Genomic DNA, 230,686 nt, shown 5'->3' on the forward strand with positions numbered 1-230,686 from the left:
ATGTCCATTTCTGCCACAAATTTTATCTTAAATTTATCTCCTAATCCATCAAAAGCTGTTATAGGTATGAACACTAACCTCGATCTATTATTTTCAAATACCAGCACTACAGAAAGAGGGTATAACTTAACTTTAGAAGCTACTCTTCCTGACGGTATATCCTTCATTGACAGCTCTATTACTCCTACTTCTATCATCAATAACCCGACAGGAACTATTACACTTCAATGGATAAATATTAAAGATTTAGCTCCTAATGAAATAAACTATAAAATTGTGCTTATATTAAAAGCAGATGAAAATTTTAGAGAAACAGGATTACCTGTACCTTTTGATGTGCCATTAACAAGTATCGATATACATGCAACAATTGATACCCTTCCTAGAGGAAATGATGATTCTGGGAACGAAAAAATTATAAAAACTGCATCAGAAAATTTTATTCCCCTTAGATATGACTTATTAAAATCTGCTCCAAGTAAAATGCCAAAAGGTGCTGGCCTTGTTTCTCCTTCCAAATATCCTAGATGGCCTTACCAATATAAACTAACTATTATGAACAACAGTAGAACTCCATCCAGCGTAACTTTATTAGATCACCTTCCCAATGGAGTTCGCTATCTAGGTAACCTAAATGTCACAGGTCCCGATGCACCTGTTTTATCTAATCCAACAATTATTGTTCCTACTGGTCCTGAAAGTCAAGATTTTGTTACATTAGATTGGGGAAGTATCGAATTATCTGCTAATTCTGTAAATACTATCTCCTTTAACGCTGCTATTTGGGATAATTATACAGTAAATGGTATTGAAAATAGTGGTTCAAAAATTCCTCATAGGACACCACTTGAAAACATTGCTACGCTAGATGGATTATCTGGACCAATCCAATCGATTGTTAAAACAAATGCAATGGATGCTACAATTAATAAATCTATTGATAGAAATATTACAGATGTAGGAGAAATAAATACTTATACTTTAACATATCGTATAAATCAATATGATAATATTTCATCATTTGTAATCACAGATACTATTGGTAATGGGCAAAGCTATAATCATGGCTCAGCATCTATCATACCTGATTCTATAACTGTTCATCCAAATGGTACAACAACACTCACTTGGAACTTAGGACTTTTGATTACTGAAACAACTGGAAATATTACTTTTACAACAACAGTGAATACTAATTATTCCACAGGAAATCCAGTAGCTAGTGGCGACACTTTATTTAATAATACTAATATCACTGGGATTAATCAAACCACCTCAACAGCTGCTCCAGATTATTCTAGTGCTAATACATCAATCAAAAAACCTCATATAAAAAAAGAAATATTAAATTATTACTATAAAGATGGAACCATAAAAGCCTTTGATGTAGCAGCTCCTTTAGATCAAGTTGAATTTAGAATCACCTACAGTTCTAATAACATAAAAGCATCTCAACTAAATATCGAAATTGACGAATATGCACCTCTAAACATGGGCCCATTAACTGCTAGTTTACCCATTATCTATAATAGTACATTCCCAGGACCTTTTTCACCCTTTACTGTAAGCCCTAATGGTCTAAGATGGAAGCTAGGAACAACACCTGGTAATAATACATGGACAGCTACCTTTAAAGTCCCTGTAAAAGATATTGAATTTGTAGGTGCAAAAAATAATTTAGCTAAACTAGCTGGAGAAAATACTCCTGGTTTTGCCTATAGCAATCGAGATCAAATTAAAGTAAACTTTGGAAAACCTAATATTAAATTTAAAAAGGAAGTAACAGGACCCAATGTAAATGCAATAAAAGCAGGTGAAACATATACATATACTATTACTATTTCAAATCCTCAAAATTCAGAAGGAACAGTAGTAGATGCCTTTGAAATGGATCTAACAGATATCATTCCAGATGACTTGACCTTTAATGGAATTTTTAATGTGATAGGTACAGCTTCCTATACTACACCTATATTTTCAGGTCAAAATGTATCTATGACAATCAAGAAGCTTGCACCTGACGAAAACCTTACTTTTAATTTTGAAGTAACTGTAGACAGTACTATCGCCAGTGGTAAAATACTTAAAAATCAAGCAATACTACAAAGGCCTTATTCACAGCCAGATCGATCTTATCAATACACCGGTTCACCATTTAAATCTTCAACCACTTTAAAAACAGAAGGTATTCAACTTAATAAATTAATTACTCCTATGTTTGCCAAAATAGGCGATAAGGTCACATACATCGTTCAAGCAACAGTCCCATTAGGAACAACAGCTTATGATATAGAGCTAATAGATGAATTTCAAGCTTCTACGCAGTCTTTCATACTAGGTAGTGCCAAAATCAATAATTCTTCTGTTATTCCTAGTGTTTCTTCAGGAGTTGTAGCTTTTCCTAAAATCAATTTTATTGATGCTACGACTAAAGAAGTTCTTATTACCTATTCCTTCGATGTAAGAATTATAAATGGCACACATATATCACCATTTATTGAAGAACAAATCAATAAAGCCACTATTCAATGGAATTTCAAAGAAGGAGAGCCTGCTGTTCCTGTTAGTATCTCTGAACCTTTACAGGTAAGAACACCAAATTTGCGAGGCATAAAGCAGCAACGTAATGTTACTAAAAATACGCACTTTAAAACACATAGATTAGATTATGAGGTAGGAGATGTTATTGAATATCTCATTTCTATAACAAATGATGGAGCTGAAAAAGCCTTTGATGCTGTCATTATAGATCACTTAGAGCCTTTTCTGTCCTTTAAAGCTGGTTCAATTATAACTACAAAAGGTTCAGCTTCTGAAGCAGGAGGAACAATCACATGGAATATTCCTGTTCTTGAAATAGATGAAACTGCAACGCTTATCTTTTCAGTAGATACACTGTCAGGAGTTGCAGCAGGTAAAACTATACTTGATAATGCAACTTATACATATAATACAAACAACAATAGCTTTGGTATTGAATTTGGTCCAGATAAAACTAACACAGTTCACTTAATATCTCCTTTTGTATCCATACTCAAAACATCTTCTATATCCGAAGGTGAAATCGGTGATGACATCACATATAGCATTAAACTTACCGTTCCTAATGGAACAATTGCATATACACCCAAGATACAAGATATGCTACCATTATCTCAAGATTATATCGGACCTGCATCAAGACAAGAACTCCCTAACCCACCAACAACTATAACGCCTATTTCTTTAAATCCTATTACTTTTGATAGTCCTACAATCGATGCTTCCTCGGGTGAAAAAGTAGTTATATATAAATTTATAGCAAGAATTGTTGATTCTACACACAATCAGCCATTTACAGAAATACAAACAAATTATTCACAAATACAATGGGCAATTCGTCCTGAAGGACCTTTATCTAGAATAAAAAAATCTAGTATAAATATTACAGCTAAAACACCAAATATAACTGTTATAAAAGAACAAAAAAAAGCTTCAGATACAAATTATACTACCAATCATCTTTCTGCACTGCCAAATGAGGAAATACATTATCGTCTCACAATAAACTCAAATGGTGCTACAACCGCTTATAAAGTAAAAGTGGTAGATGTGTTAAATGAATTTTTTGAGTATGATCGAACAATTTTAGGTCCTTCTCCAATAATAACCGGAAATACTATAGAATGGAATATCGGAAATATTGATACAAAAGATACTTTTATTATCGAATTTGCAGTAAAAATAAAACCTGGTATAGGTGCAGGAGCACAAATTCCTAATCAGGTAAAAGTATTTTATGATTCAAATACAATAAATGCTATCACTTATCATGCTAGCTCCAATAAAGTATTAATCGATATTCCACCTTTACAGTTTGAAAAATCTGCTGATAAATCTATTGCAGCTCTTGGAGATGAAATCACTTATACCCTAAAAGTTATTATTCCAGATGGTGTAAATGCTTACAATGTTGTCATAAAGGATACCATTCCATTTTGTCAAGAGTATAAACCTTCAAGCTGGTCACCTGGAACCCCTATTGTATCTCCATCATTAAAAGAAATTGTATTTAATGAATCTACTTCTCCTTTAATAGGTACGAAAGAATATACTTTTAAGACAATCGTCAAATGCGATAGAGTAGAAATTCAAACAAATCATTCACAAATATCTTGGAACATTTTACCTTCAGGACCTCAAGCTCCGCCAATTTCTAGCTTTGTAGATGTTACTGTGAAAAATCCCAATATCCAAGTAACAAAAGAACAAAGTATACATGCGACAGGTCCTTTTACAAAAGACTTGATAAAAGGTATAAAAGCGAATGATACAATATATTATAAAATAACCTTAGAAAATATAGGTCAAACCCCTGCTTATAATATTATTACTACAGATTTGCTCGATAATAATTTAATTTACATGGGGCCTGTAGGAAACTATCTTGGTACAATTACACCTGATCCTCCAACAGGAAATCCCAATGGTACAATTATGTGGACACTACCCGTATTAGAAGCAGGTTCTTCTACATCATTTATCTTTCAAGTAAATATTGTATCAGGATTTATAACAGGTTCTAATGTAATAAATCAAGCTTCGACAAAGTACGATACATCCATTGATCACCCTGTTACTATAGGTCCTATTTTGTCTAATCAAGTAGGCTTTGAATTTATATCCCCAACTATTTCCAAAACCGTAAAAGATGATATCAAATTCTTAGGAGATATAATAACCTACACAATAGAAATAAATATTCCAGATGGAGGTATCGCCCATGATGCTCAAGTAAAGGACCTCTTACCACTTGATCAAAGCTATGTAGCTGATAGCTTAAGAAAAAACGGATCAAAAATAATCCCTTATTCTACTTCTCCACTTATATTTGAAGCAGCTAAAGATCTAACAGGCACAATCATTTATACTTTTGAAGCCCAAATTGATTCTATGTCATCAACACCTCAAGATAAACAAACAAACGAAGCTATTTTAACTTGGAGAACTAAACCATCTTCTCCTCTAAGTACTATTGCTGATACCACAAATGTATATGTAACAAACAGTGATATTTCAATATCTAAAGCACAGAGGAACTTCACAGCTGATAATTCCAGCCCTTTTACTACAAATCCTATACAAGTTTCTGTTGGAGATGTTATACACTATCAGTTTACAGTAGAAAACCTTAATCCTAATTATCCAATTTATAATGTTAAAATAAAAGATCCTTTAAATAGTTTATTAAAATATTTACAGCCTATTGAACCTTTTCCTCCTGGTATAATAATTCATACAGGAGAACCTCAAGGAGGAGAAGTTACTTGGAACATTGAACACATTCCACCATTTGGAAAATACAGAGCAATTATCGCATTAGAAATATTACCCGGTGCAGGAGCACAAAGCACTATTTTGAATACTTCATCTGCAACATTTTCAGCAGTTCAAGAGCCTCCTGTTCTCATATATGGTCCAAAGGTTTCAAATACACTAAGTGCACAACTACCATCTTTACAAATAGAAAAAAATGTTTCAAAAACTACAGTAGAAATTGGAGAAATCATTAAGTATACACTATCCTTAACTGTACCATATGGCACTATTGCCTATAATGTTATTGTACAGGATCTGTTGCCCCCACAACAAATATATATTGGTGAAGCTACTAAAAATGGTTCTCCAGTATTTCCTACTATCGATGGACAAAAAATTACCTTTGCTCAAGAAGCCTTAATAGATGCATCATCTAATATAAAAAATATCATCTATACCTTCAAAGCACGAGTTATAAAAGGAAATACCTCATTTCCATATACAGAAACACAAATAAATCATGTTACAACAAATTGGCATATTGATCCAAATGGCACTCCCGCATTACCCGTTACTAATTCAAAAGCTATAGTTGTAAACAATCCATTTTTCTTTATTGGAAAAGAGCAAAGAAATGTTACAAAAAAAACAGCATTTGATACAAATGAATTAGCTGTTGAAGTAGGAGATATACTGGAATTTAAGCTAGTAGCACATAACTTTGGGAAAGCTTCAGCTTATAACGTTATAATAACAGATATATTATCTTCTTTTGATCAATATATAGAAGTAGTATCTATTTCATCTGGAAAAGTTGATTTTGATAGTTCTAGCAATACTATTATTTGGACCATAGATATTTTACCACCTCAAAGTGTTGAATTTTTCATATTCAAAATTAAAATATTAGGAGGCGTATCTGCTGGTGGATCAGATACAAATATAGCCACTGCTTTTTATGATACCAATAAAGCTACACCTATTACTGTTGGTCCTTTTGAAAGTAATAAAGTCATTCATAGATATCCTAACATATTGATTACAAAAACTGCTGATTCAAAAAACGTTATTATTGGGGATATCATTACTTATACAGTCCGTTTTACATTACCAAATGGTACAATTGCACTTAATGGGCAATTTACAGATACTCTACCAATAGGTCAAGTATATTATGATTATGCTACTTTGAACGGCAAGCCCATTGAGCCTGTAGAAGTCAATGGACAATTTATTGCTTTTCCTATTATTCCTTACTCTTATGCAAAAGAAAAAGATCTAACCTTTACTTATCAATTTTTAGCTAAAGTTATCTCTGTAGATGTAAATCCTATTACACTCATAGAAACACAAACAAATGAAGCTGTAGGAAAATGGTTTTTAAACCCATCTACATCTGCACAACCTGTTAATGCTTTAAAAAATATTTATGCTACAAATAGCAAAATTGAAATAAAAAAACTTCAAAGGAATGTTTCAAAATGTGGTCATTTTACAACAGAACCCATTCCAGGTAATAAGAAAAACATCATTGAGTATAGTATTACTATTGATAATACTAGCCCTAACACAGTATATAATATAATCACCGAAGATAACTTATCTCCTCAGTTGCAATTTATATCGCCTATTTCTGTCCCAATAGGAACACTTACTCACTCTAATGGAACAATCACATGGTCTATTCCTTCATTGACTGCAAATAATTCAGTAACAGCTATATTTTCTGTTAAAATTATAGCTACAAAAACACCTATTATCAACTATGCAACAAGCAGTTTTCACATTACACCAACAGACCCTAATATATTTTTCAGCAATCCTTCAAATATTACAGTCATACGAACAGATAATTGTACTGCTGTTTTTACAATTGGACTAAATATAAAAATTTCTACACAAAAAAACGTAGATCTACTTATTCCTACTCATGGATATTGCAAGCTCTTAGAAGATCAGCATAAACATCATAACAATAAATAATTTTAATATTCCCCCTTTTGATCTTATTCATATATGATCAAAAGGGGGAAACTATTAAATCAACAACACAAATAAAAACATATTCCATAATAGTGATTTAGTTACAATAATTCCTACTTTTTAACTTTTATTTTTAAAATTTCCTCATTTTTATACAAGCTTTTTTCAATGCTCTCTACTTTATCCATATTGGTAATCACAATAGGTGTTATAGTGTCTTTTCCCGATTTTTCTATATAATCTAAATCTACTTCAATAATAGCTGTTCCTTTTTTTACGTCTGTTCCAACTTCTACAAGTCTTGTAAACCCTTTTCCTTTTAAATTTACTGTATCTATCCCAATATGCACTAATATTTCCAATCCTTCTTTTGTAGTTATTCCAAAAGCATGATTTGTAGCAAATATTTGGGTAATCTTTCCATCACAAGGAGCAACTGCAATATTACTACTTGGCCTTATCGCTATACCATCTCCAAGCATCTTACTTGAAAAAACAGGATCACTTACTTCTTCTATATCTACTATTTTTCCTTGGAAAGGAGCTTGCAGTATAATTTCCTTATTTTTACTAAAAAAACTTAACATTTTTCATCCTCCTACAAATATTCTTCTTTTAATTTTTCTAAATCTAATTTTGATGCAGCTTCCTTATCTACAACAAAAACTACATCAGGATGTAATTGTAAAACAGATGCAGGGAGTTCAGGAGTTATTTTCCTATAAATAGCTCCATAAATTGCCTCTGCTTTTTCTTTACCACTTGCTAAAAGCATAATCTTTTTAGCATGCATAATAGTTTTTATTCCCATACTTATAGCTTTTGTCGGTACATCCTTTATAGAATCAAAAAACCTTGAATTATCCTGTATAGTCTGTTCATCTAATTTAACCATATGAGTAAGGGCTTCAAATTTTATATCTGGTTCATTAAATCCTATATGTCCATTTCTTCCTATCCCTAAAACTTGTAAATCTATACCTCCACAGCTTCTGATCTTTCTTTCATATGCTAAAGATTCTTTATTAATATCTTTAGCCATACCGTTTGGTATATTTACTTTTTTCATATCAATATTTACATATCTGAAAAAATTTTCATACATATAATAATAATAGCTTTTATCGTTTTTTTTACTTAGACCGCAATATTCATCTAAATTAAAAGTAGTTACTTCTTCAAAGTCAATATGACCATCTTCATATGTTTTTATAAGCTGCTTATACATTCCTAAAGGCGTAGAACCAGTAGCAAATCCTAAAACGCTATTAGGCTTTAAAATCATTTGGCTAGCTACAATATTGGCAGCTTTTTTACTCATCTGATCATAATCATCAACACAAATAATCCTCATTGGTATTCACCTCATATACAATATTTCCATCAATTATAGTACTAATCACATTCATACTCTCATCAAAAATAACCAAATCTGCAATTTTCCCTTTTTGAATACTTCCTAATTGATCATCTACTCCTATAGCTCTTGCTGGATTTAAACTTGCCATATTTATAATTTCATTGATTTTATAATCAGTATAATCCCTAATATTCCTTACAGCTTCATTTAACTTAAGTATACTTCCTGCTAATGTTCCATCCTCAAGCTTTGCAGATTCTTTATCTACAATTACCTTTTTTCCTCCCAATTCATATTCTCCACAGGGCATACATCCTGCTCGCATAGAATCTGTAATTAAAATAACTAATTCTTTTTTATTTATACTGATAAATGCCTGAAAAAAACCTTTATGCACATGAATCTTATCTGCGATGAGTTCACAGAATATATCTCTTGAAAATACCGCTCCCATAACCCCTGGGTTTCTGTGATGAAGCCCTGTCATAGCATTAAAGGTATGTGTTACATAATCAACTCCATCATCAATAGCTTTTAGTGCTTGTTCAAAAGTAGCACCTGTATGTCCTATAGCAAGCTTTATATTTTTATGCCTTTGCATACTTTCTATAAATATGCTATTTTCATCTTCTTCTGGTGCAAAAGTGATGATTTTTAATATGTCTAAATAAGGTTCCACCATCTTATATTCAGGTTTTATAATATATTTTTCATTTTGAGCCCCTCTATATTTTTTACTTATAAAAGGTCCTTCTAGGTGTGCACCCAAAATTTTTGCACCATCTAATTTTTTATGCATACATTCTCTAATATTTTCTAATGCTATTTTTATATCTTCTTTAGACATAGTCATTGTTGTAGGCAAAAAAGATGTTACACCTGTTTTTGCTATAGATTTCGAAATAGACTTTATTGCTTCAAATGTAGCATCCATGGTATCAAAACCTGCCGATCCATGTATATGCAAATCTATCAATCCAGGAGATACAAAATTGCCTTTTGCATCTATAACTTTTTTTACACCACTTAATTGTCTAAACTCATCTTTTTTTACTATATCTATTATTTTATGGTTATATAAAAGCACATAATTATTTAAAATACTATCTTCTAAGATAATTTTACCATTAATAATAGCTTTCACAAAATCCTCTCCTTACATTTTACCTATGAAGTTAAATATATTCATAAACTTTACAAATATATTTAATTCATAAATCAGGTAGAATGAAAAAGCTGTTATAACAGCTTCTTCATTCTAGTAGATAATATTTCTACCTTTGTTCCTACAATCACCTGTACATTTTTATCATTTATTTTTAATACACCCGATGCACCTAGATTTTTTAATTGTTTTTCATCAATAATTCCTGCATCCTTTAAAGTAAGCCTCAATCTTGTAATGCAAGAATCTAATTCTACAATATTTTCTTTTCCTCCTAAAGCTACTAGATATTCCTTAGCCAATCCATCTAAATCATCTGTCTTAGTAAGATCTGCTGAATTTTCCTCTATATCTTCTCTTCCTGGCGTTTTTATATCAAATTTTTTAATTGCAAATACAAATATAATATAATATGCAACAAAAAATACTAATCCTATAGGTATTAATAACCAGCCTTTAGTTGCTAAATTCATATTTATTCCAAAATCCAAAGCCCCTGCTGAAAATCCAAAACCATGATGAATTCCTAGCACATTTGTCACTGCTAGTGAAACCCCTGTTAGTATAGCATGGATTACATATAATCCTGGTGCTAAAAACATAAACATGAATTCAATTGGTTCTGTTATTCCTGTTAAGAATGCTGTAAAAGCTACAGATAACAAAGCCCCTCCTACTGCCTTTTTATTTTCTTTTTTTGCTGTAGTATACATAGCAAGTGCTGCTGCTGGAAGACCAAACATCATTACAGGGAAAAATCCAGTCATGAATATTCCAGCACTTGGATCTCCTGCAAAAAATCTTCCTAAGTCTCCTGTAGCTCCATTATACTCACCAAATACGAACCAAACAATACTATTTAATATGTGATGTAGTCCTGTTGGGATTAATAATCTATTTATTGTACCAAATACAAAATATCCGGGAGCACCTGCTCCTATAATCCAATTCGCTACAGCATCAATTACTCCTTGAACATATGGCCATACAAATCCATATGCCACACCGATAAGAATAGATGCAAAAGAAGTTATGATTGGAACAAATCTTTTTCCACCAAAGAATCCTAAAAAGTCTGGAAGCTTAATGTCATGATACTTATTATAAAGATTTCCTGCTACAAGCCCTGCAATCATTCCTGCTAAAACACCCATTTTTTTTACTTCTATAGCTTCATTAAAGGTTGGTGCAACTGCTGTTGCTGTAAAATAACCTATAGCACCCGCAAGACCTGCTGCACCATTATTATCTTTTGCAATGCCTATAGCTACACCAATAGCAAATAATATTGGAAGATTACCAAACACAGCATCTCCTGCTGCTGTAATAAAAGGAATGTCTAATAAAACCCCAAATCTTAAAAGCAAGGCTACTACTGGCATTACTGCAATAGGTAGCATTAAAGATTTACCTAGCTTCTGAAATTTTCCAAACGTATTACTCATAATAATTCCTCCCTTTTTAATAAGTTAATTTATTAAAAAAGGCATAAACCATTAGACAGAAAACTCTTTCCGTCTAGTAGGTTTACGCCTGATTTAACAGTAACGTTCCTGATTTCTCATTTAGTTTTTAATCTTTGTATATGAATTGCCATATACCCTAGCTCCTGTTCTGGAACCTCTACCTCATACTCTTGTTCAATTTTAACTTTTATCTTCTTGATAATTTCATAAGACTCTTTAAACTTTTCCTTTATATTCTCTAAAAGAGGATTTTCTATATATATATTATTTTTTATTCTATTTAATGCCCCTTGTAAATGATTGATTAACCTTTTGTAATCATAATCTGTTTTGCATATTTTTATATCTAAATCTTTTTCTATAATTTCAATGATTTCATATAATAATCTAGTATTTTTTATAGTTTCTTTCACATGCGTATTTTTCCTAGCTGAATGAAGATGTGTAGCTATAAATCCTATTTCACCATATCCTAAATCCACATCTAATGCTTCTTTAATCATCTTGATTCCTTCAGATGCAATATCAAATTCATCTGGATATAGTAGTTTAATTTCATCAATAAATGGATTTGTTATTTCAAGTCCTGTTCGAACCCGTTCAATTGCAAAACCAATATGATCCGTAAGGAGAATATGAATATGCTTATTTAACTCACCTAACTTATTTTCTGCTTTCTCTATAATCGCCTCACTTATTTCTATAATCTTAGGATCTATTTGTTTCACAAGACTAAAGTACTTATTTTTCATCTTTTCATTATAACCTACAAAGGATTTTTGTATCTTCTCCCTCGGAATATATACCTTTTTGTTTTCCTTTTTTCCAAAGCCTATACCCGTACCTATTAATATAGTATCTTCTTTGTTTTGAAAATCATAAGCTAAAACAATATTATTATTTAAAATCTTTAATATCCTAAAATTATATTTGCTCAATATAATCCCTCCTGTACGAGCTTTAAAACAAAAAGGCACAAACCTATATACAAACACATTTCTACTTGCATTTGTACATAGGTTCATGCCTGCATTACAGTAACACACCTAATTGATCATTTAATTGTTATATAAATAATAACACAAGAAGAAAACGTTTGTCAATATATAAATAAATATGCTTTACCTAAAATAAAGCTTCCTCTATTCATATATAATTATATTTTACCAATATTATTTCACTATAATTTAAATTTTTTTCTAAATTTAAATTCACATTAAAGCTTACTATTGAATATGATAGCATTATCATAAATTATATATAAATTCATCTATAGATAAATATCATCAACATAAAAAAAGAACCTTCATTGTTTGAACGAAGTGAGTTTTGAAGAGGTGATTCTATGAGATATTATAAAATTAAGAATTTAGTCTTTGAAGGAGGAGGTATATTAGGAATCGCCTATTTGGGCGTATTAGACTTTTTATATCATAAAAACATACTGCAAAATATAAGAAGAGTAGCAGGAACATCAGCAGGAGCTATAATTGCATGTATCACAAGTTTTGCTTTACCTTTTAATGAAACAAAAGAAATAATTGATACATTAGATTATAGTAAAATCCCTCAAAAAAATGACCATCCAGCTTTAAAAGAAATCCCTATTCCCTTTAGAAAAAATTTCGAAGAAATATTTGAAAATATTGATTGTCTCTATAGATTAGTAAATGATTACGGCTGGTATTCTAGTGAATATTTTTATGAATGGATTAAAAAACAAATAGCCTCTCAATTCGATGCATCTAAAAAACTGCCCCCCTATACCTTTGAAGATTTTAAAAACACCTCTACGCATAAAGATCAAAAACCTTTTTTAGATTTATATATTATTGGTACAGATATATCTACTAAAAGTTCAAAGCTATTTTCATATGAAACAACTCCTCATATGGAGGTAGCACAAGCTGTAAGAATTTCTATGTCTATCCCTCTCTTTTTCGAATCAGTAAAAGTAAATCCAAAAACACAAACCAAAAAATCAATGCCCCATATATATTCAGATGGTGGCATTATGAGAAATTATCCTATAAAAATATTTGATTCTAGTTATTTTAAAGATAGAATCGTCAACGGTATAAATATTCAGACTTTAGGAGTAAGATTTAAAAACGCTACAAAATATAATAAAATAAATAACTTCATAGAATATATAGAAAATCTATTGATATCTTTCATAAGCATTCAGCAGGATATATATAATCATAGCCCTGAAGATCAAATAAGATCTATTCAAATAGATACAAAAGATATATCCTTTATAGACTTTAATATACATCAAAATGATGAAAAATATAGATTTTTATATCAAGAAGGGTATAAAGCAGCTAAAAACTATTTTCAAAAAAAAGCATTCTTTCCTAGAGGCTATTTATAACTTCTATATAAAAGATCACCCATTTATACAGGTGATCTTTTATCATAATAAATATTTTCTAATCTTCACCAAATATTCCTATCGTTTGGAAGAAATGGATAAACCTATTTGTATTCCATTTGAGAGATGTCTGTACATATCCTAAAGCATCTGCATTATACCTACCAGCAACTCTCTGTTCTGCATATAATTCATAAGTACCATCTCTCTGAAAGTCAATAGGATATAACCCTCCTAATGGATTTACCCATCCCTTAATAGGCTCTTTCAAATTGCCATATTTATCATATATCTCTGATAAATATGCTTCCCCCTTGTATTGAATATCTAATATATACTTTTTATTAGTATTTTTGCTAAGCACCTCTACCTTATAATCATCTTTATAATTTACATCATATATATATTCTGCATTAAATTTTTCAGAATCAAAAATCATTTTAGGCTTATTGTTTAGAAATGAATATATATAATAAAAAGCATATCCTCCACTGCCTCCAGAATTTATACTAATTAAAATATCATCAATCTTATCCCCTGAAAAATCACCTAAAAAGAGCGTGGGATTGTAGCCTGCATTTTCTTTAAGATCAATAATAGTTTCATCTTTAGTTTTTCCATCAATAATTTTTAGTTTTATATTATCCCTAAATGGGCTTTCTATCCCATAAGGTTTATTTCCTACTAAATAAACATAATCAAGTATACCATCTCCATTTACATCTCCCTGCTTAAAATCTAATGTATAGCTACGATTATTGTTAACTTTCCTTTGTCTTTGAAAATACATTGGATAATAATACATATTATATCTCCTTTCAATTCTTTCAGTTATTGATATAATATGCACATTTTACAAATATGGTCCTTACTATTTATTCTTTATTTTTTTACAATACTAAGAATTTCTTCATCTACGTCATTATATTTACTTGTAAAATAATCTACTATTTTTTGCTGTAATACTTCTTTATCGATTGATACTTCATCTTTTTCATTTATGTAAGTAATAAGCAACTGTTTTTCATCTTCTGTTAGCTTATTTTTTATATCTTCTGATAAATCATCAAAATAATCATACAACTCTTTCTTTTCTTCCTCAATCACCATAGTAGACGCTAGTATATCTCCTAGTCTAGCATCATCACCTCTAAAAAAGATCATCAATATTCCTACTAAATAATTATCTACAAATATTCTGAATAAATTTCTAATCAAGGAATGTTTTATATCCATCGGCTGACCATTTTTTCTGATGGTTCTTAATCCCAATGCCTTCTTTCCTAATGTCCTTCCATTCATCACCATCTCTGAAATGATAAAATATCCATAATTAACACATACAATAATCAATAATACGATTGCTAAGAAATAGGAATTTTTTCCTTCAAAATATTCAATAGGATCGTTCATTCCAGCTAAAGCTAAAATAAATATTAAATATACAACCCCTTGAATCAAATAATCTATAAATGCTGCAACAACACGACTTCCTACACCTGCCAATCTAAACTTTACTTCTATATTTTCTGGTGTTGTGATTGAAACAAATTGCATAACATTTCCTCCTTTTTCCTTTCATTAAAATTTGTTACAATAACATTGAGGTGATTATATTGAAAGAAAACATTTTTATTAAAAGAAACAAAATATATTGGAACGAACTTGAGGAACACATCCATTTATTTAGCAAAAATAGTATCTCAAGAATATCTTCAGAAAAAATAGAACGCTTTTTATATCTTTTTAGGTCTGCTAGTCACCATCTAGCTTATGCAAGAACTCATTATCCAAAATCAAAGCTTGAAAAATATCTTAACACTTTAGTTGGCAATGCTCATCACCATCTATATACCGTTAAAAAAAATCCGTGGTATGACTTCAAAAATTATATACTGCGAGATTTTCCAAATGCATTAAGAAAGCATCAGCTTTTTATATTATCAAGCTTTTTAGTTTTCTTATTTGGTGCAATCATTAGCTTTATCATGGTAATTTATGATAGCACAAACAGCTTATATTTTTTGCCTAAAAACATTATAGATACTATTGATTATAGCTTTAAAAATAGGCAATGGGATTATCCTCTTATGTCTAGTATCATTATGATAAACAATATTACTGTTAGCCTAAAAGCTTTTGTTTATGGTTTATTTTTAGGAATTGGTACTATTTACATTTTATTTATCAATGGATGCATCTTAGGGTCTTTAACAGGCCTTGTATACTTAAATGGTGATTTATTAAAATATACATCGCTCATTCTTCCTCACGGAATCATTGAATTAACAGCTATTTTTATTGCTGGTGGAGCTGGTTTGTTACTAGGTAAAGGATTGCTAATCCCTGGTAAATATAAGCGCTTGGATTATTTAATAAAAAGTGGCAAAGAAGGAGTTCGATTATTATTAGGCTGCATAATATTTTTAATTATTGCTGCAATAATCGAAGGCTTCTTTACACCACTTGATATCTCACCGGTGATCAAACTAGGCTTTGCAGGATTTACTCTTTTAGGACTTATACTGTATATGGTATTTTTAAAATCATCTAAATAGCTTCTCTATTTTTTATTCTCATATATTCGTTTACAGCTTTATAGATGATATCTTCTTTATCACACTCAATACAGATAACCCCTTTTCTGCTTAATGCTTTGATTATTTTCTTTCTTTCATTCTTCATTTTATATCCGATGCCTTTTAAAAAGGCATCTTTTTGATTATTTACCTCAATGTTTATAGCTTCGTCTAGCTTTTCATCCTTTACTAAAAACATTAACACTTGATGTTTTTTAGTAATATATTCTAGTCCTTTTTCTATATAATATACTTCCTGCAATGTATCCATATCAGTAAAGATACAAATTAAACTTCTTCTTTTTTCTTTACTACTCAAATAAAATAATACTTCATCATAGTTAGATGTAAGCCTCGTTCCCTCCACATGGTAAAGTGCTTCTAATATATTATTCCTATGATAATCCCCCTTAGACGGCTTTATAAATGTATCAACCTTCGTATTAAATATCATAAGTCCAGATTGATCTTTATTATAACAAACCACATCTGATAAAAATACTGCTGCATTAATCGCCAAATCCAACTTACTATATTCTTTAATTCGATAACTCATAGTTCTACCTGTATCTAACAATATATATATATGTTTATTATTTTCAGGCTCATACTGATTGACCATAAGCTTATTTTCTCTTGCTGTTTTAATCCAATTGATCTTTCTGATATCATCGCCTCTTACATATTCTCTTAAACTTTCGAATTCTCTACCGTCAGACTTTCTTTTAATAATCTTTTCTCCATTATTTATAAAATAATCTTTCCTCATCATCATATGATACTTCTTTAAATTTTTAAGACTAGGATATACTTTATATTCTTTGCTATTTTTTATAAGCAAATCCTTCTTAACTAGTCCTAACCTTCCTAATCGTCTAATATATATTTCTTCAAATAAAAATGCTCCTCTTTTATTTGGGATTACCTTAAAGGTAAAAACCTCACTTAAATGAGGATTGATCCTTCCCTCTATAGAATCATTTTTACAGGTAAAAGCATTTGGAAATTCATGTAGTACTTCTATAGTTGCTGGTAATTTACTTTTATTGTATATCCGAATCATAATAATTTCTTCCTCGAATAAAGATAGCTTATCTTCTCCAATTCTTTCTACCTCAAAAGCATTTTTTGTAGGTGTGATAAAATAATCCACAATAGTAAAAATAAGTAATACTGTATTATATATAATAAAGCTTTCAAAATATATACCAAAAGGTACACTTATACATATGAGAACTACTCCAACAAGCACCAATAGAATAAATTTTTTTGTAATACTCACTTCTTCACCGCCCTTAACGGGGAACCTTCACATCAGATAAAATTTGATTTATTACATCATCTGTTTTAATACCTTCAACATAGGCTTCCGGTTTTAAAATGATGCGATGTCTTAATACTGGATAAGCAACCCTTTTGATATCCTCGGGAATAACAAAATCTCTTTCCATCAATACAGCATTCGCTTTCGATGCTTTAAGTAGTGCAATCGCTCCTCTAGGACTACTGCCTATTTCTACAAAAGATAGTTCCCTTGTTTTATAAATGATTTGTATAATATACTCCATCAATGAATCTTCAATGGTAATATTTTCCACTTCCCTCTGACACCTTAATAAATCCTCTTGATTTCCAATCTCTTTTATAGCTATGTTTTCAAGGGTTTTATCAAATCCTTTATTATGTCTTTTGAGTATTTCTATTTCCCCTTGTATAGAAGGATAATCTATATAAATTTTCATGAAAAATCTATCTAATAAAGCTTCTGGTAATGGATAAGTTCCTTCATATTCTACTGGGTTTTGTGTAGCAAAAACCATAAATGGCTCCTTTAATTTATATTCCACACCATCAATAGTTACCTTTCCTTCTTCCATAGTCTCTAATAATCCTGCTTGAGTCTTTGGCGGTGTTCGATTTATTTCATCTCCTAATAATAGATTTGTAAATATAGGACCTTTAATAAATTCAAATTCTCTTTCCTTTGTATTATATATTCTAGCTCCTGTAATATCTGACGGCATAAGATCCGGTGTAAACTGTACTCTATTAAAATCTATTCCTATTGTCTTTGCCAATGATTTAATTAATAATGTTTTTCCAAGTCCTGGTACTCCCTCTAACAATACATGTCCCTTTGTTAATAGAGCTATGAGAATCAAATCTATAACTTCCTCCTGTTCAACAATTACCTTACTTAGTTCTTTTTTGATAGCTCTAACGAATTCCTTTGTTTTAATCTCTTCCAACCCTCTTCTCTCCTTTTTACTAACATTTGTATCAATTCATCCATATCCTTGATAATACTCATATAATCTTTTGGATTTTTTATTTCACTTTGGCTATTAAACACCCTCAAAGCTTTTTCTTTATGTGGAATACAATACTTTCCCCATAAATCTATTACTTCCTCTTTTTTTACTTTTCTTTTAAATGTCTTATTCAATTCACTTTTAAGCTCAGTAGAAAATGTATCATATATCGTATCAATACATTGACCTTTTTCATAAAGATTAGCAGCAGCATATAGATATTCATTTTCATCTCTTTCAATTTCATCAACAATTCTTTTAGCTTTTCCAAATCGCTTTCCTAAATAAACAATACACCCTACTATCACTAAAATTAACTGAAATAGTATAATTTTTGCATAAAAAGGAAGATTTCGATATAAAGAAGGCGTTTGCCCTTTTATAAACCGATAATATTCATTAAAATATATATTACCCTTAAAAGCTTCTATAGCTTTTAATATAAAATAAGCCCCTCCTTTATCCTTTATTATAGTTTCATTAGTAATTAGTTGAATATCTCCAATAACCAATTTCCCTTTTCCTAGAGCATATACATATGCTTTTTCCTTATATTGTTCTAAAGGATTAGAATATTTATATTCCTTATACCGATCTGTTAAATATATTAGTTTCCCACCTTCTTTAATAAAATCCTCAGCATCTTCTAGTTTAAAAGATATACGCTGCTTGTTTTCCGTAATAATATATATATCATCAGCATTACCTACTAAAAAATAAGAAGCATCAATAGCTACAGGATAACCTAATGCTTTTAATGTATCATAATAAATAGATACTCCTTCTTTTGAAGTATTTAAAGGCAAAGACTCATTGCTTTTATTAACCTTACCTATACTTTGATCAATAACATGAAAACGATTTATCACGTAAATACTAATGATTAATAAAGCTACAATTCCTATTATTTTACGCTTTTTCATGATAATTTTTAACCTCCATAAAAAGGTTATTTATTTGCTCTTTATACATAGTAAATCGTTCTGAATCTATCTTTTTATTTCCATACCAAATATATTGAAAATAATCTCCTATACTTTTAAAAAGATTTACACCACTAAAGCCTTTACCTCTTAGCACCTTTATCATTTCATCATTAGTTTTTGAATCATCTAAAAAGCACAAGGATTTTTCATTCATCATCACAAGGATACCAATAAAATAAAGTCTAATAGCATCTTTATAATTTTCTTGTTCTTCACATTTAATAGCTTTTTTGTATAAGCTATCATAGGTTGTTTCTTCATCTATCGTTTCCCCATAAATAACCTTCTTTTTTATATCTGTATACTTATTTTGTTTAATCAAATAAAAAATCAATACTACTATTAGTAAAATCACAATAATAATAAAAGCATTTTGCGTTGTATCTGTACAAATAGATTTATGCGTATTCTCTTTTGTAAATACCTTATCTAAAAGATTTAATAATTTTTCAAAAAATTCTTTAAGAATATTTTGTTTTTCCTTTAAATGCATGTATTTTGCACTATCTATAATTTTATTGACTGCTTTATCAAATGTTTCCCTTGGCAAGCTCACTTTTTTGCTCCTTTATTCCTTACTTAAATTAATAGGTTCCATGTTTACTGTAGCGTTTTGTTGACTAAGTTTATCAAGCATATTATATATTTTAAAGCCTTCTTTTTTATATTTCATGTTCACATAGTAAAGAGTCCACATAATTGGTGCAACAGGTGTTAAGAATATACCTAATATAAAATTCACAATAGGACGTGCTATTGCTCCATATACTATAAGCTGTGATACCAATGAAGCTCCTCCATCAATTTTCCCTAATAAGAAATATACTAATGTACAAATAGCTGTTATACCTGAATAAATAGCTACTTTAATTCCCCATTCAAACATCAAAATGCTCATTACACGAAAAGCATTCTTTAAGACTTCCCCTTTTGCAAATTGTATACTCTTTTTAATAGATTCAAAACCCTTTCCTTTATCAAATATAACAATGTGCAGCGAATAAAACAAATAACTTCCAATAATAACTCCAATAAAAGAATACAGAAGTATATTCATCATAATACCAAAAAAGGTTAGTGATTGTAATTTATTAGCAAAGACCGTAATACTAGTAGTCGTAACGCCCATTATTGCCATAATAACCACAATAGGCAATATACAAACAGCCAATGCAGTAGTAACTCTAATAGATGGTACAAAGCTTGAAAATGCCTTCCCTAGTGCATCAGAAGCACCTACATTTTCACCATTTACATATCCATAGGCTATATGAAAAGCCCCTGCTTTACTCATACATATAAATGTAACAATTCCTATAAACATAACTGTAAAAAAGCAAATAAACCCAAAAGTCCCTCCCAAATCAAAAAATGATAACATAGGAATTAATATTAATGCTCCTACAAATACAAGAATTGCTACTATAATACCAAATAATATTTGATATCCTATAAAGCTTTTTAACTTCTTTCTATACACCTCCATAGATAAATCTAATACCCTTGCATCTGTTATTTTTTCATTAAACCATTCTTTCATAATCTCCCTCCTCATCTGTCCATATAATTTTAACATATTTTGTATGTTTTAGTAATATCAATTATAATTTACTACCTTTTTCATTATTTATTCTTATTACAAATATGAATCCAATCAGATAAACAACTAATCAATTCTATCATAATCTTTCTCGCATTTGATTCAAATACACCTACTTGCCCATAGGCTTCTCCTCCATCCTTTCCCACTAAATCTGATACACCTCGAAGTATAAGCAGTTTACTTTTATTTCTTTTAGCCACCCAAGCAATCGCTCCTGATTCCCAATCCCCTACAACTACACCAAATTTTTTATATAAGTCTTCCACTTCATTTGGTTGAATATCTCTATCTGCAGTAGCTATTGACATCTTTTTCACTTTTTGTGGATACTCACCCTTAAGCCAAGATAAATCTATATCTGTACTAAAATGAGCAATAGCCTCAAAAGAATCATCCATTCCTTCAATAATATGCTCAATATTTCCATATAATCCATTTATTTTAAATTCTATACAAAAAAATAATTCCCTTCATTTATAAAAATAGTATTTTTTTATATCCTATAGTGAATAATATAATTAATGTTATCTATAATATAATTTTACATATCATATTTAAGGAGGATTTTTATGCTTACAAAAAGAGCAAAAGAAATTATAAACTCTAAAGATCATCTTGAAGTACTCTACAAAGGAAACTCCGTTTGGCTTGAAAATATAAATACAAATACACAAATGAGTACCGTAAGAGTTCTTGAAAATAACGAAATTATTACAATACCTGTTTCAGAATTAAGAGAAACAGGAAGAGAGCTAAAATAAACAAAAGCCACTATTATTAAATAGTGACTTTTAAAATAATATTATTTAGTTATCAGCTTAAGTTCAACTGGAATAAAGCTTTCTACTGCTTCTCCTTTAATAACTTTTACAGCATTTTCAACACCTAAAGAACCAATTAATTTTGGCTGTTGTGCTACAGTTGCAGCCATTTCTCCATTCTTTACTGATTTTACTGCATCATCTGTTGCATCAAAGCCAACTACTAAAATATCTCTTCCAGAAGCTTTAATAGCTTCATAAGCACCTAAAGCCATTTCATCGTTGTGTGCAAATACTGCATTAATTTCCGGTTGAGCTTGTAATATATTCTCCATAACAGATAACCCTTGTGTACGGTCAAAGTTTGCAGTTTGTTTTGCTACTACTTCAATATCAGATGCTTTAATCGCATCATTAAATCCTTGACCACGATCTCTAGCAGCAGAAGTTCCTGCAATACCTTCTAATTCAACAACCTTTCCTTTATTTTCTAGCTTTTCAACAATAAAATCTCCAGCCATTTTTCCACCAGCAATATTATCTGAAGCTATATGAGTTACTACTTCACCCTTATTAGCTCCTCTATCTAAAGTAATTACTGGAATACCTGCTTTGTTTGCAACTTTTACTGCATTGCCTACTGCATCTGAATCTGTAGGATTTATTAAGATCACTGATACCCCTTGAGTAACTAAATCTTCTACGTTTGAAAGTTCTTTGTTTGGATCGTTTTGTGAATCTAAAACAACTAATTCATATCCTAAATCTTTAGCTTTCTCTTCTGCACCTTCCTTTAAGCTAACAAAGAACGGATTGTTTAGTGTAGAAATTACTAAACCGATTTTGTTAGATGCTTCTTTCTCCTGCTTCCCGCATCCTGCAAAAACACCCATAGCCACTAGCACAACCAACATTAAAGCAACTAATTTTTTCACAATAATTCCTCCTTTAAATTATATTATTTATTTTTTTTGCGGTCTAATAAAACCGCAATTAATATAACAAAACCTTTCACTAACAATTGATAATATGAAGAAACATCCATTAAGTTAAGAGCATTATTTAAAATACCAATGATTAATGCACCTACGATAGTACCTAAAATACTACCGTCACCTCCAGCCAAGCTTGTTCCTCCTAAAACTACTGCTGCAATTGCATCTAGTTCATATCCTGTACCAGCTTGTGGTTGTGCAGAAGATAATCTAGCTGTGATAATCATACCAGCTAAAGCTGCTAAAGCCCCACTAATCCCATATACATAAAGCTTAATTCTATCAATATTTATTCCAGATAGCTTTGTTGCTTCTTCATTTCCCCCTAAGGCATAAACATATCTTCCTAAAGGTGTATGCTTTAGGACATAATAACCTACTGCAAAAACAATAATCATAATATATATAGGAATAGGAATTCCTAAGAAATCACCAGAACCCATTTCTGAAAACAAATCTGCTATTGGTGAATCTCCTGTACTTATTGGCTTTCCATCTGTGTATACTAAAGTATAACCACGTACTAAAGTCATCATAGCTAAAGTTGCGATAAATGGCTGAATCTTTCCCTTGCTGATCACTAGACCATTCAATATACCAATAATAGCTCCAATGGCTATTCCTATCAAAATTGCTATAAAAACATTCATTCCACTAGATATTAATGTAGCCACAACAGCACCTGTAATTGCCAATATCGATCCTACAGAAAGATCAATACCACCTGTTAATATAACAAAAGTCATACCTGCTGCAATAATCGAATTAATTGAAGTTTGTCTAAGCACATTTAATATATTTGATATACGCATAAATCTAGGATTGATTATAGAAATAATCAGAGAAAATAGAATAAGTCCTATAACAGATTTATATTTTATCAAAAGTTCTTTTTTACTTTCTTTCATGCTACTTATCCTCCTTTATCCCTATTGCAAAGCGCATAATATCTTCTTGAGTTGCATTGTTTGCTTGAATTTCACCTGTAATTTCACCTTCATGCATCACCAAAATTCTATCAGACATTCCCAATATCTCTGGTATTTCAGATGAAATCATTATAATGCTCATTCCATCTTTTTTATAAGCATTTATCAAATCATATATTTCCTTTTTTGCACCCACATCTACGCCTCTTGTAGGTTCATCCAAAATCAAAACCTTCGGTAAAGTCATTAAGCTTTTTGCAATAGATACCTTTTGTTGATTCCCTCCACTTAAATTTTTCACTAGCTGATTCATACTAGGAGTTTTAATTGACATAGAATCGATATATTGCTGTGATATTGTTTTCTCCTTATTTTCATTAATTTTACCTAAAAAGCCTGTTAAATTTTTCAATGCTGAAATATGCATATTTTCCTTTACACTCAACCCTAAAATAAGACCATTTCCTTTTCTATCCTCTGATACATAAGAAATACCTTTTTCTATTGCATCCTTTGGATGCTTAATTGTAACAGGTTTTCCTTCAATATAGATTTCTCCTTTATCAATAGGCAAATATCCATAAATACTTTGTGCAAGCTCTGTGCGTCCTGCACCCATTAATCCTGAAATCCCTAGTATTTCTCCTTTTCTTAGAAAAAAACTTACATTTTTTAAATATTTATTTTTTAAATTTTTTACCTCTAAAATAATTTCTCCTATATTACTTTCTACTTTTGGAAATTGTTCTGTCAGCTTTCTTCCCACCATTAATTCAATCATTTCATCTTCATGAATGTTGTCAATAGATCTTTCGGCTATAAACATTCCATCTCTTAAAATAGTAATATCATCACAAATCTCAAATATTTCCTTTAATCTGTGAGAAATATAAACAATACTCTTTCCTTCATCTCTAAGCTCTCTTATTACTTTAAATAAGCTTATAGTTTCCTTATCTGTTAAAGCATCCGTAGGTTCATCCATAACTATTACCTGTGCATTTAAAGATAATGCCTTTGCTATTTCTACCATTTGCTGCTTTCCAACAGATAACTCTCCAACTAATGTTTTTGGATCCTCCTCTACACCTAATTTATCTAAAAGCTTTTTAGATTCATCATAAAGCTTCTTCCAGTTAATTTTTCCAAACCTATTTCTTGGCTCTCTTCCAAGAAATATATTTTCTCCAATCGTTAATTGATTGACTAAATTCAATTCCTGATGTATGATAGCTATGCCTTTTTCCTGAGATTCTTTTGGTTCCTTAAAGTCTACCTTTTCCCCTTTATAATACATTTCTCCTGAAGTTTTTTCATATACACCTGTCATAATCTTCATCAAGGTTGACTTTCCTGCACCATTTTCTCCTAAAAGGGCCATCACCTTCCCTTTATATATCTTAAAATCTACTCCTTTTAATGCTTTAACACCAGGGAATTCCTTAGTGATACGCTTCATTTCTAAAACTACATGACTCATTTAATACACCTCCTAAAAAACCACCCCTGATTTTAAGATTATATTTGTATATGGTGTACATTCTCCTGTTCGAATAACTGCCTTCGTTTCATTTATTGCTTTTTTGAATTCTTCATGAGAAATTTTTACTATTTTTACTTTATTCTTCTGTTCTTTTTCCAATTCTTTTAACCTTAAAATGATTTTTTCATACATTTCCTTGCTGTAAATTTCAATTTCCTTAGCTAAAATAACTTCTTCTACCATCTGCTCGCTAAGTACTGTATCAAGAACTGTAAGAAAATCCGGTACCCCTAATGTTACTGCTAAATCTATTCTTTTTACAGTATCTGGTATTGGTAGTCCACAATCACCTATTGTAATACCATCTGTATGTCCTAATTTTGCAATTGTATGTGATATCTCATTATGAATTAATTTACCTTTCTTCATGAATACTTCCTCCTATTTTACTTGAAATATTTCTCTACCTTCTCCAATGTCGGTAGTGAACTTTGAGCTCCTTTTTCCATTACAGTCAATGCCCCTACCTTCATAGCAAAAATAATAGCTTCATCTATTGTCCTTCCTTCATCAAGAGCTACAGCTAAAGCTCCATTCACACTATCTCCTGCTGCTGTTGTATCGACAGCTTTTACCTTATATCCTTTAAAATACTTATGATCTTTTTCATTCATATATAAAGCACCTTTGTCTCCTAATGTAACTACCAATTCCTTTACCCCTTGTTGTATCATGACTTTTCCAGCTCTTAAAAGATCTTCTTCACTCTTAATTTCAACTCCACTTAAAAGCTCAAGTTCACTTTCATTTGGCGTTAATAAATCTACATACTCTATGATTTCTTTTGATAATTTTTGAGCTGGTGCTGGATTTAAAATCGTATATTTCTCAAATTTTTTTGCTTTTTTAAGAGCATATTCAACTACTTCTAGCGGTGTTTCAAGCTGTGCAACCAATATATTAGCAGTTTTTATTAACGCTTTAGCTTCATCTATATCCTTTTTACTCAAATCAAAATTAGCTCCCGGTATAACTACAATTGAATTATCTCCATCCTCATTGACCATAATCATTGCAACACCTGTTGGGCTTTTAGAAATCATTATATACTCTGTATTAATATCATCCTTATTTAATGTATCTTTTAAAATTTTTCCAAATTCATCTTCTCCTACTCTTCCAATCATAGCAACTTTACCATTAAGCTTCCCCATTGCAGCAGCCTGATTAGCTCCTTTTCCTCCAGGAATTTTATCTAACCCATTACCTAATGTAGTCTCTCCCACCTTTGGTGTCTTTTTAACCTGTGTAACCAAGTCCATATTTAAACTTCCAACTACTACAATCATACTGTTACCTCCTCTTGTCAAACGTTTTCCTAGACAGGTAAAAAAATTTAAAATTTTTTACCTATTATGTTGATTGTCTAATTACTAATTCCGTATTTAATCTGATCAATGTATTTTCTACTTTTTCATTTTCTAATATTTCCACTAAAAGCTTTACAGCCTCATATCCCATTTCATAATTAGGTTGACGAATAGTTGTTAAAGCAGGGTCAGTTAGTTTCGCCATATAAATATCATCATAGCCTAAAACCGCCACATCCTGTGGAATTCGCATACCTGCTTCCTTTAAAGACTTCATTGCACTAAGAGCAATAATATCATTAGCACAAAATATCGCGTCAAATAAAATCTTATTGCGGATTAATATTCCAATAGCTTTGTTACCCCATTCTTCCTTATATTCTCCTTCAAGTACAAGTTCCTTATCAAACAGCAAATTATTTTCCTCTAAAGCCTTTTTATAACCTTCTAAACGATCTAAAGATGTTTTAGTAGAAAAAGGACCTGAAATAAATGCTATTTTTTTGTATCCAGATTTTATTAAATACTTTACTCCTTCACAGGCTCCATTAAAATTATCAACTAAAACCTTTCCCTTAATATTTGGAATATCAACGTCTCTATCAATCAAAACCATAGGTTTTTTAATTTGGCTTAGATGATTAAAGCCTTCATTATTGTTAGCAGACTGAGTAAATATGATCCCATCTACCATTTTTTCTACTAACATATTTATATACTTTTCTTCTTTTTCAATTTTGTCATCTGTATTACAAAAAAATATATTATATCCACAGGCACTTGCACAATCCTCTGCTCCTCTAACTAATTCAGGAAAAAATGGATTTGTAATGTCAGGAATAACTAAACCGATAGTTTTTGTCTGCTTAGTAACTAAACTTCTTGCAATCGTATTAGGTATATAATTTTTTTCCTTTATAATTGCTAATACCTTTTGCCTGGTCTTTTCACTTATGTTATCATCTTTTTTATTTAAAATTTTTGAAACAGTTGCTATAGATACCCCTGCCTCATTTGCTATATCCTTAATCGTAATTTTCATAGACACTCCTTATTTATTGTAAATTATAAAACACTTAGTTAAACGTTTTAGTAAAACGTTTAACTAAAGTCTATCATATATTATATTTTTTTACAAGAACCTTTTATCAGTTTATTAGATATTATTCCAATAATAAAGTAATATCTCCTTATTTATTATGCTATAATAATTATGTGTATTGCTTTTCTTATATTTATATATAGGTAAACAACATCAACATAAAAAAAAGAAATATATAAAGATAAGTGAATGACTTCGATAACTTTTGTAAAAAAACTTACTGAAATTTCATAAAAAATACGTTAAGAACCTTCATTGTTTGAACGAAGTGAGTTTTGAAGGTTTAGTATTTTTTCATGAAATGAAGTTTAGTTTTTTCAAAAGTTATCTGGAATGAACTATCTTTTATATTTCGTTTTGAAGTTATTTATCTATATTAGCTTTTAAAATTTTTACTTGTAATTTTTGAAAAATTCACTTTTTTAGAGGAGGGGTATTATGAGCAAAACAGTAAATATTGATTGGAACAATCTAGGATTTAGCTACATTAAAACAGATTTACGCTATATTTCTAGATGGAAAGATGGGCAATGGGATGAAGGAAAGCTAGTTGAAGATAATAAGCTTTCTATTAGTGAAGCTTCTACAGCTCTACATTATGGACAACAATGCTTTGAAGGGTTAAAGGCATATCGTACTAAAAACGGAAAAATTCAGCTTTTTAGACCTGATCAAAATGCAAAACGTCTGAACAATAGCTGTAAACGTATTTTGATGCCTGAAATACCAGAAGAAAAATTTATAGATGCTTGTATTCAAGTTGTCAAAGCAAATGAACATTATGTCCCCCCATATGGAACTGGTGCAACCCTTTATCTTAGACCATTTGTTATTGGGGTAGGAGACAATATCGGCGTAAAACCAGCTCCTGAATACATATTCTGCATATTTTGTGTTCCTGTAGGTCCTTACTTTAAAGGAGGAATGGCTCCTGTAAACTTTACTGTTTCAGAATATGACAGAGCAGCACCATTTGGTACAGGAGCAGCAAAAGTTGGAGGAAACTATGCAGGAAGCCTTTATCCTCATGAGTTGGCTGTAAAAAGAGGTTTTGCTGATTGTATTTATCTTGATCCAATGACTCATACAAAAATAGAAGAAGTAGGAGCAGCTAATTTCTTTGGTATTACGAAGGATAATAAATTTGTAACACCAAAATCACCATCCATTCTTCCTAGTATTACAAAATACTCACTACTGCATGTTGCAAAAGAATACTTAAACATGGAAGTAGAAGAAAGAGACGTTTATATCGATAAATTAGACGAATTTAAGGAAGCAGGTGCATGCGGAACTGCAGCAGTTATTACACCTATTGGAGGTATAGAATATAAAGGAAAGCTTCATGTATTCCACAGTGAAACAGAAGTAGGTTCTATTACTAAAAAACTTTATGATACGCTTTATGGCATTCAATTTGGAGATATAAAAGCTCCTGAAGGATGGATCGTAGAAGTTAAATAAAAATAAAGCTTGCCAAAAATTTTGGCAAGCTTTATTTTTATTTAGCTTTCTCCAAATCTATTTTCTATTAATTCCGTTAATGCATGTATTGCTTGTTCTTCATCTTCTCCATTAACAATTATAGTAATTTCACTATCTTTTGCAATTCCTAAACTCATAATTCCCATAATAGACTTGGCATTTACTTTTCTACCATTAAGCTCTATCTCTATATCTGATTTAAAAGCATTTGCTGTTTTAACAAACATACTAGCAGGTCTAGCATGCATACCACTTTCATTTTTAATAACAACTTTTTTTTCCATAATTTCCTCCTTAAGAATTAATTATTATTTATTGGTTTTTTTAAGAATCCAAGCATCAATGCTGTTATCAAAGCTCCTATTAGAATCGCTGCTATATATAAGCCTGGATTTCCTTTGACGATTGGAATAACAAAAGCTCCACCATGCGGTGCTGGAAGTCCTATATTAAATATCATAGAAAGGGCACCTGCCACTGATGATCCTACAATAATAGATGGAATTACTCTACCTGGATCTGCTGCTGCAAAAGGAATAGCTCCCTCAGTAATAAATGATGCTCCCATAATATAACAAGTCTTTCCTGCTTCTCTTTCACCCTTTGTAAATTTATTTCTAAATAATGTTGTTGCAATAGCTATTCCAAGTGGTGGCACCATTCCACCTGCCATAACTGCGGCATGAGGTGCAAAATTTCCAGCATCAATCATTGCTATACCAAAAGTAAACGCAGCCTTATTAATAGGTCCACCCATATCTACAGCCATCATACCACCTAATATTAATCCTAATAATACTTTATTAGCTGTTCCCATACCATTTAACCAGTTTTGCAACCCTAAATTCAAGCCTTTAACAGGATTTACAACAACGAGTAACATAATAGCTCCTGTAATAAATATTCCAAATAAAGGATATAATAATACCGGCTTAATTCCTTCTAATGACTCTGGCAACTTAGTAAACGCTTTCTTTAAAAATAAAACAATATATCCGCCTAAGAAGCCCGCAATTAGTCCTCCTAAAAATCCTGCTCCATTATTTGCTGCAATGAGTCCTCCTACCATAGCTGGTGCAAAGCCTGGTCTATCTGCTATACTCATACCAATAAATCCTGCAAGAATAGGTACCATTAAGAAAAATGCACTTCCTTTACCTATATCCATTAATAGCTTTGCAAAGGGATGAAAAGATGGATCATTTGGATCAAATGCTTTTATTCCGAAAAAGAAAGATATAGCAATTAATATTCCTCCACCTACTACAAATGGAAGCATATTTGAAACCCCATTCATCAAATGTTTATAAAAACCACGTCTTTCCTTTTTGTCAAGGGTATCAGATGCTATATTTCCCTTATGATGATAAATCATTGCATCTCCATTTAGTCCTTTCATAATAAGTTCTTCAGCATTTTTGATTCCTTGTGCTACTGGAACTTGAATAACTTTTTTTCCTTCAAATCTTGCCATGTCTACTTGTTTATCTGCAGCAACAATAATAGCTGTAGCTTTTTTTATCTCTTCATCGGTTAATCTATTTTTAACTCCTGTAGCACCATTTGTTTCTACTTTTATTTCTACACCCATTTTTTGTGCTTTATTTTTTAGAGCATCTGCAGCCATATAAGTATGTGCAATCCCTGTTGGACAAGCTGTTACTGCTAAAATTAATCCTTTAGTATCATTTGTTTTCTTATTTTGATCTTCGGTTTTTAATTTTTCTTGGGTCTCTATCATATTTAACAATTCTTCTTCACTCTTTACATTCATAATTTTTTCTCTAAAATCTTCGTTCATAAGCATTACAGATAACCTAGATAATGTTTCTAAATGCTCAGCATTTGCATTCTCACTACCAGCAATCATGAAAAAAATATGCACTGGCTTTCCATCTAATGAATCATACTCTATACCCTTTTTAGAATATCCAAAAGCTAAAGCTGGAATCTTCACTGCGCTAGTCTTTGCATGAGGAATAGCAATCCCATCACCTACACCTGTTGAAGCATCCTCTTCCCTTTTTAAAATTGCTTTTTTAAATGCTTCTTTATCATTTAATCTTCCTGCTCTATCTAGCTTATTTACTAATTCATCGATTACTTCTTGTTTTGTCGTAGCCTTTAAATTAAGAATAATTGTATCTTTCTTTAAAATATCTGTTATTCTCATGTTTGTCCTCCTTTATTTAAATTTTATTTATTTTTACTTGATCTAGTAATTTTTCAACATCCTCTCTTTTACATAGATCAAGTGAAAAAGCTGTAGCACTGCCGGAAGCTATTCCCATTTTAAAAGCTTTCTCTATATCTAAGTTCTGTGAATAACTAGCAATAAATCCTGCAATCAAGGAGTCTCCTGCACCCACAGAATTTTTTACAACTCCCTTTGGTACAGACCCATGATATACACCGCTTTTACATACAAGCAAAGCTCCCTCTCCTGCCATTGAAATGATTACATTTTGCGCACCCATCTCTCTAAGCTTTTTTGCATATAAAATAATTTCTTCTTGTGTATTCATTTCAACGCCAAATATTTCTCCTAGCTCCTCTTTATTTGGTTTTATTAAAAAGGGATTATATTTTAAAGTAACTATCAACGATTCTCCTGTTGTATCTACAACTACTTTTACATCATTGTTGATACATTTTTCTTGAAGCTTTGAATAAATATCTCTTGATAAGCTTTTTTGAACATTTCCTGCAAGTACAAGATAATCCTTGCTTGTTAATTTACTTATCTTTTCAAATAATACATTGATATTTTCTTCTGTAATATCAGGCCCAGCTCCATTTATTTCAGTTTCTTCGTCTGCTTTAAGCTTTATATTTATTCTTGTATCTCCTTTTACAGTTATAAAATCCGTTTCAATCCCTTCAGCTTCTAAATATTTTTTTATATACTCCCCTGTAAACCCTCCTATAAAGCCAAGTGCTTTACTTTTTATGCCCATATTTTTCAAAACCCTTGACACATTAATCCCTTTTCCACCAGGATATTTATAATCTGCATTTACTCTATTTACTGTTCCTAATCGAAAATCTTCAACTTTTACTACATAATCTATTGATGGATTTAATGTTACTGTATATATCATTATTCTGTCACAACCTTTATTCTAGTCTTGTTCCTATATTTATCATAATCTTCAACCTCACAGTTTGTAATAATGACTGCTTTTTTTAGGTCCGCAACCTTTACAAAAGCTACTTCTCCAAACTTGCTTTCATCTGCTAGCACAAAAGCTTCTCTAGAAAGGTTTATCGCTGTATCCTTAAGAATCGCCTCTTCAGAATCTGGAGTAGTAAATCCATAGTCTAGATGTATGCCATTCATTCCCATAAAGCATTTATCAAATCTAAACTTTTCGATATTTTTCAACGCATCTGTCCCTATAACAGCCTTTGTTCGTGATTTTACTTTCCCACCAACGATATAGGCATTGATATCCTTTTCCACTAACATATCAATATGCTTTAATCCATTTGTAACCACAATAATATCTTTTTTATTTAAAAACTGAATCATTTTAAATGTTGTAGTTCCAGCATCTAAATACACACAATCCCCATCTTCTATTAAAGATGCCGCATATCTAGCAATCATTGTTTTTTCTTGAACGTATTGATCTTGCTTCTCACCATAGCTAGGTTCATTAAATCTCCCTTTTAGTAAAGTAGCTCCTCCATGTACTCTCTTTAATGCATTTACACTTTCTAAAAAAGTAAGATCTCGTCTTATAGTAGATTCTGATGTACTTGTAGCTTCTACAAGCTCATTAATTCTCACTGATCCTTTTTGTTTTAAAATTTCTAATATAATTTCATGTCTTCTTTCTGTCAGCAAGCTTATCACCTCTTAACCCCTTCATATGCTCATTATAAATCAAAGCCGATCAAAAATCAATCATTTTCTTTCAAAATATTTCACGAATACACTTTATTCAATCACAATCATTCAAATACAATCACACAATATAATTTTCATAACAAAAAATACCGTCTATCACACGCGCTTTTATCATGACCAACAAACATAAAAGTATTATACAAATTATTCCTTTTTTCATTAAATCCCTCAATCCTTTCATAATAGCTTTATCTGTATATAAAATTATTATGTGTATATATAATAATTTTTAATATATTTATACATACAGGATTTACAAGATTTTTTGAAAAATAAAAAATCAGTCCAAAATTGTAATCTGGACTGATTTTTATTTTTCTATTTGTCTAGTATATTTTTATTTGTAGACTTTATTACTATTTCTCCATCCTCTAAGTCTATTTTTATATTAGCATTTTCTTTAATTTCTCCTAAAAGATATTTTTCAGCAATTTCATCTTCTATATATTTTTGTATAGTTCTTCTTAACGGTCTTGCTCCATACTTTTTGTCATATCCCTTTTCTAAAATGAAATCTTTTACTTCATCAGAAATTTTTATGCTAATATTTTTTTCTTTTGCTTCTTCCATTACCTCTTGAAGCATTAATTCTATAATCTTTCTTAGTTCATCCTTTGATAAATGCGTAAATATAATTGTTTCATCTACTCTATTTAAAAATTCTGGTCTGAATATTTCCTTTAAAGCATCCTTTACTCGAGTTTCTAAAGCACTATACTCACTTTTTGCAAAACCAATATTATTTGATTTAAAATTTGTACCTGCATTAGAGGTCATCACAATAACTGTATTTTCAAAAAATACTGTTCTTCCCTGACTATCTGTCAATCTTCCATCTTCAAGAATTTGCAAAAGCATATTAAATACATCTGCATGAGCCTTTTCTATTTCATCTAAAAGAATCACTGAATATGGCTTTCTTCTTACCTTCTCAGTAAGTTGACCTCCCTGATCATAGCCCACATATCCAGGAGGGGCTCCAATTAATTTAGAAACCGTATGTTTTTCCATATATTCAGACATATCAATACGAATCATTGCTTCTTCACTTCCAAAAAGCTCAAAGGCAAGTGTCTTTACAAGCTCTGTTTTTCCTACCCCAGTAGGTCCTACAAAAATAAATGAAGCAGGCTTTTTCTTTTTTCTGAATCCTGAACGATTACGGCGTATCGCTTTGGCTAAGCTAGATACAGCTTCATGCTGGCCTATAACTCTTCTATGCAATCTATCTTCTAGGTTTAATAGCTTCTTTGCTTCTTCTTCTGTAATCCTTTGTACTGGAATTTTTGTCCAAGCTTCAATAACAGAAGCAATATCTTCTATAGTAATTTCTGACTGACAACGCTCTTTTATTTTATTAATTTTCTCTTCTACTTTAAACTCTTCCATCTTACATTTAGCTGCTTTTTCAAAATCATTATTTACAGCTGCTTTCTCTTTTTCTTCTTTTATTTTATGAAGTTCTTCTTTTAAAGATTCTATTTCTATAAGTCCTTGATTATTTAGATTTGCACGTGAACCAGCTTCATCAATTACATCTATAGCTTTATCTGGCAGAAAACGGTCTGTAATATACTTTTCTGACAAATTTACAGCAGCTTCAATTGCTTCTTTTGATATTTTTATTTTGTGATAATCTTCATAATATTCTTTTATTCCTTCTAGTATTTCTATAGTCTCATCAATTGTCGGCTCTTCTACTAAAATAGGCTGAAATCTTCTTTCAAGAGCTGCATCCTTTTCTATATGCTTTCGATATTCTTCAAGAGTTGTTGCACCAATCACCTGTATATCTCCTCGTGCAAGAGCTGGTTTTAGAATGTTTGCTGCATTCATAACACCACCATGCACCTCTCCTGCACCCATAATATTATGAACTTCATCAATGACTAAAATGACATTTCCACATTCTGTTGCTTCTTTTATGATAGATTTCATTCGTCCTTCAAACTGTCCCCTAAATTGTGTTCCTGCCACAACAGCTGTTAAATCTAAAAGATATACTTCATGTTTGAATAATTTTGCTGGAACTTGTCTATTGACAATTCTAACTGCTAACCCCTCTGCAATAGCAGTTTTTCCAACTCCTGGCTCTCCAATTAGTATCGGATTGTTTTTTGTTCTTCTATTTAATATTTGTACTACACGATCGATCTCTCTATTTCTCCCGATAATCTTATCTACTTCATTGTTCTTAGCCTTTTCTGTTAGATTTATTCCATATTTCTCTAAGAATTTCTTCTTTTTTCTTGATTTTTTATTTTTCCCATCATTCTTTATATCTTCCTTAACACGAGCAGAAGGTACTTCCTTTTCAACTTCATCTTCTTCATTGTCAACTTCCTTCATGAATGGAAATGCACCTTCTGTAAGGTTTGCAAAGAAATTATCATCCTCTAAGCCTTCCATATCCATATCTTGAAACATATCTTTCATTTGTTCAGCTAAATTTTCAATATCTTCTTGGCTCATTCCAGCTTGCTGCATCAATTGATCTACAACAGGAATTCCCATTTTTTTTGCACATTCTATACATAAACCTTTTATTTCATTTTTGCCATTTTCAATTTGTGATGTAAATACAATAGCTATATTTTTCTTGCATATAGAACACATCTTCATATATATCATCTCCATATTTATGTTGTAAAAGTCAAAGTTCTATCAGCCATTACATGATAAAATGGCTATAATTACAGTATACCACATTCACTAAAAATTAAAAATGAGTCTAGAGAATACTTCTCTAAACTCATGAAAATTCCTTTCATATAAAGCTTAAGCCTTTGGAAGATTAATTCCATAGAATATTTCTGTCATTTCTCTATCTAATTTCTTAATAATCTCTTCTTTTTCTTCTATACTTAAATCTTCTTCATTTTTTTCAAACAAATAATTATCCAACTTAAAATCCTTTAACTTCATCTTTGTATGAAATATATTTGATTGATAAATATTCATATCAATTAAACTGTATCTTTTTATAGTTTCTTCAGCAATAAAATCTTGTATAGAATTGATATCATGATCTATAAAATGCTTTTTACCATCTATATCTCTTGTAAAGCCTCTCACTCTATAGTCTATGGTAATAATATCCGAATCAAAGCTGTCTATTAAATAATTCAAAGCCTTCAGCGGAGAAATTTGACCACATGTAGCAACATCAATATCTACCCTAAAGGTACTAATATCATTTTGCGGATGACTTTCAGGATAAGTATGCACAGTTACATGACTTTTGTCTAAATGTCCAACAATATTTTCACGAATAGGTGTTATGATTCCCCTATTACAAGATGGATCTAACACATATAGAGGAACTTCTTCTTCTGAAATCAATAATGTTACACTTGCTCCTTGAGGATCATAGTCTTGTTTTGCAACATTTAATACACTTGCTCCTATAATTTCTGTAACATCCGTCAATATTTTTGTTAATCTTTCAGAATTATACTGTTCATCAATATATTCAATATATCTTTTTTGATCTTCTTCTGTTTTTGTATAACAAATATCATAAATATTAAAGCTTAGTGATTTCGTTAGATTATTAAAGCCATATAATTTTATCTTGTTTGTAATATTTTTTGCCAATATTATTCCTCATTTCTATTTAAATTCTAAGAAAAATTATATCTTGTATCACTGTAATGTCAATACAAAACCGCAAAAAACATCATAATTTTTATACTCTATAAATTAATGCATCATATACTATAATACCCTAAAAGCAAATACTTTTTCAATAGATAAAAAATATTTATTTATGTTAATTTTTAACACACCTTTTCTCTGTATATTTTTCTAGATCAGTTTACAAGTTTGACTAAGCAAAATTCTTCAAGGATTTAAGTGTCTGATTTTGTTATTTATATTCAATTAATTTATGATTTCTTGTAAAATGGTATGCTTTTTATTCTTTTGAAATTATTTCATAGTAACTTAACAATCTATCTGCAACTTTCATAAACATATAGTTTTGAGAAAGGTAACATCTTAAAAAAGTAGCTAATTCAGGATCATTTTTATTAATTTTAACTTCGTTTAATAAATTATAGGTTCGAGAACAGGCATCAATAAATCTATCATTAATCCATTTACAATCAAAGTGCTTTTCATTATAACATAACAATTTACTATGCAACTTATTTTTTTCTGAGTAAAGTCTTTCTAGTAGATATACACTATCAATATAATCTTTATCAAAATCTAAAATTTCTTTGATTTCTTCATAATATAAACTAGTGTATAATAAATGGTATGTGCATAAAAGATTAAATCCTGCATTTCTAGATTTTTTTGCCTTTATCAAACTTCCTTTCATGCTATACTTGAATGAATTAAACATTAGAGAGTCTTCTGGCTTAATTTTAAATTTAATAATTTGTGTTTCTTTTTTTTGCAGTTCCGTATATAATTTTTTATTGTAATCAATAATTTTTTGTATATCTATACGATTATTTTCTTTATCTTCTAATATTATTTTTGATAATTCATTCTTAATAAATTTATAATCTAACATATCAGAGCCATATCTACTATTTATTACCATTACATCTTCAAATGATTGTTTATTACATTCTCTAGAATGTTTTTCCATAAAGTTATACTCTGGTAATGAGTCTATACTATTACTAATAGTATACTCTAGAGCAAATATGTCGAAAAAATTATTTTTTGTCAAGTTATTTAGTTCTATATTAATAATTTCTTTTTTTACATTATATAGTTTACTTCTTAATACATCATAATTTTTTTTAGCTATAGTATATAATACATCAGGTGTAACAACTCCTTTTTTTAGTTTGTCATAATTCAAAGCATAATTTGACAATTCATTAATTGCATCATAATTGCTTATAACAAGATAATTATTGCCTTTTTTAAATTCTAAGTCTGCCCTTTCTAATTTATCTTCTATTAAATCAAAGACATATTTAATTTCAGGATATTTATCTTTAACACAAATAGCTTTTTGATAATTTTTTTTTGCTAAATCCTCATATTCTTTTGTATATTCCAACGAATAAAACGATTGTAATTGTCTATCTTGATTTACATTGAAATTATTTTTAAACAAAGAAGCTTTCTTTACAAAATTAGTTGAAATTTCATCTTTTGTAACAATTTGGTTACTATTGCCATTAAATACTTTAGTACCAATTAAACAATATATAATAACACCCATCAATAAAAGAATAATTATTATACAAATATTTTTTTTCATAATGAACACCCCCTAAAGTCTCTTAATATATTCGACACTGTGGGATGAAATCCATTTTTATATTCAAAATATTTAGTAAAATCAACGCTTACAAATTATAAAATTTGCTAAATTAACCAAAAACGTTATATAGCAAATCCAGTAGATATCAATAAGATATTTTCTACTGGATTTTTAAATTTGATATTTGGGTGTTTTCTATTTTTATTCAAGAAAATTCTTTTTTTATAAACCTACTACTAGTTACATTAAAATCTATTTATCCCATCCTTAGTAACAATTCCCTTGATTAAAGTTTTCGCTTCAATCTTCTCTTTGACTATTGTATAAGCATCTAAAATCATATCTGTAGCTATTTTTTGTTTTTCTACACTATTTGCATGAATAGTAGCTACTTTTTCTCCTTTTTTTACAAAATCTCCAATTTTTTTGTGAAGAACAATTCCTACAGATAAATCTATTTCACTTTCCTTTGTTTCACGACCTGCACCAAGCACTAAAGCTGCTCTTCCTATATCATCAGCCTTTATTCCTTTTACATAGCCTTCTTCATTAGCTAGTACAGGCTCTACAATACTTGCAGTAGGAAATAATGATGGGTTCTCAACAAACTCTTCATTTCCCCCTTGTGCTTTCACAAGCTCTTTAAGCTTATTTATACCTTTTCCTGATGCAATAATCTCTTCAAGTACCCTTCTTGCCTCTTCAACAGTATTGGCTTTTTCTCCTAAAACAAGCATGTGTGCTCCTAAAGTTAAACACAATTCTGTAAGGTCTTTAGGTCCTTTCCCTTTCAAAGTATCAATAGCCTCTTTCACTTCTAGTGCATTTCCAACAGCAAACCCTAAAGGCTGATCCATATCTGTTATTACTGCAATTGTATTTCTACCAATATGTGTTCCTATATCGACCATTTCTTTGGCTAAAGCAAAAGCATCATCTTCGTTCTTCATAAAAGCACCGCTACCTGTCTTTACATCAAGAACAATAGCATCTGCTCCTGATGCTATCTTTTTACTCATAATACTGCTTGCAATTAAAGACATATTGTCTACTGTTGCAGTTACATCTCTAAGAGCATATAGCTTTTTATCTGCTGGTGCTAAATTAGCAGTTTGTCCACCTATAGCAATTTTCTTTTCGTTTACATTTTGTATAAACCTTTCAACAGACATATCTACCGAAAAGCCTTCAAATGACTCTAATTTATCAATAGTTCCTCCAGTATGTCCAAGCCCTCTACCTGACATTTTTGCAACAGGTGCTCCAGCTGCCGCTACAATAGGACCTAATATCAATGTAGTCGTATCCCCTACACCACCTGTACTATGCTTATCAACCTTTACTCCTTCGATAGCTGATAAATCGATTATCTCTCCACTATCTACCATTGCCTTTGTCAAATCAGCCGTTTCTCGTTTATTCATCTTTTGAAAATAAATAGCCATCATTAATGCTGAAACCTGATAATCAGGAATCTCTCCTTTTGTATATTCTTGTATAAAATAATTGATTTCTTCTGTTGTCAACTCTTCTCCATTTCTTTTTTTCATAATCAAATCATACATTCTCATTATAATCACCTCATATTTTGCAAATGTTTTCCTTATCCTTAAATGCTAGATATTAATATCCAGCATTTTCATCTTTCTTTCCTTCAACAATAGCAATAGAAGCACTAGCTCCTATACGATTAGCTCCTGCCTTTATTACTGCATCTGCATCTTCTCTTGTTCTTACACCCCCAGAAGCTTTAACACCTAAATCAGGCCCTACTGTTTTTCTCATCAATGCTATATCTTCTACTGTCGCTCCACCTGTTGAAAAACCTGTTGAAGTTTTTACAAAATCAGCTCCAGCTTCCTTTGAAATTTCGCATGCCTTTATTTTTTCTTCATTATTTAAAAGACAAGTTTCTATAATAACCTTCACAAAAGCTTTCCCTTTTGCTGCATTTACCACTGCCTCTATATCTTCTTTTACTACATCATATTTTTGGTTCTTTAATGCACCAATATTAATAACCATATCTACCTCTTGTGCACCATTTTCAATTGCTTGTTTTGTTTCAAATGCTTTTACTTCTTTAGTTGTAGCCCCTAGTGGAAAACCTACAACAACACATGTTTTTACATTTGTCCCTTCTAACTCTTTTCTTACTAATGAAGTATAGTATGCATTTACACATACTGAAGCAAATCCATATTTTCTTGCTTCAGCACAAACTTTTTTTATTTGTTCTTCTGTAGCTTGTGGCTTTAATAGCGTGTGATCAATATATTCTTGTATTTTCATTTGTATCCTCTCCTTTTATTTTATTATTTAAATTTTTATACCTTTTTATTAAAAACATGTGATCGGTTACATATCTTTGTAACTCAAGATGTGAATGATATCATTCACATCTATTTTTTTCAACATATTTTTCTGAACCTTTTAATACAATCTCTGGCAAAAGAATCACTCTTCTGATCTCTTTCTTTTTTTTATCATTTAGACTATCTATAAGCATTTTCATTCCTGTTCTTCCTAGTTCTAAAGTTGGACCATTAATAAAACTAATATTCATCCCTATAATGTTCAATACTTCCAATTTATCAAATCCTATAATTGCTATATCCTTTGGAACATTAATTTTATTTTCATAAAGTGCTTTTATACATCCTAAAATCATCATATTGCTGCTTACAAAAATAGCAGTAGGTGGATCTTTCATTTTTAATATTTCATTTGTTATATTATAAGCATTTTCATATTTATATTCTCCATAAAAAATATATCTTTCCTCTAAAGGAATATTATACATAGATAATGCTTTTTTATATCCAATAAATCTTTCTTTTGCAGGTCTTGATTTCATATGCCCATTAATTATAGCAATTTTTTTATGTCCAGCTTTAATTAGTGCCTCTGTTCCATCATAAGCACCCTTTATATGGTCAATAAAAACTCCACTAAAGCTTGTATATTTTACATGTCCGTCTATTAAAATAATAGGTATTCCAAAATTTTCTAGAGTTTTTAAATATTCACTATTTAATTCATCTTCAGTAAAAGTAGGTGTAATTATAATTCCTTGAATTCTCTGCTCTTTTAAAAGTTCAAGAGCTTTTAATTCCTTTTCTACATTATCATCTGTATTAAATAAAATAATATTTAAATTATATTCATCTGCTACTTCACTGATTCCCTTTATCACTTCTCCAAAGAACGGGTCATTGATCTCAGGAACGATTACCCCTATGGTGTTAGTTTTTTTTGTAGATAAGCTTCTTGCAATAGCACTAGGCGTATAATTTAATTCCTTTATTGCTTTTAAAACCTTCTGTCTCGTTTCGTACTTTACATAACCTGAATCATTTAAAACTCTTGATACAGTTGCACGAGATACTCCTGCTTCCTTAGCAATATCATTAATTGTAACAGGCATTTTGTTCCTCCGTATTCTATGCAACACCATAAAATATGTTACCGATTTCATATTCATTATAAATTAAATTTCAATAAATTTCAATCGAAAATATCTATAGCTGTATTTTATAACATTTTGCTGTAACACTTTTTTTTATGTATTCATAATATGTACTAGTCAAAGCTAGCATAAAACCAAAAAGGAGGTAAACAAATAAATGAGTGATTTATACAAACTTGGACAATCCAAACAAGGTAATCTAGAAAACGTTGGTGAAGAAATTAGATTAGACATAAACTTAGATGTAGACCCCTTTTTAAATACTGGATCTATTACAGGAACAATTACTGATCCTGATGGCAATCCCGTTTCAGGAGTTTTAGTTAAAATTTTAGATAACAACAACAACCCACTATATCATACCCTAACAGATGATACAGGCTTTTACAATATATCTGATATCGTTCCTGCATCTGAGCTTAGATTTAGCATGATTAAAACTGGTTATCTTCTTAATGATACAACCTCTTTTTCAATAGTTGCTGGCCAAACAATAACTATAAACGCTACAATACACCCTGATCCAAATGCAGAATTATCTACTATTACAGCTCATATATATGATGAGTTAGGAAATCCATTAGAAGGTGTAACCGCTTCTATATCAAAAATTGTTGCTGGTGAAGAAATACCATATGCTGTAACTACTACTAATGAATATGGTCAATGTGCTTTTACTAAGGTAGAACTAGGAAGTTATATTGGAAGAGCAACAAAGCAAGGATACCATCCTACTATGATTGAAATTCAAGTAACTCAACCTGGCTCAATAATAAATCTTACTGGAACTATGGAAATATCTCCTACTACCTCTCAAGGAACTATCAACGGTGTCATTAAAGATGATGATGGCAATCCTGTAATAGGTGCAGTAGTTATATTATATGAAGTTACTGGTGATCCTGAAAATCCAACATTAACTCCAATAAGGTATACAAGAACAATATCTGGTGGAGCATACCTATTTGGAGATGTTCCGCAAGGTAAATATATTGTAAAAGCAAATAAAGAACAATAAGGTGAGGTGATATTATGGCTGAAAATAAAGATCTTTATAAATTAGGGCAATCTCAAACTGGTTCTATAGTAGATTTAGGTCAAGAAATTCGTATAGACTTAGAACTTGAAGATAATATTTTTAGTGATTCTGGTACCGTCTTTGGTAAAGCTTTAGATGTCAATGGAGATGGAATACCAAATGTCACTATAAAAATAACAGATACAGATTTTAATCCAAAATACCATACGATTACTGATGATTCTGGACAATATACTATAGCTGAAGTAGCAGCAAACAATCAATATCTAATATTTGCATCTAAAGATCATTATGATTTAAAACAAGGCACTCCATTTACAATGCAAGCATCTCAACAAATAGAAAGAGACTTTGTGCTGACTGTTGACCCAGGTTCAACAAATAGTCTAGTCGCTGGTGAAGTATTAAATATGAGTGGAGAACCACTTGAAGGAGCTACTGTAAGGTTATATGATAATAATGAATCTAATCCAACATTAATAAAAACAACCCATACAAATCAATATGGTCAATATGCCTTCTTTGATGTTGCACAAGGAATGTATCAAGTTACTAGTTCATTATTAGGCTATACAAACACTAGCACATCATTTATTATAGATGGTCCAAGTCAAGTTAGAAATATAATCCTAAATATGCCTGTAGATCCTGTAGGAAGAAAGGGAACTATCAATGGTATTATAAAGAATAAAAATGGTCTACCAATTGCAAATGCTTATGTAATCCTATTTGAAGTGATTACAGATGAAGAAGGAAAAGAAACATTAAATCCAATCAGAACTACTTGGACAAATTCACAAGGTCTATATCTATTTGAGCAAATACCTGAAGGGAATTATAAAATTAAAGCAAACAAAACAGAACAATAACAAACTGTTTATAAATGGGTATATAAAAAATTATATACCCATTCCCTATAAAATATATGTGAGGTTATTTGTATGGATCAATATATATTAGGTCAATCAAAAATTGGTGGTATTACAGACGAACATCCTGAAGTAGTACTCAATCTAAACCTAAAAAAAAATGCTTACTATGATAACGCACTTATATATGGAAATATCTTAACTTTCAATGAATGCCCCATAGAAGGTGCACTAATAAGTTTCTTTGATGAAAATGATGAAAAAATAGGCTCCGTATATAGTTCTAAAGAAGGTTTTTATGCTTACTTTGAAGTAAAATTGAATACAAAAGTGAAAATCATTACAGAAAAATCAGGCTATAAAACTAAAATAAGTGATTTCATAGAAATATGTTCAAGAATGATAAACTTTAACATCTATTTAAAAAAATCACCTATGTCTAAATATGCCTTCATTTCAGGTCACTTAGTAGATAATAACAACAACCCTTTAAAAGATATTACTGTATATCTTTTAAAGAATACCTGCAACAATGAAAAAAAAGTATACAAGGCTACTACTACAAATATTTATGGGCAATTTGTTTTTTCAGATATACCAAAAAATATATATGAAATATTTATAAACAATCCAAACTTTGAAATCCATAATGAATTCATTGAAATTAAACAGACAGATAAAATTTTCGATATCAACATAAAGCTTAATAAAAAAGATATAAAAACTAAAATAACAGGTCAGATTAAAAATGATAATGATATTCCAATCCCAAATGCTTTAGTAATATTATATAAAGTTGATAATGACAATAAATTCATTCCTATTGCACATACTATATGTGATGAAGAAGGAATATACTGCTTTACAAACATTCCTTTTGACAATTATATAGTAAAAGCCAAGCTATAATTTTCATTTTAAAATACGGGTGTATTGCATAAAAAAACAAAATTACTTATTATATTGAATAATTAGCGTTTAGATCTAAATAAACGAAGAAAAAGTAAACACATTTTTGATAATGCTTATTCATTTCTTTTTTTTTATAATATCTATTTTGATATAATAACATAGATAAACAACTTCAAGGGAGGATTTCATTTGGAAGGTTTGAGAAAAAAACTAAAGCAAATAGATAAAAAAGGCTATAAAGCCTATAAAGAGATTCAAGGTAAATATAAAGGAAATGATTTTCTTCTTCATATTGATCATGTCCAAGCAGACCCTTTTGCCAGTCCATCTCGTATAAGAGTTGAATTTTCAAAGGATATAGTAAAATTTGAAGAAGAACTTTATAAAACAAAATATAGAAAAATTGCCTTTGAAGATTTTTTTGCTAGAGAAGTAGCCAAAAGAATTCAAGCTTATAGTACAAATAAAAGTGGTTCTGGAAAGAGTGGATTGATCCTCATAGATGCACCAGGTCAAGAAATTCTAAAAAGAACTGCTGTAAAAGTAGATCATCAAAAAGTAGAATTTCGTTTGTCCGTTGGTCTTCCAGCAAGGGGTAGAACTATTTTGGGAAATCAAGCTATAAAGCTTCTTTGTGATGATATTCCTAGTTTAATTAAAAAAGCTGTTTTTGAATACGATAAAGAACAACTAATTAAACACCTATTACTAACAGATAAACAACAAGCTATTAGAGAATTTTTATATAAAAACAAATATATTTGCTTTATAGCAAATGGTTCTATTTTACCAAGAAAAAGTGGGATAAGCAACAAACCACTTAATCATGATAGAGTTATTCCTTTTGTATCTCCAGCGTCTTTAGAAATTGAAATTCCAATTCCTCACAGTAAACCAATAAAGGGCATGGCAATTCCAGAAGGAATAACCCTTATTGTGGGAGGAGGTTATCATGGAAAAAGTACTCTATTAAAAGCAATTGAGCGAGGAATTTATAATCATATACTCGGTGATGGAAGAGAATATGTAATAACTAATTATACTGCCTTTAAGATAAGAGCAGAAGATGGAAGAAGTATTGAAAAGGTAAATATATCTCCTTTTATAAATAATCTTCCATTAAATAAAGATACTACAAGATTTTCTACAGAAAATGCTAGTGGAAGCACCTCTCAAGCCGCTAATATTATCGAAGCTTTAGAAATAGGCAGTAAAGTTTTACTCATTGATGAAGATACTAGTGCTACAAATTTTATGATTCGTGATGGTCGTATGCAAGAATTAGTCGGAAAAGAGAAAGAACCCATCACCCCTTTTATTGATAAAGCAAGACAGTTATATAAAGATCACAATGTTTCTACTATCTTAGTAATTGGTGGTTCTGGAGATTATTTTGATATTGCAGATTACATAATTATGATGAATGAGTATCTTCCTATCGATGTAACAGAAAAAGGAAAAGACATTTCCAAGAGGTTTAAAAATATAAGGAAAACAGAAGGTGGAAATATATTTGGAAAACTTACCCACCGCATCATTCAAAAGCAAAGCTTTAATGCTTATAAAGGAAAAAAAGAAAAAGTGGATGCAAAAGGACTTCATACAATTATCTACGGAACAAATCATATTGATCTGTCATTTGTAGAACAATTAGTAGACCCTAGTCAGACACGTGCTATTGCCCTTATGATAAAATATTTGTCAAAAAAATTACAAAATCATGCAGTCCCCCTTTCAATTCTTATTGAAAGCTTATATGAAGAAATAGAAAAAAATGGACTAGAAATAATTTCTCCATATATTGGAAAGCATCCTGGTAACTTAGCACTCCCTCGAAAATTTGAATTATCTGCAGCAATCAATCGCCTGCGTACCCTTAAGGTAAAGTAAAAATAAACTTAGCATTTTTTATTGTCTAATATTAAAGCAATGCTATATATAAAGGATGAATCAAAGTGATAAATTTTAAAAAGCTTTTTTACTATTTAATTGGCAGCGTCTATATTCCTGAAGAACTATTTAACAGCAATGAAAAAATACTGCTACATATATCAGATACCCCATCAAACTTTTTTTCTGTATTAAATTATTTACTATCAAAATTAAAGCCTACATATATTGTTCATACGGGAGATTTAGTTGATAATATAAAGCTTGAAATATACCCTTATCGATTAGACGATTATATAAAAAAAGTAAATCGTATTATTGAAATTCTAGAAAATTCTTCTGCTAAAAATATCTACTTAGCCCTAGGCAATCATGATAACAAAAAAGTTGTTAATAATATAACAAAAAGAAGTCATATTATAGAAAAAAGTGGTATAATTAATATTGAAGATATAGAAATAAAAATTAGTCATTTTCCTAATGAAATAAAAAATTCTACAACACAATATAACTTATTTGGACATGATCTTACTATAAACAGTAAAATTGAAGATGAAAAAATATATCTTAATGGAATTTTAAGCATAAATATTATTCTACTAGAAAGTAAAAAACTATTTACTTTACCCTATCCTTATGGCACAGATGACAGTAGATTGGGCAGGTTTAGAATCGGATTTTAAGGGGGGATGCTATGTTTTCTATTGTAAGAAGTGGTCCAAAAATTTTCATTTTAGAAAGCAGCTGTATTCATGAAGCAATCGAATATTTTAAAAATCATTTTAACGCTTTTCAATGTAATATAGATACAGCCTTTGAAAAATCTAATGAAGATAATATTGTTATACTATTAACAGATAAAATGAAAGAAACCATTTATCTAACAGATATAAAAGATATCTTAGTAGTAAAATGTGAAATTGAAGTCGTTCTAAGTCATATTCTAAATAATAAAAAATATAATTTGATATCCTGCTTGAGAATTGCCCCAAGAATCATTATGATGAGATACTTTGGAGATATAGAAAAGGTAATAAACGAATTAAAAAAAGATTATAATGCTCAAATAGGAACTTTTGATGAAATACTAGAGAAAAATAACAAAGGTACAGTTATTGCCTTCACAAAAAATTCTCTAAACACTCCAATAAGTCTTTCATCTATATATGAAAATTCTTTATTTATTCATAAAAATTATTCTACTCTAATAAAAGATTTAAACATTCATGATTTAAAATATTTGAATATTGGATTAGATAACAAAGATTGGTATGAGCTGCATATTAAAATATATGATAGCTACGGAGAATATGCCCTTCACTATAAAAGACTTATTCATATAATGGAAAGCTTAGAGCTTGGTTTGATCCTCGGAGAATCCTGGGGAACAGATGCAGCTACCATATTTTATTCTGTTGGCGTTTATAGAATCAGATTTTTTACATTCTATGATCCTCAATACATAAAAAAAATACTTTTAGGCTTAGAATATCTAGAAGATGATACAAGAATTGTTGATTTAGATCTTTATCATAAAAGAAGAAAAATTCATTGGAGCGATTTGAAAAATCGAGAAAAAAAAGATAAAATATCTTTAAGCAAACTATATAGAAATCATATAATTTCAAAGCTAGAAAAGAATTCATTAGAAGAATTATTTGCATTGGAAAAAAAGATTTTAACTACAAGATACTAAAGCCATTCCTCTTAAGAGGAATGGCTTTAGCTTTTAAGCTTGTTCTACATAATAATTATAAACTTCTTGAAAGGAAAAGCCTAAAAGCTCCCCAAGATTTATAAACCTTGCAAATAAACGCACATAAATCGATAAAGACAACACATAATCATCTTGCAATATAGCATGTTTTAAATCTTTTATATCATCAAAAATATATGAAAAAAGCTTTATAATGCTATTCTCCTTTTCTATTGAATTGATTGCTTCACCATTTATAACATTGAAATGATGTACATTTCCAATAGAAAGTAAAAATTTTAAAGCATCTATATATCTAATCATTAGCTTTTCCTTTGGAATATTTTCTTTTACTTTAAAATATTTATAGCATTTTGTAAGATTGGCAATCTCACCAGTTTTAACTTGAAGAGCTAAAAATCGCAAATCAAAAACATTCTCTTTTCCAAGTGTATCCTCTTTTATATCTGTAAACTGTTTAATATTATTTTCAATAATCTCTTGTACTTTAAAAAGCTGATTTAAATCCATAAATAACTCTCCTTTTTACTGCATTATACGTTGGTATTAGTACTAGGTACTATATAATAGCAACTTCTATAATATTATCTCATTTATTGCTCTTTGTAAAGTATATTTTATAAATTAGAACACAAGTTCCAATAAGTATGCTATAATATATCAGAACATACGTTTTTATTACTTTAAAAAGGATGGTTTCATTATATGACTGGTAAAACACACATGCTATTTGGTTCTGTAGCTAGTTTATATTTACTTCCAAAATTAGGCTATGAACCAACAATCGCTACAACTACAGCAGCTTTAATAGGTTCTTTGATTCCTGATATGGATCATCCAAAAGCAAAAATTAATCAAAAAATTCTGCCTATGAAGAATAGAGCTGGAAAAGTATTATTTTACTGTGGCATTGGAGGTTTTTTACTTTATCAATATGGCCTTGATAATCGTTTAACTTTTGCCTTAGCGATATTATTAATTATGATTGGCTTATCTCAGCATAGAAGCTTTACCCACAGTATTTTAGGAATAGGTGCAATTTCTTCTATTGCTTTTTTTGTTCTGAAAAACACCCTTCCACTATCAATGATTTTATCTTTTACAATTGGTCTTATCTCCCATCTAGTAGGAGACTTTATGACAATCGCAGGCATTGAGCTTTTTTATCCTTTCAGTAATAAAAAATATCGATTTATATTAACTATTTCTTCTAGCAATATGGCAGAACCATTTATTTGCATTTTCTTGATCTATTTAATCGTAAACTTTTATATGCAAAATAACTTTTCTATTAATTTTATACATAATATGTTTAACTACATCTATTAAAAAACCACTTTTCGAAAAAGAAAAGTGGTCTTTCATCATTTATTCCTTTATTCCATTTAGTACTCCATTCAATACTACCCCTACTATTGCTGCAAGACTTAAACCTGATATTTTAACAGATTCTGTTATAGGTATTGCAATAGCTATACCTGTATAGCTTTCAATATAAGGAGCACCTAGTCCTAATATTAAAATAACAGCCATAACAATAATATTTTTAATATCAAATGCTACCTTCTCATTTTTGATTGTTTTTATACCAATTAATGCAATCATACTAAAAAGCATCAAGCTAATTCCACCCATTACCGGTACTGGAATAGTTCTTAAAAAACCACCTATTTTAGCAACAAATCCTAATATTACTGCAAATACAGCTGCAAGTCTTAATATAGAAGGATCATAATTTTTTGTAATTGCAAGAACACCTGTATTCTCCCCATAAGTAGTATTTGCTGGCCCTCCTATAAACCCTGCAAATAATGTTGCAAGTCCATCTCCTAAAAGAGTGCGATTCAAACCTGGATCTTCAATAAAATTCTGCCCTACTACTTGACCATTAGTCGTAATATCACCTATATGCTCCATAAAAACTGCAAGAACTACTGGTGCAATAATGGCAATAGCCCCTGCTTCAAATTTAGGAAATGTAAAATTTGGCATTGCTAGAATAGGTATTTCTTTTACCTCACTCACATCAACAATTCCTATTTTCATAGAAACTAAATATCCTACTATTACACCTATCAAAATAGCTAATTGCTTCGAAAATCCCTTTCCTTTTAATGTAATCATCAATGCTACAAAAAGAGTAGTTGCTGCAACAACAAAATTGTTTTTTGCCATATTATAAGCTACAGGTACAAGATTTAAACCAATTACTATAATCATTGGCCCTACTACTTGAGCTGGTAAAAATCTTTTTATTTTATCAACACCTATTTTTTTTATGATAAAAGACATCATTACATATAGTAATCCTGCTATAATAATTCCACCTTGTACATAGGTCAGGTCCCCATGATACATTTCTTTAACAGTCAAAATAACAGGTATGAATGCAAATGATGATCCTAAAAATACAGGAACTTTTCCTTTTGTTACTAGATGGAATAACAATGTTCCCACTCCTGCTGCTACTAATGCTACCGATGTGTCAAGTCCTGTTAATATAGGAACTAACACCGTTGCTCCAAACATAGCAACTAAATGTTGAAGTGCTAATATTACTTTTTTTACTGATGCTAGTCCTACTGTAGCCTTTCCTTCCTTCACATTAGATTTCGTTATTATATTTTCTGACATAAAAAAAACCTCCTTTTGATTTTTTAAGGAGAAAGTATCACATTTCTCCCTTCTCAGCCTCTCTGGACCGAATTAAAAGGCAACATTTTTTAATTACATATAAAAAACTTCTTGCCTACTGGCAAGAAGCTCTACTCATATACAAAAATACATAAGTATTTTCTATATCTATCTTGCCAGCCTCTCTGGACTGAATTAAAGATCCCTTTTAAATTCTACGTAATTATAGCATCTTTTCTTGCTTTATGCAATATAAATTTTTAAAACATCTATACATTTTATGAACACAAAACAACACTATTGTTTTTTTCATTAACAACCTATTACTCATATGATATAATTATGAGTAGTTATGTCTAATTTTTTATACTTTTTTCTTTTTGTATTTTAGGAGGGGTTTACTTTGTCAGAAAATAATAAACAAAAAACTCGAAGTTCGAATAAGAAAAAAAAGAAAAAGATCAGTATTATAAGAGTACTAATTCTAATAATTTTATTGGGGATCTTTATTGTAGGTGGTGCATTAGCTGGATGGGTTTTTGCAATAATAAAATCAGCTGAACCTATTGACGCTAGCCAAATTTATACACTTCTTGATGAAAACTCCTTTATTTATGATGATCAAGGAAATCTCATCGAAAAGGTTGAGGGCGATGGTTTAAGAACAATTGTAAAATATGATAAAATTCCAAAAAATCTCAAAGATGCTTTTATTGCAATTGAAGACCAAGATTTTTTTAATCATACAGGTATTAATCCAAAAAGAATTATAAAAGCACTATGGGAAGATATTAAAGCAGGTGCTCCTGTACAAGGAGCCAGTACCATTACCCAACAGTTAGTAAAAAATCTTTATTTATCAAATGAAAAAAGTATAGAAAGAAAAATTAAGGAAGCATATTATGCTTTTCAACTTGAACAACAATTAACAAAAGAACAAATTCTGGAAGCTTATTTGAATACTGTATATTTAGGCAGTGGTGCAAAGGGTGTCCAAGCAGCAGCACATACTTATTTCAATAAGGATATAAGTGAATTAGATTTAGCGGAATGTGCATTATTAGCTGGAATAACAAAAAATCCTTCTAAATATTCGCCTCTTAAAACACTTAGAAAAGAAGATTTTGATCCTAATAGACATCATATGCTAGATGATAGTGATGAAATTTACACAATTATTTATGATGAAAGATACAAGCCTCGACAGCAATTAGTTTTAAAAATCATGAAAAATGAAAATATGATCACAGAAGAAGAATATCAATCAGCCATAAATGAAGACTTGAGTACTCATTTAAAACCTAAAAGAAACCAAACTTCCGGCATTTCATCATTTTTCACAGATAAAGTAAAAAATGATGTAATAAAAGCCCTTGTAAAGCAATTAGGTAAAACTGAGGAAGAAGCAAAAAATATGCTTTATCATCAAGGACTTCGAATTTACAGCACCATGGATTTAAGAATCCAAAAGATTTTGGAAAAAGAATACGAAGATAATAAAAATTTTCCTGGACTTGTAGCAAGAAAAGACTATCATGGAAATATATTATCAAAAAACAAAAAAGTTCTACTCTATAAATATAATAATATTATTAACAATCAAGGACAACTAATTATTCCAAAAGAAGACTATAAGTATGACCAAGAAGGAAATCTCATACTTTTTAAAGGAAGACGTTTAAATTTTACATCTTTGTATGAAAATGGGAAAATAATTGGTGTTCGAATTTCTGTAAAAGATGCTTATAAATTAAACGCAGCAAAAGAAATTTTGATGCTCAAGGGTGGAAATGTAAAAATTCCAAGTGAATATAAAACATATGATCAATATAAAAATGTTATTGTAAGCCGTGAATTTATCACTTCAAATCCAGAGTTTTTCACTAAAGATAAAAATGGTAACCTATTAATTAATAAAGATCACTACTATATTAGTGATAAAGGGGTTGTACAACCTCAATCAGCTATGGTTATAATGGATCCTTATTCAGGAGAAATTAAAGCTCTTGTAGGTGGTAGAGAAGTTCATGGTAGAAAATTATACAACAGAGCTACTCAGCCAAGACAGCCTGGTTCTTCTATAAAGCCTTTATCTATTTATACACCTGCTATTGACAATGGTTGGACAGCAGCTACTGTTGTAGATGATATCCCTCATTATGATAGTCATGGTCGTATGTGGCCTAAAAACTGGTATAGAGGCTTTAAAGGATTATCTACCCTACGTCAAGGGGTTGAGTGGTCCATGAACGTTTTAGCTGTAAAAATTGGTGAACAAATTGGTGTGCAAACTTCTATAGATTACCTTAAAAAATTTGGTATAACCAGTATAGTGGAAAAGGGTAGAAGCAATGACCTTAACTTATCTGCTGTAGCCTTAGGTGGAATGACAAAGGGAATCAGTCCATTAGAAATGACTGCAGCTTATGCAGCTTTAGCCAATGAAGGCATCTATATTCAACCAAAATCATTTACAAAGGTTACAGACCGTGAAGGCAATGTAATCTTAGAAAATGAAAGCTATAAAAATTTTGTTGCAAGTCCTGAAGCAGCATTTATTGTAACAGATATGATGAGAACTACTGTAACAAATGGAACTGCAACAAGAGCTAGATTAAACAATAAAAATATCCAAGTAGCTGGAAAAACAGGTACAACTTCTGACAGCTATGATGCTTGGTTTGTTGGTTATACACCATACTATGTAGGTGCTGTATGGATGGGCAATGACCTTCACATAGAGCTAGATAAAAAAGCTACAAGAGGAAAGCTTTATCTTTGGAAAAAGGTCATGGATCAAGTCCATGAAGGTCTTCCTGCTAAAAGCTTTAAAAAACCTAAAAATGTTATTTCTGTGGCAGTAGATACAAAATCTGGAAAACTTCCTACAGATCTTAGCAGACTCGATCCTAGGGGTACAGTTAGAAATGAATACTTTATTAAAGGTACAGAGCCAAAAGAATATGATGATGTACATGTTCTATTAGAAATAGATACAAGCACCAATAAACTAGCTACTCCTTATTGTCCTCCATCATTAGTTGAAAAACGAGTATTTGTGAAAAGAAAAATCCCATATGATCCTGCAAAGAATAATGGGATAGTACCAAATGATTATAAATATGAAGCACCAATTGAATATTGTCCTAACCACAATGAATTTACTAATCCACCACCAATAGAATTCATACCTTCTCCACTACAACCAGAAGATAATGCAAATGAAAATAATGATAATATCATTATTGACAGTCAAAACTAAAATAAGGCTCACAAGAGCCTTATTTTTACTTTGGAGTTGTATCTTTAGGTGGTGCTGAGTCTATATCCTTTGTTTTTAAGAAATCAGGCCTATATCTAATTTCAGGAATAGGCTTTCTAAAAAGTACTGTAGCTAATCCCTTTTTATTAAATGGAATCAGAGGCCATAAATAGCTCACTCCTCCAAAGGATTTTGTACGAATCAAAACAATTAGTAAACATACACCTGCACCAAAAAATCCTATGCTTTTAAAAAGTCCAGTACATATTAATAAAATTAATCGAAAGATTCTGATTGCCATAGAAAATTCAATGCTAGGAGTTGCAAACATACCCATACTTGCAATAGCCATATATAGTACAGTTTCTGGAATAAACCATCCTACCTTTACTGCAAATTCACTTAATATCAATCCCCCTATAATTCCTAAAGATGTTGTCAATGCATTTGGTGTATGTATAGATGCAATTCTTAAAATGTCTATTCCTATTTCTAAAGCAAGAAATTGTATAAATAAAGGAATTTTCCCAGTTTCCTTAGGTCCTATAAATTTTAACCATTCTGGAAGGATTCCTTTATTATACACCAACATTAACCATAATGGAGGTAAAATCAAAGAAAGAAACATCCCGAAGAGTCTAACCCACCTCATATAAGTTCCTACTGCGGGATTTTGATAATAATCCTCTGCATGTTGAGTAAAATGAAATATAGTTACAGGAAGAATCATTACACTAGGTGTTGTATCTACCATAATAATAATATGTCCCTCAAACAAATGAGCTGCAGCAACATCTGCTCTTTCTGTATATCTTGCTTGAGGAAGAGGGTTCCAATTTCTTCCTAATATAAATTCTTCCAAACTCTTCTCTGCCATCTCCAATGCGTCTGTATCAATTTGATCTAGCTTTTCCTTTATATCCTCTACAAGCTTTGGATTAGCTATATCTTCTATATATCCTACTACAACATCTGTTTGGGATCTCCTTCCAATTTTGCTCATTTCAAATCTTAACTTTGGATCTCTTACTCTCCTTCTGATTAACGCTGTATTAAATACTATGGTTTCTGTTAAACCATCTCTTGATCCTCTTGTAACCCTTTCTAAATCTGGCTCTTCTGGTCCCCTTGCAGGATATGTCCTAACATCTAATATAATCGCTTCTTCTTCTCCATCAATTAAAATTGTTAAAGCACCTGATAATATCATAAACTTAATCTGATCTATATCCTTACTTGCTTCTACTTCTAAATAAGGAATTTTTTCCCTCATTAATTTTTCAACAATATATCTCCGAAAGTCCTTTGGTTCCAAATTTTGAAGAATTTTCATTATATAAAGCATAATATCATCTTTTGCAAAGCCATCAATAAATAATAATGAAGCTTTTTTATTAGCAATAATAATTTCCCTATTAACAACATCAAAGCTTTTAGATATGCCTAATGCTTCATCAAGAATTTTTAGATTTTCCTCTAGCTTCTTTTTTAACTCCATTGAAGTAACCACTCCTAATTAATATTTCTTCCATTGCTTTTGTAACAATAGGAGCACCAATTTCACAATCATCCTTACCTTCCATTTTTCCTATATCTCCAATGCCGATCACTAATGGGACTTTACACTTATTGATAATGTCTACAGTATCTCCATAAAGAATTTTCCCTTTTTGGGGTAATCCTTCCTTATCTACAGAACCTTTAACAATTTTTCCATCACAAGAAATTGAAAAATCTACTTTGACGCCTTCTACTCCTGGTGTATTTGAAGCAACAGCAACAACTCCTAATATTTCAACATCAGGATGATTAGCGATTTCATATAGTGCACATTCTCCTTCTGCTGTATTAGGACTTCCTTTATCGTCAAGCATCACTACAACCGGGTCATGTTTTGCTGTTTTTATTAATTCTACTATTTCTCTGCCACTCATAGGTGTAGGATTGCCTCCAGAGCGTGATATACATCTTCCTCCTATATTTCTCACAGCTCTTTGAACAGCCCTTTGCGCAACAGTATCACCATCTGTTACTAAAATTACTTTTCTCTTCATATTTCTGATCCTCACTTTTCACTTCTTTGATTTTGGATTAAAAATTAATGCCATTAAATAGCCAAATACTACTGCTGCTGCAATACCTCCTGCACCTGCTTCAACACCTCCTGTAAATGCTCCTAACACACCACTATCCTTTGCAGCTTTCATAGCTCCCTTTGCTAAGCTATATCCAAATCCTAATATAGGTACAGTAGCTCCAGCTCCACCAAATTTTACAATAGGCTCATATATCCCAATAGCTGTCAAAATCACTCCAGATGTAACAAATAGTACCAGTACATGTGCTGGAGTAAGCTTTGTTCCATCCATTAAGAGCTGTCCAATGACACATATGATGCCACCAACAATAAACGCGCGAAAATAATCCATATTCATCACCCTTCTAACTTATTTACAATGGTTACAGCATGGGCAATTCCTGGTATGGTTTGTCCCTGTTGACTACTTGTAGTAGATAATAGTGCCCCTGTTGAAATAAGCAATACTCTATTAAGTTTATTTTTCATCATTTCTTTATATATATACCCACAAAATACAGAAGCTGAGCATCCACACCCACTTCCTCCTGCATGCGTATCCTGAACCTTATTATCAAAAATAAGTAATCCACAATCATTATAAACTTTTATTATATTGTATCCTTTATCTAATACCATTTCTTCAGTGATTTCTTTTCCAACTACACCGAGATCTCCTGTTACAATTAAATCATAACTATCAGGAGCAAATCCTGTATCCTTAAAATGATTGATTATCGTATCTACTGCTGCTGGAGCCATAGCAGCACCCATATTATTTGCATCCTTTATACCTAAATCAATCACTTTTCCAGTTGTTACATGAGTAATTTTAGGGCCTCTTCCATTTGTTCCTAACACAGCAGCACCTGAACCAGTTACTGTCCATTGTGCAGTAGGTGGTCTTTGATTTCCATGCTCTAAAGGAAATCTATACTGCCTTTCAGCTGAACTAAAATGACTTGAAGTAACAGCAACAACATAATCTGCATATCCCCCATCTAAAACCATTGCACCTAGACTTAACGATTCTGCCATAGTAGAACAGGCTCCATATAATCCAAAAAAGGGAATTCCTAAATCCCTTGCAGCAAATGAAGTAGACATCAATTGATTTAATAAATCTCCAGAAAACATATAGTCCATATCTGTAATATTTTTATCTGCTTTATGTATAGCTATTTTTACAGATTCTCTTAGCATCTTGCTCTCAGCTAACTCCCAACTATTTTCTCCATACAAATCATCTGATAAAACCGTATCAAAATAATCTCTTAAAGGACCTTCTCCTTCCTTTGGTCCTACTGTTGTTCCTGTTGCAATAATTACTGGAGGTTTTTGAAACTTTACTGTTTGTTTTCCTATTTTCTTGATAGCCACCTCATCAGCCTCCTTATTTGCTAAGAAAAAAATATATTAATCCAACAATTACAGAAGATGTAAATCCATAAACCAAAACAGGACCTGCTAAAATAAACATCTTTGCTCCTACTCCAAATATATATCCTTCTCTTTTAAATTCCATTGCTGGAGATACAATAGAATTTGCAAAACCAGTAATAGGAATAATCGACCCTCCCCCTGCCCTTTTTCCTAATTTGTCATAAACACCTAATCCCGTTAAAAATGCACCAATAAAAATTAAAATAATTGCAGTAGCTGTTGATACATCATCTTTTTGAAGCCCCATAGCCTTCAAGGTATTTGAAATAAATTGACCTATAGTACAAATAGCCCCTCCTACAAAAAATGCCCATATTGCATTTTTAAAAAAATTAGGCTTAGGACTCTTCTCTTTTACATATTGATTATATTGATACTGCTTATTCAAACTTGCACTCTTTATATTTTTCATAAAGCTTATTTCCTTTCTAATTTTTTATTTGATCTAAAGTTGATTTTATTTTTTTATTAAAAATATTTTCATTTGCTGCTATATTTTCAAATTCTTGCCTTCTTTCCTTTTCTTCTATCTGCTTTAATAGTATAAAATTATTTTCAAAACCTCTATGATGTTTTTTTTTCATTTTTTTCATCCTTCCTATTGGTTTAATAAAATCCAATAAATAAGAGCTCCAATTACTTTCCCTCCTGCTAAAGCTATAAATATATATTTTATATAATCATAAAGCATAAACCTACTTACAATAACAGGAATTACATTAGTTACTTCTGTTAAAGCAGAAGCCAATAGCCCTACAAAGGTGCCCATTAAAAAACCTACTATACATACCATTATTTTTCCTAAATGAATATGTATACCTAAAAAATTTGATAATGATATAGTAGTGACCGTTACAGCAATCGCCATTTCATAAACTTTAATATAGTTTTCTGTATCTGTAAGCTGAGCAAGTCTTGGTACAATATCTAATATAGTTAAAAATGCAATTAGTGCAGTTCCTACAATTACACCTTCAGAAAATCCTACAAATACAGCTAAAAATTTAAGGAGCAAAATCCTTCACCAACCTATTTTTTTTCTTCTGTGTTTTTCTGATTTTTCAAAATATATCCATCTATATTTTTCCTATAAGACGCCATTTCAACCTCCATAGGACTTGGTTCATTGCGAAAGCGTTTTGGCAGAATATGATTAAAAAATACTGCCATACCAAAACCAATACCTAAAGAATATGGGATTTGTAAGATTAACGGTCTCTTTTCATCTATTCCCGTAATCATTTTATAAACTTCCCTATGAGCCTCTCTCATATTTACATCTGCATGAAAATTCATAAGCGCTAAACCAGATCCTACAAAAAGAACTATACATACGATGCAAAGCTTAAATATCAACCAGGCTTTACTTTCATTTTTGTGGCTACTTGCAATTTTTACTAAAATCTCAGCTTCTCCTATAGGAAATATTTTTACATCTGGATATTTTTTTGAGATAATTTCCATAATCGTTAAGATAGAAACAACAATATGTTCCTGAGCATTTTTAGGAACTTCTAAAATTTCTAAGTCTAATAATTCCTCTTTTATATGATTTTCCGCTAATATAATGACTAAATTTTTTATAAACACTTTATTCCCGGGCATTACCTCATACCCATCCTTTAATTGAATATATATATCTTTTTTAAACATTTCTTCACACCTTTGAATTTTCATTTAATAAATTCTCAAAAACTAATTTTGCTTTTTTATATTGATTAGTTTTTGGTTTATTTATAAATAAAAAAAATGAAGTAATAGTAATGAGTAAAAGAAACATTGTCAAAAGAAAATATTTTCTTTTATTGATCATCATAAAATCACCTCTTCAAATTCTTTACTTTTATTATTCTCAATTCATAGAACTAAAATTCTTTAAATTTCAATTCACTATTTTTACAAAACAAAAAGACATGTATTTTACCATGTCTTCTCTAATAGTTCCTTCATATGACTTAAAACCTTTTTTTCTATTCGTGATACCTGTACTTGTGAAATTCCTAGCATTTGTGCAATTTCTGTCTGGGTTTTATCTTTAAAATATCTTAAAACAATAATTTTTCTTTCCCGTGGCTTTAATTTAGAAAGAATTTCTATTAATGCAATCCGATCTAGCACTTCACCTTCATTTTCAGTTTGTGTTTCACTTATTTTATCAATCAAATGAACTGGTGCACCATCATCTTGATGAATTACATCATACAAATAATCTGGTTGAATATTTGAATCTAAAGCCATAACAATTTCTTCTTTTGATATATCTAACACCTCAGATATTTCCTGTAATGTTGGTTCTCTTCCATGTTTTTTAAACAATAATTCCTTCGTACTTTTTACTTTTGCAGCTGTTTGCTTCAATGAACGGCTTACCTTAATCATCCCGTCATCTCTTAAGAATCTTTTTATTTCTCCAATAATCATTGGTACTGCATAAGTTGAAAATCTTACATCATAATGAAAATCAAATTTTTCTATCGCTTTTACAAGTCCTATACAACCTAGCTGATATAAATCTTCTTTTTCATATCCTCTGTTCATAAACCTTTTCAAAACACTTCTTACAAGACCTAAATTATGGCTTACCAATGTATTTTTCGCATCTTGATCCCCCGTCTGTGCCTTTTTTATCAATTCAATAGTTTCTTCATGACTCAATATTTTATTTTGCTCCTCGGATAATGCACTCATTCCCATATTATCTACCCCTTAGTCATCAACGCTTCCGAATTTTTTTAGCATTCTAATCTTTGTTCCAACATCTTTTTTTGTTTCTATTTCTACAGTATCCATAAAAGTCTCCATCACCGTAAAACCCATTCCTGATCTTTCTAATTCTGGCTTTGAAGTATATAATGGTTGTCTAGCCATTTCTACATCTTCAATACCTTTTCCTTTATCCTCTATAATGATTTCTATTTCATTATCAGAAATACTGCATTCGACTATAACAGTACCCTCTTTTCCTTCATATCCATGTATAATAGCATTAGTTACTGCTTCAGATACAGCAGTTTTTACATCAGCTAATTCTTCAATAGTAGGGTCTAGCTGTGAAGCAAAGGAAGCTACTACAACCCTAGCAAAGGCTTCATTTTGTGACTTACTCATGAATTCTAGTTTCATATGATTTTTCCCTGTCAATTCCCTCACCCCTTTATAATTTTTCTATTGCCTCTTTTTTATTATCAAACCTCTTGATTATATTAAATAATCCAGACATTTTAAATATCCGTTCTACTCTATTGTTCATATTAATTACCCCAGCTTGTCCACCTAATTTTTGAACTTTCTTGTACCTTCCTATTACTACCCCAATTCCTGAACTATCCATAAAATGCATACCTTCTAAATCAAAAATAATATTCTTAACATTATTATTATCAATTTCTTTATCAACCTCTGCTCTAATTTCTTCAGCTGTATGATGATCTAATTCTCCGTCCAATTTAACAATTAAATGATTGTGAATTGTTTCAAAATGAATACGCAATATAATCCCTCCCTTTCTTCTTTAAATATTCTTGAAGCCTTTTCTTTTTCCTTTGATGAAAATTGACTAGTTTTGTAATATATAAATTTTTCAATAAAAAAGTGACGATAATCTTTACCATCGCCACTTAAATCACTCATTATTCTTCTACAGATACCTCTATTACTTCCATGCTCTCTACAGCTTCTTTTACTAACTTTTTTACATCTAGCTTACTTTCTGATTGTAAAATTTTATCTAATCTAGGCTTTGTAACAGGTCTTTTAGGTAAAAATACTGTACAGCAATCTTCATGAGGCAATATAGATGTTTCATAGGTATCTATTTTTTTTGCAATATCCATAATATCAACTTTGTCTAAAGCTATTAGCGGTCGAAATACAGGCATTTCTACTGCATGATCAGTAACTGTAAGACCTTGAATCGTTTGACTTGCTACTTGCCCAATGCTTTCTCCTGTAACCAAAGCATGACACCCTTCCATTTTTGCAATTCTTTCTGCAATCTTCATCATAAATCTTCTTGATAAAATAGTCATTTCATCTTCAGGACATTTTTCATTGATCTCTTTTTGTATAGGTAATAAATTTACACAGTGAAGACGTATATTACCACAATATTTCACAAGAATCCTTGCTAGATCGATCACCTTTTCTTTTGCTCTTTCACTTGTAAATGGATAGCTATGATAATGAACAGCTTCTATATTCATTCCCCTTTTAGCCATCATCCAAGCTGCTACTGGACTATCAATTCCTCCAGACAATAGTACCATAGCTGTTCCATTTGTTCCTAAAGGAAGTCCACCATATCCTGATATTTTTTTAGAATATACATATGCTTGTTCCCTTATATCTACATATAAAATCATATCTGGATTATGTACATCTACTTTTATATCTTGTGTATGAGTTAAGACATATCCTCCAACCATTCTTGATATTTCTGGAGACTTCATTGGAAAGCTTTTGTCTCCTCTTCTTGCCTCAACCTTAAAAGTTTTTATGCCAGCTTCTTTTATTCTCTCATGCATATGCTTTAATGCAACCTCATAAATTGTTTCCATATCCTTTTGCATCTCATATGCAGGACTCACAGATACAATACCAAATACTTTTATAACCCTTTCAATAACTTCCTCTTCATCATATCCATCCATATCAACATATACAAGTCCTCCTGCTTGCCATATATGCAGCTCGCCTAAATCACTCAAATTAGACGCAATATGATTTGTCAATTTTTTTATAAAATAGGATTTATTCAATCCCTTTAAAGAAATTTCACCATATCTTACAATTAATACTCTTTTCATTTGATCACCTCTTCATAATCTTTCTTATATCTTTTACATGTTTTTTTATTTTGTCTACTGCATAGTCAATTTCTTCTTTAGTGTTATGATAAGAAAAGCTAAAACGAATAGCTCCTTCTATTTCATCTTCCTTAAGTCCCATTGCTTTTAGCACATGACTCTTTGAACTTTTCTTTGATGAACAAGCTGAGCCAGTTGATACATAAATACCATCTTGCTCAAGACTATGAAGCAATACTTCTCCTTTTATACCTAGAAAACTGATATTTACAATATGAGGTGCACTCCCATTTTTTTCATAGCCGTTAATTTTAATATCTTTTATTTCATTTTTTATATGCTCTATAAAAGTATTTTTTAACATCCACATCTTCGAAATATTGCTATCTATATTTTCATATAAACCTCTAGCAGCTTCACCTAAACCAAATATTCCTGGAATATTTTCAGTCCCAGATCTCATACCTGTTTCTTGATTTCCTCCATAAAGAATAGGGGATACTCTTAAATTCTTTCTAATAAATAAAGCTCCAATTCCTTTTGGTCCGTGAATTTTATGTCCACTAATAGACAAGAGATCTGCACCTAATTTTTTAGGTGTAAATTTAATTTTACCAAAAGATTGAATCGCATCTACATGGAATATTGGTTTATTACTAGCGTTTTTAATGATTTTCCCTATTTCTTCTATAGGCTGGACTGTTCCCACTTCATTATTTACATGCATAATACTTATCAAAATGGTATCATCTGATAAATTCCTTTTAAGCTGCTCTAAATTAATTTTTCCAAAACCATCTACATCTAAATAAATGACTTCATATCCATTTGTCTCTAAATTCTTATATACATTTAAAACTGAAGGGTGTTCAATTTTCGTTGTAATAATTTTTTTTCCTTTTCTATTTTTAGATGCTACAACCCCCATTATAGCTGTATTATTTGACTCTGTACCTCCTGAAGTAAAAATTATTTCTTGCTCACTTGCTCCTAATGCTTTTGCTAACTGTTTTCGAGCCGATTTCATTAATCGCTCTACTTCAACCCCCTTGCGATGAAGTGATGATGGATTTCCATAATAATCTATAAGCCCTTTTAGCATCATATCCACAACTTCTTTATTCGGTTTTGTAGTAGCACTATTATCTAAATAAACTTCCATTTCCAACATCTCCATTATCATAAATTGTTTATATCTTTCCATATTTTATATGAAACTACTGTCTTTGTAAAGCGCTTTGCTACAAACTTATTATTGCCTCCTTTAATAAAAAATGATACATTATACAGTATTTTAAAAGGATGTTCTAAAACGTTATTTTTTACAAAAAAAATTTTTACAAAAAAAATGTCAAAAAGCTTGTCAATTTTGTCGGTTTTTGTTATAATTTGTTTAGTGGTTATCCCCCTGATAACCTCGATAATATAATCTCTATTCCCAATACCCCTTTTGAACGTAAACCAACAAAAGAACCAGTCCATATGGACTGGTTCTTTTGTTTTTTTGTATCAAATAGTTTGTTTTTTTATATTTATCTGTTAACATATTTATTAGGATCATATATCAATTCTTTATTCATAAGGAGGAAGCGTTCATGAAAAATCCAAATAAGGTAGCAGTTGTATTTACCGGTGGAACTATTTCAATGAAAATAGACCCTAGAATATCTGCTGCTATCCCTGCTCTATCTAGTGAAGAAATTATGTCTATGGTAACAAATATTGATAAATACGCTGATATTGAAATTGTGAATTTCGATAGGATCCCAGGTCCTCATATGACTCCTAAAAAAATGATGAAGCTATCAAAGCTTGTAAAAAAACTAATATTAAGAGAAGATATTACTGGTGTTGTTGTAACTCATGGAACAGATTCCCTTGAAGAAACTGCTTATTTACTAGATCTTACTATTAACAGTACAAAACCTATTATTATAGTTGGTGCAATGAGAAATAGTTCTGAACTTGGTTATGATGGTTCAAGCAATCTTTCTGCTGCCATATGTACTGCTATATCTGAGCAAGCAAAAAATAAAGGTGTTTTAATAGTAATGAATAATGAACTAAACGCTGCTAGTGAAGTCACAAAAACACACACATTGTCCTTAGATACTTTCAAATCTATGGAATTTGGTCCTTTAGGAATTGTTGATAATGATGAAGTAATATTTTATAGAGATATTACAAAGCATGCTCATATAGAAACAGCAACTATTGAAACAAACGTAGATCTAATCAAAACTGCTGTAGGTATGGATGCTAGATTAATTAAATATTGTGTAGATTCAGGTGCTAAAGGTATCATCATTGAAGCAATGGGAAGAGGTAATGTGCCTCCTGCAATGGTTGAAGGTATTCAATATGCAATTGATCATAACGTAATAATAGTTATGGTATCTAGATGTCCTATGGGAAGAGTACTCGACACCTATGGCTATGAAGGCGCAGGAAGACACTTAAGAAATCTTGGTGTTATTTTAGGAGGAAACCTCCCTGGACAAAAAGCTAGAATCAAACTTATGCTAGCTTTAAGTATCACAAAAGAAAGAAAAATTATTAAAGAAATATTTGAAAAAGATTTTTATAGATAAAGAATCAGGATTTTTATATCCTGGTTCTTATACTAATACCTCCATAATTACATATTCAGAATTCTTATTTAAATCAATAAAAGATTTTCCTATCTTTATTAAAGGCCTTGTAGGCATTTGTTTATTAATCAACACAATTTCACCAATATCTCCTGTATTTAATTTTACAATATTTCCAACATAAAAGTTTGAAATATTCCAAAGAAATTGATTTGCAATATACGGATCTAACGCACCAAATCTATCTTGTGCAATGAGTTCAGCAACCTTAAAAGGAGATTCTTTAGATTTATATACTCTCTCTGATGTCATCGCATCAAATATATCTGCAATAGCAATAATTCGTGCAAATTCATGAATACGTTCTCCCTTAAGTCCTAAAGGATATCCTCTACCATCTATTCTTTCATGATGCTGAAGCACAGCACAACATATATCGAATTTAATTTCATCTTGTCTTTGAAGCATTTCATAACCTAATGTTGCATGTCCTTTCATAATTTTACACTCATTCCTAGACAATCTTCCCGGTTTATTTAAAATTTCTTTAGGAATTTTTGATTTTCCTATATCATGCAACATTCCTGCTACACCTAATTCATTTAACTCATTCTCAGTATAATTCATCCATTTTCCAATCATTACAGATAAAATACATACATTTATAGAATGCTTATAGGTATAGTCATCTACAATCTCAAGTCTTCTTAAACGTGACAATACATTATTATCTATCATCACTTCTTGTATTAAATGAGAAACTGATTCTTGTATAATTTCAGATTCAATCTTTTTTCCAAGGCTTACTTCTTCATAAACTCTTTTAAAAGATGCTAAACTTTTTTGATATTGTTCATTTAATCTTTTATCTATTTTATTATTTAAATTATATTCTAATACTTCTTCTTTTACTGCATCTTGTTCCATAACATAAACATATATAATATTCATATTCTGTATGCGCTTAATATGTTCATCTGTTATTCTTGTTCCTTGAGTTAAAAACACCAAATCATATTTTCCTATAATATCTTGAGCCAAAACCATTCCTTCTTTTAAATCTTTTGTACTTATTAATTTCATCCTATATCCCCTCTTTCAGGATAAATAGCCTTTTCCTTGATGTTATATATTTCTACATATTTCTCTATATTCCTCCAATATCTATCATTTTTTGATTAGTATCTTATAATTTTGTGGCCGCATTTTGAACAATAATTTTCTTCATCGTCTATAGCTTCACCACAAAATCTACAATACGCTAATCCTTTGATCCTATAAATACGTGCCTTCATCCTATTTTTCTGTGCTTCCATTCTTTGAATTTCTCTACATTTTCCTTTAATCTGCCCTACAGGCATACTACTATCATTGCTAAGAAAATATTTATATACTAATTCTCCAATATATAATTTTGCTTCTTCTATCTCATCTTCAATATTTTTTAGATCAAGCTTTAATTCAGTTATTTCAATAATTTCATCTGTTTTCTGTGATATTTTCTTAGTACCTGATGATACCTTATCCGCTAATTTATCTAAAAAATCCACTATTAACACTCCCCTTCTAATATCAATATATTCTATATTTTGATATTAGATATATATATAGGGATCCAACTCAAGAAATTAAAAAAGAGTTAAAAATATAATTCATCAAACAGTAGCTAGATGTTCAGAAGATGAATTATTTAATGATTTTTCATCAGTTTACCAAAAACTCAATTCTCTTAAAAACAAAATGAAGTCTATTGTATATGCAAAAAGCTTTTATAAATAATTAAACTTTGAAGTTGGATCCCTATAGATAAACAACATCAACATAAAAAAAGAAATATATAAAGATAAGTGAATGACTTTGATAACTTTTGTAAAAAAACTTACTGAAATTTCATAAAAAATACGTTAAGAACCTTCATTGTTTGAACGAAGTGAGTTTTGAAGGTTTAGTATTTTTTCATGAAATGAAGTTTTGTTTTTTCAAAAGTTATCTGGAATGAACTATCTTTTATATTTCATTTTAAAGTTGGATCCCTATATATATACTATAAATGTTCATTAATCCTTTTAAGTATGATATATTATAATATATTAGTAAAAAATAGGAGTTGATATTTTGGAAATCATACAATATAATCTTGAAGAAACATTACATATGCCAAAAAATTTTTTAGATCTATATGGTGATGCAAATTTTGCTATATTCGATATTGAGACGACAGGTCTAAACCCTCGTTTTCATAAAGTCATTCTTATAGGGCTTTTATACATAGAAAATGGTAAAATTTCTATAAAACAATTTTTCTGCAACAATAAAAAAGAAGAAAAGGAACTATTATCTGCCTTTAAAGAAGAAATTCAAGAATTTGATATTTTAATAAATTATAATGGAAACACATTTGATATCCCTTTTTTAAATAAAAGATTTTTAGCCAATGAAATTGATTATTCTATTAAAACCTACCAAAGTATTGATCTTCTCAAACTAATTAGAAGGGTTCAAAAAAAACTTAATCTTAATAATTGTAAGCTAAAATCTGTAGAAGCGTATTTAGGTATTCATAGAAATGATAAAATTTCAGGTAAAGAAAGTGTTACCCTTTATAATCAATATGAAAAAGAAAAAAACAAACAAATAAAAGATATTATTCTGCTTCACAATTATGACGATCTATATTATTTTAGTAAAGCTTTTATGATATTAGATAAGATTCATATTGAACAAATTCTCCAAGCCTTTCCTCAAATTTTTCATATTTATAAAAAAAATACATGCTATATTTCAAAGCAATATATTAAAGACAATTCTTTTCATTTAGAAGGAGTCTATAAAAATAATCATATAAATAACTATATCGCTTATGAAAATGGTTTTTGTTTTGAATATGTAAAAAATACAAATACTTTCAAAATCAAAATTCCATTATATAAAGGTCGTCTTTCTTCTGGTGATAAATGCTTATATATTGATCTGTGTGATTTTTCATTTCCTTGTAGAAAAAATCAATCAAATGATTTCATTCCTGAAAATATTATTCTATTCAAACAGAACAATCATATAAAGCCTTTAGATATTCACTTATTTATATCAAAGCTTATACCATATATTTTTAATCAAATGCAATAAAAAACAAGCTCAAATGAGCTTGTTTTTTATTGGTGCCCAGAGGCGGAATCGAACCTCCGACACGGGGATTTTCAGTCCCCTGCTCTACCGACTGAGCTATCTGGGCAAATATTCATCTATATATTATATATGGTGGGCCTTCAGGGATTCGAACCCCGGACCTGCCGGTTATGAGCCGGACGCTCTAACCAACTGAGCTAAAGGCCCCTATAAAAAAAAATGGTGGGCTTGGGAGGACTCGAACCTCCGACCTCACGCTTATCAGGCGTGCGCTCTAACCACCTGAGCTACAAGCCCCAATCAATGGTCGAGGTGGCAGGATTTGAACCCGCGGCCCTCTGGTCCCAAACCAGATGCGCTACCAAACTGCGCTACACCTCGATTTTTTTTATGATTGGCAGGGGCAGAAGGACTTGAACCCTCGGCACGTGGTTTTGGAGACCACTGCTCTACCAACTGAGCTATACCCCTAAAATGGTGGGCCTTCAGGGACTCGAACCCCGGACCTGCCGGTTATGAGCCGGACGCTCTAACCAACTGAGCTAAAGGCCCTCATTTGGCGGAGAAGGCGGGATTCGAACCCGCGCACCGATTACTCGGCCTAACGGTTTAGCAAACCGTCCTCTTCAGCCTACTTGAGTACTTCTCCAAATCTGGCGGAGGGGGTGGGATTCGAACCCACGGCCCCTTTCGGAGTCACTGGTTTTCAAGACCAGCTCCTTAAACCACTCGGACACCCCTCCATATTTGGTGACCCATCCGCGGCTCGAACGCGGGACACCTTGATTAAAAGTCAAGTGCTCTACCGACTGAGCTAATGGGTCTTATGGCTGGGGTAGCAGGACTCGAACCTACGAATGCCAGAGTCAAAGTCTGGTGCCTTACCGACTTGGCGATACCCCATTATTTTATGGCGGGTCCACAGGGACTCGAACCCCGGACACACGGCTTAGAAGGCCGTTGCTCTATCCAGCTGAGCTATGAACCCTTATTGGAGCGGATGATGGGAATCGAACCCACGCTACCAGCTTGGAAGGCTGGAGTTCTACCATTGAACTACATCCGCATATCTTGGAGCGGAAGACGGGATTCGAACCCGCGACCCTCGCCTTGGCAAGGCGATGCTCTACCACTGAGCCACTTCCGCAATTAATTGGTGGAGGAGAGTGGATTCGAACCACTGAAAGCTTAGCTAACGGATTTACAGTCCGCCCCCTTTGGCCACTCGGGAACTCCTCCTAATTCTTTGGAGCTGGCGAAGGGAATCGAACCCCCAACCTGCTGATTACAAGTCAGCTGCTCTACCGTTGAGCCACACCAGCACATTTATTGGCGACCCGGAAGGGGCTCGAACCCTCGACCTCCAGCGTGACAGGCTGGCATTCTAACCAACTGAACTACCGGGCCATAATCAAATTTTAATGGTGGGCGCAATAGGGATCGAACCTATGACCCCCTGCTTGTAAGGCAGGTGCTCTCCCAGCTGAGCTATGCGCCCAAAATGGTGACCCATCCGGGAATCGAACCCGGGTTACCGCCGTGAAAGGGCGGTGTCTTGACCGCTTGACCAATGGGCCTTAATGGTTGCGGAGGCAGGATTTGAACCTACGACCTTCGGGTTATGAGCCCGACGAGCTGCCAGCTGCTCCACTCCGCGATATTTTGGTGCCGGGGACCGGAATCGAACCGGTACGGTCTGTAAGGACCGCAGGATTTTAAGTCCTGTGCGTCTGCCAGTTCCGCCACCCCGGCATTCTTTGGCTCCAAGGGTGGGACTCGAACCCACAACCTATCGGTTAACAGCCGAGTGCTCCACCATTGAGCTACCTTGGAACACAAACCAGCGGCGACCTACTCTCCCAAGGCGTCTCCGCCTAAGTACCATCAGCGCTGAAGGGCTTAACTTCTGTGTTCGGTATGGGAACAGGTGTGACCCCTTCGCTATTGCCACTGGATTTTTTTGAGGACAAGATATATTTTATCTCGTTTTTCGCAGTTTGTCAACACTTTTTTAAAGAATTTGCATTTTTTCAGTCCTACACAAATCCTTATACATACTAATGTTGAGTTAAGACAAAATTTATTTTACCACCTTGCTAGAATTTTGTCAACTGCTTTTTTATACCCTCAAAACTAAACAATGCATATTTTGGTCAAGCCCTCGACCTATTAGTATCGGTCAGCTAAAGACATTACTGCCCTTACACCTCCAACCTATCAACCAGATCGTCTTTCTGGGGTCTTACTGGATTAACTCCATGGGAAATCTTATCTTAAGGGGGGCTTCGCGCTTAGATGCCTTCAGCGCTTATCCCTTCCGTACATAGCTACTCAGCTGTGCCACTGGCGTGACAACTGATGCACCAGAGGTACGTCCATCCCGGTCCTCTCGTACTAAGGACAGCTCCTCTCAAATTTCCTACGCCCACAGCGGATAGGGACCGAACTGTCTCACGACGTTCTGAACCCAGCTCGCGTGCCTCTTTAATGGGCGAACAGCCCAACCCTTGGGACCTACTTCAGCCCCAGGATGAGACGAGCCGACATCGAGGTGCCAAACCTCCCCGTCGATGTGGACTCTTGGGGGAGATAAGCCTGTTATCCCCGGGGTAGCTTTTATCCGTTGAGCGATGGCCCTTCCACTCGGAACCACCGGATCACTAAGCCCGACTTTCGTCCTTGCTCGACCTGTGTGTCTCGCAATCAAGCTCCCTTCTGCCTTTGCACTCTTCGCGCGATTTCCGACCGCGCTGAGGGAACCTTTGGGCGCCTCCGTTACTCTTTAGGAGGCGACCGCCCCAGTCAAACTGCCCACCTGACAGTGTCCCAAAGCTGGATTCACAGCTTATGGTTAGAACTTCAGTATTACAAGAGTGGTATCCCAACGTCGACTCCACACACACTGGCGTGCATGCTTCTCAGTCTCCCACCTATCCTGTACATGTAATACCAAAATCCAGTGTCAGGCTACAGTAAAGCTCCACGGGGTCTTTCCGTCCTGCTGCGGGTAACCGGCATCTTCACCGGTACTACAATTTCACCGAGTCTATTGTTGAGACAGTGCCCAAATCGTTACGCCTTTCGTGCGGGTCGGAACTTACCCGACAAGGAATTTCGCTACCTTAGGACCGTTATAGTTACGGCCGCCGTTTACTGGGGCTTAAGTTCTGTGCTTCACTTTCGTTAACACTTCCCCTTAACCTTCCAGCACCGGGCAGGCGTCAGCCCCTATACATCGTCTTTCGACTTAGCAGAGACCTGTGTTTTTGCTAAACAGTCGCTTGGGCCTATTCTCTGCGGCCACCTCGGGCTTGCACCCTAACGTGGCACCCCTTCTCCCGAAGTTACGGGGTCATTTTGCCGAGTTCCTTAACAATAGTTCTCTCGCTCGCCTTAGGATTCTCTCCTCACCTACCTGTGTCGGTTTGCGGTACGGGCACCTACAATCTCGCTAGAGGCTTTTCTTGACAGTGTGGAATCAGTAAGTTCGCTACTTGTTTTTCGCTCCCCATCACGTCTCAGAATTATCGAAACGGATTTGCCTATCTCGACTTCCTAAACGCTTGGACGCACACAACCAACGGTGCGCTTAACCTATCCTCCTGTGTCACCCCATTGCTCAAACGATTTTCGGTGGTACAGGAATTTCAACCTGTTGTCCATCGCCTACGACTTTCGTCCTCGGCTTAGGTCCCGACTAACCCTGAGTGGACGAACCTTCCTCAGGAAACCTTAGGTTTTCGGCGGGCAGGATTCTCACCTGCCTCTCGCTACTCATGCCAACATTCTCTCTTGTATACAGTCCACTGCTCCTTACGGTACAGCTTCAACCCGTATACAATGCTCCCCTACCCATCCCAAAGGGATGCCGTAGCTTCGGTGACAGGTTTGAGCCCCGGTAATTTTCGGCGCAGGATCACTCGACTAGTGAGCTATTACGCACTCTTTGAATGAATGGCTGCTTCTAAGCCAACATCCTAGTTGTCTATGCAATCCCACATCCTTTTCCACTTAACCTGTACTTAGGGACCTTAGCTGACGGTCTGGGCTGTTTCCCTCTCGACTATGAATCTTATCACACATAGTCTGACTCCTAAAATTATGATTACGGCATTCGGAGTTTGATAGTCTTCGGTAACCGGTGAGGGCCCCTAGGACATTCAGTGCTCTACCTCCGTATCACAACTTTTAAGGCTAGCCCTAAAGCTATTTCGGGGAGAACCAGCTATCTCCGAGTTCGATTGGAATTTCTCCGCTATCCACAAGTCATCCCAGCCTTTTTCAACAGACATGGGTTCGGTCCTCCACGAAATTTTACTTCCGCTTCAACCTGCTCATGGATAGGTCACCCGGTTTCGGGTCTACGGCATACAACTAAAATCGCCCTATTCAGACTCGCTTTCGCTGCGGCTCCGTAGCATAACTACTTAACCTTGCTGCATACCGTAACTCGTTGGCCCGTTCTACAAAAAGTACGCGGTCGTTCATAAAAAGAACTTCCACTGCTTGTAAACATAGGGTTTCAGGTTCTATTTCACTCCCCTCCCGGGGTTCTTTTCACCTTTCCCTCACGGTACTATGCGCTATCGGTCACCAGGTAGTATTTAGCCTTGGGGGGTGGTCCCCCCTGCTTCCCACAAGGTTTCACGTGTCTCGTGGTACTCTGGAGTATACTCAAGCTAGACTAAGTTTCGCCTACAGGACTATTACCTTCTACGGTGAGCCTTTCCAGACTTCTTCAACTACTTATTCTTCGCTCTTATGAGTATATCCGCAACCCCTAAAGAAAATTCTTTAGGTTTGGGCTAGTCCCCTTTCGCTCGCCGCTACTTAGGGAATCGAGTTTTCTTTCTCTTCCTCAGGGTACTTAGATGTTTCAGTTCCCCTGGTATGCCTACCATTACCTATGGATTCAGTAATAGTTACTTAAGTATTACCTTAAGTAGGTTTCCCCATTCGGAAATCCCCGGATCAACGCTTGCTTGCAGCTACCCGAGGCTTATCGCAGCTTACCACGTCCTTCATCGGCTCCTGGTGCCAAGGCATCCGCCCTATGCTCTTTATAGCTTGACCAGTAAAAATTGTATTTTATATGCATTGTTCAGTTTTCAAAGTACATGTGGTGGAGACGAGGGGGATCGAACCCCTGACCCCCTGCGTGCAAGGCAGGTGCTCTCCCAGCTGAGCTACGTCCCCATAATTAACTTTTGAAGGTTTGATCCTTCAAAACTATACAGTGTAAGTTAAGCCTTTCTCCTTAGAAAGGAGGTGATCCAGCCGCACCTTCCGATACGGCTACCTTGTTACGACTTCACCCCAGTTATTGATTTCACCTTCGGCAGCTTCCTCCATAAGGTTAGATAGCTGACTTCGGGTGCCCCCAACTCCCGTGGTGTGACGGGCGGTGTGTACAAGACCCGGGAACGCATTCACCGCGGCATTCTGATCCACGATTACTAGCAACTCCAGCTTCATGTGGGCGAGTTGCAGCCCACAATCCGAACTGAGACTGGCTTTTAGGATTTGCTCCAGATTACTCCTTCGCTTCCCGTTGTACCAGCCATTGTAGCACGTGTGTAGCCCAGAACATAAGGGGCATGATGATTTGACGTCATCCCCACCTTCCTCCGAGTTATCCCCGGCAGTCTCTCTAGAGTGCCCATCCGAAATGCTGGCAACTAAAGACAAGGGTTGCGCTCGTTGCGGGACTTAACCCAACATCTCACGACACGAGCTGACGACAACCATGCACCACCTGTCTCTCTGTCCCCGAAGGGATTTCACCGATTAAGGTTAATGCAGAGGATGTCAAGTCCTGGTAAGGTTCTTCGCGTTGCTTCGAATTAAACCACATGCTCCGCTGCTTGTGCGGGTCCCCGTCAATTCCTTTGAGTTTCAGTCTTGCGACCGTACTCCCCAGGCGGAGTGCTTAATGCGTTAGCTGCGGCACCGAAGGGATGAACCTCCGACACCTAGCACTCATCGTTTACGGCGTGGACTACCAGGGTATCTAATCCTGTTCGCTCCCCACGCTTTCGTGCCTCAGCGTCAGTTACAGTCCAGAGAGTCGCCTTCGCCACTGGTGTTCCTCCTAATATCTACGCATTTCACCGCTACACTAGGAATTCCACTCTCCTCTCCTGCACTCAAGCCAATAAGTTTCCAAGGCTTACTACGGTTGAGCCGTAGCCTTTCACCCCAGACTTTATCGGCCGCCTACGCACCCTTTACGCCCAGTGATTCCGGATAACGCTCGCCCCCTACGTATTACCGCGGCTGCTGGCACGTAGTTAGCCGGGGCTTCCTCCTAAGGTACCGTCAGTTTTCTTCCCTTAGGACAGAGTTTTACGACCCGAAGGCCTTCATCACTCACGCGGCGTTGCTGCATCAGGCTTTCGCCCATTGTGCAATATTCCCCACTGCTGCCTCCCGTAGGAGTCTGGACCGTGTCTCAGTTCCAGTGTGGCCGATCACCCTCTCAGGTCGGCTACTGATCGTTGCCTTGGTGAGCCGTTACCTCACCAACTAGCTAATCAGACGCGGGCCCATCCTATACCGCTAAAGCTTTGACTCATGTACCATGCGGTACTAGAGCTTTATCAGGTATTAATCCCGGTTTCCCGAGGCTATCCCTGTGTATAGGGCAGGTTGCCCACGCGTTACTCACCCGTCCGCCGCTTTCCACTAATCAAATCTCCCGAAGGATCATCGACAGCTTCTCGCTCGACTTGCATGTGTTAGGCACGCCGCCAGCGTTCATCCTGAGCCAGGATCAAACTCTCAAATAAAAGAATTCGAATTGAACGTTTCTCGTTTATAACGAGTATCTGGCTTAATTTCTTACACTATATAGTTTTCAAAGATCAAATTTTTACTCAATCGCCGTTTAGCGACTTAATCAGTTTAACATTTTTGCTCCGGTTTGTCAAGAACTTTTTCACCATCATTTGCATCCCTCATTTAATTTTTTCTTTTTAAGGGTTGCACCTTGCGGCGACATGTTATATATTAGCATATAATTTTTGTATTGTCAACAATATTTTTCATTTTTTATGAAAATAACAAGCAATAAACATATTATTTTTATAACTTTTTATATACTTTAGGGAAACTACCTCAAAATTTTAAACACTAGTGAAATATTACTTCATTATTATCTATTCATTTATTCTACCATCATTATAATGCTTTCTACATAATGGTACATACAATTCATTTCCACCTATCTGTATTTGTTCTCCATCTTTTATAATTTTTCCATTTATAACTCTTGCATTGGTTGTAGCTTTTCTTCCACACCAACATATAGTCTTTATTTCCTCAATTTTATCAGCATATACTAATAACCAATAAGATCCTTCAAATAGTTCATTCCTAAAATCATTTTTAAGTCCATAACATAAAACCGGTACATTACAACTATCAACAATTTCAACAAGTTCTTCTATATGATGCTTTTTCAAAAATTGACATTCATCGATAATTACACAATCTATCTTTTGTTTACTATTCTCTTGTAAAAATATACTCAATACATTTGTTTCATCATCAATAATAATCGCTTCTTTTTCCAAACCTACTCTTGATATAATCTTGCCTATACCATATCTATCATCTAATGCTGAAGTTAATACTAAAGCTCTCTTCCCTCTTTCTTCATAATTGTATGCAACCTTAATAACTTCAATAGATTTTCCTGCATTCATTGTACTGTATCTATAATAAAGCTGTGCCACATATCATCCCTCCTATAATTTTTTTAATATAATCCAATATCTCATCATTTGCACTATTTATATATTGGATATTTCCTCAAAATTTCCTTTAAACAATTTTTTGTAAATCTAAACTACAACCAATACAAGCAACAGCAGTTTTCGTACATTTTCTAAAAATCTTTCCTACAAAAATCATATATATAGGGAGCCAACTCAAGAAATTAAAAAAGAGTTAAAAATATAATTCATCAAACAGTAGCTAGATGTTCAGAAGATGAATTATTTAATGATTTTTCATCAGTTTACCAAAAACTCAATTCTCTTAAAGACAAAATGAAGTCTATTGTATATGCAAAAAGCTTTTATAAATAATTAAACTTTGAAATTGGATCCCTATAAATAAACAATATCAACATTAAAAAATATATGAATATAAGTGAATGACTTTGATAACTTTTGTAAAAAAACTTACTGAAATTTCATAAAAAATACGTTAAGAACCTTCATTATTTGAACGAAGTGAGTTTTGGAGGTTTAGTATTTTTCATGGAATAAAGTTTTGTTTTTTCAAAAGTTATCTGGAATGAACTGTTCTTTATATTTCGTTTTGAAGTTGTTTACCTATATATCTATAATCAAAAATATTTTGGATATACTATAAATAATATTTATTCTATCTTGTTTACAGTTAGTCTCATATTTCAATCTGAAATTTTTTAACTTAGGAGTTGATTTTATGTCCAAAAACAGGCTAGTTGTTCCTCAAGCTAGAAAAGCTTTAGACCAATTCAAACTAGAAATGGCAAAAGAATTAGGCATATCCCTCCTTAATATTACAGATAATAAATATTTAGCTTCATATCATACAGGTTTAATCACTAAAAAGTTAGTAGAGATAGGTGAAAAACAATTATTAGATAAATAAAAATAGAGGACACGAATTCCTGTCGTATCCTCTATTTTTATGGTGCGCCCAGAGAGATTCGAACTCCCGACCTTCTGATTCGTAGTCAGACACTCTATCCAGCTGAGCTATAGGCGCATATTCAAAAAAAAAAATTGGAGGCGGCACCCAGATTCGAACTGGGGAATAAAGGTTTTGCAGACCTCTGCCTTACCACTTGGCTATGCCGCCATTTTTTGGTGACCCATCCGCGGCTCGAACGCGGGACACCTTGATTAAAAGTCAAGTGCTCTACCAACTGAGCTAATGGGTCTTATGGCTGGGGTAGCAGGACTCGAACCTACGAATGCCAGAGTCAAAGTCTGGTGCCTTACCGACTTGGCGATACCCCATTATTTTTGGGGTGGATGATGGGATTCGAACCCACGCATGCAGGAGCCACAATCCTGTGTCTTAACCGCTTGACTACATCCACCATATTGGAGCGGATGATGGGAATCGAACCCACGCTACCAGCTTGGAAGGCTGGAGTTCTACCATTGAACTACATCCGCATATCTTGGAGCGGAAGACGGGATTCGAACCCGCGACCCTCGCCTTGGCAAGGCGATGCTCTACCACTGAGCCACTTCCGCAATTAATTGGTGGAGGAGAGTGGATTCGAACCACTGAAAGCTTAGCTAACGGATTTACAGTCCGCCCCCTTTGGCCACTCGGGAACTCCTCCTAATTCTTTGGAGCTGGCGAAGGGAATCGAACCCCCAACCTGCTGATTACAAGTCAGCTGCTCTACCGTTGAGCCACACCAGCACATTAGCACATTTATTGGCGACCCGGAAGGGGCTCGAACCCTCGACCTCCAGCGTGACAGGCTGGCATTCTAACCAACTGAACTACCGGGCCATAATCAAATTTTAATGGTGGGCGCAATAGGGATCGAACCTATGACCCCCTGCTTGTAAGGCAGGTGCTCTCCCAGCTGAGCTATGCGCCCAAAATGGTGACCCATCCGGGAATCGAACCCGGGTTACCGCCGTGAAAGGGCGGTGTCTTGACCGCTTGACCAATGGGCCATATTTTATTTGGTAGCGGCGAGTGGACTCGAACCACCGACCTTCCGGGTATGAACCGGACGCTCTAGCCAACTAAGCTACACCGCCATTTTGGTTGCGGAGGCAGGATTTGAACCTACGACCTTCGGGTTATGAGCCCGACGAGCTGCCAGCTGCTCCACTCCGCGATATTTTGGTGCCGGGGACCGGAATCGAACCGGTACGGTCTGTAAGGACCGCAGGATTTTAAGTCCTGTGCGTCTGCCAGTTCCGCCACCCCGGCATTTTTTGGCTCCAAGGGTGGGACTCGAACCCACAACCTACCGGTTAACAGCCGGGTGCTCCACCATTGAGCTACCTTGGAATAACTTACTTCCTTCATAAGACAAGATTAATAATAACACATTTCAAACATCTTGTCAATAGTTTTTTGCTTTTTATGGTGCGCCCAGAGAGATTCGAACTCCCGACCTTCTGATTCGTAGTCAGACACTCTATCCAGCTGAGCTATAGGCGCATATTCAAAAAAAAATTGGAGGCGACACCCAGATTCGAACTGGGGAATAAAGGTTTTGCAGACCTCTGCCTTACCACTTGGCTATGCCGCCATTTTTTGGTGACCCATCCGCGGCTCGAACGCGGGACACCTTGATTAAAAGTCAAGTGCTCTACCAACTGAGCTAATGGGTCTTATGGCTGGGGTAGCAGGACTCGAACCTACGAATGCCAGAGTCAAAGTCTGGTGCCTTACCGACTTGGCGATACCCCATTATTTTTGGGGTGGATGATGGGATTCGAACCCACGCATGCAGGAGCCACAATCCTGTGTCTTAACCGCTTGACTACATCCACCATATTGGAGCGGATGATGGGAATCGAACCCACGCTACCAGCTTGGAAGGCTGGAGTTCTACCATTGAACTACATCCGCATATCTTGGAGCGGAAGACGGGATTCGAACCCGCGACCCTCGCCTTGGCAAGGCGATGCTCTACCACTGAGCCACTTCCGCAATTAATTGGTGGAGGAGAGTGGATTCGAACCACTGAAAGCTTAGCTAACGGATTTACAGTCCGCCCCCTTTGGCCACTCGGGAACTCCTCCTAATTCTTTGGAGCTGGCGAAGGGAATCGAACCCCCAACCTGCTGATTACAAGTCAGCTGCTCTACCGTTGAGCCACACCAGCAAATTAATTTGGCGACCCGGAAGGGGCTCGAACCCTCGACCTCCAGCGTGACAGGCTGGCATTCTAACCAACTGAACTACCGGGCCATAATCAATTTTTTAATGGTGGGCGCAATAGGGATCGAACCTATGACCCCCTGCTTGTAAGGCAGGTGCTCTCCCAGCTGAGCTATGCGCCCAAAATGGTGACCCATCCGGGAATCGAACCCGGGTTACCGCCGTGAAAGGGCGGTGTCTTGACCGCTTGACCAATGGGCCATATTTTATTTGGTAGCGGCGAGTGGACTCGAACCACCGACCTTCCGGGTATGAACCGGACGCTCTAGCCAACTAAGCTACACCGCCATTTTGGTGCCGGGGACCGGAATCGAACCGGTACGGTCTGTAAGGACCGCAGGATTTTAAGTCCTGTGCGTCTGCCAGTTCCGCCACCCCGGCATTCTTTGGCTCCAAGGGTGGGACTCGAACCCACAACCTATCGGTTAACAGCCGAGTGCTCCACCATTGAGCTACCTTGGAACACAAACCAGCGACGACCTACTCTCCCAAGGCGTCTCCGCCTAAGTACCATCAGCGCTGAAGGGCTTAACTTCTGTGTTCGGTATGGGAACAGGTGTGACCCCTTCGCTATTGCCACTGGATTATTATATTATACCCTCAAAACTAAACAATGCATATTTTGGTCAAGCCCTCGACCTATTAGTATCGGTCAGCTAAAGACATTACTGCCCTTACACCTCCGACCTATCAACCAGATCGTCTTTCTGGGGTCTTACTGGATTAACTCCATGGGAAATCTTATCTTAAGGGGGGCTTCGCGCTTAGATGCCTTCAGCGCTTATCCCTTCCGTACATAGCTACTCAGCTGTGCCACTGGCGTGACAACTGATGCACCAGAGGTACGTCCATCCCGGTCCTCTCGTACTAAGGACAGCTCCTCTCAAATTTCCTACGCCCACAGCGGATAGGGACCGAACTGTCTCACGACGTTCTGAACCCAGCTCGCGTGCCTCTTTAATGGGCGAACAGCCCAACCCTTGGGACCTACTTCAGCCCCAGGATGAGACGAGCCGACATCGAGGTGCCAAACCTCCCCGTCGATGTGGACTCTTGGGGGAGATAAGCCTGTTATCCCCGGGGTAGCTTTTATCCGTTGAGCGATGGCCCTTCCACTCGGAACCACCGGATCACTAAGCCCGACTTTCGTCCTTGCTCGACCTGTGTGTCTCGCAATCAAGCTCCCTTCTGCCTTTGCACTCTTCGCGCGATTTCCGACCGCGCTGAGGGAACCTTTGGGCGCCTCCGTTACTCTTTAGGAGGCGACCGCCCCAGTCAAACTGCCCACCTGACAGTGTCCCAAAGCTGGATTCACAGCTTATGGTTAGAACTTCAGTATTACAAGAGTGGTATCCCAACGTCGACTCCACACACACTGGCGTGCATGCTTCTCAGTCTCCCACCTATCCTGTACATGTAATACCAAAATCCAGTGTCAGGCTACAGTAAAGCTCCACGGGGTCTTTCCGTCCTGCTGCGGGTAACCGGCATCTTCACCGGTACTACAATTTCACCGAGTCTATTGTTGAGACAGTGCCCAAATCGTTACGCCTTTCGTGCGGGTCGGAACTTACCCGACAAGGAATTTCGCTACCTTAGGACCGTTATAGTTACGGCCGCCGTTTACTGGGGCTTAAGTTCTGTGCTTCACTTTCGTTAACACTTCCCCTTAACCTTCCAGCACCGGGCAGGCGTCAGCCCCTATACATCGTCTTTCGACTTAGCAGAGACCTGTGTTTTTGCTAAACAGTCGCTTGGGCCTATTCTCTGCGGCCACCTCGGGCTTGCACCCTAACGTGGCACCCCTTCTCCCGAAGTTACGGGGTCATTTTGCCGAGTTCCTTAACAATAGTTCTCTCGCTCGCCTTAGGATTCTCTCCTCACCTACCTGTGTCGGTTTGCGGTACGGGCACCTACAATCTCGCTAGAGGCTTTTCTTGACAGTGTGGAATCAGTAAGTTCGCTACTTGTTTTTCGCTCCCCATCACGTCTCAGAATTATCGAAACGGATTTGCCTATCTCGACTTCCTAAACGCTTGGACGCACACAACCAACGGTGCGCTTAACCTATCCTCCTGTGTCACCCCATTGCTCAAACGATTTTCGGTGGTACAGGAATTTCAACCTGTTGTCCATCGCCTACGACTTTCGTCCTCGGCTTAGGTCCCGACTAACCCTGAGTGGACGAACCTTCCTCAGGAAACCTTAGGTTTTCGGCGGGCAGGATTCTCACCTGCCTCTCGCTACTCATGCCAACATTCTCTCTTGTATACAGTCCACTGCTCCTTACGGTACAGCTTCAACCCGTATACAATGCTCCCCTACCCATCCCAAAGGGATGCCGTAGCTTCGGTGACAGGTTTGAGCCCCGGTAATTTTCGGCGCAGGATCACTCGACTAGTGAGCTATTACGCACTCTTTGAATGAATGGCTGCTTCTAAGCCAACATCCTAGTTGTCTATGCAATCCCACATCCTTTTCCACTTAACCTGTACTTAGGGACCTTAGCTGACGGTCTGGGCTGTTTCCCTCTCGACTATGAATCTTATCACACATAGTCTGACTCCTAAAATTATGATTACGGCATTCGGAGTTTGATAGTCTTCGGTAACCGGTGAGGGCCCCTAGGACATTCAGTGCTCTACCTCCGTATCACAACTTTTAAGGCTAGCCCTAAAGCTATTTCGGGGAGAACCAGCTATCTCCGAGTTCGATTGGAATTTCTCCGCTATCCACAAGTCATCCCAGCCTTTTTCAACAGACATGGGTTCGGTCCTCCACGAAATTTTACTTCCGCTTCAACCTGCTCATGGATAGGTCACCCGGTTTCGGGTCTACGGCATACAACTAAAATCGCCCTATTCAGACTCGCTTTCGCTGCGGCTCCGTAGCATAACTACTTAACCTTGCTGCATACCGTAACTCGTTGGCCCGTTCTACAAAAAGTACGCGGTCGTTCATAAAAAGAACTTCCACTGCTTGTAAACATAGGGTTTCAGGTTCTATTTCACTCCCCTCCCGGGGTTCTTTTCACCTTTCCCTCACGGTACTATGCGCTATCGGTCACCAGGTAGTATTTAGCCTTGGGGGGTGGTCCCCCCTGCTTCCCACAAGGTTTCACGTGTCTCGTGGTACTCTGGAGTATACTCAAGCTAGACTAAGTTTCGCCTACAGGACTATTACCTTCTACGGTGAGCCTTTCCAGACTTCTTCAACTACTTATTCTTCGCTCTTATGAGTATATCCGCAACCCCTAAAGAAAATTCTTTAGGTTTGGGCTAGTCCCCTTTCGCTCGCCGCTACTTAGGGAATCGAGTTTTCTTTCTCTTCCTCAGGGTACTTAGATGTTTCAGTTCCCCTGGTATGCCTACCATTACCTATGGATTCAGTAATAGTTACTTAAGTATTACCTTAAGTAGGTTTCCCCATTCGGAAATCCCCGGATCAACGCTTGCTTGCAGCTACCCGAGGCTTATCGCAGCTTACCACGTCCTTCATCGGCTCCTGGTGCCAAGGCATCCGCCCTATGCTCTTTATAGCTTGACCAGTAAAAATTGTATTTTATATGCATTGTTCAGTTTTCAAAGTACACATGGTGGAGACGAGGGGGATCGAACCCCTGACCCCCTGCGTGCAAGGCAGGTGCTCTCCCAGCTGAGCTACGTCCCCATAATTAACTTTTGAAGGTTTGATCCTTCAAAACTATACAGTGTAAGTTAAGCCTTTCTCCTTAGAAAGGAGGTGATCCAGCCGCACCTTCCGATACGGCTACCTTGTTACGACTTCACCCCAGTTATTGATTTCACCTTCGGCAGCTTCCTCCATAAGGTTAGATAGCTGACTTCGGGTGCCCCCAACTCCCGTGGTGTGACGGGCGGTGTGTACAAGACCCGGGAACGCATTCACCGCGGCATTCTGATCCACGATTACTAGCAACTCCAGCTTCATGTGGGCGAGTTGCAGCCCACAATCCGAACTGAGACTGGCTTTTAGGATTTGCTCCAGATTACTCCTTCGCTTCCCGTTGTACCAGCCATTGTAGCACGTGTGTAGCCCAGAACATAAGGGGCATGATGATTTGACGTCATCCCCACCTTCCTCCGAGTTATCCCCGGCAGTCTCTCTAGAGTGCCCATCCGAAATGCTGGCAACTAAAGACAAGGGTTGCGCTCGTTGCGGGACTTAACCCAACATCTCACGACACGAGCTGACGACAACCATGCACCACCTGTCTCTCTGTCCCCGGAGGGATTTCACCGATTAAGGTTAATGCAGAGGATGTCAAGTCCTGGTAAGGTTCTTCGCGTTGCTTCGAATTAAACCACATGCTCCGCTGCTTGTGCGGGTCCCCGTCAATTCCTTTGAGTTTCAGTCTTGCGACCGTACTCCCCAGGCGGAGTGCTTAATGCGTTAGCTGCGGCACCGAAGGGATGAACCTCCGACACCTAGCACTCATCGTTTACGGCGTGGACTACCAGGGTATCTAATCCTGTTCGCTCCCCACGCTTTCGTGCCTCAGCGTCAGTTACAGTCCAGAGAGTCGCCTTCGCCACTGGTGTTCCTCCTAATATCTACGCATTTCACCGCTACACTAGGAATTCCACTCTCCTCTCCTGCACTCAAGCCAATAAGTTTCCAAGGCTTACTACGGTTGAGCCGTAGCCTTTCACCCCAGACTTTATCGGCCGCCTACGCACCCTTTACGCCCAGTGATTCCGGATAACGCTCGCCCCCTACGTATTACCGCGGCTGCTGGCACGTAGTTAGCCGGGGCTTCCTCCTAAGGTACCGTCAGTTTTCTTCCCTTAGGACAGAGTTTTACGACCCGAAGGCCTTCATCACTCACGCGGCGTTGCTGCATCAGGCTTTCGCCCATTGTGCAATATTCCCCACTGCTGCCTCCCGTAGGAGTCTGGACCGTGTCTCAGTTCCAGTGTGGCCGATCACCCTCTCAGGTCGGCTACTGATCGTTGCCTTGGTGAGCCGTTACCTCACCAACTAGCTAATCAGACGCGGGCCCATCCTATACCGCTAAAGCTTTGACTCATGTACCATGCGATACTAGAGCTTCATCAGGTATTAATCCCGGTTTCCCGAGGCTATCCCTGTGTATAGGGCAGGTTGCCCACGCGTTACTCACCCGTCCGCCGCTTTCCACTAATCAAATCTCCCGAAGGATCATTGACAGCTTCTCGCTCGACTTGCATGTGTTAGGCACGCCGCCAGCGTTCATCCTGAGCCAGGATCAAACTCTCAAATAAAAGAATTCGAATTGAACGTTTCTCGTTTATAACGAGTATCTGGCTTAATTTCTTACACTGTATAGTTTTCAAAGATCAACTTTTTATTTGGTCGCCGTTTAGCGACTTAATCATATTAGCACTTTTTGTCGAATCTGTCAACAACTTTTTCGACACTTTCATAAGTTGTTTCTAGAGGCGACAAAATCCATGATACCAAATTTCCTCATCAAAGTCAACTAGTACTTTTTTCTATCACTAAGCAACTTCCATTTGAAAGGAACATTTGATAATATATCATAAATATATATTAAAGTCAATATATTTAAAATAATTTTTTTAGATTTTAGAAAAAGCCCATTCTAAATCAAATGGACTTTTTCTCTTATTATTTAACTTGCTCCATTCCTTTTCTTAAAGCATTTATATTCATATCAACAAATTTTTCCTTTACATTACTTCGCACAATTGTTTCCCAATCTACATCTGTTAATCCCATTGCTTTTGTCAATGCACCAAGCATAACAACATTCATTGTTTTTATATTCCCTAATTCTTTTGCTATTTCTGCAGCTTTAAAAACAGTTGTATCTGCTTTTTCTTTTAATATATCAATGAGATTTTGAGGATATTTTGCATCTCCTACTAAAATAGGGGCAGATGGTATTTCATAATCATTTACTACTATTTTGCCATTTTTCTTTAAATGATCTAACCACCTTAAAGTCTCCATTTTTTCAAACGATACCACGATATCCGCTTGCCCTTTTCCAATGATCGGAGAATATACTTTTTTGCCAAATCTAACTTGCGTTGTAACACTTCCTCCACGTTGAGCCATGCCATGAACTTCAGACATTTTAACATCATATCCTGCACTAATAAGTCCCTGAGATAATATTTTACTTGCAAGAATTATTCCTTGACCCCCTACGCCAACTAATAAAATATTTTTTACTTCTTTCATATTATTCACCCACCTTTATAATTGCATCAAAAGGACATGCTTGAAGACAGACATCACATCCTACACACATATCTTCATTAATTTTTGCTTTTTTATCAAATGATATGGCTGGACATCCTGTTTTTGTACAAATTCTACAAGCTTTACATTTTTCTTCATCTACCTTGCAAATCATCCTTTTGCCTTTTCCAAATTTCTCTATATCTTCTGTTGATAATTTTTTCAGCACACAAGGCCACTCTGTAATAATGACAGCAGGCTCTTCTCTACTTAATGCATCATCAATTGCTTTATTACAAGCATCTAAGTTTAATGGATTAATGACAAATATATTTTCATTTTTAACACCTATAGCTTCACAAAGCATTGGAATATTAATTGCATGTGTTTTCTCTCCTTGAAGGGTATAACCAGTACCAGGATTTTCTTGATGTCCTGTCATTCCAGTAATTCTATTATCTAATATTACAGTTACTGCATTTCCTTTATTATAAACAATATCCATAAGCCCTGTAATTCCAGAGTGGAAGAAGGTAGAGTCTCCTATTACACCTATAACCTTCTTATCAACTTTATTAAATTCAAATGCCTTTTGTGCACCATGACCTGCACTCACACTAGCTCCCATACAAATACATGTATCCATAGAAGATAAAGGTTGTGCTGAGCCTAACGTATAGCAACCTATATCTCCTGTAATCATAACATTTTTCTTTTTAGATAACATATAAAAGAAGCCTCTATGTGGGCATCCTGCACATAATGTAGGTGGGCGTCCCACAATTTCATCTTCACTATATTCTATTATCGGTCTTTCTTCATTTAAAATAGCTTTCGCTATAATATCTGGATTTAACTCTCCTATTCTTGGAATCGATTCTTTACCTATACATTTGATTCCTGCAGCTTTCATTTGTTCTTCCATATATGGTTCTAATTCTTCTATTACATATAGAATTTCAACTTTATCAGCAAATTCTTTAATCTTTTTCATAGGCAGTGGATGAGTAAAGCCTAATTTAAGATAAGATGCATCATCACCAAATACTTCTTTAGCATATTGATAAGCAATACCAGAAGTAACAATTCCTATTTTAGAATCATTCCACTCTATTTTATTCAAATCCGTTTCATTACTGAACTTTTCTAATTGTTTTAATCTCTCTTCAACCTTTATATGAAGTACTCTAGCATTTGCTGGTGTTGCTACATATTTTGGTATATTCTTTTTATAAGTTTTTATACCAACTTCTTCTCTTTCTCCCAGTTCAACAAGAGTTTTGCTGTGACAAATCCTAGTAGTCAACCTTAGTAATACAGGTGTATCATATTTTTCACTAATTTCTAAAGCAGTTTTTACAAAATCCTTCGCCTCTTGACTGTCACTTGGCTCTACCATAGCAACCTTTGAAAACTTAGCATAATACCTATTATCTTGCTCATTTTGTGAACTATGCATGCCTGGATCATCTGCTGATACTAAAACAAGTCCTCCATTTACGCCTGTATAAGAATAAGTAAATAATGGATCTGCTGCAACATTTACCCCAACATGCTTCATAGCTGCTAAAGCTCTTGCTCCAGCAATAGAAGCACCTATTGCAGTTTCTAAAGCAACTTTCTCATTTGGTGCCCACTCTGAATACATATATTCTTTATATGGAGCAATATTTTCCAAAATTTCAGTACTAGGTGTTCCAGGATATGCTGAAGCAAAAGTTACACCTGCCTCATATGCACCGCGTGCTACAGCTTCATTTCCTGTTAGAAACTTCTTCATCTCGTCACTCTCCTTTAATTTATCATTTATTAATTAGCTGCAATAATACTCCCTAAAGCAATTGAATTCAATTTTGATTCATGGCTATCAGCTCTTGAAACTAAAATTACAGGAGCTTTTGTACCCATAATAATTCCTGCTGATTTCGCCTCTGCAAAATAAGTTAAAGCTTTTCCTATGCCATTTCCCACTTCAATAGTTGGCACCAATAAAATATCTGCATCTCCAGCTACTTCACTTTCAAATTTTTTAGTTTTTGCAGCCTCTTTTGATATAGCTAAGTCTAAAGCCAAAGGACCATCTAAAATAACACCTTCTCCAAATTCACCATTTTGCCCCATTTTTTTTAATACATCAGCATCAACAGTTGCTTGCATTTTAGGATTCACCTTTTCTTTTGCTGCTAAAGCTGCAATCTTAACAGCTTTTATTCCCATGGCTTTTGCAACTGCTATAGCATTTTTAGTGATTTTTACTTTTTCCTCTAAAGTAGGTGCTATGTTCATTCCTCCATCCGTTAAAAATAATAATTTATGATAATTGGGAATATGATAAACCATCACATGGCTTAATTGACTATCTGTTCTAAGACCAATTTCTTTATCAAGGACTGCCTTTAACAAAATAGAAGTATCTAAAAGTCCCTTCATAACAAAATCTGCCTTCCCTGAACTAACTAAACTTACAGCAGCTTTTGCAGCTTCATCTACTTCTTTTTTTTCAATAATTTCATAACTATGGATTCTTAAACTGTTTTCACTTGCAATCCTTTCTATTTTTTCTTTATCCCCAATCAAAACAGGTTCAATAATACCTATCTCTGCTGCATTACAAACTGCAACTAATACTTCCTCATCTTGTGCAGCTGCTACAGCTAGTCTCATTTTTTTCTGTTCCTTCGCAGCCTTTATCAGCTCTTCAAAGTTTTTAATCATATCACCACTCCATATAAATTTTATTTTGAATTAAAATTTTTTAATAATAGGTGTATAAATTTTTTATTTTTTTATCAATTGCGAATTTACAATCATCTATATAATTTACTATACTATAATTTACTGAATTTTTCTAGTACTTTGAAATATGATTTCAAATAGCTTGTTTTTTATTATACTTTTAAAAAATAATTTATGAACATATAAAAAAGAACATCTTTTATCGATGTTCTTGCATTTGATTTAACTTTTTGATACATTGCATAGTAATTTCATCATTAGGATTAATCTTGATAGACTTTTCCAAAACTTCTTTTGATTCATCAAATTTTCCCATTTCCATATATACCATTCCTAAATTACATAATATTTCGCTATCCTCTTTTTTAAACTGCAAAGCTTTCTTAAAATATTTTTCTGCATGTTGAAAGTCATTTAAAGCAGCATAACATAATCCCAATTCATTGAGTGTATCTACTTGTGTTGGTTTTATAGTTAATATTTTTTTAAAAGTTTTTATTGCTTCTTTTGTATTTCCTAATTGTCTATGTCCAAGCCCTATAAAAAACAATAAATTCCACCAGTCAGAATATTTTTCTGCAAGAGGCAAGAGCTTTTTTAGCCCTAAATCTAATTGATTATTTAAAATACAAGTATATCCTTCTTCATATTGTATCTGATCCCTCAATTCCTCAATCCGAAATAATATTTCCTTTTTCTTTTCTTCATCTATGCCAAGATCTATACATTTTTCCCATGTAATCTGTGCCTTTTTAAATAAGCTTTGATTTGCATAATGGAATCCTAAATGATAGTATGCCAATGAAAAATCAGAGTGCTTTTCTGTAATAATTTCTAAAGCTTCAATCGCTTCTCTTTTAAATTCCTTTTTCTTATCTTTATCTTCTGCTAATAATGCAATATCCTGACAACATCTAGCATAATTATATAGTCCATTTAAATTATCTTCATCTAATGTAATAAGAGCTTTAAAATAGATTAATGCATCATGAAAATTTTTTTCTTCAGCTAATTTTACACCTTCATATGCAATATATTCCAAAATTTTTTCATCAAATATATTTAAGAATTCTTTATAAACATCTATATACTTAAAATCATTATCTAAGCCTATCAAGGTAATCATACCTCTTGCCATACTTGCCAAAGATATATCATAATCCATTTTTCCTTCTTTTATAGGTTTAGTAAGTTCAGTTATATTTATTGGAATAGGAATTCCCTTTAATATTTCAAACTTATAATCGATATGGGCATCCTTTTTTAATTCAATAAATACGACTCTGTCTAATCCATCCTTTATGTACTGATCAATTCTTTCAAACATAATAAGCCTCCTTAACCTTCCTATTCATTGTAGCATTTATCTTCTTAGTATATTTAAATCCCTAAATATTTACTTTATAATATTTTGCCTTAGCAAAGATCTTTCGATCTAAATCATAATCAAACAAAACCGTAATCTCATTTTTTACTGGCTTTCGATTTGGATTTTTTATTATTTCTAGAATATCATATTGAAATTTCTCAAAATATACTTTTTTGATAATCTGTTTTACTGGCATTGTCTTATACTTTGATAAGTATTCTTCCACATTTTCCTCTTTGTGTAAAAACTCATGTATCCTTTTTTGAAAATCCTTTTCTTTAATATCTGAAAAAAACTTAGGCAATGAAGTTTTTCCCTGCATCAAATAATCAAATTTTAAAATTTCATTAAATACTTCTTCATTTTCCCATTTATTTTTTTGATAAAATTCTAATAGCACTTCATAATATTTATTTTTGCCATGAGCAATATGATGGTATCCTTTTTCTTCCCAAAAATCTGCCAATTGATGATAAAAATCAGAAGGCTTGTCATAAAAATTCTCTAGGATATACATAATTCCATTTTGAAATCCATTCCCATTATAAAAGATTTCCACCATCTCTTCTATCATTTTAAGCTTCAAAATATCTTTATAGCTTATATACTTATTTTCTAACACTTCATAAGGTGGCTCATCTTTAAAAATATATCCGTGTATATCTTTATCTTTTCTAATTCCTGAACCTTTTAATAGTTTTAAAAATCCTAATTGAAGCTTTTCAGGCTTTAGCACATATACATCATCAAATGATTTTTTAAATCGATTAAAATCTTCATATGGCAAACCTGCTATCAAATCTAAATGTAGATGAATATTCCTAAAGGAAGATATTCTTCTTACTACCTTGCTGAGCATATGAAAATCCACCTTACGATCTATACTCTTCATTGTTCGGTCACAGGTAGTCTGCACTCCAATTTCAAATTGAAATAATCCTTCCCTTACATTTGAAAGAAATGTTAACATCTCATCATCTAATAAATCTGCTGTGATTTCAAAATGAAAATTAGTATATCCATTATCATTCTCTACGATATATTTCATAATTTCAAGACTATGACTTTTCTTCACATTAAATGTTCTATCTACAAACTTTACTTGCTTGACTTTTTTTTCTAAAAACAAACCTAAATCACACTTTACTCTATCTAATGGAAAAAACCTTACTCCCTTTATAGTTGATGACAAACAATATCTGCAATTATAAGGACAACCTCGAGAGCTTTCATAATAAATAATTTTATTTTTATATTCATCTAATTCATCTATATCATATGGAAAAGGAATACTCCCTAAATCTTTTATTAATTCTCTATCGGGAGTTTTAAAAATTCCATTCCCCTTTCGATAAGCAATTCCTTTTATACTTTCTATTTCTCCTTTTTTATTAACTAAAAAATTCATTAATTCTTTAAATGTTTCTTCTCCCTCACCCACAATAATATAATCAATCGCGTTTTCCTTCTCCATTAAATCAACCGCATCAAAACTTACCTCTGGTCCACCTAATATAATTTTTAAATTTGGACATACCTTTTTTAAATTTCTTACAATCTTTAATGTATTAGACTTATTCCATATATAACAAGAAAAGCATACAATATCAAATCCACCTTTATAAATTTCTCCTAATATATAGTCCATATGATGGTTTATAGTATATTCCTCAATAGTCATATGAAAATCTTCTTTGCAATAGCTATATAAATAACGTAAAGCAAGTCCCGTATGAATATATTTAGAATTTAAAGTAGTTAGTAAAATTTTCATTAGTATATTCCTTTCTATCTGTCTTATGTTTTTTCATTATTATCCAATCCATTATACCACATTCCTATTCAACCTATCTTTTATATCCTTTTATATGAATAAATCGAAGCTTTTTAAAATCATAATTAGATAATGGATAATAAATTCTATCAATAGTATGAGCAGCCACTAAGATTTTATCTAAAGTTTTAATTCCAGGCTTTATTTTTACAACTACAGGCGTATGATCATAAATATGATCCTGCCGAAAATTTATTTGCACCACATCGCCAATTTCTATATCCTGTATATCTATTGCCTCTCCAATCGGACCTGTAGATTGATTATTAATAATAAATTGATAAAAATATTCTACTCCTGTCCAAGCCGGTGCACGATTTCTTAAATTTTTATAATACCATCCATATTGGTTATAATTCATAGGGCATCCCCCAGCATGAATTACCTGTGATGCAAAATTTGTACAATCTCCTCCCATTTCCTCAAAATCTGCATATATTGGATTTCTACTTTTAGCCCATTTTATAGCATAAGCTACAGCCTTCTCCCTATTATACTCATAAATTTTACCTTCCATTATTCCCCTCCTAAATCCTATCTCTTTATATCTTATGTAAAAACAAAATAGCATTTGCCAATAAATTTATTCATTTTATAATTATCTGATTATTTTAATAGTTAGTATGATATAATATAATAAATTGCATATAGGAGGGGTTTTTTATGACTATTTTCTCCGCTAGACTATTGAAACATAAGTTTTGCATGGAAGAATTAAGAAAAATTGGTGCAGAAGTTATGGAAATTGAAGGTATTATGTTTATTGTAAAATATCATAAAAATAATTTAAATATCCAATATCTTTACCGTATAAATCCAGATAATACATATCTTCTTGAACGTATAAAGCCTTATGCTTTACTCCTTAGCGAACATCCATCAGAAGAAAGTGTTATTACAGCTATAAAAAATGATATTGATCAATTCAAAAATGCAAGACAAAGTAAAAATTTTGATGATTTCGTAAAAATCGATAAGGATTTAACAAAAATTGTAAGATACTTTGAGGATCTATATCTATATTACAATATTAACAAAGACGACATTGAGCTTTTAAAAAATGAAGTGCAAAATATGGCTAAAGCAATACTAGAAGTGAAAGATCGTAGTGAAAGAGTATATCACAAAACAGAACCAAAAAGTTTTCAATAAAAGGGAATGTATAACATTTCCTTTTTTTTATGTCTAAAAGCACCATTAAATTTATCTTATTTTGAAGGTTTTATGAAGTTTTTATCGAATTATATAATAGGATATACCATAATGTAGAAAGGAGATTACTATGGAGGATTTTGACAAAATATCAATACAGGAAATTTCTAAAAGAGATATGTTAATGATCTTACAAGCCCTTGAATATACAGGTGAAAATACAAAAATTGATGCTTTTATTTCTCTAAAGGAGCATATCCTTCAGCAGTTATGTATGTTAGCAGAAACAAGCGAAGAAGAATTTCTTTGTTATTTGGAAAAATAAAAATCACAGCGACAGGGCTGTGATTTTTATAATCTCCTAAACATTTCATCTTTCATTCCATAACTATTTTCCATCATCAAGTCTAATTGTTTTAGCAAATTCATTTTATCTCGTGGTAATGTACCTGCTAATGCTACATAATTAGACGCATGATTGCTTCTGAAAATGCAATCCTTCACATTTAGGTTATTAATCAATTCTTTTGTTTCAAGAATTACTTCCTTTGGATTAAGAAGCTTAAATTCTCCCTTTTGCACTTCATCATACATCTTTGTCCCTGATTGAACAAGCAATGTAAGCAATCCTAAATATTGAGGATTTATTGCATTAATCACCCTTGCAGATTCAATAGCATGCTCAAGCCATTTTTCTTTTCCACCTAATCCTGATATAAGGGTAACAGATAAAGGAATACCAGCTTGAACCATTTTTTGTCCTGCCTTAATCATCTCTTCAGAAGTAACCCCTTTATTTATATGCTTTAAAATTTTATCACTTCCTGATTCAACTCCTAAATAAGCAATCCCTAATCCTAATTCTTTTAAAGCTTTTAGCTCGTCTATCGTCTTTCTTAAAATATCCTTTGGCGCACTATATATACCAACTCGCTCACATTCAGGAAAAAGCTCTTTAATTTTTAACAATATCATCTTTAAATATTCAGTCTTTAAGGAAAGTGCATTTCCATCAGCTAAAAATATTCTTTTTACATACTTATAATAATCCCTTGCCATTTCTAGGTCTTCTATAATCTCTTCCATTTTTCTCATTCTAAAATTTTTATCTTTATACATACTGCAAAATGTACATTTATTATGAGAACAACCTATTGTAGCTTGAATGATTAAACTATATGCTTCACTAGGTGGTCTATAAACACTTCCTTCATATCTCATCATATCCCTCCACTACATTCTTTCAGGTGACGAAACACCAAGTATTGTTAATCCATTTTTGATAGTTTGTCTTGCAGCAGCTACAAGGGCAAGTCTTGCTTTTTGCATTTCTTTGTCTTCTACTATAATTGGACAATGATGATAAAATCTATTAAAGGCTTGAGCTACATCCACAATATATCTTGTCACAATAGATGGCTCATATTTTCTTGCTGCTTCTTTTATGATATTTGGAAACTTTTGAAGCACCCTTACTAAATCCATTTCATCTTCATTAGATAATAAACTATAATCTATATTTTCATCTATTGTAACTTCTGCTTTTCTTAACACGCTACATGCTCTTGCATGGGTATACTGGACATATGGACCCGTTTCACCATCAAAGTTTAAGGTTCTATCCCACGAAAAAGTATAATCCTTTATTCTATTATTAGATAATTCTTGGAAAACTACTGCTCCAATACCTACTTGTCTTGCTACCTCATCAATATTTGAAAGATTTGTATTCTTTTCTTTGATGATTTCTTTTGTTTTTTCAACAGCTTTTTTAAGCACATCCTCCAAAAATACTACTCTACCCTTTCTTGTAGACATAGTTCCTTCTTCAAGACTTACTAGACCAAATGGAACATGAATACAATCCTTTGCCCAATCATATCCCATTAGTTCTATAACTTTAAACCATTGCTGGAAGTGAAGATTTTGTTGAGATGCTACTACATAGATATTCTTATAAAAATCATAATGCTCTTTTCTATAAATAGCAGCAGCAATATCTCTTGTAATATAAAGAGTAGACCCATCACTTTTTCGAATTAAAGCTGGAGGCATACCATATTCTTCTAAATCTACTATATCTGCTCCCTTTGACTCTTTTAGCATATTCTTTTCTTCCATCATTTTTAAAACCCTCGGCATTTTATCTGAATAAAAGCTTTCTCCCGCATAAGAATCAAATGAAATATTAAGCATTCCATAAACTCGATTAAATTCTTTTAAACTTACATCTCTAAACCACTGCCAAAGTCTTTTTGCTTCTTCATCTCCATCCTCTAGTTTTTTAAACCACAATCTTCCTTCATCTTCTAATTCTGGATGTTTTTCTGCTTCTTCATGGAATTTAATATAAAGCTTTAATAATGTAGGAATAGGATTTTCTTCAACTTCCTTTTCATTTCCCCACTTTTTATAAGCTACAATTAACTTTCCAAATTGAGTTCCATAGTCTCCTAAATGATTAATTGTAACTGTATCATATCCTAAAAAATCATATAATTTATAAATAGCATTTCCAATCACTGTACTTCTAATATGTCCGATATGAAAAGGCTTTGCTATATTAGGAGAAGAAAACTCTACAATTACCTTTTTTCCTTCTCCTAAATTAGAAGAACCAAAGGCATCTTTTTTTTCTAAAACTTCCTCTACTACAGATTTTGCAAAGGTAGCTTTATCAATAAAAAAGTTTACATAGGCTTGAGCATTTTCAACCTTTTCAAACAAAGGATTCTCCCCAATTGATTCTACGATTTGCTCTGCAATCATATTAGGTGCTTTTCTAAATATTTTTGCTAGCTTAAAGCAAGGAAAAGCATAATCTCCCATCTGCGAATTTGGTGGGATCTCCATCATTTCAAGAATTTCCTCTACTGTTAATTCTTCAATTTTCTCTGATAAGATATTCGCAATTTCTCTTTTGAAATCAATCATTACTATATCCTCCTCTTTTTCATTTATAAAAAATAAAAACTCTCCATCTCTTAAGTCAAGAGACGAGAGTTATTTCCCGTGTTACCACTCTTATTGATACAAAATGTATCCACTCTACTCCTCTATAACGGTAGGAATCCGTTTTGCCTACTCATTTCAGCAAAAATCTCAAAGGTACGCTTCAATCTTAGTAGTATATCGGACTCTCACCAACTCCGACTCGCTTTGATACATCCTAAAATTTACTCTCCTTTTCATCGATAAAATGTTCATTTTAAATAATAATTTATCATAACTTTCTATTCAAATCAAGAGGTTTCACGCTTTTATTTTTTACTCACTCTGTAAAATTATACTTCCTATAAATCATTAATCATCACTCTTTTATGATATATTATTTTTATTATTTATGTACATCATTTACCAAATATGCTATACTATTTGACAGGATGTCTTTTTAATTGTAAAATAAACACGCTACAGAATCATTCAACAATTCTGTAAAATCATTTAAAAAGGAGGTTATTTAATGAAGAAAATGCAACTAACAACCAAAATTCTTCTTGGACTAGGCTTAGGTATTTTAGTAGGTCTTATATTAACAGGTTCACCTGACATTGCTACTACATACATTAAGCCTTTCGGAACATTATTTCTTAATTTAATTAAAATGATTATTGTTCCTCTAGTTTTTTCATCATTAATTGTTGGTGCTGCAAGTGTTGGAGATGTAAAAAAGCTTGGTAGAATTGGAGGAAAAACAGTAGGGTATTATTTATGCACAACAGCAATTGCTGTGACTATCGGACTTATATTAGGTAATGTTTTTGAGCCAGGGGCTGGCATGACTATTCCTGTAACCGCTGAAATCGCAACAAAAGAAGCGCCAGCTCTTGTAGATACACTGCTAAATATTTTTCCTAAAAATCCATTAAAAGGATTAGTGGAAGGGAATATGCTTCAAATTATATGTTTTGCATTATTCCTCGGAATAGGTGCAACATCCTTACCTGAAGAAAAAGGAAAGCCATTTATTGATTTTTTTGATAGCTTAGCTGAAATTATGTATAAAATCACAGCATTTATAATGAGTTTAGCACCATATGGCGTATTTGCATTAATTGCTCCAGTTGTTGCAACAAATGGACCTGCTGTATTACTGCCACTTTTAAAAGTAATTATAGCTGTTTACATTGGATGTATCCTTCATGCAGTACTTGTATATTCTAGTGCTGTAAAAGCATTTGCAAAAATCAGTCCTATAAAATTCTTCAAAGGCATCATGCCTGCAGCTCTTACAGCATTTAGTACAACAAGCAGTTCTGGAACATTACCTGTATCAATCAAATGTGTAAGAGAAAATTTAGGCGTATCTGAAGGTGTATCAAGCTTCGTTCTTCCTCTTGGTGCTACAATCAACATGGATGGAACTGCTCTTTATCAAGGAGTATGTGCATTGTTTGTAGCACAAGTATACGGTTTAGATTTAAGTATGTCTCAACAATTGACTATTATCCTTACAGCAACTTTAGCATCTATTGGTACTGCTGGAGTCCCTGGAGCAGGTTTTATCATGCTTACAATGGTAGTTAAATCTGTAGGTTTGCCACTTGAAGGTGTTGCCTTAATTGGTGGAATCGATAGAGTCTTAGATATGGCAAGAACTTGTGTAAACGTAATTGGAGATACTTCAGCAGCAGCAGTCATAGCCGCTACTGAAGGAGAACTTCATTATCCAGATGAAAAAATTTCTGCATAAATCATACAGCTTGGATATCCAAGCTGTTTTATAATATAATAAAAATATTATAGATAAAATTGGAGGATAAAGAATATGCATAAAAAATTAGGCATTTTAGGCGGAATGGGTCCTTTAGCAACAGCTGATCTCTTTCGAAAAATCATACTATTAACAGACGCTAAGTGTGACCAAGAGCATATACACATACTTATAGATAATAATACTTCTATCCCAGATAGAACTGCTTATCTTATAGCAAATGGACAAGACCCTAGAGAACAGCTGATTACCTCTGCTAAAAGATTAGAAGCAATGGGAGCAGATTTTTTAATCATGCCTTGTAATACAGCTCATAATTTTTATGAAGATATTGTAAAAGAAATCAAAATTCCATTCCTCAATATGATCGAAGAAACAGCAAAATTTATTTCTGAAAAATATACAGGTGTAAAAATAGGTCTTTTATCAACAGAAGGAACCTGCAAAACACATATATATGATAAAGCGATTAAAAAATATGGAATGGAATTAGTAAAGCCTATCAAGACTCAGCAACATATAACAAATTTTATTTACAGTATAAAAGCAGGAAAAAATATTACTTTAGATGGATTTAACAAAAGCTTAGAAGAATTAAAAGCTTTAGGTGCAAAAGTTTTTATATTAGGATGTACAGAGCTTTCCGTTGGATATGAAATATTTAAAATGGAAGGAAATTATGTTAATCCATTAGAAATCATTGCCATTCGTGCTATTCATTTTGCTGGTAAAAAATCATTAATTAAAAGTCATTCTTCAACATAAAAACTGTCTAAAATTTAGACAGTTTTTATGACTCTTCCTTAAGCTTTTCACATATTTTCTTCAATAACAAAGTTACTGCCCATACAGGCATAGGTTCATTGATTTTTTGTTTCCAACCCTGTAAATCATTCAAAATTCCTTCTTTATACAAATATTCAACTCCTTCATGTTTCCAGCTATCTTTATCTATATTAAAACTTTTTTGATAATTATGTCCTATATGCTCACAAATAGCTTTTATAACAGCCTCTGCATAATCTTTCCAATGATTTAATAGCCTATCTGTATCCTCTTTTTGATCGGCAAATCCATATTCAACAATAACTGTTTCTACATTTCCTGTTTCACGATGCATAAAGTAATAATCCAAATGAGGGCTATTGGATAATGTTCTATAAAATACTCTCCTTGTCTTTTGTCCTGCTTGTCTTATTTGATCTAAAATTTTCGTTGCTAGTTTAGCATCGCTATAAATGCTATGAATAGTTTCTGCCCCTTCACCACCTCCTGCATTAATATGATTAGAAATACAGTATTTTGCTTCTGAATCTCTCACTATTTTTGCTCTTTGAGAAGAAGACAAATATACATCATCATTTCTAGTTAATTGAACAGGAATCCCTAATGCTTTCAATCTTTCATACTGATATTTTGAAATTTTTAATACCATATCCTTTTCCAACCAATATTCATTACTACCTCCTCCAGGATCTCTTCCTCCATGTCCAGGATCAATAATAATCAATGGTTTCAAATGAACACATCCCCTTATATTTTTTTGAATTTATACTATATTTATATGTTTCATTCCATTTTTATGTAATCTCTTGTTCATAAAAAACCTTATCTTATCACAAAGTAGCATTCGAAACAAAATAAAAACCTCTCGTTTTTGAGAGGCTTTTCACCATTTTTTAAAACACTATTTTATTTGATTTTTAAAGCTTTCTTCATCAAATAATTTTATTCCTTCTTTTTTAAATAAAGCTGCTGTAACCCCATATCCATTTTTCTTTTTACCTGAAAATCCTCCGTCATATATTATTCCACTTCCACACGATGGACTTTTTGCTTTTAATATAGCCGTTTTAATATCATATAATTTTACAATTTTTAATGCTTCCTGCGCGCCCTTTAAAAAATACGCAGTTTGATCTTCTCCATTTTTATTTATAACTTTTGCTTGATTATTCAATACATCTTCTCCATCTCCACCAACAATTTCACAAGGAACTCTAGGGGTAGATAATCCTCCTAATTGTTCTGGACATACTAAAATAGCTTTTTTCTCCTTCACAAGATTTATTATTTCTTCAACTTCATTATTCTTTCCATTATACTTACAATCAACCCCTGCAAGACACGCACTTATCAATATCAATTCCATCACACCTATTCTATTTTAACTCTACGATAGTAACCCCTGTTCCACCTTCGCCATAAGCTCCATCTCTCGCACTTTTTACATGCTTATGTCTTTTTAACATATTTTTAATGCCTTCACGTAATACACCTGTACCCTTACCGTGAATAATCGTTACCTCATTTAAACCTGCAATATATGCATCATCTAAATATTTATCTGTATTCATCATAGCTTCCTCTAATGTTTGTCCTCTAAGATCTATAGATGTCTGAACGCTTTGCGCCTTACGTTTTGCAATTTTTCCAACTCCACTTTTTTTGATGCTTTCCTTTTCTTCTTTATCAATTCTTAAATTCTTAATATTCACATTAATTTTCATAATTCCAACTTGCACAGTTAAATCTCCATTTTGGTCTGGCTTTGTAGCAACAGTTCCTTTTTGATTCAAATTAAGAATTCGCACTGTATCTCCAACCTTTAAGTTCTTTGGAGGTTTGGTATTTATCCCTACATTCACACCTACCCCTAGACTCTCTTCAATTCTACCAATTTTTTCTCTTAAATTTTTTCTTGCTGCTTCAATTTTTCGATTTCTTTCCTTTTCTTCTTGAACCTTTTCCATCTCTCTTAGCTCTTTTATAATACGATCTGCCTCAGCCTTAGCATCCTTAAGAAATTTTCTAGCTTCTTCTCGTGCTTCTTTCAATATTTTCTCTCTTTGTATTGCTAATTTTTCGTGTTTTTTTTCATATTCACTTTTTTGCTTTTGCAACATTAACTTTAATCTTACAGCTTCGTCTCTTTCCTCTTCAGCCATTCTTTTATCCTTTTCAATTGATGCTAATAAATCTTCAAAAGCAATATCCTCTCTAGAAATAAGCCCCTTAGACTTCTCTATAATATACTCACTAAGACCAAGTCTTTTTGATATTTCAAAAGCATTTGATTTTCCCGGAACACCAATTAAAAGTCTATAGGTAGGACTTAAAGTTTCTACATTAAACTCTACAGAACCATTCTCTACTCCTTTTGTTGTTAGTGCAAACTCCTTTAACTCCGTATAATGGGTTGTTGCAATAGTTCTTACCCCCATCGTATAAAGGTGGTCTAAAATCGCAATAGCAAGGGCTGCTCCTTCTGTAGGATCTGTTCCTGCTCCAAGCTCATCTAGTAATACTAAAGAATTGCTACTTACATTATTTAATATTTCAACAATATTGGTCATATGAGAAGAAAATGTACTAAGACTTTGCTCTATACTCTGCTCATCTCCAATATCTGCAAAAACCTTATCAAATACAGAAAGCTTTGTACCATAATCAGCAGGAACATGAAGGCCACTTTGAGCCATAATAGTAAGAAGTCCTACAGTTTTTAAGGTTACCGTTTTTCCTCCTGTATTAGGTCCTGTTATAACTAATGTATTGAATGTATCACCAATCCATATATTTGTTGGTACAACAGTTTTTTGATCTAACAAAGGATGCCTTCCATTTTTTATACGAATATACCCATTATTATTCATCTGTGGCTCTACAGCCTTCATGCTTATAGCCAGTTTTCCCTTTGCAAATATATAATCTAATATAGAAAGTACCTTTTGATTAGATTTGATCTCCTCAGCCTTTTCTCCTACTAAAGCTGTTAGCTCACTGAGTATTCTTTCTATTTCTACCTTTTCTTTTAGTTTCAATTCCTTCAATTCATTATTAAGTTGAACAATAGCCATAGGTTCGATAAAAAGGGTAGCCCCACTAGAGGATTGATCATGCACAAGCCCTGGTACGTTCGCTCTATATTCTTGCTTTACAGGCACCACATAGCGGTCCTGTCTAATAGTAATGATCGCATCCTGTAGATACTTTTGATGTTGACTTGAAGAGATCATACTATTTAATCTATTGCGTATTGCCGCATTTTTGGATTCAATAGTCCTTCTGATATTTCTTAATGCAGGGCTAGCATTATCAGATATTTCATCTTCTCCAACAATACACTCATTGATCCTATCTTCAATGCTTTTAAAAGTAAACAAGCTACTTATATATCCTTCAATAACTAAAAACTTGCTTTCTCCTTCTTTTGCCTCTTTCATGAAGCTTTTTAGTTTTCTTGCTGCTCTTAAGGTATCTGAAACCTCTAAAAGCTGTCCTGGATAAAGAAATGAGCCAATTTCAGCTCTTTTTAAATGATATGATAAATCATGAATGCCTCCTAACGGTACATTCCCTCTTTGAAGTAGAATACTTGTTGCTTCATGTGTTTCTTTCTGCCATGTTACAACCTTTTCATATTCCGTTGAAGGTTCTGTTTTTTCTGCTAGCTTCTTTCCTAATGTTGATTCTGCATAATCTATTAACATATTTTTTATTTTTTCAAATTCTAAAACTCTTAAAGTTCTTTCGTTCATGATAACTCCCCTTTACATAACACCTCTAAAAAAGTGTCCTTTTGTCAGACCTTTTTCTTTCATCTTCTTTATAAAGCTTTTTAAATCTTTGCTTCTTTTATTTCCTTCAATAATATTTTGCATCTCTTCTATATAAGCATTTATTGTATCTTCAATCTCCTTTGAACCTTCATCTGTAAAATTTATTCTAAAGCTACTTAAACCTAAATCCATCAATTCTTTCATATGCTCAATCAAGCATAATTTTTGAGCATTTAATATTTGAACTTTACAATTATTATCTCTCATCATTGGAAAAACTACCCCTAATGGATCTTTTAGTCCAAATTTGTTTCTTTCACAAGCCCCGCAAGAATTTTTATCATTTTTCAATACTGTAGACACAGGACAATATTTACTAATCATAAGAGGTAAATTTCCATGAATAATCACTTCACAAGGAATATAAGATTTTTCTATGATTTCTTTTATTTCCTTTAATGTAAGCTCTATAGACAAAGTAACTTCTTTTACGTTAATTTCTTTTAAATATTTCACTGCTCCATTATTAAATACATTAAATGAAAAATCTGTAATCATATAAATATCTTCCAATTTTTTCATTATATTTAATACACCTAAATTTGAAACCAGCACTCCTTGTACTCTTAAGCTTTTAAATTTTTCCTTAATAATCTTCAATTCTTTATCCTCTGTAATTCTTGAAAAAGATGGAAATAGCGGTATGCTATAATCCTCTACCAAGCTTAAAGCTTTTTCTATTGTATCAAAATCATTGTAGTAAATTCTACCTATATTAAGCCCTAATACAGCCTTCAACTGATTAATATTATTCACGCTTACAGAAAGCCTCACTTGTTTTTTATTTTCTTTCTCTTTATCTTCAAGCCAGCTTTCCATTCCTCCATAAAAGTTTTCTGAATTTATATTTTTTCTATGATTATGATTTTTCCTTAAAGCATTCATCTTTTCGATGGCTTTTCTTCTTAACCCGTTCATTTCTCCAATAGGAATTACTACTTCTTCATCTAACTGAATATCTAATTTCTTTAATTCATAAGGAGTATTTCCAAGCTTTGAAATTTGTTCATAAATCCGCTCTTTAGTAAGAGGTCTTTTGAGTGCTTTTTCGGCCTTAGCTTCTCCTTTTTCACAAACAACATTTCCTATATCATCCCATAATGATAATTCTATTTTTTTATCTAACAGACATTTAAACTCTCCATAAATAGGTATATTTTTATCTTTTCTTTCATATGTTTCGCGTAGCTTTTTTAAAAGCCTCATATCAGAGGTTTTATATACTAGACAATCCTTCGATACTACATGCTTAAAATTTATTTCAACAATATCGCCCGCTCTCCCTATATCTGTCTTTATACCGCCTTTTAAAATATACTCTACAATAGTTCCTGGATTATCTCCCTTTTTAGCCCATATCTCAAGTCCATCACCCTTTGATAGTTCCTCTTCTAATTTTATCTTTACCCTCCTTTTTCTTTTGTCATAATCAAGAACCTTTCCAAGTTTTATACCTCTATTACTAGGTTTTGAAAAGCTCATAAGATTTCTCCCTTTTTCTCCTAATATATATCCTTTTGTAAATCTTCTATTAAACATCTGCTTTACTTCTTTTAGTGTCTTTTCATCTATTTTGGGTTTCTTTTTATTTGAAATATACTGATCAATAGCTTTTCGATAAGCACCCACAACAGCAGCAACATATTCTGGTCTTTTCATTCTTCCTTCAATCTTAAGAGATTTTACCCCTGTATCTAAAATCTTATGAATATCCTCTAATGTATTTAAATCCCTAGGACTAAGTAGGTAATCCCCAAAATTATGTGTTATTTTTTTCCCTGTAGTCATATCTATTAAATCATAAGATTTTCTGCAAGGTTGAGCACATCTTCCTCTGTTTCCACTTCTTCCTCCAATCATACTGCTCATAAGACACTGCCCTGAATAACTAATACATAAGGCACCATGTACAAACACTTCTAGATCTATTTTTGTATTTTTTTTCACTAGTGCAATTTCTTCTTTTGACATTTCACGAGCAAGAACTACCCTTTTAAATCCCATTTCTTCTAAAAGCTTTGCTCCTTCAAGGTTATGAACAGACATTTGCGTACTTGCATGAAGTTCAAAATCTGAAAATAAATCTCTCACAAGCTTTGCTACACCTAAATCTTGAACAATAATTGCATCAACATCTATGTTATATAAAAAGGCTATATATTTTCCTAATTGATTTAGTTCCTCATTAGATACCAAAGTATTTACAGTAACAAATACTTTTACACCTCTTATATGACTATACTCCACTGCTCTTTTTAATTCTTCTTCATCAAAATTTGTTGCATATTGTCTTGCACTAAATAGCTTTCCTCCTAAATATACTGCATCTGCTCCACTTTGTATAGCAGCAACTAACGCCTCCCAGCTTCCAACAGGTGCTAATAATTCTATATCCATTTCATCATCTCCTGTAAAAACATCTATCAATCCAATAAAAAAGTAGTAATATTAGTATATCACTACTCTCATCATATCATTAATCATATTTTATTTTCTACTTTTTTCATCAAAATTCTCAATAAATGCATCTAACTCCTTTCTAGCTTGTACATACTTAATTTGACTATCAAAAACCTTATTTTGCAACTCCTCATTTTCATTCCTTACCTTTTGTATTTCATTTTCTTTTAGATTAAGCTTCTCTTTTAATGCTTCTATTTCCTTCTTTAGCATTTCACATTCATCTTTTTTTAAATTATTTTTTTTCTCTTCTGTTAATTGTTCAATGATTTTATTATATTCTATCTCTTTTGCTTCAAAATCTGCTAATACTGCTGCTAATTGACTGCGTGTTTCTTCTAGCTCCTGAAGGGGCTTTACTGCCTCCTCTTTTATACTTTCCATCTCTTTATTAACTTTAAAATACTCATCTGCAATATTTAGACAAGTTAAAACTGCAACCATTGACGTACTTAATTTTCTACTATTTCTCGCAATGTCAATCATTTTTTCATCAACAAAATTAGCAACCCTCTGCATATATTCCTTAGATTCGCTACCAACCATTGTATATTCTTGTCCATATATTCTAACAACCACTTTGTTTTTATTGTTCATCAATATCTCTCCCTCAAATAATTGGAGTCCTATATATGAATTCTTTAAATATAAGAAATTTCCTTCTATATAATCTATTATATTATACAGTAGCCATTAAATAAATACTATAGTAGAAGTAAATATCATTTATTTTTTGAATATTCTTCATTTGCATACTTAGGTATATGTCCTTGAATTTCTTGAACTTTCTTCTATATATTAGAATATTATAGAAATGACTAAAAGTTATCTGATACTAAAATTTTAAGGAGGATATTTATGAGTTTTATAAAAATATTTCCACAAATAGAAACAGCACAAATCAGTTCTTATGAACCAAATAAAGTATTTGGTCTATGTAAAAGTATGTACTTAGGAAGAAAAGCTACCAACAACATATTTCGAATGCTCTTTAAATTTCCCATTACATCGATTCCTGATGAATGTATAATTTTAAAAGCTATACTTAAAATCTATGTTAAGTTTGCTGGAATGCTCATTCCTAGTTCATTCACCCCCTATGCACTAAAAAAGGATTGGAATATACAAACCATTACGTGGAAACAACAACCACTCTTTGATCCTAATATATCAGGCGAAACAATATGTATAAAAAGAACAGGTTTTTATCACTTTAATATTACAAATATAGTTATAAAGTGGTATAAAAATGAAATCATAAATTATGGTCTTATATTAAAAGAAGATGAAGAATTAAAAAACGGAACCTATAAGCAAGTAAATACTGTTACCAACTCTAATTTAGCACCTATTATAGAAATAACCTATACGCAAAACTCTAAAATAAATATTATTCCTACACGCTATGTTTCAAAAACCGAAGAAATAGATACAGATGAGCTTTATAGGTTTTCATCTATAGTAAATATATCTCTTACTAAAACAATTACCTATCACGTTGAAAATTTAGGAAGTACCCCTGTAGAAATAAAGTTCCAAACTAGTCCAAATGGTATTAGTTTTGTTGATGATTGTCCAGAAACAAGAATAATAAAGCCTCACGAGCTTATTTGGACTACCCCTTACTCATTCGCTAAATATGGACGTATTGCCGCAAAAAATATTCATCCTGGTGAAACATCAAGGATTAGAATTTGGTATGAAGCACAAGAATAAATAAACAAACCACTGCAGCTTTACAGTAGTTTGTTTATTTTCTTTTTAATAAAATTTTTTTCATCATATTTAATCCTTCAAAATCTATTTTATTGAAAAGCTTTATACTTCTCATAAACTCATCATAAGCCATGCGATAAAAATGATGATGATAATAAAGCTTTGCAAGTCTTAATAATACTTCATCATTCTCAATGAGATTTAGCAGCTGCAATGATTTTTCAAATTTTTCTGGAGATGCTGCTTCAATAAGCATATTTAACAACTCAAAAATAATATCTAAAAATTGTTTAGATTCTTCTTGATCACTACTAATAGGATCACTGTTTTTTTCTTCCAATATATTCTTTAAAGCATAATATATCTTTCTTTTATTAGTGTTTTCAGGATCTCTTACTCTATTTAATAGTTTCACTGCTTCATACATATTTCCGCTGAGTATTTCACACAGTACCATATTAAAAATAGCTTTTTCATAAAGCTCTCCCTTTTTTATCCCTTCAAAGCTTTTGTAGGCTTCTTTATAATTTTTTAAAAAAAGCAAACACATCCCTTTTTTGTAAATCTGCTTCCATGAAATCTGTATTATTTCTTCAGCTTTTTCAATATATCCATAGGCAATTTCATACTTTCTTAGCTTAAAATATATATTAAAGAGGATATCATATTCTTTTCCATCTAAATCTGTTCCCAAAAAAACTTCTAATCTTTCCTTTACCTCCTGAATGTCTCTTTTCTGTTGCAATAATATTTTTGCTATTGTACAGAGAGGATCAATCCATTTAGGATTTTTTAAAAATGCTCTTTTACAACAAGCATAAGCTTCATCATAATCTTCTAATTCATAATATATCTGCGCTAAAGCATAATATGCTTTAAAGCTCCCTACTCCTTCAATAAAATTCAGATGTATAGGCGGCTCTCCTTCTTTTAAGCATCTATTCAACTCCTTGATAGCTAAAGAAATTTTATTTTGCTTATAATATATTTTAGCTCTCATGTAAAGTAAATCTGTAAAATCAGAATAATATTTAAGCCCTTCATAAATAACTTCTAATCCTTCATCATACATCTGTAGTTCATCTAAAGACCTTATCATTCTAAATAATAATTTTGGTCCGTATTTTTCTTTCTGTATAAATTTTTCAAAAGCTTCTTTATAATATGCATACGCTTTTTTATAATCTTGATCATCAAAATACTGATTTCCCAGCTGATAAGCAGTTTTAGGATTAATATTTTTAATCTTTATATTTTTTCTTCCAGCAGTATCATTTTTTTGCTCTAATTTTTCAAAATCTATTTGTAATTTTGGTACATACTCATCATTGTCTTTACTATAAAAAGCTACCAAAGAATTCTTTTTTTCATCTAAAGCTTTTATCATTAATCCATAATTAGAATATTTTTCACAATACCAGTCATTAAAAAATTTTGTTATGTCTATTTTTACATACGTATTAATTTCCTCATTGATGATCAAAGTTTCATAAAGCCCATCATCTATAGCAGGTTGATTGCTATAATTTACAGTATTTTCTTCAAATTTTTCTTTAATTCTATACACTTGAAACTCTTTTTTATATGATGGATGATCATTTCTAACAACATACAAAAACAATTCTACTTTTTTGATTCTTCCTGTTCCTTCTAAAGCTGGCAGATCAAAATGAATTAAACTTCTATAAACAGAATGATTCATATATTTTCCAACAAACAGCGCGTAATAATCTCCATAATTTTCATAAGGCATAGCACTATTTATGGCTGCATCTTTAAAAGGCTTCTGTTCTATTATTTCTATCATATTTATTCACTCACTTTATATTTTTATACTATAACCACGGTGAATTGTTTCCCTATATTATACGAAATAAATTTTTATGTTGTGAATAAACTAGACTGATCTAATGCATTTTTCATCATTTCTAAACCTTCTCGATCGATTCTGCCAAATATTTTTATAGACCTTATAAACTCTTGATAGGCTAACTGATAATATCTATTGCTATAATAAAGCTTTGCAAGCCTTAGTAAAACTTCATCATTATCAATAAGATTTAATAGCTGTAATGATTTCTCAAATATTTCAGGTGTTGCTATTTTTATAAGCACATTTAAAAGCATAAATATTCTATCTGAAAATATTTTAGACTCCTCTTTATCTTCACTAATTACTGAACACACTTTCTCTTCTACCAAATTTTTAAAAGATTTATAAATTAAATACATATACGGATCTTTGAATGTCTTTGCAGTACAAAATAATCTTTTTGTATTCTCTATGTTGTTAGAAAGAATTTCGCAAAGAATCATTTTATATACAGCCTGTTTATAGTAATCTCCTCCTTTTATTTTTTCAAAATAGCTATAAGCTTCTTTATAATCCTTCATAAATAAATAACTCATACCTACATAATAATTTAATCTAGTATCCTCCTTTAAAATATCTTTTGCCTTTAGAAAATATTCAAGAGCTACATCATATTCCTCCTTTTCAAAGAATATATCTCCTAGTTTTGTATATGCCTCTACATTAAGAGGAATTTCAAAAAATCTTTCTAACTGAAGCTTCACTATATCGATCTTTTTTTCCTTTTTCATCAGTATTTCAGCAATTCTATAAAGTGGTATATGAAAGCTAGGCTTTGCCTTTATTGTTTTTATATAATAATTATAAGCTTCATCATAATCTCCTAATTCTAAGTAAATTTCTCCTAATGCATAACTTGCTTTGTATCCTCCTACATCATTCATATTACATAAATCAATAGGTGCTTCTCCCATAATTAAACACTTTTTGAACTCTTTAATAGCTAATGAATATTTCTTTTGCTTATGATATAAACAAGCTTTTAGATATACTAAATCTGTAAATTTATCATAGTAGCAAAGTCCTTTGTTAATTACTTCCATTTCTTCATCGTATTTATGGAGTGCATCTAAAGACAAAATCATTCTTAATAAAAGCTTTGGAGTTACAGCAGATTTAGGTGTAAATTTTTTATATACTTTATAATAATACTCTAAAGCTTTTTCAAACTGTTCTAATCTTAAATACTCATTGCCAATATTAAATAAATGAAAATGATTATTAGGATCCTCCTTTAAAATTTTTTTTAAAAGCTGCATATTTCTATCTGATTTTTTTTTCTCTTTTGCAACAGTTTTTAAATATCCATAGTGATAAACAATTATTTTTTCTATTTTTACTTTGCTATTTTCAATTATAGGATTATTTTTATTGCATATTTGCTCATGAATTGCACCTTTATAATAATATCCCTTATTATTTCTAATAAGACGAATGTTTAAATTACTAGCTGTTTCTAGTCCTGGTTTATTACCAATATAGCTTAATGTTTGAAATATATATATATCTATATCATCATTATCTAGCAATGGAAGAACTTTATTTTGATCTAAACTATTTAACTCTTCATCAGCATCCATTGTTAAAATCCAATCCCCTTTTGCCTGATCAAATGCAAAATTTTTTGCTTCACTAAAATTGTCATTCCATTCATAGTAAAATACTTTTGCCCCATAGCTTTTTGCTATTTTTACAGTACTGTCAGTAGAACCTGTATCCACAACGATTATTTCATCTACTATATTCTTTGCACTTTCAAGACACCTTGAAAGATTTTTTTCTTCATTTTTTGCAATTACACATAAACTCAACAACAAGTTTATTCCCCCTTAATAATTTGTAGCTATCGGAATAAATCCGATAGCTATAGGATTAGTTATGACCTTGATACCAAGCTACTACAGAGCCTGCAACTGTAGAATTATTTTCTAGGATTAATCTTGTATACTTGAGATATTTTTGTGTAATTAATATCTCTTTCTCTCCTGCTTCAAGACCTACTACGCTAGCTGCATCATCTATATAATAAGCTTCTAAATTAACTGGAGCTACTTGTATTTTTGCATCAATAGTTACTGAATCAGAGATATTCTTCACATAGAAGGAATACATATTCTTTTCTGACGTATCCATTGTTAAAACTGTAGCTGTAGCACCAGCAGCAAGATTACTTACTGTATAAACAGACTCAGCAAAACCATTACCAACTTTATCAACATTTACAGTATCTGTAATAGATTTCACTTCTGCTACATAAGTTACTGTATCCACTGTATCTACTGAACTTATATTATCTACTGTATCTACTGATTGTACATTTAATACTTGCTGTACAGTATCTACTGTATCTACTGATTGCACATTTAATACTTGCTGTACAGTATCTACTGTATCTACTGATTGCACATTTAATACTTGTTGTACAGTATCTACTGTATCTACTGATTGCACATTTAATACTTCACTTATTGTACCTATCGTAGAAATCTCACCAATAAGTAATTTCCCATTGGCGTCTACTGCAATTGCTCTAGTAGTACCACTATCTGTTCCATATATCTGTGTTTTCATCTGGCTAGCAACATTATTAAATACAATATTATTAGGCATAAAACTCCTCCTTCCTTTGCTTTTATTTAAGCTTAGGAGTTGTCTCCTTAATCCTAGTTTATATTATGTAAATTTATTGCAAGTGTGACAAATCAAAATACCTAAAATATACTGTATTAGAAGATCAAATAAATGAAATTTTTTAGTCTGTATCTATTTTAAGGAGTGATTATAATGAAAGGTATAATTTTGGCAGGAGGAAGTGGATCAAGACTTTATCCCTTAACCAAAGTTACAAATAAACATTTACTTCCAGTAGGAAAATATCCTATGATTTTATATTTAATTGCTAAGATGAAGGAAGCAGATATAACAGATATTATGATTATCTCTGGAAAAGAGCATATCGGAGCATTAGTAAACTTACTAGGTAGTGGCTATGAATATGGCGTAAGCTTTACCTTTCGCATACAAGACCAACCTGGTGGAATTGCTCAAGCTTTAGGTTTATGTAAAGAATTTGTAAAAAAAGATAAATGCATCGTTATGCTTGCTGATAATATCTTCGAAGATTCTATTTACCAATATGTTAAAAATTTTGAAAAACAAGATAAAGGAGCAAAAATATTAATTAAACAAGTAAAAGATCCTACTAGATATGGCATTGCAGAGCTTAAAGATCATAAAATCATAAATATCGAAGAAAAGCCAAAAAATCCTAAAAGTAATTATTGTGTTACAGGAATCTATATGTATGACCATAAAGTATTTGATATTATTAAAACCTTAAAGCCCTCTAGCAGAGGTGAACTAGAAATTACAGATGTGAACAATTGGTATATAAAAAACCACTCTCTTACTTATGATATTTTAAAGGGCTGGTGGTCTGATGCAGGAACCTTTCATTCTTTATTAAATGCAAATATATTTGCTAAAGATATTCATTTAGATCATATATTAAGCAGAAATTATAAAAAAAGCAGGTGAAATTTCTATGAATATACTTATTACTGGAGGAAATGGACAGCTAGCTCGTTGCATTATGGATATATTTACCGCAAAGGAATGTGCATTAGGTAAGCTTGATAAAATATATTATCATACAAAAATGATCAGCACAGATAAAAGCTCATTGGATATAACTTGTTTTGAAAATATTAAAAGATGTTTTACAAGCTTAAAACCTCATATAGTAATAAATACAGCAGCTTACACATATGTGGATGGATGTGAATCTAATATAGCTTTAGCCTATCAAGTCAATGCTTTAGGAGCTAAAAACTTAGCTATTGCCTGTGAAGCAATAAAAGCAAAGCTCATTCATCTCTCTACAGATTATATATTTGATGGAAAAAGTAAAGTTCCTTATAAGGAATTTGATTTTCCTAATCCTATAAATATTTACGGAAAATCTAAATATTTAGGAGAAGAATACGTTAAACAATTTTGTTCTAGGTATTTTATTATTCGAACAGGATGGCTTTATGGATATCATAAAAAAAATTTTGTAAAAACAATCATAAAAACTGCAAAAGAAAAAAAATATCTTGAAGTTATAGATGATCAAACAGGAAATCCAACAAATGCAGAAGATCTAGCCTATCATATTCTAAAATTAGCACTGACAGATGCATATGGCATATATCACTGTACAGGCAATGGAGAATGTAGTTGGTATGATTTTGCAAAAGAAATCACTAAATATGCAAATATAAACTGCATGATTCATCCAATCCATTCTTGTAATTATAAAAGTATTGCCAAAAGACCAGCTTACTCAGCACTAGATAATATTATTCTAAAATACAGCATCGGAGATAACATGAGAAATTGGAAGGTTGCTCTAAAAGATTTTATTCATCATTTATCTTTATAAAAAGGATTTTAAATATTTTTCATAATCTTTTGTACCTTATACCTATACGAAAGGAATGTTTTTTTATGAAAACTTATTTAGTTACTGGTGGGGCAGGTTTTATTGGTTCCAATTTTATAAAATATATGCTAAAAAAATATAAAGATATTCAAATCATAAATGTAGATAAATTGACTTATGCTGGAAATCTTGAAAATCTAAAGGAAATAGAAAATAATCCTAATTATAAATTTATAAAAACTGATATTTGTGATGAAAAATCAATTAAAAATATTTTCAAAGAAAATAATATCGATTATGTAGTAAACTTTGCCGCCGAAACCCATGTAGATCGAAGTATTCAAAATCCCAATATCTTTATTAAAACAAATATATTAGGAACAATAAATCTCTTAAATTGTGCAAAAGCTTCATGGGAAACACAAAATGGTTTTCTAAATGGAAAAAAATTTTTACAAATCTCTACAGATGAAGTATATGGCTCATTAAAAAGTACTGGATCTTTTACAGAAGCTTCACCCTTAGATCCACATAGTCCTTATGCTTCAAGTAAAGCATCCGCAGACCTAATGGTTAAATCATATTATGATACCTATAAAATGCCTATCAATATTACTAGATGCTCAAATAATTACGGTCCCTATCAATTTCCAGAAAAACTAATCCCGCTTATGATTCATAATTGCTTAAGCAAAAAAAGCTTACCTATTTATGGTGATGGATTAAACGTTAGGGACTGGATTTATGTAAAAGATCATTGTACAGCTATAGAGCTAGTGATTGAAAAAGGAAAATTCGGTCATGTCTATAATATTGGTGGGCATAATGAAAGAACTAATATACATGTAGTAAAAACAATCATTGAATATATCCACAAAAATATTGATCCATCCGTAACAGAAAATCTTATAAAATACATTGCAGACAGAAAAGGTCATGATAGAAGGTATGCAATAGATCCTACAAAAATTCAAAATGAATTAGGTTGGAAGGCTCAAACAAATTTTGAGATAGGCATTCATCAAACTATTAGATGGTATTTAGAAAATAAAGCTTGGCTTGAACATGTTACTACTGGAGCATATCATGATTATTATGAAAAAATATATAATATCAGGAGGTAAAAATGAATAAGTTTCAATTTATTCACACACCTATAGCAGGATTATACCTTATAGAGCAAAAGATATTTAATGACAAACGAGGATACTTTATGGAAACTTACAATTATAAAGCTTTTAAAAAAGCAGGACTCGATATGGTATTTGTTCAAGACAATCAATCAAAATCGAAAAAAGGTGTTCTCAGAGGACTTCATTTTCAAAAAAAACACCCTCAGGGAAAATTAGTAAGAGTCATAAAGGGAGAAATTTTTGATGTAGTAGTAGATCTAAGAAAAGATTCTAACACTTATGGAAATTGGTATGGATGTATTTTAAACGATGAAAACAAGAGACAGCTTTATGTCCCAGAGAGCTTTGCTCATGGTTTTTTAGTCCTTTCCTCTGAAGTAGAATTGATATATAAATGTAGTTCCTTTTATCATCCTGAGGATGAATGTGGAATTATTTGGAATGATCCAGACATAAACATTGCCTGGCCTTTAGATGCTGTTGATACAGTTATATTATCTGATAAAGATCAGCATTGGTCAAGCTTCAAAGCATACAATAGAAGGAATGACTATCTATGAAAACAAGTATTATACTGTTAACTTTTAATCAATTGCATTATACTAAGCTTTGTATAGATAGTATTAGGAAATATACAGATAAAAATACCTATGAAATAATTGTAGTAGATAATCATTCTACAGATGGAACAGTCCAATGGTTAAAGGCTCAAAAAGACATAAAATGCATCTTTAATGAAGAAAATTTAGGATTTCCTAAAGGCTGTAATCAAGGAATAAAAATAGCAAAAGGCAATAGCATACTCCTTTTAAATAATGATGTAGTCGTAACACCAAATTGGCTTGCAAATTTAAATGCATGTTTATATAGTGCTGACGATATAGGTGCTGTAGGTGCTGTTACAAATAATTGTTCTTATTATCAAAGCATATCTGTTAACTATAAAAATATAGAAGAAATGATCGCCTTTTCACAAAAAAATAACATTTCTAGCAGTACAAAATGGGAAAAACGATTAAAATTGATAGGATTTTGTATGCTTATTAAAAGAGAAGTGATTCAAAAAATAGGTCTATTAGATGAAAGATTCTCACCGGGAAATTTTGAAGATGATGATTACTCCTTTAGAATCATAAAAGCAGGATATAAATTGATGCTTTGCAAGGATGTATTTATCCATCATTTTGGTCATGCTTCTTTTAATAAAAATAGTAATGAATTTAGTAATATCCTTACTATTAATAGAAATTTTTTCAAAGAAAAGTGGGGCTTTGATCCGTGGAAGGATTTACAGATTCAAAATGCTTTAATTCATTTGATTGATCATTTTCATTTTGAAAAAATCAATGTATTAGAAATAAATTGTGGCTGCGGTGCTACTTTGCTTTATATTAAAAATATTTATAAAAACGCTAATTTATATGGAATAGAGCAAAATCAAGAAGCTTTAAAAATTGCTTGTACTTTTGCTGATGTTCAATGTATAGATATAGAAAATGAAAAGCTCCCATATAAAGAAAAGTATTTTGATTATATTATATTTGGAAATGTACTCGAATATTTGTATAATCCGTTAAAGGTATTAAAATGTATAAAAAAATATATGAAAAATAGCGGAAAAATTTTATCAAGCATTCCTAATATCATACATTATATCAATATTAGAAATTTAGTAAAAGGAAATTTGATATATGATGAACAAGCACCTATTCGATTTTTTACATTAAATACAATCAATAATATTTTCATGGATGCAGATTATAAAATCGAAACAATAACTGGAAGATCTACAACCCCCAGCGAGGACGATAAAAAATTTATTGATTCATTAAATCATATGGTAGAAAAAAATATGACAAAGCAATATAAATTTCAAGAATATTTTATAAAAGCAAGGAATAATACAGATGAAAATACAGAATTTAAATTCTTATTGAGAAGAATTGAAAATAATATATCTATTGAAAAAAATACGAAATTTTTAGTAGAAATGATTTATAATTCTAAATTGAATTTAAATACGCTTATGAATATCATCGACATGAATATCATAAAAAAAGATAAAGTACTCAATCAATTAGCATATAAATTATGTGAAAAAAATATGTATGAGTATGCAAAAGTCTTATTATCTAGAGCATATGAAATAAATCCTCAAAATATCAAAACACAAAAACTTTTAAAAAGCATAGAAGGTGAACAGATATGTTAGACCCTAAAAAAATATGTTTTATCACCTGTGTAAATGATGAAAAAATGTATGAAGAAGCATTATTATATATTAAAAATCTTCAAATCCCAGAAAATTATACAATAGAAACTTTATGTATAAAAAATGCTAAAAGCATAACAAAAGGCTATAATCAAGGGATGAAATTTTCAAACGCTAAATATAAAGTTTATATACATCAAGATGTATTTATTATAAATAAAAAATTTATAAGTGATTTTATAAATATTTTTGAGCAAGACAAAAATATAGGAATGCTTGGCGTAGCAGGTTCAAAAACTATACCATCAAGTGGAATATGGTGGGAAGCTCAACAGACATACGGAAAAGTTTATGATAGCCACACAGGAAGATTAGAACTTTTACAATTTAACACAGTAGCAAATAAATATGAAAGTGTAAAAGCTATTGATGGTCTGATTATGATTACTCAATATGATATTCCCTGGCGTGAAGACTTATTAGATGGATGGCATTTTTATGATGCTTCCCAAAGTATTGAATTTATAAAAGCTGGTTATAAAGTAGCAATTCCAAAGCAATCAAAGCCGTGGTGTATCCATGATTGTGGAATTGTCAATGTTAATAACGGATACGAGAAATATAGAAAAATATTTTTAGATGAATATGCTAAAGAATTATTTCCTTCTTATAAAAATAAAAAATCTAAATATAATGAATTTTATAATCTAGGACGTAAACTAATAGAAAAATCTAGCAGTATCATGAATGACTTCATATCTCATGCCAAAATATCCGCTTTATCAAAAGACTTTGAGAATGCAATGCTATGGGCTATGCATGCAGGAAAATTCGCAACTTTTCATCACTGTGGTATATTCGCTTCAAAGGAATTAGAAAATATTTTAATTGAATGTGCTAAAAATATAACACCAACTAAAATAAATATCGATTTTAAAATTCCTGAAAAAAAATCTTCAAAAAAGAAAATTTTACATGTCTTTAGCGAAGCCTACAACATTGGTGGGCATACTCGATTTATCAAACGATGGATTCAGGCTGATTCTAAAGAAAATGAACATGCAGTCATTATAACGCTCAATCATAAAACTACACCTAACTGGTTAATCGATTCAGTAAAAATTTCAGACGGCTTTTATTGTTGTCTTGATCAATTTTCTTCTAGTTTATTTGAAAAAGCAAATTTGTTACGACATATTGCTTACAATTGGGCTGATATTGTCATATTAAATACACATCCCTTCGATCCTATACCAACAGCTGCTTTTGGTATAGCTGGGGGTCCTCCTGTTATATTTTTAAACCATGCTGATCATACTTTTTCATTAGGACTTGGTGCAGTTGATCTGGTAGCAGATATTCGCCCTGCTGGGCAAATAATTACTTTGGGTAAAAAAGGGATAATGAAATCTCTTTTACTTCCAATCCCTATTGAAAAAAATATACTTCCATTGTCAAAAGCTGAAGCTAGAAAAAAATTGAATATTCCTAAAGATGCAATAGTCCTTCTTAGTATAGCCTCTGAATATAAGTATACCCCTTGTTTAGGATATGACTTTTTAGAAATTGTCAAGGATATTGTTACCCATAATGAAAATGTCATGCTCCTTGTTGTAGGCCCTAAAGATCATGGAAGATGGCACCAAGCTAAACTAGATACCAATAAAGCTATATTATCCTTTGGCATACAATCTGATCTAAATTTATTTTATGCTTGTGCAGATATATATTTGGATTCCTTTAGCATCGGTTCTCTAACCTCTACACTAGAAGCAGGCTTTTATGGATTGCCTATTGTTGGTTTTAAAAACCCTCATCGTCCCATATTAACAAACTACGACATATCCCTTGACAAAGCGGATACCCATGTCAAAAATATAGAATTATACAAGAAAAAAATTCAAAATCTTATTGATAATAAAGCATTACGCAAAAAAAGAGGAGATTTTATATCAAAAATAATTTATAATGATCACTACGCTCATTGGCATAAATACCTAAATACATTATATTCAGCTTTACCAAACAGCCATGAAGTTTTTGGTCTAAAGGATGAATTATTTCAATTAGATGAATTAGACTTTTTTTGGGCATATTTTCAAAATATAATTTATAAATAAATATAGCAAGGTAGAATCATTTATATAAACGATTCTACCTTATAATCATTAATTACCTTAAAGTTGCACCTAATTTTTCTTCTAACTCTTTTACAATTTTTTCATGCACCTTTGTTACTTCTTCATCTGTAAGCGTTCTATCCTTAGCTCTATAAGTTAAGGAATAAGCTACACTCTTATAGCCTTCTTCAATCTGCTTTCCTTTATACACATCAAATAATTTTATGCTTTCTAATATTTTTCCACCATTTTCTTTTACAATAGCTTCTATTTGTTTTACATAGATATCATCTTTTACAACTATAGCCATATCCCTTGTAACAGCAGGATACTTCGGAAGCTCTTGATATAATCTATCTAAGCTTGCAATTTGATAAATAATATTAAAATCTATTTCTGATACATATACTCTTATATCCATATCGTAATTTTCCATTACATCTGGATGGATTTCACCCATAACCCCTAATATATGATTGCCATAAATAATATTTGCACATCTTCCTGGATGGAATGTTTTATGATTTTTCTCTGGAATATATTCAAAATCTTTTATTCCAAGTCTTTCAAATAGTCTTTCTATAACACCTTTTAGACTATAAAAATCTACTTCTTTCCCATACATACCTAATGTTAATACTTTTTTCTCTATTGGTAGTGTTTCAACAGGAATACTCTTTGGAATAAAGGTATTTCCTAATTCAAACGCCTGAGCTTTTTCTACATTGCGGTTGTAGTTACGAGATAGCACCTCTAGCATATTCCCCATTAAAGTAGTTCTCATAACACTAGTTTCTTCTCCAAGAGGATTGATTAATTTTACAACTCTTCTCATGAAGCTTTCCTCTGGGATACATAATAAATCAAACGTTTTAGGACTTATAAATGAATAAGTTTGAATCTCATTTAATCCTACTGCATTTAAAGTATTTTTAGCTAATGCTTCAATTATTTGACCATTTGTCTTAGCTCCTTGTGTATTCCCTTTTGGAAGAGTCATGCCCAAATTATTAAAACCATAAATTCTTGCTATTTCTTCTACAAAATCTATTTCCTGGGTAATATCCAATCTAAAGCTTGGTACTGTAACTGAAAATTTTTCTTGCTTTGTCTCGACTTTCATTCCTAATCTTTCTAATATATCAATCATTTCTTCATTAGATAAATCTGTACCTAATAAATCATTCATTCTCTTTGGTCTAATCTCTATTACTTTTTCTTCTAATCTATTTGGATAAATATCAATAACGCCTTTTACTACTTTACCAATCTTTAATTCTTCCACTAATTCACATACTCTATTTGCAGCAATAATTGCAGTATTTGGATCGATCCCTTTTTCAAATCTTGCAGATGCCTCTGTTCTCAATCCTAATTTTTTAGAAATACTTCTTACAGCATTAGCACTAAAATTTGCAGATTCAAGAAGAATTGTTTTAGTATTATCAGTTACTTCTGAATTAAGTCCTCCCATAATCCCTGCTAATGCTACAGATTTTTCACTATCTGCAATCATCAAAATACTGTTATCTAATTTTCTTTCTGCTCCATCTAAGGTTACAAAGCTTTCTCCTTCTTTTGCTCTTTTTACTATTATTTTTTTTCCAGCTAAAGTATCTAAATCAAAAGCATGAAGAGGCTGACCTAATTCTAGCATAACATAATTTGTGATATCTACTATATTATTGATTGGTCTTATCCCTGCTTTCATCAATCTATTTTGCATCCACTGTGGTGATGGCTTTATTTTTACATCCTTGATCACTCTTGCTACATATCGGTTGCAAAGCTCACTATCTAACACCTCAACAGACGCATAATTTTCTATATTATCTACTTCTTCCTTTATATTGATTTTTAGCTCTTTTAAAGGAACATTAAAAGTTGCTGACGCTTCTCTTGCCATTCCCAACATGCTCAGACAATCTGGTCGATTTGGTGTGATCTCAAATTCTATAATATGATCATCAAATCCTAATACATCTTTTATATCCATTCCTAATGGGTAATCTTCATCTAATATATAAATGCCATCCTTTGCTTGATGCATTGGTAATGCTTTATCTTCAATGCCTAATTCTTCTCCTGAACACATCATGCCATTAGATATCACACCTCGAAGCTTCCCTCTTTTTATTTTCGTACCATCTGGAAGTCTTCCTCCATTTAATATAACTGGAATATATTGACCTTCCTCTACATTAGTTGCTCCCGTAACAATTTGAATAACTTCATCTCCCACATCTACCTGTGTTACTACTAATTTTTCAGCATTTGGATGTTTTTTGATTTCTAAAATTTTTCCTACAACGATTTTGTTTATTCTTTCTCCTAAATATTCCACTGTTTCCACATTAGAACCAGACATAACAAGTCCATCTCTTAAGTCTTTAATATCTATATTTTCAATATCTACATATTGCTTTAACCATTCTACTGGTACAAACATATCTCTTCCTCCTATCTTTTCTTTAGAACTGCTCTATGAAACGCATATCATTTTCAAAAAATAATCTTATGTCTTCAATCCCATATTTTAGCATTGTGATTCGATCAAGTCCCATTCCAAATGCAAATCCACTATACTCTTCTGGATCAATGCCGCATTCCTTTAAGACATTTGGATGAACCATACCACAACCTAAAATTTCTATCCATCCACTTCCTTTACATACGCGACATCCTTTTCCATTACATTTAAAACAAGTAACATCTACTTCTGCACTTGGTTCTGTAAATGGGAAGTGGTGAGGTCTAAATTTTGTCTTTGTCCCAATTCCAAACAACTGCTTTGCAAACAAATCTAGTGTTCCTTTTAAATCTGCCATAGTAATTCCCTTATCTACTACCAAGCCTTCTATTTGATGAAACATTGGCGAATGGGTAGCATCTAATTCATCAGATCTGAAGCATCTTCCTGGAGAAATAATCTTAATAGGAGGCCTAGCTTTTTTCATTGTTCTTATTTGTACTGTTGATGTTTGTGTTCTAAGTAAAATATCATCTGTAATATAAAAGGTATCTGTCAGGTCTCTAGATGGATGGTTCTTTGGTGCATTTAGTGCATCAAAATTATGGTACACTGTATCTATCTCAGGTCCTTCTGCAATTTTAAATCCCATACCAATAAATATATCTTTTATCTCATCTAAAACCATTGTAAGAGGATGTTTGTGCCCTAAGTTTTTTGCTTTACCCGGCATTGTTACATCAATAGTTTCATTCATTAGTCTTAAATTTTTCTCTTTTTGTTTTATTTCATTTTTAGCTTCATCAAGAGCCCCTTCAATAGCAGCTCTAATTTCATTAGCAATCTTGCCAACTACAGGTCTTTCTTCATGAGATAAATCCTTCATTCCTCTTAATAATACTGTAAGTTCTCCTTTTTTTCCTAAATATTTTATTCTAATTTGTTCTAATTCCTGCATTGACTGTGCCTCTTTTATAGCACCTTCTGCAACACTTTGTATATTTTTTAGTTGCTCTTTCATTTATATCCTCCTTCTAATTATCTTAATTTATAAAAATTATTCCCAAATAAAAAAACCTTCAATCCACAAGGGACGAAGATTTTCCGCGGTACCACCCTAATAGTTAAATTACTTTAACCACTCATTTGACTTAACGGCGTCGACCGATAGAACCTACTATTTTTTCAGCCCTATAGTTCAAGAGGGAACTTCAGTTAGGTTGTTATTTAGAAACGCTCTCAGCCTGTGGCATTTCCTCTCTGTAAAGCAATCCATAACCTACTTTTCTCTATCATTACCAATATCCATATTAATAATCTGCAACTAATTCCCTGTAACCCAAATAGGCATTAATGTTTCCCGTTAACATAAAAATCTTCCAAAACCATTCAGCAGTACTAACCATAATGCCCACACCCCTTTTATAGCCACTTTTTCTTCATTATAGCACAGCAAAAAGAGGTTTACAAGAAAAGAAATGTCCTATTTATGTCATTTTTGAAATTTTCTGATTCCTTTTTTGCCTTACAGCTTCATACATTATAATAGATGCTGCAATAGAAGCATTCAAAGATTCAGCCTTCCCAAGCATTGGTATTTTAACTAATTCATCTGAATTTTCTAGCACTTCTTCCAGTACACCATTAGCTTCATTTCCTATTATCAATGCTGTTCTTTCATTATAATCAACTTCATCATAATATTTATCTGTTTTTAAACTTGTACTAACAATTTTAATATTTTTTAATTTTAAATGCTTGATAACTTTTATTGTTTCTTCTCCATGAATAATAGGAAAATGAAATATAGAACCCATTGTTGCTCTTATTGTTTTTAGATTATATAAGTCGACACATCCCTTTGTCAATATAACACCAGCAAAGCCCGCAGCATCTGCTGTTCTTATAATTGTTCCCAAATTTCCTGGATCTTGTATGCGGTCAAGCACTACAAATAAATTATTTGAAGCACATAATACCTCATCTAAATCATATTGCTTTATTGAAAGGATCGCCATAATACCTTGTGGACTTTTAGTATCGGAAAGCTCAGTATAAATTTTTTTTGGAATTTCATATATTTTAATATTCCTTTTTATCAAAATATTAAATAATTCTTGTCCTCCAGATACATTATATAATGATTCTGAAAATAATATATACTTAATTTCTTGATTATTTTCTAAGGCATCTTTTATAATCCTTATACCTTCAACTATGTATTCACTATATTTTTGTCTATATTTCCTTTTTTTTAATTCTTTTACATGTTTAATAGCTCCATTGTCACTAGAATAAATCTTTAAGATCAACAATTTCACCTCTTATTTTATACCTTCTTTTCTATCTTTTGTAAATCATCATTATGCCCAATAACTACTAATACATCGTCTTTCTTAACAATATCCGTTGCCCTCGGAGATATATTAATTTCTACACCATGCTTAATAGCCATCACATTGATACCATATTTTGCTCTCATATTTAAATCTCTTAAATTTTGTCCTTCCCATTCTTTAAGAGCAGATATCTCTACAATACTATAATCAGGAGCAAGTTCTATAATATCTAAGAAATTAGAAGATACAAGATTATGTGCAACTCTAACACCCATATCTCTTTCAGGGAACACAATCCTATCTGCTCCTATTTTATAAAGTACCTTTGCATGCTGCTCATTTTGTGCCTTAGCTACTACATGCTTTACTCCCAGCTCTTTTACAATTAGGGTAGCCATAATAGAAGCTTGTATATTAGAGCCTATCGTTATCACTGCAACATCAAAGTTGCTCATTCCAAGAGATTTAATAGATGCCTCCTCTGTTGCATCTGCTTGTACTGCATGGGTAACAGAATCAGCTATTCCTTGTATGACATCTTCATTAGCATCAATTGCTAATACATCAAACCCTAATCCATAAAGGGTTTTAGCTACACTTGAACCAAACCTTCCACAGCCTATTACTACAAATTGTTTCATCGTAACACCCCTATCCTACAATTACTCTTTCCTCAGGATATTTAATCAATCCCTTATTTTTTTGCTGTTTTTTTGCTAAAGCTAGTGCAATAGTCATAGGTCCTACTCTACCTGCAAACATAGTAAGAGAAATAACAATTTTTCCTATAATACTAAGACTTGGTGTCATCCCCAAAGATAATCCTACTGTTCCAAAAGCAGAAGTAACTTCAAAGAAAATCTCCATAAAACTATGTCCTGCTTCTGTTATTGATAAAATCATAGTTACAATTATAACAAGAACCATAGCTATACCTATTACTGCCAAAGATCTATTAATAATCTCTCTAGGTATTCTTCTATTAAAAACTTCTGTGTCCTCTTTCCCTTTTATAATATTTATAATTGTAAAAATAATTACTCCAGCTGTTGTAGTTTTTACTCCTCCAGCAGTAGATCCAGAAGAACCTCCTATAAACATAAAAACCATTGTCATAAATATTGTAGCAGTTGTCAGCTTATCTGTTGGTAGTGTATTGAATCCTGCTGTTCTAGGTGTAACAGAGTGAAAAAACGCTCCTAATATTTTTCCTTTAAGAGTTAATTTCCCTAAGGTTTCAGGATTATTATACTCTAATATAAAAACAGCTATAAATCCTACCAATAGCAAAATTCCTGTAATATAAAGTACCAGCTTAGTATGTAAACTAAACTTTGAAAACTTTCTTTTTTGCAGTACTTCAACGATTACTGTAAAACCTAATCCACCTGTGATAATCAAAAAAGAAATAACCATGTTTATTAAAAAATCATCTGCAAAAGGTGTTAAGCTTCTAAAATTTCCTATTAAATCAAAACCAGCGTTGCAAAATGCAGAAATTGCATGAAATATACTTAGTCCTATACCCTTTGATACACCATATATAGGAATAAATTTAAAGGATAACAGCACTGCACCAATTCCTTCTATTGTAAAGGTTGTAATCAATATATATTTTGTAAGTCGTACAATTCCAGCTATATTAAATTGATTGAGTGCTTCCTGCATGACTAAACGTTCTCGCAAAGTAATTCTTTTACCAAAAATTAATGCAAAAAAAGTAGCCATACTCATAAATCCTAATCCACCTATCTGAATAAGCAGAATAATAACAGTCTGCCCAAATACAGTCCAGTGGGTAGCTGTATCTACAACAACTAATCCTGTTACACAGACCGCAGAAGTTGCTGTGAAAATTGCATTAATAAATCCCACACTATGCCCAGACTTTGATGCAATAGGAAGACTTAAAAGTATCCCTCCCATTAAAATAACACTAGCAAATCCTAAAACGAGTATCTGTGCAGGGTTTAATTTATACTTGTCAATTCTTTTGTTAATATCTATAACAATCACCCCTGTCCAAATTCTTCCTAACTTTATTATGCATTTATTATAGCACTAACAAGTCTTTTTTAAAAGAAAAGTTCTATTCATTTCCATCTATTATTTTAAACAAATCCTTCAAAGTATATGAATCAACTATGAAAAAAATAGACTCATGAATAGAGTCTATTTTTATGCATTCAATTTTTGTTTTGCAACTTCTACTAATTGTGCAAAACCTTTCTCATCATTAATTGCCATTTCAGCTAACATCTTTCTATTGATTTGAACACCTGCTAGCTTTAATCCATTAATGAATCTACTATATGAAATATTGTTCATTCTTGCTGCTGCGTTAATTCTTGCAATCCAAAGCTTTCTAAAGTCTCTTTTCTTTAATTTTCTTCCTATATATGCAGATCTTAAAGATCTCATTACTGCTGGATTTGCAGCTCTGAAAATCTTACTTTTAGCTCCATAAAATCCTTTTGCAAGCTTTAATATTTTTTTATGTTTCTTTTTAGCATTTACTGCTTTTTTTACTCTTGCCATGTTTTTCTACCTCCTTTACCTTCCTATTTTTATGCGTATGGTAATACTTTTCTGATTCTTCTTTCTTCAGCTTTTGGCATCATAGCAGCTTTTCTTAGATTTCTTTTTCTTTTAGGACTCTTTTTAGTTAAAATATGGCTTTTATAAGCTTTTGCTCTTTTAACTTTTCCACTTTTTGTAACCTTGAATCTTTTTGCTGCTCCTCTATGTGTCTTCATTTTTGGCATGTTTGCTTCCTCCCCTCTATCATCTAAGCATTCTTTGGTGCTAAGAACATAGTCATGTTCCTACCTTCCAAATTTGGCTTTTTCTCTACAGTACCAACCTCTGAAATGAGCTGAGCGAATTTATCCATTACATCATATCCTAACTTAGAATAACCCATTTCTCTACCTTTAAATCTTAAAGTAACTTTTACTTTATCACCCTTTGATAAAAACTTAATAGCATTATTTGCTTTTACGCCTAAATCATGTTGTTCAATATTCAAACTCAATCGAACTTCTTTTACATTAATCACTTTTTGTTTTTTCTTTGCTTCTTTTTCTTTTTTTGATTGTTCAAATTTGTATTTTCCATAATCCATGATTTTACAAACAGGTGGCTTTGCTTGAGGCGCTATTTTTACTAAATCTAATCTTTTTTGCATAGCTATCTCTAGTGCCTTTTTTCCTGAAATAACACCTAATTGCGTACCATCCATGTCAATAAGTCTAACTTCTCGGTCCCTAATCTCTTCATTAATTTCTAATTCTTTAATGATTGGACACCTCCTAAAATTAATGCTCCCTAATGGGATAAAATATATAACAATAAAAAGCGAATGCATATAACATCCGCTTCATCAACCAACAAAATGCTTGCACAACTATGTAGCAAGTACTAAGCTATAAACCTTACGAACCCATGTTGCAAGGTGAGAAGCGGAAACCTTCTACTTGATATTACTTATATAGATTATCACTAAGTATTAACATTGTCAACTATTTTTTTATTTTATCCTACTTTTTTAAATTGTATTCTTTTTTTCCAAGCATGAAGTCCTAAAGATAGACCAATAACACCATAAGCAACAAATGCTCTAAAAAATTCTCCTATTTGTGCATCTCCAAACAAGTTTTTCCCAGCCTTTGGAGAAACTATAAACAAAGTATGAAACAATATAGTTCCCAAAAGTGCTTGCCCAATAGTTGCTCTTGATACAGATGCTCCACCAATAAGGAGGGCAGCTATTGAAAAAGTAGCTATTTGCACATGACTTCCATAGGTATTGAGTGTCCCTATATTTTGAAGGAAAATCAATTGTCCCCAAGCAGCTAATAATGTAGAAATAGTAATTGCAATAATCCTAACCTTATTTACATCAATCCCTGAAACCTTTGCAATATGTTTATTCTGTCCAACCGTTCTAAAATCTTGACCTAATTTTGTTTTTACAATCAATATATTAAAAAGGCAAAGGACTAAAATTACTATACATGTAATGACAGGCAGCTTTATATTCTTAAACATCTTTAGTTGGCTTGGAAGATGGTTGCTATTAAAAGCAAATATACAGCTAATGATAATTATCACTAAACAAATTGTAATAGTTGTTATATATTTAGCTGAGAAAAATTTTTCTTTTTTATAATCTTTATACTTCACTTTATATATTCTAAACAAAGTATATATAATTATCGTAAAAAGAGCTACTACTAAACACACTTTAAAAACAGGTAATTTCAGAAGATTATCCAAAGCATATTTAATCCCAACATTTCTTGATAAATCAATAGTATTTCTTATACCTACGCCACTGCTTAACATCATTACTGGATCTTTCATAGGTATTATAGTACCAATAGAAAATAAGAATATAAATTGATATATCCCATTGGCAAAAAAACCTGCAATCATACTTGCAATCATTTCTTGCCCCTTTGTTTTATTTAATAATTTACCTGTCAAATAACCAAATAGCATTGCTAAAGGCACTGCTAACAAAGCACACAATAAAAACCCTTTGATTCCAGTTACCCCCAAATGTGTTACTGCAATAATAGCAATTTGTCCTGCCATCGCCCCAATAGTTATACCAAAGTTAAGCCCCATTCCTGCTAATACGGGAATAATTAGTGACAATACCAAAAATGAATTTCTTGTAATCCTTGTAAGCAATTCATTTGCAATAAAGAATAATGGTAATTTAGAAAGCTTAATGCCTATAATACATATAATAACAAATAATATTGTTACACTGTGGTTAATAAAAATACTTTTTATATTCAACGATGTATTTTTGTTTTCTAAATTATTGTTAAACGTTTTTGTATTACTCATATGTGCCATATTAATTTCCCCCCCCTACTTTTGTTAATGCATAAAGAATAATACCATTTTGTACAATCATTCTAAGTACTTCAGATAAATTCCCTTCACTTACAATCTCATTTGCAACAGGGAGAGCAACCGTTAAAAGACCTTGAAATAAGAAAGCCCCTAAAATAACATGAGATATTTTTGCACGAGTAGCTGAAGCACCACCAATTAATATAGATGCTACTGCTGGAAACGCCATCATAAGCGGTGCTTGATACAATTGAATAAAACCATAGCTTTGAGCATAAACCAATATACCAACAGCTCCAAGCACTGTAGATAAAACTGTACCAATAATTCTGCATCGGTCAACATTAATTCCTGATGCTACTGCAAATTTAGGATTATCTCCTGCTGCTTTCATTGCAGTTCCCATCTTACTTCTTGAAAATAACCAAACACACAAACAACATCCAAAGAAAAATAACAATAGACCTGTAGGAATATTTATTCCTAATATAGGAAATGCCCCTAAATTATTCAATATTTGTCCAAAGGTTGTATCAAGAGCAATAGTTACCCTAAGCCCATTTCCAATCGGCCAAACCATCTCAGGATGATCAAAGGGGAGTAATATCCACATAATACTCATAAAAGATACCATTGAAAAACCTGTATATGTTGCAACAAGCATTTCAGATCCCTTTATCTTATTAAGAAGAATTCCATAAATCCATCCCACAAGGATTGCAAAGGGTAAAGAAATCAATAGTGCTCCAATAAAGCTTTGAGTTCCTTTTAATCCAAATTCAATACTCATAAGACCTCCTAAAAGGCCACAAACAATGCCTAATGGCAGTGCAAAATTTGGACCAATACCGGATTGTATGGCTGGTACCATCGCTAATACCAATATCCCATACATACCAAACCTTCGTATACTATCAGATATTAAAGTATTAATCGGCAGCTTAAATAATAATGCTAAGATGAAAAGAAATAGAAAAAATGCACTAATAATTATTCTTGGAAGACCTACTTTATTTGAAAATCTTCTAATCGTCTCTGTCATCTATAAAGCCCCCTTTCTATGCATTTTACGATATTCACCCGCCATCATTAAACCAAAATCTCTGTCACTTGCAAACGGACTAATAATCCCTTCAACCTCTCCTTCAGAAATAATAACAATCCTATCACAAATGGCTCTAAGCTCTGCTAGTTCACTAGATGTCATCACAATAGTCATTCCAAGTTCTCTATTTAATTTTACCAACACTTCTAATACTAACTTTTTTGCTCCAATATCTATTCCTCTAGTAGGTTCTGAAACAAACAAAATATCTGGTTCTAATGTTAATGCTCTTGCAATACAAACCTTTTGCTGATTACCACCACTTAATCTTCTAGTAATCTGCATAGGCCCTGTACATCTTATATCTAAATCCTTTATCATTTTTAAAGCATGTTGTCTAATTTTTTTAGTATCTAATTGATCAAAAAAAGCAATTTTCTTTAAAAACTTATTCCTTACTTGCATTGTTGTTATTGCTATATTGTGTTCAATAGAAGCATCTAACAAAAGACCTACACCCCTTCTATCTTCTGAAACAAAAGCTAATCCACTTTTAAGAGCATAACTTGGATTATTAAGCTTTAGTCTTTCTCCTTTTATATATACTTCTCCACTTGACGGATAAAGCCCCATAATCCCATTAGCAATTCCAATTTTTCCTTGACCCGCTAACCCTCCTATTCCTAGTATTTCTCCATTTTTAATTTCTAGATCTATTCCTTTTACTACTTCTCCTGGCATATCTACTTTGAAATTTTTCATCGAAAGAATTATATCTCTATTTTCAATTTTTTTACCATCACCTTCTGATTTAGTAGTAACTTCAATCTTTCTTCCAACCATAAGTTCAGCAAGTTCTTCTACACTTGTTTCTTCTTTCCTCCTTAATGCAACTAACTCTCCGTCTCTTAAAATAGTTATATTGTCTGCTACCTCCATTACTTCATCTAATCTGTGTGTAATAAATAGAATAGCAATCCCTGAAGCTGCTATTTTTTTCATAGCATCCATTAAATTGTCAGCTTCACTTTCTGTCAAAACAGCAGTAGGTTCATCAAAAACTAAAAGTTTTACATTGCTTTTATCAATTTCTCTTGCAATTTCAATAAACTGCATATATCCAACAGGTAATCCTTCTACCTTTGCCCATTCCTCTATATCCATTCCAAGAGTATCTAATGCTTTTCTTGCATCTTCATTCATTTTTTTAAAATCCAAAATTTTCAAACTCTCTCCAAATATTTTACTAAGAGGATTATCCTTCGTTATTTCTCTATTTAGCTTTATATTTTCTGTCAAAGTAAAGCCCGCAAGCAACATAAACTCTTGATGAACCATACCGATTCCAATTTTCATAGCTTCCTTAGGAGATTTTATATTTACTTTTTCCCCATTAATAATAACCTCTCCATTAAAACCACCTGTCGAATGTATAATTGGCATACCAAATAATACATTCATAAGAGTTGATTTTCCTGCACCATTCTCTCCTAATAATGCATGGATTTCCCCATGTTTTACAGAGAGGCTAACCCCTTTTAGAACTTTATTGCCAAAGTATGATTTTTCTATATTTTTCATCTCAAGTACATACTGATCTGTCATATTCTCACCCCTTAAGAATTTCACTATGCTCTCCTATATTTAAGTTATTAACTATCTACTTATAAAATGTAAGGCTGCCAATAGGGCAACCTTATATTTAAATCTATATCTTCTACAAATATCAATTCATTAAAAGTTTAGGAAATCCATCAGTACCATTAAATAGTTATCATAAGTCTTTCCACCCTCTTTTAGTGGTGTTAAATGTACATCTGTTTTTGCATATTCTTTGAACTTTTCATTAATTTTTTCCACATCTAATTTTCCATTTGTTTCTCCATCAATATAAGCTTTTGCATATTCAGCTCCTGCTTCAACAAACATCATAGCACAAGGTACTCGCCAAGTAGAAAATCTTCCTGTACCACCCTTTTCTGCTATTTTTTCTTTGATTTGACTTACTACAAAATCAATATCACCTTTTTTATCTTCAGGAATTTCAATTCCCAATGCAGAAGGGAATCCGTGATATGGAGAAGGACAACAAGGTTGAGGATAAATCGCTCCTTCATCTAAACAAGCTTTAATAAGAGGTACTTGCATAGAACAGTTTGTACTGAAAAATGCTGTATCTTTTCCATATTGTTCAACTTTTCTTGGAACATCTTCTAAGATAAATTGCTGAGCCCCTGATACACCTGCATCACCTGTTGGATCTGGAGCAGTTGCATCTATAAACTCAAGACCAAGCTTCTCACAATTTTCTTTTAATAAATCTCGTCTAGCAGAAAGAAGTGCATAAGACATATGTCTTGGGAATGAATAATGAACAAATTTAGTAGCCCCTTGTTTTTTAGCCTGCTCAGGTAGGGTACTTCCCATAGATAACTCATCCATTGCAAATACAACATCTGCTTTAGATGCAATCATCTTTGGATCCTCTCCTGGAACACCACATATAAACAATATATCATCTCTTATTTCTTTTGCTTTATCAATAGCTGCTGAAGTTCCAGGAACAGCTTGCACAATAATTATAGCCTTAACAGCTGGATCTGAAGCCATACTTTCAACATTTGCGATTGTTGTTTCTTGCTCATCCATAAATTTATCTGGATAAGTCATTAAAATCACATGCTCTTCTCCATATTTTTTAACTACTTCTTGAGCAGCTCTATACTCTTCTTCGTTTTGAGAAACAGTACCTGTCATAATCCCAATTTTCCAATTTTCATCAGATGCTGATACTGGTTCTTCTGATACTGGTTCCTGACCGCAAGCTGCAAGACCTACTAACATCAATAAAACCATTAAAATTGATATGCTTCTTTTTAACATTGAAATTCCTCCCATTTTTTATTTTTTTAGAAAAGAGCAACACAATTCTTTTCTCTTTTCTATAAAATACTTATTTATTTCTATGCAAGCAATGTCCCATTTTATTCTATTTTCTTTTTATTTTGAATTTTCTCATTTTTAACTTGTAAGTAGTTATATTCTATATTTGTTTGAAATTTCCTCTTTATAATATGTAATTTTTTTTATTTTCTGATATTTTATGGTTTAATAAAAATTTATTTATTCTTTTTTCTATTAATATTTTTTCTACTTCATTGGGAAAACTAATGATAAAGAATTTAGAAAGAAGGTGATGAACTATCTCAAACAAGAAAAGCTTTTTGATTATTTTTAGTTCTATTCTATTGATCAGCATCATTATAATAATGATCTTTTTCAATGGAAATAGCCATTATGTGCACATACCTAGTGCATATAGATTTGTTTTAATTTTATTCTGTTTAAGCTTATTGATTGGCTATGTAAGATTAGACAAATCTGCTCAACTCGAACCTGTGCACATAAAAATGGATCGAGATGATAAACAAAACAAAAATATCAACAAACCTTCTATTCGTTTCAATGATGTTGCTGGTCTTGATGAAGTAAAAGAAGAATTATTTGAAATAATTGACTTCATTAAGCATCCCACTAAATATCACAAAATGGGTGCTAAAATTCCTAAAGGAATTTTATTTTATGGCCCTCCTGGAACAGGAAAAACATTACTGGCACAAGCTCTTGCAGGAGAAACAGATTCTAGCTTCTTTCCTGCTAGTGGTTCTGAATTCGTTGAAAAATATGTTGGTGTAGGAGCTAAAAGAGTAAGGTCTCTTTTTGAAAAAGCAAAAAAAACTTCTCCAAGTATAATATTTATTGACGAAATAGATGCAATTGGTGCTAAGAGAACCTCAGAAAGCAACAATGAAAAGGATCAAACCTTAAACCAACTTCTAATAGAAATGGATGGTTTTCATTCAGAACAGACCATTATTGTGATTGGTGCAACCAACCGATTGGATCTTTTAGACGAAGCTCTTTTAAGACCTGGTAGGTTTGATAGACACATATTTATAGGAAATCCTGACCTTCGTGCAAGAGAAGAAATCCTTATGGTGCATACAAAAAATAAACCTATTGACCCAAGTGTAAACATAAAGGAATTAGCCCAAAGAACCCATGGACTGTCAGGTGCCCATCTTTCTAATATCGCCAATGAAGCTGCAATACTCGCTGTAAGAAACAACAAATCAGCCATTGGTATAGACGAATTCAACGAAGCCATTGAAAAGGTTATTGCAGGACTTCAAAGAAAAAATGCTGTTATCCTAGATAAAGAAAAGCGAAAAGTATCCTTCCATGAAGCCGGTCATGCTTTAATGGGAAAAATACTAAACTGCGATTTGGTCTCAAAGGTATCTATTGTCCCTCGTGGTGAAGCTTTAGGATATGTTATGTATGCTCCTGAAGAAGATCGATACTTAACTACAACCAATGAGCTTAAAAATAAAATAAAAGTTTTACTAGGAGGCAGATGTGCAGAACAACTTATTTTTGGAGAAGTTTCAACAGGTGCAAAGGATGATTTAAAAAAAGCAAATACAATTGCCTATCAAATGGTTTGTGAATATGGGATGAGTAATTTAAAAAATCGTGTATTCGAACCAACTCTAATAAGAAATTGTTACCCTTTAATTGATAAAGAAATAAAAAAGATCATAGATGAATGCTATGAAGATGCATTTCAAACATTAGAAAAGCATAGCCATTTATTATCAGCAATAGCTACTGAACTATACAAAAAAGAAACACTTACTGGACAAGAATTAGAAAATATTTTAAAGCTTAATGAACAAAAATACAGCCTATCCATATAATAAAAGAGAGTCATATGACTCTCTTTTATTATAATTTTCTGTTTTTAATTTCATCTTCAACTCTTTTAATAAAGCTTTGAATTTCTTGACTACCAAGTTCTCCTTCATCTCTTGAACGAACAGATATAGTATTTGATGTTTGTTCTTTTTCTCCAATAATAATCATATATGGAACTTTTTCTAATTGAGCTTCGCGAATTTTATATCCAATTTTCTCATTTCTATCATCTATTTCAACACGTATACCCTTTTCCTTCATCATCTCTACAATCTTTTGTGCATAATCCATAAATTTATCAGCAATAGGAAGTACCTTTACTTGTACTGGTGCTAACCATGTTGGAAATTTTCCAGCAAAATGCTCTATTAATATCCCTATAAATCTTTCAATGCTACCAAAAGCAACTCTATGAATCACTACAGGTCTATGTTTTTCTCCATCTTTCCCAATATAAGTTAAATCAAATCTTTGCGGCAATTGGAAATCAAGCTGAATAGTACCGCACTGCCATGTTCTACCAATGCAATCCTCTAGGTGAAAATCTATCTTTGGTCCATAAAATGCACCATCTCCTTCATTTAACTTATATTCTAATCCTAATTCTTCTAATGCAGCCTTTAATGCAGATTCTGCCATTTCCCATTCTTCATCAGAACCCATTGAATCTTCTGGTCTTGTAGATAACTCTACTTTATATTTAAATCCAAATCTAGTGTAAACTTCATCTATTAATTTTGCTACTCCTTTGATTTCATCTTTAATCTGTTCTGGAAGCATAAAAATATGCGCATCATCTTGTGTAAAAGCTCTAACCCTCATTAAACCATGAAGTGCACCAGATAATTCATGTCTATGAACTCTTCCTACTTCACCCATTCTAATAGGAAAATCTCTATAAGAGTGCATATCTGTTTTATATACAAGCATTCCTCCTGGACAATTCATAGGCTTTATTGCATAATCTTCTTCATCAATTTTTACTGTATACATATTTTCCTTATAATGGTACCAATGTCCAGAAGTCTCCCACAACTTTCTATTTAATATAATTGGTGTTTCTACTTCAACATATCCCCATTTTCTATGAACTTCTCTCCAATATTCCATCAAAGTATTTTTAAGCTGTGTTCCCTTTGGTAAGAAAAATGGAAAACCTGGTCCTTCTTCAAGAATTGTAAACAATTTTAATTCTTTTCCTATTTTTCTATGATCTCTTTTCTTTGCTTCTTCCAATCTATGAATATATTCTTCTAATAATTTTTGTTTTGGGAAAGATGTCCCATAAATTCTTTGAAGCATTTCTCTTTTTTCATCTCCACGCCAATACGCACCAGCAACACTTAATAATTTTATTGCTTTTACTGGTTTTGTACTAATTAGATGAGGTCCTGCACAAAGGTCTACAAAGTCTCCTTGCTTATAAAAAGAAATTACTGCATCCTCTGGTAAATCTTCAATCAATTCTACTTTATAATTTTCTTCTCTTTCTTTCATGTATTTTATAGCTTCATCACGAGGTAATTCAAATCTTTCTAATTCTAAATTTTCACTAACTATTTTTTTCATTTCCTTTTCTATTTTTTCTAGATCGCTTTCTGTAAATCTATGGTCTGAATCGAAATCATAATAAAACCCATTTTCAATAGCAGGTCCTATTGCAAGCTTTGTATTAGGAAATAATCTTTTTACTGCCTGTGCTAAAATATGAGAGCTTGTATGTCTAAAAACCTCTTTTCCTTTTTCATCATCAAATTTTAAAATATTTACTTGACTATCTTTCATAATAGAATATGTTAAATCTACAGTTTTACCATCTACCTCTCCTGCTACTGCTTCTTTCGCAAGTCTTCCACTAATTTCTTTTGCAATTTCAATAACTGTTATTCCTTTTTTACATACTTTTTCTGAACCATCTTTTAAAGTTATTTTTATTTGTTCCAATTGTATTACCTCCTTTAATCTTCTTACAAATATAAAAACCTCTCATCCCAAAGTAATTCTTTGGGACGAGAGGAATCTCCCGCGGTTCCACCCAGATTGATTTCATCCACTTTCAGGCATTAAGGCTGCCACACCGATATCCCTTTTACCTTTTGGCTACTCAGGCACAGCTTAAAGGTAGTTTTCCTATAGTCATATCAAAGGATGCTCACAGCCTAGGACATCCTATCTCTTTTGATTGGGTCTATAGTACTCTTCCTTATCATCGCTTTCTATTTTTTATCTTTTCTAACTTTGTTTCATTATAAAAATATTTTTACTATTTGTCAATAAGTTTGTTCAAATTTTCCTTTTTTATACATTATAAGTGAACAACTTCAACATAAAAAAGAAATATATAAAAATAAGTGAATGACTTCGATAACTTTTGTAAAAAAACTTACTGAAATTTCATAAAAAATACGTTAAGAACCTTCATTGTTTGAACGAAGTGAGTTTTGAAGGTTTAGTATTTTTTCATGGAATGAAGTTTTGTTTTTTCAAAAGTTATCTGGAATGAACTATTCTTTATATTTCATTTTGAAGTTGTTTGCCTATAATCATGCAATTTAAAACATAAATATGATAATTCCTTGAATAAAGCCTATTACACATCCAATGATAGCTCCTAAAATTTCTATGTGCTTTAATTCTTTTTTTGCAATGCAAAGTACGATTTCTTCTAATTTTTCTAATTCAAAATCATTGATTTTCTCTTCAATAATTTTAGAAATTTTTACTTTTTCTGTAGCCTTATGAATGAGCTTTTCTGTCAATTCAGTAATCGCTTTATCTGCTTCTTTATCTATCATCTCATCAATATAACTTTCAATCATTCCCTTAAAAGCACTTGGAATAAACCCTGGAAGCTTCTCATCTATAATTTTTTTTATTTTTCTTTTAATATTAAAAATAATCTCACTTTTATTTTCATCTTCAATAAACTTATCAATAATCTCTTCCATAGATATAAGCTCTGTTTCTACTATTTCTCCTACACTTTTAGCAAGCTCTGCTTTTCTTTTTGGTATAAGTCCCTGTATTTTCATATTAAGTACAGGAATATTGATAGGCTTTAAAGGTCTAAAAATAAATTTGATCGCTAACACATTTGTAATCCATCCAATAATTGCACCAACTACCGCTAGAACAAATAATTTCATCCAAAACAATATGTTTCACCTCTACTACATTATCTTTTGTAAAAAATTACTATATTTATAAATTTATTGTTATAATATGACCTTTTTTCGTATTCAGTATAGCATAGTTATTATTGCAATACAATAGCATAACTCTCACATTAAACAAGAGTAGCCCTATGTCTACTCTTGTTTAATATTTTTTACAGACCCACATAAATTACAACCACTACAAATATATACTCTATCTGAAAAAACCTTTTGGATAGTTTCTACAATTTCCTTTCTAGGTCCATTTGCAGAAAAATGAATACCAACTTTTTTAGGTGCTAATGTAATTAATGAGCTAATCAATAAATCATCACAGCTTATATCTTTATCTGCCATCTCCAGTGCTAAATCTTCAAGATATTCATTATTGATCATTCTATTTTTACTATCATAAAGATGATAATTTCCATTTTCGGACATAAGTACATGTACAGTATCTATTTTAGCTTCTTGAATATCTACAAAATATCTTAATAGTCTTATAAATTCATTATATTCCTTTTCCATGATAAAATCTTCCACTGCTCTATCTATATTGTTTTCCAATTCCTCTGTATAGCTTCTTAATCTAAACCGAATAAAGCCTTCCATATGGATTGCATCGTTTTCCATAAAATAATTCATCATTTGCTGCACTATTTTTGCCTTTTTACTTATCGTACAGAGCACGCCCTCTTCATATTGATACATTTCATCTTTTTGTATATTATTAAAATGTTTGAGTATAGCCTTCCTTTCCTGTAATCCAAAATAAAAATACTGGCTAGATAAAATCTTATAAGCTAATCTTTCCTCAATATTATTAATAATTATCTCTGAAAAAATATTTGCCATATAGTATTTAAAGATATATTTAAAATCATCTGCTGTATATTTCTTTGTATTCAATTCTTTTACAGAATAGGTGATATATATTTCTTTTCCGACCTTTTCAATATTTCTATCTATTACAATTCCATCTTTTAAAAAAAAATCAGTTTCACGATTCAATCGATTGCAAATATCCTCCCAACCTGCATTAAGTATCAATGTCAACAAAGTCATTTTTTTCACTCCTTCTTCTACTGTACTAGTAGTATATGTGTAATAAGAAGTGATATTCAAAATACCAGATTACATTTATTTCTTAATATGCCATTTCTAAAATAGGTATAATCGAGCCAATATCCTTGAGCTTATCATTTTCTAAAAAGACTGGTTCCACACTATAATTCGCTAAAAATTCTAAAATTCTATCATAATCAGGATGGTGTGATAAAAACCCTGAAAATGCTATTTTATTTTTAGCAATAAGTCCTGAAGCACCTCCAATAAACCCATAATCAAGTCCAGTAAGATCTATATATCCAGGAGATATTACCAAAGTATCTATTCCATATTTTTCGATAGTTTTTGCAATTCCTCTGTCCGACGTAATAATGGCTCTTTCATTCACAATACAGATTGAACATTTTGAATATCCTTGTTTTACATGAATCAACTCTACACCACTTTTTTCAAGTAATTTTAAGGTAACTTTATCTGTATATTTTAAATTATGTATAGCAAAATTAGAAACTCTCCCTATATTATATGCAATATTATCTGGATAGTTCCTCCTTAAAACTGTTTCTCCTTTGATTACATTCAATCCATATTTTTTAAGAGGTTTTTCTAAATCGTCATAAACATTTGGAGCTACAACCACGTCTTTTCCATTTATAGGATGTAATAGGATATCTGGATGATAAGAGATTGCACTATATAGCTCTTTACAATAAGGTGTTTTTATCATATTTATATCCATATATTTTAAGTTGTTTATAAAATTATCCGATACTCGACCATCTACAATTACTGCTTTTACTTTATTTTTAGGTAAAAACGGTATATTTAATAATTTACATTTCATTTTTATCACCTTTTTTATTATTAGTAATTATCTGTATAATATCATTTTAATACTATTTATATTTTAACAAAAAAATAATAAATTCATCTCCCATCTAAAGGATGAGAGATGAATTTATTATATTATTACTTTTAAATCCTTATCAACCTTATTAAGAACCTCGCAACCATCTTTTGTCACTAGCACAAGATCTTCTATTCTCACTCCAACATCTCCAGGAAGATATATACCTGGCTCTATTGAGAATATCATTCCAGGCTTTACTATATCAGTATTTATTGAAGATACATCGCCAAAGTCATGAACCTCTATTCCTATAGAGTGACCTGTTCTATGAGTAAAGTATTTGCCATAACCCTTTGACTCTATAAAATCTCTTGCAGCAAAATCTATATCACAAAATCTTACTCCTGGCTTAACAGTTTCTATTGCCCTTTTGTTAGCCTCAAGTACTATTTTGTAAATCTCTTTTGACTTTTCTTTAACACTCCTAAAAAATACAGTTCTAGTCATATCTGAGCAGTACGAATCCTTTACACATCCTATATCAAGTATTATACTATCTCCTTCTTTTGGAGTCGCATCTCCTGATGAGTGATGTGGATTTGCTGCATTTTTCCCATATCCTATAATAGGCTCAAACGAAAAGCCATGTGCCCCAAGTTCTTCATATATTGAAAGAAGTAGTTCACCTAGCTTTTTCTCACTATGAGCATCTACTACTAAATCTAGCAGCTTTTCCATAGCCATATCATTAAGCCTTGAAGCATTTTTCATAAGCTCTATTTCTTCTTTATCCTTTATCATCCTTGCCTTATCAACAACAAATGATCCATTAACATACGAGCTTGCTACGTCTTTTTTCATAAGCTCTATCAAAAATCTAGCAGGCCAGTTTTTGTCTATTCCAATAGGCTTATTCCTAGATATGCTTTCAGAAAGTATCTTTACACAATCATCAGTATCACTAAACCATATCTTTTCAACTCCTAAATCCTCACTTACAGGAAAAAGCTCGTTTATAAAAAGCTTATACTTTCCTTCAATACTTATATAAAGAGCTAGCATCCTTTCTCCTGGATGAATCCACTTCCCTGTTAGATAAAATATTGAAGCTGGATCTGAAATTATAAGCTGAGGTATGTTTGATTTCCTCATTGAATCAAGTATCTTTTCTAATCTATTAATTTTCAAATTTATTCCCTCCTTAATTTTTTATTTTTAATTTTATTTTGAGCCAAATTTTTTATGTAAACATCGAAATATTCAGTGTTCACAGAATTTTGTCATTATGTTATCATAAATGTAGAGCAATATTAAAAATAATCAAATACATTTTGATAGAGGTGAACATATGCAAATGCTTAATGAAATAGCAGAAAAAATAAAGACACTAAGAAAAAATGCAAATTTTACACTAAAGGATTTGAGCGAAAAAACAGGGCTCTCAGTCAGTTTTCTTTCTCAAGTAGAAAATGTATCTTCTTCCCTTGCAATAACCTCTCTTAAAAAAATAGCCGATGCCTTTGGAGTTCCAATGACATATTTCTTCAAGGGCATGGAAATTCATAACTTCCATGTCAAAGTTCAAGAGCAGGAGCCTTTTAAAATAGAAGGTTCAAACTCTGAATTTATAAGACTAAGCGGAGACTTTGCAGACAGAATGCTTGAAGCTATGATAGTCATAATACAGGGTGGTCAAGACCACGGACACACCTACAGCCATCCTGGAGAAGAGTTCGTATACATAATAGAGGGAGCCCTCATAGTAAAAATAGATAACAATGAATATCTAGTAAAAAAAGGAGATTCAATACACTATCCATCTACAATAACTCACCAATGGACAAATCCTCTTGATACACCAGTAAAGGTTCTCTCAGTACTAACCCCTTCAATATTTTGATTTTAAAAACGGCAAAGCGAATATTTTATTCGTAAGTCGTTTTTTATTTACAAAAGTGAAGAAAAAAGATGTCTCCCTAAAAAAGTAGCCATCTTCTTTCTTTTAAAAAAACTACTTAAAGCTTTGGCTTTTACTTTTTTAATATGCATTAATCTTTTCTTCAGGATCTTCATCTTCAAGTAGCTTTACAAGCTTTTTATCAGATAAGAAAAGTATCGTTGCACATATAAACAGAATTATTGGTATGACAACATATGACTGCATAATAGTATATTTTGAAGCAATAGCATATAAATAGCCATATGATTTACCTGCTATAAACGTAGCAAAAATCCAAACGCCCATCAATATAGAGAAAATCTTATTAGGTGCATATTTAGTTACAAATGAGTTACCAAGTGGTGAAAACAGCATTTCTCCTATACTTAATAACACACCAAATACAATAAGCCAAATTATACTTGCCTTTGATGTAGCATCTGCACCTACACCTCTTGTAATTTCTGCAAATACAAGCATTAAAAAAGCCATACCCAACAAAGCAAGACCCATGCTTAATTTTTTAAACAAGCTCAAATCTCCTTGAGGACGTTTTGATAATTTAAACCAAAGTGCACCCAATATCGGTCCCATAGAAATACATACAAATGAATTTAATGAATCAAACCATGAAAGCGGTACTTTAAATCCATTTACATTCATATCTACGAATTGACCACCATAATCATAAGCAGCAAGATAAGTCAAATACCAAAATACCCAAAATACTACTGAGAACATTGATATAAGTACAATAGCAAAAACTTTTCTTTTTTCTGTTTTTGTTAATGGTTTAACTTCTGTTTCAATCTTCTTTTCAGTATACTTACCAGCTTTAAACGGCTTTTTCCCTGCTTCTTTAAGAAATCTCATTCCAAATAAAAACCATATAGCATCAATAGCACAAATAATACTACATAGCTTAAAGGCAGCTCTAAAGCCCTGAACTTGCCCATGTGCAAAGGTAGTTGCTACAAGAATACCAACTGATGTAGTCCCAATAAAAGCTCCAATATTTACAAATGAATACTGAACTGAAAATGCTGAATCTAGCTGTTTACTATCAGCAAACAAAGATCCACTAATTGCAGAATTATTACCTTTAAAAAGACCTGTACCAATTGCTACAAGAGCAACCATTATATTCATAGCTGTAGCATCTGTTGCTATTCCACCAAAAAAATATCCAACAGCCATCAAAGCTAATCCAACTGGGATACAGTATCTAGCTCCTATATATCTATCAGTAAGATATCCACCAATAAGAGGAGCAAGATATGTAAATGCAACAAGGTTTGATTGAATCAATGCAGCTTCAACCTTTGTAAGGCCTAACCCACCTACTATCACAGCAGCAGGAACAAAAGCAAAAATTAAATACTTAGCAGAATAATACGCCATTCTTTCTAGCATAAATGCTATACAGCAAACGTAAAAACCAAAAGGTCTTTTATTTTTTACTGCAACTTCGCTCATAATTTCGCCTCCTGATCTGATATTTTCTCAACTAAATAAAAATGCTAAAGCTATATTTTAGTTAACCTCCTTTCTTATTGTATTTTTTACAGTATAAGTATAATTATGTCTTTAAATACAAAAAATGTTAATCTCTACTATAATTATATTTTAAAAAATCAAACTTTTCAATATTTATTGTAATTATATTTAAAAAATTTCAATCATTTCAAAAATTTTAAAATGCATAACTACTGTTTTCTTTTCCTTAAACTTTTAACAATGTTGGTACATAAATAAAACCACAGGGAATAACCCTGTGGTCGTTTTTTAATCTTAGTATAAATTTTTATATATATTTAGTATCTCTTCTCTTGATAATGGCACATAATTATTTGCAAGAAGTCTTTGTTGCTTTTCAAGTACACTATCTGTAAAGCTTTCAATTTCTTCTTGCTTCATACCATATTCTCTTAAAGGTTTTTTACTTAAAAGCTTATCAAGTACCTTTTCAATAGCATCATATACTTGTGTCTCCTCTACATTTAGTAAATCAGCTAAGAAAGTATTTAATGCTTTAATTTTTCCTTCTGGATTTAATCTATTATAAGTTTTAAATACTTCTGTAAAGAACTGATAATTTGCCTCTCCATGTGGCACATGATATGTACCTCCTAATGGATAAGATAAAGCATGTACTGCTCCAACTCCTGTATTTCCAAATGCAATTCCTGCATAGTTACTTGCAACTGCAAAATCTTCTAATAATTCTTGTCTATAATCTTCACCTTTTTCAATAATTTCTATATATCCTTTTAAAATCATTTCAATTGCTTTTACACTGATCATTTGTGTAAAATCGTTAGAATTTGGTGATACATAAGATTCTATGGCATGAATTAATGCATCTATAGAACTAAATACAAAGAATTTGTATGGAAGCCCCTTTATAAGCTCTGGAATAAGCACTGCATAATCAGCATATAATTCATCAATTGCAAGTCCCATTTTAGTATGCTTTGATTTAATTTCTGCTATAGAAATATTTGTTACTTCGCTTCCTGTTCCACAAGTTGTTGGTACAATAATAAGTTCCTTATCTTTTATAAAATCAATTTTCTTTTCAAACATATCTAATGCATTTTTACCATCTTTAAATATTAATAATTTTGCAATATCGATTACACTTCCTCCACCTATTGCAATAATCCTTTTGTATGGCTTATCTATTACCTCTGCTAAAATTTTATCAATCATTTCATCAGATGGCTCACCTACACCATACTTTTCTTGCATAATAAAATCTGCTTTCAAGTCTAATTCCTTCATAAAAGGATCATAAAGGAATTGATGCGTAAGTACTAAATCATTTTCTCCAATTTTAAATTCTTCTGCAAAGCTTTTAAAATCATCAAATTTATGGATTTGTGTTGGTAATTTAAAAAATTTCATAATAATCCCCTTTCCATTCTTTATTCAAATTTACAATTAAATCTTTTTTCCCACTCTTCAATCAGCATTGGTCTAAAATCTGGATGCGCAATATTGATAAGAGCTCTTCCTCTTTCTTTTAAGCTTTTGCCTCTCAACTCCGCAATACCATATTCTGTAACTACATAATGAACATCATTACGTGTAGTTGTAACAGCTGACCCTTCATCAATAAATGGTACAATACGAGATACCTTTCCTTTTGATGCTGTTGATGGAATAGCAATAATAGATTTTCCTTTTCTTGCCATGCTCGCTCCACGAATATAGTCAACCTGTCCACCTACACCACTAAATTGCTTTAATCCTATACTTTCTGACACAACCTGACCCATTAAATCAACTTGAATACAAGAATTTATAGAAACAATATTTTCATTTTGCATAATCACAACAGGATTATTTACATAATCTACTGGATATAACTCTACTGATGGGTTATTATCAACAAAATCATAAAGTCTTTTTGTACCCATTAAGAATGTTACTACCATTTTTCCTTTATGTAGTGTTTTTTTCTTATTATTAATAACTCCTGCCTCTATTAACTCAACAACACCGTCTGAAAACATTTCTGAATGAATTCCTAAATCTTTTTTGTCTTTTAAAAATAAAAGTACCGCATCTGGAATAGCTCCAATTCCTAATTGAAGTGTAGCACCATCTTCAACTAATTTTGCACAGTTTTCACCAATTGCCTTTTCAACTTCGCCAATCTTAGGAGGTTGAAGCTCTATAATAGGATAAGAGGTTTCAACAATATGATCTATTTCAGAAATATGTATAAAAGAGTCTCCCATAGTTCTTGGCATTTGATCATTTACTTCTGCAATTACTAGCTTTGCACATTCTGCTGCTGGTTTTGTATAATCAACAGAAAGACCAAAGCTACAATATCCATGCTCATCTGGACGACTTACTTGGATCAATGCCACATCTACTGGTAAATATCCATCTTTAAAAAGTCTTGGAATCTCTGTGAAAAAACAAGGCGTATAATCTGCTCTCGCTTCATTCACTGCTTTTCTTGTAGAACCTCCTACAAACAATGCATTATGTCTGAAGTGAGGCGCCATTTCTGGCTTTGCATATTCACTTTTTCCCATTGCTACCATGTGAACAATTTCAACATCTTTATATTGATCTTTATTTGCAACCATTGCATCTACTAATACTAAAGGTTCACTACATGCATGACCGATAACCACTCTATTTCCTGATTGAATATGCTTTACAGCCTCTTGTGCAGTTGTAAGTTTTGACTTATAAATATCTTGCCAACGCATCTTATCCATCCTTTCTCTTACGCATGCATTTTTTTAATTGCTTGAATCACTTTTTCATAGTCATTATGACTTTTTATACAAAACACACCTGCTTTGGTGTGAATATCTTCAAAATTTGCGCAGCAATTTGTACATCCGCCTACTACCAAAAGAAAATCATACTCATTTCCTTCTCTCGCAATTTCAAATATAAAATTTTCTCCTATTTCTTTTTCCACTTGATTTATAAATTTTTTTCGATCGTACCGAGGATTGCATCCACCGCAGTATTTTATCCCTATTTTCAAAGCAATTCTCCCTACTTTTCTTTATTTAATATTTTCTTTGCCATATCAATAAGGTCTTGACTAACTTCTGTAACCAACACAACTTCCTTAACTTCAGGAATTTCTTTCTGTAAGTCATGAAGTACAATATCCTCAAGGGTAAACTTCGCAGATGGACAACCGCTACATGCTCCTAAAAGCTTTACTTCTACAACACCCTCTTTAACTTTTACAAGCTCGATATCCCCATAATGCTCTTTCAGCTTTGGTCTTATTATTTGATTAATTACTGCATTCACTTTATCAAACATACAATCACTCCATTATAATGTTGGGGTGGAATTTTCCACCCCATTTATAAAATTAACATTCAATTCTTACTTTGTAGCTGCTGCATTTCTTGCTGCTACAGATTCTTCATCTATTCTTGCAATCTTTCTTGCTAATTCTTTCTTATGCTCAAGATTTCCTTGTCTTGCAATCATAATTCTTTGTGCTTGTGGTGAACCTGCTCCATGCATTGACTCTGTTCTGTATCCTACTGCTGCTGCTCCTAATGTCATATTTTCAATAAGTCTTAATACTCTCATTCTATGCTCTGTTGGCACAGAATCTACGCCTTTAAAGTATTTTTCACAAATTGGTCCAAGCACTGGATGCTTAAAATCTTTTTCTGATGGCATTGTTACCATAAGTCCACCTGCTATATCTTCCGCAAGTCTTGTAATTTCATATGGGAATCTTGTTACATTTTGCTTACAGACATTTGCAAGTAATAAATCGATTTGATAATTTCCTGCTTCTGTTGGATATCCTTCTGCTGAACAAGCTATACCACAGCAGTATAATGTTTCATTTAAGTGAGTCATTTCAATCAATTTATCTTTTATATGTGAAGCTTTTGCTGCTCCATTGAATTCCGCTGCTAATGCTGCTGCTCCTATAAGTACATCGCCTACACCTACTTTACATCCACCATAGCTTTGACGATGATATCCTGCAAATCTTTCTACTAGCATTCCTGCAAATTCTACTTCTCCATTTAAGAATATTCTATCATTTGGAACAAATACATCATCAAATACTACTAATGCTTCTTGTCCACCAAATTCTTTGTTTCCTAGATCTACATCTGCTCCCTCTTCTAGCTTTCTTGTGTCGCAGCTTTGTCTTCCATAGATCATATAAAGTCCTTCTGCATCTGATGGTACTGCAAAGGATACAGCATAAGCTTCATCTCCTTCTCTCATAGCAATTGTTGGCATGATTAAATGCTCATGAGAGTTTACTGCTCCTGTTTGATGAGCTTTTGCTCCTCTTACAACAATACCATCTTCTCTCTTTTCTACAACACGTAAGAAAAGATCAGGATCTTCTTGCTTGCTTGGTGATAACCCTCTATTTCCTTTAGGGTCTGTCATAGCTCCATCTACTACTAAATCATTTTTTTGTACATACTCTAAAAACTTTTTAAAGTTTTCATGGTAGTTTGTTCCATGTGCTTTATCTACTTCATAAGTAGTGCTATATACTGCATTAAAAGCATCCATACCTACACAGCGTTGGAAACATGAACCTGTTTTTTGTCCAAGTAATCTTAACATCTTTACTTTCTTTCTTAAATCGTCAGTGCTTTGATGTAAATGCGTAAAACGATTTATTTTTTCTCCTGTTAAATTAGATGTTGCTGTCATCAAATCCTCATATTGTGGATCCTGTGCTAATTCATAAGTCATTGCAACTGAATTGATAGATGGTCTGATGATTGGATGATCTACAAAATTTTCAACCAATTCTCCAAACATGTACACCTTTATGTCTAATTTTCTTAAGCTTTCAAGATACTGCTCTTTTGTCATTAATGCCATTTTTAATCAGCTCCCTTTTGATTTGTTATTATTTTAACAAAATATTTTATTTTTGTACATACGTTTTTAAAATTTTTACCTCTCTTTTTACACTCATAAATATCAAGCAAAACCTATGCCATTATTTAATATATAAGATATTTTTTAAAATCTAAAAAAAAGCCAGCTAATCATTTGAATTTACTGGCTTACTATCTTTTATATATTCACTTATACATATATTATTTTACTCTTTAAAAAAACATCATTATCTTTTGTTGCAAAACAGCAACATTTTTCACTCGTTTCTGTTAAATGATAATCAATTTTTATTATGTACTAGTCTTTATCTACTTATTTACCTATGTTGCAAAACTGCATCACATTTGCATTTTCGCAACACTTTTGTAAAAGTATTTCAATGCAACTGTTTCTTTTTTATTTTAGCACCAATAAATATGATGATAGGTAAAATTACTTGAAATAAAAAAGCATAACCAGGATATATATCCGAAGCAAATTCCGCCTTTTCCATTACACTATTATGAATAAAATATGATAAATTAATTATCAATAATCCTATTGGTGTTGCTATGAACTTATAATCCTTAAAGCCAAATATTTTAGCAACTCCAGTACAAGTACCTAATAAACATATACATACTTTGATAAAACCTCCTATTAATAATGTAACAGCGATCACAACTTCCAATCGTTCACCAAAATTTCCAATATTTAACCTAGTAGCAGTTGCATATGTTGGAAAATACATATTTTCAACAGTACCAGCCCCTAATACCAAAAGGTCAGCAATAGAAGATACATATAATATTATTCCTCCTATTAACAAACCCAATATATAAACTTTATGAACTTTTTTTACCTTTATTGAAGAAAAAAAAGTTGTAAATACAATCGTTTGAGTAAATGGAAATATAAACGTATGAAAAGTACCTTCAATAATTGGTTTTATACCTTCAGCTAACATAGGTCTAATATTATTTATATTCATTTTATTAATTAACAGCAAAATAAATATTAGTATCAAAACAATAGTCACTATTAGAAAAAATTCTCCCCATCTACCTATTGTTTCAACTCCTTCCTTTACTGCCCAAATGCATAAAACACCAATAAACAACATTGATATAATTTTAGGAGTATTTTGTAAAGAAACTATAAAAATAAAATCACCAAAAAGTCTCAATACTAATCCTCCTAAGAAAAATGTAAACCAAATAAATAATATCGAAATCCCTTTACCTACAAATTTTCCAAAAACGATCTCAAGGATATCATACAAATCTTTACCAGGAAAAAGCACCAAAAGACTAGAATGTACTAATACTATAGGTATGGCACTAATAATTGATAAAATGATTGCAATCCATAAATCTTTTTTTGCTTCCCCTGCTGTAGCCAATACTATTGAACTTCCTATTATGAATAAACTTATAATGGATATACCTTGTTTATCAGAAAGAACCTCTTTGTTCAACATCTTTTCCTCCAAAGAATAGTTAACTGTCAACTAATTTTATCAAATCATAGTTTTCCCAAATCAATTAGTTTTATTAAAATTTAAAAATAATTGCATCAATATTTATATAATAATAAAATCCACGCTTAGAAATTTCTAAATTATAATAAAATTCCTTAGCGTGGGTCTTATTTTAAATATTAACAATAGCCTATAAAATTAAGCTGCTTTTTCTTTTTCTTCAAATAAATACACATCATATTCTGGCTTATTTCCTAAGTTAACAAGCAAACAAAGAACAATTCCTGCTGCTAATCCCCATGCAGCTCCACGAGTGCAAAGAATAGCTCCCATAACACCAGCAATACCTAAATCATTGAATGTACGAGATTTCATCACTCCAACACGTACAGAAACATATCCTTGAATCAACATAGTAGATGCTAAAGCAATTCCTAATATTGGTTTGCAAAGAGTAACAATTGGTAAAATCAGATAACCTGTAAGGGTACCAAATCTAAAAGAACCTGCTCCACCATTAATTGAATCCATCGCTTTTCTTCCATGCTTATAACGTTCGCATATAACAACCTGCATTGCTGCCCAAAGAGGTCCACACATAGTTAAATCTGGTCCAATAATAGACATAATAAGGTTTCTTAAACCAAATACTAAATGAGATCTATTAGGATTGTAGTCAATTTGTTCGTCTGTACGAACCTTTCCTGCATCTTCTAGTAATGCTTGTGATTGAATCATATCTCCAAATAATACAATATATGCAGAAATAACTATAGGTAAGCTTTCAATAAACATATTTAACGAAGGGAAACCAACTCCTAAAAATGTCCATTCTCTCCATAATGTACTAAATGCTGGCTTTGTAATCCCCCACTCAATTTGTGGCCACGGTGTCTCTCCTAGCATAGGACCTACTATAATAGCAAGAGCAATAACAGGTAAAATCCCTAAGTTTCCAATAATCTTTAATATTGCATGTTTTTCTCTAATACTTTTAAAATGATTTGAAAATAAAAGATAAAAGCCTAATCCTACACAAATAACAATAGATATTGGAAAATTATCAAATTTAGCACCCTTCTTAAATATAAGGATTACAGCAGCAAAGCCTGCTCCCATTATAATCCCTGACTGCATTGCATTTGGAACAATAGAAACAATTTTTTTCCCAAGACCTGTAATACCTAAAATAATTGCTAAAATACCCAATGTCATTTCAAATGCAATCAAAGCCTGCATTCTCTCAGGACCTATTTCATATTGACTAACATGAATCATCAAAAGTGGAATAGCTGGTGTTACCCATCCAGGTACTACTGGATCTCCTAAAAATACGTGTGCACAATATAATATTCCATTAAGTACCACTACTGCCATAGCTACTTCAAATGGCATTCCTAAATATTCTTGAAGCATTGGGACTGCTCCAAGACAAACAGCACACATTAATAGTCCTTGAATATAATCTGCCCATTCAAATCTGTAATGAATAAAAGGAATACGGATTTTAAACGGCCCTGCTGGAATAAATGGCTGTTCTTTTCCTAGCTCTCTTTTCATCGCCATAGTATTTCCTCCTTTATAATTTATATATAACAACAAAACGTTTTCTTTTGCTTAAATATTTATTTAAAAAGGGGAAAATATTCCCCTTTTATTTACTTCGCAGCCGCTGCCTCTCTTTCTGCTACAGATGCCTCATCTATTCTTGCAATCCTTCTTGCTAATTCTTTCTTATGCTCAAGATTTCCTTGTCTTGCAATCATAATTCTTTGTGCTTGTGGTGAACCTGCTCCATGCATTGACTCTGTTCTGTATCCTACTGCTGCTGTACCTAATGTCATATTTTCAATAAGTCTTAATACTCTCATTCTATGCTCTGTTGGCACAGAATTTACGCCTTTAAAGTATTTTTCACAAACTGGTCCGATTACTGGATGCTTAAAATCTTTTTCTGATGGCATTGTTACCATAAGTCCACCTGCTATATCTTCCGCAAGTCTTGTGATTTCATATGGGAATCTTGTTACATTTTGCTTACAGACATTTGCAAGTAATAAATCGATTTGATAATTTCCTGCTTCTGTCTTGTATCCTTCTGCTGAACAAGCTATACCACAGCAGTATAATGTTTCATTTAAGTGAGTCATTTCAATCAATTTATCTTTTATATGTGAAGCTTTTGCTGCTCCATTGAATTCCGCTGCTAGTGCTGCTGCTCCTATAAGTACATCCCCTACACCTACTTTACATCCACCATAGCTTTGACGATGATATCCTGCAAATCTTTCTACTAGCATTCCTGCAAATTCTATTTCTCCATTTAAGAATATTCTATCATTTGGAACAAATACATCATCAAATACTACTAATGCTTCTTGTCCACCAAATTTTTTGTTTCCTACATCTATATCTGCACCATCCTCTAGCTTCCTTGTATCGCAGCTTTGTCTTCCATAGATCATATAAAGCCCTTCTGCATCTGATGGTACTGCAAAGGATACAGCATAAGCTTCATCTCCTTCTCTCATAGCAATTGTTGGCATGATTAAATGCTCATGAGAGTTTACTGCTCCTGTTTGATGAGCTTTTGCTCCTCTTACAACAATACCATCTTCTCTCTTTTCTACAACACGTAAGAAAAGATCAGGATCTTCTTGCTTGCTTGGTGATAACCCTCTATTTCCTTTAGGGTCTGTCATAGCTCCATCTACTACTAAGTCATTTTTTTGTACATACTCTAAATATTTTTTGAAATTTTCATGGTAATTTGTTCCATGTGCTTTATCTACTTCATAGGTAGTGCTATATACTGCATTAAAAGCATCCATACCTACACAGCGTTGAAAGCATGCTCCTGTTTTTTGCCCGAGTAATCTTAACATCTTTACTTTCTTTCTTAAATCATCAGTGCTTTGATGTAAATGCGTAAAACGATTTATTTTTTCTCCTGTTAAATTAGATGTTGCTGTCATCAAATCCTCATATTGTGGGTCCTGTGCTAATTCATAAGTCATTGCAACTGAATTGATAGATGGTCTGATGATTGGATGATCTACAAAATTTTCAACCAATTCTCCAAACATGTACACCTTTATGTCTAATTTTCTTAAGCTTTCAAGATACTGCTCTTTTGTCATTAATGCCATTTTAAACCATCTCCCTTTTTATTTTTTTTGATATGTTTTTAACAAAGCAAAGCTTGTGCCATTTTTTATATTAATAATAAATTTCTTGAATTTTTTACAATATGTGTAATTTAGAATATTTATTCATATAGTTATTTTTTTCTTTTTTATACAGAAACAAAAATTCGTTGCAATACTGCAACGAATTTTTGAAATTTCTTTATGGATTTCTTTTATTTTTTTGACTTTTTATACTAACTTCCTTCATTTACACATTTATTGCAAAAACGCAACTTGTTTTTGTATTTTTGCAACTAATGTATTTTTTTATATTTTTTCCTTTTTCTAACAAATGTAGAAGCATCTATCCCTAATGCTTTTGCCGCACTCCTTACATTTCCATACTTTTTAAATGCCTTATCAATCAGTTCCATCTCTACCTTAGCAACAGCATCCTTTAACGGCACAATCTCATCTCTTAAAGTTATTTTTTTATCTCTATTCCTACAAACCATATTTTTAGGTAAATCCTCAGATATAATTTTATCTCCACTACTCATAATAAATACTCTCTCTACAATATTTTTTAATTCTCTAACGTTTCCTGGCCAATCATATTCGTAAAATACCTCTAATGCATCTTTACTCAATTCCTTGCTCCAATTATATTTCTCATTAAGCTCAGAAAGAAAATAACGCGCAAGAGGAATAATATCCCCTCTCCTTTCCCTTAGAGGAGGAATATAAATCGGCACAACATTTAATCTATAGTAAAGATCTTCTCTAAATTGCTTTTGCTTTACCATTTCTTCAAGGTTACGATTTGTTGCAGCCAAAATACGTACATCTATTTTAATAGGAACCGTTCCTCCAACACGCTTAATTTCTCTCTCTTGCAGTGCACGAAGAAGTTTTACTTGCATATCTAAAGGCAGCTCTCCCACTTCATCCAAAAATAAAGTTCCTCCATTCGCAACCTCAAATATCCCTAGCTTTCCTTCTCTATTAGCTCCAGTAAAAGCTCCTTTTTCATATCCGAACAATTCAGACTCAATTAAATTTATAGGAATTGCACCACAGTTTATTTTTATAAATTGCTTTTTCCTTCTATTGCTATTCTTATGAATAAATTTTGCTGCTTCCTCTTTTCCTACCCCCGTTTCTCCTAATAATAATACCGTTGTATCTACCTTTGCAACTCTTTTTGCAATACGCATAGTCTCAAGCATTTTTTCATCTTCTGCAACAATATGTAATGTATTTAAAAGCTGCAATCGCATTTCTTTAATTTCAGAATAATATTTTTGAGCTAGTTCTTTGTTTTTTTCAAGCTGCTTTTTAAGCTTTGCCAGTTCTGTAATATCTCTAACGTTTGTTACAACCATCGTAATTTTGCCATCACCATCAAAAATAGGCGTACTGGTAACTAATGCATTTTTCCCTGTACGAAATTTTTGATGGATAGTAGTGGTTTTTTTAGTCTTCAGCACTCTTAAAGTTGCAGATTCAGAAATGCATCCTGATTTTTCTAGTTCTATCATATTATTTCCTAACATTTCTTCTCTTTTTACGCCAGTAATTCTCTCATAAGCTTTATTTATTTTCATCGTATTTGCTTTTCCATCTGTAATATAAATACCATCGTATGAAGATTCAATGATTGCATCTAATTTTTTGGATATCTGCTGTACAGTATTTAATTCATCTATTATACTTTGTAAATCAGCTCTATCTTTAAAAACAATCACCCCAGCAGCAACCTCTTCATCTTTAAACAAAGGAATACGATCACATATTAGCTCCTTATTCTTAAATCGAATCTTTTCTGTATATATAGTTTTTCCTGTCTTAATCGTTTCATGAAGCTTTAATTCTGGTAAAATATTTTCTATTTTTAATCCTATAATATTATTATTTAAATTCAATATCCTAACAGCAGAAGGGTTACATCGCGTAATAACACCATGATTATTAATAATAATAACACCATTATTCGTAGAATGTAATATCGCCTTAATCTCTTTAGACTCCTGAATTTCTTTTTCTAAAAGCTTCTTCGACAAATCCGTACGAGTAAGAATTCCTACTAAATTTCCTTTTGCATCTAAAACAGGCAGTCTTCCTACATTCATATTCCAAGCATCTTTTATATCCGAATTTTCATTTATAGTAATAACCCTTTTGGGAGAAATCTTGTCTATAGAAGTGAGAGGAGAAACTTTATTCGCAAAAGCTTTCATTACATCTGTTTTTGTAATGATACTTATTAATTTTCTATTTTCATTGATTACAGGAGCACCATCAATATGATTTTTAATAAAAATCTTTACAACATGATTTAATGTATCATTGATCGTTACCACAATAGGATCTTTTGTCATCAAATCTTTAACCTTCAACAAAACACCTCCCCGTTTTCTCATTATTACCATTATATCACATGAAAATCAAAAAAATCCTAGTAAACACTAGGATTCCAGTTTCTCTTGGAGGCGGCACCCAGATTTGAACTGGGGAATAAAGGTTTTGCAGACCTCTGCCTTACCACTTGGCTATGCCGCCATTATTGGAGCGGAAGACGGGATTCGAACCCGCGACCCTCGCCTTGGCAAGGCGATGCTCTACCACTGAGCCACTTCCGCAATATGAAATTTTGGTGCCCAGAGGCGGAATCGAACCACCGACACGGGGATTTTCAGTCCCCTGCTCTACCGACTGAGCTATCTGGGCAAATTGGCGACCCGGAAGGGGCTCGAACCCTCGACCTCCAGCGTGACAGGCTGGCATTCTAACCAACTGAACTACCGGGCCAAAACAAATTAAGATTTACACCATAATAAGCACTTATGCTTACTGACAAAGAATATTATACCATAAACCAAAAAACTGTCAAGAAATATTTTATATAATTGGTAGAAGTAGCAAAATGCAATTTCTACCAATTATACTGCTTGCTCATATAATCTTAATAAATGCTCTTTATCAAAATGATACTTCTTATTACAAAAATGACAAGTAAGCTCTGCTTGTCCATCTTCTTCAATCATTTCTTTTAGAGCTTTTTCTCCAACACTAATAAGTGCCTTCTCAAGCTTTTCAACAGAACAATCACAAGCTAGTCTAACTTCTGTTTTATCTAGTATTTCAACATCAAAGCCTTCTAAAAGCATTTTTAAAATTTCTTCTCCATCAGATACTGTTTCCATTAGCTTTGTAACAGCTGGAATATCCTTTAACTTTTCTTCAAGCTTTACAATGATTTCTTCCCCTGCATCTGGTAAAACTTGAATGATCCATCCACCTGCATGTTTTACAGTATAATCTCTATCAACTAAAACACCTAAAGCTACAGCAGAAGGCTGTTGTTCTGAATAAGCAAAATAAGCAGTAAAATCTTCTGCAATCTCTCCAGATACTAGATCAGATTGTCCAATATAAGGCTCTTTCAAACCCAAATCCTTAATAACTACCATCTTTCCTTTTCTTCCTACCGCACCACCAACATCTAGTTTTCCATCTTCTCTTAAAGGTAATTCTATATGAGGATTTGACACATAACCTTTTACGTTTCCACTTGCATCTGCTACTGCTAAAATTTGCTTTATAGGACCTTCTCCCTTTATCTGAACAGATAGCTTATCCCTTTGACCCTTAAGCATCAGTCCCATCATAGCTGTTGCTGTAAGAGTTCTTCCTAATGCTGCAGTTGCAACAGGTGTTGTATCATGTATTTTTCTTGCTTGTTCAACTAAATCTGTTGTCACTGCTAAAAAAACTCTTAAATTTTTATTCGCAGCTACTGCCCGAATAACATAATTTTTCATAGCCACATCTCCCTCCTTGCTCAAAACAGAATAATATCATATAATAATGACAACAACAAGTACATATATAAAAATTACTCTTAACAAAAATATACCCTACTCTTTTTTTATTATTCTTTTTATAAAAATAAGCATGATACCTTCATGTCAAGGATCACGCTCACTTTATTTATAATTATTTTTCAGCCTCTATTAGCCTTTTAAAATCTTGAATATTTTTTTTACCCTTTTCCTCTAAATAATTTATTAATTTATTCACAGATGTATTAATTACTAACTCCTCTGGCATATCAATCTCTTCAAACATTTCTTCCACATAATCAAATCTTCCTAATTGAGTTGCAATATGTGTATCCGTACCAACTGCTACTCTTACATCTAATTTTTTAGCTAGCTTAGCAATTCTCATGCAAATATCTTTACTCCCCGGTCTACTTTTTCCAAAAGAACTATTATTAATTTCTATCAATATATTATTTTTTTTAGCAGCTTTTAGTACCCTTTCTTCATCTATAGGAAATATAGGATTTCCCGGATGTGCAATTATATCTATATATTTATTCTCCATAGCTTGTATCAAGGTGTTTGTATTTTCTTCTTTGCCCTTTGCCTCTACACAAACATTATGAAGACTTGCAATCACAATATCTAAATCTTTTAAAACATCATCTTTTATATCAAGTTCCCCATGCTCATTAATAATATTTGCTTCTACTCCCCTAAGTACAAATACATCATCCATAACTCTTGGTATAACCTTTTGATTCTTTATATGATATATATGTGGTCCTCCAGGCATTGCTGGTCCGTGATCTGTAAGGGCAAACATTTTAATTCCTACATTTTTAGCTTCTCTTACCAAATCATGTACAGTACTGTAGGCATGTCCACTAGCTATTGTATGACAATGGGTATCTAATACAAATTTCATAGCTACATCTCCTCCTTGTTCAAAACAGAATAATATCATATGATGATGACAACAACAAGTACATGTATAAAAAAATTACTCTTAACAAAAATATACCCAACCCTTTTTTTATTATTCTTTTTCTAAATACTTGCTTTGAAAATATCCAAACATCGAATAAGAGTATTCTTTTATAAAAGAATACTCCTATTCGACTGCATTTTTATGAATTTTTTATAAACATTTTTTCATACAAATATGTTCTATACCAGCTTCATCAAAAATATCTCCATAAGCTTCAAACCCTAATTGCTCATAAAAGCCCTTAGCTGACATCTGTGCATGTAATCGAATTTCTTTTCCACCTAGCTCCTCTACCTTTTTTATAATATTTTCCATTATCACTTTTCCATAATCTTTTCCTCTATGCTCTTTTAAAACAGCTACTCTTCCTACTAAATAATAAGATTCCTTTTCTAATATTCTCCCAACAGCAATCGCTTCATCATTCTCGTATCCTACTATATGATAAGCTTGATCATCAAATTCATCTAATTCTAGTTCTATAGGAACATTTTGTTCCTTTACAAATACTTCGTAGCGAACATGACTTGCATCTTTAAAATCTTCTTTTCCTTTTGACCATTTTATTTCCATTTATATCCTCCTTCAATTTATTGAATAATTCGCTAATCTGTCATATAATTTAACAAAATCATATCATAATATGATATATAGAACAATTAAAAAAACTGATTTTTTTCAGTAAAATTGATTAGGAGGATTATATGGATACAAAAAAAATTATTGATAAAATCGTAGCAACTTCTAATGCAAGTGTTGAGGAAATCGTAAATATATTGCATTCTCATTGTGATGATTATTTATTTGATCAAGCAGATCAAATAAGAAAAAAATACTGTGGTGATGAAATCCACTTAAGAGCTATCATTGAATTTTCGAATCACTGCCGTTGCGACTGCTCTTATTGTGGAATCAATAAGCAAAACACCACTTTATATAGATATAGAATGGAACCAGCTGAAATAATTGAGTATGTAAAAAAAGCCTATACAGCAGGCTATAAAACCATAGTTCTTCAGTCTGGTGAAGACATGTGGTACACTAAAGAAAAAATAACTTCTATCATTAAAGCTATTAAAAAGCTTGGCGATATTGCGATCACCTTGAGTATTGGAGAAAGAGATTATGATACTTACAAACAGTGGAGGCTAGATGGTGCAGATAGATTCCTTATAAAGCATGAAACAGCTGATGAAGCTTTATATAATTCCCTTCATCCCCATTCATCATTTAAAAATAGAATAAAGTCATTAAAATGGCTCAAGGAACTAGGCTACCAAATAGGCAGTGGCTTTATGATCGGCCTTCCTGGTCAAACATTATATACTATTGCAGAGGATATACTTCTTCTAAAAGAGTTAGATGTAGATATGGCTGGAATTGGTCCTTTTATTCCTCATCCTAAAACAAAGCTCAAAAGCTCCTCTACAGGAAGTAGCCTTCTAACTTTAAAAGCCCTTGCAATTACAAGAATTTTATTAAAAACGCCTCATTTACCTACGACTACATCATTAGAAGTAATCAATATAAAAGATAGAAAAAATGCTTTTTATACTGGTGCCAATGTAATAATGCGCAAAGTTCACCCATATAAATATAGAAAACTATATGAAATATATCCAAATCCATCTATTCAAGAGAAAAGTATAGAAGAAGAACGGAAAGAAATAGAAGATTATATAAAAATGCTAGGTAGAAAAGTATCTATTAGCAGAGGAGATTCATTAAAATAAAAAATTAATTTTATACATAAAAATACTACTCCTATTCATTTAAGAGTAGTATTTTATATATTTTTTATTGAGCTTTAATAACATTAGATCTTAATTTTAAGCTTTTGTGTTAATTTTACGCCCAATATCCCCCCTATTGTTAATGAAGGAAGGAATACCCATCCAGATAATGACATATTCGATAATCCTGAATACAACGCTCCCACATTACATCCTAAAGCAATTCTAGCACCATATCCCATCAGCAATCCACCAATTGCATAAAATAAAATATCCTTTAATCTAAAATCTTTTTTAAATGAAAAATGTCCTGCTAATAAAGGTGCTATCAATGCTCCTACTATTATTCCCATATTTCTCATTGAACCTGGGTCATTAAAAAATCCTGCTTCCATAGTTGCCATTCTTCCAGAGAACCATCCCCAATCAGAAACATCTATTAATCCTAATCCTTGATAGAACCAAGCTGCCCATTGTGCAAATATTGCTGTTACTCCCCAGCTTGTTCCTGTTGTAACTAATATAGTTATAAACATAATCATCAATAATACCGCTCCAGTATAATAAGACCATCTCTTAACAAAAAATTTATGGTATGTTTCTTTGCTGAAGAATTTGTACTCTTTTGGCTCAGGCAATTCCTTTTCCCAATCAGCATATGTTTCTAATTTTAAAGTATTTTCTTTTCTTCTCTTATCTTCATATTTCTTAGCAATAATATAAATAAATAAATATCCTAACAATGAAAGTATAATTGTTCCCATAAACCCGAAAGCATCTGGCAAATAAAGTCTTTTGTGTATATCAAAGAATATACTTTGCTTCCACCATGGCATATCATGTGCTCCCCATAATGCTCCTGTTGAGAAAAAGAATAATACAATTAATCCTCTTCCTTCTCCTTCACCCGCATCTGTTAATGTTCCTGAAGCACAGCCTCCACCTAACATCATACCAATACCAAATAATATTCCACCTAATATAGTAGCTAAATTAGCTGGTTCAACATAATCAGAACCCGGAATTACAGGTGCTCCTGATTTAATTGCTCTATAAAATACATCTCCTCCGTTAATATATGATCCATAATGTATTGCTGCTGTTGCTAATAATGTAATAGAAAATAAAAACATGAGTGCTTTTGTCAAACTGCTATCTCCAGTTAAATATATCTTTCTGATCCCGCCTGCAAATCCAAATCTTGATCTTTGCATAATATATCCAATAGCTAGTCCAATAACTAGATGCAGTGCTAATCTGTAATCTTTTGCATATTGGATTGTCGCAAATATGATCATTGCTATTAAAATTCCAAATCCAATAAATACTTGGTTCTTCTTCAATTTCTTTTCCCCCTTAAAATTTATTTAGTATTATAAAACATCATCTAATTATTAGGGGCATTAAGCCCCTAAGCTTTTATTCAAAATTGTAATCTGTAACAATCATTTTTCTGTCAGTTGTTTTATCATTGAAATACTCATAGAAAGATAATCCTAAGAATCCACCTGATATATTATAAACATTTTCAAATCCTAAATTTTGAAGTGCTAATACTGCATTATAGCTTCTTTGTCCACTTCTGCAATGTAAGTAGATTGGCTCATCCTTTGGAATTTCATCTAATCGATCTCTGATTTCACTAAGAGGCAAGTTTTTAGCTCCTATAATATGACTCTCATCATATTCATCTTTCTCTCTTACATCTATAATATAAGCACCACTTTCAACTAAACCTCTTACATCTGCTTCACGTACTTGTCTAAAGTCTCCATGCAATAAATTAGAAGCTACATATCCTGCAAAATTCACCACATCTTTAGCTGTTCCAAATGGTGGCGCATAACATAATTCTAAATCTCTTAAATGGTTTACAGTTGCTCCAAATTTAATAGCTGTGGCAATAACATCTATTCTCTTATCTACATTTCCTTTACCAATCGCTTGCGCACCTAATATTTTTCCTGTTGGTATTTCATATATTAATTTAAAGTGAACTTGTTCACATTCAGGCATTAATCCCACTTTATCCCCTGGAATTACCTTCACTACATCATATTGAATATTTAAGTTAAGAGCTTTAATCAACCCTTCGTTTAAGCCTGTAGCAGCTCCATTATAATCAAATACCTTAATAACAGATGATCCAATAAATCCTGTATTAGCTATTGGTCTTCCATGAATATGATCTGCTACTGCTCTAGCTTGCTTTTGAGCAGGTCCTGCCAATGGCAATTTTGTCATAGAGTTTGTTAATGCATGGTATACTTCAATAGCATCTCCTACTGCATAAATGTCTTTATCATTTGTTCTATAATTTTGGTCTACTTTAATAGCACCTGTTTGTCCTAGTTCTAGCCCTGCTGCTACAGCTAAATCAGTTTCTGGAGTTACACCAATTGCCATAACTACTGCTTCAGCATCTATTTTCTTTCCAGATTCTAAAACAACTGTATTTTTTTCAAAAGAGCTTACTTTATCTCCTACAATTAGATTGATACCATGATCATATAGCTCTTTGTGTAGAATCTGCACCATATCATAATCAAATGGTTTCATTATTTGAGGCATAGCTTCAATTAGAGTTACATTATATCCTGCTTCCTTTAAATTTTCAGCAACTTCAACTCCAATGAATCCTCCACCTATTACGGATACATTTTTAGTTTCCATATTTTTTACAAATTTATTTAATTTTTCAATATCTACAACATTTCTTACTGTGAATATATTAGCATTTTCAATTCCTGGAATTGGTGGAACAATAGGTCTTGCTCCTGGAGATAATATTAATTTATCGTATGATTCACGGTACTCTTCTCCAGTTAATACATTTTTAACTGTTACTTCTTTCTTTTCTCTGTCAATAGCTATTACTTCATTATTTACTCTAGCCTCTATTCTGTATTGTTTTAAGAATTTCTCTGGCTGCATAAGCACTAAGTCATCACTATCTGCTACTGTTCCACTTAAATGATAAGGCAAACAACAGTTTGAGAAGGATACGTGAGGTCCTTTTTCAAACATAATTATTTTGTCCTCTTCGCTAAGTCTTCTTAATCTAGCTGCTGTAGATGCACCACCAGCTACTCCACCAACTATTAAAAATTTTCTACTCATATTTACTCCTCCATAATCTTAAATTTTTTTATATATTTCATAACAAAAATAAGCATTGCTATAACATTTAAAGAAGCTACTATAAACATCAACAAATCTGCTGCATCAAAAATCACATCAAAGTTCGAAATACTAAGTATTCCAGATAAAGTTATTAATGTTATATAAAATAAAATTCTTTTATTTTGGCTTATATACATAGTTTTATTAAGAAAGTGAAATGCTCCTAATACTGTTGTTAAGCCAGATAAAATAAAGAAAATTATCACAATTGCACTCCCTAAATATCCTGTTACAGAAGCTACACTTGTAAAATAACCTGAAATTCTTTCAAAGCCATATTTCGTTAGCTTTATATTCTCCAAGTTATATCGTCCATACATAAATACATATGATGTTATGATAACAGCTATAAATGTTGTAATAATCGTTGATATAGTTTGAAGCAAAGCTTCTCTTCTTGGAGAATTTTTAGCATCTGCACTTGCTAATGCACTAGTCCCTAAGCCCGTTTCACTTATTTGTATAATTCTTTGAAATCCTGTGATAAGACCTATTGGTATGCCAATAGAGGCTGATCTAAACTTTAGAAAGTCTTTCCAAATCAAGGATAGATACTCAGGAACAAATTCTACTGTTGAAAATAAAAATACAACAAAAAACATAGTATAAAATAAAATGATTAAAGATATCATAGATCCTAAAGTATTGATAAAAAGTTTATGGCTTTTTGTTATGACTATAATAGACATAGCTGTGATCAATGGCAATATGATATAAAGCAACAATCCAATCTGAGTAAATTCATATTTGAAATTTTCCTTAAAAAATATCTTGATCACACTCTGTATTCCAGTTAATTGAAATCCTACAAAACCAAAGGAATATAGTGTAACTAAACATATAGTATACACAGTTCCTGCTTTTTTATTCAAATTATAATCTATAAAATCTCTAGGCGTCTTTTTGGTTACTTGAGAAAATAATACCTCTGAATATGTTAATGGAACTAATAAAAGCATTCCTATAATAACCCATAAAACAATGCTCTCTCCTCCAATACCATTATTCGATGTTTTCCACATGGCTGTTAAGACACCAATAATAGCACCTGTTCCAATTTTAGATGATAAAGATATAGAAAGAGCGCTTTTCATTTTTGAAAATTCCCACTCAGCTTTATCCTTTTCACTTATAACTGTCAGAAATTTTATCATTCTATAAGTTACAAATCCCCCTGCAATTATAAGAAGTGGCAAAAATACGTTCCACAAACAACCATTTAATTTGTTAATTATTTGACCGAATTCCTTTACTATACAATCACCTCCTCCAGTCAACTTTAAATTTCATGCTTCAAAATGAAATATAAAAGATACTTCATTCCAGATAACTTTTGAAAAAACAAAACTTCATTCCATGAAAAAATACTAAACCTTCAAAACTCACTTCGTTCAAACAATGAAGGTTATTAACGTATTTTTTATGAAATTTCAGTAAGTTTTTTTACAAAAGTTATCGAAGTCATTCACTTATCTTTATATATTTCTTTTTTTATGTTGAAGTTGGATCCTTATATAAATAAAAACTATAGTATTTCGTTTGTTAATTTTCTATCAATTAGATTATAATATATCCTCTGCTTTTTTTATAATAACCAAATGTTATATACTATAACACTTTCTTATATGAATCTCTTTTGTTTAAATGTGTTTATTTTTGGGTATCATAGTGATATAATAGCTATATCTTTAACAATTTTTATAGCTTTGAGGATGTGAACACATGAATCTTCAATATCTACGTTCATTTTATATGACGGTAAAATGCAACAGCATATCAAAAGCTGCAAAAACTCTTCATCTTACCCAACCAGGATTAAGTCTACAACTTCAAAATCTAGAAAAAGAACTCGGCGCTAATCTTTTAATACGAAGTAATAAAGGAGTAGAATTAACAGAAGAGGGAAAAGTAGTATTCAATTATGCAGATACCTTACTATCCATTCAAGGAAATATAGAGAGGGATTTAAAAAATTTACAGCAGGATCAGCCACAGCTAATGATTGGTTCGTGTAAAAGCGTAGGAGACTATGCACTTCCTTGTAGTATTTACACCTTTAAACAGCTTCATAAAGAAGTAGATATCAATCTAGAGGTAACTAGCTCTGCTGAAGTTATTGAAAATCTTCGTCAGCATACTATTAATATTGGAATCATTCAACATAATCCAAAAGCAAATGATATTATTACACAAACTATAGTTTCTGACGAATTGCTTTTAGTAGGAAATTGTCATGATTCTCCAAAACAGATTTCTTTAGAAGAACTAAAAGAAATCCCTTTGATTTTACGTGAAAAGAATTCTGGAACAAGATACTTAGTAGAAGAAGCCTTAGAAAAAAAAGGAATTGACTTGAAAGATCTGAATGTCATTTATAATCTAAATTCTTTAGAAGCTATAAAATCTTCTATTCTTGCAGGGAAAGGATTTTCTTTTTTACCAAAGTTAATTATCCAGCAAGAACTGAAAGACTCTAGCATCAAACCAGTTTTAGTAGAGGATCTAACTATTCATTTTGATTACTACATCGCTTCAAGAAAAAAATACAAATTCACAAAATACGAGCAAATGTTTGTAGATTTTATTATATCTCACAAAAGAGGATTTTGCTAAAAAAAGGAAGACAACCGTCCTCCTTTTTTTATAGCAAAAATCTAATCAAAATTTTACTTCCTATCCATGCCCCAAATATAGCAAAAATTCCAAAAAACCAAGCATGTAAAGAAAAAGATGGAATACCACTAAAAAAGGCACCTATATTGCACCCAAACGCAAGTCTTGTACCATACCCCATTATGATTCCACCAAAAAGAGCAAAGATAAATTGTCTTTTATTCTTTATTTTTTTCCATTTAAATTGAGATGCTAACAACGTTGCAATTAAAGAACCTACTATCACACCCATATTTAAAATTGTGTATTGATTAATAAATACATGATCATTTGAAATCACAGGAGCATAATAATATTTAAAATGATCAAAATACTCCCAACGCAGTGGTTCTAATCCAAACCACTCCAAAATCCCAACACCCCACAGTAAAAAACCACTAGTAATCTGCCAGCTTATCCCACTTACAGCCAACAGCATAACATTTATAAATCCTAATAAAATTCCTCCTACCCAATAAGGCCAAGGCTTTTTTAGCCATGTCACAATGGGCTTCATCAAATCTCCTCCTATTTTTCTTTTATCTTTTCAATATAAATTTCCCATTCTCCATCTTCTGCTTCAACTATTTCTACTGGATATTGATTCTTTACTGCCCATTCCTTTATATTAATTCCAACGCAGCTATGATCAGAACGTATAATCACAACATCTCCCGGCTCCATTGTTTTTAACTCCTTCATGGCTTTCAGCAAAGGAACAGGACATAGTTCACATAAACAATCAATTTCTCTTACTGCCATACATTGCCTCCATTATATATCTTTTCTATATTTATTTTCATACCAAATTGCCAGTACGTACAAGCCAAATAATACCATTAGTTGTACAAGCACAACAATTTTAAAATCAAAATATTCAAGGAAATAAATAGTCTTTGCATTATAAATGATGTGCTGATACCAAAAGTCATAATGCTTTGCTCCTAAAACAGTTCCAATCAAAAAACCAAAAAGAACAATCCATTGTAGTGCATGTCCTTCACCAATTCGCATCAATACACCTGAACTACATCCCCCTGCAATGACCATTCCCACTCCAAATAAAAAAGCACCTATAATCACATGAATTCCTACAGAACTAACAGCTCCTGGAATGAGATCATACTCAATAGTGTTTTTTTGAATATAGTTGTACTGAATTACAGCAAAGCCAATAGTACTCACCATCATTGCTAGCAGCATGCCTCTTAATAATCTTGTATTGCCTGTAAGAAATGGATCTCGAAATGCTGATGCAAAACAAAATCGAGAATATCGAAGAACAACTCCGATGCCAATTCCAAAAATCCAACATACAGCTAATCTGTACTCCTTTTGCCACAATTCTGCACATAGAATTATTGCACAAAATAGAAAAAATATTCCAAGAAAAATTTGAGTTTTCTTAGTCTTTTTTGTTCTATTACGTCTTTCAATTAACCTAGCCATTTCATTTGACAAGATCACATCATCCTTTTAAATAAACATTTTTATTGTAAATCCATTATTTCGTTTACATAATTATATATCATACTATCTATCAAAACAAGAATATCATTTTCTTTTCCTTATAATTCTTCTTTTGTATAATATACTATTCCTATTGAACCCGGTCCAACATGTGTACCTATCACAGGTCCAATAGAACATATAAACACAGCTTTTCCAATTTTTTCTTCGATCTTTTTAGCAAATTTTTTTGCTTCTTCCTCACAATTAATATGATGGACAATTACATCACCTAATCCACAGCTTTTAATATTTTCTAAAAATATATCTATCATTTTTTCTAATGCGCGTTTTTTTGTCCTCACTTTACTAAAAACATTAGTTTTCCCATCTGTTACAGTAAGAATAGGCTTAATTTGAAAAATAGATCCTATTAGCGCTTTGGCAGTCCCTATCCTGCCACCTTTTTTTAAATACTCCAACGTATCTGGTATAAAAATAAATCTACTTCTTTTTATATTTTTCTTCACTGCTTCTACAACCTCTTGAAGAGACTTACCTTCTTTTGCTGCCTTTGCTGCTGCAAGCACAGCATATCCAAGCTGCATACTATTTGATCTAGAATCTATAATTTCAATTTTTGCTTTAGGATATTTCTCAAGAATCATATTCTTTGCTAGTCCAGCAGTGGAATAAGTACCACTCATATCAGAAGAAATGAATATTCCCACAATATCATTATTTTCTTTTACATTTTTTTCAAATACTTTATAAAATTCATCTACAGTAGGCTGAGATGAAGTTGGTATTTTTTTACTTTTTTCTAATTTTTCATAAAATCTATCATTACTAATATTCACTTCTTTAAATACCTCATCTTCAAAAATAATACTCAATGAAACTGTCGAAATATCATATTCCTTTTTTAAATTTTCTGGAATATAAGATGTACTATCAGTAATTATTTTAATAGTCATTTTAATCATCACCTTTCCTAATTATTACATCTATTCTATAAGATAAACAACATCAACATTAAAAAAGGAATTATTTATCTATATAAAAAATTATATAGAATTCATCTTATAATTTCTAGCATCTTTCATCACAATTTATGAATCATGATTAAACAAACTTAAAAATAAGCACTATGAATTTTATCTTTTCATAGTGCTTTTATTATATGTTAAAAGTTTTTTATATCCTTTTAGGAGCTATATTCCAAATTTCTTTTGCATATTCTTCAATAGTTCGATCACTACTAAATTTTCCTGCATTCGCTATATTCATCAAAGCTTTTTTCGCCCATCCTAATCTATCTCTATAAGCTTTATCAACTCTTTTATGTGCTTCTCTATAATCATCAAAATCTCTTAATAAAAAGTAATTATCTGGTCTATGCCAGCTTGCTCCCATAAGCAATGAATTATAAATTTCCTCAAACATACCCGTTCTACCATCATCAAAGGTTCCATCTATCAACGTATCTACCACTCTTTTTAGTCCTGATACTTTTTCATAGTATTCTTTTGGATCATAAGTTTCCTTAATTTTTTCTATTTCTTCTACCCTCGCACCAAATATAAAATTATTCTCTTCTCCTGCTTCAGCAACGATTTCCACATTTGCTCCATCAAAGGTACCTAGTGTAGGTGTTCCATTAAGCATAAATTTCATATTTCCTGTCCCTGATGCTTCCTTTCCTGCTGTAGATATTTGCTCAGAAATATCAGCTGCAGGAAATAATTTTTCTGCATAAGATACTCTATAATTCTGTACAAATACAACCTTTATTTTATGGTTTATTTCAGAGTCATTGTTCACAAGCTTTGCTATTTCATTTATAAACTTTATAATCCCCTTTGCTCTAAAATAACCTGGTGCTGCCTTAGCTCCAAAGATAAAAGTTCTAGGAACTATATCCATCTTTGGATTTTCTTTTAATCTATAATATAAATCTAATATATGAAAAGCATTCAATAATTGTCTCTTATATTCATGAAGTCTTTTGATTTGAATGTCAAATATTGAATCTGGATTTATAGCAATCCCTTCATATTTCTGAATATATTCTGCTAATGCTTCTTTCTTTTTCTGTTTTATCTCTAAAAGCCTTTTTAAAACCACTTCATCATCTAAATACTTTTCAAGCTCCTTTAGCATAGTTAGCTTTGTAACCCATTCATCTATACCAAGCAGTTCTGTAATCATTGATGATAGTTCTTTATTGCAAAGCTTTAACCATCTTCTTGGTGTAATACCATTCGTCTTATTTTGAAATCTGTTTGGATAAAGCTCATAGAAGTCTTTTAATTCCTGATTTATTAATATTTCTGTGTGAAGCTTTGCAACCCCATTCGTCGTATGGCTTCCGTGTATTGCTAAATGAGCCATTTTTATCATTTCATCATCAATAATTCTCACACGATTTATTTTTTCATCTGTATATCCTTTTTCCTTTAGCTCTATCACAAATCTTCTATCAATTTCTTCAATGATTTCATAAATTCTTGGTAAAATTTCTTTATAAAACCCACTCCACCACTGCTCTAAAGCTTCTGCTAATATGGTGTGATTTGTATATGAAAAAGTATTTACTGTAATATTCCAAGCTTTTTCCCAGCTTAATCCTTCTTCATCTATTAATATTCTCATAAGCTCTGGAATAGCTACAACAGGATGTGTATCATTTAATTGTATAGCATGATACTCATGAAATTTTTCAAAATCATTTTCAAATTTCTCTTTAAAGCTTCTAATCATATCTTTTAATGATGCTGAAACAAAGAAATACTGCTGCTTTAATCTTAATATTTTCCCTTCATTTTTAGAATCATTAGGATAAAGGACTCTTGATATATCCTCTGCTCGATTCTTTTCCTTTACAGCTTCATCGTATTCCTGATCATTAAACAAATCAAAATCAAAATCTTTTATAGGTTCAGCTTTCCATAGTCGAAGCTTATTGATATTTTTTGTACCATATCCTATAATTGGCGTATCATAAGGAACAGCTCTAACAGAACAATCAGCAAATTCAACTACTACTGCCTCATCATATCGTCTTAAAGACCACGGGTCTCCATATTTTAACCAATTATCTCCTTCTTCAACTTGAAATCCATTAACAAACTTTTGTTTAAAAATTCCATGACTATATCTTATTCCGTAACCAGTTACAGGTAAATTCATAGTTGCACAGGAGTCCATAAAGCATGCAGCCAGTCTTCCAAGTCCTCCATTTCCAAGTCCTGCATCTTCTTCTATTTCTTCAATTCGATTTATATCTATCTTCATTTCATTTAGGATTTCTTTTACATCTTCATAGACACCTAAATTTATTAAATTATTTCCCAATGCCCTTCCCATTAAAAATTCTGCTGACAAATAATATGCTTGCTTTCCATTTTCATATGCTTTTTCTGTCATACTCCAATCATCAACAATGAATTCCATGATAGCTTTTGAAACTGCATAATACTTTTCATAGTCCTTAGCTTGATCTAATAATTTTCCAAAATCTATTTTAAGAATTCTTTCTATGCTTTCTTTAAACTTTTTTCTATCAAACATTTGTTTCCCTACCTTCCATATAGCTTTGTAATATCATAAATCTTTCTAGCCAGTTCATCTGTTAAAAGTTCTTTTTTCACTCGCCACTGCCAATTGCCACCTATTGTTGATGGAATGTTCATTCTTGCTTCACTGCCTAAACCTAAAAAATCCTGCAGCTGTGCTACTGCCAAAATCCCTACAGAACTCCATGCCCCCCTTATAAATCCCCAGTTATAGCCTTCTTCTTCATTTAAATTTAAATATTTAATTGCAAAATCCACATCACTTTTTTTCGTATTTTCAAACCAACCACAAACTGTATCATTATCATGAGTTCCCGTATATACTACACAATTTTTATCATAATTATGAGGCAAATAGTCACTCTCTTCCCTCGTATCAAATGCAAATTGCAGCACCTTCATACCAGGATATCCAGTTGCTTCTCTAAAATCTACCACATCTTTTGTTAAAAATCCTAAGTCTTCTGCAATAATATCAATATCTCCTAATGCTTCTTTAATTGCATTAAAAAGCTTAATTCCTGGCCCTTTTACCCATTTCCCATTCACAGCTGTTTTCTCTCCATAATCAACCTCCCAAAAAGATTCAAAGCCTCTAAAATGATCTATTCTTAAAACATCATATAATTTCATACTTCCTCTTATCCTATTAATCCACCACTTATAGCCTGTTTCTTCTAAATAATCCCACCTATATATTGGATTTCCCCATAGTTGTCCAATTTCAGAAAAAGCATCTGGAGGACATCCTGCAACCTTAATAGCTTTCTTTTCTTCATCTAATAAAAATATTTCACTATTTGCCCATGTATCTGCGCTGTCCTCCGCTACATAAATAGGTATATCTCCTATAATATTTATCCCTTTTTTATTTGCATACTGCTTTAAGTCAATCCACTGTTTAAAAAATAAAAACTGCAAAAACACCCAATAATCTATTTCATCTTTTAATATTTCTTTATAATGCTCTAAAGCTTCTTCTTTTCTTAACTTAATATCTTCATCCCACTCTTGCCACGGCTTTAAATTAAATTCAGCTTTTACAGCCATATATAATGCATAATCATCAATCCAATCTTTATTTTCCTCTCTGAAGTTTTTCACTTCTTCATTATATTTTTGTTTTCCATTTTCAAAAGCTTTTCTTAAAACAGGCATTTTTTCATTAAATATTTTCTCATAATCTACCTTTTCTCTATCGCTCCCAAAATCTAAATGACTATAATCCTCTTTTTTAATTAATCCATCCTCTTCTAAAAATTCAAGATCTATAAAATATGGATTCCCTGCAAAAGCTGAAAATGATTGATATGGAGAATCACCATATCCAGTAGAACCTAACGGTAATAACTGCCAATATTTTTGTCCAGCCTTCACTAAAAAATCTATAAATGCATATGCCTCTTTTCCAAATGTCCCAATTCCATATGGACTAGGTAAAGATGTAATATGCATTAATATACCACTGCTTCTTGTAATCATATTCATTCTCCTTCTGAATTATATTTCATTATATATTTACTGTTTTCTTTACAATTTTTCCATTTATATCTACAATATCAAAATGCAATTTTTCAATCTGATCATTTCCTGTCGAATCAACATTTATATAATAATCCTCATGCTGCTTATAAATCTCAATAACTATTTGAGTGTATATTCCCCTTTTATAATCATAGCTTTTTCCATCATCATCATAATAAATATATTTTGCTTTATCTGTAACAAAAGCAATCACATGCAATTCACCATTATCAATACTTTCAACATTTTTAGCAGACTTTCCTAAAACAAGCATCTTATTTTTTCTTATAAATATTGGTATCTCACTAAAATCAACCTCTAAATACCTATGACCTGCTTTTACTACTTGGTAGCTTCTATCATTATAATCCTCTACCTTCCATAAAAGCATATCCTCTGGAAGATAAACATATCGACCTTTAGCATTTTCTTCATAAACAGGACTAATCATTAAAGAATCTCCAACTAAAAGTTGATTCTCTACTCTTTTGGACATTTCATCATCATACTCGAAAGATAATGGCGAAAAATAAATATCCTTATTAATAATAGCCTTCATATATTCAGAATAAATATATGGAAGAAGTGCATATCTTAGTTTTATTGTATTTTTTATAATATTTTTACTCTCCTCATCAAATGAAAATGGCTCTTGATTCCTTGTTCCCATTGCTGAATGATTTCTAAAAAGCGGCGTAAACAAACTAAATTGACTCCATCTTATCACTAATTGTGCATTTGCATCTTCATTAAATCCACCTGTATCTGCACCGCTATATAAAAATCCACATATATTCAAAGAAGGCATCATCTTTATGTTAAGAAGTATATGCTCCCACCAAGAATGATTGTCTCCAGTCCATACCCCTGAATAACGGTGCATACCTATATATGATGCTCTTGAGAATAATAAAAATCTCTTATTAGGAGCAATTTTCTTAAAGCCTTCTGAAGCAGCCCTTGTCATGTTATAACCATATAAATTATGCACCTTATAATGATTTACAATTTCTCCATCAATCGTATGATAAAAGCTTTTATAATCATCAATGTTATTAGATAGCTTAATAAAAGAATCCTTAAGAGAAAAAAACGTATATATATCTAAATTTTCATTTTCTAATTCCTTTGCATGTGCTATTGCTTTTTTTAAGCCTCGATCTGTATAAAAAATTGCTGGTTCATTCATATCATTCCAAAAGCCTTCTATACCGCAGTCTATTAAAAGCTTATACTTTAAACCAAACCAACGTCTTGCATTAGGATTTAAAAAGTCAGGAAAATGTACTCTTCCTGGCCACACCGCAGCCACAAAAGGCTTTTCATTTTCATCTAAACAAAAGTAATTATTTTTTACACCCTCTTCATACACATCATAATCTTTTTCAATTTTCACACCTGCATCAATGATCGGAATTAATCTAAAACCTTTTTTCTTCATCTTTTTTACAAAATCCTTGAAATTTGGAAATCTCTCTTCACTAATAGTAAAATCTTTGAAGTCTTCCATATAATCAATATCTAAATAAATAGCATCACATGGAATGTCATATTTCAAAAAGGAATCTGCTATTTTTTCTACCTCTATAGCACTTTGATAACTCCATCTACACTGCTGATAGCCAAAAGCCCATTTTGGCGGTACATACCCATCTCCTATAATATTCAAAAAGTTTTTTACAATTTCTTTTAGGCTATTTCCCTTTATGATATAAATATCTAAATCATTATCACCTATAAAAATTTCTAAATAATCCTTATAGGTAAATCCAATATCAAAGATTACTTTACCAGGGTAATCAATAAAAACCCCGAATTTATCTACCCCATCTATGATCAAAAAATTATGTGCACCATATAAGGATTTTTTATCAGAGGTATGAAGTGGGTCATCTGAACAAAATGATTCATAAATGCCTCCTCTTTTGTTCATTCCCCTTTGATTTTCTCCAAGTCCTAATACAATATCATCATCACCCATCTTATAACTAAGCTTAATCGTTTTCCCTTCCTCTAATTGAAAGAACTCTATTCCTTTTTTCTTTATTTCAATACCTGCCTTTACAACTGCATCTGTACAAATAGGATGTCCAAATCTATACTTTATTACCTTTTCATTTATTGCATATGTGATCACGTTATCTCTCCTTATCCTATTTTATAGAACCCTGTGTAACCCCTTTAATGATGTGTTTTTGCGCTGCAAAATAGAATATAATGATAGGAATCATAGCAATTACAAGTCCTGCTAATGCTAAATGCCATTGTTTTGAATGCTGTCCGAAAAAGTAAAACATCTTTAGTGGAATCGTATGCCACTGAGGTTTATTTATTACCAATTGAGGAAGTAAAAAGTCATTCCATATCCACATAGTATTTAATATACCTACAGTAACTGTTATAGGCTTTAGCAGAGGAAATATAATATACCAAAACACTTGAAATTTATTACATCCATCAATAACTGCTGCCTCTTCCAATTCCTTTGGAATATTCTTAATAAACCCGTGGTACAATATAATAGACAAACTAGATCCAAATCCAAGATACATAAATACAAGACCAACAGGATTTAAAAGACCTAATTTCCCCATGATATTTATAAGCGGTAGCATTACTGATTGAAAAGGAATAAGCATTGCAGCCGCAAATAAAAAGAATAAAAATGAACTGAATTTTGTTTTAGTTCTAACAAGCATCCAAGCTGCCATAGAAGCAAATATAACAATGATTATTGTGCTAGATACTGTAATAAATAATGAATTGAAAAACGAATGGATAAAATCAAGCTCCTTAAAGGCTTCCACATAATTATTTAAACTAAAAAATTGACCAAATGGGAGGCTCATTACATTTAAAAAAATCCCTTTCTGAGTTTTAAAAGAATTGCTCAATATAATATAAAAGGGTGATAAAAACAAAACACCAAGTAAAATGCTAACAGCCATCACAAATGTTTTATTTCTTCTTTTACTTTTCATTACATTTCTACCTCCCTTTTCTTACTATAATAAATTTGTGTTAATGAAATAGCAGCTACCGTAATTAAAAATATAACCGCCTTTCCTTGTGCTAAACCAAATTCATTAAACTTAAAAGCCGTATTGTAAATATTCATAGCTAACATTTGTGTAGAATTGTATGGTCCTCCTCCTGTTAATGACAAATTTTGATCATATAGCTTAAAGGAATTGGATAAAGTTAAAAACAATCCAACTGTAAAAGCAGGTGCCACCAAAGGTATAGTTATATGAATAAGCCTTTCCCAAGCATTTGCCCCATCTATTTCTGCCGCTTCAATTAAAGAGTCTGGTATACTTTCTAAAGATGCAATATAAATAACCATCATATACCCTGCCATTTGCCACGACATAAGTATTACAAGCCCCCAAAAGCCTGTAGTTGGATCAGCCAACCAGCCTTCCAAAAAACTTAATCCTAATATTCTTCCCAACGAATCAAAAGCCTTTGTAAAAATAAACTGCCATACAAATCCTAAAATCAATCCTCCAATTAGATTAGGCATAAAAAATGCACTTCTTAAAAAATTACTTATTTTTAGTCCTCTTGTTACAAGGAGTGCTAAGCCAAATCCCATTAAATTTATAGTAATAACAGATACAAAAGCAAATTTAGCAGTAAAGATAAAAGCACTTAAAAATTCCTTATCCTTAAATACATCTATATAATTTTTAAATCCAACCCAATTAGCAGTATTTCCTATGCCATTCCAATCTGTAAATGAATAATAAATTCCCATAAACATAGGTAAAATAACTACAACAATGAATGCAAACAAAATGGGTCCTACGAAAAAACTAAACCAAAATTTTGAATTCTTCATATTGTCCTCCTTTATAGCTTTATGGGGGTTATATACCTTTGGTATATATCCCCCATATAATATACCTTATCTCATTTTCTCCCACTGAGCCTTTGCATCAGAAATCAATTCTTCCCAAGTATATTCTCCAGCTAAATATTTTTGAATGTCATTTCCTAAAATTTCCATTCCCCATCCTGTTGGATATCCCATAAATACCCATGGTATAGTCTTTCCATCTTCTGCATATCTCTTAACAGCTTTTCCTAATGGATCTTTAGGTTCAAGATTATCAAATCCTTTTAGTGGAGGTATAAAATAGAATTTGTTCACAATATAATCTTTTCCTGTATCAGATGTGTATAACCAATTTAAGAAATCCTTAGCAGCAGCCTTTACTTCATCTTTACTATCTTTATTTACTGCCCAATGCATTGGTACACCAACTGGAATTGAATCTTCCTTAGCTCCTTCAATTGGCATTGGGAGAATATCTAGATTGTTTGCAACCTTTTCATCTACCCCTTTGATTTTTCCATATACCCAGTTTCCTTGCTGAATTATTGCAACACGCTCTATAGCTAAGCCTTCTTCAGCTTGTCTTGTATAATCAACAGCATTTAACTTTTGTTTTTGATCTTTATTAGATGAATAATTTGCTTGTAAATCAATTAATTTTTTTAATCCATCTCCATATTTGAAAGAAACCTTCTCTGCATTAAATGCTTCGATAGAATTACTAAACTCTTGACCTAAAGCAGCATTTGAAGTATGAAGACCTGTTACCCAAGTTTCTTTTGCAGGATATTCAAATACCGCTTCTAAAAGAGGATATTTTTCCTTTAATGCACCACTCTTAATCTTCTCATCTAAAGCTTTTACAGCTTCTTCTAAGCTTTTGTAATCTACAATTTTAGCAGGATCAATTCCAGCTGCTTCAAAAATACCTTTATTATATACAAATCCATATCCTTCAATATTGAAAGGTAATGCAAATACTTTTCCATCTACAGTAGCTCCTTCTAATATTCCAGGAAGAGCCAAATCTACCCACGGTTGATCAGATAAATCTTCTAACTTATTCATCCAATCTTTTATATCTTGAGGACCACCTACATTAAAAATGTCTGGCTCGCTTCCAGATTGGAATTTTGCTTTTAATGCTGCACCATAATCATCTCCACCACCAACTGTTTGAATATTAATCTTTACATTTGGATGCTCTTTTTCATAAGCAAGTACAGCTTCTTCTAATTCTTTGGCAATTTCAACCTTGAACTGGAAAACGTTAACCTCTACCTTATCTTTTTCTTCACTGACTTCCTTTTTCTCTTGTGATCCACATCCAGCAAACAACATCATACTCATAAACACAGTCATAATTAAAGCTAATATTTTTTTAGATTTGAACATAATTATCTCCCCCTTTTACAAGCTTATATTTTTTTCACTATCATAATCAAATATATGACAGCTCTCCATATTGATAATAAACTTTTGCTCAGTACCAACCTTTAAGTCCCTGGCATCTAAAGAATCTATTCTAGCCGTCATTTGTAAATTTCCAATACTAAAATATATGAAGGTTTCATTTCCCATATGCTCTAGTACATCAATTTTACCCTTGATAGCTTCTTTAGATTCATGGTTTCTAATGCCTATATACTCTGGTCTAATACCAAACCATACTTTTTTGCCAATATGGCTCTTTACTTTTTTACATTTACTCAATGGTAAATCTAATGCCATCCCCCCTATTTTTACAGCAATATTGTTATTCTTTTCAATTAACTCTCCCTCTACAAGATTCATAGCTGGAGAACCTATAAAACCTGCCACAAACTTATTAGCTGGATAATGATACAGATTTAGTGGCGTATCAACCTGCATGATTTTTCCTAAATTCATTACACATATCCTATCTCCCATTGTCATTGCTTCTACTTGGTCATGTGTTACATAAATCATAGTTGTTTTTAGCTTTTTATGAAGCTGTGATAGCTGAACCCTCATATGAACCCTTAGCTTTGCATCTAAATTAGATAAAGGCTCATCAAACAAGAAAACCTCTGGATCTCTTACAATAGCTCTTCCTACAGCAACCCTTTGCCTTTGCCCTCCTGATAACTGCTTAGGTTTTCTATCCAATAAATTTTCTATATCTAAAATTTTTGCTGCTTCTCTTACCTTTTTCTCAATAATACTTTTTGGAGTTTTCCTCATTTTTAATGAAAAAGCCATATTATCATAAACTGTCATATGAGGGTATAATGCATAGTTTTGAAAAACCATAGCTATTCCTCTATCCTTAGGTGCAATATTATTTACAATGCTTTCTCCTATAAAAATAGTTCCTCCACTTATTTCTTCAAGACCTGCAATCATTCTCAACGTAGTTGATTTAGCACATCCCGATGGACCAACAAAAACCATAAATTCTCCATCCTTTATTTCTAAGTCAATTCCATGAACAGCCTTAAAACCATTTGGATAAATTTTTTCGACTCCTTTTAAAACTACTTTAGACATTGTCCTCCTCCTAAAACAATTTTTTGCAAGATTCCCTAATCAGTAATTCTATATCAAAAACTATATGCTCATGTTCTTTACTATTATTCATCAAATCAAATAAAATCTCTATACTTTTTTGCCCCATCTCTTCTACAGGCTGCTTAACTGTTGTAATAGACGGATGAAAATACTTTGAATATTCAATCCCATCAAATCCAACTACAGAAATATCTTCAGGAATTTTTAATCCTCTGCTTAAAATTGCCTTTGCAGCACCTATAGCCATAATATCAGAAGTAACAAATACTGCTGTCAATCCTAAATCCTTATCTAATAGCTTATTCATAGCATCAAATGCAGATTCAAAGGTATAGTGTCCAAATTCTAAAAATTGTTCGTTATAATTTATTTTATTTTCAGCTAATGCTTTTTTATAACCTTCAAATCTCAGCTTTCCAACATTTTTATCTCCTTCCCCAGTAGTAATGATTGCAATTTTTTTATGCCCTAATCTGCATAAATAATCTACTGCTTTATATGCTGCTTTCTCATTTTCAATCGCAACACTAGAAAAAATATTTTTATTTACTTTATCAGTAATATTTATAGATGTAAGCACTATTGGTGTTTTCAGATTCATTAATTGCTCTTCTTCTAAATTATCAAAATCACCTCCCAGACAAATCAAGCCTTTTAACTTCTTCTCTTTTATAAGCTCGATAGCAGCTTCAATATCATTAGTGTTATCATCATTATAATGAAGAATCATAGAATAGCCTTCTTCATCTATTTTTTCTTCAATTGACCGAATCATCTTTGAAAAAAATGGATTATAAATCCCTTTTACTAATACACCAATATTTTTAGAACTGTTTCTCTTCAAATTTCTTGCACTATTATTAGGAATATAATTACATTCTTCTATAACCTTTAATACTTTCTTTCTTGTTTCATCTTTAACATCTGGATGATTATTTAAAACACGAGATACCGTACTTACTCCAACTCCTGCAATTTTTGCGATATCTTTTATGCTAAAATTCTTCATACCCAAACCTCTCTTTTGGTATCGTTTCCGGAAACGTTACTGGAAACGTTTCCAATTTATATTTTAATTATACCACACTTCTTAAAATTTTCAAACTTTTTTATTGATTTTAATGGTATCAAAAAAATTTCAAAAATTCAAAGCTCTATAAATTTAACAAATATATTTCCTTAAATATTTTTGTATATTATAAGCGATTAATAGCTTATCTAAAGCTATTAATCGCTATAAATATTAAAGTTTTTAAAAATATTCTATTATAGCCTTTCTATTTTAAACTCTTTATTTTTTCCAAGCTTTCTACTGCTTCTTTTTCTGTTATCATCTCATTAGGATAAAATTTCCCGTCCTTTAGTGCCATTAATCCATTTTCCACAATAATTTCAACAATTCTATTATTTTTAACCTCGTCTATATCTTTTATATTCACCATTCCTTCTTTGTCCTTTAAATCTTTAAGCATATAAAGCGTTTGAGCAAATTCTTCTCTTGTCACCTTTTCGTCTGGATAAAAATAATCTTTTTCTGCTTTTACATAACCTGATAATACTGCTGTTTCAATATAGTCAAAATTAGGATCGTCTACTGTAACATCCTTGAATGTCCCATATATATGTCCCTTATGTTCTTTTTTATAGTACTTTGATGTAGGTGCAAATATTCCTTTATGCTTAAACTTTACAGTCATCTCTGCCAAGCTCTTTCTTGTTAATGGTTCATCTTTTTTAAACTCATCTAAGCTATCTATTAATTCAGGATAAAACATACGACTAAGCTCCAATACACCTTTAGAAAATCTAAAGGTTGGACTTGAAACTAATTTTTCATTAATTGTATATACTCTTCCTTCTTTAACAGCTTTTATCGTATCAAAGCCAGGACGAATAGAAATAGAATGTAAATTTCCTCCTGCATTCATAGCACCTCTTTGAGAAACATAAACATCTATTTCATCTGCTTTTTCAAGTATTCTTTCTGCTCCAAAGCTTGCAATACTTGTTCCTTTTCGAATCGGCTTTGCATCAACTGCAATATTATTTCCTCCTGCAAGTTTAATTGCCATTGCAGCCATTGAATCATTTGTTATTGTACGATATTCAGTTTCTGTAGATTCAAAGAAAACATTTACTTTTGGTTTTATGTTTTTTGTAATACTTTCCAATTCTTTTAAATCATTATTAAATTTTGTTAACAACTTTTCTGCTACAGCTTCTTTTCCTGTTAAAATAGCCAGCTTCTTAATATAATTAGGAAACTCTTCAAACTTATCAGGATATAAAGAAACCACATTAATTCCTGTATTTTCTAGTGCTTCTACAAATTCAGGTTTACTTTTTTTAATAAATGGACGAATAAGTACCAAATCAGGCTCTACTGCAATAACCTTTTCTGGATCAGCTCGATAATCAAAACGCTTCTTATTCATTACTGCTGCAGGATAAGCATCACTTTTACCAATTCCAATTATCTCATTATCTAATCCTAAAGCAAACAAATTTTCTGTATGAGCTGAATATAAAGAGATTATTTTCTTTGCTGGTTCGTCCATTCGAACAATTTTTCCAGAATCATCCTTAAATTCAATCTTACTAAAATTGTTGTCACCTTTTACTACATCTTCATTTTCACTTTCATTTTTAGAACAAGCTCCTAAAATACTCATAACGAGTATTAAAATTAATAATATAGATATTTTTCTTTTCATTTTTCCCCCTCCAATTATTAGCAAGCATTACATAATTATATCTAAATTTTAGCAACATTTCCTATATAAAATAACAAGTAAATGAGATGCTCTCATTTACTTGTTATAATTTTATTTTTCTTCCCCTTCAATAGCTTTTCTTGCATGCTCTATATAAATATCTTGATATTTTTCATTTTCACCTAAACCATGAAGATAAGTATTTACAGTAAATCCTTTGCTCTTAAGGATTGTCTTCCATGAATCCTCTTCATCTCCTGCCATATCGTTATTTGCATGATCTCCTGCAACAAGCATATATGGCATTAATGTTACTTCTTTAATGTTTTTAGCTTTTAATTTCTCTATAACATCCTCTAAAGCAGGATATCCTTCTACCGTTCCTACAAATACATTTAACCCCTCATCATCAAGTACACTTTGTAAGCACGCATAGCTTGCATTTGCAGGATGATGTGTTCCGTGTCCCATTACTACAACAGCTTGTCCTTCTTTAAGCTCTGGTAATTGTGATTTTAATGCTTCTACTGCTACCTTATAATCATCTGGAGTATTTAAAATTGGTGTACCTACTGCTATTTTTTTAAATGTATTTTCATATTTCTTTACTACTTCTAATAAATCATTATATTCAGCACCTGCTATAACATGAAGTGGCTGAACAATAACTTCTTCAAAACCTTCTTCCTTCATTTTGTTTAAAGCTTTCTCTGGTGTGTCTACTAAAATATTATCTCTGTCCTTTAACTTTTTGATAATAATATCAGAAGTAAAAGCTCTTCTTACTTCATATTCTGGAAATGCTTTTTGTATTTTTTCTTCAACTGCATCAATCGTAACCTTTCTTGTATCTGCATAGCTTGTTCCAAAGCTCACTACAAGCATTCCTTTTTTACCTTCTTGCCAATTTCCTTTTTCAACACATTTAACTGGAGCAGGGATTTCTTCTCCTTTTCCCTCAATAGAATCCTTTACATGATTTACATAAATCTCTTGATATTTTTCATTTTCACCCAAACCATGAAGATAAGTATTTACAGTAAATCCTTCGCTTTTAAGGATTGTCTTCCATGAATCCTCTTCATCTCCTGCCATATCGTTATTTGCATGGTCTCCTGCAACTACCATATATGGCATTAATGTCACTTCTTTAATATTATCTTTCTTTAACCTTTTAATAACATCGTCTAATGCTGGATATCCTTCTACTGTACCAACATAAACACTTAAATTATTGTCATCGATTACATATTGTAAATCAGCATAACATGCATTTGCAGGATGTTCTGTTCCATGTCCCATCACTACAACAGCTTGTCCTTCTTTAAGCTCTGGTAATTGTGATTTTAATGCATCAACAGCCACTTGATAATCTTCCTGATGAGTTAGGATAGGTCTTCCTAATACAAACTTTTCAAAAGTTCCATCATTATATTTTCTAAGTTCTTCTTTGATATCACTGTACTCAGCACCAGGCATAATATGTAATGGTTGAACAATTACTTCCTTAAAGCCTTCTGCTTTTAATTTATCCATTGCCTTAGCAACTGTATCCACTTCTATATTATCTCTGTCCTTTAACTTTTTGATAATAATATCAGAAGTAAATGCCCTTCTCACTTCATATTCTGGGAATGCTTTTTGTATTTTTTCTTCAACCGCATCAATTGTAACCTTTCTTGTGTCTGCATAGCTTGTTCCAAAGCTTGCAACTAATATTGCTTTTTTCACTTCCTTACTCTCCTCTTTTGCTTGATCTTGTTCTGCAGATGTTTCTTTTTTTGCACAACCTGCAAAACCAGCTACTACCAACATCAACGCTAAAATAAAACTTAAAATTCTAATCTTTTTCATAATACCACCCCTTATATTTTTATATCAGCTTTAACAAAAAGTTAAAACTGTAAAAAACATTTTTATAAGCTTGGTAGAATAACCAAACCTTTCTCTTCAGTCTTTCTTATAGCTACACCAAACAATTCCTTGATCAACTCTTTTGTCATCACATCCTCTGTTTTTCCATATTTCGAAATTTTCCCATCTTTTAATGCCAATATTCTATCACTAAACATATGTGTTAAATTCAAATCATGCATAATAGCTATAACAGTAAGATGCTCTTTCTCAATACAATCCTTTAATAAATTTAAAAAATAAATAGTATACTGAATATCCATATTTGAAAAGGCTTCATCTAAAAATAATACCTTTGGCGTTTGGGCTAGAGCCTTTGCTAGCATAACTCTTTGTTTTTCTCCCCCACTCAATTCAGTAATAGGAATATCAGAAAATTTTAGCGTATCTGTCATCTCCATGCATTCTCGTACTATCTTCATGTCTTTTGGGGTTAAATTCTTCATACGACTCTTAAATGGATTTCTTCCCATCATCACAACTTCTAAGCATGTAAAAGGGAATCTAATATCTACATTTTGAGACACAAAAGCTATTCTTTTACTTAAATCTTTTATACTATAGTCTTTCAAGCATTTATTTTGAAAATAAATATTTCCACTATATTTATGAAATTGTCCTGTAATCAAGCTAAGTAGGGTAGTCTTTCCTGAACCATTTGGCCCAATAATCGTTGTAAATTTTCCTTGTTCAATAAAAAAACTAATATCATGTAAAATTTCTTTATCATCGTATGAAAAAAATAAATTTTTTACTTTATACATATTAGCCCCCTTTACTTTAGTGCAGCGATTTATTTCTCGTCATAAAAATATATATGAAGAATGGTCCTCCAAGCAATGTTGTAAGCACACCTACAGGAATTTCTATATTCATCAATACTCTTGCACCTGTATCTGCTACCAATAATAATTCTGCACCAAGTAATGCTGAAAGAGGAATCAAAGTACGGTTATCAGACCCAATACAAAATCTAAGCATATGTGGCACAATAAGACCTATAAAGCTGATAATCCCACTTACAGATACGCATACAGCCGTAATGAATGAACCACATATTAAAAAAATCCTTCTTACACTTTGTGTATCAATACCTAACAATTTTGCTTCTTTCTCTCCCAAGCAAAGAAGATTCAAATCCTCTGAAAAATATATACAAATAATTATACATAATATTATCATCGGAAAACTCATCAAAACATGTTCCCAGCTTCTTGCTGATAAGCTTCCCATTAACCAATTCACAATAGGTGCAACGTTTTCTCCTGCTAGATTTTTTAAAAACTTAATACCAGCTGAAAGAATAGATGTCACTATAATTCCAGCAATAATCAAATTTGAAGAGCTTAAAACTCCTTTAACCTTAGCAATAGAAATCACAATACCTAATGTTATAAATGCACCAATAAAAGCACACGCTGTTATAGGAACTTGAAAATTATCCATCAAAAACATATTTATAAAAAGTGCTAGTGCTGCTCCAAAGGCTGCTCCAGATGAAACACCCATAGTATAAGAATCTGCCAATGGATTCATAAGCAACGACTGAAAAACAGCCCCTGAAACTGCCAAACCACTTCCTACTATCATTGCTGTAAAAATTCTTGGAAGCCTTACATTCCAAACAATAGCCACATAAGAAGCTTTTATATAACTATACACAGACTCATTTCCTGTAATTTTTCCAAATATAATTTTTACAACATCATAAGCACGAATATTTGCTCTCCCTAAATGAACTGATGAAAAAAAAGTGATAATCAATAAAACTAAAAAACAAATACCAATGATTTTCTCTTTATACCGTTTTTGCTGTATAGTCAAAGCCAAATTATTCTCCATAATTCCTCCAGTGGTAAAGTTTCACAAAATACATAATAAAAAAAGAGCTTCTCGGAAAGCTCTATATACACAGTAAAATGGTTTTAACATATCAAAATCTCCATTTTTTACTAGTCTATTCTACTTTCCCTCCGAAAGAATGAATATTAACAATTAGGCAGGTCTCCTGGCTTGGCTTCATTTTACTCCTTAACCTTCCCAAAGCAAACAGCTTCAGTGGTTTTAAAGTTTCATCCACCTCACAGTAGCGGGGGCTGCAGTGGCTTTTACCACTTTCCCTTTTAATTCTTAAAGAAACCTAATATTCTGTATGAATTTGTCAATAACACCTTTAATTATATATAATCATAAAAAGCATGTCAATAATAAGATTATTTTTAGTTTTGAGTATACAAAAACAAAACAGACTACTTAATTTTATATATTTTCGGTTTTAAAAGCTTATATTGATTAATTAGATTGATTCTGTTAGAGTTATAATTGAATTTAAAAACAGGAGGCAGCAATGAATAAATGAAGCATATAATTGAGATCAAAAAAGTAACAAAAAAATATGGAGATTTTACAGCTGTAGATAATTTAAGCTTAAAGATTCAAAAGGGAAGCTTTTTTGGCCTCTTAGGTCCTAATGGTGCAGGAAAAACTACACTTATTAAAATGCTTGTAGGGCTATTAAAGCCAACTAAGGGAACTATCCTTATTGAAAACCAAAAAATGAATCGTGACAATACTTTCATCAAAAGTAAAATTGGCATTGTTCCTCAGCATATCAACCTCGATAAAGAACTTTCTGTAAGAGAAAATCTTATTTTTTCTGCAAAGCTTTATAAAATAAAAGGAAATCAACTTCATCAAAAGATTGAAAAATTATTAGCTTTTTCAGATCTAAAGTCTATAGAAAATAGACTTAGCAAAAAATTATCTGGTGGTATGCAAAGAAAATTAATGATTACTAAAGCATTGGTTAATGATCCTGATATTCTTTTTTTGGATGAACCTACTGTAGGAATTGATGTAAATCATAGAAGGAAAATATGGGATATGCTAAAAGGAATGAAGGCTATGGGAAAAACAATCATTCTTACAACTCACTATATTGAAGAAGCTGAATATCTTTGCAATCAAATAGGTCTTATGGATCAAGGAAAAATATTTTATTGTAATACAAGCGATGCTTTAAAAAACAATCTTGGTAAATTTACTGTCGAATATTTTAATACAGAAAAAATAACAGAATATAAGTATTTTCAATCTATAGAAGAAGCAAAAGAATATGCTCATTCACTTGATACACATTATATTTTGAGAAATACAAATCTAGAAGATGTTTTTTATAATTTTACGAATAGGAAGGTACAATAAATGGAAGTTTTCACAATACTTTGGCGAGAATTTGCTTTTTTCAAAAAAAGAGCTTTCAAAATTACTTCTTCTGCAGTCATCACTCCTCTTTTATATTTATTAGCATTTGGATGGGGACTAGGAGCAGATGTTTCCATAGAAGGATATAGTTATCTACATTATATTATTCCTGGAATAATTGCTATGTCTACAATGCATACAAGCTTTAATGCTGTAGCCATTAGAATTTCTGTAGCAAGACTTCACGAAAAAAGCTTTGAATACTATCTAACAGCACCTGTAAATATGTATTTATTAACACTAGGCTACGTCATAGCTGGAGCATTACGTGGTTTTTATGCGGGATGTATCATTTTAATAGTCTCTTATCTATTTGGTGCTTATATCAATATTACATTTTCTTTTTTGCTAATATGCTTTTTGAACAGTCTTCTCTTTGCTGCTTTTGGATATTTTGCAGCAATGGTCATAAATACTCATTATGACATGAATCGCTTCACAAGCTTTGTCATTACACCTATGACCTTCTTATGTGGAACATTTTTTTCATTAGAAAAAATGCCATATATTATAAAAAGAATCATAGAGATACTTCCTCTTACCCATGCTATAATGGGGCTAAGAAATATCGCACTCAAAGGAATTACTAATTATTTTTCAATATTTATATTACTTACATACTTTTTAATCCTTTATGCCTTAGGTGTATATGCAAGCTATAGAGAAATATAAAACCATTTTTAGAAAGGAGGAAAACGAATACACTCGTATTCGTTTAAAGCTTATGTCAAAATTTTATGGAATTGGTACTGGCCCTGGAGACAGCTCTTTGGTTACAGTAAAAGCAGTAAACACACTTAAAAAATTAGATGTTCTTTTTGCTCCTCAACCAAAGGAAGGGGGAGAAAGCTTAGCTTTATCTATTGTCAAGGAATATATTTTACCTAAAACAGAAATAAAGCAAAGACACTTTCCAATGAATTTCAATGATGAAGAAAGAATAAATGCTTGGAATAAAATTGCAAAATCAATAGAAAATGAAGTAAAAAGTGGAAAAAATGTGGGCTTTATTACTTTAGGAGATCCAATGCTTTACAGTACTTATGTTTATATTTTAGAACTTTTAAGAGGAAAAGTAGAAATAGAAACAATCCCGGGAATCAGTGCTTTTTCAAATATTGCTTCAAGTCAAAACTTTCCTCTTGTCATGGACCGAGAAGCTTTGGTAATACTACCATGTACCGCTGATGAAGAAAAAATTGATTTTACGTTAAAAAATTATAACTCTATTGTACTAATGAAAGTATATAAAAATTTCAAGGAAATAATTAAAAAGCTTAAAAAATACGATTTAATCAAATATGCAATCCTAGTAAGCAATTCTTCTCAAGACCGTGAAATAGTTTATCATGATTTGGAAAATATTAGAGAGGATCAAATATCATATTTTTCAACTATATTAATTAACAAAGAAAACTACCACAATAAGTAAGTATCTTTAAAAGATTAGCCAAATATTTTAAGCCCGTAAAACCTTCTATATAAACAACAGAGGTTTTACGGGCCATTTTATATACAAATCAACGTAAAAAATCCATTAATATCCTAATATATGATAGCCACCATCTACATGAATATTTTCACCTGTTACACCGCTGCTTAAATCACTACATAAAAAAAGCGCTGTATTTCCTATCTCTTCTGTATTTATAAGCCTCTTCATAGGAGTTTTTTCTTCAAATGCTTTTAACATCGTATTAAAATCTTTAATTCCTTTTGCTGCTAATGTTTTTATAGGACCAGCAGAAATTGCATTTACTCTTATATTTTCTTCACCTAAATCATGAGCTAAATACTTTACACTAGCTTCTAATGCTGCTTTTGCTACACCCATTACATTATAGTTTTTAACTACTCTCTCTCCCCCTAAATATGTCAATGCCACTATACTTCCTCCATTAAGCATAAGAGGCTTTGCATATTTAGCAACTGATACTAAAGAATACGCACTAACCTCTTGTGCCATCATATATCCATCTCTTGATGTATCTACATAGCTTCCTTCAAGCTCTTCCTTTTTTGCATGAGCAATGCTGTGTACAACCCCATGAAGTGTTTCAAATTCACCTCTTAATATATCAAATGTATTTTCTATTTCTGTATCTTTTGTCACATCACAAGAAAGCAAAAGTACATCCTTCATGCCCTCTTGTTCAATAAGCTTTTCGATACTTTTTTTTGTTTTTTCTCCTAAATATGTAAATGCTAATTTTGCTCCTGCTTTATGAAAAACCTTTGCAATTGCCCAGGCAATACTCCATTTATTTGCCACACCCATAATCAAAATATTTTTATCCTTTAATAAAGTACTCATATTGTCATCTCCTTATCTCAATCTATCTAGAGCAGTCGCCATAACATCTCCTGCAATAGGAGCTGCACTTTTCCCTCCAGTTATTCCAATATTCTCTAATACTACAGCAATAGCCACCTTAGGATCATTAGCTGGTGCAAAACCTATAAACCATCCATGTCCTTTTTTTGTCTCATTTTGTGCTGTTCCTGTTTTACCAGCTACCTTTATATTTTTAATTCTTGCATTCTTACCTGATCCTTCTTCTACAACACTAATCATCATTGTCTTCAAATCTTGTGCTACTGCTTTGCTGCTTGTCCTTGATAAAACTTGAGGATAATTTATTTTCACAGTCCTTCCCTTAGGGTCAATCACCTCCTTTACTAAAATAGGCTTCATCATTTCTCCATCATTGGCAATAGCCCCTGCTACCATTGCCATATTCAGCGGAGTAACAAGTATTTTCCCTTGACCAATAGCAGATGCCCCAAGTTCAGGACGCGTCATACTTCCCTTTGGAAATCTTGATTTTTTTACTTTTAAATCGAATGGAATATACTTATTGAACATATACTTTTCTGCTACATTTCTTAGTTTTTCTTCCCCTAATTGAAGTCCAGCTTGACTGAAGAACACATTGCAGGAAACCTCTAAAGCCCTTTTCATATCTAATCTTCCATGAGCTATACCTTTATAATCTTTTAATATATATCCATCAATATTAATAGAACCCTTACAATCAAAAGTTTTTTCTACATTTTTATTTTCTAAAGCTGCTGTGGCAGTTATAGTTTTGAATATAGATCCTGGTGTATAAAGTCCCATAGTTGCTCGATTAAGAAGAGGACTGTTTTTATCTTCTATAATTTCATTCCATTGATTTTTTATTATAGATGGATCAAAATCTGGCTTGCTTACCATTGCATAGATTTCTCCAGTTTTAGGATTCATCAAAACAATTGCTCCCTTTTTTCCTCGAAGCTTCCTTTCTGCATAACTTTGAAGCTCATGATCAATAGTTAAAATTAAATTATTTCCTTTTTCATTTGTTCCAATAATCTTTTCTGTAATTTCTTGTATAGGATTTTCTTTAATGTTTAATAGCTCATTATTATAAGAAGATTCCAATCCTGCTTTTCCATACTCTTTAAAGCTATATCCTATTATATGACTATAAACTCTTCCATATGGATATTTGCGAATTTGATTGTTCTCCTTTTTTTCGCTATATGCAAGTGTTTTACCATTTCTATCAGCAATAACACCTCTAAGCACATACTCTTCATTTATCCACTGTCTTTTATTATAATTGTTACTAACAATTTTTGATGCCTGAAAAACTTCAAAGTAACTTAAGTATACCACTAAACTGATAAAGAGGGTACATAATGCAATAAGAACCTTGATAATTCTCTTAGAATTTTTATCCATCTTATTCCTCCTCTTCAGACGCTACCTGTAAAATTCCTAATGCTGCAAAGCTCGATACCAACGAACTTCCTCCATAACTAACAAAGGGTAATGTAACACCTGTTAGAGGAATCATTTTTATCACGCCTCCTATAATAATAAATGCTTGAAATCCAAGCATCGTTGTCATTCCTAGAGCAATAATTTTTAAAAATCTATTATGCTGTCTTAAAGCAATCTTAAATCCTCTATAGACTAAAATCAAAAATATCATTATTATTCCTATTCCACCAAATATACCCATTTCTTCACAAATAGCAGAGAAGATAAAATCTGTATGCACCTCAGGTATAAATTCAGGATGACCAAGACCTATACCTGTACCAAAAAATCCTCCTGATGCTATAGCAAATAAAGATTGAGTAATTTGATAGCCTTTGTTATCTATATAACTCCACGGATCAATCCATGTGATCACTCTAACTCTCACATGATTCACCAAAAAATAACTGATCATTCCAATTATTACAGCTCCTGCTAAATTGTAATATATCCACCTTCTATCTTCTTCAAATATATAGAATATAGTTATAAAAACAAAATAAAAAATCATTGCTGTTCCCAAATCTCTTTGAATAAACAAAAAACCTATATAAGCATATACAATCGCTAAAAAAATATATAAATTCCATATTTTCTCTTTATTGCTATAATAAGCTCCTAAAAAAAATATAAATAGTATCTTTATAATTTCTGCAGGCTGAAAGCTAAATCCTCCTATTTTAATCCAATTTGTCGCACCTTTTATTCTTGTACCAAAGATTAAAGTTGACAAAAACAAAATCAAGGATAAACCTACATAAAAATTTATCCATTTTTCCCATCCTTTTATATTTTTTGTCAATGTATAAAATAAAAAGAATGTTGCAATGCCTAACCCAAACCAATAAATCTGCTTAAAGCCAAACGCTGGATTAATTCTATAAATCATGATAATTCCAATACTTACAAGCATAGTCATGATCAAAAATATGTAATGATCCCCTGAAGAAGTTTTAATAAGAATAAAGTTCGATATATAGATAATAAAGGTCAAAAGTATCCCAGTGACTAAAATAAACTTATCAAACCCATCTTTATAAAAATAAAGAAGGAAAATAGCTAAAATATCCATTAAAAATATTAAATTTTGTGGCATCCTATAAGTAAAAAACTTCTTCATCATAATACACCTCTTTAATCATTGCTTACATACAAAAATTCTACTTGCCCAAATTTAATACGATCTCCATTTTTTAATTTGACAGCATCTATAATCCTATCTCCATTTAGATATGTCCCGTTAGCACTATCTAAATCTTCAACAAAATATTCGCCTTCATCTAAAATGATTTTTAAATGTTGATTAGAAATATATGGATCATTTATGACTACATCATTTTCCTTTTTCCTACCAATAGTCATCGTAGCATCTAATGTATATACTTCCTTGATCTTAAAGGGCAACTGATCCTTTCTATTTATTAATTTTAAATATGGATAATGATCTATTCCATCGCTCATGCTTTTTATATCTAAGTAAATTAGTCGAATAATCCCTAAAATAAACATATAGATAATAAAAATAAAAATATATCGAAATATTAAAGACAATAAATTAAACATGCCATCACCTGCCAATTTTCATCTATTCTACTACCATTATACAAAATAATAGCATATAAAAATATTAAATGTTATAGATAAACAACATTAACATAAAAAAGAAATATATAAAGATAAGTGAGCTTTGATATTGTAAAAGCTACAACTGTATACACATACAGTTATAGCTTTTCTCTACTTAAGCATTTTTTCCATTTCATCTACTAACTTTTCAAACACTTTTAATGCATTATGTATAGGCTCTGTTGTAGTCATATCTACACCTGCTCCCTTAAGGAGATTAATAGGATAATCTGATCCTCCTCCCTTTAAGAAGCTTAAATATCTTTCTACTGCTACATCTCCTTCTTTTAATATCTTTTGAGATAAAGAAATAGCTGCAGCATATCCAGTAGCATATTTGTAAACATAATATGCATTGTAAAAATGAGGAATTCTTGCCCACTCCATTTTGATTTCATCATCAATCACTAAATCTTGTCCATAATATTTTTTATTTAAGTCTATATAAATTTCACAAAGTGTTTCTGGTGTTAACGCCTCACCTTTTTCAGCCTTTTCATGGATAATTTTTTCAAATTTTGCAAACATGGTTTGTCTGAAAACAGTTCCTCTAAATTGTTCTAAATAATGATTCATCAAATACATCTTCGTATTTATATCCTTGCTATTTTTAAGTAAATGCTCCATCAGCAAAGCTTCATTCACAGTTGATGCAACCTCTGCAACAAATATAGTATATCCACCATAAATATATGGTTGATTTTTATGAGAATAATATGAATGGAGCGAATGTCCCATTTCATGGGCAATCGTAAATATATCATGTATAGTATCTTGATAATTCAACAATACATAAGGAGGACTCGTATAGCTTCCAAAAGAATAAGCACCACTAGTTTTTCCTTCATTTTCATATACATCAATCCAGCCTTCATTGAATCCTTTTTCAAGAATTTCTATGTACTCTTTTCCTAAAGGCTTTAATCCTTCTTTTACCTTTTCTTTTGCTTCTTCATAAGGTACTTTTATATTCACTTCTTTTATAATAGGAGTGTATAAATCATACATATGAAGCTTTTCTACACCTAATGCTTTTTTACGAAGTCTTACATATCGATACATAGCATCTAGATGTTTTTCTACTGCATCAATCAAATTCGTATAAACAGCTACAGGAATATTATCTCCATCTAATGCTGCATGAAGTGATGAAGGATATTTTCTTACTCTAGCATAAAAAGCATCCTTCTTAACACTATAATTTAAAGTAGAAGCAATAGTATTTTTTTGTTTTTCGTAGGAACTATATAGTGCTTTAAAAGCATCTTTTCGTACCCTTCGATCACTGCTTTCTAAAAATTTTATATATCTGCCTTTTGTTACCTCAACCTCTTCACCATTTTCATCTATAATGGTTGGAAATTTTATATCTGCATTGTTGATCATGCCAAATATATTTTTAGGTGCAGCTGCTAATTCACCCATTTGGGCTAAAATTTGTTCTTCCTCTTTTGATAAAATATGTTCTTTCTGTCTAAGAATTTCTTCTAAATAAAAAGCATATAATTTTAATCCTTCATTTTCATTTAAAAATAATCTTATTCTGTCCTCGGGAATAGCTGTAATCTCTGGTACCATAAAAGATAGAGTGCTTTGTACTTCTACAGCTAATCCCTGTGCTTTATCTGTCATAGCCTGATATTTTGTTACTGTATTATCTTCATCCTTTCTCATTCTTGCATATACAAACACATTCTCAAGCTTTAAAGAAATTTCATCCTGAAGCTTAAGTGCTTCAAGCAAAGATTCTGATGATTTACCTAGCTTGCCAATATATTTTGCAGCCTCTCCTACCTTTTGTTTTATGTCTAATATGTCTTTTTCCCAAAGCTCATCATTTTCATACATCTGCTCTAGCTTCCATTTATACTTTTGAGGTATATCTTTTCTTTTTGGAATTTGTTTTGATTTATTCATAATATTTTGTGGAAAAACCACATCCTCCTTTCATTTTTATAGCTCTATTTAAAGGATTGGATTATTTATCCTATATTATACTTAATAATATCATAATTATTGTTAAATAATAAACTTTTTTCCAAACCGTTTTATAAGTTATCAACCTATAGTATAATATCTTTATTGGAGGTGTTTGCTTGAAATTATCTGAAATAATAGATATTCTTTCTGCAGAAATTTATACGAAAAATATAGATTTTGATATTTCTTTTGACTATGGAAGAGCTTCTGATTTATTAAGTGATGTTTTAAGAGATGATGTTTTGAGAAACCCTACACACAACTGTATTTTTCTTACAGGACTCATCAATTTGCAAGTCATAAGAACTGCTGAAATGATGGACGTTAAAGGGATTGTATTTGTTAGAGGTAAAAAACCATCTAAAGAGATGATTGAACTTGCATCAGCTCATGACATTATATTATTGGGTACAAAATATAAGTTATATAAATGCTGTGGCTTACTATACAGTCACGGTTTACATGATTAAGGGGTGATGATATGACTGAACATTTCCATTCTGTCATATTAGAAGAAGATAAATGTATCGGTTGTACAAATTGTATTAAAAGATGCCCTACAGAAGCCATAAGAGTAAAAAGAGGAAAAGCTAAAATCATAAAAGAAAGATGTATTGATTGTGGCGAATGTATTCGCATCTGCCCACAGCATGCAAAAAACAGTATTTCTGACTCCTTAGAAAGCATCCATAATTTTAAATATAAAGTCGCACTCCCTGCACCTACTTTATTAGGTCAATTTGATATAAATACAAAACCCATAAAGATTTTATCTGCACTAAAAGCACTCGGTTTTGATGATGTATACGAAGTATCTAGAGGAGCTGATATTGTATCAAATTATACAAGAGAGCTATTAAAAATCACCTCTAAGCTACCCCTTATTTCATCATCTTGCCCAGTTATCGTAAGACTTATACAAATTAGATTTCCAAGTCTTATTGACAATATTGTTCCTATCGAATCTCCTATGGAAGTAGCTGCTATGCTTGCAAGGGAAAAATCTATTCAAAAAACAGGTCTCTCACCTTCTGATATCGGTATTTTCTTTATTAGTCCGTGTCCTGCAAAAATTAGTAGCGTTAAAAACCCATTAGGAAATAATCATTCCCATGTAGATGGTGTTATTTCTATAAAATCTGTATATCCATACGTTCAAAAAAATCTAAAAAAGAATATTAAAGATGAATCATCTGAATTTTATGATTCTGGAAAAGCTATAGGTTGGGCAAGAGCTGGCGGTGAAACATATTCTTTAGATATAGAAAACTACTTGTGTGTGGATGGTATAGAAAATGTTATAAAAATACTAGATGAAATTGAAAATGGACAATTAGAAGGAATCGAATTTGTAGAATGTCTAGCTTGCATTAACGGTTGTGTAGGAGGTTCTTTAACTGTAGAAAATCCATTTATCGCTAGAAACAGAATTAGAAAGCTTTCACAGCAATATATGAAAAACAAAGAAATTCAATTAAATAAAACACTCAAGGATTTCATGTTAAAAGAAAAAATTCATCCAAAAAATGTTCGCAAATTAGATGATAATATTATGGAAGCTATGAAAAAAATGGAAAAAATCGATCAAATATATGAGCTATTACCTGATTTAGACTGCGGTGCTTGTGGATCACCTTCATGTAGAGCTCTTGCAGAAGATATTGTTTTAGGCTACTCTGATTTAGATGACTGCATGATTTTATTTAGAGATAAAGTAAAAAATCTGCTTTTCAAGAAAAATAATATAATAAAAGATGAAGAGGTGTAATTTTTAGCACCTCTTTTATTTATGTAATAAAATATAGTTTGTCATTTGTTATATGGCTATTTTTTTTGCATATAATTATATATCAACTGATTTAGAGGTGTTCCTATGAATCATCCCTTTGAAAAATACCTTCCCATAATAACTAGGATTTTCATTATAGCTTTTATTGTTTTAAGTATATATTTTATATCTACAACTCTTATTTTTTATGTTTTGCCCTTTATCCTCAGCTGGATAATAGCAACGATCCTTGAACCTATCATTCACTTTTTAAATAAGGTTTTAAAGCTTTCTCGAAGCACCTGCACATTAATAACAATATGTTTTTTTGTCATATTCATTGGTTTCATCATAGCACTTATTGGAGGTATGATCATTATACAATTAACAAATTTATCTTTAGAGCTTTCTCAATATCCAAAAAAGCTATATCTTCACAGCAGCGACTTAGTAAAAAAAATGCAAGCTTTATATATACAATTACCTCCTGATCTTGCAGCATCTATTAGTAATGCTATTAATAGCATATTTCAAAATTTAACATCCTTCGTAGGGAAATTTATTGCATCTTTATTAACTTTTATTTCAGCTATTCCAAGTTTCTTTACATTTTTACTAGTAACTATTTTATCTACGTTTTTTATGGCTAGAGATAAAAATAAGATCAAGAAATTTATTAAAACCCAAATACCTACATATGCTCTTTCAAAAAGCATCGTTTTAAAGAAAGATCTGCTCCTCGCATTAACAGGTTATATAAAAGCACAAATCATTTTAATGTTTATCACCTTTATAGAAAGTGCTATAGGACTAAGCATTATAGGCATTCAGTATTCTTTAATCATTGCATTTTTTGCTAGCATCATAGACGCTCTTCCAATCCTCGGTACTGGCTGCATATATATACCTCTTATAATATGGAAAATATTCACAAATTCATATGATGATGCAGTTGGACTAATTCTACTATACATCATAATTATACTAATAAGGCAATTACTCGAACCAAAAATTTTAGGAAGTCAAATAGGTCTTTATCCTCTAGCAACCCTTATATCTATGTATATAGGATTAAAAATATTTGGTATTTTTGGACTAATCATCGGTCCTGTTTCCTTAATCTTCTTCATGGCACTACAAAAGGTTAATATTTTACCTAAATGGAAAGAATAATTTTTTCTTTACAAAAATTGCATTTATGTTATAATTATCCGATATAGTAATAATTTAGGACAAGGGGTGAAAATATGATAAAAGATACTTTATATTCTAAAATGGATCATCTATTGTTTCTTCTTCCTGCATCACACCATTCTCCCGAAGAAATCACTTCCATATTAAAAAAGCATCCTGAAATTAAATTTGTTTCACTAGTAGGAGTAGATTTAGGGGGAAATGATACAGATGAAAAAATCCCTGTAAATCTTTTTCTAAATGACATTGATCACTTTTTAACTTGTGGTGTTCAAACAGATGGCTCTAGTGTAATTCTTCCTGAAATTGCTACCTTGAATAATGCAAAAGTTGATTTGATTCCTGACAAATCTGTTAACTGGTTCGTTGACTACAATTTTGATCACTACGATGCACAAACAAATCTTCCAGTAGGAACACTTAGAATTCCTTCTTTTCTCATTCATAACAACGTAAAAGTCGACTCTCGTTCCATCTTATTCAATGCTGTAGGACATTTTAAAAATCAAATCTTAAAGCTCCTAAAAGAATATCCATATGTACTAGAAGCTTTAGGTATAAACTCAACAGATGATATTGAAGAAGTTGTTTTAACTGCTGCAACAGAGCTTGAATTTTGGGTAAAAACACCTGATGATAAAGCAGATATAGAACAGCTCTCTACTTCTCAAGTATTAAAGGAGCAATATTGGAAAAGAACTATTGGTCCAGTTCGTACAGCAATGGAACAGTCACTTTTAGCATTAAATAATTATGGATTAGAAGCAGAGATGGGACATAAAGAGGTTGGTGGAGTAAAAGCAAAGCTTACAGAAAACGGAAGCTTTGATCATATTATGGAGCAATTAGAAATAGATTGGAAATACTGTACTGCACTACAATGTGCTGATAATGAATTAATTGCACGTGATGTAGTAAAAGACACTTTCATGGCAAATGGTTTAGAAGTTACTTTCATGGCAAAACCAATTGAAGGAGTTGCAGGAAACGGTGAACATCATCATGTTGGTGTAGCACTAAAGCTTAAAAACGGAAAAATGAAAAATCTTTTCGCTCCTATTGATATGAAAAAAGATTACATGAACCCTATTGGGTTTGGTGCTATTATGGGACTACTCAAAAATTATGAAGTAGTAAATCCATTCGTTACTGCTACTAATGATGCTTTCAATCGTTTAAAGCCTGGCTTTGAAGCTCCTGTATGTACAGTTTGTTCTATTGGACATTCTGCTGAATCTCCTTCACGCAACAGAACCGTTTTAGTTGGTCTTATTCGTGATATGAAAAATCCAATGGCTACAAGGTTTGAATTAAGATCTCCAAATCCTACAAGTAATACATATTTAGTTCTTGCTTCTGTTTATCAAGCAATGCTTGATGGTATACAAGCTGCCTTACAAAATAATAAAGCTTCTTATGAACTCGAAGAAACTCTATCTAAAAAAGCTGGAGAAGCTTCCTTTTATCTTGAAAAGGAAAGAGCCTACAGAAGTGAAGAAGATGTATTTGAAGATTATACAGAAAAAGAAAGAGTTGCTTTATTCGGTAAGCCTCCTGCTACTGTTTGGGACAATCTGGTGAATTTTGAAAAGTATCCAGAGAAAAAATCTGTTTTACTAAAAGGAAATGTTTTCAATGAATCAATTATTAATTCCTATAAAACTGCTACTTTAACTCAATGGACAACAGAATTATACAACCGAATCATTCCAGAAAATATGAATATTGTAAGAAGCTATAAAAAGCTTCATAAAAACGATTATGTAACAGATTTAGATGTAGTAACTTGGGAAAAAATCAATCATTTAAGATATTATTTAATGAAAGATAGCTTAAATAAAAAATCACTATTTACAAAAATAAGAGAAGCTATTGATAAAGAGGATTATGAAACTGTATCAAAGCTTCAATTAGAAATGAACAATAAAATGAATACATTAAATGAATTATACACAATTTATAAAAGAAACTTATTTGAATTATAAAAACCTCTATAAAATCCATAGAGGTTTTTTCATTGTAAAAAAGCTTACTGAAATCACATGAAAATACGTTACTATAATTCAATAAATTTAAAAACAAGGTATAGTAAATACCATCATTGTAGAGAATATTAAATGTAATTTACACCCTTATTTCGGAGGTTAAAATTATGGATTTATCCTTTATAAAAAATATTCATTTTCCTAATCATATTAAACCATTTTTCACTTCACTCCTTATTCTTTTCATATCGTTTTGTTTGATTCGATTTGTCATGTTTCTTACAGCTAAGATTATTCAAATTACAAAATTCAATGAACAGCGTGAAATGACTATAAAAAGCATTGTAGATTCCCTATTTGCTTACTTTATTCTTACACTTGCTATATTAAATATTTTAAGTGAATTTGGACTCATAAAAAAATCTACTATCATAACAGGTGCTGGTATTATTACATTAATTGCAGGACTTGGTGCACAAAACCTTATAAAAGATATTATCAACGGTTTTTTCATTTTATTTGAAAGACAAATGAAGGTTGGAGATTATGTCAGTATTAATGAAGCATATTACGGGACTGTCGAAGAAATCGGTCTTCGCTCAACAGCTATACGAGAATGGACTATGAGAAAAGTCTACATACCTAACGGAGAAATCAAGACTTTGAAAAATTATTATAAAGAAAAGGCAAGAGTAATTATAGAGGTTGTCGTTCCTTTTGAAGAAAATCATCCATTAGTAGAACAAACTTTAAATCAAGTCTGTGAATACATCAATAGTAAGTACGATGATAAGTTATATAAAATCGGAAATTCTAATTATTCAGAGTTCAGTTTATTAGGAGTTGTATCATTAGACGGGAAATTAGGAGGAGCAAAATATATTATTATCGGTATAGTAAATCCTCATTTTCAATGGTTTCTAAGAAATCGTATTTATGAACACATTCTAAAAACCTTCAAAGAAAATAATATCCGTATTGCATACCCAAAATTTTTTTTGCATGAAGATAAATAAGGACAATTTTATATTTGTTCTTATTTATTTTATTTTGTAACCTTTTTTTCCTCATTACATAATATGTAAATGTAAACAAAAATTTATTAGCTAAAGATAATTTTTTAAAATTTTTCTTAGAATAATCATTAGCTAATAAAAATAGGAGGTCAAAAATGGAAAAGCTTATTCCACTTTCTACTCTTTCTGTAGGAACTGCTGGCCGCGTCTCAGATTTGATAACAACAGGCTTATCAAGAAGAAGAATGTTAGATTTGGGTCTTGTTCCCGGAACAGTTGTCAGTGTAATCAGAAAAAGTCCATTAGGAGATCCTGTTGCATATAACATAAGAGGTGCCATAATTGCTTTAAGAGGCGAAGAAGCATCTCTTATTTTAGTAAAGCCAATTTAACTCTATAGAAGGGAGGAAAAGGAATGGGACTTACCTGTCAATCATGTGGTAAAGCTCTATTAAAAGAAAAATTCAATATACGAGTAGGGAATAATGATAGATTAGTAATTGCTTTAGCGGGTAACCCAAATGTAGGAAAAAGTACTGTATTTAATGCTTTGACAGGACTTAAACAGCATACAGGGAATTGGCCCGGAAAAACTGTTTCAAACACTCGAGGTAGTTATAAATACAAAAACAAAAAATTCGTACTTGTAGATTTGCCTGGAACATACTCCCTTTTAGCTAATTCAGTTGAAGAACAAGTAGCAAGAGATTTCATTTGCTTTGGAAAACCGGATGCTACTGTTGTAGTTACAGATGCAACCTGTCTTGAAAGAAACCTAAACTTAGTTCTACAGGTTATGGAGCTTACTGATCATGTTATCCTTTGCGTCAATTTAATGGATGAAGCTAAAAGAAAAGGAATATTTATAGATACAAAAGCTTTAGCAAAAGCTCTAGGTATTCCTGTAGTAGGTACCTCTGCTAGAAGTGGTGAAGGATTAATTGAACTTATGGATAAAATTCATAATATTAGCATAGGACTTGAAAAAAGCTCTCCTAAAAGAATTGTATATCCTAAAGAAATTGAGGAAGAAATAAAAAAACTCATCCCTCATATAAAAGGATTATTAGGAGATCAATTAAATCCTAGATGGGTAGCTTTAAAAATATTAGAAGGGGATAAAACCCTATTAGATTCCATACAGCAATTTTTATATACCGAAAACTGTTTCAAGCACCAAAGTGAGGTGGCATGTGTCTATGAATAGTAAAACTCAACCATACGATGTGTTAGTTTCTATGCAAAATAAAATTACTAAAGAAAAACATAATCATTTTAGGGATATGATGGTAAGCAGTATTTATTCCCAAGCAGAAGAAATTGCAAATAATGTTGTTACCAAAAGCAATAAGAAAAAAATTGATTGGGATAAAAAATTAGATGACATCCTTACCTCTAGAATAACAGGATATCCTATTATGTTTTTATTATTAGGCTTAGTTTTTTTCATTACCATAACAGGTGCTAATGTACCATCAGCACTTTTAGCAGATTTCTTATTTGGCATAGAAGCACAGCTTACAACTTTTTTCATAAAAGCAAATGCTCCAGCTTGGCTTCACGGTATTCTTATATTAGGTATGTATCGAACATTAGCGTGGGTTATTTCCGTTATGCTTCCGCCTATGGCTATATTCTTCCCATGTTTTACACTACTAGAAGATTTAGGTTATCTTCCTCGTATAGCCTTTAATCTTGATCGCTTGTTTAAAAAAGCAGGTGCTCATGGAAAACAGTCCCTTACAATGAGCATGGGATTTGGATGCAACGCTGCAGGAATTATTGCTTGTAGGATTATTGATTCTCCAAGAGAAAGACTCATTGCAATGCTTACAAATAATTTTGTTCCTTGCAACGGTCGTTTTCCTACACTTATTGCCATATCTTCTATTTTTATAGGCAGCGCTGTAGCAAGCAAATATCGTAGTATTGCAGCAACCTTCTTTGTTTGTATACTTGTATTGTTTGGAATTTCTATAACATTATTGGTTTCATGGGGACTTTCAAAAACTATATTAAAAGGAGTACCATCTTCATTTACACTGGAACTTCCCCCTTATAGACGCCCTCAATTTGGAAAAATTATCTATCGATCCATAATCGACCGAACCATATTTGTATTAGGTCGTGCTGCTTTAGTAGCTGCTCCTGCCGGTCTTATTACATGGATTTTAGCCAATGTATTTATAGGAAATCAAAGTATATTAGCACATTTAGCAGCCATTTTACAGCCCTTTGGTCGTCTTATTGGTATGGATGGCTTTATATTAATAGCTTTTATTCTTGGTTTACCAGCAAATGAAATCGTTCTACCTATTTTGATTATGAGTTATATGGCAAAGGGAAGTATACTTGAATTAGACAGTCTAAATGCAATGGGAAATTTATTTATTGAAAATGGTTGGAATTGGTTGACTGCTTTAAATGTTATGATCTTTTCACTCCTGCATTTCCCTTGTGCCACTACACTTTGGACTATCAAAAAAGAATGTAACAGCTTAAAATGGACACTTTTTGCAGCCATTATGCCTACAATTATTGCAATAATTACATGTTTTATTATAACACAAGGAGCTAGAATTATAGGATTGATATAGCTTCATATAAATTTATACAATAAAAAAGACCTTTATTTTAACAAACAAAAATACTATTAAAGTAAAGGTCTAATTTCAAAATTTTTGTCGATAAAGAAAAAAATAAATTTTATTTTTTCATCCTTCTTAATTTTCCTTATTTATTCTCTATATTTCCCATTGTTTAGCTTTTTCCATTTCATTATACATATTGTAATATCTTTTCCTATTCTTAATTAACTGGTTGTGTTTTCCTCGTTCTTCTATCCTTCCTTCGTTTAAAACAATAATTTGATCTGCATCTTTTATTGTATTTAATCTATGGGCTATAACGATTACCGTTTTATTAGCTGTAAGTTTTTTAATAGATTTTCTAATTTCTAGCTCATTATCTGCATCTAAAGATGCAGTAGCTTCATCTAATAATATGATAGGAGCATCTTTAAGTATTGCTCTTGCTATAGATATTCTTTGCTTTTCTCCTCCAGATAAAGTAGATCCTCCTTCGCCAACTATTGTTTCATATTTATTTTCTAGCTTTTCTATAAACTCATCGCAATTAGCAAGCTTTGCTGCTCTTATAACTTCTTCCTCAGTTGCCTTTAAATTTCCCAATTTTATATTGTTATATATTGTATCATTTAAAAGGTATACATCTTGAAATACCATACTAATATGCTTTAATAGTGCATCAGGATGAATATCTCTTATATCTTTTCCACCTATTTTGATAGTTCCATTGTTTATATCCCAAAATCTAGCAATTAAACTCATAATAGTAGTTTTTCCTGAACCAGAAGGCCCTATAAGTGCTGTCATAGTTCCTTCCTTAGCTTCAAAGCTTAAATTATTAATAATATTTTCTCCTTTTTCATATTCAAAGCTTACATTTTTAAACTCAATACTATAATTATCAAAATCTACTTCTTCATATTTATAGCTCATTTCTGGAGTATTATATGTTTGTATTAACTTTTGTGATGCCAATTTTAGATATCTAAATATTCCATATTGAGCACCAAATGCTCTTAATACATTTGTAAGTGCTATATTTATGATAATAAAAGTTAATAATTCTTTTTTCCCTATACTTCCTACTCCAAATTTTGTTATAGCGATTAAGAGTAATACTGGAAAGCTTATATCGACTATTATTTGAAATATAAGCACAAAAGGTACAATAGCCACTTCTGTTCTTATGCTTTCTCTTCTTAAATCTCTAAAGGAATTTTCTAATCTTTCAAATTTTTCTCCTGTTAAATTATGTGCTCTAAATTCCTGTATACCATTTAGATACTCAACCATTCTTGAAATCACTTGATTCATTACATGTTTTTTATACTTTCCTATAGCACTAACCCTCTCACCTCCCATATATATGATAGGAATTGCAATTAGTACAAATACTAGTTGAATCATTCCTAGCTGTATATCAATGACAAAGGTTAATGCAAGAAGATAAATACTAAGAAAAACTGTTTTTATTAAATCACTAGTATTATGCGTGATTATTTTTTCAAAGTCCTGTAAATCATTCGTCATAATATTAGATAGACTTCCTATGCTATTTTTGTTGAAAAATCCTAAATTTATATTTCTAATATGATCTCCTAGTGAAATACGCATTTTTTCAATAGCTCTAGCCCCTCTAGCTTGTATTTCTGTATATCCTTTTGCATTCACTAACGCTCTAGCAATAAAAGCAGCAATCATAATGCTTGAATATATTTTTATTTTCGAAAAACTTAATGTATCATTAATTAAATCTAACAATACAAAATACAACATTGCATAAAAAAACATGTGAAATATAGTATCTATTGTTAATAAAATAATAGGCTTTCTAAGTTTTTTACTGTCTTCCCCCAATAATTTTTTTATATCAGAAAGCATCTTATGCCCCCCTTTCTACTTCTAAGACTTCATAATCATATAAATCCCAAAGATGTCTATAGAGTCCTTTTTTATTCATAAGAAAATCATGGGTTCCCTGTTCTACAATTTCTCCTTCATTTAATACTACGATTTTATCTGCATTTTTTATTGTGTATAGTCTATGGGCTATGATTATAGCTGTTTTACCCCTTAACAAAGTCCTAAGTGCTTGCTGTATTTTACTTTCATTTTCTACATCTGAATAGGAAGTTACTTCATCTAAAATTATAATAGGACTATCTTTAAGTATTGCTCTTGCAATAGATATTCTTTGCTTTTCTCCTCCACTAAGTTTTATTCCCTCTTCTCCAAGTAATGTATCATATCCATTAGGTAGACTCATGATAAAATCATGGATTTGTGCTTTTTTACTAGCTTCAATGATTTCTTCCGTACTTTTATTTGAACCCATTTTTATATTTTCTGCTATTGTATCATGTAGCATAAAAACATTTTGAAATACAAATGATACATTATCCATTAAATCTTCCATTTTAATTTCCTTTATATTGATACCGTCAATAGTAATACTACCTTCTTTCACATCCCAAAATCTTCCTACTAGCTGACCTAAAGTAGTCTTTCCTGAACCCGAAGGTCCTACTAATGCTACTATACTATTAGGCTCTATAGTTAAAGATAAATTTTTTATAACTTCTTCCTTATCATATTTAAATGTAATATTATTAAATTCTATTTTCCCTTTAATTTTTTCATTTAACCTTCTATTTCCTTTTACTTGTTGCTCTTTTTTTAGAATTTCTCTTACTTTACCAGCTCCTTCTAACAATAATGAAAATTGTGCTCCAAATTCTAATAATTGTTTAAAAGAAATAAGGAAATTTGAACTTAAAATTAAAAATATGATATAAGTAGAAACATTTATAGTTTGATTTAACAGCATAATCCCTCCAATAGGAATCATAAATAAAAGTCCAGAATCTATAAGCACTAAGAATATAGCATACTTTGGAGAATACGCCATTGTCATTTCAATCCAGTAATCTGCATATTCTTTTGTAGTATCTTTATAATTTTTAAAGGATTTTGCTGATAAATTAAAGGCCTTCATTACATTCATACCATTTATATATTGGATAATAGTAGCATTCAGCTTTTTAAGCAAAGCATGATACTGATTTGACATTCCTTCCATACCTCTAAACATTGACATTTGAAGTATGAAGCCTAAAACAATTGGAATACATAAAACTAAAGCTAACTTCCAATTTAAATATAAAAGATAAGTAATAACTACAATAGGAGTTATTACTGCTGAAGCTAGATCTGGAATCTGATGTGCTATAAAATTTTCCAATTTTTCTACATCTTCATTAATTGTTTTTTTAATTTCTCCAATTGTATGTCCTGTAAAAAATCCCATATTCAACTTTGAAATATGATTTATTGCTTTCATTCTAAGCTCATAAAGTATTGTATATGCCGCAACATGTGAAAATACTCCTGATGCCAAAAATATTACCATTCTAGCTACTACAATCACCCCTACAATAATAGCCATTGACTTGATTTTTTCATAATCTACAGAAGTCTTAAAAATCTCTAATATAATATTGTACATAAAAATATATGGCGCTATGCCAAGTAGTGAGCTTATTACACTAAATATAGCTGCTATATATAATTTGATTTTTTCCTTACCCGATACCTCTAAAAGAAAACTTAAATTAGATTTTTTTTTCATATTTATCCTCCTCTCTATACAATCCCTACTTTTTTATATATCTTTATATTTCCATCGATGAATTTCTCCTTTCTTTTGTATTATTTTTATCAAATGATTTCCTATAAAGATTATAGTTGATAACGATTATCATTTTCTACTCCAAAGCAAATAAAAAATGCTCCAAAAATAAAAATCTATTTTTATTTAGAGCATTTCTCATATCCTTATTCAATTTTTAAAATATAATCCAATCTGATTATTTTGATTTTCTGTATTTTAAAGGTGTTATCCCATTATATCTTTTAAATACATTTGCAAATTTACTTGGATTTTCATAGCCTATTTCATTAGCAATCTCTAAAATTGATAGATTAGTATTTTTTAATAAATATTTTGCTTTTCGTATTTTTGCTTTTTTTATATATCCATAGACCGTATCTCCTGTAATATCTTTAAACCATTTTTGTAATTTGTAAATACTTGTATTTAATTTGATTGCTAATTCTTTAACAGAAGGTGTATTTTGAATATTTTCATTGATGATTTCTTTCGCCTTAGTGATTCTTTGTATTTCTTTATTTTTAATATTTTTTAAATTTTTCTTTGATTTTTCTTCAAGAAAAGTAGATAAAAACTCAATAGCTTTTAATTTTAATTTTATATATCCCATCATATTATTACTAGAAATTTCATCTATCTCTTGTGCTATTTTTCTTAAATCATAGCTAGCTTTTTCAACAATTAATATATTTTCATTAAATATATTATTGATATTTTCTTGCCAGTCTCTTATAATCCTGTCTTCCCAAATAGAATTTACAGCATTTTTGATAATATTAAAATTCATATGAATAGATATAGTTTTACAATTTCTATATTCAAATTTAAAACGCTCCAATTCATTCAATGCTTTATAAATAAAAATATCTCCCTCTTTAAATGCATATTTTTTATAATCCGGTAAGGATAAAATTTTTGTATCTCCACTATAACAATATCCTACTTCTAAAATGTCCTCATGGGGCACTCTATCAAAATCCATTTCCATTTTTGAGATATTAAATCCTGATATTTCTAATCCCTTCTCTATTTTTACTCTAAAAAAACTTCCTTCTCCCAATTGGTCTTTAATAAAATATTTTTTGCCTAATAATTCATCTAATGTTTTAGCACAGTATTTATTTTCTATATATTTATAATAATCATCTATTATATTTTTCTTAATTATCATTTTTATCTACCCCTCTTAAACAATCTTTATTCATAAAATTACTGATTCATTAATCTAACTAAAAATCATTTTCAGGGAACAATATACTGTATGATTTCACGTTTAGAATAGCACAACAATATCCAAAAAACAATCAAAGTGCTACTTCCCCTGTTTTATATGTCTTTCTAGTATTGCTCCTAAATATTTTTTAAAAAATTCGTTATATATAATATGAAAACCATAGAATTTTGTTTATTTATTTCATTGTTTTTAATTTTTAAAATATTAAGTTTTATTAAATTTTATTAACATTTGCAAACCTTTTCCTATTTTTATTAGCTTTTATTTTAGTATAAATAAAGTAATTGCAAGGCTTATAAGCATTAAATTTGGAAGATTCATTAAAATTTTCTGAATAGTCTGTTTTTAACAGATATTTTCAAATAGATGTTATACTAATATTGTTAAAAGCTTATCATACACAAACCTTTCACATTACCTATTTAATAGGAAGGGGGCCTTGCAATCAAGGAAATCTAAATTGTAATTGTAGTTTCATCCTTTAAAAAGCAAAATATAAACTTAGAGGAGGATTTTTAATGGGATTTTTAATGGGATTTGCAAAACTTTCACCTGTTTTTGTAATGGCAGGACTTATGATTTCTGGTATGGATGCATTATTAGCAGCACCATTAGCTACCGTATATGCAGCAATCATTGCAGTTATCACCGAAAAGCTTAAATTCAATGAAATTGTTGATTGTGCTGTTGAAAATGTTAAAGAGATGCAGCTTGTATTCTTTATTCTTATGTTAGCTTATGCTATGGCTGAAGCTTTCATGGCTACTGGTGTAGGTGCATCTATTATCAACATGGCACTTAGTCTAGGTATGACTGCAAAAACAGTAGCTGTTACAGGCTTTATAGTTACTGCTATTTTATCTGTTGCTACAGGTACTTCCTGGGGAACATTTGCAGCATGTGCGCCAATCTTTTTATGGTTAAATCATATCGTTGGTGGACATATATTACTTACAACTGCTGCAATCGCTGGTGGAGCTTGTTTTGGAGACAATATCGGACTTATTTCAGATACTACGGTAGTTAGTTCTGGTATTCAAAAGGTTGAAGTTATTCATAGAATCAGACATCAAGGTGTTTGGTCTATATTATGTCTTGTAATCACTGCAGCAATTATATTTGGTTTAAGTATGGGATTACCTAATACAACTGCAAACGCTTCTGATGCAATCAGCCAAATTTCTCCTGATGTTATGGACTATTTAGCTAATAAGAAACCAGCAGCTGTTACTCTATTGAACCAAGTAAAAGAAGGCGTACCATATTATATGATTATTCCATTATTAATCGTATTAGTTGTAGCTGTTAAAGGCTTGCCAACTCTTGCTTGTTTAGGATTAGGTATTATTTCATCCTTAGTATTAGGTCTTGTTGCAGGTACTGTTGAAAATGTTAGTAGCTTCTTAGATTTAGTATATACTGGTTTTGAAGGTGCTGGATCATGGGTTATCGTTATGATGATGTGGGTTGCTGCTTTTGGTGGAATCATGGGAAGAATCAAAGCATTTGCTCCAATCTCTAACTTAATCTCAAGCATCGTTTCAAATGTAAGACAACTTATGTTTGCAAATGGTTTACTTTCTATTCTTGGAAATGCAGCTTTATCTGATGAAATGGCTCAAATCGTTACAATCGGACCAATCATCAAATCTTTAACAGATGAGAATGTAGAGGCTAGCGAAGAAGATATGTACAAGCTTCGTCTAAGAAATGCAACTTTCGGAGATGCACTAGGTGTATTTGGTTCGCAGCTTATTCCATGGCACGTGTATATGGGATTCTATGTAGCTATTGCTTCAGCAGTATATCCACTACATGAATTTGTTGCAATAGAAATTATCAAACACAATGTAATGGCTATGGTTGCTGTAGGATCTATCTTACTTCTAACATTAACTGGTCTAGATAGATTTATACCTCTATTCGGACTACCATCTGAACCACAAGTAAAACTAAAAAAACATAATAAGAAAACTATAAAAGAAACAGCATAAGAAAAGTACCCAATCCAGGGTACTTTTTTATATTATTCATTAAAAAACTTTTTACTGATGAAAGATGAAGGAATTTATCGTGTTACTATATACAGCATACAAAAACTTAAATAACCATAAAATTTGACAAAAAATAAAGTATTCTTCACATAAATAGAATTTTACTTATTAGATTATTAGGAATAATATATAAGTTAGGCGTAAAAACTTATAGTATTATTTATACTATATACTGCTGTAAAAATAAAACAAGTGAGGTGTTAACTTATGAATCCATTTATCAGTTTAGGTATTGCACTTATTGTAGGTATTTTGTTTGGAAAGCTTATGAACAGATTCAAAGTTCCAGCTGTTGCTGGATATATCATAGCAGGTCTTATTTTGGGAACCTCTGGCTTTAATATCGTTAACAGCGAGATGATAGAAAAATTATCTTTTCTAAGCGACTTTGCTTTAGGAATAATTGCTTTTAACATAGGTAGTGAACTTCAAATATCAGTTATTAAAAAATTAGGCAAATCTATATTTGTCATTGCAACCTGTGAAGCTTTATCAGCATTTTTATTTGTAACTGCTATTACCTATTTACTAACTAAAAATATATCTACTGCTTTAATTTTAGGAGCTGTATCTTCTGCTACTGCTCCAGCAGCAACTGTAATGGTTTTAAAGGAATACAATGCAAAAGGTCCCCTAACAAGTACTTTACTTGGTGTTGTAGCAATAGACGATGCTATTTGTTTAATGATTTATGCTATCGCTTCTTCAGTAGCAAAGGTGTTCATCAAGCATGAAACTGTCACTCTTTATAAAATATTAATACATCCTATTATGGAAATTGTATCATCTATTCTAGTTGGTTTAGTACTTGGTATTATATTAACATATCTAGTAAAGATTTCAAAAAAAGAAGGAGAACTACTTCCCTTTATTACAGGAATGATTATACTTCTTGTTGGAATAGCTACTAAATTTCATTTATCTCCACTGCTTTGTGCAATGGCTTTAGGAATAGTTATTGCAAATATATCTTCTAACAATAGAAGAGCTTTCTCAAGCGTTGAAAGCTTTTCATCACCAATTATTGCAGCCTTTTTTACGTTAGCAGGTTCAAGACTTGACATATCTTTACTTCCTCATATAGGAATTATTGGTGTTTGCTATTTGATATTTAGAATCATAGGAAAAGTATTAGGTGCTTCTATTGGAGGAATAATTGCTGATTCTCCTAAAGTAGTAAAAAAATATATTGGCTTTGGCTTATTGTCTCAAGTCGGTGTGGCTGTAGGACTTGCGATTGTTGTAAATCGAGAGTTTTCAAACTCAGAGCTAGGTTCTTTAGTCATAACTATTCTTTTAGCAACAACAATTATTACAGAAATAGTTGGTCCATTAGCTACAAAAAGTGCTATAATAAAAGCAAAAGAAGCTCATTTATAATTTTAAGGAGGGAAATGCCATGTATGCCCTATTTCTTATATTAAACGAAACAGAAAAATTAGATCAAATTCACAATATATTTTATGAGGTAGGTGTAGGTGCAACCACCATTGATAGTGTAGGTATGGGAAAGGTTCTATTAGAGCATCACATAGATGTACCCATATTTTCAAGTATTCGAAAACTTGTAGAAGGAAATAAACCATATAATAAAACTATTATAAGTGTTATTAGAGAAGAAGATAAGCTTAGGAAAACAATCGATCTAATTAATGAAGAATTAAATCATATCAACAAGCCCGGTGTAGGATTTATGTTCGTCTTACCAGTATTAGAATGTTACGGTTCAAAGCATAGTGGATCTAAAATCAAACAAATAAACAAAGGTTAAACTGAATTGCACAATTTATAATAAAGCTAAAAATATTAAGCATGCCTTAGCATGCTTAATATTTTTAATAATTTCTAGATTTTATAAACATTTGAGTCCAATAGCTAGTTCCCTTTTCATCTTTTGCATAACCAATACCGATTTCTGTATAATTTGGACTTAAAATATTTTTTCTGTGTCCTGGCGAATTCATCCAAGCCATCATTACTTCTTTTGGAGTTTTTTGTCCCTTTGCAATATTTTCTCCTGCATAAGAATAACTAAGGCCAAAATTTTTAATCATTTCAAAAGGTGTTCCATAAATTGGCGAAGTATGTGAAAAATATCCCTGCTCTTTCATATCTCTAGACTTATACCTCGCAATCCTTGATAACTCCCAATTTTCTTTTAATGGTTTTAATCCCATTTTTTCTCTTTCTGCATTGACTAATCTTATAACTTCCTTTTCAAAAGTTCTCTCTGCTTCTACATCCGGAATATTTATCTTTATTCCTGGATAAATAATATTTGGATTCTTTAACTGCTTATTTTCATAAATCAATTCTGAAAATCCAACCTCATACCTTTGTGCTATTTTCCAAAGAGTATCTCCTGGTAAAACTGTATGCACTTTACTTACAGCTTGAGCATTTAACGAACCTGCTCCTGTAAATAGTAGCAAACCTATAGCCATACCAGTTAGAAATTTTTTCATATCCTCATCCCTCCTTATATATAAGTATACTGAATTTCGGGAAGAATGGGAAATATCAAAATTTGCCTTTTATTATGCCTGCATATGATTTACTTTTACGCCTTCGAGTCCATTTAATTGATCCATCATATTCTGTATTCTGCCCATATCAGCTCTTAAATTTAATGTAATCAAGCCATTATTCACTTCCTCTGGATCATGTATACCAAATCTTCCTACAATAATATCTCCATTTTTTGTTAGAATCTCCTGCATACGAGGAGCAGAATCTTTTCTATGATCTACTCGTATACTCATAACACTTAAATGATCCATATTTACCCCTCCTATCATTTTTCTTTAAGTATTTTAGACAAGATCATAAAATTATATACCTATTAAAGTAGTTTTTAATTTGCGTAAATTATCGTATACTATTATTATAATGAGTTTACATTTTTTCAAGCTAGATTGCTATTGTTAAACTCTAACATAAACTTCATAATAGGATAGGTGATTATAATGAATTTTCCTGCAATTCAAGAATTTTTTCAAAATAGACAAGCTAAGCCTGAAGGAAATTATGAAAGATTTTCTGTTTTAGTACCTATAGTTAAAGTTAAAGATCAACTTGAACTTTTATTTGAAATTCGTTCAGATCATTTAAAGGTACAGCCAAAAGAAATATGTTTTCCTGGAGGAAAAATAGAAAAAAACGAATCTGAAAAAATGTGCGCTATCAGAGAAACTTGTGAAGAATTAAATATTTCATCAGATCATATAAAAATCTTTGGTTCTTTAGATTTTTTAGTCTTACCTTATAATATAATACTATATCCTTTTTTAGGAAGTATCTCATCAATAGATCCTAAAAAAATTCAATTTAATAAAGACGAAGTATCAGAAGTTTTTACCGTTCCAATAGATTTTTTTATGGAAAATGAACCCCAAAAACACTTTATATACCTTAACGCACATATTCCTGAAACTTTTCCATTTCATATGATTCCAAGTGGGAAAAATTATAATTGGAGAACAGGAAAATATCCCGTTCTATTTTATAAATATAAAGAATATGTCATATGGGGTATGACAGCAAGAATTATTAAAAATTTTGTTGATATTATAAAAAGCAAAAAATCATCTCTTAGATGATCAGACTGTTGACAAAGTATAAAAAAGCGAGAATTCTTTTTTTTCAAAAAGGATTTTCGCTTTTTATGTAGAATAAATATATATAGAATAATTTCCCGAAGGGACTGATTGTATTGTTAACTAAGAATAATGGATACCAAAATAGAATTGAAACTGTTATGATTGAGAACCTAGTTTCTGAAGATCATTTGCTTAGAAAAATCAATAAATATATTAACTTTTCATTTATATATGATTTAGTAGAAGATAAGTATTGTTTAGATAATGGAAGACCATCTATTGATCCAGTTGTTTTATTTAAGATGATGTTTATTGGATATCTTTATGGTATTCGCTCCGAAAGGAGATTAATGGAAGAAATCAAATATAATATTGCTTATAGATGGTTTTTAGGTTATGGAATTACTGATGAGATTCCTCATCATTCTACTATTAGTCAAAATAGAAGACGTAGATTTACAGGTACTGATATATTTGAAAAAATTTTTTCAAATATAGTGAAACAAGCAATAGATAATAATTTGGTATTGGGTAAAATACTATACACTGATTCTACTCATCTTAAAGCTAATGCTAATAAAAATAAGTATGAAGAAAAATATATTAAAGTTGAAGTAAAAGAATATGTTGATGATTTAGAAAATGCAATTAATGAAGATAGAATAAATCATGGTAAAAAACCTCTAAAAAAAAAGAACATGAGCCAGAAATAAAGAGAATTAAATCTAGCATTACAGATCCTGACAGTGGTTTTATGCATAGAGATAGAAAACCCAAAGGTTTCTTCTATCTAGAACACAGAACGGTGGATGCAGAGAATAACATTATTACAGGTGTTAATGTTACTCCTGGTAATATTAATGATGCAACACCTTATCTTCAAATATTAGATGAACAAATTGAAAAATATGGTTTTGAGGTGAAATTTGTAGGACTTGATGCTGGATATTTTACTGCTCCAATTTGTAAAGGTTTAAATGATAGAAATATACAGGGTGCTATAGGTTACAGACTTGGACCACATAAAAAAGGAAAGTTTACAAAAAATAGATTTCAATATGTTGATGAATGGGATGTTATAATGTGCCCAAATCTTTATCCAATGCATTATAAAACTACTACCCGTCAGGGTTATAGGGAATATATCAGTGATAAAAATAATTGCTCTGAGTGTCCATATAAAGAAAAATGCTTATATGATGGTAATGAAACTAGAACAATTAGACTCCATGTATGGGAAAAATATAAAGATAAAGTTAAAAGGTTTACTATGTACGATCAGTTAGGGAAGCGGATTTACAAGAGAAGAAAAGAAACCGTTGAGCGAAGCTTTGCAGATGCTAAACAACTGCATGGGCTTCGCTATGCCCGCTTTCGCGGAATTGAGAAAGTCAAAGAACAATGTCTTATGACAGCAGCAGTACAAAATATGAAAAAGATAGCGATGATACTATCATCTCTATCTTTTAATTCTTTTTTGAATGATTATTCTCATAAAATATTAAGCTACGCTTATTTTATATTTAAAAAAGACAAACCACTGAAATTTTTCAATGGTTTGTCAGCAACCTGATCATCTCTTAGATGATCTTTTGCTTTTATTTACTAACCTATTTTAATCGCAAGCCCTCTTTAGTCTGTTCGATCTTTTTTTCCTTTAATAGTCTTCCCACTGCACGTTTAAAAGCAGATTTACTCATTTTGAGATGATACTTTATTTGTTCAGGACTGCTTTTATCATTTAAAGGAAGCAATCCTCCTCTTTCTTTTATCTCTTCTAAAATCATTTCAGAATCTATATGCATCTGCTTATATGCAATCTTTCTTGTAGATAAATTGAGCTTTCCATCTTCCCTAATTTCAGTGATTCTTGCTTCTATTTCATCGCCATTTCTTATATCATAAAAAATTTCGTTTCTAGGAATAAGACCTATGTATTGACAATCTACTGCTACAAAGGCTCCTATATCCCTTTTGATCAAATACACAATTCCTTTTACACGATTCCCCTTCTGATAAGGTCCATGTGTTTTTAAATATTTCTCAATATCTGTAGTAGCACAGATTCTTCCACTTTTATCTACATAAACAAAAACCAAATATCTTCTACCTGTCTGCACCTTATATTTTTGTTCCTTAAAAGGTAAAAACAAATCCTTTTCCAATCCCCAATCTAAAAAAGCTCCAATTTTTGTAGTTTGAACCACCTTCAAATAAGCTAATTGACCTACCTCAGCTAATGGTTTTTTTCTTGTTGCAATCAAACGATCCTTTGAATCTCTATAAATAAATACTTCCAAAAGCTCCCCTTCCTTTACATCTGAAGGAAGCTGATTATTCGGTAGAAGAATATAATCCTTTGGATCATTTGTACCTCCATCTAAATAAACTCCCATAGGTACCTTTTTTACAATTTTTAGTTGTTGAAACTTACCGATACTTACCATGTTGTTTCCACCTTTGCTTTTATTTTTAACGAGAATTCTTTTTATCAAAAAGAATTCTCGCTTATTTTTTCTGCAATATAAATCTCAAACAATATATTTTATGGTTTTTGTTCTACAAATTCTTCCTAATAAAACTTCCTGTGATAGGATAAGAATAATCTATTCCCTTACATGATCTTATGGTTGCAATAACAGGAAGAATAAATGCTGCAAACCAAACAACAAGCAAAAAAGGTATTCCAATCAATATAATACTTAAAAATCCAAAAATAGCACCTAAAATCATCATTCCAATTTGAAATGCTAATGCTTCTTTCGCTTGATTTTTAACAAACATATCAGCAGTTAATAACATAATTATTAATGGAGCAATAATTGGAAATCCTACTATCCAACCTAAATGCGCTGCACCACATAATAGTTTTTGTTCTGTTGTAAGCATAATACATACCTCCTTATTTTATAGTTGATTAAATTTAGTTTTTAACATATAATACCTCTAAAATCATTTTTATATTATAAAAATAAAATTATACTTTGAGCTTATATTATACCATAATATATACATACGCTAAAATATTTTTACGAATATAATATATATAAACAACATCAACATAAAAAAGAAATATATAAATTTTGAAGGTTTAGTATTTTTTCATGTAATGAAGTTTAGTTTTTTCAAAAGTTATTTGGAATGAACTATATTTTGTATTTCGCTTTGAATTTGTTTATCTATAATATTATAAAGGAGGTAATAATAATGACTATTGCTGCTTTTTTTGACATCGATGGTACCTTATATCGAAATTCTTTAATGATTGAACATTTTAAAAAGCTTGTAAAATATGAAGTGCTCGATCCAGCTTTATGGCATAGCCATGCAAAAAAAACCTATAATAATTGGGATAAAAGACAAGGAAATTATGATGATTATCTTTTAGAAATCGCTCAAATTTATATTGATTCTATGAAAGGCTTAAATCAAAAGCAAATGGATTTCATTGCTAATCAAGTAATTCAGCTCAAAGGAGATCGTGTATACCGATATACACGCCAACGCATTCACTGGCATAAAGAACAAGGTCATAAAGTAATATTTATTTCTGGCAGTCCATCGTACTTAGTAGAAAAAATGGCAAACAAATACAATGTCATAGATTTTAAAGGAACAGAATATCTTACAGATGAAAATGATAATTATACAGGTGAAATTATACAAATGTGGGACTCAGAAAATAAGCAAAAGGCAATGCTTTCCTTTAAGAAAAAATATAACATTGATATGGAACATAGTTACGCATATGGAGATACAAATGGAGATTTTTCAATGTTTCAAATGGTAGGTTATCCTATTGCTATCAATCCTACAAAAGAGCTTTTACAAAATATCAAAGCCAATGAAGAAATAAAAAATAAGATCCAGATTATTGTAGAAAGAAAGGATGTAATATACAAGCTAAATGCAGATATTGAGATTTATTAAATAAATGATTTTTCAAAAAAAAAATTTGGGCACCCTTTAGTGCCCATTTCCATAGCAATTTTTGAACCTGAAAGAAAAGAGTTATTCTTAATGTATATTCATTCTACAATTGTTTTATTTCTCCTTCTTCATTTTTAAAATTTTATAAATGTCTAACAATCTATTCAATACCATATTTCCACATCTTCTCGTAAAGACTTGATCTACTAATATTAAGAATTTGTGCAGCCTTTGTTCTATTTCCATTGACTCTTTTTAAACAATCTAGTATTGCTTCCTTCTCCACTTCTTCTAGTATACTTTTTAAATCTTTATCCCCTCTTGTCTTCATACTTACCTCTATTTTTCTTATATGCATTGGTAAATGATTTACTTGTATTTCTTTTCCATAATCAACTAAATTTATCGCTCTTTCTAAAACGTTTTCTAGCTCTCTCACATTTCCTGGCCAATCATAATTTTTCAAGTAATTTACTGCCTCTGTAGAAATCTTCGTTACATAATTTCCAACTTGTTGAGATATTTTTTTAAGCAAATATTTTATCAATGGCTCCAAATCATCAATGCGCTCTCGAAGGGCTGGTATATAAATGCTCATCACATTTAATCGATAATATAAATCTTCTCGAAATTCTCCTTTTTCTACCATTTCCTCAAGGTTTCTATTCGTTGCAGCAATAATTCTTACATCTAAAGGAATATTCTTTGTTCCTCCTACTCTTTCAACTTCTTTTTCTTGTAGGACTCTCAATAATTTAGCCTGCATATTTTGAGGCATATCACCAATCTCATCAAGAAAAATACTTCCCCCATTTGCTAATTCAAATTTTCCTATTTTTCCTCCTCGTTTTGCACCTGTAAAAGCACCTTCTTCATATCCAAACAGCTCAGATTCTAAAAGCTCAGCTGGTATTGCTGCACAATTTACCTTTATAAAAGGCCCCATCGCTCGATTGCTAGCAGCATGAATTGCATGAGCAAATAATTCCTTCCCTGTTCCACTCTCACCGCGAATCAATACATTAGAATTTGTATGAGTAGCTTTTTCAGCTAAATATTTTGTCTCTTTTAATTTATCACTTACCCCAATAATATTCTCAAAGCTATATTTTGTTCCACTAACTTCCTTTAGTGCATCTTTATAATATTCAAGTTCATGCTTTATTTGATTAATCTTAGAAGCCAAAACATTTACTTCCTGTACATCCTTAAACATAATCTTTCCAATAGCCCCTACTACTTTACCTTCTTTGTATATTGGTGTTCTCATTACAACAATATTTTTTCCTCTTACCTTTTGCAGTTCCCCAATTTCTTCTTTTCCTGTCTTTACAACAATATGAAGTCTTGTTGTATCTATTATCTCCGTAGCATGTCTTCCTATAATATCTCTTTTATTTACTCCTAAAAATTTAGCATAAGGTTCATTAATCATTGTAATATATCCTTTTTCATTTACAACAATAATCCCCTCATAAGCATTATCAATAATAGTTCTTAAAATTTCAGAAGCATTTTTCTCATGCTCTAACTCCTCTGTCACTCTTTTTAAATCAGTAATATCTTGAAATATCGCTACAGCTCCTACAATTTCATTATCTTTAATAATAGGTGTTCTATTGATTATCAATGTTCTATTGTTGAAAACTTCTCTTTTTCCTAACTCTCTTTGTCCAGTTTTTAATACCTCTGGAAGTCTAGTATTGTCTAATATCTGGCGTACAGAATTCCCTACAGCATTTTCTGCCTTAGGTCCTAATATTCTTTCTGCTGAATGATTATATACAATAATATCTTCATTCTTATTAATTGCAATAATTCCATTGTATGTAGAATCTAGTATTGCATTAAACTCATTTGCTAGATACTGCTGACTATGAAAATAATCTTTTATAATCTTATCCTTTTGAATAAATCCTTTAAATCTTTCTTGATCATCTACTACAACAATATGTTGATCAATAATTGGAAAAACTGCTTCGATATTATCATTTTCCTTGATTGCTACAAATTTATCCTTTATTAGTTCATCAATGCTGCCAAATGAAAGTTCGTGATCTAATATCAGATTGTATAAATTATTTTTAGAAACAATATTTTTAACATGATAATTTTCGTCTACAATAGGAATAAATTCTAAAAAATGATCTTTTAATAAAAGAATAACATCTTCCGCTTTGCTGTCTTCTTTAATAGATAGTGTACAATATATTGTATAGTCCTTTACTTTCATTGGCCTTTCCTCCTCAACACTCCAAGAATACTCATTAACACACCTATTATATCACAACTTTATATTTTTTTTGTATGAATAAATGAACACAGCATGAAATATATTGACAATCATTCTCATTTCTTGTATAATTATAATCAATAAAAGTAGTTATCGTATTGTTTTCATGATAATGATTTTCATTTTGTATTTGTATTAATTATTATTACTATATATAGGAGGTATCCCTATGACACTTGATTTAATTGCAAAAGGTCAAAAATTAGAAATCGTTCATATTCCAGATTCATCTATTCGTGCACAAGCTATACGTTTAGGCATTTATGAAGGAGCAAAGCTAGTATGCTCAGAAAAACTACCAGCAGGTCCTGTAATCCTTCAAAATAGAATGCAAGAAATCGCAATCGGAAGAAATTTAGCAAAAAAAATAGCTGTTAAATCTATCGCTTAATTGCCCTGAGGAGGTTTTTCAATGAGTTATCACAATCCAATAGAAAATATGTCCATACCAAAAGATACAAAAAAAATCGTATTAGCTGGTAATCCTAATGTTGGAAAATCTGTTTTCTTTAATGCATTAACTGGTATGTATGTTGATGTTTCAAACTTTCCCGGCACAACCGTTGATATAAGCATGGGAAAATATAAAGATGCAGTTGTCATGGATACTCCAGGGGTATATGGCGTATCCTCTTTTAATGATGAAGAAAGAGTTGCAAGAGATGTTATTTTATTTGCAGATGTCATATTAAACGTTGTAGATGCAGTTCATCTAGAAAGAGACTTGTTTTTAACGCAACAAATTATAGATATGGGAATTCCAATGGTAATCGCTTTAAATATGATGGATGAAGTAAAAAGAAATGGTCTTAAAATCGATATAAAAAAGCTTTCTGAAGAATTAGGTGTTGAAGTTATTCCTACAACAGCAGTAAAAAAAGAAGGAATCGAAGAGATAAAAGCTGCTTTGAATAGAGCAAAGCCTGGAAATCATATTCCTAAAGTAAAAGACTTAATGGATAAAGTAATTGATTATGTGGACGTACAAGCAGAAGCACTTCTTGTTGTAGAAGAAGATGAAAATGTATTAAAAAGACATGATCTTGAAAATAATTATGGAGAAAGAGAATATATTTATAAACTGAGAAGAGATCGTGTAGACAAAATAGTAGAAGCTGTCATATCTGAAACAAACAAAGGAGCTTCTTTTAAAACAAAGCTTGGAAGATGGATGTTAAGTCCTATAACAGGTATACCTATATTGTTCTTAGCACTTTTTATCACTTATAAATTAATTGGGGTATTTGTTGCACAAACAGTAGTAGGAATCACAGAAGAAGTGATTATGGGTAAGTATTATTATAATTTTATTATGGATATCATGACAAGCTTTGTAAGCGAATCTAGTTTTATAGGAAAACTCCTTATCGGAGAGTTTGGAATCCTTACAATGGCTCCTATTTATTTATTTGGTCTATTACTTCCTTTAGTAGCAGGGTTTTATTTTATCCTTTCCATAATGGAGGATTCTGGATATCTCCCTAGAATTGCTGCTTTGGTAGATAGACTCCTTACATTCTTCGGTCTTAACGGAAGAGCTATTATTCCAATTATTCTTGGATTTGGCTGTGTAACAATGGCAACGATTACAACCCGCCTATTAGGTTCAAGGAGAGAGCGTTTTATTGCAACCATGCTTTTAGGATTGGCTATTCCATGTTCTGCACAGCTTGGTGTTATTGCAGGCCTCATCGCTCCTCTTGGTGCAAAAATGTTTTTACTATATGCTAGCACTATTTTTATCGTATTTGTTCTAACTGGAACAATTTTAAACAAGATTATGCCTGGTGAATCTACGGATCTATTAATAGATCTTCCCCCTATTCGGGTACCTATTTTAAAAAATGTAATTAAAAAGACATATTTAAAATCAAAAATGTTTATATTAGAAGCTGGTCCATTGTTTGTTTTAGGTGCTGTGATTATTACCGTCATGGAGCATACTGGTGTATTAAACTTAATTTCAGATGCTTTAGCACCTATCACAGTTGGTTTCTTAAAGCTTCCTAAAGAAACTGCTCAAACCTTTATTATGGGAATTATCAGACGTGATTTTGGTGCAGCAGGTCTTAGTACCTTAGTTCAGCAAGGTCTTTTAAATCCATTACAAGTAGTTATATCATTAGTTGCTATTACTTTATTTGTACCTTGTATTGCAGCTATCATGGTTATCTTTAAAGAAAGAAGCTGGCAGGAATCTGCTCTTATATGGATAGGTAGCTTTATCATTTCCTTCCTAACAGCAGGATTCCTTGCACAAATCGTATTATAAAAATTATCAAAATGGCTATCTCAAAATAATGAGATAGCCATTTTATTCTATAATCGCTTTTTTATATTCCAATACACGACCCAAAGCAGTATAAAAATTCCTGTATTGAATAATATAAAACGCCTATAAGAAAAACCTCTTTTTTGTATGATTTCAGCAGGAAGCTCTATATTGGCTTTTTCTGACAGCTGAACTGATGCATCAGATATAAAATAAATAGTATCTGCTCTTTCTCCTAATCCATCAGCGTAAACAGTTAAATTTAAAATCATCCAAATACTCAATAATATACATAAATTTCTCATAAATGCTCCTCTTTTCTTTATAGGAAAAGAGCCCTTTCATTGAGCTCTTAACCTTCTAATTGTGCTGCAAAACACCAATTATTATTTTCTTTTACAAATTTTAGCTTATATGCATAAGTTATATTCTCATAGTTTTCTGTAACATCTACATAAGCAATTTCTTCACCATCATATGTAATATTAGAATATGTCAATTCTTTTAATTGTCCCTGTCCATTATCTACAATAATATTTTTTAACCTATATAAGCAAAATTCTTCTGGTATATTTCTTTTATATATTTCGCTTGACATAGTATAAATAATTCTTGATGCTTCCCTTCGTTCAAGATTTCCTTGAGAGGTTCTCAACACGATTTCCTTCCATAAATCTAAAACATGATTGAGGTCATTAAGATTTGCTATCTCTATAGGTGGTAATTCCTCTACTTCTTCTAATGCTTCTTCCGTATCCTCATCAGTTTCTTGCTGGGAATATGCTGCATAGCTCTGGACCTGTGCTCTATCACACAAAGAATCTCCCACAAATATACCCAATAATCCCCCTAACATAGTAAAAGTGAAAAAGATCAAAACACCTACTGCTACATTTTTACTATCCACAATCTCACCTCTTGTATCTTTTCTTGCATTCCTATGTACATAGTCTATCATAATACGTCATTTTTTTCATTATATTATCGTAAAAATATAGCAGCTTTAACATACATAATTTAAGCTATATGATTTGACTTAAGATATTTTTATACATATATTATCAATCAATCTTGTATTTCCAAATTTTACAGCAAGTGCAATCAATACCTCTCCATTTAGAATTTTTATATCTTCTAGGTTTTCAGCATCTACAACCTCTACATAGTCAATATTGGCTAAAGGCTCTGTTTTAATATTATTAACAATAAATTCCTTTATTTTTAAAGCATCTCTCTCTCCATTTTCAATCATATCCTTTGCTTTAAATAAAGACTTAGATAAAATTAAAGCTGACCTTCTTTCTTCTTGACTCAAATATGTATTTCTTGAACTTAATGCCAATCCATCTTCTTCTCGTACTATAGGACAAGGAATAATTTCTATATCCATATTTAAGTCTCTTACCATTTGCTTGATAACAACTACTTGCTGTGCATCCTTTTGTCCAAAATAAGCTCGATGAGGTGCTACTATATTAAATAATTTACAAACTACTGTGGTAACCCCTTTAAAATGTCCCGGTCTTGATACACCGCATAATTTATCAGTTATTTTATAAGTCTCTACATACGTATTATAACCTTTTGGATACATCTCAGCTACAGAAGGATGAAATAGTATATCCGCTCCAGCACTTTGAGAAAGCTTACTATCTCTTTCTAATTCACGAGGATAGCTTTCATAATCTTCACCTTCACCAAATTGAGTTGGATTAACAAATACACTCACTACTACAAAATCATTTTCCTCTTTTGCTTTTCGAATCAATGATAAATGCCCTTCATGAAGATATCCCATTGTAGGAACTAATCCAATTTTTTTCCCTTCTCTTTTTTCTTTTTTAATTATCTCTCTTATTTCTTTCACAGTTTCAACAACAAACATCTTTTCTCCTCCTAATTCCTAAAGGCTTAAAACAGCTCTGTTAACACTTTAGAATAATCCTATTATTTTACCATCTTCTAAAATATCCATATTATTAGCAGCAGGTATCTTTGGTAAGCCCGGCATAGTCATAATATCTCCTGTTAATGCTAATAAAAATCCTGCACCTGATGATATTCTAACATTTTTTACAGTAATTTTAAATCCTGTTGGTTTTCCAAGTAGTTTTGGGTCATCTGATAGAGAATACTGTGTTTTTGCTATGCACACAGGCATTTTATCTAAGCCTAGCTTTTCATACTTTTCAATTTCCTTCTCTGCTTTAGAAGTAAAATCAACTCCATCTGCACCATATATTTCTTTTGCAATGATTTCGATCTTTTCTTTAATAGGAAGACTTACATCATAAAGAGGTTTAAATTTTGCCTTTTTTGATTCACATAAAGCTACAACCTTCTTAGCAAGCTCTATACCACCATCTCCTCCTTTTGCCCAAACATCCGATAAGACGACTTCTACTCCTAACTCTGCACATTTTTCTTCAATAAGATTCATTTCTCTTTCTGTATCTGTAGGGAATTTATTAATAGCAACCACTACAGGAACACCAAATTTTCTTACATTTTCAATTTGCTTTTCTAAATTTCCAAACCCTTTTTCTAATGCTTTTAAATTTTCATGATTTAGCTCACTCTTAGGAACACCACCATGATTTTTAAGAGCTCTAGCTGTTGCAACTATTACAGTAGCATCAGGACTTAGTCCTGCAAATCTACATTTAATATTAAAGAATTTTTCCGCTCCTAAATCTGCACCAAATCCAGCCTCTGTTACAACATAATCCGAAAGCTTAAGACCAATCTTTGTAGCCATAACACTATTGCATCCATGTGCAATATTTGCAAATGGTCCTCCATGAATAATGCTAGGTGTATTTTCTAAGGTTTGTACTAGATTTGGCTTAATTGCATCCTTTAATAATAATGTTAAAGCCCCTGTTGCATTTAAATCATCTGCTGTTACAGGCTCGTTGTCATATGTATATCCTACAATCATTCTAGCTAATCTTTTCTTCAAATCATCTAGATCATTAGCTAAACAAAGTATTGCCATAATCTCTGAAGCTACAGAAATATCAAATCCATCTTCTCTTGGAACGCCATTTGTTCTTCCACCAAGACCCACTACAATATTTCTTAATGCTCTATCATTCATATCTAAGCATCTTTTCCATGTAATTCTTCTAGGATCAATATTTAATGAATTCCCTTGCTGTAGATGATTATCTAAAAGAGCTGCAAGTAAATTGTTTGCTGTTGTAATAGCATGAATATCTCCTGTAAAATGAAGATTAATATCATCCATAGGTACTACCTGTGCATATCCACCACCTGCAGCTCCTCCTTTCACCCCAAAAGAAGGACCTAATGATGGTTCTCTAAGTGCTGTAATAGTTTTTTTACCAAGCTTATTTAGTGCCATGCTAAGTCCTATATTCGTTGTTGTTTTTCCTTCCCCTGCTGCTGTTGGATTTATAGCTGTAACCAATACAAGCTTTCCATCTGGCTTATCTTTTAATCTTTCATATACATCTAAAGAAATTTTCGCTTTATATTTACCATATAATTCTAAATCATCTCCTGTAAGACCTAGTTGCTTTCCTATCTCTAATATAGGAAGCATTTTTGCTTCTTGAGCTATTTGTATATCCGTTTTCATAAAAACACCTCCATAAAATGTGCATTTTTATCAAATTGTACCATATAATTCGTAACTTCACAATTATTATTTGAAGCAAAATATTGAATGTTCGCATTTTTAATTATATAGGGATCCAACTTCAAAATGAAATATAAAGAACAGTTCATTCCAGATAACTTTTGAAAAAGCTTACTTAAATGCAAAGAAAAGAGCAGCATCATGCTGCTCTTTTCTTATAATGAGTTGTGGGTGGGAATAAGGTGTATTTAAAAGTCATATGACTTTTAAATGAAATGGATTTGTTTTCGTTTATATTTTTTCCAAATCTATTCTATTTATACCTATTTGAATTATTTTTTTGATATATTTTTCTTAATTTTTCAATAAAACTATATTTTGTAATTTTATAACATAAATGTTTTTATCCATACAGTAAATACTATTATTGAGGTGATAAATATGAAAAAAATATTATCAATACTAATTTTATGTGTCTTATTATTCTCTGGTTGTACTACTCCACAGCAAAAACCAAATGAAATGCCTAAAACTTCATCTATTTTTGAAAAAGGCAAAGTAGAAAAAATTAAGATTACAAAAGACAATGCATCTTGCCGTTTAGGACAAGGCAATAGCTATCCTTCAATAAAAAAGCTTCCTAAGGGAAACATCTATAACGTTGTCGGTCAGCTTGGAGACTGGTATGTAGTACAAACGGAAGATGGAAAAGTCGGCTGCGTCAATCCTTCTGATGCAAAACCAGAGGTAGAAAGTCCTAAAACAACCACTCCATCTGCTCAGCCTAACCTAACTAGTAAAGATCAGCAAAAGGAAAATATTTCAAGACTTACTGATGATGAGCAGCAAATGTTTAACCTTATCAATAAGGAACGCACAAAAAAAGGATTAAAACCATTAACACTTGATATATCAGTAACAAATGTAGCCAGATTAAAATCTCAGGATATGATAGACAATAATTATTTTAGCCATAATTCTCCTACTTATGGCAGTCCTTTTGATATGCTAAAGCAATTCGGCATTAAATACCTTTCTGCAGGTGAAAATATTGCTGGAAATCCTTCTGTAAAAAATGCACATACTTCTCTTATGAATTCAGAAGGACATCGAAGAAATATTTTAAACCCTAACTTTACTCATATTGGTATTGGTATAAAAAACGGGGGAAAATATGGAAAAATCTATACACAAATGTTTATACAAAGATAAAAAAAATAATCTCCCATGATTGAGAGATCTTAAAAATTAGAGGAAAAATTTTTGAAAAATCTAACTAGACCTTTTTAAAAAGATAGCAGATAGATTTTCTTTAAGAAATATAATAAAACCCTGTCGGAAGACAGGGTTTATTAGCTTAATATAGATCATACAATCCTAACTAATTCCTCCCCTTCCCACCGAAGGTAGTAACTTAAACTATAGGCAGGTCTCCTGACTTATGAATCAACCTACTACCTCTGCCTTCCCGTTTTCACAGTGGCAATAATGAGGCTTCGTCATCACTTACAGTAGCGGGGGCTGTGACGGATTTTCACCGTACTTCCCTATTAAACCTAAATGGTACCTAAAGCTTCATATTCATTTACAGTAAAATACTAACATTTTTATACTAAATTGTCAACAACCTATTTCAATAAAATATTATTTATTAAAAGGCTGCCATAATTGAACGTATAAATACAGCTCCTATAGCTAATGGTCCTAAATATTTAATTAAGAAAACCCAAACTGAAGCTAAGCTAAATTCTCTCTGACCATCGTTTGTAGCTTCTTTGACTGCACGATCTGTTCCCCATATCCAGCCTACAAATATACATAATAAAAGTCCTCCTAATGGTAGTAATACGTTACTTGCAATAAAATCATACGTATCAAAGAAACCTCTTTCTCCAATTATTTTAATATGTTCCCATACTCCAAAAGACAATGAAGCTGGTATTCCTACTAAAAATATTATGATTGTCATAGTAATAGTAGCTTTTGCTCGCTTCCACTTCCATTCATCAACAACATATGCAACACATACTTCTAATAATGAAATAGAAGATGTTAATGCTGCAAACAATACTAATAAGAAAAATATCACCGCAAACAATCCACCTAAGGGCATTTGTGAAAATACTGCTGGTAGTGTTACAAACATAAGTCCAGGTCCTGCTGCTGGCTCAAAACCAAAAGCAAATACTGCTGGCAACGTAGCAATTCCTGCAAGTAAAGCAACTGCTGTATCAAGCACAGGAATAGCTATTGCACTTTGAATAATATCTGTATCCTTGCTTAAATAACTACCATAAGTGATCATACAACCCATACCTAAACTCAATGAAAAGAATACCTGGCCTAATGCATCAAGTATAACCGTAGGCGTAATAACTGAAAAATCTGGTACAAAAAGGAATTTTAATCCTTCACTAGCACCTGGCAAAGTTACAGAACGTAAAGCAAGTAATATAATCATAACAAACAAAGCAGGCATCATAATTTTACTAGCTTTTTCAATACCTCCACTAATACCACCAAATACAATAATTAAGTTTAGCACCATGAATATTGCATGAAAAATAATTGGTGTTCCAGTACTAGAAATTAACCCTCCAAACATATTTCCTAAAACTTCAGCATCTGTTACATGCAAAGCACCTGTTAATGCTTTAAATAGATAACTAAGAACCCATCCTCCTACAACACTATAAAATGAAAGAATTAAAAATCCTGCTAAAACTCCTAGTGCACCTACCCATGCCCATTTCTTTCGAATTTTCCTATATGCACCAATTGCACTTACTTGCGTATGCCTTCCTAAAGTGATTTCCGCAAGCATTAAAGTAAATCCTACTAAAAATAATATAATAATATATACAAGTACAAATGCACCACCACCATTTTTTCCAGCAACATAAGGGAATTTCCATAGGTTTCCTAGTCCTACCGCTGAACCTGCTGCAGCTAAAATAAATCCCAACTTAGATCCCCATTGACCCCTATCTTGTTCTTTGTTCAAATTAGTCATGTTTTGCCCCCTTTTCTTTTTATTAAAAATAAAGCTTCTGTCCCTCCTTTCCTTTGCAAAAAGCATTGTTACCATGAAAATGTATATAATTATGTGTATTATATTATAAAGAATATTATGTTACAATTTTCGGATTTTTCTATATATTTGTATTATATTGTTTTTTCTAACGCTTTCTTAATATTTCTCTCTCATTCAAACAATCTCTTCTTTATTAAATTAAAGTGTTAATATAAGTCTCTACTCCTGATATAGGTAAAAAACATCAACATAAAAAAAGAAATATATAAAGATAAGTGAATGACTTCGATAACTTTTGTAAAAAAACTTACTGAAATTTCATAAAAAATACGTTAAGAACCTTCATTGTTTGAACGAAGTGAGTTTTGAAGGTTTAGTATTTTTTCATGGAATGAAGTTTTGTTTTTTCAAAAGTTATCTGGAATGAACTATCTTTTATATTTCATTTTGAAGTTGGATCCCTATATAAATAAAAATGATTAAAAGCAAAAATAAGCTTTTAATCATTTTTATTTATACGTGTTACATTCTTCAGTTCTAATCTACCAGTCTTATCTTCTCTAAATTCAAGAGACGCTTTACATTTTTCATGAGTCTGTGGTAGAACAATATCTATATCCTTTATAATTCCTTTCTCTAATAGTTCCTTTATTATTTCAGGTGTCAACTGCTGTCCATACATCTTAAGACTATCCTTCCAGACAGTAAACTTGCACCCTTCCCTCCAATTACTACAATAGAATGCTTTCCTGTTTTCTAATATTTGTCCATCCTCACATGCAATACAAGAACCTAATGCTTTGTTTATTTTTGGTTTAGACTCTATTTTTCCACTGCTAATCATCTTAGAAAAAGTACTTGAATTATTCCTGTAATAACTCAATTTCAATACCTTTTGTGTATTTTTTCTTATATAGTTTTCCAATTTTTCCATATACTCATCAGGCATAATTTCTCCATTCGCAACCATCATTAATCCTTTTTCCCAGCTTGCAGTGAGTGCCGGATTAAGAAGAGATGAAATAGAGCTATTCACCACATCATAAATCATTTCTCCCATTTGTGTAGGCGTTAATATTTGTGTTTTTTTATTTAACTTAATATATCCAATCTTTTGTAGTTTTTTTAGTATCTCAGCTCTTGTAGCACTAGTTCCTATACCACTTCCCTTAATTTGCTCTCTTAGCTCTTCATCTTCAATAAGTTTTCCTGCATTCTCCATTGCCAAAATCATAGAACCAGAATTATATCTTTTTGGTGGAGCTGTTTCCCCTTCTTTTATTGTAAGATTCTGGATTTTAACATATTGTCCCTTCTTTAATTTTTTAAGTGCTTCTACACTTTTAAGCTTATTATCTTTTTCCTTTTTACCAGCATTTATTATTTCTAAATATCCTTCCTCAATACATACTTTTGAAGATGTAAAAAAACGTTCTGATTGTACTTTGGTAATAATAGATAATTTACTAAACACTGCTTGAGGATAAAAAATTGCTAAAAAGCGACGCACAATAAGTATAAATATCTTTTTAGCCAGATCAGATAATTTATTAAAATTAGAAAGGCCTTGTCCTGTAGGAATCATAGCATAGTGATCTGTAATAGCTTTGTCATTCACATATTTTGTTCTTTCCAAGCCCTTATAAAGCTTTTCATCTGCTATTTTCTTTATAAAGCCATTCACTTTTTTATCTTCATTATCTAAATTGCAAACCTTGCTCATATTTAAAAGCCCTTTGATATTTTTATCGATTTCTTTTGCTACCGCCTTTGATAAAACCCTTGCATCTGTCCTCGGATAAGTCAACATTTTCTTTTCATATAACCCTTGAACAATCTCTAATGTTTCATCTGGACTTAGCTTTAGCTTTTTTGCACATTCATTTTGTAGTTCAGCTAAATTGTATAATAATGGTGGATTTTTTTTCTCCTTCTTTCTTTTCACTTCTTCTATAATCGCTGTACTTTCACCTTGATCTTTTAACTCTTCAATGAATTTTTCAGCTTTTTCTTTTTCTTTAAATCCAATATCTTTAAACAATAAATTTGATAGATGGTAATTTGAACCCTCTACCGCTTTCCATTCCCCATCATACACAAGAGAATCTTTAAACTCAAATGTAGAGATAATCTTATAAAAAGGTGTTTTTACAAACGATCTAATTTCCCTCTCCCTTTGAACGATCATGCCAAGTACACAGGTCATTACTCTTCCTACTGCAATAACTACATATTTTTTCCCTAATTCATTACTAATCCTTCTACTATAGATTAAAGTTAATAATCTTGAAAAATTGATGCCGATTAAATAATCTTCCTTCGCTCTTAAATAAGCTGCATCTGATAGCTTATCATATTCTGATAATGACTTTGCATTTTTTATACCTTTTCTAATTTCTTCTTCTGTTTGAGAATCAATCCATACTCTTTTTTTATCTTTATCCTCCACATGAACCATTTTATCTACTAACCTATAAATATATTCTCCTTCTCGTCCAGAGTCAGTACATACATATATCGTAGCTATATCTTTTCGTTTCATTTGTTTTTTTACAATATCAAATTGCTTTTTTACACTTTTTATGACTTCATATTTATATTCCTTTGGTAAGAAAGGAAGATCTTGTAATGACCATTTTTTAAATTTAGGATCATACTTTTCAGGATAGCTCATATTTACTAAATGTCCAACGCACCATGTAATAACTGCATCATCTGATTCTATAAAGCCATCGCCTTTTCTTCCTTTTATATTCAACACTTTTGCAAATTCTATTGCTACACTTGGTTTTTCCGTTATAAATAGTGCTTTACTCATTCTAACACTCCAATTCAAATATTATTCAAAGTATTTCGCTATCCTTTCAATATCAAAATCTCTTACATCTCATCAAGGGAGCTTTGCTCTATTCATTAAACCCTAATTCTACATAAGTTTTTCCTTTTTTTATTATCTCTTGTAAAACAGCCCAAACCTTTGCATCTTCATATCCTCTTCTCCACGCAGCAGTCCCTGCAAGATCATATTTTTCTACTAAGCTCAGCTTTAATGCAATAGAACGAGGATCTTCAAGCCATATCTTATATACTGCTCCATCTTCATTATATTGGGCATAATACTGGCCTGCTTCTTCATTCCATATAATTGTAGCATTTTTTTCATCAATTATTTTTTTTGCATATGTCATAGAAATGGCTTTTGATTCTACCTTTATCTTTCCAAACTCATCCTTATATTCTTTCCACCTTCTTGTATAAAAAGGCAAACCTAATAAAATCTTTTCTTGTGGAATAGATTTTAAACTATTTACAACCCCTTTTTCAACCCATCCTATAGATGCTACAGAACCGCTCACAGGACTAGATGCCCAGTGTTCATCATATGTCATTATCGCCATATAATCTACAATTCTTCCTAAAGCCTCCCTATCATAAACCTTAGACCATCTTTTACTTGTAGATGGAACCGTTATATCCATAGAAAGAACAATGTTTTGCTTCTTTGTATAATCTTTTAATTCTTCAACAAACTGCACAAGCTTTGCCTTATCTTTATAATATATATTTTCAAAATCAATATTAATACCATCCAAATCATAAAGACTAGCATAAAGAAGTAGCTGTCCTATAACCTTCTTTCTTAACTTATCATTATTTAATATGACCGAAGTCAATTTTGGATCAAAGCTGTTATTCACAAGCCCCCATACCTTATAACCCTTTTCATGAGCTTCTTTTACATAAGCTTTATCTGCATTGTTTATGACTTTTCCTTCATCGTTTACAATACTAAACCAAGTAGGTACAATTACATCTAAAGCTGCTATTTTACTTTCCTTTGATAAATCTTTAGATTTTTCGTGAACATATTCCCATACAATATTTATTTTCTGACCATTCTTATTAAACTCTTCCCTCTTTTTATTCAACTTTTTATCAATAAAGCTTTCTTCTTCAAAAGCCCTAATATTTTCTTTTTCAACAAATCCTACTACCCCTTTATCACTTCTTACTTTGTAGAAATTTTCCTCTTCTCCAAAGATTTTTACAACATCACCTTTCTCTAGCTTTTTAAAGCCGAAAACATCATCTGTTTTTATTTTAGCTTCCTCTATCAATTCTCCAAGTATTGTTTTTTGCGCAAAATAATCAATAATAACTGTTTTTGTATCTTCTATATACTGAATATCTATCTCAAATATTTTGCTCAATAAATCAGCTTGTACATAAACAACATCTTTTATTTTTTTCGTAGGCACATTTATACAAATTTCGTTATCCTTTATAAAATCTGATAAACTATCATCTTCTAATACAATATCTCTATTTTTCAAGTCAACAAAAACTCTTTTGTTATTTTTATCCAAATAAATATCTTCATATAAATAATCCTTTACAACATCATAAGGAATATATATACCCGTATGATCTAAATAAGGCTCTTTTGCATCATTTATTTTTTGATCTTCAATTATCAAGCTAATTTTCTTATCTAAAATAGAATTTTCCTTTTTCCATTCTAAAATACCAAGCATCGCCCCTAAAGTCATAAAGGTTATCATCAGTACTACAATAATATTTTTATTTTTCATTTTATCCCCCTTTCAATTAATACAAAAGTATTCCCATTATCCCAG

At 31.9% G+C, this 230,686-nt stretch carries 185 protein-coding genes, 58 tRNA genes, 6 rRNA genes, 2 riboswitches and 3 other annotated features (1 of these 254 cut by a window edge); of the genes, 51 read left to right on the forward strand and 198 right to left on the reverse strand.

Going from position 1 to position 230,686, the window contains the following annotated elements:
- Entirely contained in the window at positions 1-7,281 is a 7,281-nt protein-coding gene (locus tag KVH43_RS00005; RefSeq protein WP_218282960.1) for a DUF11 domain-containing protein, read from the forward strand.
- A gap of 113 nt (positions 7,282-7,394) precedes the next feature.
- Here the strand turns inward: KVH43_RS00005 and KVH43_RS00010 are convergent, their stop codons facing one another.
- From KVH43_RS00010 to KVH43_RS00030, 5 genes are all read right to left on the reverse strand, one after another.
- Positions 7,395-7,868 (reverse strand): PTS sugar transporter subunit IIA, encoded by a 474-nt coding sequence (locus KVH43_RS00010; RefSeq protein ID WP_218282961.1) that lies wholly within the window; start codon positions 7,866-7,868, stop codon positions 7,395-7,397.
- Between the two features lie 11 nt (positions 7,869-7,879).
- Positions 7,880-8,635: a glucosamine-6-phosphate deaminase gene (nagB, locus tag KVH43_RS00015; protein ID WP_218282962.1), complete on the reverse strand. Its 756-nt coding sequence runs from the start codon at positions 8,633-8,635 to the stop codon at positions 7,880-7,882.
- Entirely contained in the window at positions 8,616-9,785 is a 1,170-nt protein-coding gene (gene nagA, locus KVH43_RS00020) for an N-acetylglucosamine-6-phosphate deacetylase (protein WP_218282963.1), read from the reverse strand. Before nagA ends, nagB begins: the two co-directional genes overlap by 20 nt.
- Before the next feature lie 95 nt (positions 9,786-9,880).
- Complete coding sequence (nagE, locus tag KVH43_RS00025) at positions 9,881-11,251, reverse strand: N-acetylglucosamine-specific PTS transporter subunit IIBC (protein WP_218282964.1); 1,371 nt, start codon at positions 11,249-11,251, stop codon at positions 9,881-9,883.
- Between the two features lie 116 nt (positions 11,252-11,367).
- Positions 11,368-12,210, reverse strand: a complete 843-nt coding sequence (locus tag KVH43_RS00030; RefSeq protein WP_218282965.1) for a PRD domain-containing protein — start codon at positions 12,208-12,210, stop codon at positions 11,368-11,370.
- A 407-nt stretch (positions 12,211-12,617) separates the two neighbouring features.
- Here KVH43_RS00030 and KVH43_RS00035 point away from each other — a divergent pair, with 407 nt between their 5' ends.
- Positions 12,618-13,649, forward strand: a complete 1,032-nt coding sequence (locus KVH43_RS00035; protein ID WP_218282966.1) for a patatin-like phospholipase family protein — start codon at positions 12,618-12,620, stop codon at positions 13,647-13,649.
- Positions 13,650-13,707: 58 nt separating this feature from the next.
- On the opposite strand, the gene KVH43_RS00040 is transcribed toward KVH43_RS00035, so the two are convergent.
- The gene (locus KVH43_RS00040) at positions 13,708-14,454 is read right to left on the reverse strand and encodes a VCBS repeat-containing protein (RefSeq protein WP_218282967.1); all 747 of its coding nucleotides are present in this window, start codon (positions 14,452-14,454) and stop codon (positions 13,708-13,710) included.
- A 77-nt stretch (positions 14,455-14,531) separates the two neighbouring features.
- Entirely contained in the window at positions 14,532-15,206 is a 675-nt protein-coding gene (locus KVH43_RS00045) for an RDD family protein (protein ID WP_218282968.1), read from the reverse strand.
- Positions 15,207-15,265: 59 nt separating this feature from the next.
- On the opposite strand from KVH43_RS00045, the gene KVH43_RS00050 reads away from it, so the two are divergent.
- On the forward strand, positions 15,266-16,207 hold the full coding sequence (locus tag KVH43_RS00050; protein ID WP_218282969.1) for a stage II sporulation protein M: 942 nt from the start codon (positions 15,266-15,268) through the stop codon (positions 16,205-16,207).
- Here the strand turns inward: KVH43_RS00050 and KVH43_RS00055 are convergent.
- The 6 genes from KVH43_RS00055 to KVH43_RS00080 form a co-directional block, all read right to left on the reverse strand.
- On the reverse strand, positions 16,200-17,510 hold the full coding sequence (locus KVH43_RS00055) for a DUF58 domain-containing protein (RefSeq protein ID WP_218282970.1): 1,311 nt from the start codon (positions 17,508-17,510) through the stop codon (positions 16,200-16,202). The two genes, KVH43_RS00050 and KVH43_RS00055, sit on opposite strands and share 8 nt — an antisense overlap.
- Positions 17,511-17,523: 13 nt before the next feature.
- Positions 17,524-18,477, reverse strand: coding sequence for an AAA family ATPase (locus KVH43_RS00060; protein ID WP_218282971.1), 954 nt, complete (start codon positions 18,475-18,477; stop codon positions 17,524-17,526).
- The gene (locus KVH43_RS00065; RefSeq protein WP_218282972.1) at positions 18,426-19,463 is read right to left on the reverse strand and encodes a hypothetical protein; all 1,038 of its coding nucleotides are present in this window, start codon (positions 19,461-19,463) and stop codon (positions 18,426-18,428) included. The genes KVH43_RS00060 and KVH43_RS00065 overlap by 52 nt, the downstream gene beginning before the upstream one ends.
- The gene (locus KVH43_RS00070; RefSeq protein ID WP_218282973.1) at positions 19,450-20,082 is read right to left on the reverse strand and encodes a hypothetical protein; all 633 of its coding nucleotides are present in this window, start codon (positions 20,080-20,082) and stop codon (positions 19,450-19,452) included. Before KVH43_RS00070 ends, KVH43_RS00065 begins: the two co-directional genes overlap by 14 nt.
- Positions 20,083-20,094: 12 nt before the next feature.
- A complete protein-coding gene (locus KVH43_RS00075) occupies positions 20,095-21,066 on the reverse strand; it encodes a hypothetical protein (RefSeq protein ID WP_218282974.1) in 972 nt (323 codons plus the stop codon).
- 83 nt (positions 21,067-21,149) lie between these two features.
- Positions 21,150-21,527 carry a nucleoside phosphorylase-I family protein gene (locus KVH43_RS00080; protein ID WP_218282975.1) on the reverse strand — a complete coding sequence of 126 codons (378 nt, stop codon included), beginning with the start codon at positions 21,525-21,527 and terminating at the stop codon, positions 21,150-21,152.
- Positions 21,528-21,698: 171 nt separating this feature from the next.
- Here KVH43_RS00080 and KVH43_RS00085 point away from each other — a divergent pair, with 171 nt between their 5' ends.
- A complete protein-coding gene (locus KVH43_RS00085; protein WP_218282976.1) occupies positions 21,699-21,890 on the forward strand; it encodes an H-type small acid-soluble spore protein in 192 nt (63 codons plus the stop codon).
- 41 nt (positions 21,891-21,931) lie between these two features.
- Here KVH43_RS00085 and rbsB read toward each other — a convergent pair whose 3' ends face one another.
- From rbsB to KVH43_RS00115, 6 genes are all read right to left on the reverse strand, one after another.
- Complete coding sequence (gene rbsB, locus KVH43_RS00090; protein ID WP_218282977.1) at positions 21,932-22,825, reverse strand: ribose ABC transporter substrate-binding protein RbsB; 894 nt, start codon at positions 22,823-22,825, stop codon at positions 21,932-21,934.
- Between the two features lie 23 nt (positions 22,826-22,848).
- On the reverse strand, positions 22,849-23,793 hold the full coding sequence (gene rbsC / locus KVH43_RS00095; protein WP_218282978.1) for a ribose ABC transporter permease: 945 nt from the start codon (positions 23,791-23,793) through the stop codon (positions 22,849-22,851).
- Between the two features lies 1 nt (position 23,794).
- Complete coding sequence (gene rbsA, locus KVH43_RS00100) at positions 23,795-25,294, reverse strand: ribose ABC transporter ATP-binding protein RbsA (RefSeq protein ID WP_218282979.1); 1,500 nt, start codon at positions 25,292-25,294, stop codon at positions 23,795-23,797.
- Positions 25,295-25,306: 12 nt separating this feature from the next.
- Positions 25,307-25,726: a D-ribose pyranase gene (gene rbsD, locus KVH43_RS00105; protein ID WP_218282980.1), complete on the reverse strand. Its 420-nt coding sequence runs from the start codon at positions 25,724-25,726 to the stop codon at positions 25,307-25,309.
- 17 nt (positions 25,727-25,743) lie between these two features.
- Positions 25,744-26,646, reverse strand: coding sequence for a ribokinase (rbsK, locus tag KVH43_RS00110; protein ID WP_218282981.1), 903 nt, complete (start codon positions 26,644-26,646; stop codon positions 25,744-25,746).
- Positions 26,647-26,710: 64 nt separating this feature from the next.
- Positions 26,711-27,709, reverse strand: a complete 999-nt coding sequence (locus KVH43_RS00115) for a LacI family DNA-binding transcriptional regulator (protein ID WP_218282982.1) — start codon at positions 27,707-27,709, stop codon at positions 26,711-26,713.
- Between the two features lie 498 nt (positions 27,710-28,207).
- Here KVH43_RS00115 and KVH43_RS00120 point away from each other — a divergent pair, with 498 nt between their 5' ends.
- Entirely contained in the window at positions 28,208-29,233 is a 1,026-nt protein-coding gene (locus tag KVH43_RS00120; protein ID WP_218282983.1) for a branched-chain amino acid aminotransferase, read from the forward strand.
- Positions 29,234-29,274: 41 nt separating this feature from the next.
- Here KVH43_RS00120 and KVH43_RS00125 read toward each other — a convergent pair whose 3' ends face one another.
- The 10 genes from KVH43_RS00125 to KVH43_RS00170 form a co-directional block, all read right to left on the reverse strand.
- Positions 29,275-29,541, reverse strand: coding sequence for a phosphocarrier protein HPr (locus KVH43_RS00125; RefSeq protein WP_218284029.1), 267 nt, complete (start codon positions 29,539-29,541; stop codon positions 29,275-29,277).
- Positions 29,542-29,555: 14 nt separating this feature from the next.
- Positions 29,556-31,427 carry a PTS fructose transporter subunit IIABC gene (locus tag KVH43_RS00130; RefSeq protein WP_218282984.1) on the reverse strand — a complete coding sequence of 624 codons (1,872 nt, stop codon included), beginning with the start codon at positions 31,425-31,427 and terminating at the stop codon, positions 29,556-29,558.
- A 16-nt stretch (positions 31,428-31,443) separates the two neighbouring features.
- Positions 31,444-32,355 (reverse strand): 1-phosphofructokinase, encoded by a 912-nt coding sequence (gene pfkB, locus KVH43_RS00135; protein ID WP_218282985.1) that lies wholly within the window; start codon positions 32,353-32,355, stop codon positions 31,444-31,446.
- Positions 32,355-33,104, reverse strand: a complete 750-nt coding sequence (locus KVH43_RS00140) for a DeoR/GlpR family DNA-binding transcription regulator (protein WP_218284030.1) — start codon at positions 33,102-33,104, stop codon at positions 32,355-32,357. The genes pfkB and KVH43_RS00140 overlap by 1 nt, the downstream gene beginning before the upstream one ends.
- A gap of 381 nt (positions 33,105-33,485) precedes the next feature.
- Positions 33,486-35,789: an ATP-dependent Clp protease ATP-binding subunit gene (locus KVH43_RS00145; protein WP_218282986.1), complete on the reverse strand. Its 2,304-nt coding sequence runs from the start codon at positions 35,787-35,789 to the stop codon at positions 33,486-33,488.
- Positions 35,790-35,945: 156 nt separating this feature from the next.
- Positions 35,946-36,752 carry an adenosylmethionine decarboxylase gene (gene speD / locus KVH43_RS00150; protein WP_218284031.1) on the reverse strand — a complete coding sequence of 269 codons (807 nt, stop codon included), beginning with the start codon at positions 36,750-36,752 and terminating at the stop codon, positions 35,946-35,948.
- A gap of 331 nt (positions 36,753-37,083) precedes the next feature.
- Positions 37,084-38,397: a hypothetical protein gene (locus tag KVH43_RS00155; protein WP_218282987.1), complete on the reverse strand. Its 1,314-nt coding sequence runs from the start codon at positions 38,395-38,397 to the stop codon at positions 37,084-37,086.
- A gap of 248 nt (positions 38,398-38,645) precedes the next feature.
- Positions 38,646-39,971: a pyrimidine-nucleoside phosphorylase gene (locus KVH43_RS00160; RefSeq protein ID WP_218282988.1), complete on the reverse strand. Its 1,326-nt coding sequence runs from the start codon at positions 39,969-39,971 to the stop codon at positions 38,646-38,648.
- 52 nt (positions 39,972-40,023) lie between these two features.
- The gene (deoC, locus tag KVH43_RS00165) at positions 40,024-40,692 is read right to left on the reverse strand and encodes a deoxyribose-phosphate aldolase (RefSeq protein WP_218282989.1); all 669 of its coding nucleotides are present in this window, start codon (positions 40,690-40,692) and stop codon (positions 40,024-40,026) included.
- 100 nt (positions 40,693-40,792) lie between these two features.
- Positions 40,793-41,827, reverse strand: a complete 1,035-nt coding sequence (locus tag KVH43_RS00170; RefSeq protein ID WP_476695945.1) for a LacI family DNA-binding transcriptional regulator — start codon at positions 41,825-41,827, stop codon at positions 40,793-40,795.
- Between the two features lie 199 nt (positions 41,828-42,026).
- Here KVH43_RS00170 and KVH43_RS00175 point away from each other — a divergent pair, with 199 nt between their 5' ends.
- The 6 genes from KVH43_RS00175 (at position 42,027) to KVH43_RS00200 (ending at position 48,275) form a co-directional block, all read left to right on the forward strand.
- Entirely contained in the window at positions 42,027-42,887 is an 861-nt protein-coding gene (locus KVH43_RS00175) for a carboxypeptidase-like regulatory domain-containing protein (RefSeq protein WP_218282991.1), read from the forward strand.
- Between the two features lie 14 nt (positions 42,888-42,901).
- Complete coding sequence (locus KVH43_RS00180) at positions 42,902-43,777, forward strand: MSCRAMM family protein (protein WP_218282992.1); 876 nt, start codon at positions 42,902-42,904, stop codon at positions 43,775-43,777.
- Between the two features lie 72 nt (positions 43,778-43,849).
- Complete coding sequence (locus KVH43_RS00185; RefSeq protein ID WP_218282993.1) at positions 43,850-44,686, forward strand: MSCRAMM family protein; 837 nt, start codon at positions 43,850-43,852, stop codon at positions 44,684-44,686.
- 192 nt (positions 44,687-44,878) lie between these two features.
- A complete protein-coding gene (locus tag KVH43_RS00190; protein WP_218282994.1) occupies positions 44,879-46,579 on the forward strand; it encodes an ABC-ATPase domain-containing protein in 1,701 nt (566 codons plus the stop codon).
- 65 nt (positions 46,580-46,644) lie between these two features.
- Positions 46,645-47,262 (forward strand): metallophosphoesterase family protein, encoded by a 618-nt coding sequence (locus KVH43_RS00195; RefSeq protein WP_218282995.1) that lies wholly within the window; start codon positions 46,645-46,647, stop codon positions 47,260-47,262.
- Positions 47,263-47,273: 11 nt separating this feature from the next.
- Positions 47,274-48,275, forward strand: coding sequence for a hypothetical protein (locus tag KVH43_RS00200; RefSeq protein ID WP_218282996.1), 1,002 nt, complete (start codon positions 47,274-47,276; stop codon positions 48,273-48,275).
- Between the two features lie 33 nt (positions 48,276-48,308).
- On the opposite strand, the gene KVH43_RS00205 is transcribed toward KVH43_RS00200, so the two are convergent.
- A complete protein-coding gene (locus tag KVH43_RS00205; protein ID WP_218282997.1) occupies positions 48,309-48,806 on the reverse strand; it encodes a dUTP diphosphatase in 498 nt (165 codons plus the stop codon).
- A 195-nt stretch (positions 48,807-49,001) separates the two neighbouring features.
- Between KVH43_RS00205 and KVH43_RS00210 the strand changes: the two genes are divergently transcribed.
- Complete coding sequence (locus KVH43_RS00210) at positions 49,002-49,625, forward strand: metal-dependent hydrolase (protein WP_218282998.1); 624 nt, start codon at positions 49,002-49,004, stop codon at positions 49,623-49,625.
- Between the two features lie 39 nt (positions 49,626-49,664).
- On the opposite strand, the gene KVH43_RS00215 is transcribed toward KVH43_RS00210, so the two are convergent.
- Positions 49,665-50,930: a uracil-xanthine permease family protein gene (locus KVH43_RS00215; RefSeq protein ID WP_218282999.1), complete on the reverse strand. Its 1,266-nt coding sequence runs from the start codon at positions 50,928-50,930 to the stop codon at positions 49,665-49,667.
- A gap of 403 nt (positions 50,931-51,333) precedes the next feature.
- Between KVH43_RS00215 and KVH43_RS00220 the strand changes: the two genes are divergently transcribed.
- The gene (locus KVH43_RS00220) at positions 51,334-54,192 is read left to right on the forward strand and encodes a penicillin-binding protein 1A (RefSeq protein ID WP_218283000.1); all 2,859 of its coding nucleotides are present in this window, start codon (positions 51,334-51,336) and stop codon (positions 54,190-54,192) included.
- A 25-nt stretch (positions 54,193-54,217) separates the two neighbouring features.
- Here KVH43_RS00220 and KVH43_RS00225 read toward each other — a convergent pair whose 3' ends face one another.
- The 14 genes from KVH43_RS00225 to KVH43_RS00290 all read right to left on the reverse strand — a co-directional run bounded on the left by KVH43_RS00225 (position 54,218) and on the right by KVH43_RS00290 (position 63,679).
- Complete coding sequence (locus KVH43_RS00225; RefSeq protein ID WP_218283001.1) at positions 54,218-55,690, reverse strand: spore germination protein; 1,473 nt, start codon at positions 55,688-55,690, stop codon at positions 54,218-54,220.
- Complete coding sequence (gene spoVAEA, locus KVH43_RS00230) at positions 55,647-56,246, reverse strand: stage V sporulation protein SpoVABEA (protein ID WP_218283002.1); 600 nt, start codon at positions 56,244-56,246, stop codon at positions 55,647-55,649. Before spoVAEA ends, KVH43_RS00225 begins: the two co-directional genes overlap by 44 nt.
- Before the next feature lie 18 nt (positions 56,247-56,264).
- Positions 56,265-56,621 carry a stage V sporulation protein AE gene (gene spoVAE, locus KVH43_RS00235; protein ID WP_218283003.1) on the reverse strand — a complete coding sequence of 119 codons (357 nt, stop codon included), beginning with the start codon at positions 56,619-56,621 and terminating at the stop codon, positions 56,265-56,267.
- A 5-nt stretch (positions 56,622-56,626) separates the two neighbouring features.
- Positions 56,627-57,649 (reverse strand): stage V sporulation protein AD, encoded by a 1,023-nt coding sequence (gene spoVAD / locus KVH43_RS00240; RefSeq protein ID WP_218283004.1) that lies wholly within the window; start codon positions 57,647-57,649, stop codon positions 56,627-56,629.
- 13 nt (positions 57,650-57,662) lie between these two features.
- Positions 57,663-58,124 carry a stage V sporulation protein AC gene (gene spoVAC / locus KVH43_RS00245; protein WP_218283005.1) on the reverse strand — a complete coding sequence of 154 codons (462 nt, stop codon included), beginning with the start codon at positions 58,122-58,124 and terminating at the stop codon, positions 57,663-57,665.
- Positions 58,125-58,140: 16 nt separating this feature from the next.
- A complete protein-coding gene (locus KVH43_RS00250; protein WP_218283006.1) occupies positions 58,141-58,296 on the reverse strand; it encodes a hypothetical protein in 156 nt (51 codons plus the stop codon).
- 14 nt (positions 58,297-58,310) lie between these two features.
- Positions 58,311-58,727 (reverse strand): stage V sporulation protein AB, encoded by a 417-nt coding sequence (locus KVH43_RS00255; protein ID WP_218283007.1) that lies wholly within the window; start codon positions 58,725-58,727, stop codon positions 58,311-58,313.
- Positions 58,728-58,741: 14 nt separating this feature from the next.
- Positions 58,742-59,365: a stage V sporulation protein AA gene (locus tag KVH43_RS00260; protein ID WP_218283008.1), complete on the reverse strand. Its 624-nt coding sequence runs from the start codon at positions 59,363-59,365 to the stop codon at positions 58,742-58,744.
- A 4-nt stretch (positions 59,366-59,369) separates the two neighbouring features.
- Positions 59,370-59,528, reverse strand: a complete 159-nt coding sequence (locus KVH43_RS00265; RefSeq protein ID WP_218283009.1) for a hypothetical protein — start codon at positions 59,526-59,528, stop codon at positions 59,370-59,372.
- 104 nt (positions 59,529-59,632) lie between these two features.
- Positions 59,633-60,406, reverse strand: coding sequence for an RNA polymerase sporulation sigma factor SigF (sigF, locus tag KVH43_RS00270; protein WP_218283010.1), 774 nt, complete (start codon positions 60,404-60,406; stop codon positions 59,633-59,635).
- A 12-nt stretch (positions 60,407-60,418) separates the two neighbouring features.
- A complete protein-coding gene (spoIIAB, locus tag KVH43_RS00275; RefSeq protein WP_218284032.1) occupies positions 60,419-60,835 on the reverse strand; it encodes an anti-sigma F factor in 417 nt (138 codons plus the stop codon).
- Positions 60,836-60,866: 31 nt separating this feature from the next.
- Entirely contained in the window at positions 60,867-61,202 is a 336-nt protein-coding gene (spoIIAA, locus tag KVH43_RS00280; protein ID WP_218283011.1) for an anti-sigma F factor antagonist, read from the reverse strand.
- A 139-nt stretch (positions 61,203-61,341) separates the two neighbouring features.
- Positions 61,342-62,517, reverse strand: a complete 1,176-nt coding sequence (gene thiI / locus KVH43_RS00285) for a tRNA uracil 4-sulfurtransferase ThiI (protein WP_218283012.1) — start codon at positions 62,515-62,517, stop codon at positions 61,342-61,344.
- A 4-nt stretch (positions 62,518-62,521) separates the two neighbouring features.
- Positions 62,522-63,679 (reverse strand): cysteine desulfurase family protein, encoded by a 1,158-nt coding sequence (locus tag KVH43_RS00290; RefSeq protein WP_218283013.1) that lies wholly within the window; start codon positions 63,677-63,679, stop codon positions 62,522-62,524.
- Positions 63,680-64,112: 433 nt separating this feature from the next.
- Between KVH43_RS00290 and KVH43_RS00295 the strand changes: the two genes are divergently transcribed.
- Positions 64,113-65,108, forward strand: a complete 996-nt coding sequence (locus KVH43_RS00295) for an asparaginase (protein ID WP_218283014.1) — start codon at positions 64,113-64,115, stop codon at positions 65,106-65,108.
- A gap of 27 nt (positions 65,109-65,135) precedes the next feature.
- Here KVH43_RS00295 and KVH43_RS00300 read toward each other — a convergent pair whose 3' ends face one another.
- Together KVH43_RS00300 and KVH43_RS00305 are read right to left on the reverse strand one after the other, a co-directional pair.
- A complete protein-coding gene (locus tag KVH43_RS00300; RefSeq protein ID WP_218283015.1) occupies positions 65,136-66,191 on the reverse strand; it encodes an HD-GYP domain-containing protein in 1,056 nt (351 codons plus the stop codon).
- A gap of 95 nt (positions 66,192-66,286) precedes the next feature.
- The gene (locus tag KVH43_RS00305; protein WP_218283016.1) at positions 66,287-66,658 is read right to left on the reverse strand and encodes a zinc ribbon domain-containing protein; all 372 of its coding nucleotides are present in this window, start codon (positions 66,656-66,658) and stop codon (positions 66,287-66,289) included.
- 565 nt (positions 66,659-67,223) lie between these two features.
- Here KVH43_RS00305 and KVH43_RS00310 point away from each other — a divergent pair.
- A complete protein-coding gene (locus KVH43_RS00310) occupies positions 67,224-68,234 on the forward strand; it encodes a ribonuclease H-like domain-containing protein (protein WP_218283017.1) in 1,011 nt (336 codons plus the stop codon).
- Between the two features lie 30 nt (positions 68,235-68,264).
- Here the strand turns inward: KVH43_RS00310 and KVH43_RS00315 are convergent.
- The 26 genes from KVH43_RS00315 to KVH43_RS00440 form a co-directional block, all read right to left on the reverse strand.
- Positions 68,265-68,340: transfer RNA gene (locus tag KVH43_RS00315), tRNA-Phe, on the reverse strand.
- Positions 68,341-68,364: 24 nt separating this feature from the next.
- Positions 68,365-68,441: transfer RNA gene (locus tag KVH43_RS00320), tRNA-Ile, on the reverse strand.
- A 13-nt stretch (positions 68,442-68,454) separates the two neighbouring features.
- Positions 68,455-68,531, reverse strand: a tRNA-Ile gene (locus tag KVH43_RS00325).
- Between the two features lie 7 nt (positions 68,532-68,538).
- Positions 68,539-68,615, reverse strand: a tRNA-Pro gene (locus KVH43_RS00330).
- Positions 68,616-68,629: 14 nt separating this feature from the next.
- Positions 68,630-68,705: transfer RNA gene (locus KVH43_RS00335), tRNA-Trp, on the reverse strand.
- Positions 68,706-68,709: 4 nt separating this feature from the next.
- Positions 68,710-68,786: transfer RNA gene (locus KVH43_RS00340), tRNA-Ile, on the reverse strand.
- A 5-nt stretch (positions 68,787-68,791) separates the two neighbouring features.
- Positions 68,792-68,883 (reverse strand) — tRNA-Ser (locus tag KVH43_RS00345).
- Between the two features lie 5 nt (positions 68,884-68,888).
- Positions 68,889-68,977: transfer RNA gene (locus KVH43_RS00350), tRNA-Ser, on the reverse strand.
- A gap of 5 nt (positions 68,978-68,982) precedes the next feature.
- Positions 68,983-69,058 (reverse strand) — tRNA-Lys (locus KVH43_RS00355).
- A gap of 3 nt (positions 69,059-69,061) precedes the next feature.
- A tRNA-Gln gene (locus KVH43_RS00360) sits at positions 69,062-69,137 on the reverse strand.
- Between the two features lie 8 nt (positions 69,138-69,145).
- Positions 69,146-69,222 (reverse strand) — tRNA-Arg (locus tag KVH43_RS00365).
- A gap of 4 nt (positions 69,223-69,226) precedes the next feature.
- Positions 69,227-69,300: transfer RNA gene (locus KVH43_RS00370), tRNA-Gly, on the reverse strand.
- A gap of 6 nt (positions 69,301-69,306) precedes the next feature.
- Positions 69,307-69,381 (reverse strand) — tRNA-Gly (locus tag KVH43_RS00375).
- 7 nt (positions 69,382-69,388) lie between these two features.
- Positions 69,389-69,473 (reverse strand) — tRNA-Tyr (locus KVH43_RS00380).
- Positions 69,474-69,481: 8 nt separating this feature from the next.
- Positions 69,482-69,556 (reverse strand) — tRNA-Thr (locus tag KVH43_RS00385).
- An 8-nt stretch (positions 69,557-69,564) separates the two neighbouring features.
- A tRNA-Asp gene (locus tag KVH43_RS00390) sits at positions 69,565-69,641 on the reverse strand.
- Positions 69,642-69,656: 15 nt separating this feature from the next.
- A tRNA-Val gene (locus tag KVH43_RS00395) sits at positions 69,657-69,732 on the reverse strand.
- 4 nt (positions 69,733-69,736) lie between these two features.
- A tRNA-Glu gene (locus tag KVH43_RS00400) sits at positions 69,737-69,811 on the reverse strand.
- Between the two features lie 4 nt (positions 69,812-69,815).
- Positions 69,816-69,891 (reverse strand) — tRNA-Met (locus tag KVH43_RS00405).
- Between the two features lie 6 nt (positions 69,892-69,897).
- A tRNA-Leu gene (locus KVH43_RS00410) sits at positions 69,898-69,986 on the reverse strand.
- 6 nt (positions 69,987-69,992) lie between these two features.
- A tRNA-Asn gene (locus KVH43_RS00415) sits at positions 69,993-70,067 on the reverse strand.
- A gap of 5 nt (positions 70,068-70,072) precedes the next feature.
- Positions 70,073-70,189 (reverse strand): 5S ribosomal RNA (gene rrf / locus KVH43_RS00420).
- A 194-nt stretch (positions 70,190-70,383) separates the two neighbouring features.
- Positions 70,384-73,307 (reverse strand): 23S ribosomal RNA (locus KVH43_RS00425).
- Between the two features lie 47 nt (positions 73,308-73,354).
- A tRNA-Ala gene (locus tag KVH43_RS00430) sits at positions 73,355-73,430 on the reverse strand.
- Positions 73,431-73,495: 65 nt separating this feature from the next.
- Positions 73,496-75,022 (reverse strand): 16S ribosomal RNA (locus KVH43_RS00435).
- Together the 16S, 23S and 5S rRNA genes with 22 tRNA genes alongside form the textbook arrangement of a ribosomal RNA operon.
- A 369-nt stretch (positions 75,023-75,391) precedes the next feature.
- The gene (locus tag KVH43_RS00440; protein ID WP_218283018.1) at positions 75,392-75,970 is read right to left on the reverse strand and encodes a thymidine kinase; all 579 of its coding nucleotides are present in this window, start codon (positions 75,968-75,970) and stop codon (positions 75,392-75,394) included.
- A gap of 718 nt (positions 75,971-76,688) precedes the next feature.
- Between KVH43_RS00440 and KVH43_RS00445 the strand changes: the two genes are divergently transcribed.
- A complete protein-coding gene (locus KVH43_RS00445) occupies positions 76,689-76,877 on the forward strand; it encodes an alpha/beta-type small acid-soluble spore protein (protein WP_218283019.1) in 189 nt (62 codons plus the stop codon).
- 40 nt (positions 76,878-76,917) lie between these two features.
- On the opposite strand, the gene KVH43_RS00450 is transcribed toward KVH43_RS00445, so the two are convergent.
- The 41 genes from KVH43_RS00450 to KVH43_RS00650 all read right to left on the reverse strand — a co-directional run bounded on the left by KVH43_RS00450 (position 76,918) and on the right by KVH43_RS00650 (position 91,814).
- Positions 76,918-76,994 (reverse strand) — tRNA-Arg (locus tag KVH43_RS00450).
- A gap of 18 nt (positions 76,995-77,012) precedes the next feature.
- Positions 77,013-77,087: transfer RNA gene (locus KVH43_RS00455), tRNA-Cys, on the reverse strand.
- 6 nt (positions 77,088-77,093) lie between these two features.
- A tRNA-Lys gene (locus KVH43_RS00460) sits at positions 77,094-77,169 on the reverse strand.
- Between the two features lie 3 nt (positions 77,170-77,172).
- Positions 77,173-77,248, reverse strand: a tRNA-Gln gene (locus KVH43_RS00465).
- A gap of 7 nt (positions 77,249-77,255) precedes the next feature.
- Positions 77,256-77,331 (reverse strand) — tRNA-His (locus tag KVH43_RS00470).
- 5 nt (positions 77,332-77,336) lie between these two features.
- Positions 77,337-77,410: transfer RNA gene (locus tag KVH43_RS00475), tRNA-Gly, on the reverse strand.
- 6 nt (positions 77,411-77,416) lie between these two features.
- Positions 77,417-77,491 (reverse strand) — tRNA-Gly (locus KVH43_RS00480).
- A gap of 7 nt (positions 77,492-77,498) precedes the next feature.
- A tRNA-Tyr gene (locus tag KVH43_RS00485) sits at positions 77,499-77,583 on the reverse strand.
- A gap of 8 nt (positions 77,584-77,591) precedes the next feature.
- Positions 77,592-77,666, reverse strand: a tRNA-Thr gene (locus KVH43_RS00490).
- A gap of 16 nt (positions 77,667-77,682) precedes the next feature.
- Positions 77,683-77,759, reverse strand: a tRNA-Asp gene (locus tag KVH43_RS00495).
- 15 nt (positions 77,760-77,774) lie between these two features.
- A tRNA-Val gene (locus KVH43_RS00500) sits at positions 77,775-77,850 on the reverse strand.
- Positions 77,851-77,854: 4 nt separating this feature from the next.
- Positions 77,855-77,929, reverse strand: a tRNA-Glu gene (locus KVH43_RS00505).
- A 10-nt stretch (positions 77,930-77,939) separates the two neighbouring features.
- Positions 77,940-78,016: transfer RNA gene (locus KVH43_RS00510), tRNA-Met, on the reverse strand.
- Between the two features lie 4 nt (positions 78,017-78,020).
- A tRNA-Met gene (locus tag KVH43_RS00515) sits at positions 78,021-78,096 on the reverse strand.
- 6 nt (positions 78,097-78,102) lie between these two features.
- Positions 78,103-78,191, reverse strand: a tRNA-Leu gene (locus KVH43_RS00520).
- A gap of 6 nt (positions 78,192-78,197) precedes the next feature.
- A tRNA-Asn gene (locus KVH43_RS00525) sits at positions 78,198-78,272 on the reverse strand.
- 76 nt (positions 78,273-78,348) lie between these two features.
- A tRNA-Arg gene (locus KVH43_RS00530) sits at positions 78,349-78,425 on the reverse strand.
- A 16-nt stretch (positions 78,426-78,441) separates the two neighbouring features.
- Positions 78,442-78,516 (reverse strand) — tRNA-Cys (locus KVH43_RS00535).
- Between the two features lie 6 nt (positions 78,517-78,522).
- Positions 78,523-78,598: transfer RNA gene (locus KVH43_RS00540), tRNA-Lys, on the reverse strand.
- 3 nt (positions 78,599-78,601) lie between these two features.
- Positions 78,602-78,677: transfer RNA gene (locus KVH43_RS00545), tRNA-Gln, on the reverse strand.
- Positions 78,678-78,684: 7 nt separating this feature from the next.
- Positions 78,685-78,760: transfer RNA gene (locus KVH43_RS00550), tRNA-His, on the reverse strand.
- A gap of 5 nt (positions 78,761-78,765) precedes the next feature.
- Positions 78,766-78,839 (reverse strand) — tRNA-Gly (locus tag KVH43_RS00555).
- Positions 78,840-78,845: 6 nt separating this feature from the next.
- Positions 78,846-78,920: transfer RNA gene (locus KVH43_RS00560), tRNA-Gly, on the reverse strand.
- 7 nt (positions 78,921-78,927) lie between these two features.
- Positions 78,928-79,012: transfer RNA gene (locus KVH43_RS00565), tRNA-Tyr, on the reverse strand.
- A gap of 8 nt (positions 79,013-79,020) precedes the next feature.
- Positions 79,021-79,095, reverse strand: a tRNA-Thr gene (locus KVH43_RS00570).
- A gap of 9 nt (positions 79,096-79,104) precedes the next feature.
- Positions 79,105-79,181 (reverse strand) — tRNA-Asp (locus KVH43_RS00575).
- A 16-nt stretch (positions 79,182-79,197) separates the two neighbouring features.
- A tRNA-Val gene (locus KVH43_RS00580) sits at positions 79,198-79,273 on the reverse strand.
- 4 nt (positions 79,274-79,277) lie between these two features.
- Positions 79,278-79,352, reverse strand: a tRNA-Glu gene (locus tag KVH43_RS00585).
- Positions 79,353-79,362: 10 nt separating this feature from the next.
- Positions 79,363-79,439 (reverse strand) — tRNA-Met (locus KVH43_RS00590).
- Positions 79,440-79,443: 4 nt separating this feature from the next.
- Positions 79,444-79,532: transfer RNA gene (locus tag KVH43_RS00595), tRNA-Leu, on the reverse strand.
- A gap of 6 nt (positions 79,533-79,538) precedes the next feature.
- A tRNA-Asn gene (locus tag KVH43_RS00600) sits at positions 79,539-79,613 on the reverse strand.
- Positions 79,614-79,618: 5 nt separating this feature from the next.
- Positions 79,619-79,735, reverse strand: a 5S ribosomal RNA gene (rrf, locus tag KVH43_RS00605).
- A 38-nt stretch (positions 79,736-79,773) separates the two neighbouring features.
- Positions 79,774-82,697 (reverse strand): 23S ribosomal RNA (locus tag KVH43_RS00610).
- Between the two features lie 47 nt (positions 82,698-82,744).
- Positions 82,745-82,820: transfer RNA gene (locus KVH43_RS00615), tRNA-Ala, on the reverse strand.
- 65 nt (positions 82,821-82,885) lie between these two features.
- Positions 82,886-84,412, reverse strand: a 16S ribosomal RNA gene (locus KVH43_RS00620).
- Between the two features lie 367 nt (positions 84,413-84,779).
- A complete protein-coding gene (locus KVH43_RS00625) occupies positions 84,780-85,358 on the reverse strand; it encodes an indolepyruvate oxidoreductase subunit beta (RefSeq protein ID WP_218283020.1) in 579 nt (192 codons plus the stop codon).
- Between the two features lies 1 nt (position 85,359).
- Positions 85,360-87,138 carry an indolepyruvate ferredoxin oxidoreductase subunit alpha gene (gene iorA / locus KVH43_RS00630; protein ID WP_218283021.1) on the reverse strand — a complete coding sequence of 593 codons (1,779 nt, stop codon included), beginning with the start codon at positions 87,136-87,138 and terminating at the stop codon, positions 85,360-85,362.
- A gap of 29 nt (positions 87,139-87,167) precedes the next feature.
- Positions 87,168-88,073 carry a bifunctional enoyl-CoA hydratase/phosphate acetyltransferase gene (locus KVH43_RS00635; RefSeq protein ID WP_218283022.1) on the reverse strand — a complete coding sequence of 302 codons (906 nt, stop codon included), beginning with the start codon at positions 88,071-88,073 and terminating at the stop codon, positions 87,168-87,170.
- Between the two features lie 220 nt (positions 88,074-88,293).
- The gene (locus KVH43_RS00640; protein ID WP_218283023.1) at positions 88,294-89,421 is read right to left on the reverse strand and encodes a tetratricopeptide repeat protein; all 1,128 of its coding nucleotides are present in this window, start codon (positions 89,419-89,421) and stop codon (positions 88,294-88,296) included.
- 61 nt (positions 89,422-89,482) lie between these two features.
- Entirely contained in the window at positions 89,483-91,237 is a 1,755-nt protein-coding gene (locus tag KVH43_RS00645) for a B12-binding domain-containing radical SAM protein (RefSeq protein WP_218283024.1), read from the reverse strand.
- Positions 91,238-91,310: 73 nt separating this feature from the next.
- A complete protein-coding gene (locus KVH43_RS00650) occupies positions 91,311-91,814 on the reverse strand; it encodes an amidase domain-containing protein (protein WP_218283025.1) in 504 nt (167 codons plus the stop codon).
- 146 nt (positions 91,815-91,960) lie between these two features.
- On the opposite strand from KVH43_RS00650, the gene KVH43_RS00655 reads away from it, so the two are divergent.
- A complete protein-coding gene (locus KVH43_RS00655) occupies positions 91,961-92,449 on the forward strand; it encodes a hypothetical protein (RefSeq protein WP_218283026.1) in 489 nt (162 codons plus the stop codon).
- A 130-nt stretch (positions 92,450-92,579) separates the two neighbouring features.
- Positions 92,580-92,774 carry a hypothetical protein gene (locus KVH43_RS00660; RefSeq protein ID WP_218283027.1) on the forward strand — a complete coding sequence of 65 codons (195 nt, stop codon included), beginning with the start codon at positions 92,580-92,582 and terminating at the stop codon, positions 92,772-92,774.
- 26 nt (positions 92,775-92,800) lie between these two features.
- On the opposite strand, the gene KVH43_RS00665 is transcribed toward KVH43_RS00660, so the two are convergent.
- Both KVH43_RS00665 and argS read right to left on the reverse strand, forming a co-directional pair.
- Positions 92,801-93,670: a radical SAM protein gene (locus KVH43_RS00665; protein WP_218283028.1), complete on the reverse strand. Its 870-nt coding sequence runs from the start codon at positions 93,668-93,670 to the stop codon at positions 92,801-92,803.
- 12 nt (positions 93,671-93,682) lie between these two features.
- Positions 93,683-95,383, reverse strand: a complete 1,701-nt coding sequence (gene argS / locus KVH43_RS00670) for an arginine--tRNA ligase (protein ID WP_218283029.1) — start codon at positions 95,381-95,383, stop codon at positions 93,683-93,685.
- Between the two features lie 55 nt (positions 95,384-95,438).
- Positions 95,439-95,650, reverse strand: a binding site (T-box leader).
- A gap of 271 nt (positions 95,651-95,921) precedes the next feature.
- Between argS and KVH43_RS00675 the strand changes: the two genes are divergently transcribed.
- Complete coding sequence (locus KVH43_RS00675) at positions 95,922-97,142, forward strand: dicarboxylate/amino acid:cation symporter (RefSeq protein WP_218284033.1); 1,221 nt, start codon at positions 95,922-95,924, stop codon at positions 97,140-97,142.
- Between the two features lie 75 nt (positions 97,143-97,217).
- Positions 97,218-97,928, forward strand: a complete 711-nt coding sequence (gene cuyB, locus KVH43_RS00680; RefSeq protein WP_218283030.1) for a cysteate racemase — start codon at positions 97,218-97,220, stop codon at positions 97,926-97,928.
- Between the two features lie 25 nt (positions 97,929-97,953).
- On the opposite strand, the gene KVH43_RS00685 is transcribed toward cuyB, so the two are convergent.
- The 5 genes from KVH43_RS00685 to KVH43_RS00705 all read right to left on the reverse strand — a co-directional run bounded on the left by KVH43_RS00685 (position 97,954) and on the right by KVH43_RS00705 (position 104,842).
- On the reverse strand, positions 97,954-98,682 hold the full coding sequence (locus KVH43_RS00685) for an N-acetylmuramoyl-L-alanine amidase family protein (RefSeq protein WP_218283031.1): 729 nt from the start codon (positions 98,680-98,682) through the stop codon (positions 97,954-97,956).
- A gap of 168 nt (positions 98,683-98,850) precedes the next feature.
- Complete coding sequence (locus KVH43_RS00690) at positions 98,851-99,309, reverse strand: 2-thiouracil desulfurase family protein (protein ID WP_218283032.1); 459 nt, start codon at positions 99,307-99,309, stop codon at positions 98,851-98,853.
- A 16-nt stretch (positions 99,310-99,325) separates the two neighbouring features.
- Positions 99,326-101,704, reverse strand: coding sequence for an endonuclease MutS2 (locus KVH43_RS00695; protein WP_218283033.1), 2,379 nt, complete (start codon positions 101,702-101,704; stop codon positions 99,326-99,328).
- Between the two features lie 12 nt (positions 101,705-101,716).
- The gene (locus KVH43_RS00700; protein WP_218283034.1) at positions 101,717-104,182 is read right to left on the reverse strand and encodes a U32 family peptidase; all 2,466 of its coding nucleotides are present in this window, start codon (positions 104,180-104,182) and stop codon (positions 101,717-101,719) included.
- Positions 104,183-104,272: 90 nt separating this feature from the next.
- Positions 104,273-104,842 (reverse strand): cell division protein ZapA, encoded by a 570-nt coding sequence (locus KVH43_RS00705; RefSeq protein ID WP_218283035.1) that lies wholly within the window; start codon positions 104,840-104,842, stop codon positions 104,273-104,275.
- A gap of 261 nt (positions 104,843-105,103) precedes the next feature.
- On the opposite strand from KVH43_RS00705, the gene KVH43_RS00710 reads away from it, so the two are divergent.
- Positions 105,104-105,961 (forward strand): DNRLRE domain-containing protein, encoded by an 858-nt coding sequence (locus KVH43_RS00710; protein ID WP_218283036.1) that lies wholly within the window; start codon positions 105,104-105,106, stop codon positions 105,959-105,961.
- Positions 105,962-105,995: 34 nt separating this feature from the next.
- On the opposite strand, the gene KVH43_RS00715 is transcribed toward KVH43_RS00710, so the two are convergent.
- From KVH43_RS00715 to KVH43_RS00725, 3 genes are all read right to left on the reverse strand, one after another.
- A complete protein-coding gene (locus KVH43_RS00715) occupies positions 105,996-107,768 on the reverse strand; it encodes a DNRLRE domain-containing protein (protein WP_218283037.1) in 1,773 nt (590 codons plus the stop codon).
- 74 nt (positions 107,769-107,842) lie between these two features.
- Positions 107,843-109,651 (reverse strand): tetratricopeptide repeat-containing glycosyltransferase family 2 protein, encoded by a 1,809-nt coding sequence (locus KVH43_RS00720; RefSeq protein ID WP_218283038.1) that lies wholly within the window; start codon positions 109,649-109,651, stop codon positions 107,843-107,845.
- 55 nt (positions 109,652-109,706) lie between these two features.
- The gene (locus KVH43_RS00725; RefSeq protein WP_218283039.1) at positions 109,707-110,444 is read right to left on the reverse strand and encodes a DUF6385 domain-containing protein; all 738 of its coding nucleotides are present in this window, start codon (positions 110,442-110,444) and stop codon (positions 109,707-109,709) included.
- A gap of 174 nt (positions 110,445-110,618) precedes the next feature.
- Here KVH43_RS00725 and KVH43_RS00730 point away from each other — a divergent pair, with 174 nt between their 5' ends.
- From KVH43_RS00730 to KVH43_RS00755, 6 genes are all read left to right on the forward strand, one after another.
- Positions 110,619-111,371 carry a sugar phosphate nucleotidyltransferase gene (locus tag KVH43_RS00730; RefSeq protein ID WP_218283040.1) on the forward strand — a complete coding sequence of 251 codons (753 nt, stop codon included), beginning with the start codon at positions 110,619-110,621 and terminating at the stop codon, positions 111,369-111,371.
- A 7-nt stretch (positions 111,372-111,378) separates the two neighbouring features.
- The gene (gene rfbD / locus KVH43_RS00735; RefSeq protein WP_218283041.1) at positions 111,379-112,260 is read left to right on the forward strand and encodes a dTDP-4-dehydrorhamnose reductase; all 882 of its coding nucleotides are present in this window, start codon (positions 111,379-111,381) and stop codon (positions 112,258-112,260) included.
- Positions 112,261-112,325: 65 nt separating this feature from the next.
- On the forward strand, positions 112,326-113,384 hold the full coding sequence (gene rfbB / locus KVH43_RS00740) for a dTDP-glucose 4,6-dehydratase (protein WP_218283042.1): 1,059 nt from the start codon (positions 112,326-112,328) through the stop codon (positions 113,382-113,384).
- A 2-nt stretch (positions 113,385-113,386) separates the two neighbouring features.
- Positions 113,387-113,953: a dTDP-4-dehydrorhamnose 3,5-epimerase gene (gene rfbC, locus KVH43_RS00745; RefSeq protein WP_218283043.1), complete on the forward strand. Its 567-nt coding sequence runs from the start codon at positions 113,387-113,389 to the stop codon at positions 113,951-113,953.
- Complete coding sequence (locus KVH43_RS00750) at positions 113,950-115,605, forward strand: glycosyltransferase (RefSeq protein ID WP_218283044.1); 1,656 nt, start codon at positions 113,950-113,952, stop codon at positions 115,603-115,605. Before rfbC ends, KVH43_RS00750 begins: the two co-directional genes overlap by 4 nt.
- Positions 115,599-117,725 (forward strand): glycosyltransferase, encoded by a 2,127-nt coding sequence (locus KVH43_RS00755; RefSeq protein WP_218283045.1) that lies wholly within the window; start codon positions 115,599-115,601, stop codon positions 117,723-117,725. Before KVH43_RS00750 ends, KVH43_RS00755 begins: the two co-directional genes overlap by 7 nt.
- Before the next feature lie 52 nt (positions 117,726-117,777).
- Here KVH43_RS00755 and pheT read toward each other — a convergent pair whose 3' ends face one another.
- The 12 genes from pheT to KVH43_RS00815 form a co-directional block, all read right to left on the reverse strand.
- A complete protein-coding gene (pheT, locus tag KVH43_RS00760) occupies positions 117,778-120,174 on the reverse strand; it encodes a phenylalanine--tRNA ligase subunit beta (RefSeq protein WP_218283046.1) in 2,397 nt (798 codons plus the stop codon).
- A gap of 22 nt (positions 120,175-120,196) precedes the next feature.
- Complete coding sequence (gene pheS / locus KVH43_RS00765; protein WP_218283047.1) at positions 120,197-121,216, reverse strand: phenylalanine--tRNA ligase subunit alpha; 1,020 nt, start codon at positions 121,214-121,216, stop codon at positions 120,197-120,199.
- A gap of 65 nt (positions 121,217-121,281) precedes the next feature.
- Positions 121,282-121,500: a binding site (T-box leader), on the reverse strand.
- 182 nt (positions 121,501-121,682) lie between these two features.
- The gene (gene rlmB / locus KVH43_RS00770; protein ID WP_218283048.1) at positions 121,683-122,507 is read right to left on the reverse strand and encodes a 23S rRNA (guanosine(2251)-2'-O)-methyltransferase RlmB; all 825 of its coding nucleotides are present in this window, start codon (positions 122,505-122,507) and stop codon (positions 121,683-121,685) included.
- A 17-nt stretch (positions 122,508-122,524) separates the two neighbouring features.
- Positions 122,525-123,175, reverse strand: a complete 651-nt coding sequence (locus KVH43_RS00775) for a potassium channel family protein (RefSeq protein WP_218283049.1) — start codon at positions 123,173-123,175, stop codon at positions 122,525-122,527.
- A 10-nt stretch (positions 123,176-123,185) separates the two neighbouring features.
- Positions 123,186-124,541 (reverse strand): TrkH family potassium uptake protein, encoded by a 1,356-nt coding sequence (locus KVH43_RS00780; RefSeq protein WP_255547830.1) that lies wholly within the window; start codon positions 124,539-124,541, stop codon positions 123,186-123,188.
- Positions 124,542-124,712: 171 nt separating this feature from the next.
- Positions 124,713-125,072 (reverse strand): 50S ribosomal protein L20, encoded by a 360-nt coding sequence (rplT, locus tag KVH43_RS00785; RefSeq protein WP_218283050.1) that lies wholly within the window; start codon positions 125,070-125,072, stop codon positions 124,713-124,715.
- Between the two features lie 29 nt (positions 125,073-125,101).
- On the reverse strand, positions 125,102-125,299 hold the full coding sequence (rpmI, locus tag KVH43_RS00790; protein ID WP_218283051.1) for a 50S ribosomal protein L35: 198 nt from the start codon (positions 125,297-125,299) through the stop codon (positions 125,102-125,104).
- Positions 125,300-125,322: 23 nt separating this feature from the next.
- Positions 125,323-125,901 carry a translation initiation factor IF-3 gene (gene infC / locus KVH43_RS00795; protein WP_218283052.1) on the reverse strand — a complete coding sequence of 193 codons (579 nt, stop codon included), beginning with the start codon at positions 125,899-125,901 and terminating at the stop codon, positions 125,323-125,325.
- Between the two features lie 167 nt (positions 125,902-126,068).
- On the reverse strand, positions 126,069-127,403 hold the full coding sequence (locus KVH43_RS00800) for an ABC transporter permease subunit (RefSeq protein WP_255547774.1): 1,335 nt from the start codon (positions 127,401-127,403) through the stop codon (positions 126,069-126,071).
- Between the two features lies 1 nt (position 127,404).
- The gene (locus KVH43_RS00805) at positions 127,405-128,445 is read right to left on the reverse strand and encodes an ABC transporter permease subunit (protein ID WP_218283053.1); all 1,041 of its coding nucleotides are present in this window, start codon (positions 128,443-128,445) and stop codon (positions 127,405-127,407) included.
- Entirely contained in the window at positions 128,446-130,053 is a 1,608-nt protein-coding gene (locus tag KVH43_RS00810) for a sugar ABC transporter ATP-binding protein (RefSeq protein ID WP_218283054.1), read from the reverse strand.
- A gap of 129 nt (positions 130,054-130,182) precedes the next feature.
- Positions 130,183-131,331 (reverse strand): DUF3798 domain-containing protein, encoded by a 1,149-nt coding sequence (locus tag KVH43_RS00815; protein ID WP_218283055.1) that lies wholly within the window; start codon positions 131,329-131,331, stop codon positions 130,183-130,185.
- A 416-nt stretch (positions 131,332-131,747) separates the two neighbouring features.
- Here KVH43_RS00815 and ftsH point away from each other — a divergent pair, with 416 nt between their 5' ends.
- The gene (gene ftsH, locus KVH43_RS00820; protein ID WP_338028351.1) at positions 131,748-133,208 is read left to right on the forward strand and encodes an ATP-dependent zinc metalloprotease FtsH; all 1,461 of its coding nucleotides are present in this window, start codon (positions 131,748-131,750) and stop codon (positions 133,206-133,208) included.
- A gap of 28 nt (positions 133,209-133,236) precedes the next feature.
- On the opposite strand, the gene thrS is transcribed toward ftsH, so the two are convergent.
- From thrS to KVH43_RS00845, 5 genes are all read right to left on the reverse strand, one after another.
- Positions 133,237-135,141 (reverse strand): threonine--tRNA ligase, encoded by a 1,905-nt coding sequence (gene thrS / locus KVH43_RS00825; RefSeq protein WP_255547831.1) that lies wholly within the window; start codon positions 135,139-135,141, stop codon positions 133,237-133,239.
- Between the two features lie 67 nt (positions 135,142-135,208).
- Positions 135,209-135,425 (reverse strand) — a binding site (T-box leader).
- Positions 135,426-135,758: 333 nt separating this feature from the next.
- Positions 135,759-136,352, reverse strand: coding sequence for a DUF445 domain-containing protein (locus KVH43_RS00830; RefSeq protein ID WP_218284037.1), 594 nt, complete (start codon positions 136,350-136,352; stop codon positions 135,759-135,761).
- 162 nt (positions 136,353-136,514) lie between these two features.
- Positions 136,515-137,426, reverse strand: a complete 912-nt coding sequence (ytxC, locus tag KVH43_RS00835) for a putative sporulation protein YtxC (RefSeq protein WP_218283057.1) — start codon at positions 137,424-137,426, stop codon at positions 136,515-136,517.
- An 82-nt stretch (positions 137,427-137,508) separates the two neighbouring features.
- Positions 137,509-138,273: a DUF6873 family GME fold protein gene (locus KVH43_RS00840; protein ID WP_218283058.1), complete on the reverse strand. Its 765-nt coding sequence runs from the start codon at positions 138,271-138,273 to the stop codon at positions 137,509-137,511.
- Positions 138,274-138,390: 117 nt separating this feature from the next.
- A complete protein-coding gene (locus tag KVH43_RS00845; protein ID WP_218283059.1) occupies positions 138,391-139,467 on the reverse strand; it encodes a M24 family metallopeptidase in 1,077 nt (358 codons plus the stop codon).
- Between the two features lie 166 nt (positions 139,468-139,633).
- Between KVH43_RS00845 and KVH43_RS00850 the strand changes: the two genes are divergently transcribed.
- The gene (locus KVH43_RS00850) at positions 139,634-140,179 is read left to right on the forward strand and encodes a helix-turn-helix domain-containing protein (RefSeq protein ID WP_218284038.1); all 546 of its coding nucleotides are present in this window, start codon (positions 139,634-139,636) and stop codon (positions 140,177-140,179) included.
- Between the two features lie 138 nt (positions 140,180-140,317).
- Here KVH43_RS00850 and KVH43_RS00855 read toward each other — a convergent pair whose 3' ends face one another.
- The 17 genes from KVH43_RS00855 to KVH43_RS00935 form a co-directional block, all read right to left on the reverse strand.
- Complete coding sequence (locus tag KVH43_RS00855; RefSeq protein ID WP_218283060.1) at positions 140,318-141,694, reverse strand: peptide MFS transporter; 1,377 nt, start codon at positions 141,692-141,694, stop codon at positions 140,318-140,320.
- A 315-nt stretch (positions 141,695-142,009) separates the two neighbouring features.
- Positions 142,010-143,125 (reverse strand): 4-hydroxybutyrate dehydrogenase, encoded by a 1,116-nt coding sequence (locus KVH43_RS00860; RefSeq protein ID WP_218283061.1) that lies wholly within the window; start codon positions 143,123-143,125, stop codon positions 142,010-142,012.
- Between the two features lie 20 nt (positions 143,126-143,145).
- Entirely contained in the window at positions 143,146-144,450 is a 1,305-nt protein-coding gene (locus KVH43_RS00865; RefSeq protein ID WP_218283062.1) for an acetyl-CoA hydrolase/transferase family protein, read from the reverse strand.
- Positions 144,451-144,467: 17 nt separating this feature from the next.
- Entirely contained in the window at positions 144,468-144,737 is a 270-nt protein-coding gene (locus KVH43_RS00870; RefSeq protein ID WP_218283063.1) for a hypothetical protein, read from the reverse strand.
- 11 nt (positions 144,738-144,748) lie between these two features.
- Positions 144,749-145,027, reverse strand: coding sequence for a NifU family protein (locus KVH43_RS00875; protein WP_218283064.1), 279 nt, complete (start codon positions 145,025-145,027; stop codon positions 144,749-144,751).
- A 66-nt stretch (positions 145,028-145,093) separates the two neighbouring features.
- The gene (locus KVH43_RS00880) at positions 145,094-146,584 is read right to left on the reverse strand and encodes a 4-hydroxyphenylacetate 3-hydroxylase family protein (RefSeq protein ID WP_218283065.1); all 1,491 of its coding nucleotides are present in this window, start codon (positions 146,582-146,584) and stop codon (positions 145,094-145,096) included.
- 397 nt (positions 146,585-146,981) lie between these two features.
- Positions 146,982-148,064 (reverse strand): GerAB/ArcD/ProY family transporter, encoded by a 1,083-nt coding sequence (locus tag KVH43_RS00885; RefSeq protein ID WP_218283066.1) that lies wholly within the window; start codon positions 148,062-148,064, stop codon positions 146,982-146,984.
- A gap of 198 nt (positions 148,065-148,262) precedes the next feature.
- Complete coding sequence (locus tag KVH43_RS00890) at positions 148,263-149,630, reverse strand: virulence-associated E family protein (protein ID WP_218283067.1); 1,368 nt, start codon at positions 149,628-149,630, stop codon at positions 148,263-148,265.
- A gap of 92 nt (positions 149,631-149,722) precedes the next feature.
- Positions 149,723-151,213, reverse strand: a complete 1,491-nt coding sequence (locus KVH43_RS00895) for a 4-hydroxyphenylacetate 3-hydroxylase family protein (protein WP_218283068.1) — start codon at positions 151,211-151,213, stop codon at positions 149,723-149,725.
- A 293-nt stretch (positions 151,214-151,506) separates the two neighbouring features.
- Entirely contained in the window at positions 151,507-153,591 is a 2,085-nt protein-coding gene (locus KVH43_RS00900; protein ID WP_218283069.1) for a sigma-54-dependent Fis family transcriptional regulator, read from the reverse strand.
- An 88-nt stretch (positions 153,592-153,679) separates the two neighbouring features.
- A tRNA-Cys gene (locus tag KVH43_RS00905) sits at positions 153,680-153,754 on the reverse strand.
- 5 nt (positions 153,755-153,759) lie between these two features.
- A tRNA-Gly gene (locus KVH43_RS00910) sits at positions 153,760-153,834 on the reverse strand.
- Between the two features lie 12 nt (positions 153,835-153,846).
- Positions 153,847-153,922 (reverse strand) — tRNA-Phe (locus tag KVH43_RS00915).
- 4 nt (positions 153,923-153,926) lie between these two features.
- A tRNA-Asp gene (locus tag KVH43_RS00920) sits at positions 153,927-154,003 on the reverse strand.
- Between the two features lie 131 nt (positions 154,004-154,134).
- A complete protein-coding gene (gene hslO / locus KVH43_RS00925; protein WP_218283070.1) occupies positions 154,135-155,016 on the reverse strand; it encodes an Hsp33 family molecular chaperone HslO in 882 nt (293 codons plus the stop codon).
- A 175-nt stretch (positions 155,017-155,191) separates the two neighbouring features.
- Positions 155,192-155,947, reverse strand: a complete 756-nt coding sequence (locus KVH43_RS00930; RefSeq protein WP_218283071.1) for a phosphatase — start codon at positions 155,945-155,947, stop codon at positions 155,192-155,194.
- A gap of 213 nt (positions 155,948-156,160) precedes the next feature.
- A complete protein-coding gene (locus KVH43_RS00935) occupies positions 156,161-156,583 on the reverse strand; it encodes a GNAT family N-acetyltransferase (protein ID WP_218283072.1) in 423 nt (140 codons plus the stop codon).
- A gap of 131 nt (positions 156,584-156,714) precedes the next feature.
- Between KVH43_RS00935 and hydE the strand changes: the two genes are divergently transcribed.
- Positions 156,715-157,743 (forward strand): [FeFe] hydrogenase H-cluster radical SAM maturase HydE, encoded by a 1,029-nt coding sequence (gene hydE / locus KVH43_RS00940; protein WP_218283073.1) that lies wholly within the window; start codon positions 156,715-156,717, stop codon positions 157,741-157,743.
- 83 nt (positions 157,744-157,826) lie between these two features.
- On the opposite strand, the gene KVH43_RS00945 is transcribed toward hydE, so the two are convergent.
- From KVH43_RS00945 to KVH43_RS00955, 3 genes are all read right to left on the reverse strand, one after another.
- Positions 157,827-159,086, reverse strand: a complete 1,260-nt coding sequence (locus KVH43_RS00945) for a YeeE/YedE family protein (RefSeq protein ID WP_218283074.1) — start codon at positions 159,084-159,086, stop codon at positions 157,827-157,829.
- Positions 159,087-159,162: 76 nt separating this feature from the next.
- Positions 159,163-160,863 carry an FAD-dependent oxidoreductase gene (locus KVH43_RS00950; protein WP_218283075.1) on the reverse strand — a complete coding sequence of 567 codons (1,701 nt, stop codon included), beginning with the start codon at positions 160,861-160,863 and terminating at the stop codon, positions 159,163-159,165.
- 2 nt (positions 160,864-160,865) lie between these two features.
- Positions 160,866-162,203 carry an alanine:cation symporter family protein gene (locus tag KVH43_RS00955; RefSeq protein ID WP_255547775.1) on the reverse strand — a complete coding sequence of 446 codons (1,338 nt, stop codon included), beginning with the start codon at positions 162,201-162,203 and terminating at the stop codon, positions 160,866-160,868.
- 445 nt (positions 162,204-162,648) lie between these two features.
- On the opposite strand from KVH43_RS00955, the gene KVH43_RS00960 reads away from it, so the two are divergent.
- Complete coding sequence (locus tag KVH43_RS00960) at positions 162,649-163,539, forward strand: LysR family transcriptional regulator (protein ID WP_218283076.1); 891 nt, start codon at positions 162,649-162,651, stop codon at positions 163,537-163,539.
- 28 nt (positions 163,540-163,567) lie between these two features.
- Here KVH43_RS00960 and KVH43_RS00965 read toward each other — a convergent pair whose 3' ends face one another.
- The 16 genes from KVH43_RS00965 to KVH43_RS01045 all read right to left on the reverse strand — a co-directional run bounded on the left by KVH43_RS00965 (position 163,568) and on the right by KVH43_RS01045 (position 182,972).
- Positions 163,568-164,095: a YeeE/YedE thiosulfate transporter family protein gene (locus tag KVH43_RS00965; RefSeq protein ID WP_218283077.1), complete on the reverse strand. Its 528-nt coding sequence runs from the start codon at positions 164,093-164,095 to the stop codon at positions 163,568-163,570.
- A gap of 11 nt (positions 164,096-164,106) precedes the next feature.
- A complete protein-coding gene (locus tag KVH43_RS00970) occupies positions 164,107-164,340 on the reverse strand; it encodes a sulfurtransferase TusA family protein (RefSeq protein WP_218283078.1) in 234 nt (77 codons plus the stop codon).
- Between the two features lie 12 nt (positions 164,341-164,352).
- Complete coding sequence (locus KVH43_RS00975; protein WP_420829640.1) at positions 164,353-165,039, reverse strand: YeeE/YedE thiosulfate transporter family protein; 687 nt, start codon at positions 165,037-165,039, stop codon at positions 164,353-164,355.
- 107 nt (positions 165,040-165,146) lie between these two features.
- Positions 165,147-166,004, reverse strand: a complete 858-nt coding sequence (locus tag KVH43_RS00980; protein WP_218283079.1) for a DegV family protein — start codon at positions 166,002-166,004, stop codon at positions 165,147-165,149.
- Positions 166,005-166,224: 220 nt separating this feature from the next.
- On the reverse strand, positions 166,225-168,600 hold the full coding sequence (locus KVH43_RS00985) for a glycogen/starch/alpha-glucan phosphorylase (protein WP_218283080.1): 2,376 nt from the start codon (positions 168,598-168,600) through the stop codon (positions 166,225-166,227).
- Between the two features lie 8 nt (positions 168,601-168,608).
- Positions 168,609-170,087 (reverse strand): 4-alpha-glucanotransferase, encoded by a 1,479-nt coding sequence (malQ, locus tag KVH43_RS00990; protein WP_218283081.1) that lies wholly within the window; start codon positions 170,085-170,087, stop codon positions 168,609-168,611.
- Between the two features lie 28 nt (positions 170,088-170,115).
- Positions 170,116-172,266 carry a TIM-barrel domain-containing protein gene (locus KVH43_RS00995; RefSeq protein ID WP_218283082.1) on the reverse strand — a complete coding sequence of 717 codons (2,151 nt, stop codon included), beginning with the start codon at positions 172,264-172,266 and terminating at the stop codon, positions 170,116-170,118.
- A 16-nt stretch (positions 172,267-172,282) separates the two neighbouring features.
- On the reverse strand, positions 172,283-173,110 hold the full coding sequence (locus KVH43_RS01000) for a carbohydrate ABC transporter permease (protein WP_218283083.1): 828 nt from the start codon (positions 173,108-173,110) through the stop codon (positions 172,283-172,285).
- Positions 173,110-173,973 carry a carbohydrate ABC transporter permease gene (locus tag KVH43_RS01005; protein ID WP_218283084.1) on the reverse strand — a complete coding sequence of 288 codons (864 nt, stop codon included), beginning with the start codon at positions 173,971-173,973 and terminating at the stop codon, positions 173,110-173,112. The genes KVH43_RS01000 and KVH43_RS01005 overlap by 1 nt, the downstream gene beginning before the upstream one ends.
- 66 nt (positions 173,974-174,039) lie before the next feature.
- Positions 174,040-175,365 (reverse strand): ABC transporter substrate-binding protein, encoded by a 1,326-nt coding sequence (locus KVH43_RS01010; RefSeq protein WP_218283085.1) that lies wholly within the window; start codon positions 175,363-175,365, stop codon positions 174,040-174,042.
- 15 nt (positions 175,366-175,380) lie between these two features.
- Positions 175,381-176,481 carry an ABC transporter ATP-binding protein gene (locus KVH43_RS01015; RefSeq protein ID WP_218283086.1) on the reverse strand — a complete coding sequence of 367 codons (1,101 nt, stop codon included), beginning with the start codon at positions 176,479-176,481 and terminating at the stop codon, positions 175,381-175,383.
- Positions 176,482-176,491: 10 nt separating this feature from the next.
- Positions 176,492-177,511 carry a LacI family DNA-binding transcriptional regulator gene (locus KVH43_RS01020; RefSeq protein WP_218283087.1) on the reverse strand — a complete coding sequence of 340 codons (1,020 nt, stop codon included), beginning with the start codon at positions 177,509-177,511 and terminating at the stop codon, positions 176,492-176,494.
- Positions 177,512-177,779: 268 nt separating this feature from the next.
- Positions 177,780-179,216, reverse strand: coding sequence for an ABC transporter substrate-binding protein (locus tag KVH43_RS01025; RefSeq protein WP_218283088.1), 1,437 nt, complete (start codon positions 179,214-179,216; stop codon positions 177,780-177,782).
- A 111-nt stretch (positions 179,217-179,327) separates the two neighbouring features.
- Positions 179,328-181,070, reverse strand: a complete 1,743-nt coding sequence (locus KVH43_RS13350) for a sirohydrochlorin cobaltochelatase (protein WP_338028353.1) — start codon at positions 181,068-181,070, stop codon at positions 179,328-179,330.
- A 62-nt stretch (positions 181,071-181,132) separates the two neighbouring features.
- Positions 181,133-181,894, reverse strand: coding sequence for an ABC transporter ATP-binding protein (locus KVH43_RS01040; RefSeq protein WP_218283089.1), 762 nt, complete (start codon positions 181,892-181,894; stop codon positions 181,133-181,135).
- A gap of 16 nt (positions 181,895-181,910) precedes the next feature.
- Positions 181,911-182,972: a FecCD family ABC transporter permease gene (locus KVH43_RS01045; protein WP_218283090.1), complete on the reverse strand. Its 1,062-nt coding sequence runs from the start codon at positions 182,970-182,972 to the stop codon at positions 181,911-181,913.
- Between the two features lie 139 nt (positions 182,973-183,111).
- Positions 183,112-183,289, reverse strand: a riboswitch (cobalamin riboswitch).
- 196 nt (positions 183,290-183,485) lie between these two features.
- Between KVH43_RS01045 and KVH43_RS01050 the strand changes: the two genes are divergently transcribed.
- From KVH43_RS01050 to KVH43_RS01060, 3 genes are read left to right on the forward strand one after another with little or no spacing between them, the layout of a single operon-like run.
- A complete protein-coding gene (locus KVH43_RS01050) occupies positions 183,486-184,334 on the forward strand; it encodes an ABC transporter ATP-binding protein (RefSeq protein WP_218283091.1) in 849 nt (282 codons plus the stop codon).
- Complete coding sequence (locus KVH43_RS01055; RefSeq protein ID WP_218283092.1) at positions 184,335-185,066, forward strand: ABC transporter permease; 732 nt, start codon at positions 184,335-184,337, stop codon at positions 185,064-185,066.
- Positions 185,044-185,826: a cobalt-factor II C(20)-methyltransferase gene (locus KVH43_RS01060; protein WP_255547776.1), complete on the forward strand. Its 783-nt coding sequence runs from the start codon at positions 185,044-185,046 to the stop codon at positions 185,824-185,826. Before KVH43_RS01055 ends, KVH43_RS01060 begins: the two co-directional genes overlap by 23 nt.
- A gap of 105 nt (positions 185,827-185,931) precedes the next feature.
- On the opposite strand, the gene fabI is transcribed toward KVH43_RS01060, so the two are convergent.
- From fabI to pepF, 5 genes are all read right to left on the reverse strand, one after another.
- Positions 185,932-186,708 carry an enoyl-ACP reductase FabI gene (gene fabI / locus KVH43_RS01065; protein WP_218283093.1) on the reverse strand — a complete coding sequence of 259 codons (777 nt, stop codon included), beginning with the start codon at positions 186,706-186,708 and terminating at the stop codon, positions 185,932-185,934.
- A gap of 12 nt (positions 186,709-186,720) precedes the next feature.
- Positions 186,721-188,121, reverse strand: a complete 1,401-nt coding sequence (locus KVH43_RS01070) for a peptidoglycan D,D-transpeptidase FtsI family protein (protein WP_218283094.1) — start codon at positions 188,119-188,121, stop codon at positions 186,721-186,723.
- 1 nt (position 188,122) lies between these two features.
- Positions 188,123-189,325: an FtsW/RodA/SpoVE family cell cycle protein gene (locus KVH43_RS01075; protein WP_255547777.1), complete on the reverse strand. Its 1,203-nt coding sequence runs from the start codon at positions 189,323-189,325 to the stop codon at positions 188,123-188,125.
- Positions 189,326-189,336: 11 nt separating this feature from the next.
- Positions 189,337-189,765 (reverse strand): FHA domain-containing protein, encoded by a 429-nt coding sequence (locus tag KVH43_RS01080; RefSeq protein ID WP_218283095.1) that lies wholly within the window; start codon positions 189,763-189,765, stop codon positions 189,337-189,339.
- Positions 189,766-189,939: 174 nt separating this feature from the next.
- Complete coding sequence (pepF, locus tag KVH43_RS01085; protein ID WP_218284044.1) at positions 189,940-191,745, reverse strand: oligoendopeptidase F; 1,806 nt, start codon at positions 191,743-191,745, stop codon at positions 189,940-189,942.
- Between the two features lie 179 nt (positions 191,746-191,924).
- On the opposite strand from pepF, the gene KVH43_RS01090 reads away from it, so the two are divergent.
- From KVH43_RS01090 to KVH43_RS13360, 8 genes are all read left to right on the forward strand, one after another.
- On the forward strand, positions 191,925-192,278 hold the full coding sequence (locus KVH43_RS01090; protein WP_218283096.1) for a hypothetical protein: 354 nt from the start codon (positions 191,925-191,927) through the stop codon (positions 192,276-192,278).
- A gap of 11 nt (positions 192,279-192,289) precedes the next feature.
- Positions 192,290-193,576, forward strand: a complete 1,287-nt coding sequence (locus KVH43_RS01095) for a [Fe-Fe] hydrogenase large subunit C-terminal domain-containing protein (RefSeq protein ID WP_218283097.1) — start codon at positions 192,290-192,292, stop codon at positions 193,574-193,576.
- A 105-nt stretch (positions 193,577-193,681) separates the two neighbouring features.
- Entirely contained in the window at positions 193,682-194,749 is a 1,068-nt protein-coding gene (gene ytvI, locus KVH43_RS01100; protein WP_218283098.1) for a sporulation integral membrane protein YtvI, read from the forward strand.
- Positions 194,750-194,823: 74 nt separating this feature from the next.
- Positions 194,824-196,755, forward strand: a complete 1,932-nt coding sequence (locus tag KVH43_RS01105) for a glutamine synthetase (protein WP_255547778.1) — start codon at positions 194,824-194,826, stop codon at positions 196,753-196,755.
- A gap of 167 nt (positions 196,756-196,922) precedes the next feature.
- The gene (locus tag KVH43_RS01110; RefSeq protein ID WP_218283099.1) at positions 196,923-197,771 is read left to right on the forward strand and encodes a mechanosensitive ion channel family protein; all 849 of its coding nucleotides are present in this window, start codon (positions 196,923-196,925) and stop codon (positions 197,769-197,771) included.
- Positions 197,772-197,926: 155 nt separating this feature from the next.
- Positions 197,927-198,163, forward strand: coding sequence for a FeoA family protein (locus KVH43_RS01115; protein WP_218283100.1), 237 nt, complete (start codon positions 197,927-197,929; stop codon positions 198,161-198,163).
- A 23-nt stretch (positions 198,164-198,186) separates the two neighbouring features.
- Complete coding sequence (locus tag KVH43_RS13355; protein ID WP_218283101.1) at positions 198,187-198,978, forward strand: FeoB small GTPase domain-containing protein; 792 nt, start codon at positions 198,187-198,189, stop codon at positions 198,976-198,978.
- Positions 198,971-200,368, forward strand: a complete 1,398-nt coding sequence (locus KVH43_RS13360; protein ID WP_218283102.1) for a nucleoside recognition domain-containing protein — start codon at positions 198,971-198,973, stop codon at positions 200,366-200,368. The genes KVH43_RS13355 and KVH43_RS13360 overlap by 8 nt, the downstream gene beginning before the upstream one ends.
- A 147-nt stretch (positions 200,369-200,515) precedes the next feature.
- On the opposite strand, the gene KVH43_RS01130 is transcribed toward KVH43_RS13360, so the two are convergent.
- The 3 genes from KVH43_RS01130 to KVH43_RS01140 form a co-directional block, all read right to left on the reverse strand.
- Positions 200,516-202,240, reverse strand: a complete 1,725-nt coding sequence (locus tag KVH43_RS01130; RefSeq protein ID WP_218283103.1) for an ABC transporter ATP-binding protein — start codon at positions 202,238-202,240, stop codon at positions 200,516-200,518.
- A gap of 1 nt (position 202,241) precedes the next feature.
- Entirely contained in the window at positions 202,242-203,987 is a 1,746-nt protein-coding gene (locus KVH43_RS01135; RefSeq protein ID WP_218283104.1) for an ABC transporter ATP-binding protein, read from the reverse strand.
- A gap of 238 nt (positions 203,988-204,225) precedes the next feature.
- Positions 204,226-205,200, reverse strand: a complete 975-nt coding sequence (locus KVH43_RS01140) for a helix-turn-helix domain-containing protein (RefSeq protein WP_218283105.1) — start codon at positions 205,198-205,200, stop codon at positions 204,226-204,228.
- Between the two features lie 581 nt (positions 205,201-205,781).
- On the opposite strand from KVH43_RS01140, the gene KVH43_RS01145 reads away from it, so the two are divergent.
- The 3 genes from KVH43_RS01145 (at position 205,782) to KVH43_RS01155 (ending at position 209,088) form a co-directional block, all read left to right on the forward strand.
- A complete protein-coding gene (locus KVH43_RS01145; protein ID WP_218283106.1) occupies positions 205,782-207,257 on the forward strand; it encodes a Na+/H+ antiporter NhaC family protein in 1,476 nt (491 codons plus the stop codon).
- Between the two features lie 267 nt (positions 207,258-207,524).
- Positions 207,525-208,697, forward strand: coding sequence for a cation:proton antiporter (locus KVH43_RS01150; protein WP_218283107.1), 1,173 nt, complete (start codon positions 207,525-207,527; stop codon positions 208,695-208,697).
- A gap of 19 nt (positions 208,698-208,716) precedes the next feature.
- Complete coding sequence (locus tag KVH43_RS01155) at positions 208,717-209,088, forward strand: P-II family nitrogen regulator (RefSeq protein ID WP_218283108.1); 372 nt, start codon at positions 208,717-208,719, stop codon at positions 209,086-209,088.
- A gap of 64 nt (positions 209,089-209,152) precedes the next feature.
- On the opposite strand, the gene safA is transcribed toward KVH43_RS01155, so the two are convergent.
- Together safA and KVH43_RS01165 are read right to left on the reverse strand one after the other, a co-directional pair.
- The gene (gene safA / locus KVH43_RS01160) at positions 209,153-209,782 is read right to left on the reverse strand and encodes a SafA/ExsA family spore coat assembly protein (RefSeq protein ID WP_218283109.1); all 630 of its coding nucleotides are present in this window, start codon (positions 209,780-209,782) and stop codon (positions 209,153-209,155) included.
- Positions 209,783-209,854: 72 nt separating this feature from the next.
- Positions 209,855-210,097: a hypothetical protein gene (locus tag KVH43_RS01165; protein ID WP_218283110.1), complete on the reverse strand. Its 243-nt coding sequence runs from the start codon at positions 210,095-210,097 to the stop codon at positions 209,855-209,857.
- A 186-nt stretch (positions 210,098-210,283) separates the two neighbouring features.
- On the opposite strand from KVH43_RS01165, the gene KVH43_RS01170 reads away from it, so the two are divergent.
- The gene (locus KVH43_RS01170) at positions 210,284-210,916 is read left to right on the forward strand and encodes an NUDIX hydrolase (protein ID WP_218283111.1); all 633 of its coding nucleotides are present in this window, start codon (positions 210,284-210,286) and stop codon (positions 210,914-210,916) included.
- A 113-nt stretch (positions 210,917-211,029) separates the two neighbouring features.
- Positions 211,030-212,489 (forward strand): IS1182 family transposase gene (locus KVH43_RS01175; protein ID WP_420829625.1). Its coding sequence is split into 2 segments (ribosomal slippage): positions 211,030-211,612 and positions 211,612-212,489, totalling 1,461 coding nucleotides; the frame shifts between segments, so codons are not numbered across the junction.
- Positions 212,490-212,526: 37 nt separating this feature from the next.
- On the opposite strand, the gene KVH43_RS01180 is transcribed toward KVH43_RS01175, so the two are convergent.
- Together KVH43_RS01180 and KVH43_RS01185 are read right to left on the reverse strand one after the other, a co-directional pair.
- Positions 212,527-213,363, reverse strand: a complete 837-nt coding sequence (locus KVH43_RS01180; protein ID WP_218283112.1) for a CvfB family protein — start codon at positions 213,361-213,363, stop codon at positions 212,527-212,529.
- 112 nt (positions 213,364-213,475) lie between these two features.
- Entirely contained in the window at positions 213,476-213,805 is a 330-nt protein-coding gene (locus KVH43_RS01185) for a DUF4870 domain-containing protein (protein WP_218283113.1), read from the reverse strand.
- A gap of 318 nt (positions 213,806-214,123) precedes the next feature.
- Between KVH43_RS01185 and KVH43_RS01190 the strand changes: the two genes are divergently transcribed.
- Positions 214,124-214,846, forward strand: a complete 723-nt coding sequence (locus tag KVH43_RS01190) for an HAD family hydrolase (RefSeq protein ID WP_218283114.1) — start codon at positions 214,124-214,126, stop codon at positions 214,844-214,846.
- Positions 214,847-215,006: 160 nt separating this feature from the next.
- Here the strand turns inward: KVH43_RS01190 and KVH43_RS01195 are convergent, their stop codons facing one another.
- Positions 215,007-217,079, reverse strand: a complete 2,073-nt coding sequence (locus KVH43_RS01195) for a sigma 54-interacting transcriptional regulator (RefSeq protein ID WP_218283115.1) — start codon at positions 217,077-217,079, stop codon at positions 215,007-215,009.
- A 229-nt stretch (positions 217,080-217,308) separates the two neighbouring features.
- Between KVH43_RS01195 and KVH43_RS01200 the strand changes: the two genes are divergently transcribed.
- Entirely contained in the window at positions 217,309-217,530 is a 222-nt protein-coding gene (locus KVH43_RS01200) for a FeoA family protein (RefSeq protein ID WP_218283116.1), read from the forward strand.
- Between the two features lie 21 nt (positions 217,531-217,551).
- Entirely contained in the window at positions 217,552-219,411 is a 1,860-nt protein-coding gene (gene feoB, locus KVH43_RS01205; RefSeq protein WP_218283117.1) for a ferrous iron transport protein B, read from the forward strand.
- 47 nt (positions 219,412-219,458) lie between these two features.
- On the opposite strand, the gene KVH43_RS01210 is transcribed toward feoB, so the two are convergent.
- The 4 genes from KVH43_RS01210 to KVH43_RS01225 all read right to left on the reverse strand — a co-directional run bounded on the left by KVH43_RS01210 (position 219,459) and on the right by KVH43_RS01225 (position 223,015).
- Positions 219,459-219,716 (reverse strand): hypothetical protein, encoded by a 258-nt coding sequence (locus KVH43_RS01210; protein WP_218283118.1) that lies wholly within the window; start codon positions 219,714-219,716, stop codon positions 219,459-219,461.
- 47 nt (positions 219,717-219,763) lie between these two features.
- The gene (locus KVH43_RS01215) at positions 219,764-220,318 is read right to left on the reverse strand and encodes a hypothetical protein (protein WP_218283119.1); all 555 of its coding nucleotides are present in this window, start codon (positions 220,316-220,318) and stop codon (positions 219,764-219,766) included.
- Positions 220,319-220,447: 129 nt separating this feature from the next.
- Complete coding sequence (gene panC / locus KVH43_RS01220) at positions 220,448-221,296, reverse strand: pantoate--beta-alanine ligase (RefSeq protein WP_218283120.1); 849 nt, start codon at positions 221,294-221,296, stop codon at positions 220,448-220,450.
- 48 nt (positions 221,297-221,344) lie between these two features.
- Complete coding sequence (locus tag KVH43_RS01225; RefSeq protein ID WP_218283121.1) at positions 221,345-223,015, reverse strand: formate--tetrahydrofolate ligase; 1,671 nt, start codon at positions 223,013-223,015, stop codon at positions 221,345-221,347.
- Positions 223,016-223,456: 441 nt separating this feature from the next.
- Between KVH43_RS01225 and KVH43_RS01230 the strand changes: the two genes are divergently transcribed.
- Positions 223,457-224,227 (forward strand): CAP domain-containing protein, encoded by a 771-nt coding sequence (locus tag KVH43_RS01230; protein WP_218283122.1) that lies wholly within the window; start codon positions 223,457-223,459, stop codon positions 224,225-224,227.
- 195 nt (positions 224,228-224,422) lie between these two features.
- A riboswitch (cobalamin riboswitch) is annotated at positions 224,423-224,601 on the reverse strand.
- A 65-nt stretch (positions 224,602-224,666) separates the two neighbouring features.
- Here the strand turns inward: KVH43_RS01230 and KVH43_RS01235 are convergent.
- The 4 genes from KVH43_RS01235 to KVH43_RS01250 form a co-directional block, all read right to left on the reverse strand.
- Entirely contained in the window at positions 224,667-226,028 is a 1,362-nt protein-coding gene (locus KVH43_RS01235; RefSeq protein WP_218283123.1) for a sodium-dependent transporter, read from the reverse strand.
- Positions 226,029-226,548: 520 nt separating this feature from the next.
- The gene (locus tag KVH43_RS01240) at positions 226,549-228,867 is read right to left on the reverse strand and encodes a DNA topoisomerase (protein WP_218283124.1); all 2,319 of its coding nucleotides are present in this window, start codon (positions 228,865-228,867) and stop codon (positions 226,549-226,551) included.
- An 88-nt stretch (positions 228,868-228,955) separates the two neighbouring features.
- On the reverse strand, positions 228,956-230,641 hold the full coding sequence (locus KVH43_RS01245; protein WP_218283125.1) for a glycosyl hydrolase family 18 protein: 1,686 nt from the start codon (positions 230,639-230,641) through the stop codon (positions 228,956-228,958).
- Positions 230,642-230,657: 16 nt separating this feature from the next.
- Positions 230,658-230,686, reverse strand: partial view of a chromate transporter gene (locus tag KVH43_RS01250; RefSeq protein ID WP_218283126.1) — the end only. 493 nt of this gene lie beyond the right edge of the window; 29 of the gene's 522 nt are visible here — the last part of the coding sequence; the start codon falls outside the window, past its right edge; it ends in the stop codon at positions 230,658-230,660.

Origin of the sequence: Crassaminicella indica (genome assembly GCF_019203185.1) — a bacterium.
GTDB lineage: Bacteria > Bacillota > Clostridia > Peptostreptococcales > Thermotaleaceae > Crassaminicella > Crassaminicella indica.

Coding starts and splice junctions, on each gene's coding strand:
- KVH43_RS00005 (WP_218282960.1), top strand. CDS start 1: ATGTCCATTTCTGCCACAAATTTTATCTTAAATTTATCTCCTAATCCA.
- KVH43_RS00010 (WP_218282961.1), bottom strand. CDS start 7,868: ATGTTAAGTTTTTTTAGTAAAAATAAGGAAATTATACTGCAAGCTCCT.
- nagB (WP_218282962.1), bottom strand. CDS start 8,635: ATGAGGATTATTTGTGTTGATGATTATGATCAGATGAGTAAAAAAGCT.
- nagE (WP_218282964.1), bottom strand. CDS start 11,251: ATGAGTAATACGTTTGGAAAATTTCAGAAGCTAGGTAAATCTTTAATG.
- KVH43_RS00035 (WP_218282966.1), top strand. CDS start 12,618: ATGAGATATTATAAAATTAAGAATTTAGTCTTTGAAGGAGGAGGTATA.
- KVH43_RS00040 (WP_218282967.1), bottom strand. CDS start 14,454: ATGTATTATTATCCAATGTATTTTCAAAGACAAAGGAAAGTTAACAAT.
- KVH43_RS00045 (WP_218282968.1), bottom strand. CDS start 15,206: ATGCAATTTGTTTCAATCACAACACCAGAAAATATAGAAGTAAAGTTT.
- KVH43_RS00065 (WP_218282972.1), bottom strand. CDS start 19,463: ATGAAAAAGCGTAAAATAATAGGAATTGTAGCTTTATTAATCATTAGT.
- KVH43_RS00075 (WP_218282974.1), bottom strand. CDS start 21,066: ATGAAAGAATGGTTTAATGAAAAAATAACAGATGCAAGGGTATTAGAT.
- KVH43_RS00080 (WP_218282975.1), bottom strand. CDS start 21,527: ATGGATGATTCTTTTGAGGCTATTGCTCATTTTAGTACAGATATAGAT.
- KVH43_RS00085 (WP_218282976.1), top strand. CDS start 21,699: ATGCTTACAAAAAGAGCAAAAGAAATTATAAACTCTAAAGATCATCTT.
- rbsC (WP_218282978.1), bottom strand. CDS start 23,793: ATGAAAGAAAGTAAAAAAGAACTTTTGATAAAATATAAATCTGTTATA.
- rbsA (WP_218282979.1), bottom strand. CDS start 25,294: ATGAGTCATGTAGTTTTAGAAATGAAGCGTATCACTAAGGAATTCCCT.
- rbsD (WP_218282980.1), bottom strand. CDS start 25,726: ATGAAGAAAGGTAAATTAATTCATAATGAGATATCACATACAATTGCA.
- rbsK (WP_218282981.1), bottom strand. CDS start 26,646: ATGATTGTAGTAGTTGGAAGTTTAAATATGGACTTGGTTACACAGGTT.
- KVH43_RS00115 (WP_218282982.1), bottom strand. CDS start 27,709: ATGAAAATTACGATTAAGGATATAGCAAATGAGGCAGGGGTATCTATA.
- KVH43_RS00120 (WP_218282983.1), top strand. CDS start 28,208: ATGAGCAAAACAGTAAATATTGATTGGAACAATCTAGGATTTAGCTAC.
- KVH43_RS00130 (WP_218282984.1), bottom strand. CDS start 31,427: ATGAGAATAACAGATATTTTAAAGAAAGATACAATTATTCTTAATTTA.
- pfkB (WP_218282985.1), bottom strand. CDS start 32,355: ATGATATATACAGTAACATTAAATCCATCAATAGATTATGTAGTAAAA.
- KVH43_RS00145 (WP_218282986.1), bottom strand. CDS start 35,789: ATGAAGATGTGTTCTATATGCAAGAAAAATATAGCTATTGTATTTACA.
- KVH43_RS00155 (WP_218282987.1), bottom strand. CDS start 38,397: ATGAAAAAAAATATTTGTATAATAATTATTCTTTTATTGATGGGTGTT.
- KVH43_RS00160 (WP_218282988.1), bottom strand. CDS start 39,971: ATGAGAATGTATGATTTGATTATGAAAAAAAGAAATGGAGAAGAGTTG.
- deoC (WP_218282989.1), bottom strand. CDS start 40,692: ATGAAAATACAAGAATATATTGATCACACGCTATTAAAGCCACAAGCT.
- KVH43_RS00170 (WP_476695945.1), bottom strand. CDS start 41,827: ATGCCTGTTACAATTAATGATATTGCTAAGGAAGCAGGAGTATCTCGT.
- KVH43_RS00175 (WP_218282991.1), top strand. CDS start 42,027: ATGAGTGATTTATACAAACTTGGACAATCCAAACAAGGTAATCTAGAA.
- KVH43_RS00180 (WP_218282992.1), top strand. CDS start 42,902: ATGGCTGAAAATAAAGATCTTTATAAATTAGGGCAATCTCAAACTGGT.
- KVH43_RS00185 (WP_218282993.1), top strand. CDS start 43,850: ATGGATCAATATATATTAGGTCAATCAAAAATTGGTGGTATTACAGAC.
- KVH43_RS00200 (WP_218282996.1), top strand. CDS start 47,274: ATGTTTTCTATTGTAAGAAGTGGTCCAAAAATTTTCATTTTAGAAAGC.
- KVH43_RS00205 (WP_218282997.1), bottom strand. CDS start 48,806: ATGGATTTAAATCAGCTTTTTAAAGTACAAGAGATTATTGAAAATAAT.
- KVH43_RS00210 (WP_218282998.1), top strand. CDS start 49,002: ATGACTGGTAAAACACACATGCTATTTGGTTCTGTAGCTAGTTTATAT.
- KVH43_RS00215 (WP_218282999.1), bottom strand. CDS start 50,930: ATGTCAGAAAATATAATAACGAAATCTAATGTGAAGGAAGGAAAGGCT.
- KVH43_RS00225 (WP_218283001.1), bottom strand. CDS start 55,690: ATGGAGTTAAAAAAGAAGCTAGAGGAAAATCTAAAAATTCTTGATGAA.
- spoVAEA (WP_218283002.1), bottom strand. CDS start 56,246: ATGAAGAGAAAAGTAATTTTAGTAACAGATGGTGATACTGTTGCGCAA.
- spoVAE (WP_218283003.1), bottom strand. CDS start 56,621: ATGGATTATTTTCGCGCGTTTATTGTTGGTGGCATCATATGTGTCATT.
- spoVAC (WP_218283005.1), bottom strand. CDS start 58,124: ATGAAAAATATAAAGAGTGCAAGTTTGAATAAGCAGTATCAATATAAT.
- KVH43_RS00250 (WP_218283006.1), bottom strand. CDS start 58,296: ATGAAAAAAAAACATCATAGAGGTTTTGAAAATAATTTTATACTATTA.
- KVH43_RS00260 (WP_218283008.1), bottom strand. CDS start 59,365: ATGTTTAAAAAAGATATATATATTCAATTAAAGGATGGGTATGAGGTA.
- KVH43_RS00265 (WP_218283009.1), bottom strand. CDS start 59,528: ATGATGATCAATAAAAGAAAATATTTTCTTTTGACAATGTTTCTTTTA.
- sigF (WP_218283010.1), bottom strand. CDS start 60,406: ATGGGAATGAGTGCATTATCCGAGGAGCAAAATAAAATATTGAGTCAT.
- spoIIAB (WP_218284032.1), bottom strand. CDS start 60,835: ATGAAACTAGAATTCATGAGTAAGTCACAAAATGAAGCCTTTGCTAGG.
- thiI (WP_218283012.1), bottom strand. CDS start 62,517: ATGAAAAGAGTATTAATTGTAAGATATGGTGAAATTTCTTTAAAGGGA.
- KVH43_RS00290 (WP_218283013.1), bottom strand. CDS start 63,679: ATGGAAGTTTATTTAGATAATAGTGCTACTACAAAACCGAATAAAGAA.
- KVH43_RS00295 (WP_218283014.1), top strand. CDS start 64,113: ATGAAAAATCCAAATAAGGTAGCAGTTGTATTTACCGGTGGAACTATT.
- KVH43_RS00300 (WP_218283015.1), bottom strand. CDS start 66,191: ATGAAATTAATAAGTACAAAAGATTTAAAAGAAGGAATGGTTTTGGCT.
- KVH43_RS00445 (WP_218283019.1), top strand. CDS start 76,689: ATGTCCAAAAACAGGCTAGTTGTTCCTCAAGCTAGAAAAGCTTTAGAC.
- KVH43_RS00625 (WP_218283020.1), bottom strand. CDS start 85,358: ATGAAAGAAGTAAAAAATATTTTATTAGTTGGCGTAGGGGGTCAAGGA.
- iorA (WP_218283021.1), bottom strand. CDS start 87,138: ATGAAGAAGTTTCTAACAGGAAATGAAGCTGTAGCACGCGGTGCATAT.
- KVH43_RS00635 (WP_218283022.1), bottom strand. CDS start 88,073: ATGATTAAAAACTTTGAAGAGCTGATAAAGGCTGCGAAGGAACAGAAA.
- KVH43_RS00640 (WP_218283023.1), bottom strand. CDS start 89,421: ATGTTTGAAAGAATTGATCAGTACATAAAGGATGGATTAGACAGAGTC.
- KVH43_RS00645 (WP_218283024.1), bottom strand. CDS start 91,237: ATGAAAATTTTACTAACTACTTTAAATTCTAAATATATTCATACGGGA.
- KVH43_RS00650 (WP_218283025.1), bottom strand. CDS start 91,814: ATGGAAGGTAAAATTTATGAGTATAATAGGGAGAAGGCTGTAGCTTAT.
- KVH43_RS00655 (WP_218283026.1), top strand. CDS start 91,961: ATGACTATTTTCTCCGCTAGACTATTGAAACATAAGTTTTGCATGGAA.
- KVH43_RS00660 (WP_218283027.1), top strand. CDS start 92,580: ATGGAGGATTTTGACAAAATATCAATACAGGAAATTTCTAAAAGAGAT.
- KVH43_RS00665 (WP_218283028.1), bottom strand. CDS start 93,670: ATGAGATATGAAGGAAGTGTTTATAGACCACCTAGTGAAGCATATAGT.
- argS (WP_218283029.1), bottom strand. CDS start 95,383: ATGATTGATTTCAAAAGAGAAATTGCGAATATCTTATCAGAGAAAATT.
- KVH43_RS00675 (WP_218284033.1), top strand. CDS start 95,922: ATGCAACTAACAACCAAAATTCTTCTTGGACTAGGCTTAGGTATTTTA.
- cuyB (WP_218283030.1), top strand. CDS start 97,218: ATGCATAAAAAATTAGGCATTTTAGGCGGAATGGGTCCTTTAGCAACA.
- KVH43_RS00695 (WP_218283033.1), bottom strand. CDS start 101,704: ATGAACGAAAGAACTTTAAGAGTTTTAGAATTTGAAAAAATAAAAAAT.
- KVH43_RS00700 (WP_218283034.1), bottom strand. CDS start 104,182: ATGGATATAGAATTATTAGCACCTGTTGGAAGCTGGGAGGCGTTAGTT.
- KVH43_RS00705 (WP_218283035.1), bottom strand. CDS start 104,842: ATGAACAATAAAAACAAAGTGGTTGTTAGAATATATGGACAAGAATAT.
- KVH43_RS00710 (WP_218283036.1), top strand. CDS start 105,104: ATGAGTTTTATAAAAATATTTCCACAAATAGAAACAGCACAAATCAGT.
- KVH43_RS00715 (WP_218283037.1), bottom strand. CDS start 107,768: ATGATAGAAATAATAGAACAGAAGCCTTTTAAAGATGCAGCCATAAAT.
- KVH43_RS00725 (WP_218283039.1), bottom strand. CDS start 110,444: ATGCCTAATAATATTGTATTTAATAATGTTGCTAGCCAGATGAAAACA.
- KVH43_RS00730 (WP_218283040.1), top strand. CDS start 110,619: ATGAAAGGTATAATTTTGGCAGGAGGAAGTGGATCAAGACTTTATCCC.
- rfbD (WP_218283041.1), top strand. CDS start 111,379: ATGAATATACTTATTACTGGAGGAAATGGACAGCTAGCTCGTTGCATT.
- rfbB (WP_218283042.1), top strand. CDS start 112,326: ATGAAAACTTATTTAGTTACTGGTGGGGCAGGTTTTATTGGTTCCAAT.
- rfbC (WP_218283043.1), top strand. CDS start 113,387: ATGAATAAGTTTCAATTTATTCACACACCTATAGCAGGATTATACCTT.
- KVH43_RS00750 (WP_218283044.1), top strand. CDS start 113,950: ATGAAAACAAGTATTATACTGTTAACTTTTAATCAATTGCATTATACT.
- KVH43_RS00755 (WP_218283045.1), top strand. CDS start 115,599: ATGTTAGACCCTAAAAAAATATGTTTTATCACCTGTGTAAATGATGAA.
- pheT (WP_218283046.1), bottom strand. CDS start 120,174: ATGTTTGTACCAGTAGAATGGTTAAAGCAATATGTAGATATTGAAAAT.
- pheS (WP_218283047.1), bottom strand. CDS start 121,216: ATGAAAGAGCAACTAAAAAATATACAAAGTGTTGCAGAAGGTGCTATA.
- KVH43_RS00775 (WP_218283049.1), bottom strand. CDS start 123,175: ATGAAACAATTTGTAGTAATAGGCTGTGGAAGGTTTGGTTCAAGTGTA.
- rplT (WP_218283050.1), bottom strand. CDS start 125,072: ATGGCAAGAGTAAAAAAAGCAGTAAATGCTAAAAAGAAACATAAAAAA.
- rpmI (WP_218283051.1), bottom strand. CDS start 125,299: ATGCCAAAAATGAAGACACATAGAGGAGCAGCAAAAAGATTCAAGGTT.
- infC (WP_218283052.1), bottom strand. CDS start 125,901: ATGCATTCGCTTTTTATTGTTATATATTTTATCCCATTAGGGAGCATT.
- KVH43_RS00800 (WP_255547774.1), bottom strand. CDS start 127,403: ATGGCACATATGAGTAATACAAAAACGTTTAACAATAATTTAGAAAAC.
- KVH43_RS00805 (WP_218283053.1), bottom strand. CDS start 128,445: ATGACAGAGACGATTAGAAGATTTTCAAATAAAGTAGGTCTTCCAAGA.
- KVH43_RS00810 (WP_218283054.1), bottom strand. CDS start 130,053: ATGACAGATCAGTATGTACTTGAGATGAAAAATATAGAAAAATCATAC.
- KVH43_RS00815 (WP_218283055.1), bottom strand. CDS start 131,331: ATGTTAAAAAGAAGCATATCAATTTTAATGGTTTTATTGATGTTAGTA.
- KVH43_RS00830 (WP_218284037.1), bottom strand. CDS start 136,352: ATGAAATTATTTGTTCTAGCGGTAGTTGGTGCAATTATTGGATGGATT.
- ytxC (WP_218283057.1), bottom strand. CDS start 137,426: ATGACTTTGTTGACATTGATACTTAATGCAGGTTGGGAGGATATTTGC.
- KVH43_RS00840 (WP_218283058.1), bottom strand. CDS start 138,273: ATGAAATGTAAATTATTAAATATACCGTTTTTACCTAAAAATAAAGTA.
- KVH43_RS00850 (WP_218284038.1), top strand. CDS start 139,634: ATGCTTAATGAAATAGCAGAAAAAATAAAGACACTAAGAAAAAATGCA.
- KVH43_RS00855 (WP_218283060.1), bottom strand. CDS start 141,694: ATGAGCGAAGTTGCAGTAAAAAATAAAAGACCTTTTGGTTTTTACGTT.
- KVH43_RS00860 (WP_218283061.1), bottom strand. CDS start 143,125: ATGAAATTTTTTAAATTACCAACACAAATCCATAAATTTGATGATTTT.
- KVH43_RS00865 (WP_218283062.1), bottom strand. CDS start 144,450: ATGCGTTGGCAAGATATTTATAAGTCAAAACTTACAACTGCACAAGAG.
- KVH43_RS00875 (WP_218283064.1), bottom strand. CDS start 145,027: ATGTTTGATAAAGTGAATGCAGTAATTAATCAAATAATAAGACCAAAG.
- KVH43_RS00880 (WP_218283065.1), bottom strand. CDS start 146,584: ATGGCATTAATGACAAAAGAGCAGTATCTTGAAAGCTTAAGAAAATTA.
- KVH43_RS00885 (WP_218283066.1), bottom strand. CDS start 148,064: ATGTTGAACAAAGAGGTTCTTTCTGATAAACAAGGTATATCCATTATA.
- KVH43_RS00890 (WP_218283067.1), bottom strand. CDS start 149,630: ATGGCGATGAAAAGAGAGCTAGGAAAAGAACAGCCATTTATTCCAGCA.
- KVH43_RS00895 (WP_218283068.1), bottom strand. CDS start 151,213: ATGGCATTAATGACAAAAGAGCAGTATCTTGAAAGCTTAAGAAAATTA.
- hslO (WP_218283070.1), bottom strand. CDS start 155,016: ATGAAAAATTATGTTATTCGGGCAGTAGCTGCGAATAAAAATTTAAGA.
- KVH43_RS00930 (WP_218283071.1), bottom strand. CDS start 155,947: ATGAAATTTGTATTAGATACCCATTGTCATACAATAGCTAGTGGACAT.
- KVH43_RS00935 (WP_218283072.1), bottom strand. CDS start 156,583: ATGGAAATAAAATGGTCAAAAGGAAAAGAAGATTTTAAAGATGCAAGT.
- hydE (WP_218283073.1), top strand. CDS start 156,715: ATGGATACAAAAAAAATTATTGATAAAATCGTAGCAACTTCTAATGCA.
- KVH43_RS00950 (WP_218283075.1), bottom strand. CDS start 160,863: ATGAGTAGAAAATTTTTAATAGTTGGTGGAGTAGCTGGTGGTGCATCT.
- KVH43_RS00960 (WP_218283076.1), top strand. CDS start 162,649: ATGAATCTTCAATATCTACGTTCATTTTATATGACGGTAAAATGCAAC.
- KVH43_RS00965 (WP_218283077.1), bottom strand. CDS start 164,095: ATGAAGCCCATTGTGACATGGCTAAAAAAGCCTTGGCCTTATTGGGTA.
- KVH43_RS00970 (WP_218283078.1), bottom strand. CDS start 164,340: ATGGCAGTAAGAGAAATTGATTGTTTATGTGAACTATGTCCTGTTCCT.
- KVH43_RS00980 (WP_218283079.1), bottom strand. CDS start 166,004: ATGACTATTAAAATAATTACTGATAGTACATCTTATATTCCAGAAAAT.
- KVH43_RS00985 (WP_218283080.1), bottom strand. CDS start 168,600: ATGTTTGATAGAAAAAAGTTTAAAGAAAGCATAGAAAGAATTCTTAAA.
- malQ (WP_218283081.1), bottom strand. CDS start 170,087: ATGATTACAAGAAGCAGTGGTATATTAATGCATATTACATCTTTACCT.
- KVH43_RS01000 (WP_218283083.1), bottom strand. CDS start 173,110: ATGAAAAGTAAAAGAAGAAATAAAACATTTGTGATGGCTGTTAGCATT.
- KVH43_RS01005 (WP_218283084.1), bottom strand. CDS start 173,973: ATGAAGAATTCAAAATTTTGGTTTAGTTTTTTCGTAGGACCCATTTTG.
- KVH43_RS01010 (WP_218283085.1), bottom strand. CDS start 175,365: ATGTTCAAATCTAAAAAAATATTAGCTTTAATTATGACTGTGTTTATG.
- KVH43_RS01015 (WP_218283086.1), bottom strand. CDS start 176,481: ATGTCTAAAGTAGTTTTAAAAGGAGTCGAAAAAATTTATCCAAATGGT.
- KVH43_RS01020 (WP_218283087.1), bottom strand. CDS start 177,511: ATGAAGAATTTTAGCATAAAAGATATCGCAAAAATTGCAGGAGTTGGA.
- KVH43_RS01025 (WP_218283088.1), bottom strand. CDS start 179,216: ATGAAAAGAAAAATATCTATATTATTAATTTTAATACTCGTTATGAGT.
- KVH43_RS13350 (WP_338028353.1), bottom strand. CDS start 181,070: ATGAAAAAGATTAGAATTTTAAGTTTTATTTTAGCGTTGATGTTGGTA.
- KVH43_RS01040 (WP_218283089.1), bottom strand. CDS start 181,894: ATGTATAAAGTAAAAAATTTATTTTTTTCATACGATGATAAAGAAATT.
- KVH43_RS01045 (WP_218283090.1), bottom strand. CDS start 182,972: ATGGAGAATAATTTGGCTTTGACTATACAGCAAAAACGGTATAAAGAG.
- KVH43_RS01050 (WP_218283091.1), top strand. CDS start 183,486: ATGAAGCATATAATTGAGATCAAAAAAGTAACAAAAAAATATGGAGAT.
- KVH43_RS01055 (WP_218283092.1), top strand. CDS start 184,335: ATGGAAGTTTTCACAATACTTTGGCGAGAATTTGCTTTTTTCAAAAAA.
- KVH43_RS01060 (WP_255547776.1), top strand. CDS start 185,044: ATGCAAGCTATAGAGAAATATAAAACCATTTTTAGAAAGGAGGAAAAC.
- fabI (WP_218283093.1), bottom strand. CDS start 186,708: ATGAGTACTTTATTAAAGGATAAAAATATTTTGATTATGGGTGTGGCA.
- KVH43_RS01070 (WP_218283094.1), bottom strand. CDS start 188,121: ATGGATAAAAATTCTAAGAGAATTATCAAGGTTCTTATTGCATTATGT.
- KVH43_RS01075 (WP_255547777.1), bottom strand. CDS start 189,325: ATGATGAAGAAGTTTTTTACTTATAGGATGCCACAAAATTTAATATTT.
- KVH43_RS01080 (WP_218283095.1), bottom strand. CDS start 189,765: ATGTTTAATTTATTGTCTTTAATATTTCGATATATTTTTATTTTTATT.
- pepF (WP_218284044.1), bottom strand. CDS start 191,745: ATGAATAAATCAAAACAAATTCCAAAAAGAAAAGATATACCTCAAAAG.
- KVH43_RS01095 (WP_218283097.1), top strand. CDS start 192,290: ATGACTGAACATTTCCATTCTGTCATATTAGAAGAAGATAAATGTATC.
- ytvI (WP_218283098.1), top strand. CDS start 193,682: ATGAATCATCCCTTTGAAAAATACCTTCCCATAATAACTAGGATTTTC.
- KVH43_RS01105 (WP_255547778.1), top strand. CDS start 194,824: ATGATAAAAGATACTTTATATTCTAAAATGGATCATCTATTGTTTCTT.
- KVH43_RS01110 (WP_218283099.1), top strand. CDS start 196,923: ATGGATTTATCCTTTATAAAAAATATTCATTTTCCTAATCATATTAAA.
- KVH43_RS01115 (WP_218283100.1), top strand. CDS start 197,927: ATGGAAAAGCTTATTCCACTTTCTACTCTTTCTGTAGGAACTGCTGGC.
- KVH43_RS13355 (WP_218283101.1), top strand. CDS start 198,187: ATGGGACTTACCTGTCAATCATGTGGTAAAGCTCTATTAAAAGAAAAA.
- KVH43_RS13360 (WP_218283102.1), top strand. CDS start 198,971: ATGAATAGTAAAACTCAACCATACGATGTGTTAGTTTCTATGCAAAAT.
- KVH43_RS01130 (WP_218283103.1), bottom strand. CDS start 202,240: ATGCTTTCTGATATAAAAAAATTATTGGGGGAAGACAGTAAAAAACTT.
- KVH43_RS01135 (WP_218283104.1), bottom strand. CDS start 203,987: ATGAAAAAAAAATCTAATTTAAGTTTTCTTTTAGAGGTATCGGGTAAG.
- KVH43_RS01140 (WP_218283105.1), bottom strand. CDS start 205,200: ATGATAATTAAGAAAAATATAATAGATGATTATTATAAATATATAGAA.
- KVH43_RS01145 (WP_218283106.1), top strand. CDS start 205,782: ATGGGATTTTTAATGGGATTTGCAAAACTTTCACCTGTTTTTGTAATG.
- KVH43_RS01150 (WP_218283107.1), top strand. CDS start 207,525: ATGAATCCATTTATCAGTTTAGGTATTGCACTTATTGTAGGTATTTTG.
- KVH43_RS01155 (WP_218283108.1), top strand. CDS start 208,717: ATGTATGCCCTATTTCTTATATTAAACGAAACAGAAAAATTAGATCAA.
- safA (WP_218283109.1), bottom strand. CDS start 209,782: ATGAAAAAATTTCTAACTGGTATGGCTATAGGTTTGCTACTATTTACA.
- KVH43_RS01165 (WP_218283110.1), bottom strand. CDS start 210,097: ATGGATCATTTAAGTGTTATGAGTATACGAGTAGATCATAGAAAAGAT.
- KVH43_RS01170 (WP_218283111.1), top strand. CDS start 210,284: ATGAATTTTCCTGCAATTCAAGAATTTTTTCAAAATAGACAAGCTAAG.
- KVH43_RS01180 (WP_218283112.1), bottom strand. CDS start 213,363: ATGGTAAGTATCGGTAAGTTTCAACAACTAAAAATTGTAAAAAAGGTA.
- KVH43_RS01185 (WP_218283113.1), bottom strand. CDS start 213,805: ATGCTTACAACAGAACAAAAACTATTATGTGGTGCAGCGCATTTAGGT.
- KVH43_RS01190 (WP_218283114.1), top strand. CDS start 214,124: ATGACTATTGCTGCTTTTTTTGACATCGATGGTACCTTATATCGAAAT.
- KVH43_RS01195 (WP_218283115.1), bottom strand. CDS start 217,079: ATGAAAGTAAAGGACTATACAATATATTGTACACTATCTATTAAAGAA.
- KVH43_RS01200 (WP_218283116.1), top strand. CDS start 217,309: ATGACACTTGATTTAATTGCAAAAGGTCAAAAATTAGAAATCGTTCAT.
- feoB (WP_218283117.1), top strand. CDS start 217,552: ATGAGTTATCACAATCCAATAGAAAATATGTCCATACCAAAAGATACA.
- KVH43_RS01210 (WP_218283118.1), bottom strand. CDS start 219,716: ATGAGAAATTTATGTATATTATTGAGTATTTGGATGATTTTAAATTTA.
- panC (WP_218283120.1), bottom strand. CDS start 221,296: ATGTTTGTTGTTGAAACTGTGAAAGAAATAAGAGAGATAATTAAAAAA.
- KVH43_RS01225 (WP_218283121.1), bottom strand. CDS start 223,015: ATGAAAACGGATATACAAATAGCTCAAGAAGCAAAAATGCTTCCTATA.
- KVH43_RS01230 (WP_218283122.1), top strand. CDS start 223,457: ATGAAAAAAATATTATCAATACTAATTTTATGTGTCTTATTATTCTCT.
- KVH43_RS01235 (WP_218283123.1), bottom strand. CDS start 226,028: ATGACTAATTTGAACAAAGAACAAGATAGGGGTCAATGGGGATCTAAG.
- KVH43_RS01240 (WP_218283124.1), bottom strand. CDS start 228,867: ATGAGTAAAGCACTATTTATAACGGAAAAACCAAGTGTAGCAATAGAA.
- KVH43_RS01245 (WP_218283125.1), bottom strand. CDS start 230,641: ATGAAAAATAAAAATATTATTGTAGTACTGATGATAACCTTTATGACT.